Below are 230686 nucleotides of genomic sequence, written 5' to 3' on the forward strand. Positions count from 1 at the left end.
ACATCCAATACACCAGAAGAAATAAACTCAGGCGGTTTCGGTCCGATGCGAATATCCTGGATGCCAAGACTGAACAAGCCTAGCAGGATGGCAACCGCTTTTTGCTCAAACCAGGACAGCACAATGCTGACAGGCAGCTCATTCACTGTGCATCCGAAAGCATCGGCTAATGCCAGAGCGATTTTCACAGTAGAACCTGAATTGTTGCATTGTCCCAAATCAATATAACGCGGAATGCCAGTATCTCCAACGGTGCCATAGTCCACATCATTAAAGCGGAACTTACCACAAGACGTGGTCAAAATGACCGTGTCGTTCGGCAAGGATGTAGCCAGCTCGCGGTAATAGTTACCGCCTTTGCCTGGTGCGTCGCAGCCTGCGATGACGAAGAAACGGCGGATATGTCCATCTTTGACTGCCTGAATGATCTCAGGTGCCAGCCCGATAACTGTCTCATGATGGTATCCTGTCGTAAGCACTTGTTCAGAGTCTACATCTGCGGCTGGCAGGGCCAACGCGCGTTCAATCAGTGGAGAGAAATCGTCGTTCACAATTTTGGCAACACCCTCCAGCCCTGCTACTTCATACGAGAAGAAGCGGTCTGCATATGTGCCTTTAATCGGCATAACACAGTTCGTCGTGGCAAGAATCGCACCTGGGAATTCTTCGAACAATCTGCGTTGATCGTACCAGGCTTTACCGATATTGCCCTTGAGATGTGCATATTTCTTCAACGCTGGGTAACCGTGGGCAGGCAGCATTTCCGAGTGGGTGTAGATGTTGATGCCCTTTCCTTCGGTCTGCCGCAGTAATTCCTCCAGCGCGTACAGATTATGTCCAGTCACGACAATGCATTGGCCTTCGATTTTATTTTGGCTGACGGTAATCGGCTGTGGAATACCAAAACGATCTGTATGCGCACGATCCAACACATCCATGATCCGTACAGCTGCATTTCCGACCTTCATCGCCATCTCCAAATGCTCTTGTACATTAAAGTTAGAATTGGTTAAGGTCATATATAACGCTTCATGCGTAATCCGATCCACCTCTGGATCGCTATATCCCAACTGACGTGCATGTGTCGCATAGGCAGCGATCCCTTTTAATGCAAAAATCATTGTATCTTGCAAGCTCGCTACCGTCTCATTTTTCCCGCATACTCCGATGACTTTACACCCGCCACTCGGCGTCTGTTCACACTGATAACAAAACATATCGTTTTCCTCCAAATATTGATAGATATTTGTTCGTTATCTACAGCGTAACAAACCGCTAAACGTGCGGGTGTGATTACACACACACTTTTTAGTACAGATTATAATGAGACGGTGCAGGCACTTCGCAATCCAATCATTCCTATTCCGACGAATTTTCCTGAATTCCCCCGCCCTTACGGTACTGCACAGGGGACACGCCCATGGCCTTTTTAAAAGCAGTGCTAAAATAGTGCTGACTGTCGTATCCCGTACGTTCTGCTATTTCAAGCACAGACAACGTCGTAGAGTCCAGCAGCTGCACTGCTTTGCGGATACGGGCACGCGTGACGAGGGTCACGAAGCTGTCATTGAGCTCCTTTTTGAGCACACGACTGAGATATACAGCAGAGACCTGTAGACGCGAGGCCAGAGCTTCCAGCGTCAGTTCCCGATCGGCATAACCTTCCTGAATAAGCTGCCGGGCCCGGCGCACGATGGGTGATAGCTGCGATTCACCGTACACCCGATCCCGGCTGATCCGATACGCATCGATTGCGCCTTCCAACCCACCCGTGTTGGACTCCACATGTGTGTGAACCGCTATATTCAGATAGCGGCCAATGGCCTGCTCTATGGAAGCGCCGATCGTCTCGGGTGCCTCCTGCCACAGGCATATGCCGATCAGCCCGTTTGCATCGCGGAACAACACATGCGATAGGTTCTCCAGCAATTCGCCAATAATATTTTCTGCGGCGAAAAGAAACAACTGGCGATCATTCTCGCGCATAATCGTCTGCCGCGCCTCTGCCGCTGGCCACCGTACCACACCGATCTGAGCAGGTGGCCGGGATGGAAGACGTAAAAACGTCAATTGCTCCATAACGTCCTTTCCCGTGTGCTGTCCTTCCAGCCATTCCAGGCAAAATCGCTGGCGCAGCAGCGGAATATTGCGTTCAATCTGCCCGGCGGCTTGTTCCACATAGGCGGCACGTTTGTACTCCTCGTCCAGTCGCTGACGAAGGCGCGACAACGCAGCGTGAAGCTGATTTGCATTTACCGGCTTCAGAATATAATCCTCTACGCCAAGTCGGACAGCCTCCTGCGCATAAGCAAACTCATCATGCCCGGAAATGATCAGGCAACGGCATTCCGGACGTTCTTCCCGCAGCCGCCGAATCAGTTCAATCCCATCCATGAACGGCATATTCATATCGACCAGCAAGATGTCGATGCTAAGCTGATCAACCAGCTCCAGCGCTTCTTCACCGTCCTCGGCCTCGGCTACAACCTCCATGCCCAGAGCTGCCCAGTCCAGGCAATCCCGAATCCCCTCACGAATGATCGGCTCATCATCTGCGATCAATACTTGATAACATTTGGCCGTGGCTATGCTTACTTCTGGTATGGCCTGGTCAATCAGACTCGCCGTTGTCGCGTTGTCTGTTCCCTTGAATTTCGTCATCCTGACCCTCTCCTCTGTCATAAGGCTTCTTCAGTTGCGCCATATCCAGCAGCAACGGATGAGTGATTGTAACGCAGGTACCTGTCCCTTCTTTACTGTCCAATGTAATTCCATATTCCTCGCCAAAAGACAATCGGATACGCGCTTGCACATTCAGCATGCCGTAACTTCTGCCATTTGTACGAACGCCCTTTTGTTTCTGTCTTCCTTCCATCGCCTCCAGTGGTCTTTCCAGCCATTCACGCAGCTCACACAGACGTTCCGCCGTCATCCCTGCACCGTCGTCACGTACCGTCAGCAGCAGCTTGCCGTCCTCGGCTTTAGCTTCTACGCAAATTGTGCCTGGACCGCGTCTGGCCTTAATACCATGGTAAATCGCATTTTCCACTACAGGCTGAAGCATCAGCTTCAATACAAACAGATCCTTCAGTTCGTCGGGAACATTCAATTCCCAGCGAAGTCGATCACGATAACGGGTTTGCTGGATTTGCATATAGCTCGTGATATGCTCAACCTCAGAGCGCAGCGGAATAAAGTCATCCCCTTTGCTGAGTCCAAGGCGGAACAATCTCGATAACGCCCCCACCATGTCGGATACGTCGTCTGCTCCATTTTTCCGAGCCATCCAATGAATTGTATCTAGCGTATTGTATAGAAAATGCGGCTTAATATGCTCTTGGAGACTGCGCAGTTCGGCATCCCGTTTTTGCCGTTCCCTCAGTTCACTAAGCAACATGAGACGGCGGATCTGCTCCAGCATCCGGTTAAAGCTCCGGCCCAGCATTCCGATTTCATCCCCGCGCTCACTCCACTGGCGAACCGTAAGATCCCCTGTCTCTGCCTTACGCATATAAGACATAAGCCGGAAAATCGGCTGAGCGATGGAACTGGACAATCGCAAGGATGCCGTTAAACCAAACAGACATACAATGAAAACAAAACAGACGACGTAGAACTGAATTTGCCGCACTTCCAGTGTAGATTCGCGTGCCGGGAATACTCCCACTGTTCTCCAGCCCGTGAACTCGGAAGCCTGATACATGAAGAGCAATTCCCTACCTCCGGCTTCACGGGTAAACATTCCGCTATCCTCTGTCCCGAACCATTGCGGCGGAATGCGCTCAATCAAAGGCATATCCGGCATGTATACACTGCGCCCCTCAGCATCTGTCACCATGACATACCCGCTTTTGCCCAAGGTTACATCTCTGGCGGCCTGCGACACTGCCCGCAGCTTGAGATCGATCATAATCACACCCAGTACATGTCCTGTCTCTGGGTCCGTGACCGAGCGAACGACAGAGACAATTTCACTGTCCTTATACCGGACATGAGTGGTCACATTACGGTGACTTGGCTGTCCCAGAACCGTGAATATACCTGCATGCTGCGCCGCCTGTGTGTACCAGTCTTCTTCCGTCAGGCTGCGCGTGCTTCGAGCATACATTTCATTGCTAATATAATCGCCTTTTTCGTTCACGATCAGAATCCCGGCAATTTCAGGATATAAGGTGGTAAACCCCTGCAAAAATTGCTTCATTTCATACAGCGTATCCTGCTCCTGTACGGAACTTACTGCCTGCTTGGAGCCGGGAGCCTGCTTTTGCAGAGGCTTCTGGGCTCGCTCCCCCTGATTTTCTGGCATTACACTACTCGTATGAACCGCGTGGCCATCGGCCAGCGTCCGCCCTTTCCAAAACTCGCCAATATCAGGATTAAAGGCAATCAGATACGTCATGTTCTGCAAATTTTCCATTTTGGTATCCAGTGCTTCGTTCACCTTGCCAATCAACTGCATCGTATGATTTTCCACCTGCCGCTCAATAATCCGTTCCACCGTCCAATTCACCAGCAGGCCTAGTCCCAGTGAAGGCACGATGCCAAACAGCAAGAACAGCACCATGAGCTGATAGCGTAAAGGCATATTACGCAAGCGAAGCCGTGGCATCATTTGGTGCAATCCTAAGTAGATACGCTTCCAAAATTTATTTTGCATAATAATCATCTACATTCGCTCGGGTGACGACGGAAATCCCAGTATCTACCCGCACGGGCAGCGGAGTATTGTCTCCAGAGGAAGAAGGTGCAGGAATCGTCAAATGATGATGCAGATGGAACAGATATTGAAGTGACCAATAGCCCATATTCCATGTCCCTTGGGCAATTGTGGCCGAGATCGTCCCATCACGAATCATATCCAGTGTCGCTTTGTTCGTATCAAAGGAAATAATCTTCAGCGGATGACTGCTTTTTTGGCTCAGTGCTGCCTCACCCACACCTGTTCCTCCGGTGGCTTCGGTCACAAAAATACCCGCCAGTTTCGGATAAGCTTTCATCAACCTTTGCGATTCATCCCTAGACACTATCACGTCAGCACGACCATCTACCACTTCCACCACCTTCATGGCAGGATACTGTCGCTGAATGGTATCGCGAAAGCCGCGCGAGCGTTCCTCATGATTTTGCTGCCCAGGCAGTGTGAGAACAGCGACTTGGCCTTCACGTCCCAACAGCTCTGCCATTTTTTCCGCAGCGGTCACGCCTGCCTTATAATTATCTGTGCCCAAAAAAGTATATGCCCGGCTCCCCGGCGCTCCGGCGTCAAACAGCACTACAGGGATGTCGGCATCCAGTGCCTTATTAATGACCGGGATCAGGGAGTGGGGATCAATCGCTGATATGGCAATGCCTGCGGGTTTACGGGCAATCGCCTGCTCAATGACCGTCGTCTGCTCCTGTGCATCATACCGGGTAGCCCCCCGATACTCCACTGTCACCCCCAAGGCATCCCCAGCATCCTCGAAGCCCTTGAGCCCGCTTTTCCAATACTCCAAACCGGACTGGAACGTAATCATCATATACGTTTCTCCGATACTGCCTCGTAGCCCTTTTTCCTCCCAAGCTCCATTCAACCGCCCGGTTTGTTCATATCTGAACACATAGAGAGCAAAGGCTGCAATCAGCAGCATGTACACCAGCAGCGTTTTCTTCATCCTTCCTCTCCTCTTCCTGTGCGTATCCTTAAGTTATAAATTCACTTTAATTTATTCTGGTTTCACTTAGATTGTAAACGCAATCATATTAAATTGGAACTACTTCGCTCTTCTTACTTTCAGGTGGCGTTAATCCTGCACTAATGTTTCTACGTTACAATACCTACAATTGTGCTAGGGAAAACATGTGCGAATCTTGAGGAAAAGGAGTGATATGGATGAGCAAGCCACGTATTGCGGAATGGACAGAACTACGGGGTCTTGCCTACCTCGCTGTCGTGCTTCAGCATTGCATTGGCGAATATATTTATCGCAGCGACATCCAACAGCCGGATTCCGTTATGCTCGCGATGCTGTACCATTTGACACGTTTTGGCACACCCACGTTCGTCTTCCTGTCTGCGGCGCTGCTATTTTATAATGGTAACAAACCGATTGGCTATTCCCGTTATATTGGCAGACGGTTTCGAGATATTTATGTTCCTTTTCTCTGCTGGACCATTGTTTATTGGGTATGTACTCAGAACTGGTCAACAGCGCAGTGGGGAAATATATATTTTTACAAAGGCATGTTTGAAGAAATGATCATCCCCGTCAGCGGATATCATCTATGGTTTGTGGTCATGATCTTTCAGTTTTATATTTGGTTTCCTTTATTTGCAAAAGCAACCGAACGGATTCGGACGCTTCTACGTCCTTTTAGCACCAAAAGGCGCAAGCAGCTTGTTTTGGCTGTGATGCTGATTGCTGCTGCGGCTTATGCGTTGCTGTTACAATGGTCCTACTATGACATGTCTGCATGGAGCGCTTGGTTGCCATCCTTTGGACAGACCCTGTTAGATTACCGCACTTATAACTTTGTTATGTACTTTTTCTATTTTATGCTGGGCGCAGTATGCGCCTATATGACGGACACCTGGCGGGGATTGGCCCAACAGACGTTGCCGTGGAATGTATTTATCTTTATTGGTCTGTTCATGCTCATGGGTCACACGATGCTGATCCAGTCTGGCGATACGATCAATCTCAATATTTCTACTTATCTGAAGCCAAGCACCTTCGTGCTGATTGTCTCGCAGTTGCTTTTGTTGTACGGACTGCTGCTTCATTTGCAAAAAGACCCGCGTACCGAGCCGTTTCGCCGTATGCTTAACTGGATTGGACGCTACTCCTTCGGAGGATATCTGGCCCATGCACTCGTGCTATCCTTCATATCCTATTACACTCGTCCGCTTGCACTGGGTGATCATCATTTTACAGCTACGCTCATTACGTTTGTCGTCGTGGCAAGTGTTTCTCTGGGCATCAGTTGGTTCTTTGCCCATCTGCCTGGCGGCAACTGGATTGTTGGCTCCAAAGGCAGACAGCGCTTGAACTGGCGGCCTAATTTTCAGTTTCTCTCCTCCAAACGTGCTTCCAAAAGCACACAGGAGCTTGGCTAATCTTCTGCTCAGCGTTTCAGCATAGGGATTCCAAGCTACATCAAAAGTACTTTCGCAGGGCTCATGTATTGAGCTCTGCTTTTTTTATTGTCAAAGTATGCTGAATCATATCCCAGAGTGATTAACATTTTATGACATGGATATGTATTTTATTTTAAAATAAGTCATTATATAGAATAATCATAAGCATTACGTGGGAGAATTCACACTTTTGCATAAAAAGAATGGGGGGATAAACTCAACATACCATTGTCGCTGATCATGATCTGATCCACAACTTGGTGAGGCTGCTTCCTGGTCTGAAACATACGGTTGAACTGATTAATCAGTTCATCCAAAAGCATAGACTGCTCCAGTACACAAGCATGTCCTAAGCCATACTCTGTGTACAGATCATGTAGGCGTTGTCTGGCGCATTCCATTTGTTGAATTAACGTTTTCGTTTCATCCTTGTTCATCCTACATACCTCCTATTGAATCTCATTTTAAGAAAGGATGTACAAATACGTCAGGATCAATTTTGAAGCAAAAAATTACAAAATAATACAAAAAAAAAAAAAAAAAAGACCAGCAATAAGCTGGCCAATAAAAAACTAAAATATTGTTTAAGCTGTGCCAATATTGTCCTTAAGTTTGGATTGTGTTCCCGTTTGGGACTCCAATTGGGACTTGTAGTGGGAATACCAGTAATAAGCTAGTCGCTACAAATAGTAAAACCGTCTTTTCGATCATTTTTTTCCCACATATTGTACCGAGCTACTATTCCGTGTTCAGCATGTGCTCTGAAACGTTCAAACAAACCCACACAATTAGCAATAAGAAGTTCATGTTTAAGAGCAACAGCTTTTTCAAAAGCGTCTATCAAACATTTGAAACCGTATGAGTATTTGCCTTTATTCAAGTTATATTTAGCTAACTTATACCAGAATCGCACGTTTTCTTCGAGTATAACTTGCTGCTCTGTTAATGTACTTGAATATAATTGATCTCGATAAGATTCAATTTGGGGTTCAAAGTGCTGAAGAATATAATCAATATCGATGTTATACCGATTAGCTACTTCTATAACATTTAAAAGTTCTGCAAATATATGTTGCTCTCCAGATATATGGTCAACGTAATCTGGCAGCACACTAATATCTCCAGACATAAGCTTATTAACACAGGTATTAATTTTTGCCCAATGCTCAAATTTTTCTAGCCAATGGAGTGTATCTGGATCATTTTCCTTCACCCAGCTTAGATCGGAATAACCGCGAAGATGTTCTAATGCCTGTTCATGATCGCCTTTTGCATCACAAGCATTAGCACACATCAATTCTGCGTAAGCTATGTATACAAACAATGGCCTGCTTAGCTCTTTTCGTGGTTCTGCTCCTTTTCGCTTGGAATTGTGAACCAAATGATATTGGAGTTGTCCTAACTGACCCATCTGATGTGCAAATTCATACACCTTGTCCCACATACTTAATGATCTATAGACATTCGCCAAATCTTTTAGAGCATCTAATTGCTCGATCTCGTCTAAACGATCCACAAAAGGGGCAAATTCGATGGCAGCCTGAAGGTTTACAGCCCGATCCTGTCCGACGTTGATTTGGAACAAGCGATACTGGCAGATCGCCAATCGCTCTGAATGCTGCTGCTTCTCACTTTCAGCTACCTTTTTGTATAGGTAAGCGGCTGCTTCGTTGTAACCGTCTTGGTATACATTTTCGGCGACTTCAAAGAGCGATGGCAGATAATTAGGGTTATCCAATAACAGAATGACAACTCGCTGCAAGCAGTCCAATCGCCCTAGCTCAATGCATCGGTACAGGAACGGGCTGATTTTTTTCCAGTTGAGTGGACATTCTTCAATGCATTCTTCAATGTAACGTTCGTAAAAATAATCCGGTGGTAAATTCATTCCCGCAGTAATACTATCCAGTTGGTGAACAGACATAGACCGGTTGCCCGTCACAATACCACTAACTGTACCTACATTCAAATCGATCGTGTGACCAAACTCGGTCATGGTTAAGCCTTTTCGTTTCAGATAGGTTTGAACTTCTGCCTGTATCGTAGGTGTGATTTCCATGGATAAACCACCCTTTCAGCATCTTCATAGATTCCCATTTTCAATAATTCATATAGTTTTGAAACAAATAGTATAATTACTGTTTTTTCATTCATGATAATACCATCTTTTGGAACATCAATAAATACTTTTACTTTATAGATTTTTATATTTTTATTAGGAGATCATTGGATGATAGATTATTATGATAGGAGAAGATCACTTGAAAAATACAGGTATGACACGTCCCTTGGACACGTTAGGCCGGATTGTTATTCCAAAGGAATTGCGAACCTCTATGGGTATTCAAGCTGGCGAGTCTTTAGAATTTTATTTGGATGTTGAAACCGGATTGTTAAGTATGCGGAAGTATATTGGTGTCTGCTGTCACTTATGCCATTCGGTCCAGGATTTAAGCTATTTCAGACATTCATTTTTATGTAAAAAATGCATACAAGATTTGAAGGGAAACATCGAGGATTGTCCAATACCTGCTCTTGCTGTTAAGGAAGCTGGAGATAGTGAGAAAAGCATAAAACGATCGTCTTCACAACATTTGGTTGAACATCTAAGAAGACTTATGCGTGAGTATCCAACAGCCCAGCAAGGCGAATATGCTGAATGGCTTGGCGTGTCACAAAGCCGTATATCTCAGCTTAAAAAGCTATTATAGGTGTTGATTAACTTGATCCCAGTAAACTCCAATAACCAGTCGCTGTTTATCTCAAGGCGACTGGTTATTTTTTAACTTCGAAACCATAATGACTAAAATTTAACAGATTAGATTTCAAAACTTCCAAATGATATTGCTGTAAAATATGGATTTAAACTCTTCAAGATGATATATTCTGACTATATGTAAACTTCCTAAAAACGCTTTTAACGGACTTAAAACAAAAAAATGGTTAGTGGGTGTATAAATGAAGTCACATGTTCTAATTTATGATGGGTATGTTAGTTTTGAAATTATGCTAGCAACCTATTTTATGAAAACCAAAGGGGATATTGTTACGATTGGAGTATCCAAAGATCCTGTCATTTCCTATGAGGATTTTAAAGTTACGCCTGCGGTAGCCCTTGATGAAGTGTCTGCGGAGGACATCCAACTCCTAATTATACCTGGTGGAGATAACACTCAATTAAAGACAAACAAGCAACTTCTAGCTCTCATTAAAGCACTAAATAATGATCATAAAGTGATCGCGACCATTTGTTCTGCCACTGAACTATTGGAGCTAGCAGGTGTTTCTCCTAAAAATCATGTGAGTCATCCATCGGGTCTGGAGATACACAAGAATATCATATCTGCTAAACCCAATAAGTATGTAGATTTTGCAATCGAAATAGGCAAGGTCATGAACATTTATACGGATGATGATGATTTTAATGAAACGATAGACTTTTTTAAGCTTTTTAAAGATAGCTGACTCTCCTCACAACAATCACTTTATGTATGGTGATATTTGGGATATTATTAATAAATAAATTTACATACATAAAAGGGGTAATTAGAATGAATGACAAATTAAAGGGGCTATTCGTGGGCTTAACCGTAGGGATGATGATTACGGGTGCAACCGCAATGGCTGCGTCTGGAACAAGTGTAAATGCTGTTGTGAAAAAGTTTGATGTATTTTTAGAGGGTACAAAAAAGAACACTGCCGAGGGCTTAATTTACAACGGAAACACGTACATCTCTGTTAAGGATATTGGAACTGCCGAAAGCAGACCAATCAGCATCAAGAGTAATAAACTCTATTTAGGGAAACAGCAAAATATTATTACAGAAAATCAAGCACTCGATATTCTTTTGGATAAAATAAAAAACGAAGCTACTAAATATAATTTACACGTAATGGTTGAAGGGATCGAAGGAACAAAATACTCTTTAAGAGCTTTCGAAGATTTCCCTGATCACATTGCAACTTATGGATTCTATTACGTAGACAAATACACTGGTAAAGTAACTAAATATGACATCGTAAATGATAAGGAAGTTGAAATATAAGGATGGGTTCTCCCCATCCTTTTTTATTGTAAAACAATTTTACTCCCAGACTATCGCTTCAATTGAGCTTCATTCGAAGTTCCAGATTTACGGTCAAATGTAATCGGACCTTTACGGTTCACAAGCCGTTTCAAATCCACGGTCATTTCGTTCTTCAATTTATCAATGAGCTGATCCTCTTGAATTCCTTTGCTTTTAGCAACCTCGGCCAACGATTTCCCCTGTCCCAGCTCTTTCTCTAACTGGACAGGAGTGATGCCCAGCAGCCTAGCTACTTTCTCGTTGAGATGGTGATTCAAGCCGCCAGGCCTTTTGCCATGTCTATGTCTGTGCACATGTCCGTGCCCGTGATCGTCCTGTGGTTCAACATTCCACTGTTGGGCTTCCCCTTGGACTGAATTATTGGGAGTGCGAGCTTGCAACGAATGCTCTGATTCCATACTGAATGCTCCTGCGGCACTTGTAGCACCGAACATCATTACTCCTCCATATAGGATAGCAGCGGTCAATTTCCATTGTTTTTTCATGTTGTGGACCCTCCTTTCACCCTTTTTCATCTATATTTTCTCTTTCAGCTTTTTTTATTCGTATTTCGCCTGTTAAGTAACCATAAGACGGGAAAAAGAGCTCATGAGCATTGCTATCACAATTACACCCAACCTTCGATCTTCACGCGCTCCTTGAGAACACTATCGTGTAGAGTGAGCAAAAATAAACAACTAAACTTTCTACAATATAACTTGAAGTTTTTCAGGTTAAATATGAAGGGTAACATGATAATATTAATTTGTAATCGATTACAACTATATTTTTGGAAATAAATGTTGTATCAAGCTACTACAGAATGCATTGCATCACAGTCAGCATTATTCCGTAAAGGCAAGAAATTCGACGAAACCAAGACACACCAGCAAATCGGAAATATTTCTGTAAACTACAGCGCCAACTACCAACCAAATGGTAATTCTTATTTATGCGTCTATGGATGGGCAGTTGACCCGCTCGTAGAATATTACACTGTCGATAGCTGGGGAAGCTGGCGTCCACCTGGTGCAACACCAAAGGGCACCTTTACCGTTGACGGGGGAACATATGATATTTATGAAACCACTCGGGTTAACCAGCCTTCTATTAAAGGAGACATTACAACTTTTCAACAGTATTGGAGTGTCCAGACATCCAAACGCACAAGTGGAACCATATCGGTCAGCGAGCACTTCAAAAAGTGGGAAAGCATGGGCATGAAAATGGGCATGATGTATGAAACTTCACTTACTGTAGAGGGATACCAAAGCAGCGGCAATGCCAATGTAACTAATAATACCATTACGATTAACGACAGATAATCCTAAGGGCGGAACGACTCTAAAATCAACTAACCTTACTGTTTATTAAAATTGTTAGGAGGAAGAACCTTGTCTATAGCTAAATTAGGAAAATGGACGGCGATTATGTCAATCACCGTGTCTTTATTCACAGGGTCGCTGGTAATCTCCAACAATCAGGCGCATGCGGCTGATTGCTCGAACGGTTATGTAGCGTTAACCTTTGACGATGGCCCCAATCCCTCTAATACCAGAGCACTGCTTAGTGCCCTGAAGCAAAACGGATTACGCGCAACGCTCTTTAATCTTGGACAAAACGCGCAGAATAATTCTTCGCTCGTACGTGAACAACAAGCAGCAGGCATGTGGATCGGTAACCATTCATGGTCACATCCGCATATGACGCAACTGAGCGCATCACAGATGTCATCGGAAATTACACGCACACAGCAAACAATACAGTCTATTACTGGCACGGCACCAAAGTTGTTCCGTCCTCCGTATGGCGAGACCAATGGAACCCTCAAATCCATTGAGAACCAAAACGGTCTTACTGAAGTGTTATGGAACGTTGACTCCCAGGACTGGAACGGCGCCTCCACCGCACAGATCGTAGCTGCCGCAAGCAGACTTAAAAACGGCGATGTGATCCTTATGCATGATCAGTATCAGACTACACTCCAAGCGATCCCACAAATCGCACAGAATCTCAAAAACCGCAACCTTTGCTCTGGTATGATCTCTCCAAGCAATGGCCGGGCGGTAGCGCCTGACGGCAAAAACAACGAAACACCGCCAAACACGAGCACAAAAATCGAAGCAGTAAATATGACGAAGAGCGGTCAGTACACTTCAAATATCAGCTCGCCGTTCAACGGAGTGGCTTTATACACGAACAATGATTCGGTGAAATTCACACAGAATTTCACCAGCGGTACCCATAGTTTTTCACTCCGGGGTGCTTCAAATAATTCCAACATGGCCAAAGTTGACTTGAAAATTGGTGGACAAACGAAGGGTACCTTCTACTTCGGCGGGAGCAGTCCTGCGGTCTATACTTTAAAAAATGTCAACCATGGCACCGGAAATCAAAAGATTGAGCTTGTTGTAACAGCCGATGATGGGACATGGGATGCTTATCTTGACTATTTGGAGATCATCTAATTTTAAAAAAACAAAATCCCGGCGGGATCTTCCCGACCGGGATTTTTGTTGGTATCTTTTTCACATAATTCTCAATGTAAAAATAACATAATATTGCAATATCGCAATCTCTTATATAATGGCGGGTAACACCTAGAAGTCGCTACAAAAACATTCATAAGAGATGCGGGTGGTAGCCATGGAATGGTATTTTGCATACAAAGAAGAATTGGAAAAGGTATTCCGCCAAGCGGAGGAACGGACGGCTACATTTCCGGTTCCTTTTCAGCAAGAGGGGTTAGACTACCTGGCGCGGTTTAATCCGTTGCGGGAAGACAGTACGCGTAATTACATATGCTATTTGCTTCCATTTTGGCTGCAGGAACTGACCGGACTGTCTCCCGAAACATGTCGCAAGCTGTCACTCGGCAACGTGTTCGTCATGGCTCATTATTTAATTCAAGACGACGTGATGGACACAGCAGCAGACAACCGTAAAACGCAACTTGCCTTAAGCCAGCTTTTCTATACCGAGTGTCTAAACATTTATCAGGAGCTTTTTCCGGCAACCTCTCCTTTTTGGTCATATGCCCGTACGTATGTGGACGAATGGGCCGTTAGTGTGATATCCGAAGGAACAGAGGACTATTTTCAAGGTGAAAGAAATAAGGTCGCACTAAAAGCCAGCCCATTAAAAATGGCCGGGACGGGTGCCTTATTGCTCGCAGGTCATGCCGATCTGATTCAGACTGTTACCCATATGACAGATTTGAGCTTGCTCGTGCTCCAAATGTCGGATGATTGGGCAGATTGGTCAGAAGACTTGGTGGAACATAGCTATAACTGCCTATTGTCCCATATCAGCGCCGAACAAAAGACGGCGTACTGTGAAGGACTAGGAGCACAACAAATTCAGGAAGCGATTTATGTACGCGGGGCGCTCGCCAGCTATGTGGACATTGCGAATCAAGCAGTCCAGGAGCTAGAGACGATGGAGCCTTCCATCCACGGTCTGCATAGGTTCGCACATTCCATCGCAACAGAGCTCAGCGAAGAGGCAGCAGAAATTGAAGGCGGACGCTCACATTTGCGAAGAGGCGGGCTTGATTATTGGCTCTCCAAAAATATGAAATAATGCTAGATTTTTCTGAGTCTTACGTGGTATACTGACTAGGTAATTATAACCAATTGAATGAGAGGGTGATTTTTGATGGCTACTGAAGTTCTTCAAACACAAGTCATTCAAAAAGCTTGGGAGGATGCCAGTTTCAGAGAGAAACTGATGGCAGATCCCAAATCTGCAATTCGTGATGTGTTAGGAGTCGTGATCCCCGATCATATCCAAATCAAAACGGTAGAGGAAACGTCTGATCAATTTTATCTGGTTATCCCTCCAAACCCTTCAGGCGTGCTCGCTGCATCCCAGAAACCTCGCGCGATGTGGTAGATTGGTTCTTGTAGCTTATTTAATCTATACTTTTTAATCTCAAGCGGGTGGGCTCAGCAAGCTTCCCTCCGTTTTCTCCGAACGCAAAAAAGCCGGATGTTATCCGGCTACGGGGAAGCGGATGGTCGCTTCTGTTCCCACCCCTTTTGCACTTGTAAAAGATATTTTACCATTCATCGTTTCAATAATCCGAAAGGTCACCATCATCCCCAAACCCGTGCCTTTAGTCTTATTCGAAAAATAAGGCTCACCTAGTCTGGATAAGGTCTGAGCATCCATCCCTTCACCATTATCCCGAATATGAATGACTGCTTCTCCATTGTCCACATAAGCCCATATATGAATATGTCCCTGTTCTCGCAACGCTTCAATACTGTTTTTGATAATATTGATAAATGCCTGCTTGAATTTGGAGGAATTCCCGCGCACTTTGATTTCCTGGGGAATATCCAGCGAAATTTTACCACCTTGCAGATTTGCCATTGGACTGATAATTCCTTCTATATGTTTGAACTCATCCAGTATGGTCAACGTTTTGGTATGGTCAAACTCCGGCTTGGCAAAAGTCAGAAAATCAGTAATAATCGCGGACGCTCGATCCAGCTCCTCCAGAGCGATATGCAGATAGTCTTTGTTCTTACCATCCTCCTGCTTGCTCATCAACTGAAGAAATCCACGTGTAACCTGAAGCGGATTGCGCACTTCATGAGCTACAGATGCAGCCAAATCGCTAATAATCTCCATTTTCTCTGAACGTTGAAGCTCATTATTGAACATCTCCAGTTCTCTGGAATACCGAACCACTTGCTTGTGCTTTTCCGCCAGCCTTCTGCCCAAGATCGCAATCAATGCCAGGACAAAACCGAACACGCCCCATTTCCATAAAAACATATTGTAGTGTCCGTCCCGGATAAAGAACCAGCTGAGTTCTGCGATCGTGATGACTGCAAAAAATGCAAAGCCTGTCGATAAAATGATCGCTTCATGGTCTCCCTTAAGCGCCATGCGAATCGAAGCAAATACCAAAAGTACCATCAAAGCTACGAGCAATATACCGAGGACGATTACACTGAAGAAATAATATACATCGTTGAGTCGCTCCTGTGCTCCTAAATTCACAATCATGATGATGAAGCAGAACAAAGAGTAGGCGGTTAACAATTTTCTGAATTTCCGAATCAGTAAAATTGAATTGATATTTTGCTCAAAAAAGAAGGCTAATGAAGGCAACAGAATAAATAGCGCCACATCAAAAAGTTGTAAATACAGCTTGCCATAGCCTCGATAGAACGTATATAAAAACGGTGAATACGTTACAATCATCAGACCGATAGACAATACAATCGCACTTAGGGACAACCACATCGCCATACTTGGACGGAACAGGAAAAACGAGCAGATCAATAGCACCAGGGCGATAAAGATAAATGTACTGCCCAGTACAATATCCAAGACATCCATTCTGACCAAGTTTCCCAACAAGTCACGATAATCACCAGTCATCACATTTCCGATAATGCCCAGTCTATTTTTACTGCTTTCCGTCCATATGTATAATGTTTTACCACTGTCTTCTGGCTTCAGCGGAATCAGAATACGATTATTCTCATAATTATAGCCACGGTACGATTCATAAAAATTGGTGCCATCCTTATACAGTGTAATGTGCCTGCCATAAATATTTTCAAAAAGCACCGCTGGTGTTTCATCATTTAACGAAGGTAGCTTAATACGAATCCAGGCGGTGCCTCTATTGCCCGGCTGCTTGAGCAGCTGTGTATCATCTTCAATATGCATCCAGACCTTACTGTGATCAGTTACCTCATCTAAAGAGCCATCCTCGTCTTCTGCTCCCCATCTCATATCCCAGGAGGGTATCTTATACTCCCTTTCCGGGGTCATTTTGGCCGCATAGCCGATGTGGTCCAGCGACAATAGTATCACAATGACCGCTAGCAGAGCGGCGACAGCTTTGGGCACATGCCTCATATTAAGCACCTCAAAGTTACGTAGTAGGATTTACAAATTTGTATATGTTTTAACATTTTTATCTTCCTGAAACTATATTATTCTATACGATGATGTTCATACCTTCTTCAAAATAAGGGTATCATGTTCTTTTTAATCATTATTTGTAAAATCTTCATATTGGTTAATGATCATTTCCTGTTCGCGTTGCTCCATCTGCTCTCTAAGCCCTATCCAAGGTTCACATTCTTCATCCTCATAGATCGTCCAAATATCGGAGAATAAATAATCGCGTATTTCTACTATTTTTCCGGCCTGTCCGCCGTCTGTCCAGTATAAACCATCCGGACGCCGAATAACGGTACGCGAATAGCCTGGAGTAGATGCCTTTTGACCTACTCGGATCCGGCTAATCATCGGACCAAACATGTACCATTCCAATTCATATCCCTCCAACTCCTCTTTATCATATCACAGCAGTTACCAAAAAAACGCTTATTGGGAAAGAGCATATCCCTATTCGCATGATTTTAACTTTTTACAGACACACTAACTCTAAGTTTAGCCGTTCTGCGGTTTGGGTAAGGTCGAAATAAGCAACAAAAAGCAAAGGAGCTGAGTTAGATGGCAAATCGCGACAATCAAAAGACTGAGCTACAGGATCATGATTTTGAGCCTTCCCTGCAAAATGCAGAAACAAACTGGGAGAATCTGATCGAGGGGCCTGATACTCCTCTGGAGGACGTACCTGATGCCGATGAACTGACACCGAACAGTCCTGTTGATCCCTCTGCGCCTGCTGAATTCCTGCATGGTACAGATTTGCTGAATGGTACCGATGGGGATGAAGAAGAACAACTGGACAGTGACGATATTCTGGATTAATTACTGCATGTTATAGGAGATAAGAAAGCGGTTTCTCATCTTGCTATGCGGGTAATGAAGTGTATATACCGAAAGGAGTTGACTAATCTCCTATGTATAAAGATCCGATGTCTCAAGCTGATATGGAGTACAAACGCTATAAAACCTTGAATCCTGTAGAAGAGGATGACCGCAGGACTGCGGACAAGACTCATACGGACGATGGCATAGCCGAAGATAACCCACGAGGAGTCGCATCAGCGAAGCCCGAACCCAGAGATCAAGCAAGATGATAGCACAGATAGGGAATGCAAAAACTAGAATCGGAAATCAGGGCTTGCCTTCTGCATCCACTTTGTTTAAAATAAGGTCAAATCTTTTGAATACCATGAACAAAGACATAGACGGAGACAAGTAAGCGTCATCGGATTCCCACAGAAAGGTATGTATTGCTGAGAGCGTACCGCAATCCCGCGTTGAAATTCACTCCCGAGTCGAGCCTTGAACCGACGACAGAAGGATTCATTCCTTTGACCGCAGTAGAGGTTTCCGGAAGCCCCCGTTACGGGCATCAAGCTCAGAGGTTACTGCCGTCGATTGAATGACGTTGACGACTTGCATGTATACTTCTGTAATTAGGGTGGTACCACGGCATTCGTCCCTTGCGACGAGTGCCTTTTTGTGTTATTTTCTGCAAAAGTCTATGGGCTGAAAGAAAAACAATTTTTAAATCGGGAAGGGTGTACTGTATGTCAACCAATGAAAATTCTTTGGAGCTGTTGCGGGAACAGCTCGATGCTACAAACTTGCAATTGCTGGAGCTGCTGTCCCAACGCGCTGAACTGGCAGGACAGCTAGGAAAATTGAAAGAAGCTCAAGGAGTACCTGACTTTGATCCAGTGCGCGAGCAACAAATGCTGGACAAGCTGATCGCAGCTAATCGTGGACCTTTCGACGATGCTACGATTCGCCAGCTGTTCAAAAATATTTTCAAGGCTTCTCTGAACTATCAAAAAGAAGAACACAAAAAACATCTGATTGTCAGCCGCAAAAATCAGCCGGATAGCACGGTTATCAAGGTTAAAGATACACTGGTGGGCGGCAAAGCCTCCATCATGGTTGCAGGTCCTTGCTCGGTGGAAAGCTACCAACAAACTCGCGAGGTAGGTGCGGCTCTCAAGGAAGCCGGTGTGCCGATTCTCCGTGGTGGCGCGTTCAAGCCGCGTACATCTCCGTATGATTTCCAAGGGCTAGGTATTGAAGGCCTGCAAATTCTCAAACGCGTTGGCGACGAGTTCGGGCTGGCTACAATCAGTGAGATCGTCGATCCAAGACATTTGGAGGAAGCCATCCCGTACATCGATATCATTCAAATTGGCGCGCGCAACATGCACAACTTTGAATTGCTTAAAGCTGCGGGTGAAACCAGAACTCCGGTTCTGCTCAAACGCGGATTGGCTGCCACAATGGAAGAGTTCCTTCATGCTGCTGAATACATCGTTTCCCGTGGCAATACACAAGTCATGCTGATTGAACGCGGTATTCGTACGTATGAAAAATGGACACGTAACACGCTGGATATTTCCGCTGTTCCGATTTTGAAAAAGGAAAGCCATCTGCCTGTACTGGTGGACGTAACTCACTCTACAGGACGTAAGGACATCCTGGCTCCTTGTGCCAAGGCTGCCCTGGCAGCTGGTGCCGACGGCATCATGGTAGAAGTTCACCCGAACCCGGCAGTTGCTTTGTCCGATGCTCAGCAACAGCTGAACATACCTGAGTTCCACAACTTCCTGTCTGAAGTCAAAGAATCCGGTTTATTCAAAGCGTAAAACTAATTTTATGCCTAAACCTTCAATAAAAAGAATGCCATAGTGGTTATCATCCTAAACACAGCATTCAATAAATTAGGCTCATGGAAAATACTCCATGGGCCTTTTTATTTTTGCATATCGGACCTCGGACAATCTCTATACACGTTTAATGCTCTTTTCAGTCAAAGGAACATAATATCCTTTTCCATTCGGACCCATAGTAAATTTATTGCGAAGATGGATTAGATTAGGGCCAAATTTTGCCTCCAATTCTTCACGGAACTCATATAGGATTTCCATGATATAAATATCATGAATAATCACTTCCGTAATCGGCATTACAAGGCCTGGGTGTAGCGTCCATGCAGCGCGGCTGTCATCACCAAGTGAAAGTATGCCAGCTACAACCTCCCGGTCATCCACGCTAAGCACAATCCACCGACCACCGATTTCGGACGTAATCTCCTCACTCATATCATGGCGGTAAACAGTAGCAAAATCAAAGTTAAGATCACCATATGCTACAAGGATCACCTCAATTCCTTGCTGAGCAGCTTGCTCTAAGGCATCCCGGAACACCTCGGCATCCTCTTTCCAAATTTCCAGTAAAATTCGGTGTTTTGCTCCCTTCACACCTTCGTTGATGCGATTGATAATGGCTTCATAACCCGAAATATTCCAAATATTCTCTCTATTTTGAAACGATGCTGTGTACTGCTCCAAACTCTCTTGCGCCACATTAAAAATCTGTTCTGCTTTGCGTTTTCTCTGGGCAATCAATTCATGTGGAGGAAGCGGCACATACAGAGGTGTATTTTCTTGACTTACCATGATGTCCCCACGGTTGACCATCCCCGACAAAACCTCATAAATTTTGGATCTCGGTACTCCAGAGTTCAATGAAACGGCATATCCCGAAAGTGGAGAGCTTTCCAATAAGGTCACATAAGCCTTGGCTTCATATTCACTAAAATTCAAATCACGTAGAATTTCTAATATGTTTGGTTTTGATTTCATGACGTCTTCTCCTCAATTCATGTTCTTCCTTACTATATCACTTCCCCTTGACAAAAACTGATATACAAATTATCTTTTTAGTAGTATTTTCATAGTAGTAACTATAGTAGCTACTATGATACTTTCATAAGGGATGAACTCAGGGAGGATACAACTTGAACAAAGTCATAGCTCATCACAGCGAAAGCAACCGGATTTACTATACTTCTACGATTCTAGCCTTATTGATCTGGAGCACATCGTTTATTGCCACCAAAGCAGCCTATACGACGTTCCCTCCTCTTACCTTGGGTCTATCCAGATTTATCATAGCTTCCATCGTACTAGGTATCGTTTTGCTAATCAAAAAAGAACAAGTCAAAGTAAAGCCAAAGGATTTGGCTACGATTTCGTTTAGTGGGGTTTTGGGAATCACTCTTTATTTTTCAATGGAGAATATAGGGGTTAGCTTGACAACCGCTTCCAACGCAGCATTAATTGTCGCATCGTATCCGGCAATTACATCGCTGCTTGAATTTATTTTGTATAAAGTTAAATTATCCAAATATAAAATCTGCGGTATAGCACTGGCCATGATCGGGGTATATTTCTTAACCTCAGTTGGCGAAAGCTCGGATGGTAAGAATCAACTCATCGGAAATTTAATCTTGATTGGAACCGGATTTGCGTGGGCGTTTTACACTTTCATGACGCGCAAGGTTGTGGACAAATATCCGCCGGTGACGTTATCTTTTTATCAAACCGTTGCAGGTAGTATCTTTTTCATACCGTTAGCCTTATTAGAAAAGGATAGTTGGCAGGCTCCGACAACGGGATCGTTTATGTTGCTCATGTATCTGGGTGTGTTCTGCTCTGTTATCGCATTTTTGCTTTATAATTACGGATTAATCAAGCTGTCACCGAGCAGTTCCGTTTCTTTAATGAACTTGGTTCCGATATTTGGAGTGTTGTTCTCTGTCTTACTATTGCACGAAACGATTACATGGCGCCAAATCATTGGCGGTTTGGTCGTTATTATAGGGGTCTTGATGAGTGCACACCAAACAAGCCGTACGTAAAGATATTGCAGTCCTACAATACTAGGGCGAGTGGCCTTTCTAAAAGTTCTCGCCCAGTCGGCTATATCTAGGCAGTCGGCTTTTTTTCTTTTATATAAAAAAGGTGGTTATATTGATTGATGAGGTTATCCATAATTACAGACTGTTTGAGCACACTAGCATGATTAAAACCATGTTTTGCTTGCAAAATATACAGCTTTTGACGAGCATTCTCAAGCTGTTGACGCAAAATGTCGTCTCTTATCATAATATATCCCTCCCTGTCATATGATCAGTGTAAAGGGTTATGAATAATATACTAAAAATAAGGGTTTGGGATAATTATCTAATTGGCCTAACCGGCAGAATGAATATTCTGCTCCGTAGCGTTATTTGGGGCTGAAATCGGGAAAACGTTTTTTCCCTTCGCCCATAGCAACAACGCTGCAACCAGCAAGATGCCACCGTTTAATACGAAGATCCAGCGAATGGGCATCCAGCTACCAAGCATGCCGCCAATCAGCGGTCCCGCCATCGTCGCGAGCTGGGTAGCTGATTGATTCAGGCTAAAGGCTCGTCCGCGAAACTCCGGCTTGGTGACTTCCACAGTCATTGCATTGATCGCCGGCATGACAGACGCATAAAACAATCCATATCCAAACCGAAGCGCACCAAAACCAATAAAGTTGGTTACAAAAAACTGCAAGATGTTCCCGATTCCCGAACCGATCAGTCCAATCAGCAGCACTTGGGCAAAGCCGATTTTCCCTCCAATCCGGCCCCATCGGGGAGCCATCAGCACCGCCGCAATGCCTACAGCTGAGAATACAATCCCGGAACTTAAAGACGCATGGCTGCGATCCACGCCCATTTCAAGCACATACACCGTAATTAACGGTTCCAAGATCATGACGGAAAAGGTACTTAATCCAGCCAGAATAAGCAAAAAGTACAACGGCCGATTAGCAATAGCCTCTTTGATATCATCACGAACATGCGAGCGGGTACTGGTGCCCTTGAAGCTATCCTCTCTAGCGCCAAATGTCGCGATGAACGCAGATACCAATACAAGAGCCGCAGAGAAATAAAAGGCATTCCGATTGCCATAATAATGACTCACCACACCGCCAATCAGCGGCCCTATAATGCTGCCCGTCGCTGCAGCAGTCGCCATAATGCCAAGGGCGTAGCCCGTTTTTTCTTCAGGCGAGCCCGTCCCGACCAGCGCAATCGCCGCAGGAATAAATCCGGAGAGGAGTCCTTGAAACAAGCGAACTCCTACAAATACATATGGGTCTGTCACCAAAGCACATACCAGATACAATACAGCCAGGCTGAAGCCTGATCGAATCAACATCGGCTTACGCCCATACTTATCTGCCAGCGAACCCCAAAACGGAGCAATCAACGCGCTCGCTAAAAAAGTAACTCCAAAGGCAATCCCCGACCATAGTTCCAGGTGATCGTTAACACCCAATTCTGTATTCAGAAAAATAGGTAAAAACGGAATCGACACGGAATAGGCCATGCTGCAAAACAATACTCCGATCCACAAAACAATCAGGTTTCGCTTCCAATATAGATGCATGCTGCCACACGTCCCTTCTGTTCATTCCATTATTACCCTCTAAATTAGAAAAGTCTACCGTAGACCTTAGCCTTTCATCGTGGAACAACCACGAAGAAGCTGATATAATCGAATGGAATGGAGATGATGACATGGCTAAAAAGAGAAATTCGTCTTTCGCTGCTCCTGCGGCTCAGGACAAACCTGCTACGTTAAAGGATCTGTTGAGTCAGGACGTGCTGAACAAGCTTAAGGCTCAAGCCAATGAAGCGCAAGCAGAACAGGACAAGCGTAAAGAAGACGAACGGCAACGTGCCCTCGAAGCAAAAAAAGCTGAACAAAAGAAGCTGGACAACAACTTTGAACACCTGTTGAATAACAGCGATTTGGACTGGCACAAATATAAATAAGCCAAAACCATTGCGGTTTTGGCCTATCTTTACACTTTATGTTATAGCCAGTCACGAATATGTTGTACTGAATACAGCACCCCTACCCAAACCGGCAGACTGAACGCCATACCCCATATGAGACCTTTAGCCAGTTTTTTGTCTACCTCCATCATGATCCTGCCCCTTTCCTTGGGAATAGCAGCAGTATGGGTCAAGAATACGGCTTTCAAACCCGTATTTCCTTATCCCCAGCAAAAAAGGTATGATAGTAAATGGAAAAGTGTTCTGCGCTGTCCCCAAACTATAAATTAGGATGTTACACCATCCAACCTTTCAGGAGGAATATTAATGAACCGAAAATCGATACGCCCATGGTACACATTGTGCCTGCTAGCCATCATGCTCGTGCTGGTTGCCGGATGTGGCACAAAAGCGGCCGATGTGGAAGCCGCAAGCCGGACAAGCACTACAACGCCCGCTGCAACTAAAGACAAAAGCAAGACTGTTTCACATCCAGTTGTCACGATTGTCATGAACGATGGCAAGAAAATCAAGCTTGAGCTGTATCCGGAAGTAGCACCGAACACGGTTAACAATTTCATCTCCTTGGTGCAAAAGGGAGCTTATAACGGTACCATTTTCCACCGCGTCATCCCAGGCTTTATGATTCAGGGTGGTGATCCGCAAGGTAACGGTACAGGCGGCCCCGGCTACAGTATCAAAGGGGAATTCAAGAGCAACGGCGTTAACAATACACTCAAACATACACGTGGCGTATTATCCATGGCCCGCTCGGCGGATCTGGATTCGGCCGGATCGCAATTTTTTATCATGGTTGCCGATGCGGACTACCTCGACGGTCAATATGCCGCTTTCGGTAAAGTAACGTCCGGAATGGACGTGGTCGACGCTATCGTCAACTCCAAACGGGATAGCAATGACAAACCTACCAAACCAGCTACAATGAAAAAAGTTACTGTAGATACGCTGGGTAAAAAATATCCAGAACCCGTCAAAGTAAAATAATCCGTCTTTCAAAACGAGATAACAGCAACGACCTTGTGCATACGCATGAGGTCGTTGTTGCTTATCCCCTGATGCTTTCTAAGCTGCTGGCTCTGTGATGTAGTAAGAGTATATACACAAAAGGAAGCGTTTTCAATCATTATTTTTAAAGTATTTTACTGTTAAATGGGTCTGTCAGCGTTCGACAAAAAGATACTAAATGAGCCGTAAAGTCGTCTAATTGGATTTGGTCTCGACTGAACGGATACCTTCCATCTCTTGCAGCAGTGACAACAATTCCTCCACTCCCTCTGACCGGGACAGCTTTAGAAGCATATGAACCATCAACTGCTCACCGTTATTGATACGCTCGGCGTGAAAGCTGTGAATGGTCAGCTTTTTGTTCTCCAGCAGTTCTTTAATTTGATTCAGTAAGCCCGGCTCATTTTCAACCTGAACAACTACTTGCCGTGTGGACGGGGTAGCCATCTGATAAAAACGACTATGGAGCAAGGACTGAGCCGCCAAAATAAACAGCGTTACACCCGCGCCAAGCCCATACATTCCTGCACCGACAGCAATACCAATCCCGGCGGTAGTCCAGATGCCCGCAGCGGTGGTAAGCCCTTTGATTCTATTTTTTTGTGTAAAAATCATTCCTGCGCCGATAAAGCCGACTCCACTTATAACCTGTGCTGCTATTCTGGAAGGGTCCAGCGACAGGTTGGACCATACAGTCTGATCCTGAAAACCGTATTTGGATACCACCATCATAAGTGACGCCCCGATCCCGACAATGAAATGTGTGCGAATGCCGGCCTCCTTCATCCGACTTTTGCGTTCATAGCCGATTAACGCGCCGCACAATCCGGCAAACATGACCCGAATCAGGTAATCCCAATCCCACATACCTTTTTCACTCCACTATTGTTTAATTTATGAAAAGATGTTGCCTTAATATATAATTCATGATGCTCCGGCAAATGAGCCGTTATACAGCTGTTATTTTGTTATTACCCAAATTTTAAGGAACCTTCACTTCATGTTCGGGAAGATTGCGATGTGCCTTTCTCCCCTTGAGTAGCCACAACTCTGGTGTATCCTGTACACCATCTACTCGCATACTAAATGCCCTCGATGGTAAATTGCGTATACGGAGCAATAGACGGTTTCCGTCTGCTGCTGCATCCACAAGCTCTAGCAGTGTTAGTGAATCATTTGTTAGCTTGCGGTTCAAAGCGGGAGTTGAATCTGCGTTGTCCTCACGGCTCCAAATACGCAGCTCATCTAAAGACGGCGTAGTAATTCGCTTGCTGAAAGAAATAACCACCTCATCTTCGGCTAAACGTTCCGCCCTAAGAGGTATTGGAGGCTCATCGTACATGTAGCCTCCCAGGTGGTATTCATAGGCAGTCCAGGCGTTGTAGTCGCCCTCCAGGGCGGTAGCCCCGAACTGCCGCGTCCACTTGCGGTCCCGAACCATCCGCGCGAGCGAACCGATATCCGCCTGCGCTCCAAGGGAAAGGTCCGGGTAAGCGGCGCGTATGGACTGCGCGATGCGAGCATAACCGCGAATATACTGTGGCGGCAGACGGCGGCGCATCCAGTCCGGCCAATGGGTCTGGAGTACGTGCATATCCGGAGCTACGCTCCCGATCATGGCTACCGCATCCAGGCCCTGCCATTCCCGCAGCTGGCCGGGAATATCACCACGCCCGCTCACAGCGAGCGACCATGTCGCCACGCAGATGTCCGGCCGGACATCACGCACACCGCCTGCGCCGTTCACCAGCTCATTGATGAGACCATTCACGGCGTCCACGCGCAGATCGACCCACTGCGCGTACAGCTTCGGGACCTTCCGGTAGTAATTCCGCGCATGCTTATCGCGGAAATTTGGAATGTCCTCACCGCAGCGTGCACGGAAGACACGCTGTGCATGTGGTCCAATATCCCCGTACACTCCACTGCGCAGCCCGTTCCATTCGGGGAAATAAGGCTCCGCCACCTCAAAGCCGTCAAACGGAATATCGGTGACGAGCCGGGCAGCGGCTTTCTTTTTCCATTCCACATATTCCTGGGCAAAATGCGAAAGCCGCTGAAAGCCGTCGTTGGGCTCGCGCAGCAACTCCATACGCCATTCCTTCCACGCTGGCGGCAGCTGGGACACGCCAAAAGAACCGTTGCCCAGCACCATCGCCCACACCGCGATGCCTCTGCGCTGAAAAGCAGCAACAAGCGCTCCATCCACTTCATTTTCACGTACAACAAAATAATGCACGGTCTGGTAGCCCGCAAGGGCGATCTCATCCGCTATGCTATCCCGCGACCGATTGGCGTAATAGGGAAACAACGGATCAATTTGAATACTGGGACCGTTCAGAGCCCATGGTTTCATTTTTCCGATTTGTGCTATAGAGTCTGTCGATTCGGATCGCTCCTCTCTCTTATTGTCCAATTCGATCCACCTCCGTCACTCACGTTTTTCCGATACTTGCTCAGAATCTACAGGTTTGGGCTATATGTTCCTACTGGTTCGCCTATGTTACCATATTTCGCAAATGGGGTGAAATGCAGCAGCTACTGTTTCATCATTAGCGTTCAGAGGTATTGGAATAACGAGTCAGGTTTAGCTTATGAACGGAATGGGAGGAATAGTCAATGGCAGAGCAGAGATTGCAAGGAAAGATAGCAGTGGTCAGTGGTGGAGGTTCAGGAATCGGTAAAGCAACTGCAATTCGTTTTGCAGAACAAGGCGCCAAGGTGGTCTTGCTGGATCGGACACCCGAGCATGCAGAGAAAACCAAAGCAATCATTGAACAGGCTGGCGGTGAAGCACTTGTGCTGGAATGTGATATTTCCAAGCCAGACATGATTCAGCAGGGGTTCGCTAAAGTCGCGGAGACATACGGAAAGCTGGATATCGTATTCGCCAACGCAGGCATTAATGGCACCATGGCCCCTATTGAGACCATGGAGCTGGAAGAATGGGACCGCACGATGAACATTAATCTACGCGGCACCTTCGCTACCGTTAAATATGCCGTTCCATACCTGAAGGAACGCGGCGGCAGCATTATCATCACCAGCTCCATCAACGGTAACCGAACCTTTTCGGGTATTGGGTTCTCAGCTTACGCTTCCACCAAAGCGGCGCAGGTTGCTTTTATGAAAATGGCAGCGCTGGAACTGGCACGTTACAAAATTCGGGTTAACGCGATATGCCCAGGAGCCATCGACACGAAAATTGATGATAACACGTACCCTACCGAAGACTTGAAGAAGGTACAAATTCCAGTCGAATTTCCGAAGGGCGGAGAGCATCCGCTGGAGGATGCTCCCGGTGAGCCAGAGCAGGTCGCCAATCTGGTTCTGTTTCTCGCCTCAGATGAATCATCCCATGTATCGGGTACAGAGATCTATGTAGACGGAGCAGAATCGCTGCTGCGCTAAGCATAAAGGGGATCGTTGTCCCCATATAAACTACTGTTTAGTCATTCCTAGCAGCCTTATCCCAAGTCATTACTAGTGGAAAAGGCTGCTTTTGCATGACTTGTGCATCGTTTCACAACAATTCTATAGCGCCCTGTCAGCACCATGCACAGCTCCTTTGCGAAGGCGGACATACAATCTCCCTCCTGGCAGCACCTCAAACAACAACATCAGAAGAGAAAAGAACAGCAGCGCAATGGCTTCTTCTGCCAAAATATAAACAGGGTATGGTCCCAAAACATCCAGTATCGATGGTGTCGACGGCTTTCCGGTCAGAAACATGTAGTTGGCACCGAGAGCACGGTCTACAATCCACACCATCAACGCCAAGCCATTGAGAAATAGCATAACTTTCCCTACACCCTTCCACGTCGGTCGGAGCCCTGCGATCCAGGTCATATATAGGGCAGCCAAAATAATAGCACTATGAGCTACGAAAAAATGGATAAAACGATAGTGAGGAAAGGCATAAGCCAAATTAGGCGTGAGTACGGCTTGAAGCGCTCCTCCAATTCCGGCAAAAAGGACCACCGGGTATAACCAGCGGCTGCGGAAAATAAGCATGAGGATGGACAACAGCAGTGTCACACTGCACAGCTCTAAGGGCAATGATGTCTGGACATCCCAAATATGCTGTGCCACATACCATATATTCAAAGTCACCTCTGAGAGAACGAGGACCGTAATTAATAGCCAGCGAATTCCCTCACTTACAGGCTTATTCGACCGAATCCAGCCCCGCGTTAGCCACAGCAGCACAGCGCATACAATGAGTCCCAGTATAGCCAAACCATGTGACGGAGTAAAAGCCTCGAACCCTTCCGGCGCGTACGCATCGAACCAAGACCCTGACCATAGCCAGTCCATAGAAAGCCCCCTTCGATCTCTTTCTTTTTTCGCACCTTCTATTTTATACCAAATAGTCGAATATGTTCTAGCCATCTTTCTTGCTTGTTCAATACCTTAACCTTTATGATAAAAGATATTATATTCAAAGGAGAACACTCATGCCGATTAATCGCCGACTAATTACAGATCAGGATTTCAGCGAGGCACTGGAACGTCATCTTCGTATCCGGGTATTTCAAGATGACCAATTGATTGGCTCAGGCGGGACTATAATCCGTTTTGACGATCAAACCATCGTTGTGCAGTCTAGCGTCAGTGATCTGGCTTACCATCCCAGAAAACAATGTGAGTTTTTTGAAATTAAAAAATAGCCACCACGCACCGGAGAACCCGTTTGCTTCGTTTTCCGGTGTGTAGCGGCTAAGTTTTATGGGTATGCATCATGTCTCACATGACGGTTTTAGTTATAGTTGATTCCACGTGTTTTCATCATGAGTTTATTCGTAAGCACTTTCAAGTCCTCGGAAGAGGATGAAATTTCCTGCATAATAGCCGTCTCCTCATGAGCAGCCGTATAAATTTTGTGAGCACCTTCAGAGAATGCCCCTGACATTTGCTGAATACGATGAATCTGCTCAAAGGTTTGATCCACCCGATTCGTCTGCTCTGTTACGGCTTCTTCCATAGTACGAATGCTTTCGACAAATTCACGTACAATAGCGTTCAAACGGTTCAGTGTCTGATCGACAGAGCTTGTCCGTTCCGCCTCAGCACTGACCAAAGACGTTTGCTGATGCATCAACTCCACGGTCTCTACGATTTGTGACTGTACACGGCTAACGATAGCATTAATTTGCTGTACAGACTCCGTACTTTGGGCGGCAAGTGCGCGAATTTGGTGCGCCACTACAGCAAAGCCGTTCCCTTCTTCTCCCGCACGTGCCGCTTCTATGGAAGCATTCAGCGCCAACAGATGGGTTTGTTCGGCAATATCCTTCACGGTGCTTGTAATCGCTTCAATTTGTGAAGCTTCTTTTTCCAGTCGTGCAATCACCTGCTGCGAACGACTATGTGAAGCTGTCAGCTCTCCCATTCCATCCATCAGGGATGAAAATACAGTCTGCGTCGAATCCACTGAATGCTCCATATGGCCTGACAATTCCAGCATATGTCCCGATTTGTTACGCATCATTTTAAAATCGCCGAGCATTCGATCCGCTGTTTTAATTGATTGGGCAGATGCTTGCTTTTGCTGCTCCACGCCATCCAAAATATCTTCTACCACCGTAGACATGGATTCGATTTGCGCCGTAGCTTGTACAATAGCCAAGCTCAGATTTTCTGCACTTTGCGAAGTTGTTCTGGTGCTATACGAGATCTCATTGAACATATCTTTAATGTTCAGCATCAGATGCCGAAATGCATCGTACAACACTTTGATTTCATCATCTGAACGGCGCTCTGGAATTACGACAGACAGGTTGCCCGACGAAGCTTCCTCTGCGGCCTTGGCCAATCTAACAATTGGCCGTGTAAGTAATTTTGAGATCAACCAGCCCAAAATGCCACTCCACAGGACACCCAATAACAAAATGATCGAGGTGTATACCCATTCCTGTGTACCATGAGCAAGCCAGTCCTTGAGTACAAAAATAAAAAAAGCGCTTGTTCCATAGGTTATTGCTGAAATTGAGACAAATGCAGTAACCATTTTCGTACCTAGTGACATCTTCATGTACTGTAGCCCACCCCAAAAAACTCAAATTTGATTCCATTTTACCATAAAATTGCTACATTTCTAGTAGTATTTTTCACAGACACCTATATTTATAAGCATAAAGATGCAGAGCCTTAAGTCCCCTGGCCTAACTACAAAAACAACATGCTATTCAGGCAGCAAACTGCGTCAAAAAAAAGTGGACGAATCGCGCTGCCGCTTACGTTGCAGGCCATCCGTCACATCTAAATCGATCTATTTCTTTGTAATCCCATTTTCCATCATTGAGAATAACTGTCATCCTTTTGTTCAACAACCGCCTTTTTAACCGCTTCAATTGTGTCTATTTGGTGACTGCTTTTTTCCAGTACAGTAAACTCCCATGATCCGCTGGTCAGCTTGTCTCCTTGCTGGATATCAAAACGTTCTGAAAGCATCCAACCGCCAATCGTATATACGTCCCCGGCCTCAATATCTGTCTCCAAGCGCCGATTGACCTCATGGATAAGCGCCTGTGATTTGAGTATGTAACGATGATCATCTGTTTTTGTAATGAGTGGTGTTAGCGCTGCGGGGGTTTCGGTATCCGTATAGGAAGGAATATCTCCAACAATCTCTTCCATAATGTCCTCTAGGGTGACAAGCCCAGACGTTCCACCATATTCATCCACCAGCACCGCTACTGGAATACGTCGTTTTTGCATCTGAATCAGCAGATCCCGAGCTTGTACCGTCTCAATCACCTGAAGTACCGGATGAATGTAAGAAGCCATCGTTGTATTTCCTGTGCTATGCCCACGGACCAAATCATGCAGAGCTTCCTTAACGCGAATCATCCCGATAATATGATCCCGGTCCCCATGTTCAGCTACAGGCAGAAAATTGTAGACCTTGTCCTCGATCAGCTCCATAAACTCGGCTACTGTTGCCTGATGAGAGATGGAACGGATGTGGATGCGTGGTACCATAATTTCCTGCGCCGCACGGTCATCAAAATCAAATACATTATTCAGGTATCGATATTCTGTCGGTGTAATTTCACCACTACGAAAGCCTTCAGATAACGCTAGTCGAAGCTCAGCTTCACTGAGTGCTGCATCTTCTTCAGATACCTTTTTCAGCCCAAAAAGCCCCGTAATGACACGTGAAGAACGACTGAGCACCCAATTCAGGGGATACGTTATTTTATAGAATACCGTAATCGGACGGGCAAAAAACAATGCCATCGGTTCGGCAATTTGTATGGCAAAGGTTTTGGGTACCAGTTCCCCGACGACCACCTCGAAATAGGTCAAAATCAGAAAAGCCAGCAAAAAGGAGAGTACTCCCGTTAGTCCAGCCGGAATATGCGCCAACACAAACAGGGGATGTAGCAGCTTCTCTACTGTAGATTCCCCTAACCAGCCTAGCGCCATTGAAGTTAGTGTTGTACCGAGCTGACAAGCGGATAAATACTCGTCGAGCCGAGACAGAATATTTTTAACGGCTTTCGCGTTTTTATTGCCCTCTGAGGCCAATTGGTTGATACGAGATACCCGCACACGAATAATGGAATACTCTGAGGCCACAAAAAAAGCAGTTAAGGTGATAAGTAAAATAACTAGAATGATATTTATCGTTTCCATAGCCCTCTCTTACTCCGTTGATGACGAAGCAAGAAGCACCCCCTTTGACATTCATTTTTGGATGGAATCATAACAAGAGTAATGATGTCCATAATCGTGTATTACCCAAAAATGACAAGGATGTAGACTATGTACGACTTGGTTAACGAATCGCCAGTGGACTCTTTTGCACAATATCTATCCATTGATCAGCTATCAACTGATGCCCAACCGCTGTCGGATGAACCCCGTCATGCAGCCAATAGGAGGCGTCCGCTTTGGTAGCAGCTTCGTTCAACATGCTCTGGAGCGGCACAAATACGGCCCCATATTTGTCGGCAAGTTGACGTACAATACGCTGGTAGCCCGTTATTTTTTCTTGCCAAATGTCCCAGCGCGCCTCGGTAGCTCCCGTTTTCAAAATAAACGGCTCACACAGCACCAGCCCGGTATCAGGCATCACTTCACGTGTCTCCTCCAGCAGGTAGCAATAGGCTCGTTCAAATCGGTCCGTCACCCCGGACGGCTCCTGCTCCACAATCCGCCAGGCATCGTTCACTCCGATTAGAATACTCAGCAAGTTCGGCTGTAGACTAAACGTGTCTTCATTCCAACGTGCATACAAATCCGAAACCCGATCCCCCGAAACTCCCCGGTTGACAAATTCCGGCTGTGTATCAGCCAGTCGACTCCCAAGTGCCCCAGCGATCAGATACACATAGCTCTGACCCAGCCAATGGTTCGCGTCCTCATTCCGTCCCCTTCCTCCGTCTGTAATGGAATCTCCTTGAAAAAGAATACGTGTGTGTCCTGTACTCGACATTTCGATTGTCCTCCTCGTAATTTCCAATAATACCCTTATCATACCTCGTATTTTCCGAATTGGAAAGCGGTTTCAGGAATTGGGAGAGTTATAGCCACTATGCAGGTGGAATGGTGCTTTCCATTGCTTGTACAGCACCATTCCACCTACTCCGTTTTTATATTGATTTTTCGATTTCAGACCGCTCGGTACTTACACACCTCGCGAAAATTACAACCCCCGCATACTCTGCGAGAAGGCATCGGCGTAAAAAAAGACTCGGGCTTGGGTCGATTATAGTAATCGTCATCAAGGCAGGACTTCATTTCCTCGATGTAACGTCCTACATTGCCAACTACCTTGTCGATATCCTCTGGTGTGGGGCGATATACTTCATGCTCTCCTGTCATCAAATACTCCACACGTACCTCGATCTTCTCCAAAGGAAGCTGATAGTGCTCCTGTACATAGGAAGCATACAAAAAAAGTTGGTCGGAAAAATCGCCTTCCTTACCTGTTTTCCAATCCACGATGACCATGTCTCCATTGTCTCTACGGTAGAGCAAATCCATTTTGACATATACTTTCGTCTCATGAAGGAGCATCGTATCCCACTTCTCCACTTCTACAATTCGGGCCTTTCCCTGTTGCAGTTCACGCCAAACCGCAGTACGGTACAAATTGTGTACCACCGCGTGCTGTCGCTCCTTAATCCGGGCAATCCGTTCCGGAAGCACTTCATCGTCGTAATAAATCTCTGCCAGCATAACCCGATTTTTGGGATCTTGTAGCCATACCTCACGGTGTAATGATTCCTTGTAGCTGTCATTCAACATGTTCTTCATAGCTGTCTCCAGAAATGCTGTGCGCGGGACAGCCCCTTTTTCCATCCACCCGCGTATGACCGATTCACACATTTGGTGCGTAATATTCCCGAATAAAATATATAAGTTGCTCAGTTGCTTAAGCCGATACAACGTAACTTGCTCTTCAGTGCCCTGTGCCGAATTCCAGCCGTTATGCGAGCCGTAATAATGATAATAGTATTTGCGTAAGCATTCGTCGAACGTTTGGGCCCTCGATTGTGAATAGGACCAGGACGGATATATTGCCATGACAGGCCCTCCTTCATTAGAACTTCCATCTCTTTATTATAACGCATGCCTAAGCTGTATCGGTCATAAAAACGACAAAAGACTTTAACCCATAGGTTAAAGTCTTTGACTGACTAGTTAGTATTCTCGCTACGAGTCCGTTCAGCATTGATCAATTCACTTACATTAACAGCACCATCCTCACGGACGTTGACTACGAGTACTGGAGTTCCCAGCATTCCGCTGATCCACTCCTTGTAATCATCCACATGATCATTGGGAAGAATCGTCAAGATCACACCAGCAAAGCCACCACCATGTACCCTGCATGCGCTATTATCAATTGATTTTAAATACATTTCCGTTAAAGCCAGGGCAACCGATACGTCTTGTTCCCGATCAACCCCACTTCTATATACATTCTGTAGCCATTTCCATGAAGAATTACCGGATTCGGTAATAAGCTTTAAGAAATCAGAAAAGCGCCTTTCCTCCAGCGATTTCACCTGCTCATCCACACGCTTATTTTCTTCAAAAAAATGCAAAGCACGAAGCACTGCCCGATCCCCAGCTTTTTCCCTGACCATCTTGAGATTGTCATACAGATTCTCAGGCGATAAGTCACGGCAAACCAAAGCGCCCAAAGACTGAGCCACTGCACGCATTTCGTTTGGCACCGCTGCGTAATCATCGGTTAAATCAGCATGATTTCCACCTGTATTTACAATAACCAGGGAGTAGCCGTTTTGTTCAAAATTCCAATGGACTGGATTGATAATCGGTTCCTTGGGATTTTCAAAATCAATGGAAATCAAACCGCCATATGCGCAAGCCATCTGATCGAGCAGCCCTGAAGGCTTGTTCCAATAGACGTTTTCCGCATACTGACCAATTTTGGATTTAGCAACAGTATCTAACGCTCCCTCGTTATAAAAATGATTTAATATCGTGCATATCAACATTTCAAACGAAGCGGAAGAGCTTAATCCTGAAGCAGAGAATACATTACTTGATATATAAGCTTGGAAGCCTCCGATACGATACCCGAATTCAAGCAAACCAGCTGCAATGCCACGGACCAGTAACATCGTACCGTCATCCTCCGGTTTTGGTGCCAAGTCGTTTAAATCAATGACGTATTTCGTTTTGTAGCCTTCAGAAAAGAATGTTATAACGGATTCCTCTACTTTAGCAGCTACAGCGATCGTATCAAGTGTAATACTGCCTGCCAGCACCTTCCCGTGGTTGTGGTCTGTATGATTCCCTCCAATTTCGCAGCGCCCCGGAGCACTAAACAGTTCAATATCCCCTACACCAAAATGCTCCTGATACGCCTGTATAAGTGATTGATATCGAGAGGTTTGCTCGGAAATTTGTTGTTGGCCGTACATCCGTGCGAGAACAATCTGTCCCTCGCTAGAATTCAATAGCTCCATATCTTTCATCGTATATCCCCCTACTTGTATGTCTGTTTCCACGCAGAATGATGCTATAATTATCTCAATTTTTCTTGTGTAAAAGTATGGCACAATTTTAATCTGTAAGCGCTTATTTTAATCGCTTTTATGAGCATTTTACCAATATAACTAAAAAAGAACCAGCCCCTAATCGGGGCTGGTTCCTGTATTTACACCTGATTCATTCCATACACTAACCGTTAAGAAGAAGAATGGTGTTCTGGATTTCTTTTTTAATCGCGTTTCAGCACATATTCTCCAGCATTGTTACGAGTTACAGTAGCGCCAAGTGCCTCTGCAACAGATTTGAAAGGAACATACAATGTGCCATATTCATCCGTATATGGAGCTTGCGGCAACGTCAATGTGCTTCCTTCCAGTACAGCCTGCTTGGAGCCACTTTTTAGCTTAATCGTCTTACCAGTAATATCATCAATTACAGTTGTTTGTTTGGCAGCCGCATCCCATTTTAATTCTGAGCTCAATTCGCCTGTCAGTTCACGCAATGGGATGAAAGCCGTACCTCCACGATTCTCCAATACGTAGTAATCGTCTTTAGGATCGAAAATTGTTTCTACTTTTGTAATTTCCAAATCATTTTTTAAAATGTTGTAGATCGGAGAATTCGCTTCAAAATTGCGCAGTGTCGCTCCCGGTGTTAATTCAGCTTGTGCATTCAAGTCAATAACGCCGTTAGAAAGATCTACTTTATCGGCCGTTACACTACCATTGACGTTCCAGGATTGGGTCTCGGTCAGAACGGTAAAGGACTTCACCGGAAGATCGTCTACATCTGGCAATGCAACTGTCAGGTCTGTCAGCGCTTTGCGAACATTTCCTTTTTCATCAAAATACATGTCGCTTTTCAGCACAGTGTTTGCACTCAGAACTGTTTTGATTTCAGGTGCCTCTGCATACATAGTGCTGACTCCTACATCATACTGTGCCACAGCCAGGTCCAAATACTTTTTAACCTCAGTGTAAGCCTCGTTGACCAGCTTTTCTTTGTTTTCATTCAGTTCTGTTGTTACTTTATCACTACCCTCAATAGCTATGCTGGAAGCGATAGTTTTAGTCACATCAATAGCTTGACCGATCAATTCTTTTAAGCCAGCTTCATCCTTGGCCAGATTCGCCAGGAATGGTTTTACCAATGCAACCAGTTCATCACCGCGCAGTTCTGTATGGAGACGAGTCAGTTTCACCTTGTCTTTTTCACCGTATACTTCTTCGGTTACAGACGTTGCAGAAATGGTCGAAGGATTAGGAGCATGCTTGAGCATAAGTGCAGCGGCTGTTTTGGTCAGATCTCTCACGTCTTTGGAATATACATACGGATCAAACCCGGCAGGCAGACCACTCAAACTCTCTTGCGAGTTCAAAGATATGTAATAAGGTTTTTTGGCACCTTCCAGATGAATAGCCATACCTTGGCGATCCAAAGCAAGTTCAAATGGCAAATTATACTTATCAATATGCAAAGTACCCTTGGCGGAAGCAACTTCCTCCGATTGTACCTTGGCTTCATCTACAGTCACCGAAATCGAATTAATCAAATCTATGATTTGTTGATCTCCTTGCGTGATACCTTCTTTTGGAGTCAACTTAAGAGAAATTTTCTCCGTTGACTGCTGGGATTTCACATCAAGTGTTCCCAATAAATTTTTACTTACATCAAATCCGCCTACTGCCTGGCAACCTGTCAAAGCTACCATTAACAGAATAAGAGGGACGGCAATCCATTTTTTTATATTCATATTAATCCCCTTTCAAGATATTTCCGTTATCTCTTCTATTATCTCAGTGTTGATACGCATTGTAAATGAGTAGAATAGAAAATAGAGCTAGTTATTTAGGATCAATTTTCGGCCTGAAGCATCCGGTAAGCCAGAAGTGCCATTTCCAGACAGCGACGTTTGTCAGAGTCTGCCAAATCCCCTTCTACGATTTCATTAATTTTATCAAGTCGATTATAAAGAGTCTGCCTATGAATATACAAAATTCCGGCGGTATCACGCTTGGAGCCATGGCATTGAAAGTAGGCATCCAGGGTATCCAGAAGCTGCATATGATGCTCACGATCATGCGCAATCAACTCACCCAAATGGTCCTGTACAAATTCTTGTAGAAAAGGAATTCGAGGCACCGCCTTCAACAATTGATAGATTCCGATGCTGTCGTAAAATAGCCGATCCTTCATGATCGGGACGCTTCGCGCGACTTCAATGACCTGATATGCCTCTTCAAAACTGCGGTCCGTCCCTGTCATGCGGTGCCTTACCTTACCAAAGCCTGCATGAATGCGCACTTTATCAAGCTGTCCTGCGGCATAGTTCTGAATATATTGAACCGTATGGGCCAGCACTTTTTTCATCTGCGCTATGGAACGCAGCGTTAATTCCTCCTTTGCACAAAGGATGTAGCATTGACTTCCCTTCATCATCAACAGATTGTGCAACGCTTCTTTTTTCAACAGAGAACGAAGCAGCACTAATACATCCTGATTGATGGATTCCTTGCGCACCTGACTTGCGTCTTTGTCTTGATGCTCTACCTCGATAACCCCTGCCCAAAATAAATACCGACCCTTCGTTAACAATCGCAGTCCCATCCGGGTCTGGGCCTGTTCTTCATTGGGAAGCTGGCCGTTCAATACATCCTGAATCAGTTCATTTTGATTACGTAGCAATCGGTCTTCAAGAAACTGTGTTCTCAGTACCAATGTAGCAGCTGCCTTGGCTGTGTAATCAATGAGCAGCGACATTTCTTCCGTCGGCATTTCATTATGCAGTACTACACCTACAGCGGAAAACACCTGACCGAAGCATACAACAGGCTGAAACAAGACAGCAGTGGATTCATTCAGGTGAAACAGCAGGTGCCCTTCACGATCGGCAGTCATACTTGTTTCCACTTCATTGGCATAAAAATCTGCAATATGGTCTGCCACATCCGGCTGGACGGAGGGCACAAATCGATTGGTATCAATGGAGGACATGTAGATGACCTGCCGGGCAGCATAGTCATGAAGCACACGCAAGAGGGCGTTCATATCGGTGCTGCGTAGGGTTTCCTGCTGAAGCTGACGTGAAAATCGCTCCAGATCTTTTAATAGTTCATGATGTCGGTTAATAAGTAGAGAGTGAATATCTTGTGTAATTTCAACAAAACGCACCGGCTGCTCAAATACGATGACCGGGAAGTGATGCCGTTCCGCCAACTCCAGTATTTCAGGGGGGATCTCATAGATGCTCGTGCCCAGCTCCACACACAATCCCGCGGCTTCCGAGCGGATCAGCTGCTCCATATACTCGGCGCGCTCTTCCCCCTTCCGGATTAACCACAGGCCGGTCGTCAAAATCAGGTCATGACGGCTCACAAAGGGGGATACATTTGTGATTTCTAGCACATGAACCCAACCCACACGGCGGTTTACGCCCTGTTCCCCCGCTGCCAGCTTCGCCCGCCGGAAAACAGGACGTTCCAGCACATCCGCAATGGTAAATGTTTTTTTACCTTTCATCGGCATTCTCCTTATGTGTATGTTTCTATGTCATTTTATATGACATATATTCATCAAAAAGTCGAGCCTTTAAGTCAGATAATCCGACAAAATGTATGATGCGAAGGAGTCGCTCCCCTTGTAAACTGTACCTAATCTAACACGAATTGCATTTATCGGCTTGAGTCCATGTAACTAATCAGCAGACTGCATACAAATGATAGTGCCATTTTCTGCACTCGTTTGGTCGCATCCAACACTAAAACATAGCAGACATAGCTGCCCTAGAACAATGCTTGGCTGTTGGATAACACGATCAACAAACATTGATTCTGCAGCGTAGCTGCCCTAGAACAATCATTTGCCGTTGGATAACAATTATTTTTAGGAGAGGTGAGACGAATGAGAATTGGGATTCCGAAAGAGATTAAAAACAATGAAAATCGTGTCGCTCTGACACCTGCGGGTGCTGCTCAAATGATTCAACACGGACATCAAGTGTTTGTAGAAAGCCATGCAGGGGTTGAAAGCGGCTTTACAGACGGAGATTATGCCACTGCGGGTGCAACCCTTGTACAGCAAGCCGCAGATGTGTGGTCCCAGGCGGATCTGATTATCAAAGTAAAAGAGCCGCTCCCCTCTGAATACGGGTATTTTCGGCCAGGTTTGATTTTGTTCACCTATCTGCATCTGGCTGCCGAGCCCGCACTGGCTCGGGCTTTAACAGACAACGGCGTAGCCGCCATTTCCTATGAGACGCTAGATGTGGAAGGAAGCCTGCCGCTACTTACCCCCATGAGCGAGGTTGCAGGTCGAATGGCTGTACAAATCGGAGCACAGCTGTTGGAAAAACCAAAAGGCGGTAAAGGCATCCTACTGGCAGGTGTGCCGGGGGTCAAACGCGGTAAAGTGACTATTATTGGGGGAGGGGTGGTCGGCACCAATGCTGCCAAGGTCGCTATCGGTCTCGGGGCAGATGTGACACTAATCGATCTGAGCCTGCCAAGATTGCGCCAACTGGACGATATTTTTGGCAATCAGCTCCATACGCTGGTGTCCACCCCCTCCAACATTGCTGAAGCCGTGGCGCAAAGTGATTTGCTGATCGGTGCTGTCCTGATTACCGGTGCCAAAGCCCCGCGGCTTGTCACAGAGGCCATGGTGCAGACGATGCAACCCGGTTCAGTCATCGTCGATGTCGCCATTGACCAAGGTGGCATTGTTGAGACGATTGACCACATCACGACACATGATCAGCCAACCTATGTAAAGCATGGCGTCATTCACTATGCAGTGGCGAACATGCCAGGCGCGGTACCGCAAACCTCTACGCTCGCTCTGACCAACGCAACGCTCCCCTTTGCTCTCCAACTTGCAGATCTTGGTGTGCAAGAGGCGCTTCGCAGAAGCAAGCCGCTGCTTAGCGGTGCCAATGTCCTGAATGGACATATCACCTACGAAGCAGTCGCCCGTGATCTGGGGTATCCTTATGTTCCTGTGGAACAGGCATGGCAGGCCAAAACCTTACAATAGAAAAAAGCAGCACAAAGAACCATACACTTTTCCCAGTAGGGATTGAAGTGTATGGTTCTTTGTATGCTAACTACATCTAACATATTTAACCGCATTTAGACGGCTTCTGACGAAAGGAACATTTGGAGACGGCGATAAATATCCGTGATTTCTTCCAACGACATGCGCACCAGTCCACTAGACGAAGGTGCCACAAATTCATGCATTTCGGGGATTAGCGGTTCAGGCTGGAATCCCCAATCCGCTTTGGATTTTTTACTATATTCGGTGTACACGCCTTTGCCGACAAAGCAAGCGACCTTCGGGCGGTATTCCATTAGCTTTGCATGCAGCTTCAGACGTCCTTCAGCGTATTCCTCACGGGTAATGTCCTCCACTCCCCTGGTGGGACGGGAAACAATGTTTGTAAAACCGAAACCCAGTTTCAACAGCTCCCGATCTTCCGATGGATCGTATAAGCGAGGCGTCAAGCCGGCCCCCTCCAGTATGCGCCAAAAGCGGTTGCGCGGATTAGCGTAATGATGTCCTACCTCTCCTGATTTCAAGCTGGGATTAAAGCCGATAAATACAACGGATAATCCATAGTCGAGATGATCATCTACCTCGTGTAGTTCTGTCTCTGGTTCTGTCATCGGGCCCCTCCTTCCTCAAACCATATCCAGCGGCTGCTTCCTCGTTGGTGGAGGAAAAGCTTCGTCTATTTGTTGAAGTTGTTCAGGGGTGAGCTGAATGCTCGCCGCCGCTGCATTTTCTCGTATATGCGATTCTTGTACCGCCTTGGGAATTGCCCATACATCACCGTCCCGTATGACCCATGCGAGTGCGATTTGCGATGGAGTTACTCCGTGGCTGGCAGCAATGTCTACCATAACAGGATGGTCCAGCAGTCCTCGACGCAGGCGTCCCCCTTGAGCAATCGGGCAATAGGCCATTACAGGTACTCCATGCGTACGGCTCCAAGGAAGCAGATCATATTCGATACCTCGCGAAGCCGCGTGATACAGCACTTGGTTGACAGCACAGGCTTCGCCATTACTCAGGCTCCATAGCTCCTCCATATCGGACTTGTCCAGATTGGACACGCCCCAGCTACGGATTTTGCCTTGCTCACGCAGTTTTTCCATGCCTTGTATTGTTTCTTGCAGTGGAATATTTCCGCGCCAATGCAGCAGATACATATCCACGTATTCGGTTCCCATTCGGGTTAGGCTCGCTTCGCAGGCTTGAGCCAATCCTTGACGGTCCGCATGATGAGGGTAGGCTTTGCTGACGAGATACACATTATCCCGGCGGCCCCGAATGGCTTCCCCGACGATCTCTTCTGCGCCGCCCTCCGCATACATTTCAGCCGTGTCCACCAGCGTCATACCCAGCTCGAAGCCAAGTTGAAGCGCACGCACCTCCTCCTGCCGAAGTGAGGCTTTTTCGCCCATATTCCACGTCCCCTGCCCGATGAGTGGTACTTCACGACCGTCCGTCCATGTAATCGCACTTTTCTTATGTTGACTCAACTACGTTCCCTCCTTAGGAGCCTGGTGTCACAGGTTTGTCAAATACATGACTCTGCGTCCAGTGCTGACCGCCATCCGAGGTGGTATATAGGATCGGGGCCTGCTCTGAATCCGAGAAAATAGCCCAGCCTTCCTTGGCATTGGCCATCCCGATTTGCTGATTGCCATACCCCTCAAAGCCTTGCTTGCCATTGTTCCACGTCTTGCCACCGTCAGTTGTCCAACCAATCGTATTAGGCTTGTCGCACGGTGCACAATAGCCTCCCATCAATGCGGTACTGCTGTTAACTGCATAGAGCATGCCTGGTGCCGTCCCTTCATTTTTGGGAACCTGATTGTCTTGCTGGCCAATACCCGGTGCCGGACCGCCACCAGCGGTGGAATTTGCCAGTACAGTGCGCCAGCTTTGTCCACTATCAGCCGTATGCCAAAGCGAATACGACGTCTGATTCATCCCCGTGTCTCCAACCAGCTCAATCCATGCGTTGCCCCGTTCTACCGAACGAATAGTTACTCCGTTCAGAGGCCCCTCGGTTGTCCGTGACATGACAGGGGTCCAATTTTGGCCCCCGTTAACGGTGTGTAAAATCTGGAATGAGCGTTCTGTGCTCTGAGTTACCGCCCAGCCGTTTTGCCGATCATGATAATATGGCTGTCCTACTATGTGGCTAGGTACGGGGAGCGGAGACCAGCTTTGTCCACCATCTTTGGTATATTGATTGCCACTGAATCCTTCCTTGGATGATACAAAGTGTAAAAAGCCCGCTTGTCCTTGCTCAGGCACAGTCCCGACAGCTTCCCAACGCTTGCCGCCATCGAGAGTTGCCAGCAGTGAACCGCTATCTTCCATAACAGCCCAGGCCTGCTGTCCATTCAAGGCAAAAATCTGTTGAACCGTACCTTTGCCTTGATACTGCACATTCCAAGCTGAACCGACTGAACCGGATGGAGCCGCATCTGTTCGGGCAATCCATCCATTACCGCCGATCCAGCCGGATTGGCCGTCGATTAATCGCAGCGCGGTAATATTGTCCATGCGGACCTTCGCTATACTAGCATCTGTCGTTGCTTGCCCTCCTGTCTCCACTGCTTTGCCAGTGCTGGACGGAGATGTGCTATTTTTACCGTCAGAAGTAGTCTGCTGTTCCGGTGTATCCACAGTGGCTCCCGAACCATTGACTTGTGACGCTGCAGAATCCTTTGGTTTTTTCTGAGCCGTTTGTCCTGTTTGTGAATTTGATTCACACCCCGCTGCTACTAGGGCTACGGCGAGCAAAAGCACCCAAACCGATGTTTTTTTCTTCATTTTGTTCATCCCCTTATGTTGTTGATATACTTGCTGCGCGGGTATGGTACTCACAGCAAAGCATATTCTATGTATTACTCTGCTGTATTGGTTTTACTCTTGCGGTGAATATACGATACTGACTGCATGCGAATCCTGTATGCGAATCGTTATAGAATTACGAGTTTACAGGAACAAAGCCGCCTTTTTCAATAGCCCGAGTTCCTACTTCGCTTTGCAGCCATTCAAGTAATCGTTGCATCGAAGCACGTGGTTTCTCACCTTCGCGTGTAACTACAAACAGTTGGGCTGTGAATGGATATTGTTTCGAACGAATGTGCTCTTTGTCGGGCTCCACTCCATCAATAGATAAAAATTTGACCTCTTGACGATTATGCATCACATTTGCGAAATAATAAAATGAATAACCGAGCGCATTGTGATCCTTGTTAAAATCAGCAACTGCATTAATCATTTCACCCATTATACCAATTCGGAGTTCCCGAGGTGGTTCAGCCATGTCATGACCTTTCATCACTTTCTTCTGCATATATGTTTGACTTCCTGAATTTTCCTCCCGCTGATAAGCAACGATCGGCTGATTCTTTCCCCCTACTTCACTCCAGTTACGAATAGATCCTTCATATATGCTGCGTACCTGCTCCGAAGAAAGTCCGTTAACCGGATTGCCTTTATGAACGAGAAAAATAAAAGCATCCCACCCAATGGGTGTAAGCTTCATTTGAATTCCCCGACTTTTTGCCAGGCGCAATTCCTCATCGGATGGACCCGCCACCAGTATCAGATCCGCCTTCTTCTCAATCAGATTGACATAAGCCTGATGTGTTGTGTTGAATCTCAGTTCGTGAGCCGCACGAACCTTGCTCATTCCGGTCAATTCATGCAGCATATCCTGCGCGAATGGAATGGCCGCTGTAGCTCCATCTACTACCGGGAAATCCCTTTCAGCAATGTACGGACGTTGAGGAAGCATGAGCGTAATCGTCAGTACAATGATGAGCGCAGCAGATATCGCGGCAACAACCCATTGCCATCTATGATCCACCTTACCATTCTTGTCGGTTAGCGCTGGATAACGATTCACCCCAACTCCTACTACCATGCCAACTATCGGCAGCAGTGCAGCCAGTAGAAACCAGAATTCACCATGCTGTGTATATGGGCCCAATACCTCTAACACAGGCTCCGCCCAAGCATGATAGAGTGAAAAGAGCCCCCACGCCCCTCCCGACACTTCAGCAGGTTGACCACCTGACCCTTGTATTCCTACAATCCACAACCACAGCCCACATAATAATGATAATAGCCCGGTCAGCATCAGCGAAAGCTTGCCCATGCTGGACATACGCGCACTCAAGGCACCATAAGCTGCAAAGATGAGACCGATAATCCATGCATATAGAAGCAGTATTACAATCACAGTTGTATCCGTTACACCTTCATGCCTCAGCAGAAGCTGCACTTGGGGTGCCACAACCATACTCCAAACTACATTAAACATGACTGAAAACAATCCAAACATAAACGTACCGCCCAACCATGGCCAAAACCATGCTGTCCGAACAGACTCATCCTTTTCCGGCTTGGTTATAACTCCCTTTGGATCAGACATGTACATCCCCCTATAACTAATGAATGAAATGAGACTGTAAGCCATTGCTTCTTCATTGTACAATTATGGTAAAGATTAGTATACGAAAGGATGGTAAACATGGCAAAAAGGCCTCCCCTACAGGAAAGGCCTCTTTGGTATCGAATCTTCTCTATATCGCTCTGGCATGGATCAAAAAACGATGCTGCTTCACGTCCCAATACCCATCACGTTTAATGTCCAAATACAGACCATACAGCTGTTCTATATATTTCTCTGGCTGGAAGTCTGCAATCTGCCATTCAATGACTTTTAAGTAATAGACAATCGCTCCAATATCGTAAAATCGCTGTATCGGAAACTGTTCCTGCTGCTCTAAAATTTCGAAGCCATTGCTTTTCAAACCTGCAAGTGCTTGAGAAAGGGTCCAGTCCGCATACTCGTATTCAGGTGCTCCCAAGCGAGCGTTAAGGCCTGCACAATCCAGGCCTCCCGCCTGTTGAGTCAAAAACGTACCTCCAGGACGCAAAATACGGCGCACTTCCGCTGGCGAAAATGACTCATGCTTGTTCAGCACAAGATCGAACCCGGCATCGCCAAACGGAAGGGAATCGTCATCATGTATAGCCATCACGTGCACACCCAGCGGCTCCAATCTTTGCTTGGCAATAGGTATGTTCGGTGCATATGCCTCTGTCGCACATATGATCTCTGGAAAAGGGCGAAACTGCGACAAGAGCTCTCCCCCGCCTGTTCCCATATCCAGCATCGCCTTGGTGGAATGGATCAACGCCAAAGCCTTGCTGGCATAAGACCAGTCCAAAGGCTCGCTCGCCACTCGTCCCGTATCCGAGATGAATGAAAAATCCCATCCGGAAAACGACTGTTTATGATGCTCCAACAACTGTAGAAATTCACAATCTTCTGTATACTTCATATTTTTTGCTCCTCCACTATTGAACTGTACACGCTTTGGTCTCTATTTATATCAGTTCTAATGTGGAGGAGCTCTTGCCCGTCGATCAGGTTGTTATATGTCGTGTCCCAACCATCCCATGTTCATCTACCTCCGTCCATATGCCATCCAAACCAGATGCTGTCCCACTTAAGGAACTGTCGGTAATGCCTTCGCAAGCTCCGGTGTCATATCGTTCGGAGTAAAATAGCAATAGCGTGTATGGGGGTCTGAACTAAATAAAGGTTTGATCTTGACCTGAACCAGATAAGTGCCTTTCGCCATATTTGGAGTATAGCTATAGGGTCTGCGCTTTTCCAGTACAGTGCTCCAGAGCTTCGGATCTTCAATCGTTATTGCTTTATGCTTCTGTTGGATGCTTTTAAATAGCTTATAGTCTTCAATATACTGATTGGATTGATAAGGTTCAAGCTCTTCAGCAATAATAGGAACAGCCCGTATCGAAAAAATATCCTTGGAATCAATGATCACCTTATCCGCATACCCCTTTTGCTCTAGCCAACCTGTAAGCTTGTGATAGGAAGCCGGCCATTCAAATGAAAATTCACGATGCCAGCTCGGTTCGTTATTGGTAGAGGATGACTCTTTATTTGTAATAGAAACACTCCCCAATGGATATTTCTCTGATTGCATCTCGCTATAGCTCATATTTAATACTTCTTCTCTGAGTATATCTTCAAATTCACGAGTTTCTTTTGGATTGGTTAAAACCACTCGTCTTTCACTATCATCTACGGATTGGATATTAATCGTCTCTGCTTTTCCTTGCAGCTTATCCAGCCTGTATCTTACCGTTTTATAAGGCTCTGCTTCCATCACTTTAGTCAGTTCTGTCCGAAAAGGCTTCTCCGGGAATGTATAGCGGCGAGTCATGGTGGAACCATCATCCAAACGGTAGACTATGAATGCCGATTCGACGGCCAGGTTTTTGGACAACATTTTCTCGCCAGCTGCATGTGCACGTACGAGTTCTCGATGTAAATTCAGTACAGAGGCGATATAGGCCCTGTCTTGGGAGTAATACGCTTCTTTTTCTGCATCTCCCCCTAGAGGCTCCTCTTGCCCCACATAAACTTTTTCTACGGAGTGTGCTGTTGGAATCCTTCCCTCATAACCCAACCAACCTGAAATCGGGATATATAGTACTAGCCCCATGATCACACCGTAAACGACCATTTCCACCAAAGCACGAACACGCACAATTTGCCACGTCTTGCGGACGACCATCTCTACAACGATATAGCCTAAAATAGCTCCAAGTGCATACCCAAAAATCGACCAATTAGCTCCTCTTGTACCTGCATTATAAAAATAATCGCCTAGTACAAGCATAGCGCATAGTATAACCCCTGCTTTGAACAAAGGTTGAAAGAAAGAGAACGCTATGGCCTGAGTCGCCTTCTCGACCAAGCGTTTACGATACAAACCATAACTCAAGGCGACAAACAGCAGGGAGATACCTATATAGGCAAGCAGCTCCATGTAAGAAAAGGCGCGCTGCGGCAAGCTGTCCATTATGCGTACAAACGGCGATAAGTTTTCCCAAATATTATTATTGCTGCGAAACTCCGAACCGTTAATATATTGAACAACGGTTTCTCGCACCCGCACATATCCGTATAAATTACGTTCCAGAAAACGCCCTATCATCATGAATAGAAACTGAGGCAATAGCAGCAAAACATACACTACTACGGTCTGTAGCAACGATTGTCCCACACAAATCCCTACAAACACAGTAAAAGTAAACAAGAAAATCGTAAGGACGGACACGACCAAAGCCCACGATCCAACATCATTAATTTGAAAAATATAAGGCAGTTCGACTGACGTGTTAACCCAAGCAGTTACTCCCGCAGTCAGCCATACAGGTACAAGTAAAAGAATAAGACCGCTAATTAAATGTGACGTTAATAGATGCTCTCTACGCAAAGGTAGGCTGTGATACAAATCGGATGGCCCCTGTCGCTGAACAAAACGAAGCAGCATCACACCTGCCAGCACCGGTACAGTCATTAAAATCAATTTTTGCAATTCATTACCCGAGTTTGTACTATCGAATAAGCTTTTTAAAACCACTCGCGGTTGTTCATCACCAATGCTCATAAACAATGGCAGCAGTACTGTAAACAGCAATCCTGCCAAGTACAATAGACCGATCCAGCCATGCTGTCTCAGGCATTGGCGAATTACGCCGCCGCTACAGAAGAATCGGTTGGATGTCATAACCTGCGTCCTCCATTTCATAAATGAAAATTTCTTCAAGCGTCAGCGGTAGCAAATCGAATACATGTGGCTCATACACTTCAATCGTCTCCGCAATCCGCTCTCGCTCACCCCGGATAATAAGCAGCAGAACACTGCCCCTCCGCTCCTTATGTACGACCGAAAGTTGGCTACAGACAGCTTCCTCATGCATGCTGTCTCGAAAAGCAACCTGCACCTTATGCGTATCAGATTTGAGGTCGTCTACCTCTTTTTCCAATAGCATCCGACCTTGGTGCATAATGCCGACATGATCACACATGTCTTCAATCTCACGCAAATTATGAGATGAGATCACGACGGTCATCTCACGTGCAGCGGTTTCTTGGAACAAGAGATTTTTGATCATTCTACGCATCACCGGGTCCAGACCATCAATGGGTTCATCCAAAACCAGCAGCTCAGGCATGCAGCTCAAGGCAAGCAAAAAAGCGGCTTGGCGCTTCATCCCTTTGGAAAAACGGTGGAGTTTGCGCTTCGGGTCCAGCTTGAAAATATCCGTAAGCTGTGTGTAGCGTTCCTCACTCCAACTTGGATAAATGGAGCGGTAAAACCGGGCCATCTGACGAATTGTCGCTTGCGGGAAAAAATAAGGGGTATCCGGTAAAAACAGAATGTGCTGCTTGACTTCAGGCTGCTCATACACTGGCTGACCACCGATTAGCACCTTGCCCGTATCCGGTCGGTAAATCCCGGCAATGATTTTGAGCAAGGTCGTTTTCCCTGCCCCGTTCGAGCCCAGCAGTCCAAAAATGGAGCCCTTCTTTACCGTAAGGGCAAGCTGATCGACAGCCTTTTCTTCTGTAAATGTCTTTGTGACTTCCCTTAATTCAATCAAGGGACATCCCCCTTTCCTTTGTTTGCATAGCTTCCACGTATATGTCGTCCACTTCCTGCTGTGTAAAACCGAAATGGACAGCTTCGATCATCTGTTTTAACAATGCCACCCGAATCTCATCCCGCTTCATTTGTTGCGGCTGCTGCTGGGTAGGCGTGACAAAGCTGCCTTTGCCCTGAACGGAATAGATATATCCTTCGCGTTCCAGCTCGCGATACGCCTTCTGAATCGTATTCGGATTCACCGTAAGTTGAGCGGACAATGCCCGTACAGAAGGCAATTGCTCATCCGGCTGAAGCGATCCGTACATGATCATTTCCTTGACCTTCTCCATAAGCTGTTCGTAGATCGGCTTACGGCTGCGGATATCCAGCTCGAACACATGGACTTCCTCCTTTCAACACTGGCTCAAATTCATTTATACATGTTCAACTGTTCTAAGTGTACTATCATTAATAGTACACTTAGAACAGATTGTCAATCTTTTCTTTGGACATTTCTTACAAAAATAGCCGTGATGCAGGATGCATCACGGCTATTTCTTTTTAGCCTTCCTTTGAATCATAAGGCTGATCACGGCTTATATTGGCAAGCGTTTGCCCTTCCGGCAGTTTAAGATCCAGCTGGAACCGGAATGTTGCTCCTTTGGCCTCGTCGCTATCCACACCAATGGAACCTCCCATTAGCTTGACCAGGTTTTTGCAGATGGACAAGCCTAGGCCTGTCCCTCCATATTTCCGGTTCAATGCCGGATGAAGCTGGGAAAAAGGCTGAAACAACAAATGCTGACGGTCTGCCGGGATGCCGATTCCAGTATCAGTTACACTAAACTCAATTAGGCATTTCTTTTTACGGCGGCTGTAAGCCTTTCTCTCCACAAAAATATTTACATGCCCTCGCTCCGTAAATTTGATCGCATTGCTCACCAAGTTCACCAATATTTGTCGGATACGCACATGATCACCGACCAGCATCCCTGGCATTTCCTGATCTACATGCCATTCTAGCTGGATGCCTTTTTCCATAGCCTGTGTCATAAATAGGTCAGCTACACTGCCAACCACATCCTCCAGTACAAAAGACTCATGCAGCAACGACATTTTGCCAGCTTCGATTTTGCTCAAATCCAGTATCTCATTCAATATCTGCATTAAAGCGTTGCTACTGCTGGTAATAATATCGATATAGCTACGTTGCTCCTCATCTAATTCCGTGTCTGCCAGTAACCCGGCCATGCCTATAATGCCGTTCATCGGTGTACGGAGCTCATGACTCATCACAGACAGGAATTCTGACTTGGCCCGGTCGGCGCGTTCGGCAGACTCCTTGGCCCGAATAATCTCCTTTTCATTCGTCCTGTCTACAAAAACCATCACAGCTCCTTTTCGCTCGCCGTTATCCATCAAAGGGCTGATTCGATAAGAGGCCAGAAAACTGGACCCGTCTTTTTTCCAAAATACAGCTTCCTCTGCCTGATAAGAAGCGCCGCTGCGAATCGCTTGGAGAATAGAAGCCTGCTCGTCCGGAAAATGGCTGCCTATTTCGTCAGCATGGCGAATCACGTCTATACATGAACCGTTCAGCGGGTTGGCTGATCCTATGCCGAACATCTCAACGGCTGCCGGGTTCATAAAGCGGACATGTCCTTCGGTATTCAAACCCACAATTCCTTCGGATACTGCATTCAAAATAAGCGAATGCTCGTTACTGAGCTTTTCAATCTGAGCAATGTAGTTTTTAAGAGGGGTAACATTCTCTATAATCCCGTAGCAGCCTACAATTTCTTCTTGCACGAAAATCGGGATATTAGTCATCTTGATGAATAGACGCTCCCCCTCCTTATGTATGAATTCCGATTCATAGGTTTGTGTCTCCCCCTGCTTGGCCATTTCGATATGTCGTTTGATTTTGTCCTGTTCCTCAGAGGAAGCCATTACAAGTATTTCAGTTCCAAGCAGCTCATCCCTCGTATAACCCGTAAGCTTCTCCAAACTCGGATTCACGCTCAAAATATGACCTTCCATATTCATGGCGCATATCCCGAGTGGATTATGCTGAAATAGTGACTTATAACGGTTTTCACTTTCACGAAGACGCTGCTCGATTTCCCGGTGCTCTGTAACATCCTGTATCATCCCGACTACTTGAACAGGCTTGCCTGCATGCTCGTCCATCTCAGCTTCCCAGATCGAACGCAGTACCTTCTGTTCCCCATTGGGCAATACAATCCGGTAAAAGGTTTCTTCGTGAATTCCCTTTAGGATGACGTTGTTGATAATCTGCTTCATCCGTTCAGTATCTTCGGGATGAACTGCTTTCATGAAAGCGTCAATACTTGTTTCAACCGGCTTGACACGATAGCCAAATATGCTGCGAAATTCCTTGGAAAAGTGCATAACATTGTTGACCAGATCCCAGTCCCATGAGCCGAACATCGCCAACTGTTGAGCTTTTGCCAGGTTCTCCTCGCTCTTCTGGCGCTCTGTGATATTTCGTCCGATGGATAGAACTCGCTTGATCTTGCCCTGTTCATCCCGAATAATACGGTACGATACTTCCAGCCACAAATAATGCCCGTCCTTATGACGTACACGCCGCTTCATGATGCCTGTTTCCTTGAACATTCCATGTACACGCATGTAATCGGCATCTTCGATATGGTAAAATTGAAGCCGTTTTTTGCCGAGCATTTCCTGCTTCGTATAGCCAAGGAGTTTTTCCACCGAAGGAGAAATATATTGAAGTATGCCGTCTGCCGTGCTGTAAGAGATGACATCCGGCGTATTTTCGGTAATCAACATGTACAAATCCTCATTGTCCGAAAGCACCTGCTCCATGTCCTTTTTCTCCGTGACATCCATTGCATACGCAATCAAATAAGATTGTTCGGTAGCCTCATCATCAAATATTGTTAATTCCAGCGATAGCCAGACAGTTGTTCCCCGTTTATGCTTTAAACGCAGCTCTGTCTTGTAGACTTGATCCGTAGCCTTTAGCCAACCTGCATAGGCCTCCCTCAGCCCTTGCTGATCCTCAGCCTCATTATACAAGAGATGGTAATATCGGATATCCAATAATTCCTCCTGCTCATATCCGACCATTTTGCAAAAGGCGGGATTGACATACAGACACTTCCCCTCCCTCGACAAAATCACGATTCCTGTCGGGGCATGATTATACATATGTTCCAGCAAAGGCAGTCGTTGAGCAGCAGAAAACACAATGAATCTCCTCCTCTGTGGTCCGGCAGTTTTTCTAACTATACCTATTCTAACATGATATGGGATTTTTATTGAGGAGAGCCCTCCTCTAGATGAAAGCCATTAAAACATGTATGCACAAAAGATTGCCGATGCAGGTTCATCGGCAATCTTTAGATTATTTTTTTATACCACCCGGCTAAGAAAATGACGCAAAAATCGCTCAGCGTCTACTTTAAGTGCCACATCAATCGTAGTCAGCGTTTGAGCTTCAGTCTCATTTTGTATCTCTCGGGTGCGACCAACCTCGGTGGAATCCCCTACCTCAACGGCAATGTGCATTGGACGCGTCTCCACAAAACTGGAGTCAATAGCTAACCCTACGGCTAGTGGATCATGCAATGCACAGCCTGCAATACCAGATCTGAAATTGCGGTAGGCTTCCATATAAAAGTCGGTCATATCCGCCATAAACATACCAAGCTCAGTCCCTTGCTCACGCCACTTGTCCACTTCCTGCTGGGGAAGCAGGGTTTGCATGGTAACGTCCAGCCCAACGAGCGTAAGCGGAAAACCTGCTCCCAGCACATAGGCTGCTGCCTCTGGATCGGCATAAATATTGGCTTCTGCCGTTGGAGTTACATTCCCTTTCACCGTGACCGCGCCGCCCATAATAATGAGGCGGTCAAGTAATTGAGGCAATTCCGGACAACGATCCAGAGCAATCGCTAGATTGGTGAGCGGTCCCACAGCTACAAGTGTAAGCTTGCCTTCATAGCGACGAGCCTGTCCAATGATAAAATCAGCCGCATCTCCAGACGCTGCCTGACGGGACGGCGCTCCTTTTAGCTGGTTGCCAATGCCGTCTTCACCATGAATATGACGGGAATATGGCTTGAACAGCTCACGGGCATACGGCTTGTGAGCCCCAGACACGACCGGAGCCTCTACCCCCAGTTTTTCCAGCAGGATCAGTGAGTTACGTGTTGCCTCCTCCACCGAGATATTGCCAAAGGTGGTTGAAATACCAAGTAGCTCCAATTCCGGCGAATGGACCGCGTACGCAATAGCAAGCGCATCGTCAATGCCCGTATCTACATCTAAGATTAACTTTTTGCTCATGATGACCTCCACAGTAGAACAGCATTCTTTTTTTCATTATACACAATTTGAATGCTTATTCCCTTGGTCATCGAATTCTTTATTTGAAGACGTTAAAAAAAGGCTACGACAGTTATGCCGCAGCCTTTTTTTACCACTTTTTAATCACTCAAGAGCACATGATCTGGCCAAATCCTAAGGCTCGATTCCCCATACCAGCTTATCGTTGTGGAACAACGTTACTTTGTTCCATTCAGCATAAGATGTTTTGGTTGGATCGAAGGAATAGTCATTGGATTCGTTCAGATTAGACCAGTCGCTATTGTTCATGCGGATCTGAATATCACCTGTTTGCGCTCCAGCAGCAAGCGTGCCGGCTGCCGCACTGAATCCAATTTCAATATAGTTGTCTTTAATGGTGCGCAGCACATTATCATTACCTACTTGCGCCCAGTCTACCGCAGATTGCAGCTCTTGGCTGCCATCTTTCGTGAAGTAATAGCGGATTTTCAGCTCGCTCAGCTTCACGGGTGTTGTACCTTTATTTTTCAGGTTAAAGAAAGGCTTGGCAGCGTTATTCGCTGGATCCGTGTCCCCAGCACGATACATTACCACCAGATCACCCGCTGGATCTGTAGGGTCGGTTGGATCTGTCGATGTACCTTTTGGTTCAGCGCTTACCGTTGCTGAATCCTTACTTGTTCCTTTCGCATTCGTAGCACTTACAACATAGAAGTACGTTGTTCCGTTCGTCAGTCCCTTATCCGTGTACTCTCTTGCTGTTACAAGAGGCGCCACGGCTGTAAAAGGACCTGCTTCGCTAGTGGCACGTTTTACGGTGTAGCTGTCGGCACCCGTAGACGCATCCCAAGTCAGCGTTACTTGTGCATTACCCACAGTAGCCTTTAAGCCTGAAGGTACAGCTGGAGCTGTAGGCGCTGGGTCCACACCACCACTGGAAGGCACGATTGCAGGGTACGCATTTTGTACCAGCATCACAAACTGATCATGGAACCATGCTCCTGAAATAGGTGCATTCGGCAAAGCATCTGTTAATGTGCCATCCTTGGTTGTATAGGTAGGATCACACATACGGTCAAAGCCTTTACCCTCATCGTTCGGAATGAGTGAGCTGGAACCATCGGAATCACCCGGAGGTTTCGCCCAGACATAGGCATCGATATGGCCAGCTGGAGCCGTTTGTGGCGGTGTTCCCATCCCTGCTCCGCTGCTATTACACCAGTTACCACGGTGCGAACGTTTGTCCACACGACCTGAGTTTACATAGGAGTTAATATCATTGCCGACTGCGGAAGTCGGACGGTTAGGTCCTCCCCATCCATTACGGCCGGTATCAATTAACATGCCGAGCGAGCTTGGCCAGCCTGCATTGACAAAATCTCTATGCAAGGACTCAGCGAAATCCGATTCATCGAAATTAGGATTCCATTCGTAGAATTTGGACGATTTGATCGGCTGCCCGCCAATATTCAGGTTGGGATCAGGCAGATTCGGTTCTGTCAACGGTGAAGTATTGGCTGTATTCGTGATAAAGCCATCCACACTGGCCAGACCTTTGCTAGTATCTTTGAAGATAGTTGTAAACAGAGATACCGTTGCTGCACGGTTGTTATCCCAACCTAACCAGCCAGAGTGACCGATATCCACGTATTTGTACACATTCGGAATCTCGTTCAGCTTATTCATTGTGTATTTAACGCCAGCCTCATAAATTCCTGTAGATTTGGCTTGTCCACATTGGGGAGTATCCAGATTGGTTACCAGATTTGGCAAACTGTCCGGTTCAATGATCGCTACGATGCGAATATCCTTATATTTGGGATTCGCAAAAATAGAAGCGATTTTGTCAATATAATCCTTTTTGTACGTTTCCAGACCTGCCTGGGTCAACGGCAATTCACCATTGGAAGCCAAGGCATGACAATCTCGTCCGGGCAGATCATACACAATGAATTCCGCCGTAATCGGTGTGTTGCCTTTCTTTTGCGCCAATACTTGGTCCAAATGCGCTTCCAAGCCAAGCTTGCCCCCACCGCCGTTAATAGCAGCAATACGATCAAGCCATACGGCTGTCGGGAACGTTTTGACCGTTTGCATCTTGGCCTTCAGGTTCGCATCCGTAACCTTGGCAATCGATGTGTCGACACTAGCCGCATAATCAGGGTTAACGTATTTTGTCGCTCCTTGGTAAGGATTATCGACATGGGATTCTGCATGTATTTTATCCGTAAATCCTGCACCTGGTAGAAAGCTGCTTGCGACGAGTGATAGCGCAAAAGCATACTTCATTCCTTTACGAAGCACTTGCTTTGTTTTCAATTGCTTCACCTATCTTTCCGTAGATTTTATTGAATCTTCCTATGTCGGCACCTGATTGTTATATGATTAAATGTGTGTTACGCCTACTCTCTCCCTAGAAAAAGTAGCGTTCATAGTTGTGAAAGGTAAGCGCTTTCCATTTGTTCATGCGCTCACATTTTCCCCTTCTTGTCACCTCCTATGTTAGATTATAGTGAGCTGGAAATCTGCTGTAAATTGAATAAATTAAGGACTACAATTATTAATTAGGTATTTGAATTGCCACAACGACGGTCCGGCAGGGTGCCTCTTTTTCTAAGATCGGTTCTATCACTTGTTGAACTTCCCTGCTATGACAAGCTCTCAGGAGATTCAGAGTCGACAGTAAAAGAGTGGATTCATAAAAAACAAGACTGTATTCTTTAATTTCCGCCAGCCCAAATCGACAATGATAAACCTCAGGTTACCAGCTACGCCAAATCGTTAAATCTATCGACAGCAAAAAGGGTGTTTCAGACCTATGGTCATGAAAACACCCTCTTATTGCTGTTCCATCCGTCTCTGTTTATTAACAGGCCATAGAATGAGCGTTACTTCAATTGTACCAAGTAGCTGTTACGCCTTGCTGTTCTGCACTTTTTCGCGATCCTTGCCTTTGTCGGATTGTCCTGCATTTTTATTGGCAGCATCCCGGTCCAGCTGCATTTCTTCAACCGTCTTCACCTTAAGCCGCGCTGCTCCCTCATAAGGTCGGGTCGGAATCAGATCGCCTGCAGCCAAACGTTGGCGCGCCTCGGCAATCGCTGCTCCATATTGCGGCAACCATGCCTCCTGTGCCACCAGCATCTCATCGACCATCTGCCAAATTTCTTTTGGATTACACACCGCGCCCACTAACGGGTCCATCATAAACGCTTGGCGCAGCAGCTTATCGTCTCCATGTACAGCCGCTTCGACAGCCAAACGCTGAACGGAAATACTAACATTGCACACGGCAGCAGGACCGAGCGGCAGTTCTCCAACATGCGGCATGGAAATGCCATTCCGATCCACATATCCAGGGGCTTCAATAATCGCATCGTCCGGCAGGTTGGAAATTACCCCATGATTAATAACATTAAAATGTCCCCGGTATACACGTCCTGTTTCCAGACCTTCGATAATGTATGAGCCGTGCTCTTCACCGCGACTCTCTGCCTTGTACTCCAGTGGCTCTTCCTTCATCCAGTTGGGGAAATCTGTTTCAAACCAGTTGCGTCCTTCCGTACATACACGCAGATAGCCGCCTGTTTCTCCGTTGATCCAGTTGCCCAGGTCAATCCAGTCCAGAATTTCATTCGGACGCTTACGATACCAAGGCACATATTCACTGAGATGACCATTCGACTCTGTGCTGTAATAGCCAAAACGACGAAGCATATCGATGCGTACCTTTTCGGTGCGGCTAAATTCAGGATGCTGTTCAAATGCCTCCAGCAGTCCGGCTGTCAGATCCTTGCCCTTATGCGAGGCCTGAATATACCATGTTTGGTGATTGATTCCGGCGCATACAATGTCCACATCCTGCTTCTCCAGACCGTACGCCTCGGCAATTTGGTGATGCCCATTCTGGACGCCATGACATAGACCAACCGTACGCACGCCGCCGTACTTGTTGCACGCCCAGGTCATCATTGCCATGGGGTTCGAGTAGTTCAACAGCAGTACATCCGGTGCACTTAACTCGCGGATATCTTTGCAAATCTCCAGCATTTCAGCGATACCACGCTGACCATACATGATGCCTCCTGCACATAATGTATCGCCCACGCATTGATCCACACCGTATTTTAGCGGAATATCTACATCGGTCGCAAAAGCTTCGAGACCGCCGACACGGATTGTACAAATGACGTATTTGGCATCCTTTAGAGCTACCTTTCGATCCGTAGAGGACTGTATTTGTATGGACAAACCATTCTCACGAATATCCCGTTGACACAGTTCAGTAACCATATCCAGATTGTGCTGACTGATGTCCGTAAAAGCCACTTCAATATTGTTAAACTCCGGTACCGATAACAGATCCCGCAAAATTCCACGGGTAAAACCGATGCTTCCTGCTCCAATAAAAGCTACTTTAAGTGACACGGCATTCAACCTCCGGTAATTAGAATTGTAATATACCGTCATTGTAGCAATATGCCTGCGGAAAGCGTTATCAAAATCATGACCAGTTTCGCACTTAAGTGTCTAAAATCCTAACTTTCGCGTTAGCAGAGGGTTGCCCTTTTCCACTTCGTTCCATCCCGTCTCTCTCTTTCTGTGTAATGTTTCTTCAGTTCAATATGTACTTTAAGTGCGATAAATGTAGTAACATAAAAGAAAATATTGGAGAGCAAGGAGTAGCCCTAAGATGAACAAAAAGATTATCTTTTTAGATATAGATGGAACGCTAGTGGATGATGACGGTATGATTCCCGAATCTGCAAAAACAGCATGTATCGAAGCGAGAAAAAACGGACATCTGATTTATTTATGCACTGGCCGATCCAAAGCGGAGATTTATGATTCTATCATGGAGATCGGTTTTGACGGGATCATCGGAGCTGGCGGTGGCTTTGTAGAAATTGAAGGTGAGATGTTATATCACCACAAAGTATCGGATGAAGATGTTAGACATATGGTCGATTACTTTGATGAGCATGATTTGGACTTTTATTTGGAATCGAACGGGGGGTTGTTTGCGAGTAAAAACTTTTTGCCCCATGTAGAACGGCTTATCTATGGAGATGAGGACAATGATCCCGTAGCCAGAGAAAAAAAAGAACAACGCCCGCATCCTTTTATCACCGGCCTAACTATAGGCGAGGCCAACCTATACCGTAGTGACGTGAACAAAGCATGTTTTTTGGAAAACAAAAATGTTCCTTTTGAACAAATCAAAAAGGAGTTCGCAGGGAAATTTGAGGTTATTCAATGTACTGTATCTGCTTTCGGGCAAGACAGTGGTGAGCTAATGGTTCCCGGTATTCATAAAGCCGTAGCTATTGAAAAGCTTATTGAGCATTTGGGAAGATCCCAAGAAGACACCATTGCTATCGGAGACGGAATGAACGATGCTGAAATGATTGAATATTGTGCACTAGGAATTGCCATGGGAAATGCCAAACCGGGCCTCAAAGCCATTGCAGATGACATTACAGATGCTGTGGATGAAGATGGACTGTTTCACAGCTTTAAAAAGCATAGTCTGATTTAGCGATGTTATTTTTTAATGAGTTGTGTCTCTAAATATTCCCAAAGGAGCAAGACATGTCAAACCGTAAATGGACATTTATCCTTATTCCCGTCTTCCTGCTATTTGCCTGGCTGCTCTTTCAGTTCACTCTGTCTTCTCTTCAAATCCACCAATTTGCAGAACAATTGAAGACGGTTTCACCAAACGACAGGAGTTCGAATACAAAAGTGGTATTGATATCGCAAGAGCTGGACAATTATTACTGGCGGTCCATTGAACAAGGAGCCCGAAAGGAAGCGGAGCAGTACGGTATGAAGCTCGATTATATCGGACCCGACCGCATTAATCCGTCCGAGCAGATCAAACTGCTGGATAAAGCGATCGCCGCCAAGGCGGATGCGATTCTGGTTCAAGGGATAAATGATCCGGAGTATCGCCGATTAATCGACAAAGCGGCCGGACTTGGCATACCTGTCATCACGATCGATACGGATGAGCCGGACTCCCGGAGACTAGCTTACGTTGGAACGGATAACGAAGGAGCAGGAAAACAGATGGGCATGCTGTTGGCGAAGGCCTCTGGGGAGCGTGGCGATATTGGAGTGATGATCAGCAGCGAGCGCGTCGAGAATCAGCGGCTCAGGCTTGCCGGATTTCGTTCCGTGATCAGCCGCTATCCCAAGCTCCGCATTGTGGAGATTCGCTCCTCAAATATTTCACGGCTTCAGGCAGCCCAGCAAGCTCAGAACATGCTCACCCATTATCCACAGATTCGCTACATGGTCGGATTCAGTGCGCTGGACGGCCTTGGAATTCTGGAGGCTTCAGAACGGCGTGGAGCGCAGAACTTGCAAATTTTCGCTTTTGACGATATGGCCGAGACGTTGAAAGCTATTAAAGATCGCAAAATCGAACTGACCATTGTGCAACAGCCAGAGGAAATGGGGGCCAAGGCCATAAAATTGCTAAATGATTATCTCAAGGGGAGTCATTCTCAGGAATTAACATATACCAGAGTTTATGAAGTGCATGCAGATACTCCCGATGACATGTCTGGAGATGACAGGCGATGACGATCAGAAAGAAGCTGCTTCTGTTCATCCCTCTTCTAGTTGTGTTTGCCAATATCATCGCTTATTTCGTATTCCAAAGTGGAAAGGTTGTACAACAGAGCTACGATGAAATGCTTGGCCGCATTCTCCTCATCGAGCAAACCTCCGAATCGGCGGAGGGCAACTTAAATCTCCTATATGCCTATCTGCTCAATCCAAGAGACGATAAGGATGTGCAGGGCCTGACAGAATACCAATTGAAACAGCTAAAAGGCAGAATCCAGGAAGTCTCCGACTCAACCGATCCTTCTTTTGTCGAGGAGGACTACATGAATCTGTTAGCCACATTTCTTGAACAGAAACAAGCCGCAGTTCTGGATGCAAAGGCACAAGATCCTCAATCGGCTTTTGAACATTATATTGAAGCGGAGAAAACCGTCAGCTATATTCATGAGGAGGGCCAGCGACTGATCGATGCTGAACTGGCTTATTATCGGCCGATTATCGAGAACATCCGGAACAAGAATGAGCAAATGAACAGATTGGGAGTGGCACTGTTCGGCATGAACGCGCTGATGGGTGTTTTGCTTGCCATCTGGATCTCGCGCAGCATTACTGGCCCTGTCGGCAGACTTGTCAGACTGGCGAAGCGAATCGCCACAGGTGATCTGAATATCGAGCCCCAACCCCAACCGCGACGGGATGACGAGCTAGGCGTATTGGCGGACGCCATTTCGCAAATGTCTGCTGATTTGAGCATCCTTATCGAAAAAGATAAACAGAGTCTGGAAATGCGGCGGCTTGTGAAGGAGCTAGAGCTTTTGGCTCTGCAAAATCAAATTAACCCGCACTTTTTATTCAATACCTTAAATGTGCTCTCCAAACTGGCGATCTTGGAAGGAGCGGAGAAGACCAGCGACCTGATCGTTTCGTTGTCCAATCTACTACGGTACAGTCTGCAAAAGCTGGACAAACCCGTAACGCTCCAGGAGGAACTGGATCATATAAACGAATACGTGACCATCCAGCAGGCGCGCTTCCGGGACAGAATTCGCTTTGATCTTCACTTTGACGCTTCCGTACTTCAGCAGCAAATTCCGGCCTTGACGATCCAGCCGTTTATTGAAAACGCCTTTCTTCATGGTGTAGCAGATATGGAAAACGGGGCCATTATCACATTGACGCTGTCGAGAGCGGGCGAGGATGTGCAAATTGAAATTTCGGACAACGGAAAGGGCATGACAGAAGAAACCCGACTGTCCGTGCTCCGTCTTGAAGGCGGAGCTGAAAGCAGCAGTTCAACGGGACTTGGAATGCAAAACGTGTTTAGGCGGCTGCAGTTGTTCTACGAAAAGGAAGGAATGGTTGAAATCCGTAGCCATACCGGACTAGGTACTACCATAACAATACGAATCCCAGTCAAGAAGGAGAGTGAGCAGACGAATGTATCGGTTGTTGATCGCGGATGACGAAGCTTTGGAAAGGGAAGGACTGGAATTGATAGTGGAACGGGCGATGCCCGGGGTATTTCGGTTTATTCATGCCGACAACGGCCGCATGGCGATCGAATGCGCAGAAGAGCACCGTCCCCATATTGCCATTCTGGATATCAATATGCCCGGAATCGATGGACTTGAAGCGCTTCGTGAATTAAAGGAGCGTCTTCCCGATACCCGCTTTGTGCTTGTCACCGCCTATGATTATTTTGCTTATGCACGTGAGGCGCTCTCTTTGGGTGTAAAAGAATATATTCTGAAGCCGGCGAAGCGGGAACTCATCATCGGTACACTGAAACGACTAATTGAAGAAATTGAATGCGAGAAGCGGGCACGCACGGAAGAATTGGAGCTTAGACACAAAATCTCACAGCTGATGCCGCTCGCAGAAAATGAGCTGGCTTTAATGCTTATGCTCGACCAGACGGTGGATTCGAGCGCTTCCCAACTGTCGGAATGGCTGGACTTTCCTCTTGATCAGGGAAGCGCCATCATTGCTGCCTTTGAAGGATATGCAGACGAGCAGGACAAAAAGAAAATTTACGATCATTTCCGAAGCTATGTAAAAACACATGGTCCAAATTCCATTGTGAGCTCCCTGATTGACCATCATGTAGCCACTTTTTTACAAAAGCCAGCTGCCACCAGCGAAAACGACTGGCGCCAACTGATTAAACACCTTGTTCAGCAGCTCTCCGAGCTGGCCCAGCAGCAATTTGGCATGAAGACGGCTATTGGAATCGGCTCACTGCATAGCGGCGAGGAAGGACTTCGCAAGTCCTATTTCGAAGCCGTTTTTGCCTCCACCCTACGCAAGCGTGATGGAGGTTACTGCCACTTTGACGAACTGAAGTCGTCAGAGGCTGGAAACGCCTCTGAGCTTGCCGTCAAAGCGGAGAATGGAATGCTTCAGCAGACGTACGTCATGTCAGCACTGCAACGGATACGCGAACAGCGGGAGGTTCAAACACTGACTATGCTAGGCAGAGCAAAAATGTATATCGAGGAACGCTTCAACGATGAACTTTCGTTGGAAGAGGTGGCTGATTTCGTCCATTTGAATCCCCACTACTTCAGCAAAATCTTCAAACAGGAATACGGAGAAACGTTCATCGACTTCGTAACCCGGCTAAGGATTAATAAAGCTATTTCTCTGATCAAGGAGGGCAACCTTGCTCTGAAGGAAATCAGCTTTGAAGTGGGTTATAAGGACCCGAACTATTTTAGCCGCGTCTTTAAGAAGATAACGGGCGTTCCTCCCACAGAGTTCAAAGGCCAAAAATAGCAGAGATTCATCCATGTCGACCATCGACATGGATTTTTTTAAGCTCGAATGACAAGGTAATGCTAGGTTTAGCCCCTTCATCTCCAATTCGGGAATCGAAGTCAAAATCGTGCATGAAAAGGTCCGTTTATTGAAGACGATCACCGACCTTTCTTTTACAGGTGCATGTTATACTTCTCCTCGAAGAACGGAATGAGGTTCTGGAATCTGAGGGGAGATGATCATATGGGAGTAATCATCCATAATGAAAGCGCTCAACAGAAAGCGCTTCAATCAGAAAAACCCAGTATGCTGTTTGTGACGCTGGTATCCATCGTAGCCGCGCTTGGAGGCATACTGTTCGGTTTTGATATCGCGGTAGTTTCGGGAGCAGTTGAATTCCTACAGCAGCGTTTTTCGCTGAGCGAATTTCAGGTTGGTTGGGCGGTGTCGAGTCTGATTGTAGGGAGTATCACGGGAGCAGCTCTCTCAGGCTACATGAGTGAAAGGATCGGCAGAAAAAAGGTATTGCTGGCTGCCGGATTTTTATTCGTCGTCGGCTCGATCTGCTCTGCAATTCAAGATACGTTCACCGGGTATGTTATCTTTCGCATGATCGGCGGCGTCGGCATAGGAATCACTTCCACCATTTGTCCGGTATATAATGCGGAGATCGCTCCTGCCAAATACCGAGGCCGTTTGGTTGCTTTAAATCAGCTGGCGATCGTAACAGGTATTTTCCTGGTTTATTTTCAAAATTCGTGGATCGTCAGCCTGGGAGATGAAGCTTGGGGTGTCTCAACAGCCTGGCGCTGGATGTTCGGTGTGGGAGCTGTTCCGGGACTGATCTTTATGCTCCTGATGCTCTTCATACCCGAAAGCCCGAGATGGCTTATCAAAAAGAATCGGCCTTATGAAGCGCTGCCAATTCTGCTGAAAATTCACGGTGAAGAAGCCGCTAAACAGGAAGTACTTGATATCAAGGAATCGTTCAAAAATGAGAACGACTCATTAAAACAATTGTTCGCTCCCGGTATTCGGGTCGCTCTCTTTATCGGTATTATGCTCGCCATTATGCAGCATATTACCGGCATCAATGCCATTTTGTATTATGCGCCGGTTATCTTTAAAGGAATGGGGCTCGGTACGGACGCTTCTTTGACCCAGACCATCTGGATCGGGTTGATCAATGTGTTGTTTACCATCGTATCCGTATGGCTGATCGACAAAGCGGGACGAAAAGTTCTGCTGATGATCGGTACCTCGTTGATGACCCTCTGCTTGGTCATTATTGGAGCCGCATTCAAAATGGGTTTAACTACCGGACCGCTCGTGCTGATCATGATATTGATCTACGTGGCCTCCTACGCTATATCGCTTGGGCCAATCGTATGGGTCATGATCTCGGAGATCTTTCCGAACCGCATTCGCGGCAAAGCTGTCGCCATTGCTTCGATGGCATTATGGGCCGGCGATTATCTGGTCTCCCAAGCATTCCCTCCTCTGCTGAGTTCAGCTGGTCCGTCCAATACCTTCTGGATATTCGGAGCCATCTCGTTGTTCGTCGTAGTCTTTATATGGCGCAAGGTTCCCGAAACCAAGGGGAGATCACTTGAACAGATGGAAAATATGTGGCTCGGAAAATAATCCAACTTTAGCTCTCAAGAAGCCCAGCACCTGTTATAATGCTTCAAAATATACGACCTCTGAAGCCATACCGACCTAAATCGGTAATGGTTCAGAGGTTTTTTATGATCAGCTCCCACCCTCCTCCGCGTAGTTCCTCACATCGCGCTCCACAGCAGAGCGGTATTCAACAGGGGTTTGACCAGTGTGCTTTTTGAACAACATATGAAAATACTGTCTGCTGGCCACGCCAACATAATCGGCAATTTCTTGAATGGGAATGTCCGTTTGCTGAAGCAGCATACGGGCCTTGTCCATTCGCAACATCGTTAAATACGCGGTAAGCGTTAGCCCCGTATGTTTTTTGAAAATTCGATGCAAATACCCCGGATGCAGATTGACGGCTGCGGCCATGTCCTTGACTGCAATATCCCGGTCATAGTTCAGATGGAGAAATTCAATGCATCGCTTGATGTACACATCTGTTTGCTGCGTATTGCTGCGCTCTGCCTCTTCCCGCAGACGTGCAATTCGTACTAGCAATTGCATAAAAAGCATTTCTGCCATGGCACCCGGCTGTTCTTTTCTTTGATCCAGCTCCAGCACGAGACTTTTCAGCGCATAATATACCTCTTCCGGGTCCGATAGCACCAGATAAGGGAATGGACGCGACATAAAGGCCGTGACCTCCTGTTCCTCCGCTGCTATTTGTTGGATAGACGGTCCTACCCTCACCCCTTCCTTAAATCCAAACTCTACATTCAGCATCCGGCACGGTTGTTCACCTTCCACCACCAATCGATGTGGGATGCCTGCATCCAGCATAATAAACTCGCCTTTGCGCAGCGTAATGCTTTCTTCCGTATCTTCTCCAGTTTGTACATCTACCCTGCACAAACCAGAAATCATATACATAATTTCAGTGGAATAATGATCGTGGTAAGACATCGTATAGTCACGCCATTGCTTGTAATAGTAAGCAAAAAAACGGGGAATATAATCCCCGTCCCGCAGTCTTGGCTCAAACAGACTTCCGTTCATCCCCGCACCTCCGCGAAATAGATCAAGCTAATATGGCAACGTATATGTACCCGTTCTATTTTCACAGTTTAACAGACTGAACCGTGTTATTCTATTTCGCTTTATCGGACACTGAAATCCCTTGGAATACGGTGAGCGACTCCTACCTAATCACTTTCTGGACTTAAATACTGAATCAGCATCCCTACAAATCGGTTTGCAATTTGTACATCCTGAAATTCACTATTCCAATCTTCCTTGGAAGCTAGGCTCATTTTCTGGAGTAAACCCATCATAGACGTGAAGATAAAATGCGCAGTCTTTAAGGGTTCAGCATCCGACTTTAATGATCCATCCTGGATTCCAGCTTCCAGAGCATCTATCAGGAAATGTTGTTCCTTTTCACGGCTAACAAAATTTTTGTACTGTTCTTTGAGTTCTTGATTTGAATCATAAGCTTCGTAATGTAGATCGAATAATAGAATAAACTTGATGTAATCTGGATGTTGCCAAGCATAATCAATCCATGCATCAAGCATCGAAGTAAGCATCTGCTTACCATTCATTTCGGCTGAAGGTGCTCTTCTAACAAATTCGGTCATACTCTCAAGGATTTCCATTTGGACCTCAAAAATCAGTTCGTTCATGGACTGAAAGTGCTTATAAAATGTAACCCGACTTACACCGGCCACATGGCATACATCCTTAATATTAACTTTGAGAAAGCTCTGCTTCATAAAAAGTTCCTTCGCAGCCGCAATGAGTTCTTCCCGATTTTTGTTTTTCAAATTCTGGTGCCAGTTCTCAGTCATTAGCAACCATCCGTTTCTCATTTTTTGATTTTTGAAAGGTTAAGAAAAGGGCAGATGCAAGGATTAGTGCACCAAAAATATAAGGAATTTGAATGTGTTTGTCAAACAATAAACCTGCTAAAATGGGTCCCAATATATTGCCTAGGCTGGTATACGTCGTATTCAGTCCGGCGGCATATCCTTGACGATCTCCAGCCGAGTTAGCGATCATTGTACTTACTGTTGGCCTTAAAGAAAGCATTAAAGGCAAAAAACAGAGCCGATACCACCAGCAGATAACCTAAATTGATCTTAATGAGCATGAACAGTAAAGCAATGGCTGTCATAATCAAAGAGAGGCGTATGAGCTTCATCTCGCCAAGTCTCTTGATGAGATAATCAAGTAGCCATACTTGCACCACGATGCCTATTATGGCACCAACCGTAATGATCATTGAGATTTTAGTGGCATCAAAACCGTATTTTCGTTCCACAAAAAGAGCATACACCGTTTCGTAATTCATCAAACCTAATGTCATGATCAATATGAGGAGAAGATAACGAAAATAGGACGTCCGAAATGAATTCAGGATTTGCTTTCGAATGGGCTCCCGTCGGACCCATTGGTCAACTGATTTTCGTTGTTCCTTAAGCAGTGTCTCTGGCATATATAAGCTAAGCAGCGTTGCTACAAGTCCAAGTCCACCAGCAAAAAAATAGGGCACCCTTATACCAAACTCAGCGATCATACCGCCTAGCCCCGGACCAAGCACCATCCCCAAATTCATGGAAGCACCCAAGTACCCCATTCCTTTAACGCGGGTTTAGGAGTGGTAATATCAGCGACATAGGCCATATTGGAAGGTACCATTAATCCAATACCCATCCCCCCAATAAACCTGGCAATATATAGAAGGGGCAATGTCGTAGATACCGCAAACATCAAATCCGAAATGACGGTTAAAAACAGACCAATAATAATCATCGATTTTCGCCCGTATCTATCTGAAAGCTGACCACCTAGAGGTGAAAAAATAAACTGTGCTGCTCCAAAAGCGGCAATAAGATACCCCGCAGCAGCTCCTGCCGCATTAAATTGTTTCAGATATTCAGGCAAAATGGGAATTACCATGCCTTGACCCAATAAAGCAATAAACAGATTCAGCATCAAAATGAAAAGTGGAAATTTAGCAGACTTAGGTAAGTTGCTCATGTTTGTAGCCCCCTCCAACGATTTACACTATGTAACCCTTTACTATGTGTAAACCATCTTAGTTGAAATAGGAGCCATTGTAAATAAAAATACAAACCTAATTGAGCCAAGCTAATACGGAAAGAGACCTTTTTATGCAGGACTTACACATGAGGCTCCCTTTTTGCGAACTCTTGTAATATACCTCTTATTTGTTCTACTAATATAGCAGATGCTTTTCTTGGGTGAACCCGTCATACATCTACGGGGTATGGGTATATTTAACGTTACGTAGCTTTAAAAAAGGCATACTTAGAAAAGGAGTTCCAGCGTAGTCCTTTCTAAATATGCCTGTAAATCTGTTGATCAAGCCAGCTTATGAGCTTTGTTTTCTCAACTGACCATAATATAAATCACTATAAAAGCCTTTGTGAGCCAGCAACTCCTCATGGGAGCCTTGCTCGTCCAGACGGCCGTCCTTTAAGACCAAAATCCGGTCAGCCTGACGAATGGTATTCAACCGATGCGCAATAACGAAACTTGTTCGGCCCTGCATGAGCCGTTCCAGTCCTTCCTGGATTTTCATCTCGGTAATGGTGTCGATACTGCTGGTCGCCTCGTCGAGTACCAGGATGGAAGGGTTGGCCAAAATCGCACGGGCAATTGCCAGCAGCTGCTTTTGACCTTGACTGATGCCGCTGCCGTTTGCTTCCAGCACCTTGTCGTACCCGTCCTTCATCCGCATGATAAAAGAGTGGGCGTTGGCCAGCTTCGATGCTTGTTCAACCTCCTCATCGGTGGCATCCAGCCTGCCGAAGCGGATATTTTCACGAATGGTTCCCTGAAACAGGAAGGTGTCCTGTAGCACAAACGCCATACGGGAGCGCAAGCTTTCACGCTCTATGGTCGTAATGTCACGCCCGTCCAGTGTAATCGTTCCCTTGTCTGGGCTATAGAACCTGGAAAGAAGCTGGATCAGTGTCGTTTTTCCTGCTCCGGTCGGGCCGACCAGCGCGATCATCTCACCAGGTTTAGCTTCAAAAGAGATCGCTTCTAGCGTAGCGCTGCCCTCATCATAACCAAAGGAAACATCCGTAAACCGCACAGCTCCCTCTACATGCTTCAGCTTTACTGCGCCACGTTCATCCTTGGACTCTTCATCTTCGTCCAATATTTCAAATACGCGCTCAGCGCCGGCAATGGCAGACAACAGTGTATTCCACTGGTTAGCCAAATCGTTCAGCGGCCTAGTGAACTGGCGAGCATATTCTACAAATACGATAATCGTTCCTATCGTAATCGAGCCGCGAATGGCCAAAATGCCACCGATCCCCGCTACAATAGCAAAGCTGAGATTATTCAGTCCGTTCATCAGCTTAGGGATAAAGCCTGAAATCGTTTGTGCCCAGAAACCTGACAGCCGAATACGGTCATTACGCTCACGAAAATCACGAATAACCCTCTTCTCCTGTGAAAATGCCTTAATAATCTGCTGACCGGACAGCGTTTCTTCGATGTATCCGTTCAGTTCGCCCAAGTTCTTCTGTCGTTCCTTATATAAAGGCCCGGTGCGGCGTGTAATCCAGCGCATCCCGGCTGCCATTAATGGCACTACGATAAAGGTTAGCAGAGTCATTAGCGGGCTTAACCACAGCATCACTGTGAGTGTACCCATTAGTGTCAATATGCTTGAGAAAATCTGAATAGCCGAGCTGTTCAGCGTAGAACTGACATTTTCAATATCATTGGTTATACGACTCATGATTTCTCCCTGCTGACGTTTGCCATAGAAAGGAATGGGGAGTCGATGCAAATGTGAAAACAGATCGAAACGCATGCGGTATACTGTCTCTTGGGCAATCTCAATCATCCAGATGTTTTGCAGCCAGGAGGTCAGCGAGTTCAGCAGATATACAGCCCCTAATCCGACGAGGAAATAAATCCATGTACGCCCACCCGGACCTTCGAGAAAATCATCCACCGCTACACCGACCAGATATGGAGCCAGCAGCGACAGCCCTGAGCTGAGCAACACCATGAATAGGACCAGCATTAGCTTGGCCTTGCGACGGGCCAGATAAGCCCATATTCGCCCTACCGTGCCAGACCAGTTCTTCGCTTTGGCCTTGCTTCGCCCCTCAGCACCTGCCGGGTTTCGCAGCACACCGGATTCCGGCGTAGGCTGACGGAACGGTTCAATGAGTTCCTTGAGCATGCGACTCCTCCTTTCCGTATTGTGATTCATAGATACGTCGATACAGTTCTGAGCTATTCATGAGATGTTCATGGTCTCCACTAGCTATCAGACGCCCCTCATCCAGCAGTAAAATCTGATCTGCTGATGCAGTTGAACTGATCTTCTGCGTGATGAGAAATGTCGTACAGGACAGGCCATCGAGTGCATTCAGCAATGCGGTTTCCGTCCCCACATCCAGCGCACTTGTGCTGTCGTCCAGAATCAGCACTGCCGGCTGACGCACCAATGCGCGGGCAATCGACAGCCGCTGCTTCTGTCCGCCGGACAGATTAACACCACGCTGTCCGAGCATGGTGTCATAGCCTTGTGGCAAGCGTTCAATCATATGATGGATTTGTGCCATGCGCGCGGCTTCCTGAATCTGCTCCAGACTGGCATGCTCTAGCCCCCAGGCAATATTATCCCGAATCGAGCCGGTAAATAGCAGCACCTCTTGGGGGACGTAGCCAATCGCCTCACGTAGTATGGAGCCATCCATTTGACGAGCGTCCTTTCCGTCAAAGCGCACATGACCTTCATCTTCTTCATACAGACGTGTAATCAACTGTACAAGTGAGGATTTGCCCGAACCAGTAGCTCCCATAATAGCGATTCGCTCACCCGGTCGTGCCTTAAAGGATATATCCTTTAATACAGCCAAATCACTGCCCGGATAATGAAAGCTCACCCGATCCATTTCCACCTGTCCCTCAATTCGTGTGTCCTGTGTGGGAACAGTCTCCAGCTCGCGTCCTTCTTCATTAGGTGTTTCCAAAACCTCTCGAATCCGCCCTGTAGATGCAGTTGCCCGGGAAAATACCACAACGATACCAGATAAGGCAGACAAAGCTCCAATCGTCCGCAGGGAATAATTGACGACTGCTACCACCTGTCCTACACTGGCATCTCCAGTAGAAATTTGGCCGCGCCCAAACCAAAGTACTGCAATAATCCCTGCATTCATCGTAAACAAAATGAACGGCATCGTCGTTTCTGTCCAGCGTAGAGCGAACACCGTCCCTTTCATCAATTCACTTCCGTAATGAGCAAAACGTTCAATTTCATGCTGCATCCGCACAAAAACCCGGATAAGCCGAATGCCTGTCAGATTCTCCTGAATTACTCCATTAACGTCATCCAAGCGTCGCTGGACACCCTTAAACAAAGTGACAGTCCTCCGCATCGTCACCAGCACAAATACGAACAGCACCGGGGCCATAACCGCCAGTAGCAGCCCAAGCCTAAAATGTACAATCAAGGCCATCACAATACTGCCGATGACCACCAGCGGAACCCGTGTCATAAATCGCAAGCTCATAAACACCGTATCTTGTACTTGCGTGACATCTCCCGTCAGGCGCGTAATCAGCGACGAAGTAGCAAACCGTTTGAATACCGGATAAGAAAAGGATTGCACCTTTTGATACAGCTTTTCCCGCACATCATAGCCAAAACCCTGACTTGCATGCGAAGCAAAAAAGGAGCTCGATATCCCTGCCATAAAAGCGATAACGGCACTGCCCACCAGTACACCGCCCCATAACCAGACGACAGGCAAATCCTGCTGCCGAATGCCCTCATCTATGATTTTGGAGATCAAATACGGCTGCGATAACTCTACCGTCAATTCCAGCAACATCATCACGAGCGCCGCGATGGCTGGAACCCGATATTTTTTTAGAAAAGAGAACATCATCCCCACAAGTATTCCTCCAATTGCCTTAGCCGTCCTTCCAGATCAGCGTCTAATGGTTATATCAATCAAAACCTGCTGTAACACCATATATACGCACTTTATATAGCACTATATTTTATTATACCCTCCTGCAGGTCTTCGTTTAACCAGCAATTTGCAGGCTCCGGCTAAAAAAGACGCAAAAAAGAGAGCTCGTAAAATACAGCTCTCTTTCAAAAATACGAAATTCAAATCAGACTTTTTCGACCCTTACATTTTGGTAAAAAGCTTGCCCTCCAAATACATTAATGCCAAAATGCCCTGCGGCAAACGTACCATCTTCCAAGTCGATTACCTGTTCATCGTCTATCTCTATACGAAGGCGTAATCCTTTTGCTTGGATTTTGATATGATAGGTTACTCCCGGAAGTACAAATCTTGGAACCTTGGTCAGCACCTGTTGTTCCTCGAATCGCCCTTCTTTTTTATAAAAAAGGCGAATGGATTTCATGTTCGGATCCAAATTCAAATAATAGCCACTCGACCCGTCCGCGTTGGCACGGAAAATCATGGAACCAGCACTCCCATTTCCATGCAGCTTCATATCAGCCTCATACGTAAAATCTTTCGCCTGTTCAGAAGCCATATAATTCGCATCGCTGATATAGCTTCCGCGCATACCATCTGCCGTCACCATCCAGCGGGATGCAGAGACATCCGGCTTCCAACCTGAAAGGTTGGTATAAAACATCCCGCCGTGTACGGTAACAGAGGTACTTGCTCTTACCGTATCTCCCGGGATGGAGGCTGTAACAACGGCTTCTCCAAGGGAAAGTGCCTCAACGATCGCGCTACCCTCATTTGACACGATCACCTTGACGACTGCGGGATTGCTGGATTCCCAATTCAGCAAATGTCCTTTTCTCCCGGAATGGTCCTCCACACTCGCATACAAACGTTTGGACTGTCCTTCCGCAAGCTCCAGCTGAGTGTAATCCATCATCAGTCTGATGGGTGAAGCCTCTGTAACCCTCCAGCTATTGCGTAGCACATACACTCGAAGAGAAACAACTTTTACTTCACCACCTTGGGTATAGAAGCTCATCCCTCTACGCGCCGAATCTGGAAAAATGAGATCAGAAAATACGACTTCCCCATGATTACCAAACACCTCAACTGAGGATTCGTCCACAAATATACGCATTTGAATCCGATTCCCGACGGGTGCCAGCGATGCTTCATGAAACGTTGAAAACAGGGGAGAGAAATCGGCAAGCCCTGAATCAGCACGGTTTACAAACATCTGTTGTACATCTGTTTTATAGCCGACTGCAGTTCTTTGCTCACCGCCTTCCCGTACGTAAAATCCAAAAGTCGATGCCATCCCAACGGAAGGGAATTCGAACTCTGCTTCAATCTCATAGGCCCCCGCATTCAAGCCTTCCAGTATATTCGGAGAAGATTCCGTGATACTCTCATGGTCTAGTGAAAATAAATGGGAACGCAGCGAAGTCAGTTCGGATATCGGATGCTGTATCAAGCGGATACCTTCACGGGTCGTTTTTAGCGATAACTCTCTCGCGATGCTGAACTGCCCCTTCCAGGGCGAAGTCGGAAAGCTGAACGGGTAGTCCCAATTCGTCATCCATGCCAGCATGATACGCCGCCCGCCAGGTACATTGGTGAAGGACATCGAGGCATAGAATTCCTTGCCCCAATCGGTTTTCAGCACCTTCCCCGGCGGAAGATCATTTTGAAATTTTCCATCAGATGTCAGTTCACCGATAAAATATTCCGCATCCGAGCCTTGAGTGTTCGTGCTGGCTCCAGTGCTAATCATCAGTACCCATTTAGAGGTGTTGCCTTTGTCTACCGGAAGCGGGAATAAATCAGGGCACTCCCATACCCCACCCCGTATATAAGCACCGTAGCCAAAGTTATCCGTCCAGCTCCAATCTAATAAATTGGCGGAGGTAAAGAAACGAATATGGTCACCTCCCGACACGACCATAATCCAGCGCTGATGCGCTTCATCCCATACTACTTTCGGATCACGAAAATCCCAGTTGCCGGGATCGTTTTCATTTTGGCCCGGATTTTCTATTACAATCGAACGGTCTACTGGGTATTGCCATGTCCGTCCCCGGTCTGTGCTGTAAGCAAGGCCAATTCTCTGGTTTCCCCTGGGCTGATCGGGATTATAGGAGGTGTAATAAGCAACCAGCCCTTTCCCGCCATAGTCGCTGAACAAGCCGGAAGTATTGGTGAGATCAGCTACAGCCGAGCCGGACCAGATATGGCCCAAATCATTCCACTTTAATGCCAAGGGAAGCCTTTTCCAATCCAGCAAATCCAGACTGACCGCATGTGCCCACTGTCCACCATCCTGATGGAACAGGTGATATTCCCCCTCAAAATAAACCAATCCGTTCGGATCACTGGCTGAACCTCTGGCAGGAGAATAATGATACTGCGGACGATATTTTTCGGTATAGTAATTCGAGACAGGGGTAAGGTAGAGATCCTGAAAATATGCCGTTCCCCCAGTTGCCTTTATACCTATAAAACCACTGGAATAACTGTTATCCACGATGTCAATCGCCGCAGGCGTGTAGCCATCTACAAACACGCGAATCCGCTCTCCATGTGCGATGATTTCCAAACTGTGTTTACTGCCCGATGTATCCAGATACGTCATCGCCGAGCTTGCAACCAACGTTCCGTTCGCCTTTTTCAGATGTACCCGAACCTGATGATCCTCACCTTGCACAGAAGCAACATATCCCTCTGTTCCCTTCTGATTCCCTCTGAAAAATAGTCCTGCTTCCATTCCCGGTTGAGAAGAATTCAGCGTCACACTGCCTTCCATTACCAGGTCAGCAGCTGGGGTATCGTATATTTTGAGCGCATCTTCCATACTTGTTTCCTCGGCTCTCTGCCCTTTTAGGTCCGGTTGCCAGTTCCCACGGATCAAAAGCAGTTCACCTACATTCGTATCCATATCACTGACTTGAATGTTCTGAAATAATGCCGACCCATTCCAGACATTCAGTCCCAAATATCCTGATGCATACGTCGAATCGACCACATCTATAATCGGGTGATAGCCTTCATCCCAGTACACTTTAAGATGAGGACCTTCCACCTTCACCTTGAGATGGTAAATATCTCCTTTTTGTAATTCTATTGGCCGTTCCTCTTTGAGCCTTTCGATATCTCCAGCAGCATCCCGTAGCCGCACCAACCCAGCGGACGGCACAATTTGAAGCATATAGGAAAACCATCCATCCCTACTGGAACGAAATACTAGGGCAGCATCCGCCTGTAGGTCTGTGACTATTACATCTGCTTCAAAAGTAAAATCCTCAGACATGGTTGCAGACATAGCCATCACATTTTCCTGTGGCTCCGATCTTAGCAACAGCCCCTGAACGTTATCTTCAATATGTCCCTGTCCTTTAATCTGCCAGTCCGTCAGGTTCGTTCGCGTGTTTGTGAGCTTTATCCTCATCGCCAATTTCCTACCTTCCAGTATGGATTATGAAGAAAATCTCATTTCAGCGCATAAAGCTCCAGCGAAAATAAAGTTACCTGCTCTTCCGATGGGAATATTTCAAGCCCCTTAGCTTCTGCGTCAGGAAATATTAAATCGGTAATGGCTACCTGTCCGCGATCGAAAAACACTTCAATAGACGAGCGATCCACATAGAGGCGGATGTCCATTCGATCTGGTAAGATTCCTAGTGAGGTCCCATGTCTGACTGCAAAGTCTTCATGAAAATCCGAACAGCCTGACCGTGTCCGGTCGACGTATACTTCCTGCGCGGCGGAAGTATAACCGACGAGTGTCTCTTGTTCATCCGATACCCGCACCTTAAAGCCAAAGTCTCCGGTAGTTGCAAATTCAGCCACAAGTTCGTAGCAATCCAGTTGCAGGGCAGACAATGCGTTCCGCACTTCCTCCCAAGATGGCTCTGTGAGTGACAGGACAGGAGTTCTTAATCCCTCCAGTTCCCGAACAGGGCGCTGAATAAGTGCCACTGTGCCCTTTCTCGTTTCCAGTGCGAGTTCACGCGGAATGGACATGGCACCTCTCCAGCGTTCCGTCGGGGTCTGATTGGCATATCTCCAGTTGCTCATCCAGCCCATAAACAGGCGTCGTCCGTCCTCTGCCGGGATATCCGACCAGCACACACCTGCGTAGTTATCTCTGCCATAATCGAGCCAGCGGACTTTTTCACTTTCCACATCTGCCACAAATGTCGTCCCATCAAATTCACCCGTAAAATACTGTGTTCTGGACCCTTCCCGAATCTCCGGATGATCACCGATACTTACGAGCATAACCCACTTTACCTGTGACCTCTCCCCATCAACCCATAACGGAAATAAATCCGGACATTCCCACACCCCGTCATGGCTACCGATGCCGTGTCCAAATTCACTGGCAAACACCCATTCCTTCAGATTCGGAGAATGATAGATTCGAACCGTCTGACCGCAGGCCAGCACCATCACCCACTGCTCTGTAGGCTCATGCCAGAACACTTTGGGGTCACGAAAATCAATGCAATGCTCATCCTCCAGTACCGGGTTGCCCGCATATTTAATCCAGCTTTCACCTGAATCTGTACTATAGGCGAGGCTCTGGTATTGGCGTATCTGATCCGTGTTTGGAAGCGAATAATGATGAGTGAAAATAGCTACCAAACCCGGCTTGCCTTCAAAAAAACCGGACGTATCCCGCTCATCCACCACGGCGCTCCCGGAAAAAATCGTTCCTAGCCCATCCGGCTCCAAAGCAATCGGCCGCTCCTCCCAGTTCACCAAATCAGTACTGACCGCATGCCCCCAATGCATAGGACCCCACGTTGTGCCGAATGGATGATGCTGATAAAACAAATGATAACGTCCTTCAAAATAAACCATTCCGTTCGGATCATTCATCCATCCGTTTTTCGGTGAAAAGTGATAGGATGGGCGGTATTTCTCTTGCCTAACAACGTTCATATATTCCATCTCCCTCGAAAAAAGAATCATTTACTTGCGTTTCTGTCATAGCCCGCCTGTTTGATTTGCAACCATTCCTGTAATCCCAGACTGTTCAGTTCCTGCAAATATTCCGGCCACTCCTCTTCGACCTTGCCATTCTGGTACCATTCCGTACGTTTGCGGAGAACGTAGGCGAATAGATCGGTTTCAATGGTCGATAAGCGGTCCAGCTCATCTATAGAGAAAAACACCTTAGGGTAATTATGATCTGCTTGCATATGGGGAACCATCACCTTTTTGAGCAAACCCAATCGCCATGTGGCATCTTCTGGCTGGGTTGTGTATTTTCCGTAGTATTCATCCAATACAGCTAACGGTCCGCCAATGTTCGTCTTTTGTCTGATTTCCACCGGAGCCGAGCCTTCCAGCGGCAGATGCTTCAACATTCCCTTTGCCTCATCATACTCAAAGATATTTTTCTGCTTCGTATCCCCATAAGTTCCCCAGTTGTTCTGTATGGACTGGATCGGATCATACAGCTGGTCAATCCACTTGGCGGTCGCTTCCAGCTTCTTATTAGCACTGGTGATCACCATGCGCCCGCGATCGAAGCCGATGCCATTCGTCCGTGTAACATTCACACGTCCATCCGGTCCAGCCAGCGGCGGCATGAGATCGTATTTTTTATTCGGGCCTGTAATATTAGCCTTATCCCATGTAAAGTACAGACCATAGCGGTGATCCTTCCCTTTGGCCAGATAAGTGTTCCAATCCTGCTGGGAAGACTCTATGTCCACCAGCCCTTCCTTGTATAAATCATGAATATATTTGATGGCTTCCTTATATCCGTTATCCGCTGCTGTAAAAACGACTTTCCCATCGTTCGTCACTACTGTATGATCCCAGTTCTCTCCAAGCCCAAACGCCCCGTATAAAAAGGCCAAATCCTCGCCGCCGGGTTTATCTATAAACGATAACGGAATCTCGTCCGCCTGCCCGTTGCCGTTGGGGTCCTTTGTTTTAAAGGCAATCAAGACCTGCTTCAGCTCTTCGGTTGTTGTCGGCATGGACAAGCCCAGCTTGTTCAGCCACTCTACATTAATCCACGGCAAATCATCTACGGACTGGATCGCTTCTTTTCCTGTTCCCAATTCTTCAATCCACGGAAAGGAATAAATATGTCCATCTGGCGCAGTCAACATCGCTTTATATTCCGGGGATTGCTCCAATACCTTTTTAAAATTCGGCATATGTTGTTCAATCAAATCCTCCACCGGAATAATGACACCGTCTTTGGCCAGCTTGAGTAAGTCGTAATCCGAGTAGCCCGCATCGAACACTGCATCCGGTAAATCACCGCTGGCAATAGCCAGATTCCTTTTTTCCACAAACTGATCACTGGTAAAATTCTTCCAACGAATATGAATGCCTGTTTTTTCTTCCAGCCGTTTGTTGATCAGCTTGTCGTTCGGGTCTGCCGGAGCGAGTGGAGAGCTTTGGGTTATAAAGTTGAGCGTCACTTTTCCATTCACATCTGTTGCATCGCTCTCATTAGAGGAATTGCTGCTGCCGCAGCCGGAAAGAACTAAGATCGCCGCCAGTGCGGCAAATGAGGCAGTTTTGACTGTTTTCATCTGGATGACCTCCATCGGATAAAGGTAAAATGCACGTGTAGCAAATGAAGTTCCCGGCATCTTTTATTTTAAGGAGCCGACCATAACGCCCTTTTCAAAATACTTTTGGAAAAAGGGATACATCACAAGTAGCGGAAGACTGGAGATGACAATTGATGAATATTTGATCATTTCCGAAAGACGTTTCAGTTCTGCCATTGCCAATTGATCACTAATCATGCCAGGCATCGTCTGATTTTGGATCAGGATCGATCTCAGCACCAATTGAAGTGGATGCAGCTGTGCATTATCCAGATAAATCATGGCATCAAAATAAGAATTCCACTGACCGACAAAGGCATATAGCGCAATGACAAAAATAATGGGTTTGGATAGCGGGAGCACGATTCTGAAAAATATGGTCCAGTCCGAGGCTCCGTCCACGTTGGCAGCTTCTTTTAATTCATTGGGTACACCTTTAAAGAACGTTCGGGCCAAAATCAGATCCCACACATTGATTGCACCGGGAAGAAGAATGGCCCATACGGTATCCAGCATCCCTAAATTTTTGACCAGCAGGTAAGTTGGAATCAGCCCTCCACTGAAAAACATGGTGATGATAAACAATGTCATAAAGAAATTCCGCCCTACCAAGCTGTTCACCGATAAGGCATAGCCAGCACAAATCGAAACCGTCACAGAGATCAAGGCGAAGCATGAAGAATAGAACACCGAATTGGCAAATCCACGGAGCATCGCCGGGTTGGACAAAATTTTCCGATATCCCTCCACACTCCAATCCGAAATACGGAAGGATAGCCCTTTGCTTAACAAAACGGTCGGGTCCATAAACGATGCTATGACGATATAACCTAAGGGAACTACGATAATCAATACAGCTAGAGTGAGCACAATATAATTCACACCTAGGATGTAGCGGTCCAGATTAGAATGTTTGACATGCATAAAGAGGCTCCTTTCCTAATAAAGCCCTTCTCCCTCATTGAGCTTCTTGACGATAAAGTTAACGGTCAGCAGCAAAACCACATTAATCACCGAATTGAACAGCCCGACCGCTGCAGAATAGGCGTAATTACCGGATTGCAAGCCGACTTTATACACATAGGTAGGAATGATTTCAGAAGTAGGCAAATTCATGGATGTCTGCATGAGATACGCCTTCTCAAACCCGATCGACATGATTCCTCCTGCTGCCAAGATAAAAACAATCGCCATAATGGGTTTAATCGTCGGCAAATCAATATGCCATATGCGCTGAAGCAGGTTGGCTCCGTCCAGACTTGCTGCATTATGCAGCTCGGGATCAACATTAGCTAGCGCAGCTACATAAATGATTGAAGACCACCCCGCCCCCTGCCAAATTCCAGACAGGATATAAATCCAGCGAAAATATTCAGGCTCTGTCATAAAGATCACAGGGTTGCCGGTCACCGATGCAATGATTTGATTCAGGGGCCCTGTCGGAGACAAGAAAATAAACAGCATACCCACAATGACAACGACCGAAATAAAATTAGGAGCGTACAAAACAAGCTGGATATTCTTTTTCAATCCCGCCTTGCGGATTTGATTCAGCATGACCGCCAACAGGATCGGTACAGGAAACCCGAGTACAAGCCCGTAGAAGCTCAGTTTCAGCGTATTGAAGAAAATATCTGTAAAATTGGGTGAGTCTAAAAATTTAGTAAAGTATTTCAGTCCAACCCAGTCACTTCCCCAAATCCCCTTGAGCGGGCTAAAATCCTTGAATGCAATAATTGCCCCGTACATCGGAACATACTTGAAAAGAATCGTAAGAATCAGCGCAGGCGCCAGCAGTACGTAAAGAAAATAGTTCTTGCGAATATAGTCTAATTTACTGCGAATGGTCCTTTGCTCCCCCAGTGCGACATTTCTCTGAGCTGCCTTAGCCAAGTTGGCCATTTGCCTTCCCCCCATCTGTAATAGCCGTCTGTATAATACATTTGAAAAGGCTTACAATTTTCATCTTCAATTTACCAAATCAAATTATCATCCGTCAATAACTTTTGTAAAATAAATTATTTACATTTGACCAAAATAATATTGTCAATTTGAATCTTTGTAACAAAAAATAAAATAATCATACCCAATAATCCAAATATGAAAGTTCCCCATTCACAATGACCGCTTCACTTATACGGCACTAATCTCCCCTCTCTGTTTCAATGAGCATTTTTTTATCCAGCTTATATAAATTTGAATTTCAGTTCATTTTTTGATCCGATGAAGATAAATATAGGCTATTAAGCAAACTTCACAAATGTAAAAATAATTTAGTCATTTGTAATGTCAACATTGCTATTTTATGCGAACTATTATACATTTAGGATACATTTTAGGTCTGAACGGAGAGCTGGCAGAGGCAACTGTACCTCTCAGGCAATCCATTTATTAAGTGAAGGTGGAACCAGTCTATGAAGAAAGAAAAAGTCACCATTCAAGACATTGCTGACGCTTTGGGAATCTCCCGAAATACCGCCTCCAAAGCGATTAACGGTAGTGACAGCATCCCGGCTGATACTCGGAACAAGGTCATTAAAAAAGCGATCGAACTCAAATATAAGCAATTTGCCTATGTGGAAACAGACAGCATCATCCCTAAGAACCAAGGTAACATTGCCCTGTTTACATGCAATCTGCCGAACAGCTCGCATTTTGGCTCCTTTCTGATCAGTGGGCTGGAAAAAAGAATAAGTGCAGAAGGGTATAATTTGTCGATTCATATTGTGCGGGAAAACGAAACCCAAGCGGGAACACTTCCTAATAATTTTGAAGCCTCCAAGGTTGACGGAATCATTTGTATTGAAATGTTCGATTCACAGTATAGTGAGCTCGTTACGAGTTTGGGATTGCCCACAATCTTTATTGATTGCTCGGTGGACATTTTTTGTCCTGATTTGAAAGCGGATTTATTGTTGATGGAAAATGAACATAGCGTTTATTTTGTTACCAAAAGCCTGATTGATCGTGGATTTGCGCGGATCGGTTTTGCTGGGGATTATAAACATTGCAAAAGCTTCAACGAGCGGTGGGTTGGATATAACCGTGCTTTAATCGAAGCAGGCCTAAGTGTGGATTTATCTTGCTGCATCGTTGATCAGGACCGAAATTTTTTCTCCGAATCGGATTGGATGGATAAGCAATTGGAGGGTATGAGTGCGCTTCCGTCCGCGTTCGTATGCGCCAATGATTTTATCGCCGTCAGTGTCATGAAAGCGCTCAAAAATAAAAACTTGAAAATCCCTGAAGATATTGCTGTGTTTGGGTTTGATAACGCTCCTGAATCCCGGATTGTGGAGCCTCATTTATCCACTGTGCATATCTACAACAACGAAATGGGGATTACGGCGGCTGAGATGCTATTGGCACGGGTCAAAGATCCTTCCAGACCTTATCAGATTACGCATATCAGAACAGAGCCGATATTTAGAGAATCGACTCCGACATTGCAGTAGCTGGTGAGTGTAAAAAAAGGTGTTCTTGCAACGCTCCGCGAACGGAACGTTGCTCCAATCGCTGTTGTATCTGGATTTTATTGAATAGCTTAGTGGTAAAAATCTGGATACAAAGGCGACCCTGACGCTTTTTCGCAATCGTTCGTCCTCTCCGCTGCTTTCAGCAAATTGCTATTTTGAAGATGTTCTAAAAACCATCCATACAGACCTTAGATAAACCGTCTATACTCTTCAACTTTAATAATACAAAATGGCAAGCCTCTAAATCATCAGAGACTTGCCATTTTTCAAAGTCTATTAAACTGATGGATGCGGAGATACCTTCATTTCATCGACTTCTTTTTCATCTACCTCCGTTGCCTCTATCTCATCCGCTTCGTCACTGCTCTCTTCATTCATCAAGGCTCTTGGTGTGTAGAGCTTGGGAATGGGCACGTTCGCCCAATCCATATCGGATGCAAAGTAAAAGCTTGTGTAGGACGGCTGGTTATAGCCGGTATTTTGACGCGCCACATCCGCACGATACTGCGGGTCATGCATCAACGTGTACAATTTATGCGTTGTGGGCTCGGTACTCAAATAGATACGAATCGCTGAGCTATCCGCTGTACGGACAAGCATTTCCTCGCGCCAATCTCCGAAAATGTCAGCGACCAACGATGGCGTTCCTTTGGTATAATTGTTCGTTTTGGTGCCTGATGCGGTTAGTAATGTGCCTCGTTTCCAATCTTCAATGGTTGGGGTTACGTCGATCGCCCCGTTCACGATTTGTGTGGTCATATCAGCCGCCCATTTGATACTCATATTGGTACCCGGCATCTTCGTATCCAATTGTTTGCCCGCAGCGGTCCACAAGCCTATGGCCCAAGTCTCCAGTCCTCGCTGTTCAGGGTCTACGTCACCGACCATCCCCCGGCCTGTATCCTTCCCGGAATATCCACCGTAGAGGACTTTACCCGTTTTGGCATCCCGCAGCGAATAACCATAAGGGGCATAGGTGCCGCCTTCATGCACCATAAAGATTTCTTTTCCTGGCCTATCAGGGTCAATATCGGTCACATGCAGCGCGTCGCCGTGTCCCAATCTGGCGGTTTGGCCCGGAATTGCGCTTTCAGGAGGCATAACATCAAATGAGCTGTACAGTAGGCTACCATCATGGTCAATCGTGGCGGAGCCATATACAATTTCGTCTTTGCCATCTCCATCCACGTCTGCCGCACTCAGCGAATGTGCTCCTTGTGTAGTCAAAGTGCCGAATTTCGGGTCCGTTCCATCCCGTCCGTGTGGGCTATCATTAAACGGATTGGTCATTGGCGCCCAACCACTGTCCACCATCCAATGTTTTTGGAGATGACGACCATCCCACGTGTAAGTGACCAAGGTGGAACGCGTATAATAGCCACGTGCAAATACGGCATATGGTTTACGTCCGTCCAGATATGCTACCCCTGCCAGAAAACGATCCACGCGGTTAGCAGGTTCAATCCGGGCCATAGCATAGTCTCCCCACATAAGACCGTCGTCATGGCGCTCTGGCTCATAGCGAATCGTCTCCAGCTCAGTCCCCGTTTTTCCTTTGAAAATGGTCAAATACTCCGGCCCATCCACAATGAAGCCTTCAAATTCTCTCAGCTTGTTTTTGTCGCTCCGCGCAGGAGCATACACATCCATAAAGTAATCCGTCAGGCTTTCCGCATCCTTTCGGGATAACGGGTAGCTGTATTTTGGAGCAATACCAAAACACTCCTCCAGCGTAGCAGGCCACTGCCCCTTGACCACTTCTTCATGCTTCGTCCAGTTCATAAACATGTTCACCACATGCTCATAATAATCCGTGCGGCTCAAACGATAATCATCCTTATGTGTAATTCCAGCTTTGCGATCCTCACGGGGCAGGGTAATATATTTTTCTTTCTTGGGTTTGCCCTTTTTATCAAAAGTAATCGTTTTGGTCCCTGGAGCCGTCTTGAACATCAGCTCGGCTTTGCCATCGCCGTCAAAATCATACACCATCATCTGTGTATAGTGCGCACCTGAGCGAATATTCACACCGAGGTCAATTCGATACAGTAGCTTGCCCTCGAACGTATACGCATCGACATACGTATTTCCGGTATACCCCTTCTGAGATACATCTTTGGAGTTAGATGGGTCCCATTTTACAAAAAATTCATATTGGCCGTCTCCGTCTACATCCCCCACACTCATATCGTTGGCCGAATACGTATAGGATTCACCTGCAGGTGTTACGCCATCAGCAGGCTTTTGCAGAGGAAGCTCATAATAACCCTGCTGCCATGGCTTCACTTTGGCACTGCGATCCTTCTCTTTCCCTTTAACGACTGAAGCGACCCTGTACACCGCATTTCCGGTTCCTTCCTTATCCAGATAATTGGTGCTGTCCGTCACCGTTGCGATTTTCTTGCCATCACGGTATACGTTAAAGTCCGCTCCTGTCAGCCCTGTTGAACTGTAGCCGTTCACTTCTTGGGCCAATAACCGCCAGCTTAAAAATATACCCTCTTGCGTCGCCGCAGCCACCAGTCCGCGATCCAGCTTTTCCAACTGAATGCTGCCGCTACGATTCTGTTCTACTGCGATTGATGATTCTGCCTGCAGCGTGGGTTCGGACAAGTCTTCCGCAGCCACTCCCCCAGTCGTCCCCGTCATCGCCAGCATTGCTGCCAACGCGGCGGTCAAGGTTCCCTTTCGCCATGCGCCCTTCCTTTGAGCCATCCAATTCGTCCTCCTCAATTGTATTGTGATGACAAGCAAACACCCAAAATGATTGCGCTTACATAATTTAAATTCCTTATTATTATAGTTTTGCCGTTCCTCCAAACGCGTTTAAATATCCGTGCATTTCTCTACACAAATCCGTGTTGTTGTTCGTATCAATTAAAATGTGCCCATTAGCCCCCGTACTAACGGTTCATTTCGTGAACCGACTATGTTAGTTGAAGTGAACATATCCAAATATCATAAGATGATAAAATGGACGAGCTGTGATCAAAACATACATACCCTATCAAGGTTTCACAAAAATGATGTCACAAAACGCCCCGTTGCGATTGTTATATAGACATAAATACAAGGAGGTGAGCTCTTGCAGGCAACCATCCCCGGGGATCAACAGGATAAACACAGCCAGATTGAGCTGGCCGTAGAGCGCGTCAAGGCTGGTGAACAGCAGGCTTACGAAATCATTATTCGACAATTCGAGCGGCAGATGTACACCTACTGCTTCTATATTTTGAAGAATCATGAAGCCACAGAGGACGCTGTTCAGGACATTTTCATCAGAGCCTATGAGAATCTTCATCAATACAGCAGACAAACCAGCTTCTCGGCATGGCTATACAAAATGGCCTACCATCACTTAATGAACATCAAAAAGAAGCACAGCCGCTGGCTCAGACTGGTTCAACAAGTCAAGGAACAAGATCCAATCGTCCAAGTATCACCTTATAAAAGCGTAATTGAAGAACTCCTGACTTATCTTACACCGGAAGAGCGTCATATTCTGCTACTGAAGGCTGTTGAGCAATACAGCTTTGAGGAGATTAGCAACATCATGGGTTTGAAGTCGGCAACCATCCGCAAAAAATATGAGCGGCTTCGGCGCAAGCTGCTGGACCACAGAAGCAAAGGAGGACTTGTTAATGGACAAACGCCCAACACCACCTTATGAACGCGAAATGGACCAGTTGGAGGATTGGATCAATGAATCAGTCATGCCCAGAGGCAGTATGAGTGATCAAATTATGAAGGAGATTGAAAAAAGAGCCATGCAAAGAAAGACGACGAAATCGAAATTTGCAAAACGGGCTGTTCTGGCGGCATCCGTAGTTGGCATATTAGGGACAGGAGTGGTAGGCGCCGGGTTTGTATCACCCACGATGGCAGCCACACTCAAGCAAATTCCCGGAATTGGCAGTATTTTTTATGGATTGAGCTCGGATGAAATTCAGACTGCTGTAGATAAGGGCATTCTCAGTCATCCTAATGAAAGTGTGACTCATGACGGAATTACGTTGACATTAAGCGATGTTCTGTATGACGGTACACGCCTGTCTTTCTCCATTGAGCGTCAAGGCGAGAATATGCCGGAAACCTCTATGAATCCTTATATACCTATGGATGCCAAAACTGAAAATAGCGATGACGAATGGGTAAAGGCACATAAAGTGCCTGAGAAGGATCAGCTTAAGGGGTACCTTAAACGTCCAGAAGTACTGATAAATGACAAAAAAGTGGACTCTCGGCGATTCGCGTTTGGGGATGATCCAGGCAAAAATAATTCAGTTATAGGGGAATACATGCAATTAGACTCCCTGCCAGATGAATTTGATTTGACGGTCAGAACTTCAGTTACAGGTGTTGACGGGTTGTATGAATTTAAGGTTCCGGTAAAAGTGGACAACACCATGATTGCTGTCCAGCCGAATGAGACAAAAACCATTGGTAGCTTCAGTTATACCGTGAAGGAACTTAAATCCACCCCAACAACGACTCGGCTAGTGCTAGACAGTATAGGTGAAGTGCCTGCTTCCCCGGAGCAAACGGGAGAGTATGCGCCAACGATGATGTATTACGATATTGTGGATGATCAGGGCAACGTTATTGAGCAACGCCAATTCGGTTATTTCTACAGTAAGCCTAGAACAAAATACCATGTGGATGAGCTGTATAATGCACTTAAGCCAAATACAAAATACGTGACGATTAAGCCTTTCACCTTGACCGTCAAGCCGGCTGATTGGAGTATTGTCGGTGAAGGCATGGGATCTGACGGCAAGCATAAAAGAGGAGATAAAACGTACATCAAGGAACTCGAAATGAAGATTCCCCTGAATAACTAATCACCAATTTTTTCAATACATGAATTTCATTTCATGAGAGGAGAACATATCTAATGAAACAAACAAACTTAAAATTAACATTCCTAAAACGGGTATTACTTACAACTTCCGCTTTCGCGATAATAGGAACAGGAGCAGCCATACCAAAAAACATATCCCCCATTGCAGCAGCCACTAGTGACGCGAAATCCGCGCAAGCCGCTTCTTCCAATCTGAGCCTAACGCAGGACGGGGTTACACTGAAGCTTGGCGATGTGTTTTATGATGGCACACGCTTGTCCTTCTCCATCGAACGTGAAGGCAAAAATTTACCTGAGGGAGTCATGAGCCTGTACCTCCCAGTAGATGCCAAGGCCAGTAAAAGCCTCAAGAAGTATATGGTTCCTGAGAAAGATCAAAAGAAGGGCTATATCAAGAGGCCTCAAATTCTGATTGATGGGAAGGCATTTAAAGGCCTTGGCTCGTTCGGAGACAAAGTATCTCAAAAGAACGCCGTAGAAGCTGAATACAATCAGTTGGATGCACTTCCAGACGAGTTTGAAATGACTATCCAGGTAGGGGTTACCAGAATCAGCAAGCCTTTTGAGTTTAAAGTCCCTGTTAAAAAGGACGGTAATATGGTGAGTATCAAGCCAAATAAAACCCAAAAGAGTGGGGATTTCAGTTATACAGTCAAACAGCTCGATATTGCCTCCCGTACAACCCGGCTGGTGCTAGACAGCGAAGGTCAAGTGCCTGCATCTACCAAGCAGACAGGAAAGTACGCTCCATCCATGATGTATTATGACATCGTAGATGATCAGGGGAAAACGCTTCAGCAACGGAGAGTCGGCTTCTATCATAGCAAGCCTAGAACGAAGTATCATATTGATGAGCTGTACAGTGCTATAGGCAGCAAACCCCAATATGTGACGATCAAACCATATACATTTACAGTCGATCCCTCTAATTGGAGTGTTGTCGGTCAAGGCAAGGGAGCCGACGGGAAATATAAAAACGGAGATAAAACATACATTAAGGAACTCGAAATGACCATTCCCGTGCCAGCCCAATAACATCGATGCAAGAAGCGAGCAAGCCTGAAAGAGAATCCAGGCTTGCTCGTTTTGTTTACTTTACGTTAAGCCATTCCTTCCCCTGCTTACTTTACTGGTTCTACTGGTTATACTAGTGCTGAAGTGGCTTCAATTATCCGCTCACATTGCACCTGCACAGTAAGGGAGCATCGGTAAAAAAGCTGGAAAGCAACCGAGCGCTCTACACAGGAGCTTGTCAAGCTTGTACAACATCGTCAAGGATAGGTTTAGTTTACCCTTAATTGGTATATCTCCTAATTAGTGAGGGACAAAGGAATTGAAGTCGTCCCGACTAGACTGGTCTGCATGATAAAATACTATATCCCCATCCTGTAAATGAAAGCTGTGTCCGTATGGGTCCTTTATCTCTCTGCGATATCCTTCCAGTTGCCATTGGTTCAAAAGCGGGCCATTGATATATTGCAAATGTGGATGCTCGGTGTCCCCCTGACGGAGCGATTCCAAATTAAAACGAACCACTATAAAGCCTGTCTTCTTGAATAGATCTGTATGTTCGTTTAATTCCCTCTCTCGGCTTACATTACGTAAATCCGTCCCTTTGGTGACCGCGTACACATCGGCAGGCAGACTATACTCGCCATACCAGCGCTGAATCGCCGCATTCGCACGATCGGCATCCACCCCCTCCGGCAGGTCTGTCTTAGGACCGATCAAGGTACGTACAGCCGCAGGCAGCACCAGCCAGTCGTAGCGTCCAACCCAGGTCTTGCTGCGTGTGATACGCTGGGCATACAGCGCCACATAACGTTCCAGCGTTAACTGACTCCGCTCTGCTTCACTCAGTCCATGTTGATATTGGTAGGCTGCTGTATTCTGCATTTCCTCCATAGGGACATTGCGTAGCCGTTCATTCAAAATAACATATCGCTTCTCCCGGTCCTCCGCCGATCCTACACGGATAAATTTTCGACTGCCTGCATGTGTATACAGATCTACCTCTTCCCGCTGTCGCCCCTCTTTGCTCACCCAATAAAATGAAGGGGTAATGCGAATTCCATCCCGGGCGCTGAACATATTGCCTTTGGTTTTGAGGTCAAACTTGAAATGATAGCCTGTCTTGACCGCCACATTTGCGTAACCTTCAAATGGATGACTGCCGGGACGAACAGGCAATGTGAAGGGCTCCGGGTTCCCTCTAGGCAACCCGTCAATATTGCCAAGCCCTGTCCAATAGGACAGGCCGCTATGCATCGGGCTTCCTTTTTGCAGTCGAAATATACGCTCCCAATGGTAATCTGCAATATCCGTGATATGAAAATCATACATCCGTCCGATGACCTCAATATTCACCACATCATTGGCAACATGATGGGCGAGATCCGTGTTGGCATGGCGCTGCTCGGTGAATCCATCCGGTGCATTTTCGGCAATGGTGCGGAACTCGACTGTATAATTGCCTTCATCGACCCATACAGGCAAATAAAAGTCTGTGTCCAGCTGTAGTACCGGAATCTCAATCCAGGTACCTCGCGGATAAAAATGCGTCTTTCCTTTGTCGTACACATCGAATGGAAAGCGCACCTGCTTGGTTCGTACATATTTGGCATACTCCCGATCACCATAGCCGGGAATATTCAAATGCGGACCTGCTGTCGAAATCGTCACCCGGAAAGGACGCTCCAAAATAAGTGCGGATCGTCCCTTCGTAGGTTGGGTTTTCTGATTATGAGCAGCATCATCCGACACTGTAGACAGATTCACTACGGGAGTGTGGACAGTCACTGTATTGATCCCCTGTATCGGCAACGTTTTATCCGCACCTCCATTGATATTTCCTTTGAGAATAGCGTAAGTGATGTCACCACTGCTGGGCGTGTTGGGCTTATTCATCTTATGCTTATCAATCACATGATTCGGACTGTACAGCACATCAGCCCCAATTGCTCCGGAAGAAGGAATCACACCTGGTTTAGGGCCATTTACCTTGACGCGCTCTGGATTCATAATGAGCTTGTTTTCAAAGGTCAAAGTATCGTTCTCCACTTCAATTTCCTTAACTGCCTCCTCTGCCTTAGATTTCAGTACACTGCGATCATCAGGCACACTGGGCTTGCTGCTGCCGCCGTTTTTGCTACGACTACCTCCATCCACTGTCCCTGGTGCAGGGGGCGGATAAAAGTTACCCTGGGTCACCGCAATATAGGAAGGGGGATTATAGGATTGCGGAAACAGGGTGATTGCTTCATTGGGTAACGCATAGTTTCGGAGTGAAGCCTCTTTAATACCATATACCTCCAAATTGTCTATCTTCCAATAGGAGCACGGACGGACGATTTGGTAAGTATAAGTTCGCTTCACCGTCTCATTCCGCCGAGATTTTTTCTTAGGCCGCCAGGTCAACCGATATTCCCGTTTTACGTTCACCGTATATGTACACTGACCCGTCATGTTCACAAACTTATGTTGAAAAAGATATCTCTTGGCTTGCACATGACCGTACAGGCTTTCAGAGGTAGGAATACCTTTGGATACGTCAAATCGTTCCCGACCACGCTGGTCCGCTTTGATCACGGCAGATACTACTGGGTCCAACTCGGCAGTTTCCAAGCGCAGACCTGGAACGGGACGGGAGCAAACAACACCTTTCGTTGGCTGTTCATTATCTTGGCAATTTGAGGGCGCTCCCTCTTGGCTTTCTCCAGGCTTCGGACAGCCCTGAGCTTCTTTGTAATACAAGTAAGCGGTAAACTGTTCAAAAGAACCGTCATAGGTAAACCCAGGTACAATCCCCGGCAAAATATCTCCGCTTGGCGGTTTACCTGTCGTGCTCTTCTTGTAACCCACATACTCATATTTCGGATTGGTTGGCGGGGTGAAATCATACGGTTGATTAGGTTTTAGCTCATCTTCTATTGGTTTAAATACGTTGTTAAGTGACTTTCCGTCAGTTGTAAAATGCTTGACGATGAGTGCGCTCTCTAGTTCGATTTTGAATAGGATGGGCTGGTAGATGCGCCAAGCCTCTACTTCTTTGGCACAGGTAGGGCAAGACTCGTCTTTAATATTTAAAGGTTCTTCCGCATCCAGAAGCATATTTACGGTTACGGGGATAACTGTAGTGTCGGTACCAATACCTTGTTTTTGAAAGGGACGAATTTCATTACTTGTTTTGCTACTATTGCTCGTTGAATCACCACTGATAGCTCGTCTATAATCTTCATAGTTATCGGATCTTGATTTTGAGAAATACTTTTTATAGTCAAGATTCTCTTTATTTATTTTAGGTTCATATAAACTCGCTTCGACACTTTTAATTTTACGACCTGGAAATTGAAATTTGTACGTAAAGGTAGCTTCCCCATACATATGTTTATTCGGTTGTTTTTTTTTGTGTTACCCATTCCCCAGCGGTGTTCTTCCACATATCAAAGTACATCATCCCAACAAAGTAACGATTGTTCTTATCTGGAAAATAAGAGAGTGGCGTGATTTCTGTATCTGCCGCCACCATGTTAGTAGGAAAAGAGAATGGTGGGAACTGAAAAAATAACAGTAACCCCACCAAAAGTGCAATCAGAAGGTGTTTGGTCTTCTTCATACAATCTAATTTCCTTCTCATGAATTCACCATCAACGGGATATATTTATCTGACCAGCCATCAAACCCAATATATTTAATATCATTTATTTTGAATGATTTATAATTTTTAACTTTATCAAACAATTCATCTCTTGAGGAATAAATAGGGTAATACAACGTTTTTGTTCCATCTCCATTGTTGCTAGTTAGATCAGGTACAGGATAGCGATATCTGATTTCATTATTGTTTGTGATATAAAAAATTCCACCTGCTGAAGAAGTAGTTCTAACCCTCATTTTCATATATGTTGTGCCTTTGTCGTTAGTATACGGCTCAATGGAATATAAATCACGCAGAAGCCTCACTGGTAAGTCAGATGATTTAAAAATTAGTACCTTACTGTATTTTTCGCCATCTGCATTTTCTAAAAGATACGATTTTGTTGTAAACGCCTTTTTATACGGCTCAATACTAACTGCCTGATGCCCTGTGTCCTCTAACGCAGCGATTTCCTTCTTCCCAATCCAGACCCAGCGGCTGACCTTATCCCATTCTACCGTCTGTCCCAAACCCTCACTCACTAACCGCAGTGGTACAAAAGTACGGTTTTGCTTCAAAATAATCTTCGTTTCATACGTTTTGGTCTGCCCATCCACGGTAGCGGTGTTTTGCCCCACTGTCATATTAACGGCATGTGCATCATTTTTTATCGACACAGCTAATTGGCCGCCTGTTTTCTCCCAGCCCACCTTAGCACCCAATGCCTCGGATACAAACCGGATTGGAACCATTACATAATCGTTACCATCCTGAAAAGGTTTGGCATCCGGGAACTGTATTTTTTTCGCATTTAATAAGACTTCAATTGGTTTGGTGCTACTTGCCGCCTCCGTCGTTGGAATCGTACTTGTCCCGCCCCATAGCAACGCGACTGCGGTCAAACTCAACACCCATTTTTTTATACTCATCTCTCGATCCCCTTTGTCTGCTTAAACTTTTAAACTATGTATATCATCTCTAATCTCATAAACTTATCGCATCCCCACTTTCGGAAAATACTGGATACAACTTATATATTATAGGGTTTCCCAATTACAAAATCTATAAGAAAAATAACTAATATAACTACTCTAAAAATCATTTCCTATGAGAAACCTCTCCCTCTAAATCATAGAATGGCCTCCTTATTTAACTTATATTTTCCGCAAAATCCAACAAAAAAGGGCTGCCTCTCCCCTATGAAGGAAGAAACAGCCCGTGTGCTTCACGCGCAAAAACTATGAAAATATCAGTTCATACCATATAAATTGTTCCAGCATCATCCAATATTTCTTATATCATAAATCATAACAGACTAAAAAGCAAACGTTACTTTTTTCTCACAAAGCAGGAATCCCGGCGAACTTTTGACGCCCCCTGCCCCCCATTCATCTGCCTCCCTTACACATAAGCTGGAAGCCACGTCCCGTGCGCTGCAATCAGGTCGTCGCACAGAGAAACGATATCATCCATGGATAATTCAGCCGAGGTGTGCGGGTCCAGCATAGCGGCGTGGTAAATGTGTTCTTTTTTCCCCGTCATTGCAGCTTCAATCGTTAACAGCTGGGTATTAATATTCGTCCGGTTCAGTGCAGCACATTGAGGCGGCAAATCCCCGACAAAGGTCGGTGTAACCCCATTACGATTGACTAGACAAGGTACCTCTACACAGGCTTCCTTCGGCAGATTGGTAATCAAGCCTGTATTCATCACATTCCCGCCAATGGCAAAGGGCTGATTGGTTTCGATTGCCTCAAATATATAAGAAGCATATTCGTTCGACCGTTCATGGCGCAGATCCTGATCGCCCAAAAGTTCCTCACGCATCGTCTCCCAGCGTTCAATCTGGCTCACGCAGCGGCGCGGGTATTCATCCAAGGGAATATTGAAGCGTTCAATTAGCTCAGGATATGCCCGTTTGATAAAATACGGATGATACTCTGCATTATGCTCGGACGATTCCGTAATGTAATAGCCGAATTTCAGCATCATTTCAAAGCGTACCATATCATGATGCTTTTCCCGCTGCTTGGCGACAGCCCGTTTTTTAATCTCAGGATACAAATCCACCCCATCCTTGCTCACTTCGAGCAGCCACGCCATATGATTGATGCCTGCGATCTTTGCCTTTACACCTTCCTGCTCCAAGCCGAGGCTTTTGAACAACTCGGGTATACACGCCTGTACGCTATGACACAGCCCTACTGTACGGACACCACCGTGTACGTTCATCACGTTCGTCAACACAGCCATCGGATTGGTATAGTTGAGAAACAGTGCATCCGGGCACACCTCGCGAACGTCTGCCGCAAAATCGAGCATCACCGGAATCGTTCTTAAATTGCGGAAAATACCGCCAATACCAACCGTATCAGCAATCGTTTGGCGCAGTCCGTATTTTTTGGGAATCTCAAAATCTGTAATCGTACACGGATCATAACCGCCCACCTGGATGGCATTTACTACATAGGCCGCTCCACGCAGTGCTTCCTTGCGGTCAGTGTAGGAGCGGATCACACAGGTACTCCCCGTTGTTTTTTTCAAATTGGATAAAATATTTTCCGAATCTTTCAGCCTAACAGGGTCAATATCGAACAACGCCAGTTCAAAGCCCTGCAAAGCAGGTGTCAACATACAATCGCCAAGCACATTTTTAGCAAACACCGTACTGCCTGCACCCAGAAATGTAATCTTGCTCATACTTTGTCCCCCATTCACATTTTGTTCGCAGCTTTGCACCTCAAATGCAAGGATACCCATCGCCCCTCTCCCCCTTTGCAGGAAGAAAGTGACGATGGGAAAGATTAGCCATGACTATGCGTTGTTGCCTCTCATTCAGGATACTCCCACTGATTTAGCTGGGCTGATAAGCCGAGACGGTAAGACAGATGTTGCCGGGGATGTCGTAGTTGGCGGGGTTACTGAAGTCTCCGGGCTAATCGGAGTTACCGGTGAAGTCACTGCCCCTGCCTCAATCACAGTTACCTTGGCCATTGCCTTTAACTCTGTCCCTTCCACTTTGCCCTTCAATTCAAACGAACCTGGAGCAGCATATTGTGCAGGGTCTATATCCTCCCATTCCACAGCCACCCATTTGGTGGAGCCTTCTCCATACGTAGCTTCCACTACGCTTGGCAGTCCAGGTTTTTCACCGACATGAGTTGTTACATTCACCTCTTTTAACGCAGTGATGTTCTCAGTTGCCGTCAGACTCTGTGCTGTACCGGAGGCCAGACCTGCCACCTCGTTTGCATTCAAAGCACGGCTATAGATCCGGAATTCATCCACCAGACCATTGAAATACGGATCAGGGTACTGGGACTTACCGATAAAATTATTTTTCGTCTGTCCCAGACTGGTTGGATTCAAGGTCAGGTTGGTATTGCGTCCCACTTCTTTCCCATCCACGTACAAAATACCTGTGGAGCCCGAAAGCGTGACCGCAACATGCTTCCATACGCCTGTCGGCAATACAGGGGCATCAATCGTCTGTTCCTGTCCTTGCCCGTTACCCTGATTCGTAATTGCAAATAGCATCCGGTTCCCGGCTTTAGGGGTCAGGAACATATATTCATTGGTCCCGGAGCCGAAGTCAAAAATCCGCACATAATCGCTCAGGCTGTTCGCCTTGACCCAGCCGGATACGGTCAATTGCTGTGCCCGGCTGACAATCCCCGCCGGAAGCTGCACATAGCTGTCCTTGCCGTTCAGGCTCACAGCGTTGCCTCTTTTCCCCGCAGCCCATGCCGCAGTTCCCTTAACGGTAGCATCATTGCCGCTTTCCGATGAATCCGCAGCAACAGCACCGCTGGCTTCGTCGAACTTGTAAACGGCAAGCTGTTCAGGTAACGGTGCCGCCGGTTCAGCTATCACAGTTACTTTAGCATCTCCTGATAACTGGGAGTCGCTGGCTGTCAGCTTGAATATATACGTTCCTGGCTCGGAAACGTCCACCTTCGAGCGTAGTGATGTTTTGCTGCTGAATGTGACCTTCGCATTCTGTGGTCCTTCAACCAGACTCCACTCGCTGGTCACCTTTCCTTGCGGAAGCCCATCATCTGTAGCCGCACCCTTCAAGATAATCTGATCCGGCAGCTTCACCTTGGAATCTTTGCCTGCATCAACGACAGGTGCTTTGTTGGGATCAGGTGTGGTTGGTGTCAGCTCTACCGTATAGGAGGATGCTGTACCCATTTCCAGCTTAAGCTTATTGGTTGGTGCATACGCATTAAACTTGCCTTGTGATTGACCACCCACTTTAACCAGGTACGTTCCTTTCTTTAAGCCATCAAATGTAACGTACGTAGAATGAGCTTGGCCCGGCGTTTGATTTTTCAATTGGAGCCATACATAATCCTTGGATGTTGCCAGCTTGGCTTCTGTATACTGGTCCTTTTCCAGCTCGATATACAGCTTTTCCGTAATCAGGTTGACTCGTTTGAACAAACCGTCCAGCGGCTTGATCGTATACACGTTACCGCTTTTACTCACCTCTGCACCGTAGCCCGTCAATCCAAAAATTGGATCAATCGCGATATCCGCGCTTAAGGTTTTAAGTGCACCAAACAATCCGAGGTCAGCCTCACCGCTCATGCCGCGCCAGCCGTTAAAGAGCGGAACATTTTTACCGCCGCCGGTGCCGTTTGTACCGTTATTGCCTTTTTCTGCTTGATACGTCCATGCAACCGCCCCGATGTTCTCAGGGTCCGAGCTGATTTGTCCGGAATTAATCGCTCCGACATTGGCAATTTTGGCAGCATAGGACAGCCGTTGTTGCTCCTCGCGATGATTGTCCTCATGATGACGAATCCAGTCATCCATCGCATATCCCGCAAGTGAAGTCGTGTACTGGAAGTTAAACCAGTTCTCCCCGGTAATCGTCACCGGATCGGTATAGTAGTACCATACAGGCATATGGCCGCGTGATGCACGAGTTTTGGCATTGATTTTACCCATCATTTCCAGGGCTTTACTTTGCTCACCCTCTGTATCTATATTCTGCTTGGCTAACGTATATACAGCCTCTTCGCCTGTATTGTCGTAGCTATATTCAGAACCATAAGGATACTTTGTATTTTTAAAATTGTTATATTTGCGGTCCATTTTTTCCTTGAGATCGTTCGCTTCATCATCGTAGCCTTCATCATGAAGGGCCTGAATAATATCCGGCGTGGTCAGCTCGCCCATCAAACCTGTTTCCCAGTTGTACGCAACCGGTCCTTCATACAATGCTTTGAAAATGTTATAAGCCCGCAGCAAATAGGTTTCCTTCGGATGCTTGTAAGTGACTAGGTCCGGGTATTCCTTGGCAATCTTATACATGCTGAAATACGTATTATATACATGCGGGTATGCATATCCCCGATAGGTCGGTGTATCATTGGGCTCCGGCATCAGGAAATCATGAATTAAATAATCCTCATGATGTCCATTCATCAGATTCGTCCAAATCGCCGTCTCCAAATAATCGTCTACAGCCCGCACCTCTTTGGCGACTGGAGAGAGCGTGTTTTTTTCAGCCAGGAACTGTCCGTGGGTCAGACCCCAATCGTCCCCCCAGCCCCAATAGCCATTGAAAATGTTGCGTTTGGATTTGGTATGCATCATCCAATCGTCAAATACCTTATCACGCAGATCACCTGGCACGTTCCACTGGGTTTTGTCTATCATAAAAGTAGCGTGCCGTTGCAGCGCCTGATCAATCGGCTCAATGGCATAGAATTGTAAAACCGTTTTGTTGCCATTGCCGTATTCTACCGTTATGAAGTTCGGACCCAGCTTAGTAAATTTCAGTTCATAAATCTGATGTCCTCCAGCCTTGCTATCCGTCTGCGGAATAACCGTTCCGTCTGGATAGGTCACCTTGTTGATCGTTTGCTTGGTACGCAGATCCACCTTCGCCTTTTGATTCGTAGGCACAATCATGCCTGGTACAACTGTAGTATCCACCAAGTTTTCTTGATACAACGTATCTTTTACATCATGCTCGTCCTTTACCGCCAGGAACTTGAAGCCATAGTTTTTGCTTTGTCCTGGATTCAGGATCAGGCTTGTATTGGGCAAATACCCACGGTTGGTAGACTTGATGACATTGGAATGAATATAAAATACATTCAATCCCTCCAACCACTTGCCTTCGTTGGCCGGGTTCCAGGCCCACTTGCTACCCGGATGCTCTTCATCCCGCCAATGGTCCTGATACTCAAACCCAGCGCCTGTTGTGGAATCAGGGATCAATAGCAGGGAAGAACCAATGCCGCTGGGACGCCCAGCTGTAATATAGGAGCTGTTATTGCCGACAAAGGAATGCGTCACGACTCTCGTTTCGTAAATTGCATCACCATAAGTCCACTGCTCATTAAAAGGTAGGGGCAATCCAAAATCACCAATCTCCAATTTTTTGCCGCTGGTATTCTGTACCTGTATATTCCACAGTACCGAACCATTCGACTCCGCCGAATAGGTTTCAATGACTTTAAAATTGCGTATGCCTTCTGCATTACTTGAGTTCTCATACGTGACAGTAACGCGGTTGCCGCTGGTCGTGATCTTACGTGCGTCTGCCGACTTATTCGTCCATGCCTTCGTCCAGCTACCTCCATCCAGTCGATACGTGAACATCAGCTCCCCTAGCCACTGATGATCTGCCGTGTTCTGCTCAGGTGTCACCGTTGCGTTCATGACATATTCGGTCGGAAAAGCATCTCCCTTGATACGGATAGATGAAATCTCGCCATGCTCGCCTGTCTGAATCGTCAGCTTGTCATTGGATAGTTCATGGGCCTCTGCCGTATGCGTCCCAAACAACACGGACGCTGTGGTTAAAAACAAAAATGCCGCCAATATTCCCTTAAATTTCATCAACACGGCCTCCTTTTCGATCTCGGGGTCCTGATTTGCTTGTCAATCAGCTGAAGTCTCTTCATTTCGCCGCAACCCCCTTGGAAATGTAAGCGCTACAACTCTATTGTACAAAGCCTTGTCCATTGGTAAAATCAACATTTTCAACCGATTTATATAGGATTTCAACCTAATCGTGGGATGAATCATTCATACCAACAGACACCATGTTTTGGATTAATGAATGGACAAATCGGAAATAATTCACTCATACCGTCTGTAGGAGGGAACAACTTCATGAATTCGAATGATAATCCACCAGAGCAAAACGCTTATTTGAAAGAGCTGAATGCATTATTTATCCCATTAGATGGAATGGAGAATCTGGACCGCATGGTTAAGGCCATCGGAGATGCAGATATTGTGCTGCTCGGTGAGGCGAGCCATGGGACTTCTGATTTCTACCGAGTTCGGGCCGAGCTTTCGAAGAAGCTAATTACAAGCAAGGGTTTTAACATTATCGGTGTGGAAGGAGACTGGCCCTCTGCTTATCGGGTGAACCGGTATGTTAAAGGGATGGAGGGGGCCGATTCCTCGGCAGCCGATGCACTGGGTGATTTTACCCGCTGGCCGACATGGATGTGGGCAAATACGGACATTCGTGATTTCGCGGAGTGGCTCAAGGAGTACAATGAGGCGAATCACGGCGACGGCAGTGCCCGTGCGAAGGTTGGATTTTATGGCATTGATATGTACTCGTTATGGGAATCGATGGAAGCGATTATCGGTTATTTGGAGGAGACCAATTCTCCCCAACTGAAACAGGCCCGCAGGACATACGCCTGTTTCGATCCATATAGCAGGGACCATCAGTCTTATGGCATTGCGGCAGGACTGCTCTCGGAGAGCTGTGAGAAAGAAGTGGTTGAGCTGCTACAGCAGATGCAGAGCCGGCGCATGGCGTATCCGGGAAGTGAGGAAGAGCTGAATGCAGAGGTGAACATGCTCGTCACCTCCAGCTCGGAGGCCTACTATCGTACGATGGTCCGGGGCGGCCCACAGTCCTGGAATATACGGGACAAACATATGGTTGAATCCCTCAAGCGAATCATGTCCTATTACGGTGCCTCGGCAAAAGCCATCGTCTGGGAGCATAATACGCATATCGGTGATGCGCGGGCAACGGATATGATGGCGGATGGCATGGTTAATGTGGGTCAGCTGCTGCGGGAGGATCCAGAACATCGGGTGTTTGCCATTGGCTTCGGGACCTATCAGGGCGAGGTACTGGCTGGAAGAGCTTGGGGGTCTCCGGTTGAGAAGATGACCGTCCCGCCCGGACAGCCGGGAAGCTGGGAGTATTACATGCACCAGGCGGGAGGCGGCCGAAATGGCATGATAATGCTCTCCGATGCTTCTTCCATGCTGCATACGACCATTGGCCACCGTGCCATCGGTGTGGTGTACGAGCCTGCTCATGAGCGGTTCGGCAATTACGTGCCTTCCAGCATGGCAGATCGTTATAATGCGTTTGTTCATCTCGATCGGACCACCGCCCTTCAGCCACTGCCTATCCTTCAGCCGGTTGCAACGGATGCTTTATTTTCAGAATAACAGCTCGCAAGAAACGTCTGTGGGATGCTGGATGGCTGGGTAGCGTTTACCGTCAGGCTTCGGATAATAACTATGAGACTGGCTCCAATACAAAAAGTGGCAGGCACGGACTTTATTTTTATTAGTCTGGGCCTGCTGCTTTTTTATTGAACTAAACGGTCCGTTAGTTTTTATGCATCTATCAAAAAAGGGATGTCTCCATCACGGAAATCTGGAGAACACCCCCTATCTCCTGGCTTTCCGTCTGGTGCATATGGCAGCCGGACGGATGTGCCTGATTCCTTGCTCATTCCACAATTTCCGGTCCTGTCGGCCTTGGAAGTGATCGCTACAACGCAATACATTTATGTCGTAGGCCTCTATTGATATTGGCATCTGCATCGAATACCGCATAGATTTGGCTAGGAACATGAAGGACGGTAAATTCATCTGGGACCTGCTTTCCATTCTTTCTCCTACAGTGTAAAAGAACCACTGAATATCTTCTTGTTTAGAAATGCTTCCATTTTGTCTAGAAATTCAAGTACCACAACGAAGAGATCTAGTAACGCTTCAATTCTTCTTCAGACATGTATCTTTCCTGACCGATAGAAGGATTTCACTATTCTTCTTTTTCTTTGTCTTTCACTTCACTTTTTTTAAGTAGAATTACGTATAATCAACGAAGTCTTGTAGATTTTCGTTATAGGAGCAGATCGCATCCCCTTCAATCGCCAGGTAAGACATTCCGTAACATCCTTTACCATATCAGGAATACAATTGGTTAATGTGGTCAGTTCCGGATTAGTCATTAATCCTACAGGATGGTTATCAAATCCGATGACGGACATTTCTTGAGGCACGGATATCCCCCTTTGCTTTGCTGCTTTCAATAAACCAGTAGCTACAAAGTCACTACCTGTTATCATTCCATCCGGCAATTGGTCAGAAGTAAATAATTGTTCTCCCAAGGCATATCCATCTTCCATAGTCATCAGACCCGTATAACATTGTGATTTTGTACAGGCAAGACCGAATTGTTGGTGAGCCATTTGAAACCCATTCCATCTTTTCTCTTGCAATTGTGTCAGGTGATCCATACAGAAAAACAGATGACGGCGCCCCTTGGACAGCAAATATGCTGTCGCTTGAAAGACCGCATCTTCTTCATCCAATCGAAAGACATCAAGAAACTCTCCATCCATCGCTTCGTTGCATATGATTCCAATGTAAGAACCTATATATTCTTTAATTTCTCTCTCCGAGAAATGGGAATGAGCAATAACCACGGCATCCATTTCTCGACGTGCCAATCGGGCATACACTTCACGTTCATACTCCCGGGATAATTCGGTCTGATAGATGACAAGTTGATACCCCATTGAGCCTAAAGATCGACTTAATGTACTGACAAGCTGACTGAAATAAGGATGTTCCACATCCGGGACAAGCACACCGATATGATTACTGGCCTGTAGACGCAACTGAACCCCCTGCGTATTGCGGACATATCCCAGCTCCGTAATGGCTTTCTGTACTTTTTGTCTGCTTTCAATAGATACATGAGGATGGTCATTTAACACACGTGATACCGTCGACTTGGAGAGACCGCTTACACGTGAAATATCAATTATGGTGGGCAAAATTAACACCTCATCTAAAGTATTGACCTGGGAACGTTCCCTGCAACTATGATATCGTTAACAAACTATAGGAGGAGCTACACTCATGAAAGTCATATATACCCCCGCTGTAACCGAATATCTGATATTGTTTGATTTTGACGAAACGTATTACCCGCATGAATGTTTGCCTGAACAACTCAAAATGGTGTACGAACTGGAACAATACCTCCAGCAGCTTGCCAGAAATCATCAGGTAAAGATAGCTTGGGTCACCGGAAGTAGTGTTCAGCAAATACAAGCAAAAATGAATATAGCCGGTATGACGCAGCTCCCCCATTTTATAGCGAGCAATCTAGGCACAGAGTTGTGGGAAGTCGAGCCTGACGGGCAACTGGTCACTGTTCCTTCATGGGCAAAGATCATAAGGGCCTCTGGATTCTCTCGAAGAGATGTAGAAGATTTAATTAGAGAATTAAAATCAACATTCAACATCGTTCTTCACGAACAGACTCAATTAGGTCAATCCGGATACAAAATGAACTACTATTATTATCCGGTATCAGCAGTCAAAACCCAATATGATATAAGTATCATCAGGCACCTGGCTGCAAATCATGGGATCGGAATTAATATCAATATTTGCAATCCCAAGGCGGGTGATCCGGAGCACGCATATGATGTCGATTTTATCCCCGAAGGAACTGGAAAGAAAGCGGCTGTGCAATTCCTGATGGATTATAGTCAGGTACCCCTGTCCAAAACATTGGCTTTCGGTGACAGTGGAAATGACATCGAGATGCTTCAGATGGTTGCCCATGGCTATCTTCTCCAGAATGCAACAGCAGAGGCAAAGTCATTCCACAACAACGTTGCCCCTTATGCTTACGCCGAGGGAATTTTGCATGTATGCAGAAATTTCTTTAGGGAGTAATTCATATTATGGCGTTTGCCCAGCTATATTTAGCCGATCTAAGTCTCGGTAAATCGTGCGAACCGGCACTTCAAAGCGCATCGCTAGATCTTGCGCACGAACTTGATTTGTTCGTTTTTAATTTTCTACACAAAAGTCACTCCATCCTGCCCATTAGTTAAACAAAGGCAGCCAATCACTTTGATCGGCTGCCTTCTTGTTTGTATTGAACTATCGTTCTTCGTTAGCTTAATGACCTCAAATATGAAAATTTCTAAAGAGTCCATATAAGAACAAACAATTCCAATTACTGTATAATTGAGAACAAGAAAGGGTGGTAATAACAAATCATACAGGGTTATTTAAGAAATTAAAACCCACCGTAAGGCTGTCGCCTTGCACGGTGGGTTTTGCCTTTATTATCTGATTTGCGTTCCGTTGGGTAGATCGAAATCCGGCTTCAACAGCACGACATCTCCCTGTTCAGGCAGTCCGCCCAGAACCAAAACTTCCGAATTGAATCCCACTATGCGGTACATTCATTGAAACAAATATAAAGCACCAGCTTCAAAAAGATTCTTCTTTGGTTTGTCATATCTATCGGCAGAGAGTAAGTATACGGCTATCCACTAAGACTTCCCGATCGCAGACTTAGGATAGAAACTCTTTTCCCCATACTCTTATAGAATCGATAATACTCAACAATTTATTTCCTTGTTCAGTGAGGGAGTATTCTACTTTGGGTGGCACAGTGTCATCTACTATCCTCTTCACAATTCCATCCGCCTCGAGTTCCCTGAGTTGTAGAGTCAACATCCGTTGTGAAATCCCTGGTATTAATCGTTTAAGTTCATTAAATCTGACCGATTTTTCGGATAAAATGTCGATAATGATTCCCTTCCATTTTCCTCCTATCATATGTAAAACCATTTCAACAGGACAGCCCTTTATAACCTCTTCACTGCAATCGCCATAATTTTTTAATCCATATCCCATATTGCCACTCCATTCATTAAGTTACAAAAATGTGCGTACTTACAAGTATCAATCATTTCCACTATATTAACTATATCAGAAATGAAAGGAGATATATCACGATTACAATGAGAGAATCTAAATAGCAGTCACAAATATAAGAATTAAATACATTTTCGTAGGTACAGATTTTAGAAAATAGATTAGGGAGGCAATTTTATGAATAAATCCAAGATCGTATTAATTACAGGTGGCAACAAAGGTATTGGTTTTGAGACAGCAAGACAATTAGGAAACATGGGGTATGAGATTTTAATAGGAGCAAGAAGCGAAGAAAAAGGACATGAGGCCGTAACGTTTTTAGAAACGGAGAACATTAAAGCTAAAACGGTGGTTCTTGATGTCACAAACCCCAGCTCCGTTCTCTCCGCAGTAGAATGGATTGAACAAGAATATGGATACCTTGATATCTTGATTAATAATGCAGGCGTGTTTTTTGAAGGCAACACACCTACAAGTGAACTGGAACTGTCCGTTCTCAAGAATACCTATGAGACAAACGTTTTCGGCGTATTTTCTGTCACTAAAACAATACTTCCATTGCTCAAAAAATCTTCTGCCGGAAGAATCGTAAATCTTTCCAGCGGATTAGGTTCCTTAACTTTGAATTCAGACCCAACGTCGGAATTTTATAATGTGAATTCGCTCGCCTACAATAGTTCCAAAACGGCTGTAAATGCTTTAACTGTTTTCTTTGCTAAAGAATTAAGAGATACTCCTATTAAAATCAACTCGGTTTGCCCTGGATTTACGGCTACCGATTTAAATGGTAATAGTGGCTATCGCACAGTCGAACAAGCAGCTTCCAGTGTAGTTAAGCTTGCCACAATCAATAATGATGGTCCAACTGGTAGCTTTTTTGATGAAAATGGAGTTGTGCCTTGGTAAAAACACAGGGAATAAGTTAGCTTTAACATCCAAAAATTCCGATATAAATATTTCTAATACATCATCTTATCCGTACCATTTTACCCGGGCAGTTTCTGAGTATTCCGTAAAGCTATTTGGAGAAAGGTATCCTTTTGTTTGATCATACCAGCGGTTGCGCATATACTGAAGACCTGTTACCCCGTCCCACTCTCCAGAGTAGCGGAATAGATTCTCTGTGTAGTCAACGGCTATAAGGACTTGTTTATGTCCACTATCGGCAATAGGGTCAAATTCTTGTACCTGACCAAGGACATGAACTTGACCCTTTAAAATGAAAAAACGCGCCTAGCGCGGGTTTCTATAGGGCTATGTTCTTTCTCCTCTGACCCGAGTGACGAGCAGTCGAAGTTGCCATACCTTAGGCGGAAGCCGTCATATCATGAATAGTTATTGGTTTCCCTGCAACGCCAATCCAATCTCCCAAAAGAGTTAATACTTGAACGTGTAGTTTGTTCACATCTTCTAAGCATGTAACAACATTAACATTGCCAAATCTAACTTCACTCATGTTTCTTCCCTCTCTTTTGTGGTATGTGTTAAATTATTCAGAAATGCATAATTTGACAAGGCTAAGTATTAATAGAGCTCTACAACTTTGCAATCAGCTTCTACAATCCAGTATTGTAATTTTATATTGATTGCTAAGTTGAATATGTATTTAAACTAACCTGCCCGTTAGCTTAATGATTCGTCCTCAGTCTAGATTTTTTTTCTTCTGACCACCGATAAAATAAAAAAAGCCGCTTAAATAGCGACTTTCAACAGGAAATGTCTATGTACATACTATTTTCAATCTTCCCTTTTTACCGGATAGCCTATTTCCTGGCTGTCCTCTTCAAGATCAGCGAATTCTAATTCTTCATTTAGACCTTTAAGCATTTTCCCATCCAAAGGCTCTATATCGAATATTCGCTGTACGAGCGACCGGTCCAGTGAAATCTCGTAATACTCCGTTGCCCAAGCATAGTAATAATCCGCTTTGCCGTTTAAAACATGCAACAGTTTGTAGGCTTCGGCATCCAGTTCCTTACTTGCGGACCATGCCTGGCTGCCTTGCAACTTCCATGTGCAAAATGTGGTCACATCCATAATAAACGCTGGTTCCCTTAGAAATCCCTCAAATTCGTTAGGCACGCCTTGCAGCACATCATGTGGCCCATGCACCTGATTGAACCGCTGGTCAAACCCTTTGATGATCAGTCCGTTTAGCTGAAACAGCGCAAAATAGTGATCCCCTTCGCCGTCCCTCATCGATGCCATCTGTTCATTCTCATCCCAATGGGCGTTGTACGAATAATATCGGTATTCCCACTCCGGCATAAGGATAGCGTCCAGGATGGCTGCAGCTTGAAATATACGTCTGCTCTCCTCGATGTCGGGAAGTATGCCAATGAAGTTTGAATATGTCATGATCTATCTCTCCTCTACCCGGGCCTTCTTTCATAACATATCCATTATAAAATCATAGATACTGGAAGAAGTGACAACAAAAAAGCCACGGTATCCCGTAGTTTCCTGCTGAGTAAGCCTCAAACCAGTTGAGCTATCGTTCCCCGTTAGAGTCTCGTGAATGTGATGTAATCGACTTGGGCAGGCTCTGCCGATTCGATCCGAAGTGTCCGGTTGATCTGTCCCCGGTGATATTGCCCATGTAAGAGGACCTGCAACAGGATGTCCCGGGCGGACGTTCGGAACGGAACCCCACTCTGATTCTCATAGTCAATCATCTCATCCAGCTCGAATTCCTTGAGCCCTTCGATATAGACGCGATATTGCTCAGCGTTTTCTTGGAACATCGTCCGAATCGCTAACAGGTCTTCCGTTTCCTCCCACAACGAATATTGCGCGCTACCCTTGCCCTGCAATCGGTCCAGCCAGACTCGTTCCGCGACCGAAACGTGCCGAACCAGCTTCAGAAGGTCCTTGTTCTTCGTCTTACTCTCCTCGAGCGCGTCCAAGATGCGTCCGTCCGCCCAGTATAGGTGGTCCATCATGCACTTGATTGTCTTCAATTCGGTCTCCCCCTCTTCTTTTCATCGATTACTTGAACCTAGTGTATCTCGTTAGTTTAGCGACTTCAAACTTTTAAATACTTATCACACGCCATACAGATTTGCCAATGAAGTTACAGACTTACCTGTAACGTTTAGGATAAGGTTGTTTGTGAGATTTGTAAAAAAAGTCGGCACCAAGTGGAACAAGAACGAAGTGGTCTGAATGGTGTTGTACAAGCGATAGCGATGGGAATTGGCGTCCCAGCGAACAAATAAAGTCAGCCGATCCTGAGTCTCAAAAAGTGAATCAAAAAATCAGTGAGTATATGGAGGTGCTGAAGAATAAGCGAGTCAACTTCCCTACACTCCGCAGCAGCGTTCATCCATGGGTATCAAATCCCTAATTATCAATCATCCATTTTTGATCTTTTGTAGGCTAGTGGTGTCATATTCATCGCTTTTCTGAATCTTTCTATAAAATAGCTCGTACTGTTAAATCCGACCTTATAGGCAACTTCTGTAACGTTGGATTCTGCTTGTTGCAGTAAGACTAAACTTTTTTGAATCCGATAATCCATTACATAATTCAACGGAGTTACCTTTAAAATTCGTTTGAAATATCGGCAGCACTCCGAACGGCTCAATTGACCCGCTTTTGCAATATCATCTAATGTGACTTTTTCAGCATAATGCAAATAGATCCAATTTAACATTTGCTTGATCCGTTGACTCTTTACCATTTCCATCTGGTCGTATTCTAATTGAAAGCCATTAATGACTAAGTTTTTCCAAATCAGTGTTAAATGCATGGTAATATCCATCTCAAAGTATGGTGATTTTTGTTGAATATATTGATTCATTTTCAAAATGGCATCTAAAATGTTTTTACCCCAAAGCTCGTCAGAATCTATGTATACATAAGGTAAATTAGTCGCTTGAATATAAGGAGCTACGTAGGGTGTGTAAAGCTCTTGTGATAAAACGAAATGAGGAGAAACATTTAGGCAGATGTAGACGCAACCCGATTCATTCTTATCTTCCGCCATATGTAGGCAGCCACTATTTATAAACAACCCATCACCTTGTCGTACGATTCGTTTATCCTCATTTATTTGAAAGATCGCTTGTCCTTTTTCAACCAGAACAAATTGAATTTCATCATGCCAATGAAGGGGTACATATCCATGTATATTTTGGTTAATTGTTGTTTCATAACATGCCACCGGTAATACGACCGTCCGATGCTCAGTTAGTTCTTTTAGGTTTTGGTCAATCATAAAATTTTTTATTTGCAAATCACCACAACCTCAATATATTTATATTTTATCATCAAATTCAAGTATAATTTAAAATATTTTTCACCTATTATAACACTATTATTATATTTCAAGGTGGAGAATATTCATGGATAAATCAACTAGAAGAACAGGATTATTTCTTGTTATCATAGGAGCTATATTTTGGGGGATCAGTGGGACTGTTGCAAAAAAACTTTTTCTACAAATCGATGTAAATTGGCTTGTAACAACACGCTTGCTCATAGCTGGTGTTTTACTCTTGGCCCTTCAATTTATAATAAAAGACCGTACACAAATATGGGGTGTATGGAAAAATAGAAAGATCGCTTTCCAACTCATTGTCTACGGTTTGGTTGGTATGCTAGCGGTTCAATATACGTATATGGCATCCATTCAAAGTGGTAATGCCGCTGTTGCGACATTATTACAGTATTTAGCACCTGTAATGATTATCATCTATTTAGTTCTGCGAAAGCACCTGGTCTTCACACGAAAGGATCTATCAGCTATTTTCCTGGCTTTAGTGGGTTGTTTTTTCTTGTTAACAAACGGCTCTATTTCTCAACTATCCGTTCCGAAGATCGCAATCGTGTGGGGCCTTTTATCAGCAATAGCCCTGGCTTTTTATACCTTATACGCAATTCCTCTTTTGAAGCAATACGATTCCCTGGTTATTGTGGGTTGGGCGATGGTCATCGGCGGTTTTGGACTAAGCTTGATTCATCCACCCTGGCAGATCGATTTTAAAAGCTTGACCCTAGAAACCTATTTATATCTAGCATTCGTTATTATATTCGGCACAATGATAGCATTTTGGTTCTATATAGAAAGTTTACAAAGCCTTTCACCTAAAGAAACAAGCTTTCTAAGTAGTTTGGAACCACTAGCTGCTGTTTTAACAACTGTATTTTGGTTAAAAGAACCCTTTGGTTTTTTCCAATGGATTGGTGTATTATGTATCATTGGACTGATACTATTATTGGCATTTAATAAAAAGTCTTCTTCATAAACCCTGCCTTCATGTCTACGTTATGCACCGGTCCCTCAGGCTGAATCAAAGCTACTAACCTCAATCTTGAATATGGTTTCTCCCATTAAGTAAAAGAGGCACATCAGTGTAGATGTGCCTCTCTCATTTTGCCTAGAATCATTCGTTATTCATTCTCCATCGTGCTGATGTCGATCACAAATCGATACCGTATGTCTGAAGCTAGTACTCGCTCCCAGGCTTCATCAATCTGGTTAGCCGAAATAACCTCGATCTCTGGAGTGATAGAGTGTTCAGCGCAAAAGTTAAGCATTTCCTGCGTTTCGCGGATACCACCAATCATCGATCCAGCAAACGACCGACGATGACCGATAAGAGATAAGACTTGAACAGGCAATGGCTCCGCTGGCGCACCAACATTGACCAATGTACCGTCCAGTGCCAGCAATGAAAGGTAGGCGTTAATGTCGATTTTCGCGCTGACCGTATTCACAATCAGGTCGAACGAACCGGCCAGTTTCTTAAACGTTTCCGGATCGTTCGTGGCATAATAATGATCCGCACCAAGCCGCAAACCGTCTTCTTTCTTATTCAATGTTTGTGATAAAACCGTAACCTCTGCCCCCATGGCATGAGCAAGCTTTACAGCCATGTGTCCAAGCCCGCCAAGTCCAACAACAGCTATCTTTTTGCCAGGAGCGGCTCCCCAATGGCGCAGCGGCGAATACGTTGTGATGCCGGCACACAGCAAAGGAGCAGCGACATCAAGCTCTATACCATCAGGAATGCTAACTACGAAGTCTTCAGTTACGACGATGTGAGAGGAGTAACCACCTTGCGTATATTGCCCGTATCTGTCGTAGGCTCCATAGGTGCCCGTATTACCATTTAGACAATACTGCTCTTCTCCCTGATGACAGTTAACGCACTCTCCGCAGGAGTCAACCATACAGCCTACCCCCACTCGGTCGCCAATGGCAAACTTTCTGACCTCCGAACCAACCTGGGTGACAATTCCGGCAATCTCGTGCCCTGGAACGAGCGGATAGTTCACCGGTCCCCACTCGCCGCGAGCTGTATGAATATCAGAGTGGCAAATACCAGCGTACTTAATCTCAATGAGAACATCATGGGGCTGGAGATCCCTGCGTTCTATCGTGGTCAGTTTGAATGGACCTTATGGACTGAATGTAGCGCGTGCATTAGTAGTTATCATTATCGTATAACCTCCTGCAATTCATGAATTATTGGTTATTTTAATCGTGTTACTTAGCCTATTTAAACATGGAGACAATTCCTTATCTTGAAAGTGATCGAGTGAGAGTAAACATGTAGTTTCTTAGTAAAATGGCTACAAAACCTAAAACCAATGATAGTAGTCCCACAAATATGACGTATTGTGTACCCATTTCTGCTATAAAGAATCCACCGACTGTGGCACCAAATGTTACTCCCAAGTTAGCAGATGTTAAAAATAATCCATTAGCGAAATCAGGCGCTTCAGGAGTTGAAGACGTCATCAAATATTGATTCATATTCCCCCCGAAACCGGCTAACATTCCCCAAATTAAAGTTATGATCGCCATGGGTACGCTAAGCTGTCCTGTGAAGAACATAATGATGTAAACAGCTCCCAGTACAAAAGGGAAAGATACGACAGATTTGATCGCACTATTAATAAGTAGCTTTCCTGCGACTACATTTCCAATAATGTTGGCTCCACCGTATATAAACAACATTAAGCTAATTGTATTCGAAAACATATTCGTAACAGTTTTCAAATATTCAGCAAAATAACTGTAAACACCGAATATTGCTGAGTTCATTAAAATAACAGTCACAATGGAAAGCCAAGTAGCTGGTTTTTTTAATACAGATAATTGTGCTCCGTAAGAAAGTCTTTCCTCAACAGGCATCGATGGTACAAATAGTAATGTAGCGATAAATACCATAATGTTTACGGCAGCAAAGAATACCATCGACATCTGTAGAGAAACAGCACCTGCAATCAAACTTGCGATTGGTACACCGATTACCATACCGGCAGATACTCCAATAAAAACTTTCGAAACAGCTTTTGGAGCTTCTTCCTGACTAACCGAGGCCGCAGCTACAGTAAATGCCAATGAACAATATACAGGATGAAAAAGTGCAGGTACTACACGAGCAACAAGTGCAATCGTAAAATTAGTCGTAAAAATTGAGACGACATTCCCTAAAACGAAAACACCAAGCACAAGTAACATGACCTTTTTCCGATTTATACCCGAAAACAATAAAGGTAAGATGGGCCCAGACACTGCAACCGCAAGTGCAAAAGAACTTACCAACCATCCTGCTGTTGATGCACTCACATGAAAGTGTTCGGCAATGGAGGGCAATAAGCCGATCACCCCCATTTCGGTATTTAAAATGCCGAAGACTCCTATGGTTAATATAAATACAAGTAAATTTTTCTGATTAACCAAAATCAAGGTTCCTCTCTTCACTTTTGAAATTACCTATACAACACGAAGTTGATAAGCAAAGCACATTGTTTAATCAACTCATGTCTATTATTATATGATTAAGAAGCGTAAAAACAATGGTTAAAAATCCGCGATATGTTGATATATCAACACATGAATCAAAAGTGTTAATTATCGCAGAAGGCTAGGTGACATTTTCGATGACCAAAGTGGATCGGAGAATTCTTAAAACTCAAGAATCCTTGAAAAAAGCTGTTATTGAACTGATGACTGAAAAAAACTTTGATGAGATTACCATTCAGGATATTGCAGACCGGGCAAATGTAAACCGCGGAACCATTTATCTTCATTATCAGGACAAATATGATTTATTGGATAAACTCATAGAGACACACCTTAACGAATTAGGGGAGATGGATAAGTGGGCATGTGAGTTGGATTGGACCGATGCTCTTGTACCTTACTTTGAATATTTTAAGGAAAATTATTTATTTTTTTCGACCATGTTAGCAAGTAAAGGGACACCATCATCTTTTAGAACTCGGCTTTTTGCCTCTTTTATTGAAGGATTTAAAGGTGAGATCGACAGAGAAAGCAGCAGGAATACTGAATTAAGTGAAGATGTTATGTTGCAATATGCTGGAAACGCCTATGTAGGGATAATTGAGTGGTGGATTCGGAATGGGATGCCATATCCGCCGCAAGTTATGGCCAAACAAGTCGGGGTTTTGTTAGAGAGAAGTCTATAGTTTATAACAAGAGCGTACTGCATAACTTTGCCAGTACGCTCTTGAACTTTAATCATATTTTTCCATTCAGCTGCAATTCAACCTAGCTTAATGGATTAAACAGGATCGATTTATCACCCAATAGGTGTTCCATCAGGCAGTTTAATATCTGGTTTCAATAGAACCACGTCCCCCTTTTCGGGGATTCCTCCAAGGACTAATACTTCTGAATCAAAGCCTGCTATCCGTCGAGGAGGAAAGTTGACTACAGCTATGATTTGTTCCCCTATAATCTCTTCAGCCACATATCTTTTTGTAATTTGTGCACTCGATGTTTTTATTCCAATATCTTGTCCAAAATCGATTTCAAGTTTAATAGCAGGAACTTTCGCTTCTGCAAAAAACTCAGCTTTAATTATAGTTCCAACCCGAATATCGAGTTTCAAAAAATCATCAATCGTTGCCATGTAAACATTCTCCTCATCGATTGTATTCTTAAAAATTTCGCGATAATCAGTAAACAATTTTAATATTTTGCAACTGTATACTTTAAGGATTTTGCCCAAAAATACATCCCCATACCGAATAAAGTCATGATTCCACCTATGAATTGAAATGCAGACATGATTTCTCCTAAAAATAAGTAGGCGAGAAGTATGGCGAGAACCGGTTCTCCAATAATACCCACTGACACAGTAGTTGCCCCCATTGACTTCAACAGCAGATTAAAAATATATTGACCAAAAATAGTTGGAATTACTGCAAGTAATAAAAAATACGTCCAATCCGACGAGTCATATTCGGTCAAGGAATAATGATTCACCAAATTGTAGACTAGCAGGACACTGCCGCCAAGAAAAAAAACAATCACACTATAAAAATTTGCATTTATTTTGTGACTTACCTTCTGTCCTGCCAGCATATAAGCTGAAATCAAGATTGTTCCTAATAAAGACAACCCATCTCCGATTAGTGCCTCTTTCGAAGTCCCAATGTCTCCCCAAGCTATAATGATTGAACCGATAAGAGCAGCGATCAAACAAAAAATAGTGAATAGGCTTACTCGTTCTCTAAACACAAAGTAGGAACCAATCATTACAAATAAAGGCTGTAAGGATAAGATGACCATGGAGCTCGCAACTGAGGTATACACCAAAGATTCCATCCAGAATAAAAAATGTAACCCGAGAAAAAGACCAGCCATGAAAACGGTACCCCAATCTTTTTTGGTCATTTTTATGAAACGGGGCATTTTCCAGGGTACGAAAGGAAGCATTAGTATGACTGACATATACAATCTATACATTCCAGCCACGGAGGTTGGAGTGTCTGAGGATTTTATCATGATGGAAGAGATGGAAACCGACAAAATACTGATGAACAGCAAAAAGTATGGATGCAAGGGAAGAGACGTTTTATTTATTTTCATAATGATCCTCTCAGATGTTTTTGAGCAATTCTCTGTGCACAGAAAATTTGAATAATAAACTGAACTGTGTATAATAATATCACCGCTTTTATTTATTTTGTGTAATTATATCTTTTATTTATATAGGAATATCGTCATAAGAAAGGACTTTCATTTTAATGGAAAAACAATTGCACGAGACCATTCTCTATCCCGATGTTTCATTTCCATACATCATGTACACCCATACGATCCACGAAAGTATTCCTAAAGGTAGAGGATTTAACGATTTACATTGGCATGAAGAACTACAGATCACTTTGGTTACTAAAGGAAAACTAGTTATACAAGTGAACGGAATTGATCATGAATTAGATACAGGTCAGGCTATTTTAATTAATAAAGGTGTCCTTCACGTTACTACACAACTTTCACACAACGGTCAATATGTCAGCTTTAATTTCCCGGAGAAGCTGCTGGCCTTTTATGCAGATAGCGCGATGGAAAAAAATTATGTACTGCCTTATACAAACTCTTCTTTAGTGTCACTAGTAATTAAGGGAGATGTTGAATGGCAAATTCAAATACTGCAAATGCTTTGGGAAATGAAACAGAAGTTTGATATGAAAAAAAAGTGGGGTTGGGAATATGAGGTATCCATCAAAACGGCACAATTATGGTTAATCTTAATATCTAATATTTCTCTTTCTTCTGAGGAAGCACCTAAATACGTGAAAATACAACAGGAAAGACTTCAATTAATGCTTAGCTTTATCCATCAAAACTACGCAAACAACATAACACTACAAGAAATTGCCGCTATAGCACATTTAAGTGTTTCAGAATGCACTCGTAGTTTTAAGCGAACCATTCACATGACACCTTATGATTACTTGATTAAATACCGCATCAAGAAAAGCAGCGAGTTATTAACCTCAACACAATATACCATAACTGAAATAGCCCACAAAGTGGGCTTCAATCATGTAAATCACTTCATTCAGTCTTTTAAAAAACATTATAAAAAAACACCCAAAGAATTCCGCAAATTTAGAAATGATTCATGAATTAAGGAACGAAGTAGCCAGTATTTTGAACTGCAAAAAAGGAGATAGCGCTCGCCATCTCCCTTGCTCTTCCTACTTACACTTCCTACTTACACTTCCTGCTTAAAAACATAGTACCTACACAGGTGGTCGGTGAGCGGAGCGGGCAGAATTGTTCTGAAGAAGCGGAGCGTTCGCCTTTGCAACGGGATTTTAACCTTACCAGGTGTCATATAAATGAAAAAATCCCGTTGCAACAGCGATCGGAAGAATAATCTGCACGCGTAGCGCCTCCCCGACATACTCCCAAACAAACAACTATGTTTTTAATCCCCCACCCGATTCAAAAACACCTTCGTCCGCTCCAACTGCGGATTGCCAAAAATCTGCTCCGGTGTACCGGATTCCGCAATTTCTCCATTGTCCATAAAAATGACGCGATCTGCCACATCTCTTGCGAAATTCATTTCGTGGGTCACGATGACCATCGTCATATACTCCTCAGCCAGCTTTTTGATCACTCGCAGTACCTCGCCTGTCAGCTCGGGGTCAAGGGCCGAGGTTGGCTCGTCAAACAGTAAAATATCAGGATTCATCATCATTGCCCGGGCAATCGCCACCCGCTGCTTCTGCCCCCCGACAATCGGGCCGGATACGCATCCGCTTTATCCGCCAAGCCGACTTTAGCCAGCAACTCGGCGCTCTGGCGTCGCAACTCAGCCTTGCTCACCTTTTTCACCAGCTTTGGAGCCAGTTCCAGATTATCCTGCACCGTCAAATGAGGGAAGAGATTAAAATGTTGAAACACCATGCCCATTCCGGTAGTAATGCTCTTAATGTCGCCTGCCGGAGCATAGTGACCGTTTTCCACTAGGGCTTTATCATGGATGCGAATCGTCCCGCCTGTCACATCCTCCAGATGCACCAAGCTGCGAAGCATGGTACTTTTCCCTGAACCTGAAGGACCGATGACAGCTACAACCTCGCCCGACTTCACGTTAAAGCTCACTCTTTTCAGAACGTCGAGCTGGCCGAATGATTTTTTCAAATCGGTTACTTCTATTGCGTTAGTGTTCATATCCCGACATTCCTTTTACTCGAATTTAAAACGTTTTTCCAGTGCTCTAAAGAATATTGTAAGCACCAAAGCCATCAATAAATATATAACTGCCGCTACAACATAAGGCACAATCGAGAAATCACGGTTTACAGCCGTATTGGCAAAATGCAAAAGTTCCGGTACTGCTACCGCATACAGCAAAGCCGTATCTTTCACCAGGGTCGTCGCCTCATTGGTTACCGCAGGCAAAACAATCCGTACCATTTGCGGCACAATAACTCTAATCAACGTCTGCGACTTGCTTAAGCCCAGCACTTGCGAAGCCTCGTATTGCCCTTTATCAATCGACAACATCCCGCCTCTAAAAATCTCTGCAAAATAAGCCGCATAATTCAGTACAAATGCCAGTACCGCAGCCGTTGTCCGGTCCAGTACCAGATATTCCCCAATGACAGGCAACATCGGCAGACCAAAACAAAAGAATAATAATTGCAGCAAAAGCGGCGTGCCTCTTATAACATAAATGTACGTGTGCATCAGCCAGGCAATAGGCTTAAACCGACTTTTGGCCAGCAGCGTAACGATAAACCCGAGCGGAATAGACAAGATGAGCGTAATGAAAAATAAAATAATCGTCATCTGTGCCCCTTCAAGCATAGGCTTCATAATTCGTAAAATATATTCCATACTCATAACCTTCGACTCCTAAACCCTTAGTTCATTACATTACGTATTAATTTAATACTTTATCTTCACCGAACCATTTTTTTGAAATCTCAGCCGCTTTTCCGTTCTTGTGCAGCTCATCCAAAGCAGATTGCAGTTGCGTCAACAGCTCTTCATTCCCCTTTTTCACGCCGATGCCATATTCCTCAGGAGCCAGTGATTCATCAAGCAGCTTATACGTCCCTTGTTCCTTGGACATATAATACTTGGCAACAACTTCATCAATGACAACTGCATCCAGGCGACCAGTTTTCAGATCTGTCAAAGCAAGAACGTTATCCGGGTACTCCGACACTGACTTCAATTTACTTTTGATCGGATTCGCATCTAGTGCGTCGGCTGCTGAGGACAACGTTTGGAGGCCCACCGTTTTGCCCACCAGATCAGCCAGCTTGGAAAGACTGGAGGTAGCTGGAACGACAATGACCTGACTATTTTTCAGATATGGTTTTGTGAACAGCACCTTTTCCTTACGCTCATCTGTAATGGTGTATCCATTCCAAATGAGATCAATACGTCCACTGTTCAGCTCGGATTCTTTGGCAGACCAGTCGATCGGCTGGAATTCCACTTGCTTGCCCATTTGTTCCCCGGCCGCCTTCGCATAATCAATATCAAAACCGGTCAGCTCATTATTTTCATCTCTAAAGCCCATCGGCGCGAATTTATCATCAATTCCAATAATCAACTTGCTGTTATCTTTACCGCCGGAACATCCGGCCAACACGATCATAATCAAACCAATCATCATCGTAAACATGGCTGCTTTTCTCATCTTATTCCCCTCCAACAATGGTGACCCCCATATTCAAGAACAGGTGGCAAACGCTTTAGTTCGTTAACACGTTATCAGAGTATCATCATAACATACCGCAGGATACTCGTCGAGAGGAATCAGCGGATTCTTAGCCTTATAAAAATGGAAAACTTGTGACGAAAATTTGACCTGTGTTCTATAATGTAAAACCTTACCTTGACATGTTACCTTATCCGTTTTATCATTTCCTAGTATTCTTATATACTTTTATTTATTTTAAAAATTCAACAACAATAGAATGAAAATCAGCTTGATAGACAGGAGAAATATAGTCCCATGTACATTTTAAAACGTCTTTTCACGATGCTCATTACGTTATGGATTATCGTCACTTTAACGTTTATTATCATGCACATCATTCCGGGTGATCCGTTCTCGAACGATTCCAAGACCATTCCAGAAGCAGTATTGCAAAACATGCGTGCCAGGTACAATCTGGACAAGCCGCTCGCTGTGCAGTATGTATTGTATCTCAAAAATTTGCTCGTGCTGGATATGGGGCCGTCTATTCAATCAAAAACAACCGACGTAAATATGCTTATCGCCAGAGGCTTCCCACCTTCTGCACTGCTGGGTATTCAATCCATCGTGGTTGCGATTATAGCCGGTATTTCACTCGGAACATTGGCTGCTTTACACCATAATCGACCACTGGATTATATTTCAATGTTTATCGCCATTGTGGGTATTTCCGTCCCCAGCTTCATATTAGCGCCATTGTTAATCAAGTATGTTGCCGTCAAATGGCATCTGCTTCCGGTCGCCTCATGGGGAACCTGGCAGCACACGGTGCTTCCATCGCTAGCTCTCGCTGTTTCACCTCTTGCTGTTATCGCCCGTTTTATGCGGACAAGTATGCTGGAAGTCATGCATGAGGAATACATACGCACCGCCAAAGCGAAAGGGTTGTCCTCTTGGGCAATAGTCATTCGTCACGGACTACGCAATGCATTAATTCCGGTGCTGTCCTTTATCGGACCGCTATTCGCTTCTGTGATTACAGGTACCTTTGTCGTCGAAAAAATATTCGCCATTCCCGGCATCGGTAAGTATTTCGTAGACAGTATCTTTAACCGGGATTATCCAGTCATTATGGGTACGACCATTTTCTACAGTGCCATTCTGGTCGTTACCTTATTTTTAATTGATATATCCTATCGCCTTGTCGATCCGCGAATCAAATTAGTCAGCAAAGGAGATTAACATGAAAGCAGCACCTACTGTCGAAAAGGACAGTCTGTTTAGTCTTGTAGACCGCAGCCAGATACCCACCCCCACGTTGACCAGACCCCAAGAGTCACCATGGCGGGATTGGCTTCGCAGACTTTTTAACAACAAGCTTGCTCTGTTGGGGTTTTCTCTACTTATCATTATTATTGTGCTAGCGATTGTCGGACCTTCCATGGTTCCTTATGCACCCAGTGATCAATCCCTTTTGAAAACGAACCTCTCTCCTTCGAAAGAGCATTGGTTTGGCACGGATGATCTGGGGAGGGACGTATGGGCACGGACATGGGCCGGAGCTAGAATTTCACTTATGATTGGTTTTGCTGCTGCTGCCATTGATTTGTTGCTTGGCATTCTCGTCGGCTGTGTAGCTGGTTATTGTGCGGGACATAGTAAAACGGGCGACCGAATCGACAATGTCCTGATGCGTATTATTGAAATTTTGTACAGCATTCCTTATCTGCTGGTCATCATTCTGTTGCTCGTCATTATGAAGCCCGGCCTGCTCACGATGATTATTGCTCTATCTATTACCGGATGGGTCGGCATGGCTCGGGTGGTACGTGGGCAAATCCTACAGCTCAAGCAGCAGGAATATGTGCTGGCCGCCCGCAGCTTGGGAACATCTCATTCACGCATTATTTTCAGGCATCTACTGCCGAATGCAGCGGCCATCATAATCGTGAACCTGACGTTCACTATCCCGTCGGCTATCTTTGCCGAATCGTTCCTGAGTTTTCTCGGTCTGGGGATTCAGTCACCTTCAGCAAGCTGGGGAACAATGGCCAACGACTCGCTCGGCGTTATTTTAAGCGGTCAATGGTGGCGCTTATTCTTCCCCGGTCTGATGATATCGCTCACCATGCTGGCGTTCAACACACTTGGAGACGGGCTTCAGGATGCACTTGACCCGCGTTCACAGCATTAACAACACAGATATCCAAATTGGACAAGGAGGGGTGTCACCATGATCCGCAGCTTCTCGCCTAACCGCAGAAAAAACGGCAGTTCCTTTATGGAAGTGCGCACACGCGGCATACCTGCCGGAAAGGAGGTTGAATAAATCCCGGCTGATCGTTTAACTAACCATAATAATGGAGGAAAACCACGATGAAAAAAATGCATTGGATGACGATCATCTTACTTTTAGCCGTAACGGCTTTGGCAGGATGCTCTGGCACTGCAGACAAGACAGCAAGCAACGACTCGTCCGCTGCGTCTCAAGCAGATGTCCCGCAAGAAATTACAGCCAATCTGGCAGGTGGCGAGCCTTATACGCTGGACCCTGCCTTCGCATCAGATACAACGTCCTATTTGTCATTGATAACCTGTATGAAGGGCTGTATACATACGACAAAGCCGGTAAAATCGTAGAAGGTGCTGCCAGCAAAGTAGACGTGTCTCCTGACGGCAAAACATACACCTTTACCATTCGTGACGGCGCAAAATGGTCGAACGGTGACCCGCTGACTGCTAAGGATTTTGAATACTCCTGGAAACGAGTCCTGAATCCGAAAACGGCTGCCTACGATCCTTCTGCCCTCTACTATATCAAAGGTGCCGAAGCGTACAACACAGGCAAAGGTAAAATTGAAGATGTAGGTGTTACAGCTAAAGATGATAAAACGCTTGTCGTTGAGCTAAAATCACCGCTGAGCTTCTTCCCAACGATTGCTGTCGGTCACGCCTATTTACCCGTGAACCAAGCTGTTGTGGAGAAAAGCGACAAATGGGCAGCAGAAGCTAACACGATTGTCGGCAACGGCGCGTATGTAGCCAAGGAATGGAAACATAACGAGCAAATTACGCTGACGAAAAACGATCAATACTGGAACAAAGATGCCATTACAATGGCAACGATTAACTTTAAAATGGTTCAAGACTCCACAACCTATTATCAAATGTACAAAACAGGCGATCTGGATCTGATCTTGAGCCTCCCTGTGGATACACTGGATCAGGAAAAGAGCAGCAAGAAATTCCTGTCGCACCCATCCTTCAGTGTGTACACGTATTCTTTCAACGTAAAACAAAAGCCGTTTGATAATAAAAAAATCAGACAGGCCATTGCCTACGCTATTGACCGTGAAGCACTGGCTACCAGTGTAACCAAAGGTGGCGAAACTCCTGCATACGGATATGTTCCATACGGAACGACAACACCGTCCGGCAAGGACTTCCGTGATGAAGCGCCGAAAAAATACTATGAGTTTGATGCAGCAAAAGCAAAACAATTGCTGGCTGAAGGACTGAAAGAAGAAGGTTTGACCAAGCTGCCACCGATCACCTTCAAGTACAACACGTCGGACAAGCATAAAAAAGTAGCTGAAGCCATTCAAGAAATGCTAAAAACGAACCTGGGCGTTGAAGTGACGCTGGAAAATCAGGAATGGAAAACATACATTGATACCTTTAAACAAAAGAACTTCCAGATCGCCCGTATGGGTTGGGAAGGAAACTTCCTTGATCCGCTTGGCGTATTGGGACACTATACTTCCAAAAATTCGAACAACTTTACCAACTGGAGCAACCCGGAGTATGACAAGCTGATCGAATCTTCAACCTTTGAGCTTGATCCGGCAAAACGCTTTGAACAGCTTCATCAGGCAGAAGACGTATTGATGGAAGATCTGCCGATTATTCCGATCCAGTTCTCTGCGGATACCGCATTAATCAGCCCTAAAATTCAAGGCATCGTATTTGACGCTCGTTCGAACCCAGATCTACGTTTTGCAAAACGGGTTGAAAAATAATGATTTTACGTTTCGGGATCACTGCCCTGATTGTCGGTACCTTAGGATTTTTATACGCCGCACCCCATCTCATGTATGGTCGTGAAAACCTGGCTACCGCAAATCTGCTATTTCTGTTAGGATTGCTGGGCTTGGTGATCAGTGCGATCTTCCATGTTCTGCAAAGTGGCTTTCTCACCCTCTTTCTGCGGGGATTTGCCGACATCGGGCAGTTATTCATTCGTCAATCCAAGGCATTACAGGAGGAAAATGAACGTTTGCGTTCCGATGAATCTCTGTCTGCCTGGAAAACATCCATGTTCCGCCACCTCAAGGTATATACTTCGGGGTGCGGGACGGGACTTTTACTTTGCTCGATAGTATTAATGGGGATGAGTTAAGGAAATGAGAAGCTTTCTTGCGGTTGGTGGACGCTGCGCGTGCAGATTGTTCTTCCGAACGCTTCGCTTCTCCAGAACAATTCTGCCCGCTCCGCTAGCAACCGCCAATAGAGCTTCTACATGTTTTAGTGATTGGTAAAATGAAAAGAGAGAGTTCCGCAAAGCATTTGCTAGCAGAGCTCTCTCTTTTTTCATTTTTTATATTAAACTTTGAAAAGTTTCTCATAGTACAAGACTTATTAGCCTTAATAAATATGCTTTTCCTTCGCTTCTTGCAGCCATGACGGGAACTCGTTAAGTAATAGTTCGTACAGTTGATTGTCTTCCATAGATTCGATATCTTGTATTTGAAAGAAATTGGCGTTATCTACCACACGACCTTCTATGTTGTCGAGCTTCTTTAATACGCCAAAATCGGATTCACCCACACCGATAAATTGCCAGAAAATTGGCTCTCCTGATGAATCAATGACTGCGTTGTCAATATTGTCCCCTTTGCCACGCTTCACACCGCCATCATTAATAAAAATAACAAAAGCCGGATCTGAAGAGGGTTCTTCCTTGGTGTACTTGGCGATGACATCACGCATCACTGGAGGCTCATCATTTCGACCAAACTTGGGCAAATAATCATTGGACAAAATATGTTTTTCAACATAGTTGTCAACGTCATTTTCGGTAACGGATGGCAACCGTGAAAAACGGTGATCATACACCCATACATCCAGTACACCATCATCATCCAAAGAACTTGCTACCGCAACAATTCGCTCCAACACTTTTTGAACGGTACCATTTTTGTACAAACTTCTCATAGATCCTGAAATATCGAGCACTAATCCAACTCTCGCGGTCACATTCGTTAGATTCTTTTTAGTCAGTACCAATTGCGCATTCTTTTTAAGTAAAGAAATACCGCTCATGTTCCCCACGCTCCTCTATGATGTTTTCACTAGTCCATTTAATCTACCATCTGCGTCGTCGCTCGTCGCCACTTAGGGGAAAGTCGCTCAATTCTCCGAGTTGGTCATGTGCAGCCTTATAAATGCGGAGGATAGCTTGCACCTTGTTAAAATCATTGTCTTCCGGTCCGAATCCTTCCATATACATCCTTTGGATGATGTTTTGGAAAAAATCGATACGTTCGCGGACAGAATCCTGCTCGATTTGCAGCACATCTTCAAAGCTGTGTGTCTCAGCAAATTCAGACAGCTCATCAAATTCCTGTTCCTGATATCGCTCTCCCCGAGTTTCGGGATTGAGGTCAATAGAGGTACGCAGGGTTGACAATAAAATATTTTCGCGTGCCAGCATGACATGAAAGTCTTTGTTCTTAAACAGATCTGTAACGATCAGACGGCACATTTCCTTGTTCTGCAACAGAATCCCATCAAAGGGATGCAGCGTCCACACACCGTAATTAAAAAATAAATTAAAATTGAAGCTACTGCTCCCATACCGATATACAATGTTGATTTTCGATTCATCGATGATTTCAAATGAAAATTCCAGCATGCATTCTCCTTTGGGATTCCAATATTTAACTCTATCCTATCAGAAAATGCATGATTTTCAATAAAAAATTTTATTTCACAGTTTCATTTAACTCCACAATAGAGTCTGCTTTTTCGCTACTGGCAGCCACGAGTAAAAAGACAATCACACACCCTAAAATAAAGGACATCATACGCTCATTCTCTCCTTTGTCATTTCACTTTTTAAGAGTTTATGCACGAGAATGCTATATATGTCATCATGTCCTTTATTGTCCACTGCCAAACAAAAGAAAGACGCCCTTGGGACTCACCCTGGCGTCTTTTTTCATAGATTATTATATTATTGTATATTAGCTATCAGTTCAAAAACGAACTTAGACCCTCAGAAGAAAGGTTATCCTTCAGTGGTTTGGATTGTTCTTTCCCTTCGATGCCCAAACGTTGGCTAAGGTTGGCATTGATTGCTGTCATTTTACTTGTATAATCATGGCAGCTTTCAATAATCCGACGGTTTGATTTTTCAGACAGATCCAAAGCAGATACCAAATCGCCAATCGCCTGATTCACAGCTTCCAATGACATCGATGGCTTGCTAAGCAGATCTGTCGTTCTTTCGGTCGTCGTTTTGAGAAGCTTTGCATTTTCCTTGAATTGATCCTCAATCGTACGGTTAGTCGCATCAACGGCTGAAATAATTTTATCTTGATCGGCCAGTGCCATCGCGATCATAGCCGATACGGTGATTAGATTCGATGTTTTATCAATCGCATTATTGACAGAATCAATCAGTTTATCATTGTTATCATTAATAATATCCGTTGCTGCAATGGCCTGATTGTATAACAGGATCATTTCAGTCATCGACTGTGTACGAGTAACTACTTTGCGCAATCCCCGTTCCAGATGAGGCTTGCGATTTTCATTTTCCGGCTTGGCAATCTCGGCTTCGAACAGCTCTTTCAAGCGATTACCAAAGGCAATCTTCGTCTGCAAATTGTAGATTTCTTCAATGGAAGCCTTCTTCAACTGTCTCATGCTGACGATGTTTTCTTCCAAATTATCCTTGCCATCTCTCAAGGCAGTAATGATTTTTTCGATGTTGGTCTTCACCGACTGATACTTATAAATGTAGTTTTTCAACGGACTTTTACGCAGGAGCTTGCCAAAAAAACCTACATCTTTACTCTGCTGAAGCGTTTCGCATTCATCTCGGAGTTTTAAGATCATATTCGAGACCTCAGCCCGATCACCGGACATGAGGTCGTTTACCGGACGATCTAACATTTTAAGGGTTTGTCCCGCCCGTTCCTGCGTTTTAACCCCCAGCTTACCAATGTCATCCATTAAGGTATCCAGACTCATAACATCGCTTTGCGATACCTTTTGAATCAGCCGCGAAGCCTCCTCAGTCACCTTTTGTTCATCTTCTTTTTTCAATTCAGCCCATGGGGTCGCCATCATGCTAACCTCCTATTCTGAAAACAACTGTTGCTGAAAGCTAATAGTTATTGTTCAGAGCAGCTATGCTGCTGATTTTTATTCTTTAAAGTAACCTACAGTTCGGAACTGCTGTATCGCTGGTGAATAAGCTCTGCTTTACTCTGTAATTCCATCAGATCCTTATGCTCCACCGTGGATACAATCACAGATATTTTGCTATCCACATCTCGCAATCCGTTTAGTAGCGTCCTCCGGTTGGTCCGTTTCGCATCGCCACTAAGCCGAAGAAACGGGTTAATCAGTCCGTTCAAGTCCTTCAAAATCAATCTCCGAACCGTGTGATTCACTTCACTGTTGTTCAATTCATGCAAAAGCGGGATGACCCGCTGCAAACGTGCAAATAGAGCCAGCGCCTTCTCGACAATCTCGTTATCTAGCGCATCTTTCTGTCCCTCGGAGATCACCATATCCTCCAGTACCTCCAAATACTCCATCACCTGAGCAAATTCACTGCTCACCTGACCTGGTTGACGTACTTGTCCTGTTATAGACTCCGGTCGAACGGCATCTTCCTTTTCATGCTGCTGTGTCTCAACGACCTGCTCCTGCACCACCGGAATCACGGAACCAGTCAGATTAGGTCGAGGATGGCGAACAGCCATGATAAGGCTATATCCTCCCAGACCAATGATCGGAATCGCCAAACACACAAACAACGGCAACCAAGAACTTAGTAAAAGCGCAATCAGGTAGCTGACCACAGCAATCGTGGCACCCCACATTTTAGAAGTCATAGCTTGTACCTCCTGACGTAAACCCTTACCATATTGTAGAAAACAATATTTGCCTATGTCAATGTAAGGATTGGCGTATCGTGATCGGCTGCTCGATATGACTAGCTAGAATGTCGTATTGCGGGTGTAGTGAACCGATTTCATGACCCAAAGCCGATTTCACCGCCAGGTAAGGGAAATTGATACCTGACAAGCATGATACATGAAGACCTCCCGACATCCGTGGATTGATCTCTAATAGCTTAGCCCGCTCGCCGTTATATTTCACTTGAATGTTATAATTGTACGGAATGTGATACGCCTCAGCGACCTTCTCTGCCACCTTCAACAGTTCAGAATGCTGCTCCAGTAGCCGTAATCGCCCTCCTGCCTTCCTACGCGGAACTGCTGCTAACAATTTTCCCTTTCGGTCAGCCAAGCAGTCGATACTGTATTCGTATCCCTCCAGCAGTTCCATCACCATCAAATTGGGAAACGTCTCTGTGGAAGACAATACGCGATAGGCCTCCTCGAACGAAATATGATTCAGCGCATGACCGAACAGTTCCTCCAGTGGATTGCGTTCATTATCGATGATACGAAAGCCCATTCCGCCTTCTGCATTACATGGCTTGAAGCATACCTTGTGCCCAAGCGCTATTAATGACTCATACGCCTGTCTAAACTGCTCGGCATTACTGGCAATGGCATAATCGGGAATGGTGACAATATCTTTTTGACGAATGGATTCATAAAATAGGCCCTTCTCCATCAATTGCTCCAGCAGTTCGGTATCCCGGCACACCATTACTTCTGTACCAATATCGTCGAACAAATAAAGATGCTTGCTAATATCGAGCATATTCCACCGTGGAATAAAGACATCAATTTCATGTCGCCTGCAAAAATCAGCACAAAACTGTGCATACTCGACACCGCTCGTGCGCGGCTCTACTTCAGCTACATCACTGGCCTGTAGTGCCATGTGCTGCGGGTCCGAATGTGTGGCATAGATCTCGAACGGAATACCGTCCTCATTGTTACGAATAGCGTTCATATAATGATACACCACCGAAAACCAGCGGTTAAAATACACTTTGACCTTCTTCACAGCGCCACGTCCCCTACTATTTTAATCATGAAGTACGAGCCGCTGATATGCTCCCGTGCACTTCATAGACATATTCCATAATTTCATCTGCTGCATAAACCCCCGACACTTCCGTAAATCGGTAGTTGACCTCTAGCTTATCCCGCAGCTGTTCCCGATACAATTCACCATGACGCGGGGCAATCGCATAGTCGGCATAATCCAGCAGACAACGGTCCAGTAAAGAGTCACCGGATGCAACCACAGCTCCCCCATTGGTAAGGTTACGGATATGCTCCACAGCTGTCTGTTTATTCACGGCCGCAGGCACCAGATATACTTTACGGCCTTGAATGGATACCTCCCAGCCCATTTCATGCATCATCCGCGCCTTCTCCAGCACCTGTTCCAGCGGCATACGGTCCCTTTCAATCACAAAAGCATAAAATAGTTCATCGCAAAAACGTTCGCTTACGACCCAGTCCTCATGCAGCACCTGTCCGAACACCTGACGTGCTTCTTCCGCATGAGCACCATCGCGGCGTACTTGTTCGTGAATACGCCGATTCCACTCTCGGTCCACCTCGCCACCGACGATGATGTTTCCGCCGTTACTCGTCACGGCATATGCGGGAATCAGCTCCGTCTGAAACACGGTGATTCGTTTATACTGTTCCATGGTCCGAGTCGTCACAGGCATAAACATGACATCTGCCGGTAATGTCTTGAGCCATTGTAAAGCTTGCGCAGAAATAAAGGCCGACGTCGCCCCGTCGATCTGTTCCGCAGGCAGCAGACCAGGGGATTCCAGCGGCATGCCAAGCGAACGTTTGGAATAAATCAGTGTCTGATCCAGATCACTTGCATAGATCATTCTTGTCCCCCTTTAAGCGGCTTGATGATCCCGCAACAGGAATAGGTCAATCCTTTAAATACCTCTACAGGCACTCCACGATCCTTGGCCAGCAGCATAATATGCTGAAGATTCGGATTATCTTCACGGTCAATCAGAATTTTCCACGGCACCCTGCGGAGCAATACGCGAGTCGTCTCCCCCACTCCTGGCTTGACCAGATTGATATCCCGAATACCAAATGCCTGCTGAATCGCCTCAATATCCCGTAAGCCCTGCCACGTCACGACAGGCGGATTCAATGTCATCTGTTCCGCATATGCAGCCGCCGTTTCAGCCACGGATTGAAAGTAACCGGATACCGTATCCACAAACGTATTGGATTGATCCACTGAACGCCAGGATTCATAAAATTTAGCCCCATGAAAATCGTCCGCACCTATCAGATCGTCCCGAAGTACCGTCCGGCTCATCAGTCCTGATACCGTTGAATTCAGACAAGCGCTCGGGATCAAATAATCTTCTCGTGTACCAAAGGTCTCCGAACAGCTGCCCGGATCGGCTAGCACCGCCAGATCATCATTTAGGCGCAGCCCGTAATCTGCATTCATTTCACGGCAGGCCTCAATCAACACCTGACGAATGGCGCCTTTCCCCGTCCAGCCATCGACAAACTGAAGTTCAATCCCCAGTCCATGCTGCTGTAGAATGTACAAAATAGCATTCCGGTCAATACCTTTGCCACGAATAATAGAAATACTGTAATGCGGCAAGGATACGCCATACTTCCAGTCAATATAACGCTTGATCAGGATGCCAATGGGCGTTCCCGCTCTGGCAAGAGAAACAATCGCCGTGTTCAGACCTCTTTTTCTCACAATCATCTCAGCCACAGAAGCTGCCGCTAATGCAACCTTTTGGGCAGATTGGGCAAGCGTTTCGTGAAACAATCCAATATACTCTGCTGTGGGCTGGTATTCCACAGGCAGCATTTCTGAATAATGGACTCCAGACTGTATCGCCTCTTCCCGATCCTCTGTCCCTTTTTCCAACGCAACCCGGCTCAAATCCTTCAATAAAAAAGTGACATCCGAGGCAGGATAACTGCCTAGCGGTACGGGCGGATGAATGTTCTTCTGCTGTATTTGCTCCATGAGTGCTTGCTTCATATCCGCGCTCCTTTACTCTCCTGCTTAGTTAAACTGTTAAAATAAACGACATGCACTTTATCACAGCCCAGACCGCTTAATGCATCCAGCATGGGCTTCATTCGCTCTGGATCCGACTCTCTTTCCAGCAAAACGAATATTTCGTCATACTGACCGGGCTCTACATTATAAATAAAATTGCGTACCGTACTGTCCTCAGGCGAGGGATAGGTCACACCACAAGCGACGCCATACTCTTCTTCCCGGTGGGGATACACCGGGCTGCGTGTCGTCGATTGGTAATAAACATCCGGGCCTAACTCCGCAGCAATGCGCATAGGAATGTACATGAATTCACCCGTACCCATTACCAGTGTGCGTTGCCCTGAACGAAGTTGGTTCAGTCGTTCAGCTGTACGCGTGATTTCTGCATCCAGCGCTGAGTTATCAGCGGATTGTAGACCAAAACGACCTGTATATTTAAGATAAGGAGTTGTATTGGCATACCCGTCGGTTGATAGGGAGCTATGTGATACTCGCTCAAAAGCGGAAGCATCCTTTTCAAGACAGTGGTCAACTACTGAAAAATCTTTGTTAATCTCTACGGTGCTAGTGGCTGCATGCTCAGCGTTTCCAGTCTGTCCGGCATATTCTGTGTGGTCCAGTATCGGTGCTCCCTGTATTTCTATCTTTCCTTTGAGCAAACTTAAAGGCGTAATCCTAATACCTAGCTCTGCTTCCAGATCGGCAAAAGCCTGCTCATCGCTGTCTGTCCGCCAGTCCAATAACGAAGCTATCACATATTGTTTGCGCGGAAAATGCTCCTGAATATCCCGTATAATATTAAGCGTTGTTTTTCCTGTCGTAATCTCATCATCTACCAGCACAATGGGTCCATCTCCGGCAAAAGCATCCTCATTCAGTGCATAACAACGATGATCAACAGCGTGCGAATGCTCTTCTTCAAACCGAATAATAGGCCGAAGGCCCGGAATATCCTCGCGTGTCGTATGAATATATGTAGCACCGTCATCAAACAACCGATACATGCTGTGCCCCAGTGCTGTAGCCGTCTCGGCAAAACCTACAAACTTGATTGGCTCTGGAAAAGCAAAAGACAAACGTTCATCCATCAGCTTTTCATAGGCCTCTTTCGCATAATTCGAATCAAGAAGTCCTCTAACGGCCTCTCTAATCAGTTTATCCATCTGTTGTCCTGACTGTGGGACAAGCTCTTTATATAGCAGGATTGCCAGTGCTGCCCCACTTAACAGAGAGGTGTATGGATTTACCGGAATATGCTTGCCCAGCACCTTGCTGACAAACAAAAACGAACGCTTTTTGTTGACCCGTGCCGCCATCGCAAACAGCTTGTCCACAGGAAGACGGAATGGATTATGAGTCTCCGTAATTTTAACGCTGAACTGCTCCAGAATTGGCAGCAGATGTGTTTTCGTGGTTGGGTAAGAGACTGACAAAATGTTGTTGTTCATGTAACACCCCGTATACTTTAGATCTATTTATAATACGATAAGCCCAATTCAAATGAGGCTTAATTTCATTCATTTTGTTGGCATAGGTGCTCTTGAATACACCCAGACTACCGTCGTTACGTTCAACAATCTCAAGTGCATCCATATACTCTTCATGAGTCACCGCATACATGGCCTGTACCGGCTTAATGTGGGACGGATGAATGATCGTTTTGCCGATAATCCCATTCTCTTTATCCATCATAACTTCGCGAATCAGCCCATCCACTGCATCTGAGATGAAGTCCATTCGCAAGTAGCGCCCCGGCTTCCCAAATGCGTCTTCAAAAGGCGACACTCTTAATTGAGGTTTAAAGATACGTTCCCGGTGAGAGAAATATTCCCATACAGGACCGGAAATGACATAGTCCGAGTCCACGCGTCCGAACAAGTTAATAATATCTGCGATGCAGTCCCGAATGACGGCAATCTCATAAATCGTAATATCCGGGCTGCGTCTCAGCCCATACAGACTGGAGAAATCAGTAGCCCCAATTCGTACATTCAGCACATATTCCTGAACCTCGTCCAAAATTTCTTTAATCGCCAGCAGCTCTTTCCAACGGGTTTCCCGATAAATAATTTTAGAGCTTTCAAGAATCGGCAATCCATACAACACAGGCGTGCGGCTTGCGTCTCCTGCCCCTGTATGCATAGTCCGGTTATATTCAGCAATGAGTGCAAAATACGCCCGTCCATTATCAGAGGAGAACTTGGGGAGGACAAAGCCCGTAAGCAGCTCCAGGGTTTCTCCCAAACTGTTCAGCAGTCGTTCCAGCTGTTCCACAGATCGCACACGTACAAACAGCAAAGGTAATTGCTGTTCACTCATCATCCCTGTCCGTACATAGGACAATAGTTGAAGCAGTTGCTGTGCCAGCGATTCTTCAGCCTGTCCGACCTGCTGATCCCCTATAGCATCCTCCAAATCCAGAATGACCGTTGTTAGTCCTTCATGCTTTCCATTCTTGATCTCTTCCGCTACTTCCAAGCGAGTCGCCGGCATGTACAAAGCCGCTCCTATGGCATAAGCCAATATACTTTTGGGTGAACGGTTATGAAACTCCATCGGTGGAGTACAAAAGATCGCTTCTACTTCCTCAGAGGTTAAATCATTAAAATATTTCAGGGCCCTTCCCCTCCTCTTGCTCTTTCTTGCCTGATTGAAGCCCTGTGCCTCGGGTATAAAAGAAATCCCCCCTTAGTTTCAGGAGGGATTTCGCTATACTTTGTACATTAAGCCTCTTTGTCGGCCTTTTTCTTTCTTTTTGCCGAGCTAAGAATCATTGTGCCTACAAAGACGGCAATCAAAATGCCGAAGAATAATACTTGCGACATGTGAAAGCCAAAAGCAGCAGCCAGCATTTTACCCCCGATAATGGCGATCATAATAAAGGCTGTCTGTTCCAGTTCCGGAAATTTATCAATGAGCTTGAGGAACACTTGTGCAACACCACGCATCATCAGAACGCCGAGTATACCACCCAGGAACAGAACCCATACTTTCTCGCTCACACCAAAAGCGGCAATGACACTGTCAATACTGAAGGCAATATCCATCAGTTCGACCATTAATACGGTTTTCCAGAAAGAAGTAGGTTTGTTTTTCACTTCTCCATCACCCTCGGACTTGAATAAGCCCTTATAAGCGATGTAGAGCAGATAAGCCGCACCCAGTACCTTAATCAGCGTGAACTTAATCAGGAATGTACCCAAGCCGATGGCCAGGAATCTGAATATATACGCACCTAAAATCCCGTAAAATAAGGCTCTCTTTTGCTGCTCCTTCGGTAAATGCTTAACCATAACTGCGAGAACCAAGGCGTTATCCGCCGACAAAAGACCTTCCAGCAAAATGAGAGTTCCAATAATCCCCCAACTCACCGGGTCAGTAAGCGTACCTACCACATCACTCCATGAAAAGAAATGGCCGTAGTTCTCGCTGATATTTTTAAATAAATCATTCAACATGAAAAGAGTGCCTCCGATAATTCAATTTATTTACTCCCCTGCGTCCAGCGCATGCCCCAGTTATATGCCTGATCCATTTCACGATGACCGCCATAAAACTGTACGAGTCTCTCAATACTGAACGTTTCATCGTTCACATTTTGGATCATTGCAATCGCACACATCCCTTTGCGATTGTCATGTTCATTCATATGAACGATAATGTCTGGCCCGTCCTTCTGGTACAGCGTGACTACCCCGTCTGCTTGTGACCAGTTCGTGACTCCTTCATAAATGAAGGTAAACACCAAAATTCGCTTAATTTCAGAAATTTTAGCCCCATTAATACGGAGATTTTCCCCTGTTTTCACAGAGCCCGTACGGTCGTCACCATCCAGAGCAATGTACGGGAAGCGATTCAGAGAACCGAAAACTTCCCCAAGCGCCTGAACGACACCTTTATCCCCGTTCTTCATCTCATACAAGCAGCCCAGGTCCAGATCGACACCCTTGGAGCCACGACTGAAAAAGCCCTTACTCTGCTGTACCTGATTCCAGTTCAGATTGATTAGGATTTCACCTAATCCGCCTGAGCCCTTTTTCAGGTTAATGGTGTCGCCCTTTTTCTTCAGCTCAATTTTCCGCAGATTCAGATTCACCGGAGTTGCAGATGGCTCTGGCTTTGGAACAGGAGGTGCAGGTGGCGGTGTTGGTGCTGGCCGAGGCGCTGGAGGTGGTGTAGGCCCTGGCGCCGGAGGAGCCGGATTATTTTCCACTTCAATGCCGAAATTTTCACACAACGCATCCAATCCACCGGAAAAGCCTGCGCCTATCGCGTTAAACTTCCATTCACCGTTATGGCGGTACAGCTCGCCTATCACAATGGCCGTCTCGACTGTAAAGCCACTATCCAAATTAAATCGTAAAACCTCTCCATTAACCGGATGAACAAAACGTATAAATCCGCCTTGAACCTGTCCAAAATTTTGCCGTTTCTGATCCGCATCATAAATGGTCAGCGTAAACGCAATCTTCTCGATATGGGAAGGTATTCTGGTTAGGTCCAGCGAAAACTGTTTCTTGTCACCAAACTGTTGTCCATCTGAATAGGTGATAAAGGGTGTGGTCGGATTATTGTAAAAGATCAGATCCTCATCGCCCGATACCTTCCCTCCAGGGCCTAACAAAAATGCAGAAGTATCGAGTTCCAGAGCCGCTGAAGACTCCCAACCGATCCCTATGTTGACATGGCTCAGGCCCGGATTCGTTTTGGTCAAATCCACCTTCTGCCCTTTTACTACGATAACAGCCATGATTGTGTCACCTTTCTGTCCGTTTGTCGTGTTCACGTACGTTCTTCAATGGCTTAAAAAGAAAGGGGTAGCGCCCCTTTGGACACCACCCCAAGTGGATATTATTGAGCGTCCAAGCCATAGTTTTTAGCAAGCGCACCCAATCCACCAGCAAAGCCACTACCGATAGCCTGGAATTTCCAGTCCGCATTGTGACGGTAAAATTCACAGAATACCACAGCTGTTTCGGTGGAGAAATCTTCTCCCAAATCGTAGCGCAACACTTCACGATCCGTTGCCGCATCTACCACCCGTACAAAAGCATTGGACACTTGTCCAAAGTTTTGCGCACGGGCCTCATAGTCATAAATCGTAACTGTAATCCCGATACGATGGATGTTTGCAGGAATCTTTGCAAAATCAATAATAATTTGCTCGTCATCCCCGTCGCCCTCACCTGTGCGGTTATCGCCTGTATGAGTAACAGCACCCGCTCCACCTGTTGGGTTATTGTAGAATACAAAATCGTCAGCTGCCTTTGCTTTACCGTCCTCATATAGCAGGAAAGCCGAAGCATCCAAGTCAAATTCTGCGCCGCCACTGTATTTATTGGTATCCCAGCCAAGACCTACGACCACACGAGTCAAGCCTGGATTTGTTTTGGTCAGATCAATCCGTTGTCCTTTCGAAAGACTAATCGTCATACTGCATACCTGCCTTCTTCGTGTAGATTTTTTTAAGCTAAGCCGTAATCGCGTGTCAACCCTGCAAGACCATCCTGGTAGCCGCTACCAATGGCATTGAACTTCCACTCACCGCTATGGCGATACAGCTCGCCTACCACAACGCCTGTTTCGATCGAGAAATCTTCTCCCAAATCAAAGCGAACCAATTCTTCGTTGTTTGCTTCATTTACAATACGCGCATAAGCACGGGACACTTGTCCAAAGTTTTGGCTGCGTTCTTGTGCATCATAGATCGTAATCGTAAAAGCGATCTTTTCTACGTTAGCAGGTACATTGCTCAGATCAACTTTAATTTGTTCGTCATCTCCGTCACCTTCACCTGTGCGGTTATCTCCGGTATGAACGACAGAACCGTTCTCGTTTTGTGGATTATTAAAGAAAACGAAGTTCTTTTCCGTTTCTACTTTGCCGTCCGCATTCGCCAGAAATACGGATACGTCCAAGTCAAAATCCTTACCACCATCGTACTTATTGGTGTCCCAGCCGAGACCAACCATAATTTTGGACAAACCTGGGTTTGTTTTCGTCAAATCAATTTTTTGACCTTTAGATAAGTTAATTGCCATGAGTAAGTACCCCGTTTCTCATTAGTTTTGTATGAGCAACCTAAATTACATGTAACGCTCAGCCAGCACATCAATATGTACGGCATGGGTGCCTGCACCGATTGCAGCAAACTTCCATTCGTCATTGTGGCGATAGAGCTCCCCGCAGATCAGCGCAGTCATTCCCTCAAAATTATCAGATAAATTAAACGTCACCAGTTCCTTGGAGTTGGCACCGTCCAGAATGCGGATATACGCTTTCTCGATCATGCCGAAATCCTGTTTCCGGTTTACGCAATCATATATATTCACAACAACAAGCACTTTATCGACATTGGCCGGAATCCGTGCCAGGTCAATCATAATTTGTTCATCATCGCCGTCACCTTGTCCGGTCAGATTATCACCGGAATGCACGACTGAGCCGCACGGGCTTTTTTTATTATGGAAGCATACTACATTGTCAGACTGAGTTAGTTTCCCGTTAGCATCCAGCAAAATGGCAGAAGCATCACAATCAATATTGGGTTGCTTCTTGAAGCCAAAAAATCCTTTGGACTGCACTGGGTCCCATCCCAATCCGGCTATAACCTTGGTTAGTCCTGTGTTTCCCTTGGTTAAATCAATTTTCTGGCCCTTGACCAGATTAATTACAGCCACTGATTAACACACCTCCCTTCCGTAAAATTTACAGACTAAATTCAGACGGATTCAAACCAAGAGCGCCACAAATCTCAGCAACAATCCGTTGCTCATTGGCATCAAAGTCACCGTCAGCTGCACCAATCGCACTGCATACGCCGACGACAAGTCGACCTACTTCAGGCTTGCCTTTCAATTTACCAATCGCTTTCAATGCTTCCTGTTTGCCGATTTCAGGTGAAAATTCAAAGTTCGCTACATAGTGATTGAAACGGTTGATGACCTCACCCATATCAAACACTTTCAATTCTTCACTAATATCTATGTATCCGGCCATTTTTGTTTTCTCTTCCGGACTAATAGTACCGTCGGCAAATGCTACTAATGCACAACCTGCAACAACAGCTTCCATAAAATCTTTATTCTTAAATTTCTTAACCTGGTCTCCAAGTCCTTTTTTAGTTGTATTCAACCAATTTTTAAATGTACTCATATTTCCCTCCACAATTACGTATTTGGGTATAATCTATCCTAGTTAATTTCTTCCTTTACTATAACCTGAATTACGATCTTATTCTACAATAATATACAAAAATGCGGTAAATCTGATCTACCTTTTATAGGTATACTCTCTATCTTTAGCCCTATTTTCTGTCGAAAGTATCCCTTCCATTATCCCCCATTAGATAGTGCAATTGCAAGTTTGTAGAATGGTAGACTTCTATGGATATGCAACAAAATACAATTGCTGTTCTACATATACGGTTTTGCTAAGGTAAACGTTGCGCATACTTGCGGATCAACAGCATACAAAAATAGCGTCGACCAAATTTAGGACGACGCTATTTTCACTTCAATCTATTAGGTTCGGTGGTACTATAGCTACTCTTTTAATTCCGAAGCTGAAAAACTCTGTCTAATGCAGGATATCTCTTTCACGTTGTTTAAACAAGTGACATACGCTGGTGTCTACATACCTTGCTTTTATTAAGAGTCTGTAAGCAACTCTGTTTTAGCTTTTTCAATTGCTTCGTCACGGCTCTGCACTTGCATTTTTGAGTATATGGTCGAAATGTAGTTTCGAACAGTTCCTTCAGACAAGTGAACCTTGCTTGCAATTGCTTTATAACGGTGTCCTTCAGTTAAACAATGTAGAATTTCCAACTCCCGCTCTGTCAGTCCATAAGGATTCTTCATCGTCCCCGTCATTTGCTGAAACAGTGTACTTGCTACTTCTTGGGTTATCATCGTTCCTCCGTGATGCACTAGCCGTATCGTATTAGCCAGCTCTCTTGGATCAATTGATTTTAGTACATAACCTTCAGCACCCAAAGCTAGTGATTTCGTAGCATACGAAATGTCATCAAAGGTTGTGATCATAATTACACGTATGTTAGGCCAGCTTTCTTTAATTAACTTCGTCGCAGTAATACCGTCCATCTGGGGCATATGTACATCCATTAATACAACGTCTGGCGGATCGCTGGCACATCGATCTACAGCAACGTTTCCGTCTTCTGCCGTTTGAATTCGAAAATCAGGTTCGTTTTTGAGCAACAGGCCTAAACTGTCCCGAATGAGTAATTGATCATCCACCAACAATACCTTGATCTCTGGATTACTAACATCTGTATCCTGAAGTAATGGTATAGAACAGGTCACAATCGTTCCTTCGCCTTCTTTGGAATGAAGGTATAGCTTGCCTTGAAGGGACGAAAGCCGCTCTTTCATTCCTGAAAGACCAAACCCGAACTTAATTTCGTCACTTCCCTTCCCATTGTCCTGCACCTGCAAAATGATCTGGTTATGGTCGTAGTGAAGAAGCACCTGAATAGAATTGGCATGCCCATGTCGGCTGGCATTAGTCAATAATTCTTGTAAACAGCGGTACAAGGTCAGTTTTGACTGTTTTAGTACAGGAAGCGGCTCCCCCATCGTTCTGAACACAACACGAATGGCAGTATTTTTTTTGAATTCATTAATTATATTGAGCAAGGATAAATCCAAAGAGGGATCTTCCTCCATAGGGTCCATCTGATGAACTTGCTTTCGGATATCTTCGAGCCCTGTTCGACCAAGTTGAAGAACAGATTGCAATCTTTCAATCCCCTCTTCAGAAGAGATATAAGGACGTAATGTTTCCATACTTAAGATAATGGAAGTGAATGTATGACCAATCGAGTCATGAAGCTCGCGTGACATGCGATATCTTTCTTCCAATAGTGTCATCTGTTCAACCTGAGTTGAATACTGCTCAAGAGTCTGATACTGCTTTTTTATTAATTCGAGTTTTTGTTTGATCCGATCTATAGAACGAAATGCCATTTGTAATCCGAAACCAATACCGTATACAAACGAAGCATCCACTAAGTTCTGGAATACGTCCTCTATCGTCCAATGAAACGCCCCTCTTCCTCCCAGACAAAACATCAACAACGCAAGAGGAAAAGTTACCGCATGTGAACGGCCGCGGCTATAAAACGCAATCGTAAAAACAGCTGGCAAAAATAGCCGGACAAGCTCATATTGATGAGCAAATAGCAAAGAAATTCCACCCACTAGAAATACTTCAGCCAACAAATACCAGAGATAATGGCTTCGATCAATGAACAAAGGTAGTGAATAGCAAACGAGAACAGTGATAAATACAACAGTGAAAGGGAAAGATGGGCGGTCTTGATACGATAGCAAAACAAAGCAAATCAACCACAAGATTCGGAATACAGCAACAATCCATTCCTGCCAAGACCAGCGCATATTGCATCCAAACATGTAAGTACCCCATTCTTCTTAAATTAAGGTAATTTTTTCAATCTTTTCACATCATAACAAGGTCATGACATTTTGTCACTAGGGAGTATGACTGCACTCCTGATACTTTATAGACAATCAAACTGCTGGCGGGGAGGGAATCGTTGTTGTCACTATTACAGATTCGTAATTTAAGTAAAAAGATTGGGAAGAGAACCATTGTTGAAGGATTGTCCTTGGATGTGAAGGCGGGAGAAATCATGGGTCTTGTTGGCCCAAATGGAGCGGGCAAGACGACCACTATTCGGATGATCGTAGGTTTAAGTTCAAAATCAGGAGGCCAGGTATTTATCCACGGCCAAGATATCGATCGCTCCTTCGAAAAGGCAATGAGACATGTAGGGGTTATCGTCGAAAATCCAGATCTGTACAAATATCTATCCGGCTATGACAATCTGATTCATTTCTCAAGAATGTCTCCAGGGGTTTCTTCGGAACGTATTCAGGAAGTAATCTCGCTCGTTGGACTTGAGGACAGCATTGATAAGAAAGTGGGAACTTATTCTCTTGGCATGAAGCAGCGACTGGGATTAGCCGTTGTACTGGCCCATAAACCTTCCTTACTTGTGCTTGACGAGCCTACCAATGGTTTAGACCCAGCAGGAATAAGAGAGCTTCGGGAACATTTAATCAATCTGTCTCAAAAAGAAGGCGTTGGTGTTCTTATTTCTAGCCATCTTATGGCTGAAATGGAACTGATGTGTGATCAGGTAGCGATTTTAAATAAGGGAAAACTGATTGGTATCCATAATGTAGCTGAGATGATGGATAATCGGCTTGCTCCTGTTCGGTTTGAAGTAGATAGACCCGAATTGGCTCTTCCGGTATTCCAGTCCATACTGGCGGGGAAAGAAATTATTGCAGATCAACAAACTCTACAAGTTGACATTACAAAGGATCAAATTCCGGGTATTACAAAAAAACTTATGGATACGGGGGTGAACATATACAGCGTTCAGATCACGAAACAGACACTAGAGGATAAATTTATTGAAATCACAGGGGGAATTGAAAAGTGATTCAGTTAATTCGCAATGAAAACATGAAGATTTATAAGCGTAAACGTACCTGGTTTATCATCATACTGCTTATTTTGTATGTATTAATCCAGATGGCCAATTTAAAAAGTTCTGGTATGACTGAGTACAATGAAGGCTGGAAAACACTTTTACAGCATGAAAATTCGAAGCTAACGAGAGATGCAGCAAAGTCAGACGCTCTACCCATTGAGAAAAAAATGGCAGCAGAAAAAATTTTGATGAATCAGTATTATTTGGACCATAACATCGCTCCTCAATCCAATGCTTGGAGTTTTACAGTGAGTCAATCCAGAAATTTAATTGTAGGTATCTCTCTTTTAGCTCTTATCGTGGCTGGCGATATTGTAGCCTCTGAGTTTTCTGCCGGTACAATCAAATTTTTACTGACACGTTCAGCTACACGCTCGAAAATTTATTTTTCTAAATATATTGCAACTCTCTTGTTTGGGATATTTTTGGTTCTGCTCACTTTTCTGGCTGCCATATTTTTCGGCGGTTTAATGTTTGGCTTTAAGGGGATCGGCGATCCCTACTTATTCGTCAAGGATCAAACCATTCAGCAGGCAGATATGATTCAAGCCTTGTTAGGTGGGTTTTTATTTAATATACCTTTTATGGTTATCGTGTTGACATTTGCATTTATGATTTCTGCAGCATTTCGCAGTGTTACATTTTCTATTGTATTCTCTATGCTGGCAGCTATAGCAGGATTCGTCTTGAGTATCACCATGAATGGATGGCCTTGGACAAAATATTTTGTGTTTTCCAGCACAGATCTCAATCCTTATTTTTTTGGAACAACACCAGTGGAAGGCATGACCCTGGGCTTCTCACTGTTCCTTCTTCTACTTCATCTGGTCGCTATGCATCTCGTTTCATATCCTATTTTTACAAAACGGGATGTAATCTAAATCTATACTAACTATTCTGAAATGGAGTGATTGAAATGAAATGGCTCACTACTTTAGTGATGATCTCAATGTTACTGTTAACTGCGGCCTGTTCATCCAAACCTGCAACATCTTTAAACAAGGAACTTGAACTATCATCTGCCGGTATTTCCAGCTTAGTTTTAGATAATAGCAACGGTCAAATTGAAGTTGTCGGAAAAAACAATACAGATAAAATACAAGCCAGTGTCGTTGCTAATGGCAGCAACATGGATAAGCTAAAATTAAGTCTGGAGGGAAAAGATGGTGTAGCTACGCTTAATACTTTTTTCGAAGGCCAATTCATGTCAACAGGTCCCCAAACAGTTGATGTCAAGCTCACCATTCCGGAACAAATGAAACTAGAAATTAAACATCCGCATAGAGATGGAGATATTCAAGTAACGAATTTAGCCTCGGATGTAAGCATTGAAAATGTGAATGGTAATATCACGCTTAAAGAAATCGGTGGAGCCATTGATTTAACCAACAGAGATGGGGGAATTACTATTCAAAATAGCTCATCCGATGTCAATATTGAGAATGTAAACGGACATATTCAAGCAGATAAAATAGGGGGTACTGCATATATTGAGTTAGGTGACGGCTCTCTGGATATTGATCAAGTTGCAAAAGATGTTGTCATTATTCAGAGCGGCAATGGAAAAGTAAGCATCGGTGATGTGAAGGGGAAAGTAACTCAAAGCAAAAAATAACTGAAAGACCAAAAGGCCAACTTAAGTTGGCCTTTCCATTAACATCAGGTCCTTCAATCACATCATAAGCAGAAATTCAGTTTATAATGCTGATACCCGTTCTTTTTCACCTACGCTATTAAGGACTGGTTCGGCATTTTGACTGAAAAAGTTACGTAATTCTTTGTTCTTATGAGCCATGATACCCATCACCAGAGCAACTATTCCCGAAGCCAGAGGAAGGTATACCCAATGGATTCTATCCAATAGTATTCCGTACAACCCGATTCCGAGCGGAGTTGCTAGCATAGTGATCGAGCTAATTACACCAAACACCCCGGCTCTGATATGTTCTGGAGTATACAGTTGCACATAAGAAATCATGGGGACATTGCTCATCGAATTAAAAAATCCGGTTACTGCCAAAATCATAATGAAGATGAACGTCATCTGTATCAGGCTTCCTGCTGTTGAGGGAAACAATAATGGGAAACACCATGTCAAGAATAAGATGGCTTGAAGCTGAAACAGGATAAATATTTTGGTAATAACAAATTGATGTACTTTCCGACGTGAAACCACAATGGCTCCTGCAATGACTCCTACGAACCAGGCTCCTTGAATAACAGACAGTTGCTGAGCTGAAAGTTGAAGTTCCTGATAAGTCACATACGGCAGTACAACCTGGATTAACGGAGCCAGCATAAAATTGATGCCAACAAAGATGACAAGTAAATACATGATGGCTTTTTGCTTGTTTATATACGCAAACACGTCTTTTACGCTGTCTAAATAACTTGAGGATACCGTTTGTTCATCAGATTTCCTGAATTGTAACCATAGTTGCATTAATCCAGCCGAAATAAATGTTATTCCGTTAATCATTACAATCGTTTCCAAGCCCCAAGCTCGATAAGTAATTGCACCCAGGATCGGGCCAAGTACATTTATGATTGCTCCTATGCTTTGATAAGAAGAGTTTGCGCTATGAACTTTTTCCCTTTCCACTAAGTTAGGAATTGACGCATTCAGCGTTAGGAACGTAAATGATTGAATTAAGCTTAATATAACGGAAAACACAGCAAGCAACATAACATTGGTTGAGTCCAACAAGAAAATGGGTAAAAAGATTAGTAGCGCTATGCCGCTTAATATTTCGGTTATGACAAGCACTTTTTTCTTATTACTCCGGTCTATAACTACACCTGCAAAAATATTGACAAATACTCCGGGCAGAATGGACAAGCCTAACACCATTGAAAATACAGTGGCCGATCCGGTGATGTCCAAAATATATAGACTTAAAGCAAACTTAAAAATCGAACTTCCTAGCTCGGATATAAGCCTGGTCACAGAAAAAATAAATAGATTCCGGCGAGCATAAAACGAGAATTCCTTTGGCTGATTCATGAGATCCCCCTATTCGGTTAGGGCAAGAGTTACAGAACGGTTGCCCAGCGTCTTTCCAATTGCTCCAAGGCACTTTGTAAATGATTCCGTACTATACTTTCGTCTTCTGGAAAAGGTAGAGTTAGTGCCATAAACAGATTAGACTCGCTATCATGCCAAACTTCGCATAAGATTCGTGATCTTCCTTCAACATTGACATTACCCAGATCCACCGTTTGTAGGAGTTGATGCTCACTTCTCAGCTCACCAAGGAAATTAAATACAATTGGCATTCTATCCAAAGCCTGCTGCAAGTATCCTCCAGATAAAGGATAATCGTTCTGTACATCCGGGTTATACATTAAGTTAGCAAAGCTGATATTATGTTCAGCTGCCCATTGAACACTTTGGCGAACCTGCTGTTCTAGAGATACCAGGTTTTGGTCTAAATTTGTTAGTATCGGGATATGATCCACAAATTCACCAATAACATCATAGTAACGATTCTCTCCAAAGCTTCGGCCATACTGCGTTACCCAAATGGGTACCTGACTAAGCTCGAAATACATTTTACAAAAAGCAGTAAACGTAAAGAATGCGATCTCCCAATGACTAGTGTTGTCCAAGTGAACTGCTCTCTCGAAAGATTTTAAATCCCACATAACGGTTGTATGCCCTTCAAGTACTGCTTTTTGATCGACAAAATTGGTTATACGACCCATTGCACGATCAAACTTATCTAGACTATAGGTAGTTACTAGTTCCAGATCGTCAACACCCTGAGGTCCTTCCATAATATGAGCTGTAAAATCAGAGTAACGATTTTTGCTCCCTTCAGGCGTTTCCTTTCCAGCTCGAACACATTCATAATAAGTGTTGAACTGGTGCTTAATAATCTCACTGCTCATAAAGTCAAAGATCGAGTGCGAAAAAGGTAATATAAGCAGGTAGTCTTTCAGATTCTTTTTCACAATCAATATCCGATATAAAAGTGAATTGCTCAATTCATGCTTTTTGTAAAAATAAGGCCAGATGATATTGTTCAGAATCACTTGCTGTGCATCTTCGTCATACATAGAGATATCCACCAGTGGTACAGGAAGATGATCCGGTGCTTCCCTTACTTGCCATTGCAATTCTCCGTTTTCTTCACACAGCGTACTTCTCATCAAATCTTGATCTCGAATAATCTGCAGAATCGCTTCTCCCACATACTCCATGTTCATATGTTTTTCTAGCGGAATAATCGTGCCAGAAATATCACTGTGTTGGAGATGGTAGCGTTGTGTTGGAGATACAGGCAGTCTCTCGATCACTCTTGGGCTTAGAATAGCTTTGGAGAAAACGTCCAAATCATTGTCAATTCTTTCTGTCCATATGCTCTTAATGTCTTCAAGATTGACCTTTTCTAGTCTCAGAGTTTCTTCTCCATGCCAAGTGACGTAATGAGGCTGGATCGATTCATCGCAATTCATGTCCAACAGTTCCATAATCTCTTTTTCGAAAGAAATGGCTCCCTCTTCTAAATGTAGAACAATATAAGATTTTCCATTGAATTGCTCTTGTTGTATCCATCCCTTAACATTCAGCTTTTGATGCAGCAACGCTATAATCTGATCAAATTGTTGGGCAAGTACAGAATGGTTCTCTTCCATTCTTTCCACATGTAGTGCCAACTCTCTGACCGTAGGGTATTGATAGATACTGCTCAACCGTAATTCACTACTCAAAATCCCCTGTAACCGAGATGCAAGCTGAATAGCCGTTAAAGAATGTCCTCCCAGTTCAAAGAAATTGTCGTCGATACCCACATGTTCAACACCGAGTACACTCATCCAGATCTCGACTAATTCCTTTTCCAGCTCGCTGCTGGGCTCTACATATTCTGTTCCGGTACCAAACTCCAGCTCAATTTCTAATAGCATACGACGATTAATCTTACCACTCGACGTGAGCGGCATCTGATCCAAGAATACAAAATAAGCTGGAATCATATACTCTGGAACTGAGACAGATAGATTTTGTCGCAACATTGCCGTTGTCACATGAGGTTCGGCAACAAGATACGCACCCAAACTAGGCGTCCCCGTTCGGTCATCAGCACGGGCAAGCACTGCCGCTGCCCGAACTCCATCATGTGCAAGCAAAGCCGCCTCAATCTCACCCAGTTCGATCCGATACCCGCGGATTTTTACCTGATGATCGATTCTGCCCATATATTCGATATTTCCATCCGGCAACCATCTGGCCAGATCTCCTGTTCGGTACATCCGTCCTCCCGGCTCGTATGGATCTTCTACGAATTTCTCTCCCGTCAATTCCTCCCGGTTGACATATCCTCGCGCTACACAGTCGCCCCCAATATGCAGTTCCCCCGGTATCCCTATCGGTTGCAAACGGTCCTTCTTGTCCAAAACGTACAATTTTACGTTATCAATCGGCTTCCCGATCGGAATGCTCTCCGGTTCATGCTCGGCAGGACAGTCATAATACGCCACCTCCACGGTCGCTTCCGTTGGGCCATACAGATTATGCAGCGTGGCACCGCCGCCTCCTATCAGGCGGTTAAACCGACGAACATGCTCTGTCATCAGCGCTTCTCCGCTGGCAAATACACGTCTTACACTGTGCATTTTCCCCGCAGCTCCGCTGTGTTCCATGTATTCCAGAAACGCTCCCAGCATCGACGGCACAAAATGCAATGCCGTTACCCGGTTAGCCTCAACCGTTTCAGCTATTGTTGCCGGGTCCTTCTCTCCTCCTGGCTCCAAAAAGCATACCGTTGCCCCTTGGATGGCCCACGAGAATAATTCCCACAACGATACATCAAAGGTATACGGTGTCTTTTGCAGGATCACATCCTCCGCTCCAAACGGAATCCGCTTTTGCATCCAGTGCAGACGATTGATCAGCGAGGCATGCTCAATCATGACTCCTTTGGGCTTACCCGTAGATCCCGAGGTGTAAATCACATACACCAAATCCGTCGAGCGATTGATCGATTCCGGATTCTTTTCTCTTCCTGTTTGCTCCTTTTTCTGTACCAGCATATCTTCGATAGCGATCAGTTCCCGGGTTGTTCCATGACAACGAAGCTGCTCCGCTAACTCTTGCTGGGTCAATAAAATGGATGCTCCACTGTCCTCCAGCATGAACGCCAGTCGTTCTTCAGGGTCCTCTGGATTCAGCGGCAGATAGGCTCCACCTGCTTTCAAGATTCCTAGTAGTCCGATAATCATCTCCAACGACCGGTGAACCGCGATCCCCACCACACGATCAGGTCCTACTCCTTTTTCCCGCAGCACATGAGCCAACCGATTCGCTTGGGCATTCAGCTCCTGATACGTTAGTTGCCGTCCTTTATAAAGGGCTGCCGGATGTTCCGGTGTTCGCTCCACCTGCTCCTCAAACAATTCATGGATTGTCTTCTCTCGCGGATAGATCGCCGTCGTATTGTTAAATTCATTCAAAATCACTTCTTTCTCTGGTAAAGAAGTTACTTCAATTGAGGATATACTCATCTCCGGATTATCCACGATTTGTCGGACCACGCCATTTAAATGATTTTTTATACGTTCCACAAATTCTCTACTTAAGGTATCAGCGTTGTACAGAAATTTAATGTTCAGTTCTTCTTTTAGGGAAACAATAAGATTAAAGTCATAGTTTGTCTGTTCATAAAAAGCCATATCTCGCACGTGAATTTTCAGATTGTGCTTCTGCAGCGCCTCTTCTTCGCCATACTCAGGGTAATTTTCAAACACAATAATATGATCTAACAGGCTTTGTTTCAGTGTAGATATGGATTGAATGTCTGCTAACGATGTGTACTCATACTTAACCGATTCAATGGAGCTTTGTTGAGCTCTCTTGGCCATTTCAATGAAGCTTTCATTCTCCTCGCCATAAATTCGCACGGGAATCGTATTAATGAAAATACCTACCATGCTCTCAATGTCCGGGATTACTGGCGGTCGCCCTGAAACGACTGCTCCAAATACTACATCGTTGGTATTGTTATATCTTTGAAGCAATGCCCCCCATATGGATTGGAACAATGTGTTGACCGTAATCCGATTATGAGATGCAATCTCTGTTAATCGTCGTGTCAGTGTTTGGTCTAACGAAAATTCCAGCTGACTCGTCTGGTAACCACTTTCTTTAGCCTGCAATTTGGACGTCTTTGGTATAACTGCACATTGCGTATATCCATCCAAAGCCTGTTTCCAATATTGCATGGACTCCTCTTTGTCCTGCTTTTCCAGCCAACGAATATAAGTTGAATAAGCAGGGGCTGTTTCAGACTTAAGCGGTCTACCATCTTTCAATTCTAGATACATGCTCATAAAATCGTGGTAGACAATTCCTACGCACCATCCATCCATAATCATATGATGGAAAGTCCACATCATAAGGAACTTATCAGGAGTTGTTTTTAATACATTTATACGTATTAGTGCCTCATTGGATAAATCAAATCCACGCAGAAGATCTTGTTTTTTGTAATCCTCTAGATAAGCGGTAATTTCTTGCTCATTCATCCCGGTAAGGTCATAAAACTGAAACTCTGCATGTTGATGTTTACGCACGATTTGCCGAGGTTCATGTATACCGGTAAACACAAAATTCGTACGCAATACTTCATATTTTGCCAACAATTCTTGAAAACTCTGTTCCAGAAGCTCCTGCTGTAGTTCACCTTCCATTTCAATCGCGACTTGTTCCACATAAGCTGTAGTTTCCGGCTCCATCATGTAATGGAACAGCATTCCCTGCTGCATAGGTGTTAACGGGTAAATATGCTCTACCTGTTCAGTCCCACCAAACTGTGTGAGAATCTGATCTAATTCAGGAATAGAGAGAGTATGGTCTTGGTAATCAGATGGTGTGAGAACCTTCTGTGAAATGCTTGTACAGTGATTAATTAACATTTTTAAATGCTCTATATACATAAGGGATAATTGTTCAATAGCATGGTCTTCATGCTCGCCGCGAATATATCCAAATTCAAGTAACAGTTGGTCTTGGGAAACAATACTGTTGATGTCCAGTGTAAAATGGCTTTCTGCCCCTTCACCAACAGAACGTCCAGGAGATAACGGTGACGATTCAAAGCTTCCCTCTTGCGTACCATCCATAAATTGTCCCAGATAATTAAAACTGATTTGTGGCTGTATGTTAAAATCTAAATCTTGAATATGCTCCACATCGGTCAAATACTTCAGAACTCCGTATCCAATCCCTCGATTAGGGATATGCCGAATCATTTCCTTAGTTCGCCGAATAACAGATGAAATATCTTCACTATCCCTCATATCCAGCACAACAGGAAACATCGAAGTAAACCAGCCTATGGTTCGAGTAACATCAATCTCCTCCATAATCTCTTCCCTGCCATGTCCTTCAAGATTAATAGCGAAGATTTTACTACCCGCCCATTGCTTAATAGCCAATCCAAGTGCTGATAACAATAAGTCATTAATTTCGGTATTATAGGCCTGATGAGCAGTTCCAAGCAGTAGCTGTGTATCTTGCTTGTCCAACCGGACAGCTATACTCGTTCTTTCTTTTTTCACTCCACCCTCTTCAGTAACTGCTCTCTTCTGAGGAAATGGAGACTCACATTGAACACCTTCAATTTGCTGCCAATATGCCTTCTCCTTTAGTAAAGCCCGACTATTCGAATACTCTGCAAGCCGGTCGGACCAATACTGAAAAGAGTCTGTTTTATCCGGCAAAGTGATAGCCTCACCTTGTAATGCCTGGGTATATGCGCTCTCCAAATCCTCTAATAAGATTCGCCAGGAGATCCCATCAATAACTAGATGGTGAATAGCAATCAGCAAATGCTGACCTTGATCTGTTTGGAACAAGCCAACCCGGATAATCTCGCCTGCTCTTAAGTCCATGGTAGCCTGTAGCCGACTAGCCTCTTCCTCAATCTTGCTTTCAGCATCGTTATTTCCTTGTAGATTATAAATATTTAAATGAAGAGGCTTTAACTGCGTTTCCATATGGTATTGGCAAACAGAACTCTGACCGATCTCATACACCATTCGTAGGGCGTCATGGTGAATAATAATATTCTCCAAAGCAGTTTTTAGGGCTTCTTCATCAAACACACCACTAGTAAACAACATAACCGCTTGATTAAAATGGTTCCGATCATCCTGTACATTTTCGAAGAACCATTTTTGGATTGGAGTTAGCTGTACCTCACCTGTTACCGCCTTCTGGTCAATGATTCTGGAACGACGTTGGACATATGGTGCTACTTGCTGAACAGTAGGGTGCTGAAATATGTCCTTCATATCCAGCTTTAATCCCTCTTGACTCAACCTTGCGATAACTTGAATGGCCTTAATAGAGTCTCCTCCAAGGTCAAAAAAACTGTGACTAATTCCAATTCCCTCTTGTCCCAGTACGCCTTCCCAAATTTTGATCAACTTCTCTTCCGTAGGGCTTGTCGGTGGTTCATACAGCGTGCTTAAGTCTAAGTTGATATGAGGCTCTGGCAATTTCTTCTGATCCACCTTGCCATTAGCGTTCAGCGGCAAACTGTCTAGCAGTATTAAGCTGGATGGCAACATGTAATCTGGTAAATACTTCGCCAAGTAACGGCGAATAGCTGAAGTATTTAATTCCCCGTCTGTCACCATATATGCAGAAATACGATTTTGGCCGGATTGATCCGGTTTAGCTACAACTATTGCCTCTTTAATGCGTTCATGGGATAGTAGTTGATTTTCAATTTCTCCAAGCTCTATACGGAACCCCCTAATTTTCACCAGATGATCTTGGCGGCCTACAAATTCAATATTTCCATCTGGAAGCCATTTTGCAATGTCACCTGTTTTGTACATTTTCTCGCCTGGATTAAATGGATTGTCTATAAACTTTTCTTTTGTAAAATCAGGTAGGTTCAAATAGCCCCGGGAAAGTGCATCGCCTGCTATACAAAGCTCTCCCGGAATACCAATAGGCTGCAATTTAAGATTTTTATCCAGAATATACACAGTAGTACCTGTAATCGGGGCTCCAATCGGAATTGTACCTTTCCGTTCATGAATCTGATCTACACTATAACAGGTAGCAAAGACCGTGCTTTCGGTAGGACCGTACATATGCAGCATTTTATGGGGTCCGATATGTTCAAACAACTTACTCACATGCGGAAGTGAAACCCGCTCTCCACCAAAAAGTACTTTGCGAATTGTAGTAAAACATTCAATATTGGTTTCTATCAACGTGTTAAACAAGGCGGTAGTAATAAAAAATACCGAGACATTTTCATTTCGAATTAAGGAAGACAGTTTTTCTGGATTCAGCATATTCTCTTTACGTAAGAGAACCAGCTTAGAACCATTGACCAGAGCGCCGAATATATCGAAGACTGACCCATCAAAGGCATAGTTAGATAACTGCAAGAGAATATCCTGTTCTGTAAGATCGATATAATTGGAGTTTTTAATCAATCTTCCCACGTTATAATGCATGGTCAGATTCCCTTTTGGTTTACCTGTTGAGCCAGAGGTATATAGCACATATGCCAAATCATCCGGTTCATTCACATAAGGTAAGTTACTAGAATCTGAATCCTTAACGATCATATCGAGCTGATCCAAATCAAGGATTTCCCCTGCAAATCCATCTGCTCCTGCCTCTTTTATGAAAGTTGATTCAGTCAGAACATGATGAGAAGCCAATAATAGTGTTATCTTGCAATCGTATAGCATCAGACTAATTCGCTCCGCAGGATAATCTGGTGCCAGAGGAACATACGCACCCCCAGCCTTTAAAATCCCTAGGATTCCGACTATCATTTCAAAAGATCGCTCTACCATAATGCCAACAAGCGTATTGGCCTGTACTCCTTTTTCTCTAAGCACTCTGGCAAGCTGATTCGCTTTATCGTTTAACTCGCTGTAAGTCCATTGTTGTTCCTCGAACGATACTGCGACACGCTCCGGCGTCTTCGCTACCTGCTCTTCAAAGAGCTGATGCAGCAATTTTCGGTTCTCTTTCTCGTTAGAAGCGGGTACCGTATTAAATTTCGTTAACAGGATCTCTTCTTCGGATGCAGTTACCATGTTTACGTCGCTAATCCGGAGATCCGCAGAGTCCACAATAGTCTGCAAAATCTGCAAATAATGCTTCGACATTCTCTCAATACTTTCTTTGTGAAACAGCTTGTTACAATAATCAATTCGAAAAGAGAGTCCCTCTTGATCCGCTTCTGCTGTTAACGTTAAATCAACTTTGGCTATGCCAGTTTCAACAGAATACGGTGATATGGATATCCCGTCAGCTTGCAGACTTACCGAGTCGGTATTTTCTAGAGAGAACATCGTATCAAACAGAGGATTTCGGCTTAAATCCCTGTGAAGTTCGAGCTTATCTACAAGATCTTCTATTGGATAATCCTGATGTTCGAAAGCTTCCAGGCTGCTTCTTTGCACCTCCAGTAAAAATTGCTTGAGCGTTTTGTCAGCAGCTGGACGGTTGCGCAGCACTAGTGTGTTAACGAACATCCCCATAATATTTTCTAAATCTGTATGATTACGACCTGCTATTGGAGACCCTACCACGATATCTTCCTGGCCTGAATACTTATGCAGCAATACGTTGTAAGCCGATAGCAGTACCATAAATAAAGTGGTCCGATTTGCTGCAACAAATTGTTGTAGACTTTCACGAAGTGTCTTGTCAGCTTGAAAAGAATACCGATCACCTTCAAAGCTTTGTACTTGAGGCCTCGTGAAATCAGTTGGTAGATTAAGGACAGGAAGCTCATCCGAAAACAAGTCTAACCAGTACTGTTCCTGCTTCATCAAGTGTCCTTCTTTGATCCACTCACTGTTCCAAACGGCGTAGTCTTTATATTGAATACGCAATGGTGGCAGCGAGTTCCCGTGATATAATGTCGTGAAATCATTAGCCAAAACGCTCATGGAAACACCATCTGCAACAATATGGTGCATATCTACCATCAAAATATGCCTATTGTCCGAAATACGCACCAGCTTCGCCCGCAATAATGGAGCCTGACCTAAGTTAAACGGTCTTACGAACGATTTGAATATCGCTTGAATCTGTTTGTCCTGTGCTTCTATTTCGATATCATCAGCCTGTTGGAAACTCAGTTGAAATGGAACCTCACTATGAATTTTTTGTACTGGCTCCTCTGTGCCCCACTCAAATGATGTCCGAAATGCCTCATGCCTATCTATTAGATCCCTGAACACTCGCTCCAGCCGCTGGATGTCCAGTTCTCCCTCCATCAGTAAGGCAAAGGGCATATTGTATGCTGTTTCTGCTCCTTCAAACTGATGTAAAATCATTTGTCTCTTTTGAACGGATGTCACTGGATAAGAATCGCGTAGCTCGGCAGGAGCAATATCCATCATCGTCCCAGCTGCAACCTCTGGTCCGCAGATCAAAACACTCATTTCTTCGATGGTCGGATGTGCAAAAATATCACGGAGTGGAATTTCAACTTGCAGCAACTTATTGATTCGAGACATAAGTCGAGTCGCCGTTAGTGAATGTCCACCCAGTTCAAAAAAGTTGTCGTGTATACCGATGGAGGATATGTCCAGCAACTTCTCCCAAATCTCGGCTAGTTTTCTTTCCGTTTCGTTTCTTGGTGCAACATAGCTGGTGGCTCGCATCCCATGATCTGGTTCGGGTAGCGCTTTACGGTTAACCTTGCCACTGGACAGGTGCGGCATAACATCTAGACGAACGAAATGACTTGGCACCATGTAATCCGGTATGAGTGCCTTCAAGTGCGCCCTTAAAATAGATGTGTTCAAACCTTCTCCGCTTTCGAAATATGCGCATAAATATTTACCACCATCTCGATCATCAAGGGCAAGTACTGTAGCCGCCTTGATACCTTCGTACGCGAGTAAGGCCGCTTCAATCTCACCCAGTTCGATCCGGTAGCCCCGAATTTTCACCTGATGGTCGATCCGACCCATATATTCAATGTTTCCATCCGGCAGCCATCTCGCCAAGTCTCCCGTCCGGTACATCCGTCCCCCTGCTGCATAAGGGTCCGCTACGAATTTCTCCTCCGTCAGTTCTTTCCGATTCACATATCCCCGGGCTACGCAGTCCCCTCCAATGTGCAGCTCGCCCGGTACACCTATCGGCTGCAATCGGTCTTTACGGTCCAAAATATACAATTTCACATTATCAATCGGCTTCCCGATCGGAATGCTCTCTGGTTCCTGCTCGGCAGGACAGTCGTAATACGCCACCTCTACCGTTGCCTCTGTCGGTCCATACAGGTTGTGTAGCGTGGCTCCTTCGGCTCCCAGCAAACGGTTAAACCGGCGGACATGTTCTGTCATCAGCGCTTCCCCGCTGGCAAATACTCGCCGGACACTGCGCATTTTCCTAGCGGCTCCGCTGTGCTCGATGTACTCCAGGAATGCTCCCAGCATGGATGGTACAAAATGGATCGCTGTTACCCCGTTGGCCTTCACCGTTTCGGCTATCGTTGCCGGGTCTTTCTCGCCTCCCGGCTCCAGAAAGCATACCGTCGCTCCCTGAATCGCCCACGAAAACAGCTCCCACAACGATACGTCAAAGGTGTAAGGCGTTTTTTGCAGGATCACATCCTCCGCTCCAAACGGAATTCGTTTTTCCATCCAGTGCAGACGGTTGATCAGCGATGCGTGCTCAATCATGACCCCCTTCGGCTTGCCGGTGGAGCCTGACGTATAAATCACGTACACCAAATCGGTTGAGCAGTTAACGGGTTCCGGGTTCTTCTCGCACTCTTCTCCTGTAAGCTCCATCCCCTCCATCAGCAGATCTTCGATAGCGATTAGCTCGCGATCGACTCCGTGTGGACGAAGGCGGTCCAACTGATCCCGCTGGGTCAGCAGGATAGATGCCTCGCTATCCTCCAGCATGAATCCCAGCCGTTCTTCCGGGTCCTCTGGATGTAGCGGCAGATACGCCCCGCCTGCCTTCAAAATCCCCAGCAGGCCGACGATCATCTCCAGCGATCGATGAACTGCGATGCCCACCATTTGGTCGGGCCCGATCCCTTTCTTCCGCAGGACGTGAGCCACCCGATTCGCTTGGGCATTCAGCTCCCGGTACGTCAATTGCCGATCTTTGTATAGGGCTGCCGGATGTTCCGGTGTTCGCTCCACCTGCTCCTCAAACAATTGATGAATCGTCTTCTCCCTTGGATAAGGCGCAGCCGTCCCGTTGAATTTATTCAAAATCAATTCTTTTTCTTCTGGCAGAATAATATCTATTTCGTTCAAAACTACATCAGCAGATGAAACCACAGTGCGGGCGATTTCTTCAACATGTCGACCTAATCGATCTATATATGCTGGTTCGTATAATAGACCGTTATAGCTGAATTTCATCCGCAGTTTCTCACCGGGGACAACGTTAAGGTTGAAGGAATAATTAGTTTGTTCAAAGCCAGCCATCTCCGAAACCGCTAAACTGTTTTCGTCCGCGTGATCGGGGGCTTCCTCCATACCCGGAAAGTTTTCAAAAGCCAAAATATGGTGTATCAGATTACTCTTCAACAAACTCCCCGCCTGAATATCAGCAAGAGGCACATAATGGTGCTCCCCCGCCTCCATAACCGAATGTTGTACATGCTGGACGAATTCCGAAAAAGCAAGATGATCCTCTTCACTTGATATACGCACTGGAATAGTATTGATAAATAGGCCCACCATATTTTCTGCTCCCGGAATATCTGACGGACGACCGGAAACGACAGAGCCAAATACCACGTCGCGGGTGTTGTTGTATTTCATCAATAGCAGACCCCAGATGGAGTGAAACAATGTACTCAAAGTAACCTTGAGTTCTTTGGCCAGTGATTCCAACTGACCTGTTAATTGCGAATCAAAGCTAAAGATTTGCTGCTGTGGATCGTAATCAACGTGGCTCCCTTTACCACTCGTAGGCAAGATGCTTTGCTGTTCAAAACCATCCAAATATCGCTCCCAAAACATAAGCGCTGTATCTGTATCCTGCTTGTCCAGCCATTTGAGGTATTTTTCATAAGAAGGAGCTTCACCTAGCTGAACTGGCTCATTTTTTTTCAATGATGTGTAGATCTGGAACCATTCTTTCAGAACGATTTCTAAGCACCATCCATCCATAATGATGTGATGGAAGCTAACGATCAGCTTGTATACATCAGACGCACACTGCAATATGGAGACCCGGAATAACTCATCCCGGGTGATATCAAATCCGTTGGCCTTATCACGTTGAACAAACTGTTCTATATAGGCCACCTGGTCAGATTGCGTTAGTGAAGAAATGTCTTCAAAGTGAATGGATGGATGCTTCTGCCGGAATACGATCAATTTAGGCTCTTCAATATTGACGTGAAAAACATTGCTGCGCAATATCTCATGGCGCTCAAATAGAACAGAAAGACTTCGGTCCAGAAGCTCTACCTCGAGTAAGCCGTTCAGGGTAAGACTCACTTGTTCAAAATAGGCGTACGAAGTTTGATCTAGCAGGCTATGGAACAAGATTCCTTGTTGCATCGGAGTTAATCGGAATATACTTTGAATTTGCAGATCTTTACTCATAAGCCACCGCCTAGGAAGATGTATTATTTTTATAGTAGGCCATAATCTCATCCAAATCGTTAATTGAAAGATTCTCATCGCTCACATCTGCGGGAGTCCATTCCTTCTCCTTCTTTTCAGAGCAATGCTCAATAATTTCTAGCAAACGACTTTGCAAGAAATTTCCCAATTTTTGAATACTCGATTCAGCATATTCACGACTGCTATACTCAATCCCGAGGGTTAATATCCCCTGTTCGATACTGCCATTAATATCAAGCACAAATGGTGTCTCGGTCTCCTCACTTACTGTTCGACCCGCAGAATACTTTGATTCGACAAATAAAGGCGCAACAGAGCCTGAATCAATCTGGCCGTGATAATTAAAGCGAATTTCAGGTGCAAAATTTCCCTGATTAGTACTTTTCAAATCGTGTAGGGTCATATATTCCAGAATTCCGAAGTCAATGCCCTTATTAGGAACACGTCGCAACGCTTCCTTGGTCAGCTTAATTTGGTAAGCTAAATCGGTATTATGCTTCATATCCAGATGAATAGGATACATCGTAGTAAACCAGCCGACCGTTCTGGTTATATCTATATCATCAAAAATCTGTTCCCGTCCGTGCCCTTCCAACAAAATGGTAAATTCGTCATCATCAGTCCAGTCTCTCAATGCCAGCCCAAAGGCTGTCAACAGTAGATCGTTTACATTCGTACTATAAGCCTTGTGTACATCCTTCTGTAGACGATCTGTTTGTTGCTTGGAAAGCCTTACGTTGCAGATTTCCAGGTCTTTCCCTCTTCTGTCAGCGGCCGGATAGTCTTTATGAAGCGGTTTACTGGAATGACGGATTACATTCTCCCAATAACGTTTGTAACGAGCTGGACGCCCACCCTTTGCATCATCACCAAGGCGATGGGTCCAATCCTTCCATGAATGGGTCTTCGCCTGAAAGAGGATTTCTTCATTATTAAGTGCCTGCATATACCCCTGCTCCAAATCTTCCAATAGAATTCTCCAAGAAACTCCATCTACCACCAAATGATGAATCGCGAGTAGTAAGTGATCACCTTGAGCGGTGTGAAACAACCCCGCTTGCACAAGCGGACCGTTTTCTAAATTCATGCGCCGCTGAATCGCTTCGCTGAGGGTCTGGATTGCTTCTTCAATGGATGACTCATGGCTTACATCCAGAGCAGTAAGAGCATATGCCTTTCGATTCGTACCATGAATGATGGGAATAATTTTGTCCTGATTCGCTGTATATGTCATTCGTAAGGCATCATGATGCTCAGTCAGCTTACACAACACCTGATCGACCAGTTCTTCCTTCCACCCATTTTGGCTATACAACATAACGGCCTGGTTCCAATAGTTGGATTCCGTGAACTTTTGCTCAAAAAACCATCGTTGGATAGGGGATAGCTCAGCCTCTCCTTCAATAATCCCTTGCTCGGCTTGAACACTGACTGCTCTTAGATCTGGAGTTAGGCTACCTATCGTTTGATGACGGAAAAGGTCCTTAATTTCCATGCGATATCCGTGCTTACTTAGACGTGTGGAAATTTGAATAGCTTTAATCGAATCCCCGCCCAATTCAAAAAAGTTATGATTCGTTCCGATAGGAGCATAGCCAAGAACCTCTTGCCAGATTTCCGCCATCAACGTTTCAACCTTATTGGATGGAGGAATATAATCTACCTCAATCGACAGACTGTGATCAGGCTCAGGCAATGCTTTTCTGTCGATCTTGCCGCTCGATAGATAAGGCATAGCTTCCATAGATACGATATAAGCAGGCACCATATACTCGGGAAGGACTTCTTTAATACGAGCCTTTAATGCTTGTACATTGAATTCCTGGGCATGTTCAACATAGGCGCATAAATAACTTCCCCCAGAACGGTCATCACGAGCAAGCACTACTGCCGTCTGTACCCCTTCGTAGGCCAGTATTGCCGCTTCAATCTCACCCAGTTCGATCCGGTAGCCCCGAATTTTCACCTGATGGTCGATCCGACCCATATATTCAATGTTTCCATCCGGCAGCCATCTCGCCAAGTCTCCCGTCCGGTACATCCGCCCCCCCGCCGCATAGGGGTCCGCTACGAACTTCTCCTCCGTCAGTTCTTTCCGATTCACATATCCTCGGGCTACGCAGTCCCCTCCAATGTGCAGCTCGCCCGGTACACCTATCGGCTGCAATCGGTCTTTATGGTCCAAAATATACAATTTTACGTTATCAATCGGCTTCCCGATCGGAATGCTCTCTGGTTCCTGCTCGGCAGGACAGTCGTAATACGCCACCTCTACCGTTGCCTCTGTCGGTCCATACAGGTTGTGTAGCGTGGCTCCTTCGGCTCCCAGCAAACGGTTAAACCGGCGGACATGTTCTGTCATCAGCGCTTCCCCGCTGGCAAATACTCGCCGGACACTACGCATTTTTCCGGCGGCTCCGCTATGCTCGATATACTCCAGGAATGCTCCCAGCATGGATGGCACAAAATGGATCGCTGTTACCCCGTTGGCTTCCACCGTTTCAGCTATCGTTGCCGGGTCTTTCTCGCCTCCCGGCTCCAAAAAGCATACTGTCGATCCCTGAATCGCCCATGAGAACAGCTCCCACAACGATACGTCAAAGGTGTATGGCGTTTTTTGCAGGATCACATCCTCTGCTCCAAACGGAATTCGTTTTTCCATCCAGTGCAGACGGTTGATCAGCGATGCGTGCTCAATCATGACCCCCTTCGGCTTGCCGGTGGAGCCTGACGTATAAATCACGTACACCAAATCGGTTGAGCAGTTAACGGGTTCCGGGTTCTTCTCGCACTCTTCTCCTGTAAGCTCCATCCCCTCCATCAGCAGATCTTCGATAGCGATCAGCTCGCGATTGGCTCCGTGCGGATGAAGGCGGTCCAACTGATCCCGCTGGGTCAGCAGGATAGATGCCCCGCTATCCTCCAGCATGAATCCCAGCCGTTCTTCCGGGTCCTCTGGATGTAGCGGCAGATACGCCCCGCCTGCCTTCAAAATCCCCAGCAGGCCGACGATCATCTCCAGCGATCGATGAACTGCGATGCCCACCATCTGGTCGGGCCCGATCCCTTTCTTCCGCAGGACGTGAGCCACCCGATTCGCTTGGGCATTCAGCTCCCGGTACGTCAATTGCCGATCTTTGTATAGGGCTGCCGGATGTTCCGGTGTTCGCTCCACCTGCTCCTCAAACAATTGATGAATCGTCTTCTCCCTTGGATAAGGCGCAGCCGTCCCGTTGAATTTCTTCAAAATTAATTCTTTTTCTACCGCTGTTAACAAATCGGTATCACCTATGGTTTGTGTGCTATTAGCTACAAACGACCTTAGCACCACCACCATATGATCCAAGAAGCGTTCGACAGTGTCCTTTTGGAACAAAGCACTGTTATACTCCAAATTCAAATGAAGGTAGCTGCCTGTTTCTTCCGCACTCAAGGTTAAATCAAATCGGGATACACCTGGATTGAACGGAAACGGTTTGAATTCCAACCCACTAGATTGTAGCGGCTGTCCTTTTGTATTTTGCATGACAAACATGGTGTCGAAGATCGGGCTTCGGCTCACATCTCTCCGCAGCGCAAGCTTTTCGACCAATTGCTCAAAGGGATATTCCTGATGCTCAAAAGCAGATAAAACCGTTTCCTTAACTTCGTCCAGAAAAGCTGAAAGACTCTTCTCCGCTGAAGGGCTAGTACGCAGTGCCAACGTATTGACAAACATGCCGACGATCTTTTCCGTATCTGGATGTCTTCTCCCAGCAACCGGTGTACCGATGACAATGTCGTCTTGTCGTGCATGCTTGGACAAAACAACGTTATATACAGCCAGTAAAATCATGAACAATGTACTTTGAGTTTCAGCTGCAAGTTTGTGAAGTGGCTCTGTTATATCATCGCCCAGGATTCGGGATACTGTGTTACCTTCATAGCTTTGAATAGACGGTCTTGGGAAATCCGTTGGTAGCTCCAGTACAGGCGGCTCATGTTTAAAGAGATCCAGCCAGTAGGATTCCTGCTCTTTAATAAATCCATGATTTATTTGCTCATTATGCCAGTTAGCATAATCTTTGTACTGAACGGATAGAGGCGGAAGCGCCTGTCCATCATATGCTTTTACAAATTCATCCATAATAATAGACATAGAAACGCCGTCCGAAATAATATGGTGTAAATCAACCAGCAGCATATTTTTGTTCTCTGCCAACGGGATCAGCTCGCCTCTTAATAAAGGGGCACGGCTCAGGTCAAACGGTTGGACGAATTCACTTAGCACCGTTTCTATATGCTGTTCCTCTGAATCCTCTTTGCTGGTCAGACTATGAATTTTCAACTCAAATTCTACTTCGTCATGTACGCTTTGAACCGGCTCTCCGTTGATCCATGAGAAAGAAGTGCGCAATGCTTCATGTCTGTGAATCAGAGTGTTGAAAGCCATTTTCAACCGTTCCTGATCCAGATGGCCTTGAACGAGCATGACAGAAGGCATATTGTAAACCAGTTCCGCTCCTTCAAGTTGATGCAATATCATCTGACGTCTTTGCGAGGAGGAAACTGGATAATAGGTTTGATCAGAAAGTAGAGCAATTTCGGTAAATGTACCTGCCCCTCTCCCGATGGTACGTTCAATGAGTTTGCTCATGCTTTCCACAGTTGGGTACTCAAATATTTCACGCATAGGCAACTCGACCTGGAATTCTCGAATAATTTTCCCGATCAGTATTGTAGCCTTCAGCGAATGTCCACCCAGTTCAAAAAAATGGCTGTGTACACCTATGGGGCTCACATGCAGAATATCCTCCCACAAACGTACTAGACGAGTTTCTGTATCTGTTCGAGGAGCTACAACCCCCTGCTCCCGAATCACATGATGGGGCTCAGGAAGCGCTCCTCGGTTCACCTTTCCATTAGGCGTAAGAGGTATCGTAGCCATCTGTATCAGATGAGCAGGTACCATATACAAGGGCAGAGACGCTTTCAAAAAAGATCGTATTTCCTGTGTTAAGAGTTCATGGTCCGAAACAATATAAGCGCATAAATACGTTTCGTCCTCTTGGTCTTTTCTAGATAGAACAACGGCTTCTCTGATGTCATGATGAGAGAGCAGGACCTTTTCGATTTCTCCAGTCTCAATACGATATCCACGGATTTTCACCTGGTGGTCTGTTCTTCCGAGATACTCCACATTGCCGTCGGGGAGCCACTTTGCCAAGTCCCCTGTCTTATACATGCGCTCTCCGAAAACGAATGGACTATCCGTGAATCTTTCGTCCGTTAGATCGGGTTGATTAATGTAGCCTAGGGCTACTCCTGTGCCAGCAATATGAAGTTCCCCCGGAATACCAACAGGAAGCAGTCTCCTCTCCTGATCCAAAATGTACAACCGGGTATTGTCAATAGGCTTACCAATTGGAATACTCTGCAAATCATCTCCATCCGGGCAATCAAACCATGTTGCATCCACTGTTGCCTCCGTTGGTCCGTATAAATTATGCAGAGTTGTTCCATTCGGCTTTCGAAGCAGAGTATTAAACCGTCTGGCTTGCTTTACTGTTAGTGCCTCCCCGCTAGCGAAAACTCGTTTAATACTGCTGAGTTTCCCCTCTGCTTGGTGCTGCTCAACATACTCCAAAAAAACAGACAACATGGAAGGCACAAAATGAAGGGTTGTAATTTTCTGTTCTGTCACCGTGTCCACCAGTAGCTTGGGATCCTTCTCCCCATCAGGCGGAAGAAAGTAGACTGAAGCTCCGGCTATAGCCCACCAAAATAGTTCCCATACAGAAACATCAAAGGTGTAAGGCGTTTTCTGTAAAATGATATCGTGCACACCAATCGGATACTTTTTTTGCATCCAATGAAGCCGATTCACTATAGAGGTGTGACGAATCATAACTCCTTTAGGCTTACCTGTAGAACCGGATGTATAAATTACGTAAGCTAAATCTTCCGGCCCACTGTAAGGTTCAAGATTAGTTTTTTCAGTTGGCCAGTCTGCTCCGATCGCAAGCACGCTGATATTCGCTGAAATATCCTTTAATGTAGATTGGATTTCCTGTTGCACCAGCAAGATGGAAGCGCCGCTGTTACCCGCTATATATTGAATTCGCTCCAGAGGATCCTCTGGATTGATTGGCAAGTAAGCTCCCCCTGCCTTAAGAATAGCCATGATCCCGACTAACATCTCCGGTGAGCGATAGGCTGCAATCCCAACAATCTGGCCGGTTTGCATCCCTTTCATCCTCAAGACGCGAGCCAAACGGTTAGCCCGTTCGTTCAATTCCAGATAAGTTAGCCGCTCATCAGCGAATGCTGCTGCCAAACGATTCGGCGTCAGTGCCACCTGCTCTTCGAATAGCTGTTGAATCGTTTGACTTTGAGGATATAAGGCATCTGTATCATTAAAATCTCGCAGGATTCTGTGTTTTTCCTCGCCAGAAAGCAAATCAATATCATCCACATTCATATGCGGATTAGAAACTACCTGTTCAGCTATTTGTTTTAGGTGCAGTTCAATTCTTTCAATATCTGAAGCTTGATAAGCAATACTGTTATAGCCAAACTTAACTTTCAATTCTTTACCAGGAATGACTCCAATATTAAAATCATAATTCGTTTGCTCAAAGCCCTCGGTTTCCACAATTGAAACAAGCTGTTCTCCTTCACCACCAGCAAGCTCTTCAGTAATTGGGTAGTTCTCGAACGCTATGATATGGTGGATTAAGCTCTTGCCCAGTGGGGTTAGCATCTGAATATCAGCCAAGGATAGAAAATGGTACTTCCCCGATTCCATCATATTCTGCTGAAATTGCTTGATTATCTGGGAAAATGTTTGTGCTTCTTTATGACAAATACGTACAGGAATCGTATTAATAAATAATCCAACCATTTTCTCCGACCCTTCCAGCTCAGCTGGACGGCCGGAAACAACGGAACCAAATACCACATCTTTGGTGTTATTGTATCTTTGCAGCAACAGACCCCATATCCCATGAAATACAGAACTTAAGGTTACCTGATTTTGTTGTGCTATCATTTCCAAACCACGGGTTAACTGCTCGTCCAAGGTGAAAATATGGTTGTTCAGCTTGTAGCTTCCATCCTCAGTTGACTTGCTGCTAAGAGGTAAGCCACTTTGCTCTTCCACACCTGATAATTGTTGTTCCCAATAAGCAAGAGCTGTCTTCTTATTTTGCTGCCCTAACCAACTGATATACCGGCTATATGGAAATACTGCGTCCAATTCTGGCTTCTTCCCGAGGGAATAAGCTCTGTAAATTTGGAACAGATCCTTCGCAATTGTACCAATACACCAGCCATCCATAATGATGTGATGAAAGCTTAGAACCATTTTGCAGCTTGTATCACTTAATGCAAGAACACTTATCCGAATAAGGAGATCCTTTTCCAGATCAAAACGAATTTTCCGATCATTAATCGTAAAATTATCAACATATAAACGTTGTTCTGCTTCATTTAATTCCGTAATGTCTCTATAATCAATCGTTGCCTCTTTATTAGCCAGCACGACTTGTAACGGTTGGTCTGTTTCTTTATAAACAAACACAGTCCGTAACACATCATAACGGTCAATTAGGGTTTGGAAGCTTTCATTCAGCGTCTCTGCATTCAACCGTTCATTTAAGGTAATGACCGTTTGATCAAAATATGCTTCTGAGTGCTCGTCTAAAATGGAGTGATATAGAAGCCCCTCCTGCATGGGTGTCAATGGATAAATGTTTTGAATGAGTGCGTTTCTCATACGGCTCACCACTTTGCTACAAGTTTAGTTTGTTACTTAAAAGTTGGGACAGGTTCTGAAACTCATCGATTGACAATTTGTCATAGAGAAAATCAGTTGGACTTTGTTCCGTTACTTGTTTGCTGCAGCAATGGTCAATTAGATTCGTCAAATGTTTTTGGAATAAAAACAATATTCGTTCAATGGTTTGTTGCTGGTATTCTTGCTTGTTATAGTTGCATGTAATAATTAACTGTTCATTCTCATTAATAATGCAGTTGATATCTAACGCTACGGATCTTTCCGTAAAGGGACTAGCCTCTTCTCCTGAGGAAAATTTAGAAAGTGTAAATACATCTGTATCTAGTTCCGTATCAAAACGCCCCATATAATTAAAGGCAATTTCAGGAGCGGCTTGAAAGGCAGTCACACCAGACTCATTCACTTGAGCATAGTTTAATACCCCATACCCAAAGCCCTTGTTCGGTATCCTTCTAAGGCTATCTTTGATGTTCTTAATCTGATATGAAAGATCATGCGCATTGTCCACTTCCAGTAAAAATGGATACATTGTTGTGAACCAACCAACGGTTCTGGAAATGTTCATTTCCTGAAACACTTCTTCTCGCCCATGCCCTTCAAGATAGATCAACACACGAGACTGCTGAGTCCATTCTTTGATACTTAATCCAAGAGCAGTGAGCAAAATGTCATTAATTTCAGTATTGTAGGCCTGGTGCACCTGTTTTAATAATTTACTAGTGTTCTCATTATCAAGTGAGACACTTACATTTTCGCTATCACGCAACATATTGGTTTCATAGGAGTTATCTTTAGGTAACGTTCCAGACTCGGTTTGCTCCAGCTGTGTCCAGTATTCCAGTTCTTGTGCCAGCTCCTCGCTTGTTGCATATTGGCTTATTTCTTGTGCCCAAGAGCGGTACGAATCTGTTTTGTCTGGCAAGAGTAGTGCTGCCCCCTGCTGATATTGCTGATAAAGGGACGTAAAATCTTGTAAAATAATTCTCCACGAAACCCCATCAACTACCAGGTGATGAACCGCAATGAGCAGGTGATCTCCCTCAACAGTCCGGAATAATCCCAGCTTCATTAAAGGGCCGGTTGTGAGATCGAAGCTACTTTGAATAGCCGTTGCTTCTTGCTCAATCCATGCTTCTGCTGGTAGACCTTCAGGCAGTGATTTTATCGCCAAGGATAGTGGTTGATTGTTTAGCCCTTCATTGTATTGAACGATGCGATCTTCTCTCTGACAGAATGTCATTCTTAAGGCATCATGCTGTTTAATGATGCAGTCAAATGCAGCCACAATCCCTTGCTCATCAAAACCGTCTTCAGAAAATAGCATGACGGACTGATTAAAATGCTGAGGACTTATCTTCTGTAGATGGAAGAATCGCTGCTGTATTGGCGTTAAAGGCAGCTCTCCCTCAATAGCTTCCTGACTAATTTTCCGACGGATCACCTTAACGAATGGGCTCAATTGTCTAATCTGAGGGTACAAAAATAATTCTTTAATGCTTAGCTTGTAGCCATGTGTGTTCAAACGCGAGACGATTTGCAGACCCTTAATAGAGTCTCCGCCCAAATCAAAGAAGTTGTGAGTTGCACTCACGCCTGTTACGGCAAGCACTTCCTCCCATATTTGGGCCAGCAATACTTCAGTCTCACCTGTTGGTTCCACATACTCCACTTCTAAGGCACCGCTCCAGTCAGGTTCAGGTAATGCTTTACGGTTAATCTTTCCGCCAGGTGTAATGGGGATCACGTCAAGCGGAACATACACCGAAGGTATCATGTAATCAGGAAGCTCCTTAGCCAACTGCATTTTGATATGATCCGTATCTAATCGATTAGCTGAAACCACATACGCGCATAAATAAGAACTTCCCTTATTCTCTTTGACCATTACGACAGTTTCCTGAATATCAGCTATGCCTAAAAGATGATATTCAATTTCACTAAGCTCAATCCTATAGCCGCGAATTTTGACCTGAAAATCGGATCTACCCAAGAATGCAATATTACCGTCGGGCAAGTATTTAGCTAAATCTCCTGTTTTATAGAGCTTTTCATAGCCAGGCATTGAATAAGGATTATCTATAAAGCTGGCCTTCGTTTTAGTCGGATCATTCAAATATCCAATCCCAAGTGGTGTACCTGCAATATACATTTCTCCTGCGATTCCTACGGGAACCCTTTTTAGTCCAGGGTCCAATATATAAATCTTGGTATTGGCAATTGGCTTTCCGATAGGAATTCTGTCTTCATCTCCTGTCACTCGATAAGCAACACAGCCTATACTTGCCTCCGTTGGACCATACAGGTTCGTGATTTGAACATGAGGAAAAATGGTTAAAAACGTATGAACCGTCGATGGCGTAATTTCTTCACCACCAAGAATAACTTGTTGAAGAGAATCCAATTGCTTGGTTCGAGTTGAATTTTGGTCCAACTGGTTGACAATAGCATTAAATACGGATGGAACGAAGTCTGTAAAAGAAATACGCTCCTGTTCAATGATATTCGTCATGTACGTAGCATCCACGGTCATGCCTGTTTCCGGCAACACGGTCGTTCCACCGTTCATTAATGGCCAAAACAATTGCCATACCGCGCTGTCGTATACATGATGAGTCGTCTGGAGAACACTTTGTGCAGCCGATGTTCCAAAATAGTCGTTCATCCATAGAAAACGATTGGTGATTCCTTTATGGGCAGCAATAACCCCTTTGGGTTTGCCAGTTGAACCCGAAGTAAAGATTACATAGATTGGTGATTCCATATCTACATCTACTGCCGGGTTACTGATAGCGTTACTCCTCTTTTCGACTACAGAGCAGTCTATAACTAGATACTCTTCAGCATTTATTTCTGAACTGATAGGTGTACTTGGATTGACCAATAGGATAGAACTTCCCAAATCCTGCAGGGCGCTCTGTAAGCGGTCAATAGGCCACTCTGTATCAAGAGGCGAAAAAGCAGCACCTGTTTTCATAACAGCCAGTATGGATACTACCAGTTCCAAGCTCCGTTCCATGAGTATAGGCACATAACTTCCAAGTCCAATTCCTCTAGCCAACAAATTGCTTGCTATCGCGTTCGCCTGATCATTTAACTCCTTGTAGGTCAGCACCTGATCTTGATAGATAACAGCTTTAGCATCCGGTCTTCTATCAGCCTGCTCCTCAATATAATGATGTATGGGTCTTGGCTGTGGATAAGCTGTATGAGTGCTGTTATACCGTTCCTCCATAGCAACCGCTTCTGTTGCGCTTAGAAGATTAATATCAGTCAATGCCATATCAGCGTTTTGGACTACTTCCTCCAATACATTCAGGTAATGCTCGACGAGAAGCTCAATTGTTTCTTTTTTATACAGTTTTGTACTGTACTCAAATTCCAGATGAACTCTCTCAGCCTTTTGTTCGGCATTCAGTACAAGATCGAATTTGGAAATACCCGTTTTGAACGGATATAGCTCAAAATTAAGGTTATCGGCTTGCCACTGCTGTGCATCCGTATTCATAAAGGAGAACATCGTGTCAAACAACGGATTTCGACTCAGGTCTCTCTTGATGGACAGCTTATCAACCAGTTCGGCAAATGAATACGATTGATTTTGCAGAGCTTGCAGCGTGTTTTCTTTTACTTCGTTCAAAAAGGTTTTGAAGCTCTTATGACTAGCCGGATGGTTTCGAATAGCCAGGGTATTGACGAATAACCCTACGATCCCATTGGTATCTGCATGCGTTCGTCCAGATGTTGGAATGCCGATTACGATATCTTCCTGTCCCGCATATTTCCCCAGCAGCACATTATAGGCAGCAAATAGAAGCATAAAGAGTGTGCTATCTGTTTGAATACACGTGAGATTCAACTGTTCTATAAGCTTTTCGGACAGTTCGACTTTCACCATATCTCCAACAAAACTCTGCAATTGTGGCCGCTGATAGTCTGTAGGAAGATCTAGTACGGGAAGTTCTCCTTTATATTGATCAAGCCAATACTGTTCTTGCTTTGCATGAATTTCTGTATTCGATCTGAGCCAAGCAGAGTAATCTTTGTATTGAAGCGGTAAAGCGGGAAGTTCTTCTCCCTTGTACAGCTTGTTCCATTCGTTAATAATAGTGTCGATAGAAGTACCGTCAGCTATCAAATGGTGCATATCAATAAGAAGCATAAATTTATCACGATCCATTTGAAGAAGCTCTGCCCGAAATAGTGGGGCTTTACCAACATCAAAAGGACGGATGAAATTATGGATCAATGTATCTATGCCCTTTGGCGTAATATCACCAGCAGCCCGGGCAAAGCCAAGTTCAAAGCTTACCTCTGGTTGTACAAATTGCACCGCTCTATCATCCACGTATCCGAACGAGGTCCGAAATGCTTCATGCCGGGCTAATAATTGTTCAAAGGTACGCTCCACTCTTCTTCGATCTACATGACCTTCGATCATCAATGCTGCCGACATGTTGTAAGCCACACCCGTCTCATCTAGCGGTAGCACGGCCAACAATCTGGATTGTGCTGGAGAAACCTCATAATAAGCTCCCTCAGTCACTGCCTCAATTCGTTGGTAATCTGTGGGTTTGGCAGCAAGAATCTTCTTGGAGAGCGCTTCGATTGTTGGTGCCCCAAATATATCTTGAGTTGAAATTTCGATATGAAAGACCTCGTTGATTTTCGCAGTCAACAGGGTCGCTTTCATCGAGTGCCCACCTATTTCAAAAAAATGATCGTGTATACCAATCGGAGAAATCTCCAGCAGATCCTGCCACATTTCGATCAATAGCTGCTCCGTTTCATTATTGGGCCCAACGTGCTGTAATTCTTTGCTAGAATGCTCCCCTGGTTCAGGTAATGCACTTTTACTAACTTTGCCGTTTGCTGTCAGCGGCATCGCATCCAACAAGAATACATGGGCTGGTACCATATAATGAGGCAGGCTTGACGACAGATAGTCTTTCAAAACATCTACTGTAACCGATTCCCGCAAAACGGCATAAGCGCATAAATACGGATTGTCATCTGTTCCTTTAATCACTACTGCTGCCTCTTTTACCGCTCTATGAGCCAACAATGTGCTTTCAATTTCACCTGGCTCAATCCGGTAGCCCCTGATTTTAACTTGTTGATCTGCGCGGCCAAGATACTCTAGCGTTCCGTCAGGTAACCATCTCGCTAAATCTCCTGTTCTGTAGAGCTTCATATTGTCCAAATAAGGGTGTGGGATAAATTTCTGCGTCGTAAGCTCAGGACGATTACGATATTCTCGCGCCATTCCTTTACCCCAAACGCATAATTCTCCTGAAAGCCCTATTGGCCGCAACTGCAAGTATTGATCCAGAATGAGAACGCCCGTATTAGGAATCGGCTTTCCAATACACCCCACTTCTTCAGGCCCCATATCTCGTAACATCGTTGTAACTACACTATTTTCTGTTGGACCATACTCATTGAACAATTGAATGCCAGGATGTTTGGCTTGGCTGGCTTCTATCAACCGTTTCGTTGCTTTCTCACCGCCTAACGTTACAACCTTGAGAGACTTGGCTTCATCTGGAGTCAGACCCTCTATAATAGACATGTACATGGAAGGAGTACACACGAGATGTGTAATATGATTTGATAAAATTAAGGTCTTCAGAGCCGATAATTCACTCAGTTCCTCATTTGTAGGCAGCACTACCGTACTTCCAGACAGCAGCGGAGTAAAAAAGGCACCCACAAAAGCATCAAATGAGCTAGACAGCATTGGCAGGATACGGTCTGTTGCTTCTAGTGCATATTCATTTATTCTCCAAGATAACGTATTTAATATCGCTCGATGCTCAATACAAACTCCTTTAGGAGTACCGGTTGAGCCTGATGTATAGATCACATATGCCAAATGACTTGAATCCGATTCCCACTTTGAAGACAACTTGCTTTCTGTTTTATACCACTCATCATCGTCCATATTTAGGACTAAACCTTCATAAGTTGTAGCATTGTAATTAGATGAGTCATTCAACAACAGGAGAGCAGCCCCGCTATCCTCAAGCATAAAGTGAATTCGTTCTTCTGGATAAGAACTGTCGATTGGAAGATAGGCGCCACCGGCTTTTAAAATAGCCAACATACCAACGGCCAAATCTAATGAACGGCCCGCCATTAAGCCGACTACAGTTTCTGCCCCTACTCCCCGCTTCATTAATGCCCTCGCCAGCTGATTTGATTTCTCGTTCAGCTCTTTATAAGTAATCACATGTCCCTGATGAACTACAGCTACATGATCCGGACTTTTGAGAGCTTGCTCTTCGAATTGCAAGTGCAACGTTTCTTGTTTCTCCACTATAGATGAAGAGGACAGATCAAAAGTGTTAAAGCCGTGTATTAGCTGCAACTTCTCTTCCTCAGGTAACCATTCCAACTTCCCAATCTCGCTCCAAGGTTGTTCTAAAATGGAGCGTAATATTTGTATATAGAGACTAGCAAGGCGATCAATCGTTTCTGATCGAAACAATTGGGTACAATAATTGAAGCGTAGGGCTAGACCCTCCTGCCATTCGTCAGCACTTAGTACCAAATCGAATTGGGAAATCCCTGGATTGAATTCACTTGGATGAAATTTTACTCCATTGGCTTCAAGAGAACTCATTTCAAAATTCTGCATGACAAACATCGTATCAAACAAAGGATTGCGTCCTTGGTCACGGCGGATATCCAGTCTCTCAATCAACGCTTCAAAAGGATAGTCTTGATAATCCATAGCTCGCAGAGTCGTTTCCTTGACCTCTTGCAAAAACGAATGAAAACTCCGCTGAGGAGACGGACGATTCCGCAAAGCTAACGTGTTAACAAACATTCCTATCATCGTTTCCGTGTCCGGATGCTGGCGTCCTGCCACCGCTGTTCCTACAATAATATCTTCCTGACCCGTATACTTTGCGAGCAGTATATTGTAAGCCGCAAGCAGGATCATAAAGGCCGTAGTCCCCGTATTTTTGGCAAGTTTCTTTAATTCCTCTGTCATTGCTGAAGTGATGTTATACGATAATACAGCCCCTTCGTAGCTTTGATGTAATGGTCTAGGGAAGTCCGTAGGCATTGCCAGTACAGGTAATTCTCCGTTCAAAACATTTTTCCAATAATGTTCCTGTTCAAACAAACGATTGCTGGTATATTGTTCCTTCTGCCATGCAACAAAATCTTTATATTGAATTTGGATCGGAGCTAACATTTCACTCCGATACAGCTGTACGAGTTCATTAAGGAAAATGGATAACGAAAGCCCATCTGCAATACTGTGATGCATATCCATGACCAACATATGTTTATTAGCTTCAAAGCGAAACAATTCTGCTCTGAAGAGTGGCCATTGGTGCAGGTCAAACGGACGGACAAACAAGCGACTCATCTCGTCTGCATCTTTCTCCAATATTTCTGTGACTTTGATTTCAAAAGCCGGCTCATCATGAATGACTTGTACAATTTCGCCATCCACGATATTAAAAGAAGTACGAAATGATTCATGACGCCGAATCAAATCCAGGCAAGCCTTCTGAAGACGGGGGATGTCTAGATCCCCATCAATACGCACCTGGCCCGTAATATTGTAAGCTGTACCTATCCCCATATCCTGCAAGACAAACATACGTCTTTGGGCATCGGATACTGCATAATGCGTACATTCTTCGAGCTTTTTAATAGAAACGGCTGTACCTTGTTTGGCTCCTTCGATCACCTTGGTCAAGGCCGAAACTGTCGGTGAATGAAAAAGTACATTCAAGGGGATTCGTTTGCCAAACTCTTGATGAACTCGGGCAAGCAAGAGAGTCGCCTTCAACGAATCTCCTCCTAGATCAAAGAAATTGTCATCAGATCTAACACGATTCAATCCCAGCACCGTTTCCCAAATTTCCCCTACTTTTCTCTCCGTGCTACTAACTGCCTCAACAGGTTCTTTGCTAACAGCTTGTTTCATAGTAGAAAGTTGCGACAAATCTACATATCCCTGCGAATTTAAGGGCATGTTTTCAAGCTGAATGATCTGTTGAGGTACCCATTGGTCTTGCAAATGATTTCGCAATTGCTTGCGTAGGATTTCCTCTATTCCATCATTAATACTCGTAACATATGCAACCAAATGGGTGTCTGCTCTGTCCTCTGTACTCTGAACTATCACTTGGCACTCGCTAATTTGTGGAATAGAGGTAATAAATCGTTCAAGCTGTTCAGTATATATGGCATGTCCTTTTATATAGGCTCGCTTCTGAACAGGTCCTAACAGTCGCAATTCACCGTTGGCGGTTCGCAAAGCCAGGATTCCTGTCGGTAAATACACTGAATTTTCGGAAGGAGATTCGTTTTCCTGTACTACATGCAGTTCCCCGATCGTCCCCACAGGCGCAGGTTGCAGATAATGATCCAGTAAATAGATGGCTCTTGGTGAATCGTTGTCCGTGATGCCGCTGGATTCGAGTTCCACATAGTCCCTGTAGTTTTTAACCCCATATTTCAGTTCATCCTGATTTAAGAGGGAGATATCTACAAAATCCCGTTCCTGCCCATCAGCAATCGTATTCAGGATGTGTAAAAAATACTCTGCCCAAATCTGCATTGTTTCCGGTGCGGCCAAGCTGGCTTTAATATCAAAATCAAACCAAAGCTCTCCCTCGACCTCCATCACATTGAGAAACATGTCATATTTGGAGTACAGGATCGGCGTCGGTATCAATTCGACGTCCAGTCCATGAAAATGAAAATTCTGCATTGGTCGATCCATATTGAAGATGACATTCATCTCAGGTATCCGTATGTTCTCAATACGCTCAATCAGATCAGCAAAAGAGTAGCTTTGAAGCGGTTCGACCTCCTGCATGACTTGCTTAACTTGTGCCATATACTTAAATAAAGAATCTTTACTGGTAATATGGCTCACAATCGGCAGCATGTTAACACAGTTACCGATCAAATTAATTTGTTCCATTCTAGACTGTCCAGAGGTAGGAATACCTACTACTATCGTTGTGTTTCCAGTTAAGCGGTGCAGAAACACCTTATATGCACTCAGCAGTGTAACAAACAAGCTGTTACCCGCTTTAATGCTAAGCTTTTTCAACTTTCTCGCCAGCGTACTGTCTGCCCGAATATTTATTCTTCTTCCTCTATACGATGCTTTCTTCATGCCACCGTCCTCAGACGGAATGTCCATGGCGACAGGGACGGAATCCAATGTCCGTGCCCAGTAAGAAACTGCCTCACTCACTCCTGCATGTTCTAGCTCCAACTGTTGCCAAGCTTGAAATTCTCTGAATTTTGGCGGTACAGGCAACGTGACTATATTTTCACCTTTGCAGAAAGAAGTGTAGGCTTGCTCCCATTCACGGATAAATACTGCCATCGACCAACCATCAGCAACAATGTGATGAAATGTGAACACCACAATATGTTCTTCCGGTTGTAAACGTAAAATGTGAGTTCGGAACAGCGGATCTTTGGACGTCAAATCAAACGCCCTTTTCCCCTCTTCCTCAAACCATTGCTTGACCTTTTCTTCGTGCTCTGATGGAGGAGATCCTGAGAAATCACTCAGTGAGATGACCACATTCACGTTGTCAAGAACATGCTGTTCTTCGCCATCGAGGTCAATAACCGTCCGTAGCGAATCATGCCGGTTCACAATTGCTTGAACTGAACGTTTTACAGTATCAAGCTGCAGTTGACCCTGCATCCGCAAGGCTGCTATTTCATTGAATGCAGTGGATGAATCACTTCTGGATTGCGTAGCAAACCAAATTTGCTGCTGCTCCTTTGTTAAAGGGAACGATGAGGATTCGATGGGAACCACATTATTTTTTCGGTTTCCATTTCCATCCGGTGATGGCGTATTGTCAGGTAAGAATCCCCCTTTTCTCAATTCCTCCACGCTTTCCTTTACAGCCTGTGTAATTTTTTGAAGGTCCCCATCTGTATGAGCAGTCGATAAAAAGCAATTGCGACCTTCCCAAATGTAAATTCCCTTGTCAATCAGCAGATGGAAAAAGAGCTCAATGTCGCCAAACGAAACAAACCGGAATAGTGAGCCATAGTTCACCATGTGGATAGGTACACTATTTTGTTTAAAATAAGTATTCAGCTCTGCTACCCATTCGTTGGTTCTTCGGTTCAGTTGTTCCTGAAGATTCGGCCCTTCAGACTTCAAATATTTCAAAGTCGCTAGAGCCGTGTGCATGGTCAGCGGATGTGTGCAGAAAGTACCGCCTACGAATGTTTTAATATTCGTATTTTCCGGATAGGAGTCGTCTCCGAACGACCACACACCTCCATCTACAGTGTCCATAAACTCTGAGCTTCCGGCGACAATGCCAACAGGCATACCTCCACCCGCCACTTTTCCGTAAGTAACTAGATCAGCTTTAATTCCAAACCAGGCCTGAGCACCTCCTGGATGAATTCTAAATCCTGTAATTACTTCATCAAAAATAAGTGCCGTTCCCGAATTTGCTGTGATCTCGCGAATTTGCTTCAAGAACTCCTTTGGTTGCAAATCCGGTCTGCGACTCTGTACAGGCTCAACCAATACGGCAGCAAGTTCATGTGCATAATGTTTGATAGCTTTTATAGAATCCGGGTGATTATAAGGGAGTACAATAACATCCTCCATCATGCTCGAAGGAATTCCCGGTGCCATGGGTAACGCCTCTCCTCTGCTTGAGTTCGGATCGGACACAGCCAGTACACCATCGAACGTTCCATGGTAAGAACCAGCAAACAGCACTATTTTGGAGCGTCCTGTAGCCGCTCTAGCCAAACGTAAAGCAACCATAACAGCTTCTGACCCCGAATTATAAAAGGCAACCCGCTCCACACCTGTCAGCTCGCTAATCAAGGCAGCAACCTCACCTGCTGTATTTGACATAGGGCCGATCGAAGGCGTACGGTCGTGCACATTGCTCCGCAAAGTATCGGTTAGCCAAGCTGGGTTATGACCCAGTAAATGAACCCCGAAGCCCATAGTTAGATCAATGTACTCATTCCCATCTACATCCCATATCCTTGAACCCGAAGCGCTCTCTGAAATGATAGGATATACGATTTCTTTCCAATAGGACCGGAACCCAGACACATGACGATTATTAGCATGAACCAATCGACTATCCTGTGTGTATTTCTTGGACCCGCGGGTTCGTTGAGTATATCGTTTAATAAAACGCTGTAAGAAATCATTTTGCCGCCCACTGTATCCACTTTCCTCACCGATCAGTAGAGGTTGATAGGGTACAAAGGGTTTGGATTCAGTAGTTGTATTCACTTTAATTGTAGAAGTGATAGGCACGTCAGTTGCCACAGCATGCAGAGTTGTAGGCTGAACACTGACTGTGTCTTTGTTTGTTGTTAACGGTGCAGCCTGAATAGTTCCCCCTTGACCGCCACTAAGCATCTCTAGTTGTTTGGTCAACACTTGAGTAAGTCCAAGCTGTTGGTTGTTCAGTAATTCAATTTGTTGAGAGAGTAACTTTTCCAGGCCACCAAACTCGGACGAAGACTTTGCAGCAACCGTATTTTCTGGATTGACTTCTGTCCGATCATCGACCGTACTTAGAGCATCAGCAGCCGCTACCGATTGGGTGGTATATGTCAAATCTGAAATAAACGTTGTTAGACGATCCAGGTTTGTAACACTTTCAAAGAAGTGGTTCATGGGAACATCCACATTAAATTGTTCTCTAATTTCTTTTTGAACTTGAACTAGCATAATTGAATCCAAGCCCATTTCGAGAAAATGCATCTGTTCATCCAGTTGTTCCACCGTAAAACCGGAAACTTTACTGATTACATCTTTTAATACTTTGGAAATCTTCGCTGTGTAGTCTAGCTGATCTGTAGCTTGCAGTTCTTTTGGATACGCGGACTCCATACTTTTCTCCTCCCTGCCTACGTTACTTATCTGCACTACTTTTGGAGTAAACCAGCAACGATTTCGTTCAAAAGGGTACAAAGGCAGCGACTGGATTATTTTGATATCATCCGCATAAAGCGCTTGCCACGGAATAGCCATACCTTTGACGTACAGTTCACCCAATTGGCGTAGAGCGTGAACATCTGTATGTGCACTTGCTCTAATGGCTGTAATCAATCGACCTACCGTATCATCTTTTTCCCGTTTATGATCAACGCTCTGTTTATGAGAACCTATATACATATCAGGTGTATTCTCTCGTTTGTTCCCGGAAGTCCATCGCTCCAACTTGTGTAATAAATCCTCTGGACTGGAAGTAATAACTGCTAATTTATGTTCCATATGAGCTCTGCCGATATGTGTGGTATAGCACATCTGCTCCAAGGAAACCGCTGGATTTTGGCGTAAATAGTCCACATATCCCTCAACCAAATGATGCAGACTTCGCTCATTTTTTGCAGAAACCGTAAAAAGATGAATGCCATCCGGCGTGTTTACAGAATCATCATCTGTTCGCGTTTCTATAAACTCTTCCATAACAACATGAGCATTTGTTCCACTGAAACCAAAAGAACTTACTCCGCAGCGAAGTGGGGCATCATTTGAACTTAAATCCGCTACTTCTGTCGTTAAATAAAACGGCGACAATTCAAAATTAATACGGGAACTAGGCCTCTTAAAATGAACCAACGGAGGATTCTTCCTCGTTTGCAGCATCAGAACTGCTTTAATAAGACTGGATATTCCTGCTGCTTCAAATAAGTGACCAATATTGGGTTTGACAGAACCGATTGCACAAAATTGTTTTTTATCCGTATATTTTTCAAAGGCTTGTGTCAATCCCGCGATCTCAATAGGGTCCCCCAGTTTAGTTCCCGTTCCATGAGCTTCGATAAATGATAGAGTTTCCGGGTGAATAGCCGCATCATTCCAAGCGGCCTCTACCACTTCTGCCTGTGCGGAAGGACTAGGTGCAGTAATACCTACCGTTGTACCATCCTGATTCACCGCACTTCCTTTAATCACAGCATAAATACGATCTCCGTCTTGCAATGCTTGATCGAGAGGCTTCAACAGAACCGCTGCAACCCCTTCTCCCACACCTGTTCCATCCGCCTCTGCATCAAAGGTACGAGCTCTGTAATTTGGCGATTCCATATCTAGTCCCAGCTTCACTGGTAATAGCATCGTTCGGATTCCTCCAGCGATCGCCATCTTGCAATCCCCCGTCGCTAACGCCTTACAAGCCATATGAATCGCGACAAGTGAAGAGGAGCACGCCGTATCTACTGTTACTGCTGGACCTTTTAAATTAAGAAAGTACGAAATCCGACTTGCCAGCACTGACGGCAAATTTCCAACAATATACTGGTGAAATTTGTCCGGTTCTCCTTTAGAGAGCATCCGCTCATAATCGTAGCCCACTTTTGAGAAGCCGACGTAAACTCCTACCTTTTGTCCATGAATCCGATCCCCTGCATAGCCCCCATCCTCAAGTGCATGCCATGCGGTCTGAAGGAATAATCTCTGATTTGGGTCCATATAGCTTGCTTCCACAGGACTCAGCTTGAAGAACGCATAATCAAATTTATCAATTTCTTCTAGGAAGCCGCCTTCTATAAACTCTTCTTCTCCCTTCCTTTGATCCACAACTGATAAATAATCGATGGCGTCTTGCTTACGTTGAGAGCTTAAGTTCCCGATACAGTCATCGCCCTGAACAATATGATCCCAATACTGTGACACAGATGAAGAACCAGGTAAGTCCAAAGAAAGCCCAATAATAGCCACGTCCTTGCTATGGTTGTGATCCGTATCATCTGTAGGAATATGCTGTTGTTCAGAATCGGCAGGGCTCGCCAAAAATTCTGCCAAGTGAGCTATTGAGGGGTGATCAAACAAATCGGTAACTGCAAGCTTAATCCCCAGCTGATTTTCAATTTTGTCTGTAATCTGAACCAGTTGTAGGGAATTGGCTCCTAAATCAAAATAGCTATCTCTCGTATCAACCTCTTCCCTAAGTAATACCTCGCAGCAAATATCGTGAAGTACTTTTTCGATCTCAAACGAAAGTGTAGGCAATTTTTGATTTTTGTTTTTTTGCTCCATGATCCCTTTTAAAACTATCGAAGTCTCCTGATAATGTCCCGCTTCATACTGAGCCGCAAGCTTATACCTCTGTAACTTCCCACTGGTCGTTTTGGGCATTTGCTTAATAGGTATAATATCGTGAACCGCCCATCCTCCATGACGATACAAATGTTTTTTTAATTGAGATGCAATTGGAGAAAATTTTTCTATCGTCTTTTTGGATACGACAAATACCACAATTTCCTCTGATTCCATCCCATTTACACGAACTCCACACGCCGCCACACGATTAAGTTCGACTCCTTCTACTTCCTCAGCGATACGCTCGATGTCATGAGGGTAAACGTTCTGTCCATTTACAAATATGATATCCTTTGCTCTCCCTGTGACGACTAATTGACCTTCACGGAAGAACCCCAGATCGCCAGTTCTCACCCATCCATCTAACGTCAAAAGTTTGGATGTCGAATCTTCGTTGTTATAGTATCCTTTTGTAACATTTTCACCTTTGATTTGTATGTGCCCAATAACGCGATCCGCGACTTCTGCATCCTCGTCATCGCATATTCTGATTTCACAATAATCTAACGACTGACCGACCACAACAAATGGCAGAGCATTATGAAAAGTCTTGTCTACCTCCAAGACGGACTCTCCAATGTTTAAGTGCTTACGATCAACATAAACGGTTATATATTCAGTATCGATTGGCGGGATAGCAACTGCAACCGATGCTTCTGCTAAACCATATGATGTTCGCATAGTCGTTCTTTTTAATCCAAAAGGAGCTAATTTATCAAGAAAGGTGTCACACAATTCAGGAGAGATAGGTTCGGCACCATTGATGATGGCACGGATCTTGGACAGGTTCCAGTTCTTCACTTTTTCAGGTTTGAAAAATTGCATGAAATACTTATATCCGAAGTTTGGCGATGAAATAATGCTTACTTGATGTTCACTAGCTTTTTTTATCCAAAGTACTGGCTGACGAATGAACAGCGAAGTTGGCATAATATACTGATTCACTCCAGCAACTAATGGGGTAATATGATTGTAAATTAAACCCATATCATGGGTTAGAGGCATCCACTGCAAGAACGAATCTTGCTCTGTGACGACTGTCCTATTTATAATTCCACTTGTGTTATGAATGAGATTATGATGTGTAAGGATGACTCCCTTAGGATCACCTGTGGAACCGGAGGAAAACTGAATAAATGCTATATCCTCCAATTGAGGGGTGTGTATCTTTGCAAAGGATTGCTTGGGTTGTTCATGGTCTTGAAGAAGTAATTGATGACGATGGCGAATGTTTTCGAATAGGTCATCTTGGTTGCTTTTCAATGTATATTTCTCAAGGTCTTTTAATATTTTGGGCTCGATGATTAAAAAAGGATCGTTAAGAACATCCCAAATTTTAAAAAGTTTCATTCTATGCTCATCATTGTTACCGATGCTGACAGGTACCGGAATCATGCCACCAAGAATGCAAGCCCAAAACGCTTTTACAAAATGGCGATTATTTTCTATTTGAAATACAATTTCTTGTCCCTGCTTAACTCCTGCATCCTGAAGATTCCCCAGAAATGCTAGAGCTTCCCAATATAAATCTTTATAAGTAAGTGTTGTTTCATTTTGATCCGATTCAATAAAAGTAATAAATTTATGATCACACTTTCCCCGTTCTGTAATAACATCAAGCAGTGTTTTGAACCTATTTGTATACATGCTATTCCCCCGTATATCGTAAGATTTATTAGCTTCCAGTTAATAAATTTACAATCTCCAACATCATTGATGGATCTTATTCAGAACATATTAAGAATCGTCTGTTGTTCTTGATCGGGCACTTGCTTGGTAGTGAGAATAGTACGAATTAGCTCTAACACCTCTGTATTAACCGCATTATAAACGGTGTCATTTTTATGACTTTGAAGTTGATTGATCCGATTTCGAATCTGCTGACTAGGGTAAACAACCCCCTCCATATGTTGTTTGTAATCCCCATTTCGATTTTGTGCAATAAGCGCTGCTGCAAAACCTTCCTCCAGACGCTCAAGTGTAACTTTGCGTGTAGTTTGCTGCTTACTTAGCCATTTGTCCACCTCTTTTAAAGAAGAACTGGTATTAACAGAAAAAGTGGAGATAGTCGGATATCTTTCTTTCATCAGCTGTCCAAGTACTTTTCTCGGACCTAATTCTAACGCAACGGTAATACCGTTCTGATATAAAAAATCCATCGTATCTGTCCAGCGTACGGGGCTTATCATTTGCTTGTACAGCAAGTCATAAATCGAGAATTCATCATGTGGTAAGGCTGTTACATTGGAAACAACCGGCCATCTTCCCTTACGTAGTGGGAATTTCTTTAGTTCTACGGCAAGTTTATCTGCTGCAGGCTTCATCAGAGTACTGTGAAAAGGCCCGCTTACTGTTAAATAGTTAACCTTACTATGTTCTAGACGCTTGATTTGCTCCACTATTCGAGCCATAGGTTCTGTATGTCCCGATAGCACGTACTGATTGTCCGAATTGTGACATGCAATAGATATAACATCACGATCCGTAGATATCTCTTGACATAAGCTCTCCAGAATAGAAGCAGAAACATTCGCAACAGCAGCCATAGTCCCTACCCCGTTAGCTGTAGCCTGCTGCATGAGCATTCCTCGTTTTCTCACGATTTGAAGTCCATCTTGAAAAGAGAAAAAACCGCTGCACACCAATGCTGAATATTCTCCTAAACTATGCCCGGCTAACAGTTGAGGTTCCAGTTCCAGTATTTCTCTGCTAGCATAATATGCAGCAAGGCTGGCAGTAAGTAAGGCTGGTTGGGCATTCATGGTCTGAAGAAGCTCTTGGGGATCTCCCTCAAAACAAAGTTTTGAGAGTTTTACACCTAAGGTATCATCCGCTTCTTCGAATAAACGCTTTACCACATTAAAATTATCCCATAGTTCTTTACTCATTCCTACATATTGCGAACCCTGCCCAGGAAAAATAAAAGATACTTTATTCATCTGAAAACCATTCATCTGAAAACCTCTTCTCCAGTGAGCTTCCTGAATATGTGTACTTTTAAAATTTAACTTCTGTTGCAAGTTATAACCTTTGTAGTATTAAAGCAGAAATTTATGACCGACATAATTAATGAAAAAAGGAATCATTTAAAAATAAATTAAATCATATGTAATCACCGTGTACTAGCATTTAATCAGCTTGTATTAATAATTTATAAATCGTTATTCCAACCCATGTTCTACTCCTTTTACGAATTAAAATAACGATTTATTTCAACAAAGTCAATGAATAAGTCAACCTCCAAATGTTACATTTTTGTAAATAAAAGGTCGCAAAATGTAGAATTTTGTTGATTGTCATTACATAAAGTCGTTTTCTTGAAAGAATAGCTTTTTTCATTATTTTCACTACATAAAAATAAATAAAATTAAATTATGCATTTGTTAAATATTTTTAAAAGATTGATATAAATACATTCTTATTACATTTTCTCATTTATCCAAATTATGATAATACAATCTTTTTTTGAAGCTTGATCTTAAGCTCAGATTACTCTACATTTGAAAAAATAAATTAAAGACACGACATGAGTCAGATGTCCTTTATTCCATAAAGTTGCAACTTAAATCATAATTACGATGTAACAATTAAATAACTCAAATATAATTTTAGAAATATGCGCACTAAAAAATCTACAGATTTTACCAACTGGTGAGTTTTGCAGTCTTACACTGCCGCTCGCTTAGTCTTTAAAAAGTCTGTAGATGTGATAGATATTGCTATTCGCTTTACTAAGATCATTTTCCACTCAAGTTCTAGTTATAATCCTCCCAATAGCGATACTTCATTTCATTTTCACCTTTGGTGACGATGATCATGTTCTCCACACGCCCAGTTTCTTTATTTGTTCGGTAGATCATGGTACGGGTTTCTCCCTCATCGGGGACAGAGAATAGCACCTTGTCACTGATCATGCCGCCACCAATGCCGACAACGTGTTCTCCCCAGCCGGAGGCTGCGCCCGAACCTGCTCCACTGACGCCAGTCCCGCGCGACAAAATAAGACCCATTCCATAACCGGTAACGGTCTGGGCCGTTTTACCTAGAGCGTGCTCTCCAGCTGATTGAGTATGCTTTTGGACCCAGTAATCGTATTTGTCCGTATTTTGCTCATAACTTATAATATTTCCTTTTTTATCTATAGATATATCCGTTTTGCTTCCGTCTTTACCTGTCAGTTCAGTGACGGCAACAAGGGAATCGGATGTGATCTTGGAGGTCGCTCCTGTATTGTAATCTGTACGGATAACCGAGTCCTCGTATTGCAGCCGCAGGACATTCATCTGGTCATGGATCTTCTGCATGACCTGCTTGTCGCCGATGGTCTCTGCGTTTTTCAATAGTTCCTCATATTGATGATATTTATCCGCGTCTGCCTGCTCCCACTTCTCTATATTTTGGGGTGAATCCACGATATCTCCAGTATGATTTCCACCCTCTCCGCTGCCCGCCAGCGCTGCACTGGCGTTCATCGCTGCTGCCAAGGCTGACCAGAAGCCACGTGTGCTCCCACCATCCGCATTTCTAAACTTCAAAGCAATACTTTTTAGCTCAATTTCAATGGATTGAACCTTATTTAATATAGAAGAAAGCGTATATTTAGCTGTACGATAGTCATTATAAAAACGATTTCTCTCCATACCATCCCACTGGCTGTGAAGGTGGTTCATTGTGCTATCCAGACCGTTTAGCTGGTTATACAGTATGCCGTGGGCATTGGCAAATTGGGAGGCCACGTTATCCAGCTGCTCCGGTGTGACTTGGATTTTTGTCATGGTGATCACATCCCATCTTCGAAAATAGGAGATAGACATTATAGTTTACAGTAATCCTTATTTCATATTGTAAGCTATAGAAGTCGGACATTCATGAGGATTTATACGTATTTGTGTATTCAGAAGCAGTTCCTTTGATATAATGAATCCATATGAGTTTATTTCGACAATATATTATTGAAAGTCAGGTGTAAGGACATGTCAGACAAAAAAATTATTTTTTTCGATATCGACGGTACATTACTGGACGATGACAAGAAAATGCCGTTTACCGCCGAAAAAGCTGTCTTTTCTTTGAAAGAGCAAGGCCATGAGGTAGCGATCGCAACAGGACGTGCGCCTTTTATGTTCAAGGATATCCGTGAGCAGCTAGAAATTGATTCCTACGTTAGCTTTAATGGGCAATATGTCGTGCTTCGTGGGGAAGTCGTCGCTACCAATCCGCTGAATCGAGAAGCCCTGCAAGCGATGACCGATCTGGCACTCACACATAATCATGCTCTCGTATATATGGATCATATGGACATGAAGGCCAATATCCCTAACGATGAGCTTGTAGAAAAATCGATCCAAACGCTTAAAGCCAAGATTTCAGTAGGATACGATCCGCTTTATTTCCAGGGAAGAGATATTTATCAGACGCTGTTGATGTGTACGGCAGAAGAAGAGCCTTTCTATGAAGCGGTATTCAAAGCATTTGACTTTGTACGCTGGCATCCAAGTTCAGTGGACGTTGTTCCTCACGCTGGCTCTAAAGCAAAGGGAATCCGCGAAATTACGTCCAGACTGGGCATTGCCGCTGAGAATCAATACGCTTTTGGTGATGGATTAAACGATGTGGAGATGCTAACTACTATACATAACAGTGTCGCGATGGGGAACGGCTGCGATGAAGCCAAAGCCGCAGCTAAAATGGTCACAAAGCGCGCTGATGAAGACGGTATTTTGTACGGACTGCAAAAGCTTGGTTTGTTAAGCTAACTGGATTGCTGACGGACTGGGCATGTTTCAGGAAAAATTAAGTCGGTTTAATGACTTAGATATGAGAAAATAGGAGGTTGTCGTTGGTATGGAAACGGAAGGCTTACGCAATGTCGAACAGCTAGCCCTGAAGAAATACAAAATTTACAAGCAAAGCCTGCTCCGGTATTTGGCGCGTTCCATGCTGGCGAGTATGTTTATCGGATTCGGCGTTATTGTCGCCTTCAAGACGGGCAATTTTTTTTACATGGAGCATTCTCCATTCACTTATCCCATGGCGGCGCTCACGTTCGGGGCAGCCATCATTCTGATCGCGTACGGCGGCGGGGATTTGTTTACTGGCAACACCTTCTACTACACCTATGCTGCACTCCGTAAAAAGCTGCGCTGGGGTCAGGTGCTGCGGCTATGGACTGCCAGCTATGGAGGCAACTTGTTAGGTGCGGGGGTTTTCGCACTCCTTATATACCTGACAGGGCTGTTTGACTCCTCCAGCGTGAACAGCTTTCTGCTGAGCGTAGTTGAGCATAAAATGGAAGCGCCTGCAATGCAGCTATTCTTCCGCGCAATTTTGTGTAATTGGCTGGTCTGCCTCGCCTTTTTTGTGCCGATGTTTATGAAGGAAAATGGTGCAAAGATGTTCGCTATGATGCTGTTTGTATTCTGCTTTTTCATTTCGGGATATGAGCATAGTATAGCTAATATGTGTACTTTCGCCATTGCGCTCGTGCTGGATCATCCGGGTACGGTCTCTGTCGCTGGCGTCATCCATAATCTCGTTCCGGTAACGCTTGGGAATCTGGTAGGTGGCGTTCTGCTTATGGGGGTTATGTACTATTCGGTCAACCTCCCGTTTTTGGACGAAGAGGAACACTAAAAAAAGAAGCCATGGAACCTAAGTTCCATGGCTTCTTTGCATTAATTCTAATAATAGCGTATGCAGTGTCTGCAGGTGTTTTTTTGCTGTTTATTCTGCTTGAGCAGGAAAATGGATAAATTCCTCCAACTCCTTGAACAGCTTTTTGGGATTGACGTTGTCAGGTACAACCAGAGTTAGCGGCTCATCCAGCTTGAGCACATACATGCCTAAAATGGATTTGGCATCTGCCATGCCGCTTTTGCCATGAATCCAGATGTCATACGTATAATTGGATACGATTTGATTGATCTTCTCAATATCCTTAACGTTTTTTACCTTGATGGGTGTCATCATTGCACAGCACTCCCCTGCGTTGAATTGGGGCTTACGAAACAAGCCTTAACATCACTATACCCTATTTATAACGTTGCACAAACTTATTTAGAAAATGACATGCGGCGCGGAGCTGACCTTCCAGTAGCTACCGACCTTTTCAAAATTCACGGTGATTTTCTCGTTCGCCTGCTTGGTTTCTGCCGGATAAGGCACGGTCAGCAGGTAGCTGCGCTTCACCGGAGTCATGGTTACCATTTTCGCCGTAGCCCGGCTGAACTCTAGCAAATTGCCGCCATCTGCGTTCAACTGAGCTAGTCTGCCGTTGACTTCAACGAAAAATTTGCCGACAAATTGCTCACTGGCCTGTTTCGTATAAGCCTGCGTTAGATAGTTGATTAATTTGGTCTTCGTACCGATGTCCTCGGACAAATAGCGGTAGCTTTTACCGTTCAACTGGAACGCTTGGCCCAACGATTTGCCACCGCTGATGGCATACTGATAACGAGACTGCGCCTCCAGCACAAGCGGAATCGCACTCTCATGGTTCAGCTTGTCCAGCTGGGTTGGATTCACGCTAGTAGCTGTAGCTGCGGCTGGCGCCGAAGTAGATGGCTGCTGCGGCTTGGACGGCTTGGCAGTCGATGGTACAGACGGAGCTGCCGCTGGTGCTACCGACGCGGATGGGCGCGGTGCTGGTGCAGACGGAGCTGCTGGTGTGGCCGCTTGGACGGAACCTGCGGCTGGGGCAGTTGTTGCTGGAACTGACGGCGCTTGCGCAGGGGCTGGCGTCGCAACAGACGCTGATGCTGCTGGTGCAGGCACCTGGGTCGGTACAGTTGCTGACGGACTAGCAACGTTCGGTTGCGCCGCATTCGCGGGACTGGTCACAGCGGGTGCAGCAGCGGCGACCTGTGCCGCGCTCAAAAGTGTGGCCGCAACGCATAGTGCGGATAGTTTCGTATTTATTTTCATACTCAAATACACCTCCATAATCATATGTCTGCATAAACTGCACACGTTTCTATTATAAGAATTTCGGTGCTCGATTAGGTTGCTAAATTGTTTCTATTTGCCTTTTTTTGTTCATTCTGCACGAAGTTTGTCCGTATTTGCCGGGAGCGTAGGTTCTGACCGTTTCTTCTGCTTTGCCTCGATCTCTTCCAAGGATCGTGACATTTGCTTCACAGAACGGTCCAGCTGCTCCAATCTACGGTTAAGGGTGACGAGAATGTATTTTAACAGAATCAGGCTTAATGCTGCAGGGAATCCGACATTAGTTACGAGCTCGATCATGCTTTCAGTCGTTAAAGAACTCACAGATCCCGCCTCCTTTATCATACACATATATTACCTTTGTAGGAACTAGCGTTCCCATTTATATGGAAAACATACGTTCCCCTCTGCACCCATAACAAAAAGAGCCCCGATTAGCATGGAGCCCTTTCTGATTATATTCATTTAACCAGCATTCAACCCACTACCGAGCTGCATATCAAGGAGTGTATATGTTCGGCTGCGGGGGCTTGGACATCCCTTCTCCCAGATAAAATCCGGTGTGCGGGGGCTGATTATAGGCTACGTTCTGCCAGGCCACACTCAGGCGATACACCGGATCATGCATAAGCGTGTAGAATCGGTGTTCTGACTCGTAAGGTGTTGTGTAGATACGCAGCGCCGAATTATCACTTTTGCGCCAAATGACTTCCTCCCGCCAGTCACCGAACAGATCAGCCTGCAACGACGGTGTTCCTTTGGTTCCGTTATTGGAACTCGTCCCTGTGGCCGTAAGCAAGTTGGAAGTCGTCGAGTTCGTATAGTTCCACTTGTCGATTTTACCAGCGCTTGAGGAGGTATGATCCAGCAGTTCACGGAGCAGATCCCCATCCCACCAGATACCAAAATTAATAGAAGACGGCGTCGTGTTGGTAATGAGCTGCCCCTGGGCTGAACGTAATCCGATGCCTGGTGCCCATTGCTCATTCCCCTTCGTACGCGGATCAATGTCTGCCGACATGCCTCGTCCGGTATCCTTGCCTGTTTTTACGCCCCATAAAATGTTGCCATTGCGCGGATCGTACATGGCTGCTCCGTAGGTGGCATTTTTATCCTCGTTTACCTTAAATACTTCATATCCTGAACGGTCTGGGTCCAAATCCCCGACATGAAGCGCATCTCCATGTCCCATTCCCGTGTTAGCCAGCTTCGCTCCGTTATCGTCTACAACCAGTGAGCCATACACGATCTCATCCTTATCATCTCCATCCACATCTGCCACACTCAAACTGTGATTCCCCTGTCCAGCCGTCCCGGCATTGGTGGAGCTGTTGCTGTCAAAGGTCCAGCGGCGGCTTAGATTGCCGTTCCGCCAATCATATGCGACTAGAACAGTGCGCGTGTAGTAACCACGTGCCATCACTATGCTGGGTCTCACGCCATCCAGATAAGCAACCCCGGCGAGAAAACGATCCACACGGTTACCATAGTTATCTCCCCAGCTGGACACCGTTCCGCGCGGTGGCACATAGTCAATCGTACTAAGAGCCTTGCCTGTATCACCTGAGAACACAGTTAGAAACTCGGGGCCTTTCAAAATATATCCACTCGTGTTGCGATGATCAGCCGAAGCGTCGCCAATCTTTACACCTATACCATCTACCGTGCCGTCTGCTGTCTTGCATACAACCTCTGCTTTACCATCTCCATCAAAATCATAGACGAGAAATTGCGTATAGTGTGCACCAGCCCGAATGTTCCGTCCCAGATCGATTCGCCATTTGCGTGTTCCATCGAGCTCATATCCGTCCAAAAATACATTTCCCGTATACCCGGATTGCGAATTATCCTTAGAATTGGAAGGGTCCCATTTCAGCACAATCTCATACTCGCCATCCCCATCAAGATCCCCCACACTGGCATCATTGGCATTATACGTGTAGTTCACATGATCCGGGGTTGTACCTCCCGCAGGCTGCTGTATGGGAACGTCCAGATAGTTGCTGTTCCATGCCTTTACCGCTGGAGAAGCGGCCTGCTCTGCTCCGTTAACCACGGCACGAACGGTATACGAAGATGAGGTCGTACCTGCCTTGTCCAGGAAGTTGGTTCTCGATGTAATCGGCGCATCATTCACCTTGCTTGCCCCTCTGTACAGATTGAAACCAACCGAATCCGCTTCCGTACCCAATAAGCGCCAGCTCACCAGTACACCCTCTGGTACCTTCACTGCGACAGTTCCCCTGCTCAGCTTCTCCATTTGCCTTGTAGAGGCAGCTGAGATTGGGCTATCCATCGGAGTGACCACTCCACACAACATGACACCGAGACAGAGCAATACAGCATGCCGAAACCTTTTGTCCATCTGATCATTAGCTCCTTTCATGGTTTGTATTTTCAATAAATTTATTTTATCTGACTGATAAGTTATTGTTGTTTAAATCTTATGATAGCGCTTACATAAATGTAAAGGGACGAATTCGTCCTTTTTGTTCAAAAATCCGGGCTAATACTTTAAAAATCAGAGGTCCATGAATAATCGTTCTTCGTCAGCTATGCTTTGGATATCCTCTGAGCTAATACTGATATATTGATAGCCTTCTGCCTGCTGTTTTTTCAATGCCAGTTCCTTCATAAAACGTGGGCTACCCTCTCCGGCATCCTCGTCATACACAAGCAATAAACCGTCTGTTTTGCGGAAAAGGAGTTCATCCCGTGCCTTGAGTTGCCATATTCCCTGATACGGCTGGCGGCTAACTACTCCCACATAGTCAACTTCGGCACAAATCTGCTGAAAGTATTCCTTTTTATCCTCCTTCCATTTTTCCTCCATATTTTGATAAGCCATCATAATAGAGCATTTTAGGTCGGGGTATTGCTGTTTTAATGCAATGACGACCTCGCAAGCCCACAAGTCCACCCCGTATTGGCCGGGGGTAATCACCCATTCCAGCCCATCTTCGATCAGGGGAATCAGCCTGCTTGTAATCGCCTTTTTAATGTATGGAATGCCTTCGTGCTTTTGACTGAAAATATTCAGCTCATGGGCACGATAGCCAGAAATGAGCAAGTTTTTCATCATCTCATCGTCCTTCTGAAATTATCATAAAGATTATTGTAAAAACGAACCTCTGCCCTATGGGCTAAAGAAGGTTCGTCTTTTGGGAATTTAGTATTCAATCAAAATTACTTTATGGTGCTTAATGAATTCCTATCACGCCCGCATATCACCCCTCGGAGTTTACACGCCGATCTTGAATTCTAACATTGCTACTCAACACACCAGCATCGCTACTTATTTTAAACGACGGGTAACTAGGATCTGCCTCAAGCCGCATTTTGCTATCGAACTGCTGCTCCTGCTGCCGATCTACCCAAAAAGAATAAGAATCGGACTGAACTGCTATATCGGTTGCATTCGGTGCATCGATCACCAAGATAACAAGTACGCCGTTGCATCCACAATCTTCTGTATCATAAAACAACTTGAACATGCCTGGCCGTCCTGAAAGGACCATCGCTAGCCTTTCAACCGACAAGGAATCCAACTCTAAATGTATACTCATGAAATGAACTCTCTCCTTTGTAATTGAGATGTTTGGACATATTTGGACTCAACAACTTCAAAAAGTCTAAATATAAACTATATTTTCATTATAATCATCTCAAAACTTTAAGTACAAGGAGATCATTAATGATGGCATTTATAAAAGAGACCGTTTGTTTCTTCGCGGAGATTCTGCTGAATGCACATCTCTAACTTGTTCCTTTGTGCCAACGATTCAAATCCACCCTTACATTTGTATTAATTTGTTTGGTATTTATCAAGTTTGAACCATTTTTGAAATTCACTCTGGCTAATTTTTTTAACAGATTTCACCTTTTTGCTGTCCATGGAGTATCTGTATAATTTCTTTTGATCAGATGGATACTCACTTATATAGTCTAAACTTTTTCCATCTTTATGCCATAAAATCAGGCCGGTGCTAATATAATCCGTTTCTCTAGGAAGATATATAAAGCCATCCTTCTTCGTATTATAAATGGCTAGGGAGCTGCTTGATGTATCACCGAACGAAAAGGCAATTTGATCTTCTTTTGGTGACCAATTATAAGCAGTAATGGATTCTACATTTTTTTTGCCTTTAGCCTTTAATAGATCATTTACAATGGTAGATTTTCCGGTTGTAAGATTGATTAGTAATAACGTATCGCCTGCACTACGCTGTGCCTGTATAGCCAACCAGGTATTAGAAGGAGATAATACTGCACTCGATATATCACGCAGTTTATCATTATATCCATCTGTTTTAAGGGTGTAACTCTTTTCTCCTTTTTTGATCGTTATGGATGTAATGACACTTTTCTCGGAACTCGGGACATTTTCCAGCTCGACTTTTTTTGCCAATAACGTAATGTTTTTTTCCTTCCACATTACTTGATCTGGAGTCTCGTTCTTTTTAAACTTAGTTATGGACTGATATACAGATGGATTTACAGTATTAACTGAACTTTGAACATAGGTATTAGGCTGTAATGTACTATTAGCGTTAGTGATAGAAAAGCCACTTATACTTCCCACCAACACTATACTCGACAGGAAAGCAATAGCGTATTTTAATCTTAGATTTTTCATTTTAATGCTCCTTTGCAAAAAGTTTATTGTTCTTAGGAGTCGTTATTGAAAGAGAAAGGATAGGTGAATCTAAATATGAACAAACCTGCTCAATTTATTTCTATTCTTATACTTTCTATAAGTGTAAGTGTGTTTGCTGGTTGTGGAAAGCAGGAGACAACAGGTACCTCCACTAATGAAACAGTACCGGCAGCCTCAGAATCAGCAATTCAAGAAAGACCAGATTTATCAACCACACACCAAAGCTTGGACGAGATCAAATGGAATGAAATTAAAGATCCACTAATTGAGTATGGAATGATAACGAAACTCAAAGCGGCAATATCCGCCTTCGTATCAAACGATTTGGATCAATTCCATGCTGCCCTCAGTCCAAGGGTTGGAACAGCTCACGATTATCTCTTCGACTATCCGGTGAAGTTTACTGGTATTGCTGAAGCTCTACAAGAAAATGATCGGGTATTGGTTCCCATTGTAGGCGAACGACTTAATAAAGAAGAAGGCTTCTCTCCCGATATACGGTATACCTTCTATTTTGAAAAGGATAAAGATGGTGTATGGACAATTGTTTCCATTGACTGATTAATCATTCGAATCGAAGAGAAGACGTACTGATAAAATCAGAGCGTCTTCTCTTCTTTAAAATTTATTTGAACAAGTTCTGCAACAAGAAGGATACATAAGCAAACCAGCTAATGTTTGTCAAGAGGGTTCACTTGTACAGGAAAAATAAAGTATTTCTGTAGTCCTTTATATAAATTTTAAAGAACTACATGTTAATCGCATACGTGCTTAGAAATCTAATTGGAAAATAAAAAGAGGTATTCAGGAGAAATACATTCCTGAATACCTCTTTTTATTAAACTATCGAACCCATTAGTTGAATCATTAGCTAAGGTTCGAATCAGAATCAGTATAAATTGTTTCACTGATGAGCGTTCATCAAATTCGTTGAGGAATCGAAACGGTTCTTTCATTTACCACATTTCCCGTGTTCAGAGTAGTTTTTGGCTCGATTAATATTAAATGGACCTCTTCTTCAGCAATTGGCTGATGTTCAACTCCTTTAGGTATAATAACAAACTCCCCTTCGTTAACAGCTATTTCACCATCTCTCAAACGGATTAGTAGTCTCCCTTTCCATACGAAGAACATTTCGTCCTCGTGATCATGGTGATGCCAAATGAATTCACCCTTGATCTTTGCCATTTTTACGTATGAATCGTTCAACTCCCCGCCTATTCTGGGATTCCAATAATCCATTATTTGCAAAAATTTATCTTGTACATTGACCTTCGAAATCATGAAATTCCCTCCTCATTATTGGTAACTGTGTGCTGCATTTTGCCCCGACTAGAAACTCCTTTTTCCCCATTCACCTCCTCATCATCAGGTAACGAGGTACTCAATCACTTGGTTTTGGTGTAAATCCCTCTTATTCACTAAGTTTACATACTGCAATGCATCACGTAAAATTAAAAAAAGATGTATAGTTAATCACATTTTGTGATGCAAAAAGGAGAGAGTTGTTTTGGACATTAGATCTTTGGAGGTGTTTAAGGCAGTAGCAATTGAACAAAGCATTACAAAAGCTGCTGAGAAATTGAATTATGTACAGTCCAACGTTACTGCACGAATACAACGTCTTGAGCAAGAGTTGGGCGTTCCTCTGTTATATCGATATCATAAGAAGGTATCCTTAACGCCTGCAGGACGTGAACTGTTGCCGCATGTAAACAAGTTGCTTTACGATTTCGAGGAAGCGATTGAGGCAGTTAAGCTTTCTTCTGCCCCGCGGGGAACTTTGCGCATTGGAGCTATGGAGTCAACTGCTTCTACACGATTGCCATTGATTTTTACACAATATCACAAGAAATTTCCACAAGTAGAATTAAGCTTATATATGGCACCTACTGTAGATCAGGTTAGTACCATTCTCAAGTATAAGGTAGACGGCGCATTTGTGGATGGGCCAATTCTTCATCCGGAAATTGTTGAATACCCTGTCTTTGAAGAATCTCTAGTTTTGATTACAAGCTACTCTCCGGAACCATTCCAATTAGAATCGATTTTACATGAACCACTGCTTTCGTCATTCGCGCATTGCATCTATTTGGGACGTTGGCAGCGATGGCTAGAGGACAATGGCTATGCTCCTATGAAGGTGATGGAATATGGCACTCTAGAGGGTGTCCTTAAATGCGTTGAAAACGGGTTAGGAGTCACTGTCTTACCAATATCTATGGTTGAATCACGGATGCAGGGAAGACTTAACTGTCATCCATTACCCGAACCGTATAGAACAGTGCCCACTGTGTTTATAAGGCGTCGCGACTCGTACATGACCAGTGCTCTCTCTCGATTTATGGAGCTGGTGGGTATAACTAATCTGTGATTTGTTGCTATTTGCCCAACTTAGAGTATTATTCGTAGGTATAATGACTTGTCCCAGAATTTCCTTTAATTTTTATCTTTATCTTAGAAAATGGAAGTGATTGATGAACCCAATGATACTATCTTCTTCATGTATTACTTCATTCGCAAATTGCAACGTTGTTGCATGGTGACAGTGGAAGAAATATTTCCCCCCATCCTTACAATCAGATTCTTAAAACATTTCCTGTGATGAGTGATGTAATGGCTTGCACTCTAATTGGAGCTATTGGCGACGTAGAACGTTTTTCTACGTATCTCGAATTTAAAAAATTTCTTGGTGTGTCTGCTGAAAGTAAAACTTCAGGTACATCCGTTTCAAAGACCAGGATGACCTATGAGGATATTCGTGATACTCGACGCATACTCTTTTTAATGTCCTTACTTTTGCTTGCTCCCATACTGGTCCTACTGTATTTAAAGCACATTATGACCGTTTAGTAGGACGGGGTATGAATAAACGAAAAGCGATTGGACATGCTTGTGGTAAATTAGCAACAGTAATCTACTCATGTTTAAAACAGGGTGTTCCTTACGTTCCAAGACTACATGCTAAAAAGTGCGGTGTAGAATGGAACGAAGCTTATGAGAAAAAAATGAAAGTTAAAACAGATATCGGATTATTTGAATTAGAGGCTGATAAATTAGCAGAATAACCAATAAATATTAAATAATTGATAGGTTAATCCAAAGTAAAGCTCTAAGTGCTTTGATTATAGAACTTTGCAAAAACGCCTGAAAAAATGGAAATTAGTCGATATATTTTTTAGCCGTTTTTTGTACACCAATATAGTCAAAGCACTACGTTACATTAGACTGGCACACCTAACTTTGAAAATCTTTTATATACCAAGCGTCCATAGCAGAGTGTTCAGAACCTGGTAGAGGTTCATGTAAAAGTGTGAATCCAAACTTTTCATATAATAAACATGCAGTTTTTAATTCATGCATTGTTTCTAAATAGCATTTTTCATAATGTTTAGAAGCAAAAGACGAAGCTGTTTCCATAAGTTTCTTGGAAAGCCCTAAACCTTGAGCTTTTGGACTTAAGTATAGCTTTTGTAATTCGCAAACTTTATCATGTTCGTTAAACGGCGCTATGCCAGTTCCACCAACAACTTCTCCCTCCATTTCTACTACCCAATAGTTCGCATGTTTTAAATTATTATAGTATTGGTGTAGGTCATTAAGTTGAGGGTCAAAATAAGCTGTTCCAGGAATCGCTAATCCAAGTGATTTTAATGAATCTTGTATAATTTCTTTTACTTTTGCATTGTCTTCTTTTTTCATTTCTCGAATAACCATATACGATCTCCTTCAATTAAATCTAAAATTCGGGAGCATACTGCCGGTAGTCCTTTCGGTCTGTGGTTCAGTATTTCAGTTCGTGATTCGCCGGACAAACGAACATATTTCGCTCGGCGTCAAAGGTGAATTTCCACTTTGGAAACAATCCTTGCTTGGGATGAAATCTCCGGTGAGCAATCACCGCAAAGGTCTTCCAGCTTTGAAGTCCTTTGCAAATTAACGTTGTTAAATAACCCGAATCAAGTGCTACGGCTTCGACCTTAAATTCAAAGCGTTTTTGCTGGCGGCCAAAAGCGACAAATAGGGCACGTATCCAAAGAAAACACTTTATTTTCTTTCAACACAACTAACATACTAACAGAAAAACACGCCAAGGACATGGTCGTGTTTTTCTAAAAACTGAACGGTATGATCGTTTAATATGGTATATTTTTTGTGACCATGCAATGATGATACCTGTTGGTAAATGGAATAATATAACTGAACAGGAAATATACTTCTTAAAATATATGTTATCTACGCACCGCCTGAGCATCCATTTGGTACAGTTCATCAAAAATTGTTTAGCTCAAATACGATAGACACTACACGAATATGAGTTGATCATGATCTTGCTGTCATGATCAACTTAGTGCAGATGGCCTATCCCGGATTTCCACGAACGACGGTAGCCGTATCGAACTATCGGCTGACGTATCCTCCTATGTAAGAACAAGGGAGAAACAATCTATTTTTATTGTCGGGAGAAATCTTCTCCGAAAACATGTTTGTACCAAACTATGCCATGCATGAAGGACTTCCAGTTCTGCTAACGAGAAAACGGAACTCCCACCTGTTGTCTTACGTTTTTTGATGGAACACCAGAAAATGAACGCCTATCTTGTTGGTTCGGAATCAACCATTTCCCGTGAAGTAGAGGCGGAGTGGGACAGTTTTCTTGACGGGTTATTTATTCCCCTAAAACCACCTAGTTCTCCCCCGGCTATCATCATCTTAAAACACCTATTAAAATAGGCCGACCAAATTTTGGGTTGACCTAATAATACGAAATCATACTTGAGAGAAAACCGCCTTTTACTCATATCGAAATCAATCTTTAATAAGAAGCTCGCCTAGCCGCTGTTGCAACTGGTGGGCATAGAACGATAGTTCTGCTTCAGCGGCCAAATCCCGCAGCAATGCCTGGATCAAAAACGCTCTAGGTGCCATATTTTCCAACTCTTCCTCAAGCAACACGGTCACTTGCTGAAGTTCCTTCTTTCTAGCATTTGGGATATATAGATCAGGAATGATTGACAAGATCGCTTGAAACAAAACGGAAATCCTCGCTGAGCTTGTCGGGACAAGTGACTCTAAATCCACTTCCTCATACTCTTTCATGAACTCATAGGTTAGCAGAGGCTGAGGTGAACATTTACTCAAACCTTGAACCAAATCATCCATACGTTCCGCGATAAATCCTGCTAGTTTTTCGACGGTGATTGGTTTGTAGGCGAATAGCAGATGAAAAGTATACTCCCGGATCATGCCGCTAAACATGGCAGTTACGTCCCATTTCCAATCGAATATGGCAGAGCCGTATTGGCGCATCAGCAGGTTTTGGTAATAGCTGAACATCTGAATCTGAATCTGATGAATGAGGGTAGAGATGTTGTCGTTGCTCGCCGAGGGAAATTCATTGTAATCTCGGGAAATATAGTAGCCGTGACGGCCAAAGAATTGGAACAAACCCATAATTTCGGCCAGATACGTTTCCCGGCGCGGTAATGCCATTTTCCGAATTCGCTCCACCTCATCCATCATATACTGCTGGCGTTGCTTCAATATACTGACGAACAACTCTTCCTTGGACTCAAAAAATTTATACAAGGAACCTTTGGCGATACTGCAATCGTCGGCGATATCCTGAATTGAGGTTGCTCTATAGCCTTTCTCCATAAAAAGGCGGATAGCAGATTGGACGATTTTTTCCTTTATTAAACTCATGCTTATGTCTCCTTATCACTTGTTACGGACAGATGTGATTTTTTCAAAGTTCCTTGATCAAGTATAGCCAATATCCAGCGAGCAAAAAAGAAGGCGTCGTGCCAAAATGAGGCGTCCGATCCACTCCATGGTACTCAGTAAAAGCGTTCTCCCTTACATTAGAGCGATACATAGCATACAAATATGGAGTAAGACCAGTACATAAATAAGCCTCACAACAGTGTCAAGCCAATTTCGGATTATGAGCAACACGGTCATCAAGGCTGGAAAACCAAAAAGACCGCCCCATCGACTGACGAACCTGTCGGCTTGTCCATTCATGAAATGAACAGGGATCTCCAGAGGAGCAGAGCAGACCACTATCATGGCGGCAAGCCACGCAAGCACTGTGACAAAAACGGGCGTTTTAGGATGAAAGAGAATCTTAATCAATGCGTTGCCTCCTTTTGTTCTATCTTATTTTGGAGTAGTAAGCCAGAAAGTCCAGTGCCAGTCTACGAATTCACCCAACCGGCCGGATAGTACCATACTTAGCGCGGGAGCGAGAAGCATTGGAATCCCAAGTAAACTGATGATCGCCCCTCGCTTGTCAGGTGGAGCAAGGCGATATAGCATGGCCATTCCAATCGGGGAAACCATGTCTCCCCCTAAACCTTGAATGATCCGAAAAAAAATCAGTTGTCCAGAATTTTGCGCGAATGCAGATAATATGGAACCTAACATGAATAATCCAATAGAACAAAGAAACACCTTCCTAGCACCGCATTTGTCCGAAAGCCATCCTGCCAACGGAATGACCGCAGAAAGTGAAAGTGTATAGGCGTTTACCGACCATTGAGTGGTCTGGAGAGAAACGCCAAATTCCTGAACCCAGGTCGCGAGGGCCAAGTTAAGAGCTGTGCTGTTCAAAATCACCATAAACGTCCCTATGACGATCGCAAGCGTTGGTAAAAAATATAGACGGAATATAAATGACCCTTCCTTAGAAGATTCCTCAATAACTGCATGATGAGACATATACAAATACCTGCTTTCTCTAGAAATGAACGAAGGTTGAGGACTAAGCCTGCTTCAGTCTAGCCCGTCAAGACCCTATTTGACCAATCAGTTTTATTAAAAACTTTTAGGTTTTCAACTCATCATATCCTTGAGAGCCAGGTGTGTCAATCCTCGATATAAACAGATTTATTCGAATTATGAACTATTAGTTCTTTACAAAACTAAATAGTCAAAATAAGATAAATGTCAGGGGTCGAAATATACAGCATTGATTTAGTCATGAAAAAACAGGGATTTATAAATGAACGGAAGGAAAAGAATATGCAAAAAAACAATCATGAGCACACCGCTGCACTCTATTTTGATGGCTTGACCAACTTCAGGGATTTCGGAGGCTATGCCACCACGGATGGGAAGAGAGTAAGAAAGGGAATCCTGTTCCGCTCCGACGAATTGTCAAAGTTATCGAGAGCCGACATGGCACGAATGAATCAAATCGGCCTTAAGCTGATTTGCGACTTAAGAACGGAAACGGAGCAGAAATCGAACAAGAGCCGAATGCTGAATCAGGGAGTCGAAGTAAAGAATTTGGCCATGCAGGATAAAAGTCAGGAATTTACCCGTCTCGAATTTATAAGGTATTTAATTAGACATGGCAAGGATATCGATTTTGAACAAACGATGAAAGACATGTATGATCATATGGGGACTGGCTCTAAGTCTACGTTACAGAAACTTTTCACTCTGTTGTCCGAAAAAGAGAAGTTTCCTATCCTGATTCATTGCACTGGGGGCAAGGATCGAACTGGATTCATCGTGGCGATTATTCAGCTGTTTCTGGGAATTCCCTACGAAAGCGTGCTTGAGGACTACTTGCATTCCAATATATGCATCGGGCCACGTATGAAAAAAGCCGAGAAAATGATCCGACTGATGAGCTTTTACCGAGTGCCTGCAGAGCGAATCAGGCCCATGCTGGAGGTGAAGCGTGATTATCTGGAGGACGTGCTACAGGGAATTATGAGCCGGCATGCGAACATTGAAGAATACTTGAAAAACGAATGCGGCGTTTCGCAGCAGCACCTGGAACGCTTCAAAGAGCTCGCTCTAGAGTAACGAAATTGAAGTTACCTTGTCCAATCTACTATGGGGTATTCTGGTATTTAACCGAGGACTGATCAAGGGAAACTATATGTACATTCACCGATGGAAGATAAAATTGACTCTATACTTAACTATAGTGTTTATAATTGGTGACGCGAAACAACAAGAAAAGATTTAGTGAGGGGATTTTAAATGATATACGTGGCGTGAGAGCTGTAAGACGGAACATCTCCTGCAGAGGAAATGAGCCTTTGTCCGGGAATGCTCGAAGGCAAGCTTGATGAGAGAATTGTTTCTGGGAACACGGTCGGAGATGAGGAATTTGTCTCCCAACTGGCTTTCACTACAAAGAGTAGAGGTCTCAGACAATATACACAATTAAAGTGTATGCCTGCCCACATATTGATAAGTACCCTTCGGGTAAACAAGCCACTCATCTTGCTGATTAAAAACGGGCGAGCCGCATGTTATACCTTGTTTACGAACAAATGTCCCGCCTTGAGGAAACAATTGATCCTGCGAATGAGGCTCTCCAAGCACATCTACCACAGTTCCATGATATTTTAGTACATATGCGACCGTATTAAATTCGCTTGGGTTATAAAAATGACCCTCTTGATTAAAATAGGAAACATTTGTAACATCCATAAAATCGTAAAAGATGCTGTTTATGATCAGATACGGTATTAATGGATTAACCGGATATAGCGCTATGCTGGACACGTTCATGCGGTTCGTATTTTTCATGAATTGGTGAACCTCCAGCTCATATCCTTCTATTTTATGAGAGAGGTCACATTCTCGGTTGTAAAACAATTGCAGCACGATGCGACCGTCTCCACCATCGACATATTGTGAAAAGAACAAAAGAAATGCCTCCTGTGGTTCCTGATGAACCTGAAATATAGTCGCTCTGCCAGGCGGTACCACTAAATACAACGTGAATGTCCAGCTTTGTAACATCTTAATTACGTCAAAGTTGAGCTATAAGTAGAGCCAGTGACTGTATAGGTGAAAAACACGCTCGCTCTACCACCTTTTCCATCCTCTGCTGTCACAAACACCTGTGTGCTTCCTGCTGATTTGGGCTTTAACGTAAGCTGTTGACTTGCTACTTCTGCTTCTACTACGTATACATCTGAAGTGATCACATGATACGATAGCTCATCCTGATCAGCACTAAAAAATACATTTTTTAAATCCACTAGTGTATCTCCAGAACCTACAATGCCATATTGATCGGGAGGAACTGTGGCTGTGACAGGTACATGGTTAGGTGTGGGTGTGGACGTTGGTGTTGGATTCGTTGTAGAACTGCCACCGCCGCAATGCGTCAGTGGTTCATCTGGGCGAAATGAGCCATCCGGATAATCAGTGATCCCCCCTTGCTTCACAGCCTCCTGTACTGCCTGTAACGCCTCTGACGACATATTTTTGGATTGATCGGTAAAAGATACTGTATTCGCTTTAGTCACAATTGCTGATGTGTCCCCTTTCTTTTCCACATGAACAAAACTGTGGTCCCCATGCTATACCTGCCAGCAACGTCTCGATTAGCGCTTTCTACCATTCTTTATTTGTTCTTAATTCACCAGTTTCTCCCCGTACATGGTTCATTCTTTTGTTAGTGAAAAGATTTTAGCATCCACTTCTGAACCGATTCTGAACAATCTTAAAATTTTATTTATTCATAGTTGGAACTTGGTAGAGAAAAAAAGAGCACTTAGCCAGATAGGGCTAAGCACTCTAAAATTTTTATAAACATGGATGTACAGGCCCTCTCAGGAAGTTGTAGGCTTCCATTGAAAGGTAGCTGCTGACTTAGATGGAAGGGTTGATTTGAAAACTTGATTTCCCTGCCGAACCTTAAATGTTTTTGTGTTCTCTCCCGTATTGGCGGCAATCAGGATCAGCGTACCGTCGGGGTTACGATAAGCGACCGTTTCAATACTTCCACTATAATGAGTAGAATCAATACGTACCGCACCAGGACGGACAAATTTGCTGGCATGTCCAATCGCATAATATTCTACATTTTTCGTAACGGCACCGCTTAACGGGTCGATGGTCACTACACCTTTACAGTTGGTACATCCGCCATTGGTCGGACCGCCGGACGGGTCAAGTGCAATATTCCAAAAGAGGACATTTTGCGACCAGTTTCGGGGTGCACCAATAATTAGCTTGGACATATCCCAGCTTAAATCATCTCCAAAGCCCGGACTCCATGCTCCTCCGCTGCATTCTGTCATATAAACAGGCTTATCCGGAAAAGCATTGTGCACGTCTGACATCGCTGTCGGCTCTCCTTTGTAGCAATGAAAGGCCGTTCCGTGCGTATAGCTTCGAGCCTGTTCGTCTCCCAGCACGGTCTTGGCATATTCACTCCCAGTATCCCAGTTATGGTCAAAGGCAATGATATGGGTAGACAAATCGTTTCGACTTAAAGCAGGGCCTAAATATTGCTTAATAAATTTCGCCTGCTCCACTGCTCCCATACTCATGCTGGGATACTTGGACGTGGTGAATTCCGGCTCATTTTGAATGGAAATCGCCTGAATGGGAATCCCCTCATTCGCATAGGCCTGTATATAACGAACAAAATAGTCAGCATACGCCTGATAGACACGCGCATCGGTATAGTCCAAATACCAACCGTTATATATCTGCTCACCATATTTCATCCAGGGCGGGGCCGTCCATGGAGTCCCCATAATCCGTAAATCCTGGTTTCTTCTCAGAATTTGCTTCAGCACATCGATCACATCCCGATCCTTGGCAATGGAGAAATGATTTAGCTCATAGTCCTTGCCTGTTGCCACATCATCGTAGGTATAGCTGCTAGGCTGTCCCTGTTCATCCACTGAATAATCTGATGCTCCAATGGTATGGCGAATATAGCTTAATTGAATACCGCCGGCTGTAAACAAGTCATTGAGCAACTGATCACGCTGATTGGCAGACATGCCATGATTCATCAGATATGCGGACGAACCGGAAACTGCTGCGCCAAACCCTTCCATCGTCTGGTAACGAATATCTGGTCTAATCTCAACCGTCAGTGTATCCGCATTCGCTGCAACTTCGTTACTGTTGTCTTTTCTCCATGGGATTGGGGCTTGCTGTGTCAGACGATTCGCCGGGTCTGGTGTGGTTAGCCACATACTGACATTCCTTTCGCCTGCCGTGTTCACACCATTCTGCATAGCCAGACTGATCAGAATAGCACCAATCAAGATGATAGCTGCAACTATAAGCAGGAAGAAGTCAGAACGTCGTTGTTTTGGGAGTTTCTTCATCTAAGGTCCTCCTCTCTCCATAATCAGACTGTCCCCTATATTTCCTTCTATTTCAGCTTTCACTTGGGTTTCCCTTTGCATACCTACTGAATGTTACATATCTATAGCAAAAAGAGAGCCGGTGCTAGTGCCCGTGCTCTCTTGAAATTTAACCACTTTAAAAGGAATATAACGGGATTACTTTTTTGCCTTTTCTGTAGAGGTTGCCGGAATCGTAACACTTCCTGTCAGTCTTGTATCCTGAGAGGAGCTGCCTACATAAATCGGAACTTCACCAGATGGCATAACCCATGCTTTGGATTTTTCATCCCAATAAGAGAGGGCTTTCGGGTCGAGCTCAATGCGAACCTTCTTCTCTTGGCCCGGCTTTAACTCTACCTTGGCCCAACCTGCCAATTGACGTGATAGGGTCTCTACATTGGTCGGAAGCTTACCGCTGTATACCTGCACAACCTCAGCTCCGGCTGTTTTGCCAGTGTTTTTTAATTTAAGGGAAATCTCGACAGAACTTGTACGATCGGATTTCTTTCCACTCGCATGCTGTTTTACCTTCAAATCACTGTACCCGAAAGTTGTATAGGATAAACCGTGTCCAAAGGAAAATGCAGGTTGAATACCCGATTTCTCATATCCACGGTAGCCTACAAAAATACCGTCTGAATAGTCACCGACTCCATTGACACCCGGAAATTTCTCCGGTGAGGATACAGGTGTAGACTGCTCGTTAACCGGGAAGGTTACTGGCAGCTTGCCAGAAGGATTCACATCCCCAAACAAGACGCGCGCAATGGCATTCCCTTGCTCTTGACCAGCAAACCATGCCTGTACGATCGCTGGAACTTTGTCCTGCCAGGTGTCCATTTGCACAGCTCTGCCGCTCATTTGTACCACAATGGTTTTCGGGTTGGCAGCGGCAACCGCACGGATCAGCCGATCCTGATTATTCGGCAGCTCCATATCGGAACGCTCCACATAGCCTTCACTCTCATACGTACGTGTGACCACAATCGCAACATCCGATTTTTTAGCCAGCTTTACAGCATTGTCAATCAACTTGTCTGTCATATCTGCCGGAGGCTCCCAGCCCAGACGAACCATACCACCAGAATCGCGACCATTCGTTGGATAATCGGCACGATATTCAATTCGTATCTTATGCTTTTCCCCCGCTTTGAGCGAGATGTTTTTCTTCGTTGTTCCCAGCTTCGTACCTTGATTATCTACAAATAGCTTGTCATCAAGATACAGCTTGCTTGACCCCAAACTGGTTAATGACAATGCATAGTCACCATCCTTGGGAGCTGCAATGGCCCCTGTCCAGCGTGCAGATATCAAACCATTTAGTGTTGTTGGGGTATTAGGAACTTTAGGGGACTTCGCATTGAAGCCCTGATAATTATAAAAGCCAAGATTCATATTGACTTGATCATCATTGCGCACAAGAATCGGATTGCCTTCCATCTTGTTATTCGTCCAGTATTCGCCTCGCAGTCCCTGCTCAGCATCGCCATAAGTCGCATATCCAACACTGACATTCTCTTTCTGATCGGATGTGGTCAGCAACGAAGACGGAACAGCTGATGGACCTGGCATAATGTCTCCCGCAGAAATAGGGTCCGTGCCCGGTGCATACTTGACGGTAACTCCTTTTCCTACACGATTACGGATGCCTTCCAGCGGACTCACCGTGTATGTCGGGTTTACCAACGAACTGCCTCCGCCTGCCACTGTGCCGCTATCTGCATCTGGACCAATCACAGCAATGGATTTGAGTTTATCTTGAGATAACGGTAATACGTTGTTTTTATTCTGAAGCAGTACCATACTTTCCTCAGCCAATTGACGGGCTGTTTTACCATGGTCACGGGCATCAATTTGATTATTTTGAGCCGGGTGATCAAACAAACCTTTACTGAACATTTGCACCAGAATGCGCTTAGCCTTATCATCAATCGTTTGTTCACTTACCTTGCCATTCTTGACAGCATCCAGCAGCTGATCTCCCCATTTACCATAAGGTGTTCCAGGTGTTTCCAGGTCCAAGCCGCTATTTGCCGATTCGACTGTACTCAGATTTGCGCCATAATCACTCATCACGAAACCTTTGAATTGCATTTCCTTTTTCAAAAGGTCTGTCAGGATGGTCTTGTTCTCACATGCCGATTCGCCGTTGACCTTGTTAAAGGAGCACATAGCTCCGCCCAAGTCTGCCTTGGCAATAGCCTCCTGAAACGGGCGTATGTAAATTTCATGTAGCGCACGGTCACTGACTTTGACATTTGTCGTGAAACGCTCCGTCTCCTGATTATTCATAAGGTAATGTTTCGCAGTCGCCAAGACAGGGTGGCTTTGCACACCTTTGACATAAGCGGTCGCCATTTGCGATTGCAGTAGCGGGTCCTCGCCCATAGATTCAAAGTTCCTCGATCCCCATGGAATACGGGCAATATCCATCCCCGGTCCAAGCACCACATTATGAGTCGTATTAAAAGCCTCGTCTCCAATCAAATCTCCATACTGTTTGGCAGCCTGGGTATCCCACGTTGCAGCCAATGCAATAGGGGCCGGCAACGCAGTTGATTGCTTGTCCTGCACATCCGGATTGGCGATCCGAACACCCGCAGGTCCATCTGCCATCTTTAACGCCGGAATACCCAACCGTTCCATCGAATTATTATAAAATCCATAATAATTGTTGACCTTACCAGTCACCAGATCTATTTTTTCTTCCAGCGTCATTTCTTGTAACAGCAATGCTGCCCGTTTCTCAGCCGACAGGGATGTGTTCATCCAAGGCCGATCTGTCCGGCTTCCTGCCGCTCCTGCAATATGCATAGGTCCGATCACAACAGCCGCAATGACTGTCATCATCACCATACGGAACAACCATGTTGATTTTACTTTCACGTTTGTAATTCCTCCTTGATGTTTGGTCATGAGGTGAATGCCTATTCAACGCTCACAGGCTTGCAAAGGCTCTCGACCCTGCGAGCTCCAACAAGAATCCAGAGCCACGGGGTAAGCAAGCAAGTCAGCAAAAGCCGCAATGGCTCAAGTGACACGTTTACCACCCTACCGCACATTTTCGGAAATTTCATTGAAAGTTTTTGGAAGAAGAATACTAGGACCTTCATTCTTTCTCATATAAAGAGAGCGCTAACAATTCAGTTAACTGATTATAAGATTACACTTTTGTAACTTTTTAATGACTGTTTTTTAACTATTTATAATCCTAAAAAATGATTCATATGTCCCACGCTTTGACATGCATCTATGATCTTTTTTAGCGTGCGACCAAAGCCTCTATTTTAGGAAATTGGAAATACTTATGTATAAAAAAGAAAGGATAATAAAAAAACAGAGACCTGAAAGGTCCCTGGAGGCAATGTGGATTCAATGTGATTATTCAAATGGATAACGGAGCCCCCACTGTGAACGAATCTGATCCATCAATTTCATAATTCCTAATGATTCATCCAAAGAAATAGTAGAACTTTCGAGCAAACCTTCGTTCAAGCAGCGCCCGACTTCTTCTGCTTCAAAGGCATAGCCTGTAGAGGAGCGATCATCCTGAAAGTTTTGCACCTCTTTACCATCCACAACTAAAGTAGCCGATGTACTATTCAGGAATGACGGAATGTGGATATAGCCCTTGGTTCCATGGATATAAGCCTCATTCGTCAGCCCGAGACGAACCGCCCCGTTAAGCATAGCCGTGCGTCCTTTTCCATAATCCAGCATGATCGAAAATGTCTCATCAACGCCCGTTTCCCCGATATGGGCGGTACTCCATACATGCTCTGGCTCGGGGCCAAAGATCATCGAAGCAAAAGAAACGGGGTAAATTCCTGCATCTAATAATGCCCCTCCGCCCAGCTCGGGATTCAATAATCTTCCCTCTGGGTTCCAATCTACGCGAAAACCGAATTCCGCCTTCAGCAACTTTACTTCACCAATACGTCCCTCATGTATCCACTCCCGCACTTGGCGAATCGGTGGCAAAAAACGTGTCCACATTGCTTCCATCAGGAATAGCTTATGGTCACGCGCATAGCTGATTAGTTCCTCCAGCTCTTTGCTATTAACTGTAAAGGGTTTCTCACACAAGACGGCTTTGCCCGCTCGAAGAGCCGCTAGAACATTCTCTTTATGAAAAGGATGAGGGGTTCCAATGTAAATCGCATCGACTTCGGAATCTTGCACTAATTCCTCATAGCTACCGTATGCCTGTGCTATGTGATGCTTGGCTGCAAATTCGGTAGCGCTTTCAATATTGCGTGATCCAACGGCGTATCCTTCTCCATTCGTAACATGCTGCAAATCAGCAACAAACTGATCTGAGATCCATCCCGTACCGACAATTCCCCATTTTATCTTTTTGCTCATACTTGTATCCCTCCCAGTTGTATAGTTAACGTAGACTTACACGATCTTCTTCATTCTAGCAAACCCCTGCCCTAAACAAAAGAAATTCCTGTTCGGCAACAGTTTGTGTTGCGGCTTCGCAGAAAGGCGGCGAGGCGAACACGAAGTCAAGTTTGAGCAGGAATTTCTTCAGGATCGTCTTGGTTCAGGCCATTTATTGAATGGTGTATTTGTAAAACTTTTTATCCACTTTCATAACTGGAAAGCCCATTGGCAATTCGTCCAGAGCTATACTAACAAATCCATTCTTCTCATAAAATCGATGAGCTGCTACGAATTGCGGTGTTGTTCCAAGATAGATTCCTTCGACTGACCGGTCCTTGGCCCATTCTATGGCATGCTGAAGTAATTGATTCGAAACATTAAAGGCTTTGCCTCTATAGTTTTGTTTTACAAACATCTTTCTGAGTGCCGTCTTATGGTTTCCGATATCTAGCAAGGCGACCGTTCCTACTACGCTTCCTCCGCGAAGAGCCACCCAGAAGTTACCGTTGCCATGCTGATAGAAGTTTTCAATGTCAAGCAGATCAGGCTGATCTTCTTTAGTGATGGCGATATTATATTCGTTTTGTTGAATATGTAAAATTAAATCGACAACTTGCGATTGATACTCAGTTGCGTACTCTTTTAAAAGGATGCTATTTACCATCGCTGTATTCTCCTATTATCGTCAATTGTGATGTCGTAAGCTTCCCGTCAAAACACAGAGACAACCTTTTATGTATATCTCCTTATTCGTGCTTGATTCGTACCTTGTATTAAATAACTCAACCTCCGCAACTAAACTGAGCTTCCACCTGTATAGTCGATTGAAACCTTGTCTAGGTGCGAACGTTGAGTTAATTATGATTTTCTCTATATTACAATTTCTATCCTACGCTTGAAGCTGTGCAAGAATTTGCGGATCCTTGATCTTCTGATCCTCAGCCAGCAACGCTATTTTGGATATAATCTCGGCTGTTCTTGGATCCTCATCCAGAAATGGTAAGAAGATGCGCCCACGATGCTGCGAATGCACCGGAATAATGTGCAGTGCTCCCTTCGCTTGCTTGTAGACCCCACCGCTTCCGAGGTGGACCGCATACTCGCCAAGATTCCCATCTATACGCGCATAATTCCCATCTAAGCGTACATTGCTAATTTTCAGCAGACGAAGAGATTCCTGTACAATGACCTTACGCATTTCAACGGTCGTCAGACTAGCCTCTGGATCAACGCCGCCTACATGAGCAACACTGACAACCAGATCCACGTCCCGCATAACTTCAGAGAAAAGAACAGGTGGAACCTCCTCCAAAGGCACGCTCTTATATGTTGTCCGATCAAAGAACTGCACGGTCTCCAGTGTAGGAGCTTCAGTGTCCGCTGGTGAGAACCAATCGGCCATGGCATACAGGTTCGCAATCAGATTCTCGGCATAGAACACCTTTTGGAGTCCGTCCTCATAGCTGACCGTCCAGTGGCGACCTTTTAGTAGAGATACCGTTTTATTCGGCTGTACCTGATGTCCCGCATACCGACGGGAAACTGTCGCGTTAGCACGTTCATCAGCATTTAGCAGATACAACTCACGGAACACCTGTTTAAATGGCTGGCGTATCTGACGGTCGAATAGGTCCTTCTGGAATTCACTCCAACGATCACTTTCGTACAAATGAAGTGGATGTGCAATAATCAGCTTATCTTCTTCTCCAATAGTATGCTGTTCAGCAGAAGGAGCAGTCAACGCTAACGTATCCCCGTTAAAATATCCAAGGTGATCGCCAGCCTTGAAAACCAGTGTCCGCACCAGCGGAGCAAGTACAGGATTGCCTAGCAGTCCTCTCAATTCCTTTACCATAAAGGTCGTACCCGACTCCATAGAGCGCTCCAATTCTTTGCGAGCTCTGCGATATTGGTCTACCAGATCTCCTTTAAGCTCTTTCAACGACGTAACATACTCATCCTTCTTGAAACGAGCCGGAATGGATTTCAGCGTCTTCCCTTTGCTGACAATTTCAATATCTGCTGCTCCTTCATCATCAATGACGAGTTGTATCGTTGTAGCTTCATCCAAGGCATGGGGCTCAAAATAAGAGCGGAGATCATCCAGCTTGCGAGCTTCCATGTCCCAGACGAGACGGGTTAGGTCATCATAACCTGCGTTACGTGCCAAATTCCCGAGCGCAATCCGTGAAACCAGTGCCTCACTAGCCTTACGCTGTGCCCCGAATTTTTTGCTTTGTTCCAGAAACTTCTGGATAAAATCATAACGTTCGCGGACATCTGATTCAGGCGGCTCTGCAAGTGGAATCAGACTGTAGGTCAACAAATGGTCTTTATTTCGCTTGTCTTCCACTGATTTTTCCATTTCACTCCGTTTCAGCTTACCCAGCGTTGCATCCGCAAACAACTGGGAGCGACGATGATTGGCTCCAGCCGAAATATACTTGGCACAATCGTACAGCAGATCAAATCGTTCCTCGCCCAGCGTCTCATAGGCCTCATGAAACCAGTGAATATCGAAGGCACCGTCATTAAAATCCTGCGGAGCTATCGGTGAGTAATGAGCTACAATCGTTTCTTTCTCAGCCGAAAAGCCTTCATTGATATGCGCATGGAAGTACCATGCCGCACTGCGAAGTCCTTCCCATCCGAGATAACCTGCTACAATCTCAATCCACTGCGGGGCATACATTGCCGCCTCCAGCAGGCGTTTATCTGTAATTTTAGTGTGTTTCAGCTTTTCCTTGAGCAATGCAGCATCCTCGCCATCACTTGGATAACACGCCTTGAGTAAGTGGCTGAACGATTCCTTTTTGGTAATACGATCACCGTAGCCGTACACATAACCACGCACGAACGTTTCCTTGTCGAGACCCTCCAGAATACGGATAAAATAATCCATGCCTTCAATCCGGCTCAGACCCATCACCTTTGGTGTGGCCTCGGTAGGCAAGTCGCCTCGAACCAATTCAACCTCCAGCAGTCGATCAATAACCGTACGACGTATCTCCAAAAATTCTGGTTTGCTGGAAATCCATGTATTACGGGCATTGGTTAAGGTGCTCATATGGCTTCTGCTATCACTACTGGCCAACAGCTCCCGATACACTTCACCTACACCAATCAGCCTTTTTTCATAGGCTTTGAAGTAATCCTCCAGATCCAGCGGAGAATAAAAACGATTTTCCATTCCTGGCCATTCTGCGTAGTTCACAAAGGTATGGAAAAAGCGCTTAAAGGACTCACTATCATGAATTCGTCCCTTCTCCAATGCCACCCACGGACTGGACAATAGATGAAACATTCCCATATCCTCTGCAGGTCTATCCTTAGGCATACTCTGCATCAGTGAATTTAAGGCAAGGTCGATTACGTCAAATGTCTCGGCTCCGGCTGTGTCCATAAAATAGGCATTAATTAATGTGCTTACCTGATCGGTATAGGTCAGCTCTGCCATCCACTTTTGAACCTCGTTAATCCGCTCTAAAGGATACATTTGCTCGGCGAAGTCTTTACGCCATCCTTCCAACAGCTTGTGCTTGCTTTGTTCTGAATAGCCAAAGTTAAATGAGAAATATCGATAGTAACGATCCAACGTTCGGTCCATAGGCTCCAATCGATCATAAAAAACAAGCTCCAGCAGATCACGCGCTTCTATGCCGCTTTCCTGCAAATAACGGTCCCATTCCTCGTAAAGAGGATATAAAGACAGCCTAGAATCTACTTCTTCATCGACCTGAATCATCCGTAGAGGGCGAAGGTTCGTCCCAATAAGCAATGTATCTTTGTAGCCTGAATAATACTCCGCAGTATATTCCACATCACGATGATGATGAACCAGTTCATCCAGTCCATTCAAGAACTGCTTGAGCTTCTCCAATGGGCTAACAAAAACATCGGCCATTCGGAAATCACCCAGATCAACTTTCTCTTCCAACCAAGCTTCCTTGACATTCGGATCGTACAGGCCAAACCCGTTTGTCCCTGTATAAGCATCCTCCTGTCCCAACTTGGACAGCAGTTGCTCCTCTTTGGCGGTGGGTTGCTGAATGATATCCGCCAAAGACCGCAGGCTTTCATACTGCTCGGCACGATCAGGATCTGCATATATCTTCGTCAAAATTTCCAGGCCACCCAATCGTTGCAGTTCCGCCTTAGCACGAAGCAAGCGTTCCAAAGAGCCAGCTAGCGGCTCTTCCGATTGTGAAAGCAACACACCGATGACACTTTGTCGCAACGAGCCTGTCTTGAGCTTTAATAAGGCTTCCATTTGCTGCATTTCTGGTTCCGACAGCGTCAGCTTACGCGCCTTAGCCACAGCGAACTCACGGATACTCATACTTTTGTCAGACAAGCTGGAAAAAATAAAGTCACGCTGTACCGCATCCTCAGGATTCTGCACAAAATGATTCAATATCTCGCCGCGCAGATTAGGGCTAATCTGATCCTTTAAGGCTATAATTTCCCCAATCCAGGAAGCGTCCATATCATAACCAGCGAGATACAGCATTTTTTGAATAGCTGCATCCGAGCGGTGATACAGATTTACATAATCCAGTACCTTGGAGGGCTCGGTAGACTCTCCCTTTTTCATATGTACAAACAGGTTATGAAGTCGTTCAAAATCCTTACGACGCTCCTCTTTGCTCTCCAACAAAGGAGTGCGCGCCACTTTAACGATTCGATCCGCGACCGTCCCGCCTTCTACCCATTCATAAAAATAATCAGTTGTATAGTTCGTGAGTATCCAATAGCGAAGCTCCGGATCCGTCTCATCCAGATATTCTCTAGCAATTCCGAGGCGCAGATCCTTGTTTTTAGTATTAGACAGTACATATTGTGCTACGATCTTCTGGTAAGCTGCTCCCTGCTCCATAAGTTGGCGAACCTGTCCATACAAGTCACGTTCCTCATGTACTGCTGTAGCCCACAAACTCATATACAGTTCGTTAGCATTTGAGCTGGTCAGCCATTCCTGGCGCAATTCACTGCGAGTCAATGCTTCATATGCCTGCTCGATCAATTGGCGAACGACCCGCTGATTCGCGGATTCCAAGCCCATGCCCGTCCAGACTGCAAGCGCCCGCACCACCGAACTGTAACGAATGAAGCCTTGGTCGATGATCACCTTTAACAGATAAATGAGAGCCTCTGGAGTTCCTTCATCCATTTGCTCCACAATGCTTTGGCGCAATCCCTCCTGAAGCTTGGCCGCTGCCAGCAGCTCGCCAATCATGTGATAATTCTCTTCTTGATGGCTCAGCAGCATGCCTTTAATCATATTGCGAGTAAGTAGCGCCGCCTGATTATCCCCATAAATAATAGCTTTTAGCGCCTCAAGCACCTGTGAATTGCCATTGTCTAGCTCGTAAGCAATCCAATCACCAATCGTCTCCTGAATTCGGTAATCCCTGCCTGGTTCATAGTCTTTTTTCGTTAAATAATCCACTATAGAGAATCCGATACAGTCCATTCGGATCAACTGCACCATTTTTTTATAAATTCGGGAAGTATGAGCGGTAATATCCGAAGTGCGAAACGGTCTGCGCTCATATCCGGTGCTGTATGGATATTCAGTCACATGTTCTGTTAGATGTGCGAACACATTGCCAGCTGTTTGTCCAATTAGAGCACGCAGTACCTCTGCCAGTGGCTTGAACAGCCGTTCTCCGCTTTCTGCCGCCCGTTCTTTCAATATTCGCTGACATTCGATAAATGACTCCTCGACCTCTTGTATGTAATGAAGCTTACCCAGTTCCACAACATACTGAGCCAACTCCTGTTGTTGTTCACCCAGTTGCGCTGCGCGCTCTTTCAGTGTGGCGAAATATTCTTGCTCATTGTTCTCCTGATGCATATTTCGTCTCCTCCTCTACCATAGGCCTCCAGCCAACATTGTGAAGCGTATAAATACAATCTCATCCCCTGCATGAAGTGACAAAGGAGCATCCAGTTCAATCGCTTCCTCATCACATACAAAAACTCTGTATAATCCATCTTCAAAGGCCTGCATCGCCGTGTTCACGGCATCCTCAATATCAGGAACACCGTCATTATATATGGAACCAAATCCTACTTTGCCTATCTCGCCTTGTGCCTGAATTTCCTCTCCCGTGAGGAACGGAATCAGCGCGACACTCTCCTGCTTTTCCCGTAGTTTCTGAACATTCAGGGCAACGGTTGCAGTAATCAAATCTCGCAATGTTTCTGGAGTAGGGTTCAGCTCTATTTCGTGTCGTGCGAGTGCGGGCTTGCGCTTTCCCAAACTTTTTACAGTTACAAACAGCTTCATATCGTTTCCCTTCCTTGTTTATTCACACTTTTGACCCGTTGTCAGCTGAATTTCTCGACCCTCATACAAACATCATTAATAAAATGAAAGACGAATGTTTGTTCGTATAATTATTTTAATATGTTCCTTATCATTACTCTATCGCCCTTAATGACCAAAATTCACAACGTTGCAACACCCCAAATCTAAAAAAACAAGACTTTGTACCCTGTTTTCGATGAAATTTATCCATATTAAGGATGAAAAAGAAAAAGACCTGCACAAGGGAGACCATCTGCTCTTTACAGACTTCACTCCATTATACAGGTCAAATATCATCAAAAATAATGTTTCAATACTTATTTATTTAAAATGCTGGAACAACGCTATCCTTGTAATTGTCCTCAAAAAATTTACGTACTTCCGGTCCGGTCATTCGTTTTGCCAGCTTTTGAATGGCATCAGTATCTGCATTATCCTTACGCGCTACCAAATTAATGGCAAAGTGCGTATCATCTTTTTCGGTAATCAGTGCGTCCTTCTTCGGTGTCAGACCGAGCGGCTTGGCATATGCGGGATACATGGCAGCCATGTCCACATCATCCAGCGACCGCGCCAGCATCAACAAATCCACTTCTCTAAACACAAACTTTTTCTTATTCTCAATAATATCAGCCTGTGTAGCATTATAGCCTACGCCTTCTTTAAGCTTGATCAAACCGTTTTGCTCCATCATTACCAAAGAACGTCCCGTATTGGCCGGATCATTGGCAATGGCGATCGTCGCACCTTCGGGCAGGTCTTTAACGTTCTTGTATTTTTTGGAGTACGCGCCATAAATGGCGTTATAAATTGGTTTTACTGCTACCAAATCAGACTTGTTGCTTTCATTATATTGTTGCATAAACGGTGCATGCTGAAAGAAGTTAGCATCCACTTCGTGGCTTGCCAATGCGTTGTTCGGTTGGATATTGTCTGACAGCACGACGATTTCCAGATTGACTCCGTCCTGTTTAAGCAGTGGCTTCACGATATCCAGCACATCTGTCATCGGTGGGATTAGCGTGGCTACTTTCAAAGTTACTTCTTTTTGGGAAGCTGCTTCTTTAGTTGTTGTTTCTTGTGTAGCCTGCTTTTGACCACCGCATCCGGCAACCAGCAGCATAACGACTGCAAATAGTGTAAGTAATTTCAAGTTCGTTTTCATGTTGTTTTTCCGACTCATTCGATGATGAACCTCCAAATTAGTTGTGATTGGGAAGATGTCAATGAGTTACAGTATAGCCGCTTCGCGTGCAGATTGCTCTTCCGATCGCTGTTGAAATGGGATTCTCTCATTTAAAAGTGATGATAGGTTAGAATCCCATTTCAAAGGCGAACGCTGACGCTTCTCCAGAGCAATTCTGCCCGCTCCGCTTTTGAGGCACTGTAAAGTCATTTCTCTTTCCCATAGTGAGTGGTGCAAGTGTAGCGAAAAGTTACAATTCTGCCCTATCGCTTGTCGATCCGGCGGGATATGGTGCTTCCGGTGAACTGGATCGTTTGTACGAAAATAATCATAACGACGATGGTGAACGCCATCAAGCCTGTTTCAAACCGCTGGTAACCGTAGCGAATGGCAAAATCGCCTACCCCGCCACCGCCCACAATGCCCATCACCGTGGAGTAGGAGATGAAGCTAATGGTGGACGTGGTCAAACCCAGTACAAGCCCGGAACGGGCTTCCACGTATAGAAATTTAAAAATAAGCTGGAGGGTGGATGCTCCCATAGACGTAGCAGTTTCAATCACACCCTTGGGCACCTCAAGCAATGACTGCTCCACCAGCCTCGAATAATAGGCGATGGCCACCACTGACAAAGGCACTGTAGCAGCCATCGTGCCCAGCGCCGTGCCCACCACCAGACGTGTAAATGGGATCATAAACACGACGAGCAGCAAGAACGGGAACGAGCGGATGACATTGACCACACTGTTCAGAATGGTGAAGAGCAGTCGGTTTTCATATTTTTGCCCTTTGCCGCACAAATATAAAATCGTTCCTGCCGGAAGCCCTAACAGTACAGCTGCTGCGATGGAAATCCCCACCATGATAAACGTCTCTCCGATGGCTTTCCATATCTCAGACTGATATTGCGCAATGATGCTTAGCATTTCATTCATCAGCTTCACCTGCTTTCGCTGTTGAACCTACCGCAGCGTCAGCTACACGTTGCGTTGAAAGCAGCTGTCCATCCCGCATTTCTGATACATGGGTACAAATGTTGCGTACCACGTCCATATCATGCGTGACGATTACAATGGTAACTCCCAGTTCACGGTTGATCTCCCGTAACACGCCTAGAATATCCGCAGTCGTCTGCGGATCAAGGGCTGAGGTCGGCTCATCACAAAGCAGCACCGCAGGTCGATTCGCCAGTGCTCTGGCAATCGCCACACGTTGCTTTTGGCCTCCGCTCAGTTGTGCCGGATACTGTTCTGCCTTATCCGCTAAACCGACGAATTGCAGGCATTCGCGCACGCGTTCTGCTCTCTCTTTTTTCGCGACACCTGCCAGTTCCAACGGCATTGCTACATTTCCACTTACCGTCCGATTGTGAACAAGATGATAATGCTGAAAAATCATCCCTATGGATCGCCGAGCTTCACGGAGACGTTTTTCCGGCATGCGAGTCAGATCTTCCCCGTTCACAACCACGTTTCCCTCATCCGGTCTTTCCAATACATTCATCAACCGTAGCAACGTAGATTTGCCGGCACCGCTGGCACCTATGATACCGTGAATTTCCCCCTCCTCCACTTGAAGGGACACGGATTGAACCGCATGAAATGGGCCGCTTGAGGTGGTATAATGCTTGTTTACCTGATGCAGCGTAATCATGTAACTTGGCCTCCTGATGATCCATTACTGCGGGAAAATGTAATAAGCCCGCCAGCCCAGGCGGGTCTGTACGAGCCGTCAATTCCCATTGCATTAATATACCACAGAGCAGAAATCGGGCAAAGCCTTTTGCAACAATTAACGTACATCCCATACCCCTACATAAGGAAAGCAGGTACCAAGTCCCCAAGCCAGCATCAGCAGCACCACAAAATAAAAAATAAATATAATATCTACAGCCGAATAGCCGATCGCATAATAATACGTGCGCTTGGTTTCATTAGCAAAACCCTTCGCTTCCATGGCAATAGCAATGCGCTGTGCACGCCGGATACTTTGAGCGAGTAGCGGAATTGCGTACCTGCGGAGCGTGGCGTACATATTCCATTTGGACACATGCTGGTGTAAACCTCGAATACGGTGGGCATGTCTCAAAGCCTGAAATTCCTCCAGCATCATCGGCATCAACCGCATAGCTGCCAAAAAGCTGTATGCATACTTGGGAGGGAGCTTCCATTGCTGCATCAGTGAATAAAAAAGGCTCACCGGACGAGTCGTTAAACCAAACAGCAACCCTGCCGCGGCCATACTCAGTGCACGAAAGCCCAGATGCATGCCTCGGAAAAAGCTTTCCTGCGTAATATGGATCAGGCCCCATGTCCACCAGGTCGTCACTCCTTTGCCAAACATCATCATGCCTGTTGAGGTTGAAATAAACACCAATATAAAGGGAGATCCGTACAGGAGCAGACGCTTCCATGGATGGCCTGACCAGACAAGCAACAGCAGCATAGCACATGCAACATTAAACATAACGTTCGGATCATGGATGACTATAACGATCACAAACAGCAGGGAAAACATCACGAGCTTTAGGCCCGGGTTTACACGATGCAGCCATGTTTCATGATGAGAAAAGGACAGGCTCATACTGTAGTTCCCCTTTCTGAATCCGCCATACATCGGTACAATATCGACGGACAATTTCCGGGTCATGCGTAACCATCACAATGGCCGTGCCTGCCGCTCTCAGCTGCTCCAACATATCCAGCATGACAAAGGTATTACGCGCATCCTGCCCAAAAGTCGGTTCGTCCAGCAGCAGCACTTCCGGCTCACGGATCATAGCCGTAGCAATACTCAACCGCCTTTTTTGGCCCAACGAAAGCTGATACGGATGGCGTTCATCCAGCCGCTCCAGTCCGAACTGTATAAGTATTCGATCCACTCGTTCCCTACACTGTTCAGCTGTAAACAGGCTCTTGGGTAACGAATATTCCAGTTCCCTTCGTACGGTGTTCGCTACAAATTGCAGCTCTGGATTTTGAAATGCAAACCCAATACGCTCAGCCAGTTGCTCCGTATTGCCTGCCTCAGCTCCGCACACGCAATAACGACCCTGCGTGTGAAGTAAACGCATCATAGAGAGCAGAAGCGAGCTTTTGCCAGCCCCGTTTTCACCGACCACGCCAATCCAGTCGCCAGGCTTCACCTGCGCTTGCTCCACATAAATGACTGTGCTCAAACCCCGGAGTCCGCTAAAATGTTCTAGCTCCAGCAAATCCGTTGTAGGTGCTGAGGTGGACGGACTATCCGCATGCCCTCCATCTTTCTGCTGCGTCACAGACTCTCTCCAACGCGGCGAAGACGATTCATCCCATATCCCCGGATACCACACGCCATACTCGGATAATGCCTGCCGATGCACATGAAATACTTCTTCCGCCCTTCCGTCCGCAATCATTTCTCCTTGATCAGAAAGCACCACAATTCGATCCACATCCTGGACAATTTCATTGATTTTATGCTCTACGATCACCAGCGTCTGGTCTGCCGAAATGTTGCGAATGGTATCCCACACCTGTGTCGTGCCCTCCTCGTCCAACAAAGCTGTCGGCTCATCCAGAAAAAGCACTTCCGGCTCCATAGCCAGCACAGAGGCAATCGCCAGCCGCTGTTTCATTCCCTGTGACATGCTGGCAATGGGCAAGTGTATATCATCCGTCGATAGACCAACCTGCATTAGCAGCTCGCGAATACGGGATGGCATCTGCTCCCTTGGAACCTGTTTATTCTCCAACACAAAAGCCAATTCCTCGTCTACATACGACATACAAAACTGCGTGTCAGGATCTTGAAATACAATACCAGAGAGACTCGGGATCACAGCAGCATCGTATTTCATAGGCACTTCTATCGTGCGTGGAATCAGTCCGCTCAGCACCTGAAGCAGCGTTGATTTGCCGCATCCGCTTGGACCCAGCAGCAGTAGCTTTTCCCCTTTGCGGACAGATAAGGACATATTGTGGAAAAGCAGCTCTTGCTCACCGGGAAATTTCAAACGAAGACGGGTGATCGAAGCCACCACATCTTCGTTGGCCGCGCTCATCAATCCAGCCCCTTATAATCTTGTTCCGTTGCCGGTCTCAAACTTCGCGTAACTCCGGTTACCTCCAGCGCCTTAGCCAGATAGAAAGCGAATACCCCAGCAATCACAATACTGCCAATCATCCGAAATCCAATATACAAAACATAGTTCCAGGTCGATAGCTGATCAATATACCCATAGCTGAAGTCTAAAATCAAAGAAGTGACAGCCGCCCCTGCCGCAGCTAATGATACGACCCACAGGTTTGCGTTCCGATACAGAAAAGCCGCAAAGAACAGCTCCGCTCCCAAGCCTTGCAGCAGACCATAGTACAAGGTGGACATGCCCCATTCGCTTCCCAAAAAAGCACTGACTGTTGCCGCGGCCACTTCTGCCAAAATCGCAACTCCCGGCTTGCGAATGATAAGATAAGCGAACGTGCCAGCCATAAACCACATGCCATACATCAGTTGCTCAGCGTGTAGACCGAATGGTTTCATTAAATCATAGGCAGGTCCCCATATTTTGTAGACCAGCCCGAACACCACGGAGATTACAATCGTGACCAAAATATCAGTCAGCTTCAGCCCTTTCGACGCTCTTACATTCGTGTTCATTGTTGATACGCTCCCCTTTTTCGTTAAAATAGGCCTTCTGGCCATAAAAAAAAGCCTGTCCGGAGCTGAATCTCCAGGCAAGCTTTATGCGCAGTCATAAAATGATCACCATACATTATCAGTTGTCGACATATCTCATATAGCACAGTAGTCTACTGCACTGAAACCGAGCCAAAGTCAGGTACAAAACAAGACACGTTTGTCCGTCTGCAACTTTTTACAGACCCGCAGCTCGTTAACTTGATATATGATATGAAACGAATCCATCGACTAGTCGCCACCAATAGGCGGTAATCCTGTTTCTTGTATAGTGTTCTAGGTTTCTCTACGCTGGCATTACCCAGATCAGATTTCACGGTCGGCGGCAAGGGCCACCCTCTCAGCCTGACTATCTCAAGCTCCCGACAATGCTTTTTAATTCACTATAATATATACCACATCTATGGCTTTGACAATCCTATAATCCGAAGAAACGTTTGCCTGTTTCCGTCGTCGCGATTTCGATCTCCATCATGCTGCGGCCTGTGCACTCAGCAATCGTAGCGGCGATGTGAGCGAGATACATCGGCTCATTACGCCCTTCTTTGGGCTTCACAGGCAGATTACGCGGGGTCAGAAACGGAGCATCCGTTTCAATCATCAACCGGTCGAGCGGAATATCCCTCACCAACTCACGCAGATGCTTGCCGCGCCGCTCATCACAGATCCAGCCTGTGATACCGATATACAGTCCCATTTCCACATACGTATGCAATTCCTGAGCAGTGCCAGTAAAACAATGCACCACCGCTTTATCTACAAGCTCTTGATGCTCTCGTAACATAGCGACAAAATCCTCATGCGCATCTCGTTCATGCAGAAATAAAGGCATATGTAGCTCACCCGCCAGTTGAATCTGCTCTCCAAACCATCGGCGCTGTACATCACGCGGAGAAAAATCACGGTTATAGTCCAACCCGCATTCTCCTATGGATACGACCTGCGGCTGAATCGCGAGTTGGCGGAGCTGTTGAATCGTATCTGTGCTGCAATTTTTGGCATCATGGGGATGCACGCCAGCTGTAGCATACAGCTGACCAGGATAACGCGCTGCATACTGAGCAGCCTCTCGACTACTGCGAACACTGGTTCCAGTAATAATCAACGGTGTAATCCCTACAGCCGCTGCTCTCTCGACCACCTGTTCCCGATCTGCATGAAACGAACGGTGCATTAAGTTCACACCAATATCAATCAACGGTGTACTCCTATCCATCTCAATCCCTCCTTCGCAAACTACAATCTCGGATCAATCGGCTCCGATTCCAGAGATAACGCGGCAAGGACGCATTCATGAATACGCTCCACCGTATCTTTGCGGACAAAACGTTCCACGCCCTCCATGCCAAGCGCTCCTTCCATCAGGGCATGACGCTCCTTTTTGTTCGTTCGACGCTGCTTCAGACGTTTTAAATTCTCAGGGGCAAGATAATCCATACCGTAAATGATGTGCAAGTACTTCCGGCCTCTCACCTTGATTGCAGGCTGAATCATCTTGTCCCGATTTTTCATCAAAAAGCGTTCCGGCTTGATCACAATGCCCTCATGACCATCCTCTGTCATCTCATTCCACCAGCGAATGACCTCTTCCTCGCTTGTTTCATCCGTGATGACACGATACTCTGTCTCCATAAATATAGAGGACAGTCCTGCCAGCTCCCGGTTGTGCTCCATATGCCAAATATGAGATTGGTCAAAAAACGTCTGTCCGCTGTGGGCCAGTGTATGAAACGGTGCAATACGAATTTCATCCAGACCGTCCACATCCCAGCAATATTTTTGAAAAGCCTCTTGGAACGTTACGGCATTGCCATATTTCCGTTCCATTTCTTCCAGCCAGTCTCCAACCTCTCGGCCTGCAACCTTCGCCTGCTTCAGCTTGTCTACCAGCTTACTGCGATCCAGCAGAGCTGCTTCACCCACATGCGCATACTGTGCAGCAATCAGTTCCCGAGCCTTGAGATTCCACGGTACAATTTCTGCATCCAGCAACACAAAATCCGTCTGGTGCTGTTCAAAATATCCGGCATCCACTAGATCCGCATTCAGTTTCTCCAGCACCTGCTTCCCAAAGCCTGACTCAAAGAAGGGTCGTCCGCTTCGGGTGTAGATCGTGCCCAATGTCGGGTAGCCTACATATTCAACAGCAGCCTGCTCGTTTTTGAATAATAGCAAAATCGCCCGGCTACCCATATGCTTTTTCTCCGCTACCATCGTTTGTACGCCTTGACTGCGATAATAAGCTAGCGCTTCACGCGGATGCTCCAGATAACCTTCCTCTTCGGAAACCTTGGGGGCAGGACTCATCGTGGGCGGAATGTACACCAGTTCCTCCATCGGTACCGTCACATGTGACACGGTATCTATAGCGGTTTTGACCGATTCTCCTTGAACGCGCACTTCGCCATACGATTCCGTCAGCACACTGTAACCAGCGATGAGCTTACGTAAATTCGGCGGGGAAAACCGTTTTCTCTGCCACCGGACAAGTGGGCTATCGGGATCATTCGCATAATTCTCATGAGCCGGAACGCTGACAAATTCCTTTTCCGGATAACGATAAGCGGTCAGCATACCACCAAATACCACACCTTGATCAATATTCACCGTCTGATTGACAAGGGTAGGCTGCGGTCTCGGATCATGCCCCCATACTACTATTTCTCCCGATTCATGGTCTACGAACCAATCTTTGCGGATTGGTTTTCCGTCTGCATCCTGACCTTCCGTATCTCCATAACGACAGTAATCAGAAATACGTGCCGACTGTTTGCCAATAAAATGATCCTTGATCCCCGCATGAGTCACAACTACGTGCCGCAACCCGTTTCTGCCGAAAATAAGATGAGAGGGTGCATGTAGTAGAAAATCCCTCAGCTCGCCTCTAAGCTGTTCCGCTGCTGCCTTGCCCGCTTTTTGTTCATATTGAACCATTTCCTCTGCGAATCGTTCATCTCCATGATTGAGAGTTACTTTTCTCCCATCAAGGTAACGACCGATTTTCCAGCCATGATTGCTGTCAATCATGTAGGCGAGTCCAGCGTCCACGTGCTTTTTCCAGAACTGCACCGCTAATAACGATTCTGGGCCACGGCTCATCACATCTCCGACAGACACCAGTCTTCTGCCTTCTGGATGATGGTGTAGTCCTTCCGTATCTTCCATATATCCGAGCCGCTCTATCACTTCCAGCATCTCACGGTAGCACCCGTGAATGTCACCAATGATATCAATGCCTGCACCCATATCATGAAACAGCGGCTGAGCACGACGGGCAAAGTTAACCTTTTCTACATCCTTGAGGACATAGCAAGCGTCAAAGCCTTCTTCCCGGATACCGCGCAGGTTCCGCTTTAACAGCTGTGTCTGCTGCTTGACCCGTTGGCGGCCACGCGGATGCGCCCTGCCTGAATCACGTTCCAGTAGCACAGATTCGGGTACATCCAGCACCAAAGCCATCACAGGTACATGTGCCTTGGTTGCCAGCTGTACGTATTTCTGGCGGTCCTCAGCATACAGATGGGTGGCATCCACAACTGTCAGCTTATTCAGACGACAGCGCATAGCCAGAATAGTATCCATCGCCTCAAACGCCTTGGCTGACATCTGCTGATACTCATAAAACAGCACGTCCGATTCCAGCCTTGGAAGTCCGCGCCAGTCAATAAATTCCGTATCTCCGACCAGCTTGCGAAAATGATCCGAGGATACCACTTCCGTTTCCAGTAGAACCCCTTCGCTCACCAGCCTGTCCAGTAAAGTGGTTTTACCACTATTCGAGGCCCCTACCAATACAACCAGTCCAGCATGCGGTAAATCAATCGTTCGTTCGGATGAAATGCTCATGAATTCTTCGGCTCCTTTCTGCGCGTAAATACAGCCATTTGGGTCGGTTGTCCAAAGCCTTCGACCTCTTCTCCGATCCCTTCCAGCGCTAATGAATAAGGAGCTTCCTCAATCCATTGCTCGCATCGTTCACGAAACTCGTTTCTGCTCCATTCAAAACGGTGATCGCCATGCCGCAGCTCTTGCTGATCCATACGATACACTTCATTATATTCGCGATTGGGAGTCGTCACGATCAGCACACCTGGCTGATATTCTGTCACAATCGTATTCATCACCCGGTTCAGACGATGCTCATCCACGTGCTCAATGACTTCACACAGGATCATCACATCTTTCCCTCGCAATTGTTCATCATAATAAAAGAGAGAGCCCATCATAGGTGTAGGGCGAATGGCGTCGGCATGCCTTTCCAGCTTGGCAAAACGCTCCACAGCCCTCACCTGTGCATAAGCAGACGGCTCCACAGCCCAAATCTCTTCAATGCCCTTCATTCGGGCCAAGCGAGCCGAAAGCTTCCCTTCCCCTGAACCAAAATCTACGATTTTCTGTCTTCGGGGCAGCTTGCGAATCACATCCATAATGGCTTGATACCGCAGCTCATTGAGCCGTACAGTAGGCTGTTGCGTCCCTTCCTCCAGTGACTGTTCTTGCTGCTGATCCTGTTCGTGATTATGCTTTTGTTCTTGGATCGCATGTTTTTCAGTCCGTGTAGCAGCAGAATCAGATTGCTCAAATTGCTCAATCAGATTGGTAAAATGAAGTGTGCGTCGAATGATGAGCTCGCGTAGCGGATGCGCTGACAACCAGCCTTCACCGTAACGTCTCAGCTTATCAAACTCTTCTTCGCTAATATAGTAGTGCTTATAATTATCCAACACTGGAATCAACAGCAATAACTGACGCAGCGCATATTGCACCGTCTGATGACCACTTAGCGTGACATATCTGACGGTGCTTCGATTTTTCAGCTGAAAAGAATAATCCGCTTCCCCTCGTTCTATGGTCACTTGATAGCCCAGCGGCGCAAATAGTCCCTCCACCACAGCATCTGGCAAATCCGACGCAACAGGCCCAAACGATAACTCCAATGCAAAAGGATGCTTCACCCATGCTGCATAGTCTTCCTTGGGTTTGCCGTTCAGGGCCGTGCCAAGCGCGCCGCGAATATAGGTACAGAACAAGCTACTGGTTACAAACTCCCGGTCATTAATATACTGTGTAATATCATAGCTATCTGGACTGTTTTTGACCAAATCTATCGAATCTGGCGAAGCCTGAATGACGATTTCTGCCTCTTCCTCGGTAAACACGGTGTACACCATGCGTACACGCGCACCCTTTTCCGTGCGATCATACGTATTATAGGGATTTTTGGCAAGCAAATGCGAAATCATCCCGGCATTATTTCCGGTTGCTTTTAGCGTGATATGCATACTCTACTTCTCCCTCCCAACTTATGTTTTCCATACTTCATTCACCGCAGCGCGGAACATATCATCCAACTGCTGATCTCGTCCGCCCTCCATATGCTGAAGCAAAGGCGCCTTCTGTTCAAAGTAAGCAATTTGCTGCTCGATAAAATCATTCACCACCGAAAGCTGTGGCTCCACATCCAGCTCCTCGCCCGCTTTTTTACGTTCCAGCAAATGTTCGATCACCTGATAAAGTTCGGTATCAGCCGGAATGAATTCCTCCAGCAAGTCTACGAATTCCATCGGAGGCATGCTGTTGTATCGTTCAATCCAGCCACAGGCCAGCAGCGGGCGCAGCACGTAAAAATACTTTTTAATCTTCACCTGTTCACCTTGCAAATAATCCCGATAATTTCCTCGTGCCATATTCAGATAATGGTACATACAGGACTTCGGAGAGAAGGTTAACGGCGAGATCGCACGAATCTGATCAGCCACTGAATACTGCTCCAGATAGGGAATCGGAGATTGCAGCCATTCCAGCAAAGGCGGATTGGATTTGCGAAACAAATTGAGCGCTTTTTTCAAATCCCAGCCGTTTATATCCAGCAAATCGCTGATTGGCCGTTCAATCACATCCCGCTTATCAAAAATAGATAAATACCATTCTATGGGTCTTACATAGATAAATCGTACATCATAGTCACTGTCCTGTGAAGGAAACCCCCATGCCCGACTGCCTGATTCACAGGCGTATACAATGCGCACCTGTTCCTCCTGCTCCAACGCCCGCAGCTCACGCAAAATCGTTTCGCGCATTTCCGGTTGAATGAAACCCTGCCCATGCTTCACATCTGTCATGTTGTTCCCTCCCTTATCATTAAAGTAATTCCCGAATCTGTTCTCTAATCGACTCCTCCGTTTCAGCTACCGATAAGCGGCGAAGACGCTCTGTCGTTTCCTCACCCCACATCTCAGAAGGCCATTCCTTGAGTACATGAAGCGCTGCATGACGATTGGAGGTCACCGGACTCCAGAGTCCGGCAGCAACTAGCTCTTGCCCCATTCCTTCGTAAGAAGACAATAGCTGAAGCAAAATACCCAGACACTGATGCGCTTCATACTCCGGTCCAAAGCCTGGCGCATCAGCAGGACCAGAAGCAATCTCTTCCAGAGGCAAGCGCTTTTCTGCAAAAGCCACCAGCTTACGAGCTCGTTGTTCATCCTCTGTCCTGATGAGTTCAAAGTACAGATTAGGCTTGACTGGGTATTGGCTTAATTGATCAAATAGCACGGGCCATACATCTAGTGCTAGCATTCGAGCTACACGAATGGCATAGTGGAGATGCGGTGAATTTGCATGCTGTAGCTCCTGTTCTACCGGCTTTACCCACTGTGGATCGTCCATCATCTGCTGGCATATCGACGCGTAACGTTTACGCAATTCCGGCGTCCATTCATGCTCATAACGTGCCTCCCATGAATCGTCTTCTTCACCCAGAAAATCTGCAATATCCATGATGATCGTAAAATGCTTCACAGTCGTACACATGGCCTTAGCATGGCGAAGGTAGTTGCCTATGACCATAGCGGCATGCTCATAATCATCTATACTTTCCGCAGGTCCGCCTGCTGCCAGCAAAGCTGATAGAATATCACCCGCCCCGTCAAACAACTCCTGATCAATGTGCGGTACAGCGATGGCTGTATGCAGTTCGCCTTTATGAGCGCACTCATAAGCAAGATACTCATACATGACATTGTTGCGGAATCCTTCCCGTAATAACCAATCACGTATTTCCTGCCGTGTCGGCTCCAGCCGTTCTACTACGTGAATACGTCCCCAGCCATGTACCTGTGACGCTAACCTATACAACTGCTCGTTGGCCTGCTCCGAGATATTACGGATAGCTACAGCCGCATATAGCGTGAATTCATCATGCTTGGCTAGTGTTAAAATAAGCTCGTGGTGCTGATCCGTCTCCAGCAATCCAAGCAATGCAATACCAAACTTCACCACATTACGATGTGTTCCGTGTTCAGCCAGCCAACGTGCTTCCTCATACAATCGATCCGGCTGAATTGCTGGATGCTCCCGCACCGCATCTAGCAGCGGATCAATCAGGCTGAGTGCATTTTCCTCCATCAAGCGTACATACGTCTCACGTCTCGTCTTCATCCCTGGCTTGCGGCATTGTCTGGACAACAACTGCGCCAGATCCTTAATTTTGTCAGTCTCTCCATCTCCGCCAGCGCCATGATGCCCAAACGCTCCATCCAGCCCTCCTGCCACCCAACGCATCTTGTGACCTGCCCAGTATTCTTCATCATCTGGCAAATGATCATCCGTAAGCCTACCCTGAGGGTCCAGTCCCTGCTTAATCGTTTCATAAATCGAAAGCTTACCTACCCATGGATATAACACTTCATTTTTGAATCGTCCAAACATGTTGTATCACCCTTCTGTTATGTATGCTTCTTACTTATCGTGCTACCTTATATCCCTATAATCCTTTATTTTGGAAGTCATGAACATGGTGAAAGTATTACAAAGATGAATAAATTACCTTTTTCCTGCATCCCTTCCCTGTTAGAATAAAGGGATACTTATTTTCGGAGAACGGCTACAGAAACGGGGAATGCATCATGGCGAGAGAGAGTTTTGATAAAGAAATTCAATTCCTGCGTATGCTCACACTAACAAGCGGCGCTTATAATCGGCAGCAATTTGCAGACAGACTTGGCATTTCGGTACATACCTTTGATAAAACGATCCGGCGCCTCAAGGAAATCGTCCAATCCGTACAACAGCAGCTGCCTGCGGAACAGGGACACGATTTTAATGAGATGCTGCGCTTTAATTATTACGAATCCGCTGATCCATTGCTGTTATTCCTGTTTCGGGCCAAATCGCTCAAGGAATCGGAAAGTGTCCGCTTATCCCTTCTGCTGACAGCGCTACAGTCACAGTCTATGACTACCATGGAACTGTTGGATGCTTGCTGCAATGGCCTGCCTTCCGACAGTTCACTGCCAGATGAGAAAACAATTCGTTCTGATCTGAAATATCTGGTCGAAGTCGGCGTGATTCGTAAGGAGCCTGGCGGCAGGCCCTATCGCTATGCTGTCCGCAATGATCTGGTGACAGAACTGACGGACGAGGAATTACTGGACTTATATGATTTTGTGGACATTATGGCCAACACCCAGCTCCCCTCTGTGCAGGGATATCTGTTACGAGATCATCTTAAAAAAGCCATGCGCCGTCAGCTCGGAGATCGTGAGATGGCAGAGTCTTTTTTATATAAATACCATTATTATTCACGCATTCTGGACGAAGCCCATATTCATCCGCTTCTGCATGCCATTCGGCAACGTCGCTGTGTAAGCTTTTTATATTTTTCGGCGTCCAAACGAAGCATGTACGGGTCACAGAACACAAACCCACGGTTTGAAAAAGAGACCGAAGGCCGTGAACATACCATTCTGCCCCTGCAAGTCATCTATGATCATCAATACGGACGTTGGTATGTGCTTGGTCATGTAGGCGGCAAAGGAATCATGAAGTTTCGTATGGAGGGCATGACTCAATTGGTGGAGGGCAAGCCTGTCCCAGAGCAGCTTTATGCCGACCTGTTAGCCGTGTTGGAAGAAAAAATGCGGTACAGCTGGCTTGTTGATACGGGTCGTCCCGTGAAGGTACGGGTACGTTTTTTTAATCCTGAGGGTGCAAAGCGCAACTTTATCCGGGAACGTGTACTGTCACAGGGACAATGGGGTGCGATTACGGAGGAAGAAAGTGAATCCTTTATCTATGAAATCACAGTGAATGGAATCACTGAGATCAAACCATGGATTCGCAGCTTCGGATCAAGCTGTGAGGTATTGGAGCCCCAGCGGCTGCGTAAGGAATTCAGACAGGAATGGAAGGAGCTGCAAGCCTATTATGAGCCTGTTCGAGAAAATATTTAACTATCAGATCGTCTCACGACTGGATGAATCGGGCGCTTTTGCTACCACATCGCAGGAAAGAGTCTGGCTTAAGTCCATGCTTGCAGACTCGGCAGCGACAGAGGCTTTTACCCCCTCTACACTTGATAAGCTTCGGCAATTACTTGCAGACGACGAGCCTCTGGAGGCTGATGGTAGCCTGCGCGAAAAAGCAGGGGTTCCTGCTGCTTCGGTTTATCATCCACTCCTGCGTGAATTGCGTTCCATTCTGCGATCCCGTTCAGGCATCTGTATGACCTACAAACTGCGCAACGGACGCCTGCATGAGCGAATGTCCGGATTCCCATACAAGCTGGAGTTTTCCATGGTCAAAAAAGAATGGAGTCTGCTGTGGTATAATCGTCGCCACCGCGCATTTATGTCCACTAAACTGTCCAACATCGTAACCGTTACGGAGGATGAGATCCTACCTGAAGAAGCCGAGACGTTTACCCAACGAATACTCGGTATACTGGAGTCACGCAAAGAACAGGGCATCATCGAAATTATTCCTGTATATAACGGTGAAATGTCTCGTATTTTATATACTTTTTCCTGTTTTGAAAAGGAGGTCGAATATGATCAGGAAGCAGATACCTATCGTATTACGCTCACTTTCCAGGCAGACGAATGTGAATATGTGTTATCCAAAATCCGCTTCCTCGGCAAACGTGTCAAGGTCGTTCAAGGCTCTCGATTAATATCGCGAATGAAGGAAACAACAGCCAAGGCCCTCGCACGATACGAAGAGGAATAGCTGCTGAAGAAATATAGGATGAATCCACGTAAAGGCCCTCCCTCCGTCTGCTAATGAGACGAAAGGAGGGCCTGTTAAACGAGTTATGGCAAGGCTTGTCCGCGTGCACTGACATACAATTGATACCATTCCTCACGGGTCATCAGCTCGCTCTGGCGTTCTGCATCCTGACATGCTTTGATTCGTTCAGGATTGGCGCTGCCAATGACAGGCTGAATCCGTGCCGGATGCTTCATCAGCCAGCCCAGGACGATCGCTTCACGTGTCGTCCCCTTTTCAGAAGCCAGCTTCTGCACCAGTTCTGCCGTCTTACGGATGTGCTCAGGCTCTCCTTCCAGAGAACCTCCGCTAAAACGTCCCTGCGCCAGCGGTCCCCAAGCCTGGAGCTGAATATCCTCAGTTTGGCAATATTCCACCAATCCTTCGCCAAAATGTACATTCGTCCCTGCCTGCTGGTTCACGTGTACGGTCTGATCTATAAAATGCAGATGTGCCAAGCTCATCTCCAGCTGATTAACAATCAGCGGCTCCGTTAGGCTACGCTCCAGAAAACAAATTTGGCTTACATTCATATTGGAAACGCCAAAATGCCGTACTTTGCCGGATGTCTTAAGCTCACTGAACGCCTTCGCTACTTCTTCCGGCTCTACCAGCGGATCGGGACGGTGCAGCAGCAGGATGTCTAAATACTCAGTACCCAGACGCTTCAAGATACCATCTACGGACTCCATAATATGATCATATGAGAAATCAAAACGGCCTGGGAGCGTGCCATCCGGCAAAAAAATACCGCATTTGGACTGAATTACGATTTGTTCACGCAATCCGGGCTGTCCCTTTAAAATCCGACCGAAAATTTCTTCCGCTTTTCCCATACTCGATAGATATCCGCATGATCAAACATCGTAATCCCGATGGATTGTGCAGCTTCTACAGCTCTCTCCGCTTCAACGACATGCTCCTGTGTATACGGTGCATGGCTCCATTCTCCACCAAAAGGCATGCAGCCAAGTACCAGCCGACTATCGGAGATTCCACGTTTCTGTAAAGGCATAATTTTCATGCTGCTCCTCCTTGAACCCTCAAAGTATTCCTTGCTTCATCAACATTCGAATAGTTCGTCAAACCGCAAAAATCAGACGGAAAACATGTCGTTTTCCGTCTGATTTTTTATTTTAGTTACTTATTAGACAGCCCTTCTTATATGTAATAATCAATAGCCAACTTCAGCAGATAAAGCGCGAGCAAATGCAGCGGATAAAACAAATAGAAGAAGGTTCGTGGGCCTTTTCCCCTCTCTCCGTTATATCGGGATAGCAAAGGGAGTGCAAAAATACAGGCCCCGCCGATCGCAAACGGATAAAGATATTCGTTCATTGTGCTGGCGTTGATGCCCATGATGCTGAGCGAATCGGGAACAGCCCATATAATGATGACTCCGAAAATGAACATAAGCGCAATTATTGCAATAATCCATCCGTTGTAAATCTTCTGTTGTTTGCGAGCCACATAGAAAGCCAGAACCAGGAACACTCCAATCACACTCCAGTCTCCCAAAAGAGAGACTACGCAAAGAGCCGAAATCGCCAAGTATTTAAGCACAGGATTGGTCGTGTTGTCATAGAACCATATTGCCAGTAGGCCCATCAACAACGTTAGCATGATGTTTCCCGAAGTATACCAATCTTTAAATACCAATCCGTAAGGCACCACACTGGCTAGCCCGGTTAGAGCAAGGCGCATTGTATATTTTTTGAAGCTTCTGGTATGGATATATCCTTCGGCTACAAAAAAAGCCATGATAGGCAATGTAATTCTGCCTACCACCTGAAAGCCCAAAAAATCGGCAAAAAATAGCCCTCCAATATGATCAATTAGCATTGCCAATACTGCAATTAATTTTAAACTGGTGGCATCAATGCCTTTCACCTCTGCTTGAACGGATAATCTTTGTTCCATATTCCTCCCCTTTTCTTCTCGAAGGACTATGCCCTCCGTATCTATTCTATTCGTAAACAGGTCTGTTCAGGAGGCTCCGGTCTCCCATCTTATCTAAGAGGTGCTTCAACAATTGGCGGGAAACGGGAATAATGCGCCTTGCTTCTCCGGAATTCTGATTGGTTTGAAAAATGATCTCCTTCTTGCTCTTATCTATAGATTCCACCTTCATCAGGTTTACGATAAATGCCCGATGACACCGGAACAACCTTGGGTCCTTAGCCTCAATATCTTTCAGATCGCCGTAAAACTCAAGAGTTCTGTTTTCGGAAACCAGACGGATTTTGTGGGGAACACCGGTTGTTTCAAAGTAATAAATGCTGGAGAAGGAAATTTGAAATTTCGTAAATTTATTGTCGAGTATAAACCAATCATTGACATCCAACACAGGCTTTCTTTGATGGGCAACAACAAGAACTTCTCTGACCTTTTTTTCCATTTCATCCTGAGTAGCATCCTTGATAATGAAATCAAGAGCTGCTACCTTATATTGGAAGGTAAGCGGAGACAGATGACCGTGGGTAGTTACAAAGACAATATGCCCATACATATCATATTTTCTGATTTCCTGGGCAACTTCCAGTCCCTTCATCTGACAACCAGAGATTTCAATATCAAGGAAATACAAGTTATTCGCACAAGCTTTAGATTCAAAAAGCAGGAGATCCGGCTTACTGGTGGCAATGAGATTGCTGCAGCAGATGCCAAGTTCCTCGCAGCTTTTACGGACCATCTTTTCCATTATGCGCTGCTGGATAAACTGATCTTCCAGAATAAAAATATTCATGATGTCGCTCTCTTTATAATTAATGTTTGCGTGAAAAAATCCGGTTCCTTTTTGGTATCCAAAGTTACATACTTGTTGCTGCGCAGCACCTTTGCTATATTGTACAAGCCAAGACCTCGATTGTCCGCTTTCGTTGAAAAGTTCCGTTTGTAGAGATCATTCACCTTAATCCCGTCAAGTGCAGAATGATTATAAGAGTTTCGTATCGTCACCGTCTGAATATCGTCTTCATGGATCAGCACAATATTTATGGACGGATTGCAGGTCTCTAGTGCCGCATCGATTGCATTGTCCAGGAAACAAGAGATTACTCTGCAAAGGTCTATAATATCCATATACATTTCACTGATACCGCTATCAATTTCCAGTTTTACGTCAACTCCACGCTTCTTTGCCACCAGCACCTTGGATGTAATAATACTCTTGAGCTCACTCACGTCCAGATTAATCAGGTTATCCAGACTATAGGAATATCCGTTCAACTGTGAAGCAGTAGGTTGGATAGAACTCTCATATATCCGCTTGATCATCGCTAAATCCCCAGTTCTGATCCCCTCGTCCAGCATTAACAGGATATTGGTATAGTCATGTCTGAAGCCGCGGATGTCTTCGTACATTTTTTCAATCTCCATAATATAAGCCTCCAGCTGCAGGTATTGTTCCGTCTTGTTCTTCTCTAGCTCACGTTCACGCAGGAAGCGATACAGCCAATTGATCGTCATCAGGAAGATGGAGGTCAAGCCGATCAGCATCAACACAATCTTTAATCTGCTTGGATACGGATTGTTGCTTTCACACTCCGAATAGATAATGAGTCCTAGTCCGATGATCCCCAAGACTAAGATTAAAGAAGCTCCGACGATAAGCTTAATCCGATATATCTTCAAAAGCCTGACCGCCGGAGTAGGAAACAAATAAGACACAAGCTTTCGGAGCGCCAAGTAGATCAGCGGAGGTGAGCAAGCGGTTAGGAAGGGCGCCGTCCATTTGTTTTTATATTCATAAGGAACCGCATAGCTGATTACCGTTATGAAATAACCCAGCAGTGTCGTAATGAAGATGGTAAGGATGGCGTAGAAGCCTATGACCCACAAGGATTCATATTTGTCGGTCAACCACCCGTATACTGCCAGTAGCACAAATAGAAATAGGTAAACAATCAGTCCGAAGTTATTCAGAGCTGTTATTCCGATAAAATAATACATGACTAAAAACAGCAGCAGCTTATAATTCATACGGAAAACGCTTAGACCATTGCCGCTGACCATATGATATATTACAAGATAGCTGGTGTATTGCAAAAAATAAATGCCGGATGTAATCATTTTTTGTTCAATTTCCAAACTTTTGGGTTGACTGGTTCATAGAACAATCCGAAACAAATCCCTCCTCCTTCACCTCTTTTACTCATATGCTCCAGTAGCTTAGCCTTGAGTCTCTGGGTATGGTTGTTTCTGTATTCTTTAATATTCTTGATATTGTTCATAATTGGCATAACTCCTTCTCATTATGGAATAGAATACTGGTGTGATGACAACTGCTTCAAGAAACAGCCCAAATATTAACCAAGGATAAAAATCTAGTGCGATGGCCACGAAAACAAACACTATACTTAAAAAGATAGCTTGTAATCTGCATGCTCTTCTGAACTTCGGATCTACCAATGGATTGCACTCCGTATCGGCCGGAGCGTATCTGACAATCAGAATGATAGAAAGCAGACAGAGCGTCGCCAAAAAAAAAACGGTTCCATTCTACTTCCTTTAAGAGCCAGGGAACAAACACAAAGGTCAGTAGACTGACCCAGGTGCAATGATGCGA

162 protein-coding genes, 10 pseudogenes and 1 riboswitch (2 of these 173 cut by a window edge) are annotated in these 230686 nt (G+C 45.1%); of the genes and pseudogenes, 48 read left to right on the forward strand and 124 right to left on the reverse strand.

Annotated features, from left to right (window positions below; genetic code table 11):
* From hcp to BN1546_RS05880, 4 genes are all read right to left on the reverse strand, one after another.
* Window positions 1–1217, reverse strand: partial view of a hydroxylamine reductase gene (gene hcp, locus BN1546_RS05865; protein ID WP_025678878.1) — the 5' portion only. It extends 76 nt beyond the left edge of the window; the window shows 1217 of its 1293 coding nt (coding positions 1–1217); the start codon lies at window positions 1215–1217; its stop codon lies beyond the left edge, outside the window.
* A gap of 142 nt (window positions 1218–1359) precedes the next feature.
* Window positions 1360–2661, reverse strand: coding sequence for a response regulator (locus BN1546_RS05870; RefSeq protein WP_090736472.1), 1302 nt, complete (start codon window positions 2659–2661; stop codon window positions 1360–1362).
* Window positions 2612–4612 (reverse strand): cache domain-containing sensor histidine kinase, encoded by a 2001-nt coding sequence (locus tag BN1546_RS05875; RefSeq protein WP_090739130.1) that lies wholly within the window; start codon window positions 4610–4612, stop codon window positions 2612–2614. Before BN1546_RS05875 ends, BN1546_RS05870 begins: the two co-directional genes overlap by 50 nt.
* Before the next feature lie 34 nt (window positions 4613–4646).
* Window positions 4647–5654: a substrate-binding domain-containing protein gene (locus tag BN1546_RS05880; RefSeq protein ID WP_090736474.1), complete on the reverse strand. Its 1008-nt coding sequence runs from the start codon at window positions 5652–5654 to the stop codon at window positions 4647–4649.
* 218 nt (window positions 5655–5872) lie between these two features.
* On the opposite strand from BN1546_RS05880, the gene BN1546_RS05885 reads away from it, so the two are divergent.
* Entirely contained in the window at window positions 5873–7096 is a 1224-nt protein-coding gene (locus tag BN1546_RS05885) for an acyltransferase (protein WP_040101962.1), read from the forward strand.
* A gap of 203 nt (window positions 7097–7299) precedes the next feature.
* On the opposite strand, the gene BN1546_RS05890 is transcribed toward BN1546_RS05885, so the two are convergent.
* Window positions 7300–7554: an aspartyl-phosphate phosphatase Spo0E family protein gene (locus BN1546_RS05890; RefSeq protein ID WP_040101963.1), complete on the reverse strand. Its 255-nt coding sequence runs from the start codon at window positions 7552–7554 to the stop codon at window positions 7300–7302.
* Between the two features lie 236 nt (window positions 7555–7790).
* Window positions 7791–9176: a helix-turn-helix domain-containing protein gene (locus tag BN1546_RS05895; protein WP_090736477.1), complete on the reverse strand. Its 1386-nt coding sequence runs from the start codon at window positions 9174–9176 to the stop codon at window positions 7791–7793.
* A 202-nt stretch (window positions 9177–9378) separates the two neighbouring features.
* On the opposite strand from BN1546_RS05895, the gene BN1546_RS05900 reads away from it, so the two are divergent.
* From BN1546_RS05900 to BN1546_RS05910, 3 genes are all read left to right on the forward strand, one after another.
* On the forward strand, window positions 9379–9828 hold the full coding sequence (locus tag BN1546_RS05900) for an AbrB/MazE/SpoVT family DNA-binding domain-containing protein (RefSeq protein WP_238791015.1): 450 nt from the start codon (window positions 9379–9381) through the stop codon (window positions 9826–9828).
* Window positions 9829–10075: 247 nt separating this feature from the next.
* Window positions 10076–10582: a DJ-1/PfpI family protein gene (locus BN1546_RS05905; RefSeq protein ID WP_013369728.1), complete on the forward strand. Its 507-nt coding sequence runs from the start codon at window positions 10076–10078 to the stop codon at window positions 10580–10582.
* 86 nt (window positions 10583–10668) lie between these two features.
* The gene (locus tag BN1546_RS05910; RefSeq protein ID WP_013369727.1) at window positions 10669–11163 is read left to right on the forward strand and encodes a PepSY domain-containing protein; all 495 of its coding nucleotides are present in this window, start codon (window positions 10669–10671) and stop codon (window positions 11161–11163) included.
* Between the two features lie 50 nt (window positions 11164–11213).
* Here the strand turns inward: BN1546_RS05910 and BN1546_RS05915 are convergent, their stop codons facing one another.
* On the reverse strand, window positions 11214–11690 hold the full coding sequence (locus BN1546_RS05915) for a hypothetical protein (protein WP_025678856.1): 477 nt from the start codon (window positions 11688–11690) through the stop codon (window positions 11214–11216).
* Between the two features lie 333 nt (window positions 11691–12023).
* Here BN1546_RS05915 and BN1546_RS05920 point away from each other — a divergent pair.
* The 4 genes and pseudogenes from BN1546_RS05920 to BN1546_RS05935 all read left to right on the forward strand — a co-directional run.
* Window positions 12024–12509 (forward strand): annotated as a pseudogene (locus BN1546_RS05920) (glycoside hydrolase family 11 protein); the annotation flags it as partial.
* A gap of 69 nt (window positions 12510–12578) precedes the next feature.
* Window positions 12579–13652, forward strand: coding sequence for a polysaccharide deacetylase family protein (locus BN1546_RS05925; RefSeq protein ID WP_013369725.1), 1074 nt, complete (start codon window positions 12579–12581; stop codon window positions 13650–13652).
* Window positions 13653–13830: 178 nt separating this feature from the next.
* On the forward strand, window positions 13831–14766 hold the full coding sequence (locus BN1546_RS05930) for a hypothetical protein (protein ID WP_090736482.1): 936 nt from the start codon (window positions 13831–13833) through the stop codon (window positions 14764–14766).
* A 75-nt stretch (window positions 14767–14841) separates the two neighbouring features.
* Window positions 14842–15078, forward strand: a complete 237-nt coding sequence (locus tag BN1546_RS05935; RefSeq protein ID WP_025678851.1) for an NHLP leader peptide family RiPP precursor — start codon at window positions 14842–14844, stop codon at window positions 15076–15078.
* 99 nt (window positions 15079–15177) lie between these two features.
* Here BN1546_RS05935 and BN1546_RS05940 read toward each other — a convergent pair whose 3' ends face one another.
* Both BN1546_RS05940 and BN1546_RS05945 read right to left on the reverse strand, forming a co-directional pair.
* Window positions 15178–17067 carry an ATP-binding protein gene (locus BN1546_RS05940; RefSeq protein WP_013369722.1) on the reverse strand — a complete coding sequence of 630 codons (1890 nt, stop codon included), beginning with the start codon at window positions 17065–17067 and terminating at the stop codon, window positions 15178–15180.
* 132 nt (window positions 17068–17199) lie between these two features.
* Window positions 17200–17487, reverse strand: a complete 288-nt coding sequence (locus BN1546_RS05945) for a hypothetical protein (protein ID WP_013369721.1) — start codon at window positions 17485–17487, stop codon at window positions 17200–17202.
* Window positions 17488–17670: 183 nt separating this feature from the next.
* Here BN1546_RS05945 and BN1546_RS05950 point away from each other — a divergent pair, with 183 nt between their 5' ends.
* From BN1546_RS05950 to BN1546_RS05960, 3 genes are all read left to right on the forward strand, one after another.
* Window positions 17671–17931: a hypothetical protein gene (locus BN1546_RS05950; protein ID WP_013369720.1), complete on the forward strand. Its 261-nt coding sequence runs from the start codon at window positions 17671–17673 to the stop codon at window positions 17929–17931.
* Window positions 17932–18023: 92 nt separating this feature from the next.
* The gene (locus BN1546_RS05955) at window positions 18024–18203 is read left to right on the forward strand and encodes a hypothetical protein (protein ID WP_013369719.1); all 180 of its coding nucleotides are present in this window, start codon (window positions 18024–18026) and stop codon (window positions 18201–18203) included.
* A gap of 456 nt (window positions 18204–18659) precedes the next feature.
* Window positions 18660–19742: a bifunctional 3-deoxy-7-phosphoheptulonate synthase/chorismate mutase gene (locus tag BN1546_RS05960; protein WP_013369718.1), complete on the forward strand. Its 1083-nt coding sequence runs from the start codon at window positions 18660–18662 to the stop codon at window positions 19740–19742.
* A gap of 138 nt (window positions 19743–19880) precedes the next feature.
* Here the strand turns inward: BN1546_RS05960 and BN1546_RS05965 are convergent, their stop codons facing one another.
* Window positions 19881–20741, reverse strand: a complete 861-nt coding sequence (locus tag BN1546_RS05965) for a TrmB family transcriptional regulator (protein WP_090736484.1) — start codon at window positions 20739–20741, stop codon at window positions 19881–19883.
* Between the two features lie 155 nt (window positions 20742–20896).
* Here BN1546_RS05965 and BN1546_RS05970 point away from each other — a divergent pair, with 155 nt between their 5' ends.
* On the forward strand, window positions 20897–21799 hold the full coding sequence (locus BN1546_RS05970; RefSeq protein ID WP_090736487.1) for a DMT family transporter: 903 nt from the start codon (window positions 20897–20899) through the stop codon (window positions 21797–21799).
* Between the two features lie 67 nt (window positions 21800–21866).
* Here the strand turns inward: BN1546_RS05970 and BN1546_RS05975 are convergent, their stop codons facing one another.
* Both BN1546_RS05975 and BN1546_RS05980 read right to left on the reverse strand, forming a co-directional pair.
* The gene (locus tag BN1546_RS05975; protein ID WP_013369715.1) at window positions 21867–22046 is read right to left on the reverse strand and encodes an aspartyl-phosphate phosphatase Spo0E family protein; all 180 of its coding nucleotides are present in this window, start codon (window positions 22044–22046) and stop codon (window positions 21867–21869) included.
* An 87-nt stretch (window positions 22047–22133) separates the two neighbouring features.
* Window positions 22134–23366 (reverse strand): MFS transporter, encoded by a 1233-nt coding sequence (locus BN1546_RS05980; RefSeq protein WP_090736490.1) that lies wholly within the window; start codon window positions 23364–23366, stop codon window positions 22134–22136.
* Window positions 23367–23497: 131 nt separating this feature from the next.
* Here BN1546_RS05980 and BN1546_RS05985 point away from each other — a divergent pair, with 131 nt between their 5' ends.
* A complete protein-coding gene (locus BN1546_RS05985; RefSeq protein ID WP_013369713.1) occupies window positions 23498–23755 on the forward strand; it encodes a YqkE family protein in 258 nt (85 codons plus the stop codon).
* A gap of 330 nt (window positions 23756–24085) precedes the next feature.
* Entirely contained in the window at window positions 24086–24763 is a 678-nt protein-coding gene (locus tag BN1546_RS05990; RefSeq protein ID WP_013369710.1) for a peptidylprolyl isomerase, read from the forward strand.
* Window positions 24764–24979: 216 nt separating this feature from the next.
* On the opposite strand, the gene BN1546_RS05995 is transcribed toward BN1546_RS05990, so the two are convergent.
* On the reverse strand, window positions 24980–25651 hold the full coding sequence (locus tag BN1546_RS05995; protein ID WP_090736492.1) for an MgtC/SapB family protein: 672 nt from the start codon (window positions 25649–25651) through the stop codon (window positions 24980–24982).
* A 115-nt stretch (window positions 25652–25766) separates the two neighbouring features.
* Window positions 25767–27200 carry an N-acyl-D-glucosamine 2-epimerase gene (locus tag BN1546_RS06000; protein WP_090736494.1) on the reverse strand — a complete coding sequence of 478 codons (1434 nt, stop codon included), beginning with the start codon at window positions 27198–27200 and terminating at the stop codon, window positions 25767–25769.
* A gap of 203 nt (window positions 27201–27403) precedes the next feature.
* On the opposite strand from BN1546_RS06000, the gene BN1546_RS06005 reads away from it, so the two are divergent.
* On the forward strand, window positions 27404–28195 hold the full coding sequence (locus BN1546_RS06005) for an SDR family oxidoreductase (protein ID WP_090736496.1): 792 nt from the start codon (window positions 27404–27406) through the stop codon (window positions 28193–28195).
* Between the two features lie 123 nt (window positions 28196–28318).
* On the opposite strand, the gene BN1546_RS06010 is transcribed toward BN1546_RS06005, so the two are convergent.
* The gene (locus BN1546_RS06010; protein WP_064962449.1) at window positions 28319–29101 is read right to left on the reverse strand and encodes a YwaF family protein; all 783 of its coding nucleotides are present in this window, start codon (window positions 29099–29101) and stop codon (window positions 28319–28321) included.
* 140 nt (window positions 29102–29241) lie between these two features.
* Here BN1546_RS06010 and BN1546_RS06015 point away from each other — a divergent pair, with 140 nt between their 5' ends.
* Window positions 29242–29454 (forward strand): hypothetical protein, encoded by a 213-nt coding sequence (locus tag BN1546_RS06015; RefSeq protein WP_025675499.1) that lies wholly within the window; start codon window positions 29242–29244, stop codon window positions 29452–29454.
* 89 nt (window positions 29455–29543) lie between these two features.
* Here BN1546_RS06015 and BN1546_RS06020 read toward each other — a convergent pair whose 3' ends face one another.
* From BN1546_RS06020 to BN1546_RS06050, 7 genes are all read right to left on the reverse strand, one after another.
* Entirely contained in the window at window positions 29544–30818 is a 1275-nt protein-coding gene (locus tag BN1546_RS06020) for a methyl-accepting chemotaxis protein (RefSeq protein WP_025675498.1), read from the reverse strand.
* A gap of 263 nt (window positions 30819–31081) precedes the next feature.
* Complete coding sequence (locus BN1546_RS06025; RefSeq protein ID WP_090736498.1) at window positions 31082–32425, reverse strand: hemolysin family protein; 1344 nt, start codon at window positions 32423–32425, stop codon at window positions 31082–31084.
* 142 nt (window positions 32426–32567) lie between these two features.
* Window positions 32568–33227: an SGNH/GDSL hydrolase family protein gene (locus BN1546_RS06030; RefSeq protein ID WP_255305271.1), complete on the reverse strand. Its 660-nt coding sequence runs from the start codon at window positions 33225–33227 to the stop codon at window positions 32568–32570.
* 176 nt (window positions 33228–33403) lie between these two features.
* Window positions 33404–34321 (reverse strand): RecB family exonuclease, encoded by a 918-nt coding sequence (locus BN1546_RS06035; RefSeq protein WP_025675495.1) that lies wholly within the window; start codon window positions 34319–34321, stop codon window positions 33404–33406.
* Between the two features lie 113 nt (window positions 34322–34434).
* A complete protein-coding gene (locus tag BN1546_RS06040; RefSeq protein ID WP_090736503.1) occupies window positions 34435–35745 on the reverse strand; it encodes a galactokinase in 1311 nt (436 codons plus the stop codon).
* A 245-nt stretch (window positions 35746–35990) separates the two neighbouring features.
* Entirely contained in the window at window positions 35991–37514 is a 1524-nt protein-coding gene (locus BN1546_RS06045; protein WP_090736506.1) for a copper amine oxidase N-terminal domain-containing protein, read from the reverse strand.
* A 101-nt stretch (window positions 37515–37615) separates the two neighbouring features.
* Window positions 37616–39280 (reverse strand): PucR family transcriptional regulator, encoded by a 1665-nt coding sequence (locus BN1546_RS06050; protein ID WP_090736507.1) that lies wholly within the window; start codon window positions 39278–39280, stop codon window positions 37616–37618.
* Between the two features lie 381 nt (window positions 39281–39661).
* On the opposite strand from BN1546_RS06050, the gene ald reads away from it, so the two are divergent.
* A complete protein-coding gene (gene ald / locus BN1546_RS06055; protein ID WP_090736510.1) occupies window positions 39662–40792 on the forward strand; it encodes an alanine dehydrogenase in 1131 nt (376 codons plus the stop codon).
* 95 nt (window positions 40793–40887) lie between these two features.
* Here the strand turns inward: ald and BN1546_RS06060 are convergent, their stop codons facing one another.
* From BN1546_RS06060 to BN1546_RS06115, 12 genes are all read right to left on the reverse strand, one after another.
* Window positions 40888–41424: a mismatch-specific DNA-glycosylase gene (locus BN1546_RS06060; protein ID WP_040101983.1), complete on the reverse strand. Its 537-nt coding sequence runs from the start codon at window positions 41422–41424 to the stop codon at window positions 40888–40890.
* A gap of 15 nt (window positions 41425–41439) precedes the next feature.
* Complete coding sequence (locus tag BN1546_RS06065; RefSeq protein WP_040101984.1) at window positions 41440–42303, reverse strand: aldo/keto reductase; 864 nt, start codon at window positions 42301–42303, stop codon at window positions 41440–41442.
* Window positions 42304–42316: 13 nt separating this feature from the next.
* Entirely contained in the window at window positions 42317–43609 is a 1293-nt protein-coding gene (locus BN1546_RS06070) for a WD40/YVTN/BNR-like repeat-containing protein (RefSeq protein WP_090736512.1), read from the reverse strand.
* 157 nt (window positions 43610–43766) lie between these two features.
* The gene (locus tag BN1546_RS06075) at window positions 43767–45221 is read right to left on the reverse strand and encodes a PstS family phosphate ABC transporter substrate-binding protein (protein WP_040101986.1); all 1455 of its coding nucleotides are present in this window, start codon (window positions 45219–45221) and stop codon (window positions 43767–43769) included.
* Between the two features lie 151 nt (window positions 45222–45372).
* Window positions 45373–46137 (reverse strand): class I SAM-dependent methyltransferase, encoded by a 765-nt coding sequence (locus tag BN1546_RS06080; protein WP_090736515.1) that lies wholly within the window; start codon window positions 46135–46137, stop codon window positions 45373–45375.
* 168 nt (window positions 46138–46305) lie between these two features.
* Window positions 46306–48402: a DUF6449 domain-containing protein gene (locus tag BN1546_RS06085; RefSeq protein WP_090736518.1), complete on the reverse strand. Its 2097-nt coding sequence runs from the start codon at window positions 48400–48402 to the stop codon at window positions 46306–46308.
* Window positions 48377–49279 carry an ABC transporter ATP-binding protein gene (locus BN1546_RS06090; protein ID WP_013369686.1) on the reverse strand — a complete coding sequence of 301 codons (903 nt, stop codon included), beginning with the start codon at window positions 49277–49279 and terminating at the stop codon, window positions 48377–48379. The genes BN1546_RS06085 and BN1546_RS06090 overlap by 26 nt, the downstream gene beginning before the upstream one ends.
* Window positions 49272–49661, reverse strand: coding sequence for a GntR family transcriptional regulator (locus BN1546_RS06095; RefSeq protein ID WP_029516087.1), 390 nt, complete (start codon window positions 49659–49661; stop codon window positions 49272–49274). The genes BN1546_RS06090 and BN1546_RS06095 overlap by 8 nt, the downstream gene beginning before the upstream one ends.
* Window positions 49662–49824: 163 nt before the next feature.
* On the reverse strand, window positions 49825–52500 hold the full coding sequence (locus BN1546_RS06100; RefSeq protein ID WP_090736520.1) for a PAS domain S-box protein: 2676 nt from the start codon (window positions 52498–52500) through the stop codon (window positions 49825–49827).
* Window positions 52501–52665: 165 nt separating this feature from the next.
* Complete coding sequence (locus BN1546_RS06105) at window positions 52666–53601, reverse strand: nucleoside hydrolase (RefSeq protein WP_090736523.1); 936 nt, start codon at window positions 53599–53601, stop codon at window positions 52666–52668.
* A gap of 174 nt (window positions 53602–53775) precedes the next feature.
* Complete coding sequence (locus BN1546_RS06110) at window positions 53776–55929, reverse strand: glycoside hydrolase family 6 protein (protein WP_090736526.1); 2154 nt, start codon at window positions 55927–55929, stop codon at window positions 53776–53778.
* Between the two features lie 585 nt (window positions 55930–56514).
* Window positions 56515–58029, reverse strand: a complete 1515-nt coding sequence (locus BN1546_RS06115; RefSeq protein ID WP_090736529.1) for an alpha-glucosidase/alpha-galactosidase — start codon at window positions 58027–58029, stop codon at window positions 56515–56517.
* Window positions 58030–58294: 265 nt separating this feature from the next.
* On the opposite strand from BN1546_RS06115, the gene BN1546_RS06120 reads away from it, so the two are divergent.
* The 5 genes from BN1546_RS06120 (at window position 58295) to BN1546_RS06140 (ending at window position 64578) form a co-directional block, all read left to right on the forward strand.
* Window positions 58295–59140, forward strand: a complete 846-nt coding sequence (locus BN1546_RS06120; RefSeq protein WP_090736531.1) for a Cof-type HAD-IIB family hydrolase — start codon at window positions 58295–58297, stop codon at window positions 59138–59140.
* Window positions 59141–59193: 53 nt separating this feature from the next.
* The gene (locus tag BN1546_RS06125) at window positions 59194–60192 is read left to right on the forward strand and encodes a substrate-binding domain-containing protein (protein ID WP_090736534.1); all 999 of its coding nucleotides are present in this window, start codon (window positions 59194–59196) and stop codon (window positions 60190–60192) included.
* Window positions 60189–61640, forward strand: a complete 1452-nt coding sequence (locus BN1546_RS06130) for a sensor histidine kinase (protein WP_090736537.1) — start codon at window positions 60189–60191, stop codon at window positions 61638–61640. The genes BN1546_RS06125 and BN1546_RS06130 overlap by 4 nt, the downstream gene beginning before the upstream one ends.
* Window positions 61615–62952, forward strand: coding sequence for a response regulator (locus tag BN1546_RS06135; RefSeq protein ID WP_090736540.1), 1338 nt, complete (start codon window positions 61615–61617; stop codon window positions 62950–62952). Before BN1546_RS06130 ends, BN1546_RS06135 begins: the two co-directional genes overlap by 26 nt.
* A 225-nt stretch (window positions 62953–63177) precedes the next feature.
* Window positions 63178–64578 carry a sugar porter family MFS transporter gene (locus tag BN1546_RS06140; RefSeq protein ID WP_025675784.1) on the forward strand — a complete coding sequence of 467 codons (1401 nt, stop codon included), beginning with the start codon at window positions 63178–63180 and terminating at the stop codon, window positions 64576–64578.
* 108 nt (window positions 64579–64686) lie between these two features.
* Here the strand turns inward: BN1546_RS06140 and BN1546_RS06145 are convergent, their stop codons facing one another.
* The 10 genes and pseudogenes from BN1546_RS06145 to BN1546_RS06190 all read right to left on the reverse strand — a co-directional run bounded on the left by BN1546_RS06145 (window position 64687) and on the right by BN1546_RS06190 (window position 80020).
* Window positions 64687–65598 carry a helix-turn-helix domain-containing protein gene (locus BN1546_RS06145; protein ID WP_013369674.1) on the reverse strand — a complete coding sequence of 304 codons (912 nt, stop codon included), beginning with the start codon at window positions 65596–65598 and terminating at the stop codon, window positions 64687–64689.
* Window positions 65599–65744: 146 nt separating this feature from the next.
* A complete protein-coding gene (locus BN1546_RS06150) occupies window positions 65745–66389 on the reverse strand; it encodes a TetR/AcrR family transcriptional regulator (RefSeq protein WP_058711148.1) in 645 nt (214 codons plus the stop codon).
* A pseudogene (locus BN1546_RS28460) lies at window positions 66382–67581 on the reverse strand (MFS transporter). Before BN1546_RS28460 ends, BN1546_RS06150 begins: the two are co-directional and overlap by 8 nt.
* Before the next feature lie 355 nt (window positions 67582–67936).
* On the reverse strand, window positions 67937–69775 hold the full coding sequence (locus BN1546_RS06160) for an ABC transporter ATP-binding protein (protein WP_090736542.1): 1839 nt from the start codon (window positions 69773–69775) through the stop codon (window positions 67937–67939).
* Window positions 69756–71492 carry an ABC transporter ATP-binding protein gene (locus BN1546_RS06165; RefSeq protein WP_090739131.1) on the reverse strand — a complete coding sequence of 579 codons (1737 nt, stop codon included), beginning with the start codon at window positions 71490–71492 and terminating at the stop codon, window positions 69756–69758. Before BN1546_RS06165 ends, BN1546_RS06160 begins: the two co-directional genes overlap by 20 nt.
* A gap of 232 nt (window positions 71493–71724) precedes the next feature.
* Window positions 71725–74982, reverse strand: a complete 3258-nt coding sequence (locus tag BN1546_RS06170) for a glycoside hydrolase family 32 protein (RefSeq protein ID WP_090736545.1) — start codon at window positions 74980–74982, stop codon at window positions 71725–71727.
* A 41-nt stretch (window positions 74983–75023) separates the two neighbouring features.
* Complete coding sequence (locus tag BN1546_RS06175) at window positions 75024–76481, reverse strand: glycoside hydrolase family 32 protein (protein WP_090736547.1); 1458 nt, start codon at window positions 76479–76481, stop codon at window positions 75024–75026.
* Between the two features lie 26 nt (window positions 76482–76507).
* Window positions 76508–78097, reverse strand: coding sequence for an ABC transporter substrate-binding protein (locus BN1546_RS06180; RefSeq protein ID WP_040102005.1), 1590 nt, complete (start codon window positions 78095–78097; stop codon window positions 76508–76510).
* 63 nt (window positions 78098–78160) lie between these two features.
* Window positions 78161–79042 (reverse strand): carbohydrate ABC transporter permease, encoded by an 882-nt coding sequence (locus BN1546_RS06185; protein WP_090736550.1) that lies wholly within the window; start codon window positions 79040–79042, stop codon window positions 78161–78163.
* 15 nt (window positions 79043–79057) lie between these two features.
* Window positions 79058–80020: an ABC transporter permease gene (locus tag BN1546_RS06190; RefSeq protein WP_013369665.1), complete on the reverse strand. Its 963-nt coding sequence runs from the start codon at window positions 80018–80020 to the stop codon at window positions 79058–79060.
* 512 nt (window positions 80021–80532) lie between these two features.
* On the opposite strand from BN1546_RS06190, the gene BN1546_RS06195 reads away from it, so the two are divergent.
* On the forward strand, window positions 80533–81573 hold the full coding sequence (locus BN1546_RS06195) for a substrate-binding domain-containing protein (RefSeq protein WP_090736552.1): 1041 nt from the start codon (window positions 80533–80535) through the stop codon (window positions 81571–81573).
* A gap of 297 nt (window positions 81574–81870) precedes the next feature.
* Here the strand turns inward: BN1546_RS06195 and BN1546_RS06200 are convergent, their stop codons facing one another.
* Complete coding sequence (locus BN1546_RS06200) at window positions 81871–84309, reverse strand: rhamnogalacturonan lyase (protein ID WP_090736555.1); 2439 nt, start codon at window positions 84307–84309, stop codon at window positions 81871–81873.
* 370 nt (window positions 84310–84679) lie between these two features.
* On the opposite strand from BN1546_RS06200, the gene BN1546_RS06205 reads away from it, so the two are divergent.
* Genes BN1546_RS06205 through BN1546_RS06215 form a run of 3 tightly spaced genes read left to right on the forward strand, consistent with a single transcriptional unit; the run spans window position 84680 to window position 87490 of the window.
* A complete protein-coding gene (locus BN1546_RS06205; RefSeq protein ID WP_013369662.1) occupies window positions 84680–85264 on the forward strand; it encodes an RNA polymerase sigma factor in 585 nt (194 codons plus the stop codon).
* Window positions 85236–86435, forward strand: a complete 1200-nt coding sequence (locus BN1546_RS06210; RefSeq protein WP_090736557.1) for a DUF4179 domain-containing protein — start codon at window positions 85236–85238, stop codon at window positions 86433–86435. The genes BN1546_RS06205 and BN1546_RS06210 overlap by 29 nt, the downstream gene beginning before the upstream one ends.
* Before the next feature lie 53 nt (window positions 86436–86488).
* The gene (locus BN1546_RS06215; protein WP_176702324.1) at window positions 86489–87490 is read left to right on the forward strand and encodes a DUF5643 domain-containing protein; all 1002 of its coding nucleotides are present in this window, start codon (window positions 86489–86491) and stop codon (window positions 87488–87490) included.
* Window positions 87491–87769: 279 nt separating this feature from the next.
* On the opposite strand, the pseudogene BN1546_RS06220 reads toward BN1546_RS06215, so the two are convergent.
* The 4 genes and pseudogenes from BN1546_RS06220 to BN1546_RS06235 form a co-directional block, all read right to left on the reverse strand.
* Window positions 87770–91070, reverse strand: a pseudogene (locus tag BN1546_RS06220) (DUF5704 domain-containing protein).
* Between the two features lie 17 nt (window positions 91071–91087).
* Entirely contained in the window at window positions 91088–92020 is a 933-nt protein-coding gene (locus BN1546_RS06225) for a copper amine oxidase N-terminal domain-containing protein (protein WP_090736560.1), read from the reverse strand.
* A 472-nt stretch (window positions 92021–92492) separates the two neighbouring features.
* Entirely contained in the window at window positions 92493–93791 is a 1299-nt protein-coding gene (locus BN1546_RS06230) for an alpha-glucosidase/alpha-galactosidase (RefSeq protein WP_090739133.1), read from the reverse strand.
* Between the two features lie 135 nt (window positions 93792–93926).
* On the reverse strand, window positions 93927–97952 hold the full coding sequence (locus BN1546_RS06235; RefSeq protein WP_090736562.1) for a DUF5695 domain-containing protein: 4026 nt from the start codon (window positions 97950–97952) through the stop codon (window positions 93927–93929).
* Between the two features lie 276 nt (window positions 97953–98228).
* Between BN1546_RS06235 and BN1546_RS06240 the strand changes: the two genes are divergently transcribed.
* On the forward strand, window positions 98229–99545 hold the full coding sequence (locus BN1546_RS06240; protein ID WP_090736565.1) for an erythromycin esterase family protein: 1317 nt from the start codon (window positions 98229–98231) through the stop codon (window positions 99543–99545).
* 638 nt (window positions 99546–100183) lie between these two features.
* Here BN1546_RS06240 and BN1546_RS06245 read toward each other — a convergent pair.
* Window positions 100184–101167 (reverse strand): LacI family DNA-binding transcriptional regulator, encoded by a 984-nt coding sequence (locus tag BN1546_RS06245; protein WP_058829028.1) that lies wholly within the window; start codon window positions 101165–101167, stop codon window positions 100184–100186.
* A gap of 85 nt (window positions 101168–101252) precedes the next feature.
* On the opposite strand from BN1546_RS06245, the gene BN1546_RS06250 reads away from it, so the two are divergent.
* Window positions 101253–102080 (forward strand): HAD-IIB family hydrolase, encoded by an 828-nt coding sequence (locus BN1546_RS06250; RefSeq protein ID WP_090736568.1) that lies wholly within the window; start codon window positions 101253–101255, stop codon window positions 102078–102080.
* 6 nt (window positions 102081–102086) lie between these two features.
* Here the strand turns inward: BN1546_RS06250 and BN1546_RS28465 are convergent.
* The 3 genes and pseudogenes from BN1546_RS28465 to BN1546_RS06260 form a co-directional block, all read right to left on the reverse strand.
* Window positions 102087–102179: pseudogene (locus BN1546_RS28465) on the reverse strand (HTH domain-containing protein); the annotation flags it as partial.
* A gap of 299 nt (window positions 102180–102478) precedes the next feature.
* Window positions 102479–102592 (reverse strand): annotated as a pseudogene (locus tag BN1546_RS27745) (export-like chaperone csaa); the annotation flags it as partial.
* 118 nt (window positions 102593–102710) lie between these two features.
* The gene (locus BN1546_RS06260) at window positions 102711–103055 is read right to left on the reverse strand and encodes a winged helix-turn-helix transcriptional regulator (RefSeq protein ID WP_013369650.1); all 345 of its coding nucleotides are present in this window, start codon (window positions 103053–103055) and stop codon (window positions 102711–102713) included.
* A 198-nt stretch (window positions 103056–103253) separates the two neighbouring features.
* Here BN1546_RS06260 and BN1546_RS06265 point away from each other — a divergent pair, with 198 nt between their 5' ends.
* Window positions 103254–103982, forward strand: coding sequence for an SDR family oxidoreductase (locus tag BN1546_RS06265; protein WP_090736570.1), 729 nt, complete (start codon window positions 103254–103256; stop codon window positions 103980–103982).
* A gap of 400 nt (window positions 103983–104382) precedes the next feature.
* Here BN1546_RS06265 and BN1546_RS27245 read toward each other — a convergent pair whose 3' ends face one another.
* The 4 genes from BN1546_RS27245 to BN1546_RS06280 form a co-directional block, all read right to left on the reverse strand.
* Window positions 104383–104532: a hypothetical protein gene (locus tag BN1546_RS27245; protein ID WP_158309127.1), complete on the reverse strand. Its 150-nt coding sequence runs from the start codon at window positions 104530–104532 to the stop codon at window positions 104383–104385.
* A 281-nt stretch (window positions 104533–104813) separates the two neighbouring features.
* Window positions 104814–105434, reverse strand: coding sequence for a hypothetical protein (locus BN1546_RS06270; protein ID WP_090736573.1), 621 nt, complete (start codon window positions 105432–105434; stop codon window positions 104814–104816).
* A gap of 146 nt (window positions 105435–105580) precedes the next feature.
* The gene (locus tag BN1546_RS06275; RefSeq protein ID WP_090736575.1) at window positions 105581–106036 is read right to left on the reverse strand and encodes a DinB family protein; all 456 of its coding nucleotides are present in this window, start codon (window positions 106034–106036) and stop codon (window positions 105581–105583) included.
* Window positions 106037–106425: 389 nt separating this feature from the next.
* Window positions 106426–107313, reverse strand: a complete 888-nt coding sequence (locus BN1546_RS06280) for an AraC family transcriptional regulator (protein WP_090736578.1) — start codon at window positions 107311–107313, stop codon at window positions 106426–106428.
* 109 nt (window positions 107314–107422) lie between these two features.
* Between BN1546_RS06280 and BN1546_RS06285 the strand changes: the two genes are divergently transcribed.
* Window positions 107423–108325: a DMT family transporter gene (locus BN1546_RS06285; RefSeq protein WP_090736581.1), complete on the forward strand. Its 903-nt coding sequence runs from the start codon at window positions 107423–107425 to the stop codon at window positions 108323–108325.
* Window positions 108326–108470: 145 nt separating this feature from the next.
* Here the strand turns inward: BN1546_RS06285 and BN1546_RS06290 are convergent, their stop codons facing one another.
* Both BN1546_RS06290 and BN1546_RS06295 read right to left on the reverse strand, forming a co-directional pair.
* Entirely contained in the window at window positions 108471–109469 is a 999-nt protein-coding gene (locus BN1546_RS06290) for an NAD(P)-dependent alcohol dehydrogenase (protein ID WP_176702362.1), read from the reverse strand.
* A 133-nt stretch (window positions 109470–109602) separates the two neighbouring features.
* The gene (locus BN1546_RS06295; protein ID WP_090739134.1) at window positions 109603–110772 is read right to left on the reverse strand and encodes an MFS transporter; all 1170 of its coding nucleotides are present in this window, start codon (window positions 110770–110772) and stop codon (window positions 109603–109605) included.
* A 200-nt stretch (window positions 110773–110972) separates the two neighbouring features.
* Between BN1546_RS06295 and BN1546_RS06300 the strand changes: the two genes are divergently transcribed.
* The gene (locus tag BN1546_RS06300) at window positions 110973–111521 is read left to right on the forward strand and encodes a TetR/AcrR family transcriptional regulator (RefSeq protein WP_013369642.1); all 549 of its coding nucleotides are present in this window, start codon (window positions 110973–110975) and stop codon (window positions 111519–111521) included.
* A gap of 113 nt (window positions 111522–111634) precedes the next feature.
* Here BN1546_RS06300 and csaA read toward each other — a convergent pair whose 3' ends face one another.
* Window positions 111635–111967, reverse strand: coding sequence for a chaperone CsaA (gene csaA / locus BN1546_RS06305; protein WP_040102014.1), 333 nt, complete (start codon window positions 111965–111967; stop codon window positions 111635–111637).
* Between the two features lie 59 nt (window positions 111968–112026).
* The gene (locus tag BN1546_RS06310; protein WP_040102015.1) at window positions 112027–112929 is read right to left on the reverse strand and encodes a DMT family transporter; all 903 of its coding nucleotides are present in this window, start codon (window positions 112927–112929) and stop codon (window positions 112027–112029) included.
* Window positions 112930–113087: 158 nt separating this feature from the next.
* Between BN1546_RS06310 and BN1546_RS06315 the strand changes: the two genes are divergently transcribed.
* On the forward strand, window positions 113088–113975 hold the full coding sequence (locus BN1546_RS06315; RefSeq protein ID WP_090736583.1) for an AraC family transcriptional regulator: 888 nt from the start codon (window positions 113088–113090) through the stop codon (window positions 113973–113975).
* A gap of 305 nt (window positions 113976–114280) precedes the next feature.
* Here the strand turns inward: BN1546_RS06315 and BN1546_RS06320 are convergent.
* From BN1546_RS06320 to BN1546_RS06330, 3 genes and pseudogenes are all read right to left on the reverse strand, one after another.
* Window positions 114281–115032 (reverse strand): annotated as a pseudogene (locus BN1546_RS06320) (amino acid ABC transporter ATP-binding protein).
* A 15-nt stretch (window positions 115033–115047) separates the two neighbouring features.
* A complete protein-coding gene (locus BN1546_RS06325; RefSeq protein ID WP_090736586.1) occupies window positions 115048–115707 on the reverse strand; it encodes an amino acid ABC transporter permease in 660 nt (219 codons plus the stop codon).
* Between the two features lie 40 nt (window positions 115708–115747).
* Window positions 115748–116515: an amino acid ABC transporter substrate-binding protein gene (locus BN1546_RS06330; protein WP_090736588.1), complete on the reverse strand. Its 768-nt coding sequence runs from the start codon at window positions 116513–116515 to the stop codon at window positions 115748–115750.
* A 318-nt stretch (window positions 116516–116833) separates the two neighbouring features.
* On the opposite strand from BN1546_RS06330, the gene BN1546_RS06335 reads away from it, so the two are divergent.
* From BN1546_RS06335 to BN1546_RS06350, 4 genes and pseudogenes are all read left to right on the forward strand, one after another.
* A complete protein-coding gene (locus tag BN1546_RS06335; RefSeq protein ID WP_013369634.1) occupies window positions 116834–117760 on the forward strand; it encodes an ABC transporter permease in 927 nt (308 codons plus the stop codon).
* A 1-nt stretch (window position 117761) separates the two neighbouring features.
* A complete protein-coding gene (locus BN1546_RS06340; protein WP_090736591.1) occupies window positions 117762–118712 on the forward strand; it encodes an ABC transporter permease in 951 nt (316 codons plus the stop codon).
* Between the two features lie 182 nt (window positions 118713–118894).
* Window positions 118895–120537, forward strand: a pseudogene (locus BN1546_RS06345) (peptide ABC transporter substrate-binding protein).
* A complete protein-coding gene (locus BN1546_RS06350; RefSeq protein WP_090736593.1) occupies window positions 120537–120917 on the forward strand; it encodes a DUF3899 domain-containing protein in 381 nt (126 codons plus the stop codon). The pseudogene BN1546_RS06345 and the gene BN1546_RS06350 overlap by 1 nt, the downstream one beginning before the upstream one ends.
* A gap of 245 nt (window positions 120918–121162) precedes the next feature.
* Here the strand turns inward: BN1546_RS06350 and BN1546_RS06355 are convergent, their stop codons facing one another.
* The 16 genes from BN1546_RS06355 to BN1546_RS06430 all read right to left on the reverse strand — a co-directional run bounded on the left by BN1546_RS06355 (window position 121163) and on the right by BN1546_RS06430 (window position 137196).
* Window positions 121163–121840 (reverse strand): vWA domain-containing protein, encoded by a 678-nt coding sequence (locus BN1546_RS06355; RefSeq protein WP_025676162.1) that lies wholly within the window; start codon window positions 121838–121840, stop codon window positions 121163–121165.
* Between the two features lie 43 nt (window positions 121841–121883).
* Window positions 121884–122432: a hypothetical protein gene (locus BN1546_RS06360; protein WP_090736596.1), complete on the reverse strand. Its 549-nt coding sequence runs from the start codon at window positions 122430–122432 to the stop codon at window positions 121884–121886.
* Window positions 122433–122770: 338 nt separating this feature from the next.
* Window positions 122771–123871, reverse strand: coding sequence for a toxic anion resistance protein (locus BN1546_RS06365; protein WP_090736599.1), 1101 nt, complete (start codon window positions 123869–123871; stop codon window positions 122771–122773).
* A 95-nt stretch (window positions 123872–123966) separates the two neighbouring features.
* Window positions 123967–124647, reverse strand: a complete 681-nt coding sequence (locus BN1546_RS06370; RefSeq protein WP_090736602.1) for a hypothetical protein — start codon at window positions 124645–124647, stop codon at window positions 123967–123969.
* 58 nt (window positions 124648–124705) lie between these two features.
* Entirely contained in the window at window positions 124706–125737 is a 1032-nt protein-coding gene (locus tag BN1546_RS06375; protein WP_090736605.1) for an ATP-grasp domain-containing protein, read from the reverse strand.
* A gap of 25 nt (window positions 125738–125762) precedes the next feature.
* Window positions 125763–126590 carry an HAD family hydrolase gene (locus BN1546_RS06380; RefSeq protein WP_040102022.1) on the reverse strand — a complete coding sequence of 276 codons (828 nt, stop codon included), beginning with the start codon at window positions 126588–126590 and terminating at the stop codon, window positions 125763–125765.
* Window positions 126587–127738, reverse strand: coding sequence for a cysteine protease StiP family protein (locus BN1546_RS06385; protein ID WP_090736608.1), 1152 nt, complete (start codon window positions 127736–127738; stop codon window positions 126587–126589). The genes BN1546_RS06380 and BN1546_RS06385 overlap by 4 nt, the downstream gene beginning before the upstream one ends.
* On the reverse strand, window positions 127735–129078 hold the full coding sequence (locus BN1546_RS06390; RefSeq protein WP_090739135.1) for a phosphoribosyltransferase family protein: 1344 nt from the start codon (window positions 129076–129078) through the stop codon (window positions 127735–127737). The genes BN1546_RS06385 and BN1546_RS06390 overlap by 4 nt, the downstream gene beginning before the upstream one ends.
* 52 nt (window positions 129079–129130) lie before the next feature.
* Window positions 129131–130318, reverse strand: coding sequence for an HpcH/HpaI aldolase/citrate lyase family protein (locus BN1546_RS06395; RefSeq protein ID WP_040102024.1), 1188 nt, complete (start codon window positions 130316–130318; stop codon window positions 129131–129133).
* Between the two features lie 167 nt (window positions 130319–130485).
* On the reverse strand, window positions 130486–131220 hold the full coding sequence (locus BN1546_RS06400) for a TerC family protein (protein ID WP_013369621.1): 735 nt from the start codon (window positions 131218–131220) through the stop codon (window positions 130486–130488).
* Between the two features lie 26 nt (window positions 131221–131246).
* Entirely contained in the window at window positions 131247–132512 is a 1266-nt protein-coding gene (locus BN1546_RS06405; RefSeq protein WP_064962509.1) for a TerD family protein, read from the reverse strand.
* Window positions 132513–132613: 101 nt separating this feature from the next.
* Entirely contained in the window at window positions 132614–133195 is a 582-nt protein-coding gene (locus BN1546_RS06410) for a TerD family protein (RefSeq protein ID WP_013369619.1), read from the reverse strand.
* 32 nt (window positions 133196–133227) lie between these two features.
* Complete coding sequence (locus BN1546_RS06415) at window positions 133228–133803, reverse strand: TerD family protein (RefSeq protein ID WP_013369618.1); 576 nt, start codon at window positions 133801–133803, stop codon at window positions 133228–133230.
* Between the two features lie 45 nt (window positions 133804–133848).
* Entirely contained in the window at window positions 133849–134442 is a 594-nt protein-coding gene (locus BN1546_RS06420) for a TerD family protein (RefSeq protein ID WP_013369617.1), read from the reverse strand.
* A gap of 28 nt (window positions 134443–134470) precedes the next feature.
* Window positions 134471–134917 carry a tellurite resistance TerB family protein gene (locus BN1546_RS06425; RefSeq protein WP_090736610.1) on the reverse strand — a complete coding sequence of 149 codons (447 nt, stop codon included), beginning with the start codon at window positions 134915–134917 and terminating at the stop codon, window positions 134471–134473.
* Between the two features lie 494 nt (window positions 134918–135411).
* Entirely contained in the window at window positions 135412–137196 is a 1785-nt protein-coding gene (locus BN1546_RS06430; protein ID WP_090736613.1) for a hybrid sensor histidine kinase/response regulator transcription factor, read from the reverse strand.
* A 146-nt stretch (window positions 137197–137342) separates the two neighbouring features.
* Between BN1546_RS06430 and BN1546_RS06435 the strand changes: the two genes are divergently transcribed.
* The 3 genes from BN1546_RS06435 to BN1546_RS06445 are packed head-to-tail and all read left to right on the forward strand — an operon-like array spanning window position 137343 to window position 139920.
* Window positions 137343–138254, forward strand: a complete 912-nt coding sequence (locus tag BN1546_RS06435) for an ABC transporter ATP-binding protein (RefSeq protein WP_090736615.1) — start codon at window positions 137343–137345, stop codon at window positions 138252–138254.
* On the forward strand, window positions 138251–139186 hold the full coding sequence (locus BN1546_RS06440) for an ABC transporter permease (RefSeq protein WP_016821476.1): 936 nt from the start codon (window positions 138251–138253) through the stop codon (window positions 139184–139186). Before BN1546_RS06435 ends, BN1546_RS06440 begins: the two co-directional genes overlap by 4 nt.
* Window positions 139187–139221: 35 nt before the next feature.
* Window positions 139222–139920: a DUF4097 family beta strand repeat-containing protein gene (locus tag BN1546_RS06445; RefSeq protein WP_040102028.1), complete on the forward strand. Its 699-nt coding sequence runs from the start codon at window positions 139222–139224 to the stop codon at window positions 139918–139920.
* A gap of 81 nt (window positions 139921–140001) precedes the next feature.
* Here the strand turns inward: BN1546_RS06445 and BN1546_RS06450 are convergent, their stop codons facing one another.
* The 6 genes from BN1546_RS06450 to BN1546_RS06475 form a co-directional block, all read right to left on the reverse strand.
* The gene (locus BN1546_RS06450; protein ID WP_058711019.1) at window positions 140002–141309 is read right to left on the reverse strand and encodes an MFS transporter; all 1308 of its coding nucleotides are present in this window, start codon (window positions 141307–141309) and stop codon (window positions 140002–140004) included.
* A gap of 29 nt (window positions 141310–141338) precedes the next feature.
* The gene (locus BN1546_RS06455) at window positions 141339–153881 is read right to left on the reverse strand and encodes a non-ribosomal peptide synthetase (protein ID WP_090736618.1); all 12543 of its coding nucleotides are present in this window, start codon (window positions 153879–153881) and stop codon (window positions 141339–141341) included.
* A gap of 10 nt (window positions 153882–153891) precedes the next feature.
* A complete protein-coding gene (locus BN1546_RS06460; protein ID WP_090736621.1) occupies window positions 153892–161658 on the reverse strand; it encodes a non-ribosomal peptide synthetase in 7767 nt (2588 codons plus the stop codon).
* A gap of 16 nt (window positions 161659–161674) precedes the next feature.
* Window positions 161675–177424: a non-ribosomal peptide synthetase gene (locus BN1546_RS06465; RefSeq protein WP_090736623.1), complete on the reverse strand. Its 15750-nt coding sequence runs from the start codon at window positions 177422–177424 to the stop codon at window positions 161675–161677.
* A gap of 80 nt (window positions 177425–177504) precedes the next feature.
* A complete protein-coding gene (gene fabD, locus BN1546_RS06470) occupies window positions 177505–178731 on the reverse strand; it encodes an ACP S-malonyltransferase (protein WP_014599508.1) in 1227 nt (408 codons plus the stop codon).
* An 801-nt stretch (window positions 178732–179532) separates the two neighbouring features.
* Window positions 179533–180552 carry a WXG100 family type VII secretion target gene (locus BN1546_RS06475; RefSeq protein WP_058829006.1) on the reverse strand — a complete coding sequence of 340 codons (1020 nt, stop codon included), beginning with the start codon at window positions 180550–180552 and terminating at the stop codon, window positions 179533–179535.
* 198 nt (window positions 180553–180750) lie between these two features.
* On the opposite strand from BN1546_RS06475, the gene BN1546_RS06480 reads away from it, so the two are divergent.
* Entirely contained in the window at window positions 180751–181533 is a 783-nt protein-coding gene (locus BN1546_RS06480; protein WP_058829005.1) for a Cof-type HAD-IIB family hydrolase, read from the forward strand.
* Between the two features lie 88 nt (window positions 181534–181621).
* Window positions 181622–182410 (forward strand): formate/nitrite transporter family protein, encoded by a 789-nt coding sequence (locus BN1546_RS06485; RefSeq protein WP_013369604.1) that lies wholly within the window; start codon window positions 181622–181624, stop codon window positions 182408–182410.
* Window positions 182411–182500: 90 nt separating this feature from the next.
* Here the strand turns inward: BN1546_RS06485 and BN1546_RS06490 are convergent, their stop codons facing one another.
* From BN1546_RS06490 to BN1546_RS06520, 7 genes are all read right to left on the reverse strand, one after another.
* Window positions 182501–182746 carry an HPr family phosphocarrier protein gene (locus BN1546_RS06490; RefSeq protein ID WP_016819915.1) on the reverse strand — a complete coding sequence of 82 codons (246 nt, stop codon included), beginning with the start codon at window positions 182744–182746 and terminating at the stop codon, window positions 182501–182503.
* Between the two features lie 87 nt (window positions 182747–182833).
* Window positions 182834–183700 (reverse strand): DL-endopeptidase inhibitor IseA family protein, encoded by an 867-nt coding sequence (locus BN1546_RS06495; RefSeq protein ID WP_025679712.1) that lies wholly within the window; start codon window positions 183698–183700, stop codon window positions 182834–182836.
* A 111-nt stretch (window positions 183701–183811) separates the two neighbouring features.
* Entirely contained in the window at window positions 183812–184045 is a 234-nt protein-coding gene (locus BN1546_RS06500; protein WP_013369600.1) for a hypothetical protein, read from the reverse strand.
* Between the two features lie 175 nt (window positions 184046–184220).
* Window positions 184221–186017, reverse strand: a complete 1797-nt coding sequence (locus BN1546_RS06505) for a rhamnogalacturonan lyase (RefSeq protein ID WP_090739136.1) — start codon at window positions 186015–186017, stop codon at window positions 184221–184223.
* Between the two features lie 225 nt (window positions 186018–186242).
* Window positions 186243–186803, reverse strand: coding sequence for an SLOG family protein (locus BN1546_RS06510; RefSeq protein ID WP_090736626.1), 561 nt, complete (start codon window positions 186801–186803; stop codon window positions 186243–186245).
* 145 nt (window positions 186804–186948) lie between these two features.
* Window positions 186949–187287, reverse strand: coding sequence for an iron-sulfur cluster biosynthesis family protein (locus BN1546_RS06515; protein WP_025679706.1), 339 nt, complete (start codon window positions 187285–187287; stop codon window positions 186949–186951).
* A 239-nt stretch (window positions 187288–187526) separates the two neighbouring features.
* Window positions 187527–188357: a hypothetical protein gene (locus BN1546_RS06520; protein WP_090736629.1), complete on the reverse strand. Its 831-nt coding sequence runs from the start codon at window positions 188355–188357 to the stop codon at window positions 187527–187529.
* Between the two features lie 75 nt (window positions 188358–188432).
* Between BN1546_RS06520 and BN1546_RS06525 the strand changes: the two genes are divergently transcribed.
* A complete protein-coding gene (locus BN1546_RS06525) occupies window positions 188433–188939 on the forward strand; it encodes a hypothetical protein (RefSeq protein ID WP_090736631.1) in 507 nt (168 codons plus the stop codon).
* A gap of 360 nt (window positions 188940–189299) precedes the next feature.
* Here the strand turns inward: BN1546_RS06525 and BN1546_RS06530 are convergent, their stop codons facing one another.
* On the reverse strand, window positions 189300–189662 hold the full coding sequence (locus tag BN1546_RS06530) for a cupin domain-containing protein (RefSeq protein WP_040102037.1): 363 nt from the start codon (window positions 189660–189662) through the stop codon (window positions 189300–189302).
* A 226-nt stretch (window positions 189663–189888) separates the two neighbouring features.
* Between BN1546_RS06530 and BN1546_RS06535 the strand changes: the two genes are divergently transcribed.
* From BN1546_RS06535 to BN1546_RS06545, 3 genes are all read left to right on the forward strand, one after another.
* A complete protein-coding gene (locus BN1546_RS06535) occupies window positions 189889–190752 on the forward strand; it encodes a LysR family transcriptional regulator (RefSeq protein ID WP_040102038.1) in 864 nt (287 codons plus the stop codon).
* Window positions 190753–190913: 161 nt separating this feature from the next.
* Window positions 190914–191231: a transposase gene (locus BN1546_RS28470; RefSeq protein WP_081317824.1), complete on the forward strand. Its 318-nt coding sequence runs from the start codon at window positions 190914–190916 to the stop codon at window positions 191229–191231.
* An 11-nt stretch (window positions 191232–191242) separates the two neighbouring features.
* Window positions 191243–191446, forward strand: a complete 204-nt coding sequence (locus BN1546_RS06545) for a hypothetical protein (protein WP_058829000.1) — start codon at window positions 191243–191245, stop codon at window positions 191444–191446.
* A gap of 169 nt (window positions 191447–191615) precedes the next feature.
* Here the strand turns inward: BN1546_RS06545 and BN1546_RS06550 are convergent, their stop codons facing one another.
* From BN1546_RS06550 to BN1546_RS06570, 5 genes and pseudogenes are all read right to left on the reverse strand, one after another.
* The gene (locus BN1546_RS06550; RefSeq protein WP_090736634.1) at window positions 191616–192095 is read right to left on the reverse strand and encodes a GNAT family N-acetyltransferase; all 480 of its coding nucleotides are present in this window, start codon (window positions 192093–192095) and stop codon (window positions 191616–191618) included.
* Between the two features lie 70 nt (window positions 192096–192165).
* Window positions 192166–192407 (reverse strand): annotated as a pseudogene (locus BN1546_RS27750) (IS5/IS1182 family transposase); the annotation flags it as partial.
* Between the two features lie 780 nt (window positions 192408–193187).
* Complete coding sequence (locus BN1546_RS06560) at window positions 193188–194084, reverse strand: TetR/AcrR family transcriptional regulator (protein WP_090736637.1); 897 nt, start codon at window positions 194082–194084, stop codon at window positions 193188–193190.
* Window positions 194085–194237: 153 nt separating this feature from the next.
* Window positions 194238–194516, reverse strand: a complete 279-nt coding sequence (locus BN1546_RS06565; RefSeq protein ID WP_025677428.1) for a DUF1648 domain-containing protein — start codon at window positions 194514–194516, stop codon at window positions 194238–194240.
* A 24-nt stretch (window positions 194517–194540) separates the two neighbouring features.
* On the reverse strand, window positions 194541–195101 hold the full coding sequence (locus tag BN1546_RS06570) for an MFS transporter (protein ID WP_025677427.1): 561 nt from the start codon (window positions 195099–195101) through the stop codon (window positions 194541–194543).
* Window positions 195102–195404: 303 nt separating this feature from the next.
* On the opposite strand from BN1546_RS06570, the gene BN1546_RS06575 reads away from it, so the two are divergent.
* Complete coding sequence (locus tag BN1546_RS06575; protein WP_090739137.1) at window positions 195405–196199, forward strand: tyrosine-protein phosphatase; 795 nt, start codon at window positions 195405–195407, stop codon at window positions 196197–196199.
* 366 nt (window positions 196200–196565) lie between these two features.
* Here BN1546_RS06575 and BN1546_RS06580 read toward each other — a convergent pair whose 3' ends face one another.
* The 19 genes from BN1546_RS06580 to BN1546_RS06670 all read right to left on the reverse strand — a co-directional run bounded on the left by BN1546_RS06580 (window position 196566) and on the right by BN1546_RS06670 (window position 223782).
* Window positions 196566–197054 (reverse strand): RTX toxin, encoded by a 489-nt coding sequence (locus BN1546_RS06580; protein WP_090736640.1) that lies wholly within the window; start codon window positions 197052–197054, stop codon window positions 196566–196568.
* Window positions 197055–197155: 101 nt separating this feature from the next.
* Complete coding sequence (locus tag BN1546_RS06585; protein ID WP_052452873.1) at window positions 197156–197662, reverse strand: S-layer homology domain-containing protein; 507 nt, start codon at window positions 197660–197662, stop codon at window positions 197156–197158.
* Window positions 197663–197968: 306 nt separating this feature from the next.
* Complete coding sequence (locus BN1546_RS06590) at window positions 197969–199486, reverse strand: glycoside hydrolase family 30 protein (protein WP_090736644.1); 1518 nt, start codon at window positions 199484–199486, stop codon at window positions 197969–197971.
* A gap of 177 nt (window positions 199487–199663) precedes the next feature.
* The gene (locus BN1546_RS06595; RefSeq protein ID WP_090736647.1) at window positions 199664–202393 is read right to left on the reverse strand and encodes a beta-glucosidase; all 2730 of its coding nucleotides are present in this window, start codon (window positions 202391–202393) and stop codon (window positions 199664–199666) included.
* 495 nt (window positions 202394–202888) lie between these two features.
* Window positions 202889–203872 carry a Gfo/Idh/MocA family protein gene (locus tag BN1546_RS06600; protein WP_090736651.1) on the reverse strand — a complete coding sequence of 328 codons (984 nt, stop codon included), beginning with the start codon at window positions 203870–203872 and terminating at the stop codon, window positions 202889–202891.
* A gap of 193 nt (window positions 203873–204065) precedes the next feature.
* The gene (locus BN1546_RS06605; protein WP_090736653.1) at window positions 204066–204560 is read right to left on the reverse strand and encodes a GNAT family N-acetyltransferase; all 495 of its coding nucleotides are present in this window, start codon (window positions 204558–204560) and stop codon (window positions 204066–204068) included.
* Window positions 204561–204785: 225 nt separating this feature from the next.
* Window positions 204786–209753, reverse strand: coding sequence for a DUF4132 domain-containing protein (locus tag BN1546_RS06610; protein WP_090736656.1), 4968 nt, complete (start codon window positions 209751–209753; stop codon window positions 204786–204788).
* 15 nt (window positions 209754–209768) lie between these two features.
* The gene (locus BN1546_RS06615) at window positions 209769–210188 is read right to left on the reverse strand and encodes a hypothetical protein (protein WP_025677418.1); all 420 of its coding nucleotides are present in this window, start codon (window positions 210186–210188) and stop codon (window positions 209769–209771) included.
* Window positions 210189–210534: 346 nt separating this feature from the next.
* Window positions 210535–211392 carry a MetQ/NlpA family ABC transporter substrate-binding protein gene (locus BN1546_RS06620; RefSeq protein WP_090736659.1) on the reverse strand — a complete coding sequence of 286 codons (858 nt, stop codon included), beginning with the start codon at window positions 211390–211392 and terminating at the stop codon, window positions 210535–210537.
* 266 nt (window positions 211393–211658) lie between these two features.
* Complete coding sequence (locus BN1546_RS06625) at window positions 211659–212330, reverse strand: methionine ABC transporter permease (protein ID WP_090736662.1); 672 nt, start codon at window positions 212328–212330, stop codon at window positions 211659–211661.
* Complete coding sequence (locus tag BN1546_RS06630; RefSeq protein WP_058828989.1) at window positions 212323–213048, reverse strand: methionine ABC transporter ATP-binding protein; 726 nt, start codon at window positions 213046–213048, stop codon at window positions 212323–212325. Before BN1546_RS06630 ends, BN1546_RS06625 begins: the two co-directional genes overlap by 8 nt.
* A gap of 138 nt (window positions 213049–213186) precedes the next feature.
* The gene (locus tag BN1546_RS06635) at window positions 213187–213978 is read right to left on the reverse strand and encodes an energy-coupling factor transporter transmembrane component T family protein (RefSeq protein WP_090736665.1); all 792 of its coding nucleotides are present in this window, start codon (window positions 213976–213978) and stop codon (window positions 213187–213189) included.
* Window positions 213953–215437 (reverse strand): ABC transporter ATP-binding protein, encoded by a 1485-nt coding sequence (locus BN1546_RS06640; RefSeq protein WP_090736667.1) that lies wholly within the window; start codon window positions 215435–215437, stop codon window positions 213953–213955. The genes BN1546_RS06635 and BN1546_RS06640 overlap by 26 nt, the downstream gene beginning before the upstream one ends.
* The gene (locus BN1546_RS06645; RefSeq protein ID WP_090736669.1) at window positions 215437–216033 is read right to left on the reverse strand and encodes an ECF transporter S component; all 597 of its coding nucleotides are present in this window, start codon (window positions 216031–216033) and stop codon (window positions 215437–215439) included. Before BN1546_RS06645 ends, BN1546_RS06640 begins: the two co-directional genes overlap by 1 nt.
* Window positions 216034–216338: 305 nt before the next feature.
* Window positions 216339–216448: riboswitch (TPP riboswitch) on the reverse strand.
* A 42-nt stretch (window positions 216449–216490) separates the two neighbouring features.
* Complete coding sequence (locus tag BN1546_RS06650; RefSeq protein ID WP_090736672.1) at window positions 216491–217288, reverse strand: TatD family hydrolase; 798 nt, start codon at window positions 217286–217288, stop codon at window positions 216491–216493.
* Between the two features lie 20 nt (window positions 217289–217308).
* Complete coding sequence (locus BN1546_RS06655) at window positions 217309–219918, reverse strand: polynucleotide kinase-phosphatase (protein ID WP_090736675.1); 2610 nt, start codon at window positions 219916–219918, stop codon at window positions 217309–217311.
* Window positions 219915–221354, reverse strand: coding sequence for a 3' terminal RNA ribose 2'-O-methyltransferase Hen1 (locus tag BN1546_RS06660; protein ID WP_090736700.1), 1440 nt, complete (start codon window positions 221352–221354; stop codon window positions 219915–219917). Before BN1546_RS06660 ends, BN1546_RS06655 begins: the two co-directional genes overlap by 4 nt.
* A gap of 21 nt (window positions 221355–221375) precedes the next feature.
* Entirely contained in the window at window positions 221376–222194 is an 819-nt protein-coding gene (locus tag BN1546_RS06665; RefSeq protein WP_013369576.1) for a nucleotidyltransferase domain-containing protein, read from the reverse strand.
* Between the two features lie 19 nt (window positions 222195–222213).
* Window positions 222214–223782 carry a limonene hydroxylase gene (locus tag BN1546_RS06670; protein WP_090736702.1) on the reverse strand — a complete coding sequence of 523 codons (1569 nt, stop codon included), beginning with the start codon at window positions 223780–223782 and terminating at the stop codon, window positions 222214–222216.
* Window positions 223783–223979: 197 nt separating this feature from the next.
* On the opposite strand from BN1546_RS06670, the gene BN1546_RS06675 reads away from it, so the two are divergent.
* Together BN1546_RS06675 and BN1546_RS06680 are read left to right on the forward strand one after the other, a co-directional pair.
* The gene (locus tag BN1546_RS06675; RefSeq protein WP_090736705.1) at window positions 223980–225305 is read left to right on the forward strand and encodes a helix-turn-helix transcriptional regulator; all 1326 of its coding nucleotides are present in this window, start codon (window positions 223980–223982) and stop codon (window positions 225303–225305) included.
* Window positions 225280–226080 carry a WYL domain-containing protein gene (locus BN1546_RS06680; RefSeq protein WP_090736708.1) on the forward strand — a complete coding sequence of 267 codons (801 nt, stop codon included), beginning with the start codon at window positions 225280–225282 and terminating at the stop codon, window positions 226078–226080. Before BN1546_RS06675 ends, BN1546_RS06680 begins: the two co-directional genes overlap by 26 nt.
* Before the next feature lie 83 nt (window positions 226081–226163).
* Here BN1546_RS06680 and BN1546_RS06685 read toward each other — a convergent pair.
* The 6 genes and pseudogenes from BN1546_RS06685 to BN1546_RS06705 all read right to left on the reverse strand — a co-directional run.
* Window positions 226164–227143 (reverse strand): annotated as a pseudogene (locus tag BN1546_RS06685) (aldo/keto reductase family oxidoreductase).
* A 137-nt stretch (window positions 227144–227280) separates the two neighbouring features.
* The gene (locus tag BN1546_RS06690) at window positions 227281–228039 is read right to left on the reverse strand and encodes a TraX family protein (RefSeq protein WP_017426268.1); all 759 of its coding nucleotides are present in this window, start codon (window positions 228037–228039) and stop codon (window positions 227281–227283) included.
* 46 nt (window positions 228040–228085) lie between these two features.
* A complete protein-coding gene (locus tag BN1546_RS06695; RefSeq protein WP_017426267.1) occupies window positions 228086–228865 on the reverse strand; it encodes a LytR/AlgR family response regulator transcription factor in 780 nt (259 codons plus the stop codon).
* Entirely contained in the window at window positions 228862–230100 is a 1239-nt protein-coding gene (locus BN1546_RS06700; RefSeq protein WP_254207843.1) for a sensor histidine kinase, read from the reverse strand. The genes BN1546_RS06695 and BN1546_RS06700 overlap by 4 nt, the downstream gene beginning before the upstream one ends.
* A gap of 86 nt (window positions 230101–230186) precedes the next feature.
* Window positions 230187–230351, reverse strand: coding sequence for a hypothetical protein (locus tag BN1546_RS27250; RefSeq protein ID WP_017426265.1), 165 nt, complete (start codon window positions 230349–230351; stop codon window positions 230187–230189).
* Window positions 230329–230686, reverse strand: a pseudogene (locus BN1546_RS06705) (accessory gene regulator AgrB); it runs 240 nt beyond the window's last position. The gene BN1546_RS27250 and the pseudogene BN1546_RS06705 overlap by 23 nt, the downstream one beginning before the upstream one ends.

The sequence above is a fragment of the Paenibacillus sp. Mc5Re-14 genome (assembly GCF_001049835.1).
In the GTDB taxonomy this organism is placed as follows: Bacteria; Bacillota; Bacilli; order Paenibacillales; family Paenibacillaceae; genus Paenibacillus; species Paenibacillus polymyxa_C.

Excerpts from the sequence above, each read along its gene's own strand:
- BN1546_RS06620 (WP_090736659.1), bottom strand. The coding sequence starts at position 211,392 with ATGAGTCGGAAAAACAACATGAAAACGAACTTGAAATTACTTACACTA.
- BN1546_RS06660 (WP_090736700.1), bottom strand. The coding sequence starts at position 221,354 with ATGCATATCACGCTAAAAGCAACCGGAAATAATGCCGGGATGATTTCG.
- BN1546_RS06510 (WP_090736626.1), bottom strand. The coding sequence starts at position 186,803 with ATGATGAAAAACTTGCTCATTTCTGGCTATCGTGCCCATGAGCTGAAT.
- BN1546_RS05955 (WP_013369719.1), top strand. The coding sequence starts at position 18,024 with ATGTATAAAGATCCGATGTCTCAAGCTGATATGGAGTACAAACGCTAT.
- BN1546_RS06385 (WP_090736608.1), bottom strand. The coding sequence starts at position 127,738 with ATGAAGCAAGCACTCATGGAGCAAATACAGCAGAAGAACATTCATCCG.
- BN1546_RS06525 (WP_090736631.1), top strand. The coding sequence starts at position 188,433 with ATGAACAAACCTGCTCAATTTATTTCTATTCTTATACTTTCTATAAGT.
- BN1546_RS06120 (WP_090736531.1), top strand. The coding sequence starts at position 58,295 with ATGAACAAAAAGATTATCTTTTTAGATATAGATGGAACGCTAGTGGAT.
- BN1546_RS06695 (WP_017426267.1), bottom strand. The coding sequence starts at position 228,865 with ATGAATATTTTTATTCTGGAAGATCAGTTTATCCAGCAGCGCATAATG.
- BN1546_RS06360 (WP_090736596.1), bottom strand. The coding sequence starts at position 122,432 with ATGCTGGAATTTTCATTTGAAATCATCGATGAATCGAAAATCAACATT.
- BN1546_RS06195 (WP_090736552.1), top strand. The coding sequence starts at position 80,533 with ATGAAGAAAGAAAAAGTCACCATTCAAGACATTGCTGACGCTTTGGGA.
- BN1546_RS05985 (WP_013369713.1), top strand. The coding sequence starts at position 23,498 with ATGGCTAAAAAGAGAAATTCGTCTTTCGCTGCTCCTGCGGCTCAGGAC.
- BN1546_RS06315 (WP_090736583.1), top strand. The coding sequence starts at position 113,088 with ATGGAAAAACAATTGCACGAGACCATTCTCTATCCCGATGTTTCATTT.
- BN1546_RS06455 (WP_090736618.1), bottom strand. The coding sequence starts at position 153,881 with ATGAGTAAAGATCTGCAAATTCAAAGTATATTCCGATTAACTCCGATG.
- BN1546_RS05890 (WP_040101963.1), bottom strand. The coding sequence starts at position 7,554 with ATGAACAAGGATGAAACGAAAACGTTAATTCAACAAATGGAATGCGCC.
- BN1546_RS06645 (WP_090736669.1), bottom strand. The coding sequence starts at position 216,033 with ATGAACACGAATGTAAGAGCGTCGAAAGGGCTGAAGCTGACTGATATT.
- BN1546_RS06030 (WP_255305271.1), bottom strand. The coding sequence starts at position 33,227 with ATGTCGAGTACAGGACACACACGTATTCTTTTTCAAGGAGATTCCATT.
- BN1546_RS06180 (WP_040102005.1), bottom strand. The coding sequence starts at position 78,097 with ATGAAAACAGTCAAAACTGCCTCATTTGCCGCACTGGCGGCGATCTTA.
- BN1546_RS06215 (WP_176702324.1), top strand. The coding sequence starts at position 86,489 with ATGAAACAAACAAACTTAAAATTAACATTCCTAAAACGGGTATTACTT.
- BN1546_RS06145 (WP_013369674.1), bottom strand. The coding sequence starts at position 65,598 with ATGAACGGAAGTCTGTTTGAGCCAAGACTGCGGGACGGGGATTATATT.
- BN1546_RS06425 (WP_090736610.1), bottom strand. The coding sequence starts at position 134,917 with ATGAGTACATTTAAAAATTGGTTGAATACAACTAAAAAAGGACTTGGA.
- BN1546_RS06240 (WP_090736565.1), top strand. The coding sequence starts at position 98,229 with ATGAATTCGAATGATAATCCACCAGAGCAAAACGCTTATTTGAAAGAG.
- BN1546_RS06300 (WP_013369642.1), top strand. The coding sequence starts at position 110,973 with ATGACCAAAGTGGATCGGAGAATTCTTAAAACTCAAGAATCCTTGAAA.
- BN1546_RS06135 (WP_090736540.1), top strand. The coding sequence starts at position 61,615 with ATGTATCGGTTGTTGATCGCGGATGACGAAGCTTTGGAAAGGGAAGGA.
- BN1546_RS06050 (WP_090736507.1), bottom strand. The coding sequence starts at position 39,280 with ATGAAAGGTAAAAAAACATTTACCATTGCGGATGTGCTGGAACGTCCT.
- BN1546_RS06640 (WP_090736667.1), bottom strand. The coding sequence starts at position 215,437 with ATGAGCGCGGCCAACGAAGATGTGGTGGCTTCGATCACCCGTCTTCGT.
- BN1546_RS06225 (WP_090736560.1), bottom strand. The coding sequence starts at position 92,020 with ATGAGTATAAAAAAATGGGTGTTGAGTTTGACCGCAGTCGCGTTGCTA.
- BN1546_RS06560 (WP_090736637.1), bottom strand. The coding sequence starts at position 194,084 with ATGAGTTTAATAAAGGAAAAAATCGTCCAATCTGCTATCCGCCTTTTT.
- BN1546_RS06350 (WP_090736593.1), top strand. The coding sequence starts at position 120,537 with ATGATTTTACGTTTCGGGATCACTGCCCTGATTGTCGGTACCTTAGGA.
- BN1546_RS05980 (WP_090736490.1), bottom strand. The coding sequence starts at position 23,366 with ATGCATCTATATTGGAAGCGAAACCTGATTGTTTTGTGGATCGGAGTA.
- BN1546_RS05940 (WP_013369722.1), bottom strand. The coding sequence starts at position 17,067 with ATGAGGCATGTGCCCAAAGCTGTCGCCGCTCTGCTAGCGGTCATTGTG.
- BN1546_RS06475 (WP_058829006.1), bottom strand. The coding sequence starts at position 180,552 with ATGACAAAAATCCAAGTCACACCGGAGCAGCTGGATAACGTGGCCTCC.
- BN1546_RS06615 (WP_025677418.1), bottom strand. The coding sequence starts at position 210,188 with ATGAAGCTGTTTGTAACTGTAAAAAGTTTGGGAAAGCGCAAGCCCGCA.
- BN1546_RS06200 (WP_090736555.1), bottom strand. The coding sequence starts at position 84,309 with ATGGCTCAAAGGAAGGGCGCATGGCGAAAGGGAACCTTGACCGCCGCG.
- BN1546_RS06490 (WP_016819915.1), bottom strand. The coding sequence starts at position 182,746 with ATGATGACACCCATCAAGGTAAAAAACGTTAAGGATATTGAGAAGATC.
- BN1546_RS06365 (WP_090736599.1), bottom strand. The coding sequence starts at position 123,871 with ATGGCGACCCCATGGGCTGAATTGAAAAAAGAAGATGAACAAAAGGTG.
- BN1546_RS05915 (WP_025678856.1), bottom strand. The coding sequence starts at position 11,690 with ATGAAAAAACAATGGAAATTGACCGCTGCTATCCTATATGGAGGAGTA.
- BN1546_RS06235 (WP_090736562.1), bottom strand. The coding sequence starts at position 97,952 with ATGAAATTTAAGGGAATATTGGCGGCATTTTTGTTTTTAACCACAGCG.
- BN1546_RS06530 (WP_040102037.1), bottom strand. The coding sequence starts at position 189,662 with ATGATTTCGAAGGTCAATGTACAAGATAAATTTTTGCAAATAATGGAT.
- BN1546_RS06045 (WP_090736506.1), bottom strand. The coding sequence starts at position 37,514 with ATGAATATAAAAAAATGGATTGCCGTCCCTCTTATTCTGTTAATGGTA.
- BN1546_RS06430 (WP_090736613.1), bottom strand. The coding sequence starts at position 137,196 with ATGTTTGGATGCAATATGCGCTGGTCTTGGCAGGAATGGATTGTTGCT.
- BN1546_RS06080 (WP_090736515.1), bottom strand. The coding sequence starts at position 46,137 with ATGAAGTATACAGAAGATTGTGAATTTCTACAGTTGTTGGAGCATCAT.
- BN1546_RS06415 (WP_013369618.1), bottom strand. The coding sequence starts at position 133,803 with ATGGCAATTAACTTATCTAAAGGTCAAAAAATTGATTTGACGAAAACA.
- BN1546_RS06040 (WP_090736503.1), bottom strand. The coding sequence starts at position 35,745 with ATGAAAGATATGGAGCTATTGAATTCTAGCGAGGGACAGATTGTTCTC.
- BN1546_RS06450 (WP_058711019.1), bottom strand. The coding sequence starts at position 141,309 with ATGAATCAGCCAAAGGAATTCTCGTTTTATGCTCGCCGGAATCTATTT.
- BN1546_RS06410 (WP_013369619.1), bottom strand. The coding sequence starts at position 133,195 with ATGACGATTAGTCTTTCGAAAGGACAACGGATTGATCTGACCAAAACA.
- BN1546_RS06005 (WP_090736496.1), top strand. The coding sequence starts at position 27,404 with ATGGCAGAGCAGAGATTGCAAGGAAAGATAGCAGTGGTCAGTGGTGGA.
- BN1546_RS06140 (WP_025675784.1), top strand. The coding sequence starts at position 63,178 with ATGGGAGTAATCATCCATAATGAAAGCGCTCAACAGAAAGCGCTTCAA.
- BN1546_RS05910 (WP_013369727.1), top strand. The coding sequence starts at position 10,669 with ATGAATGACAAATTAAAGGGGCTATTCGTGGGCTTAACCGTAGGGATG.
- BN1546_RS06465 (WP_090736623.1), bottom strand. The coding sequence starts at position 177,424 with ATGTATACAAATAGGTTCAAAACACTGCTTGATGTTATTACAGAACGG.
- BN1546_RS06085 (WP_090736518.1), bottom strand. The coding sequence starts at position 48,402 with ATGACATCCAACCGATTCTTCTGTAGCGGCGGCGTAATTCGCCAATGC.
- BN1546_RS06330 (WP_090736588.1), bottom strand. The coding sequence starts at position 116,515 with ATGAGAAAAGCAGCCATGTTTACGATGATGATTGGTTTGATTATGATC.
- BN1546_RS06165 (WP_090739131.1), bottom strand. The coding sequence starts at position 71,492 with ATGATGTTCTCTTTTCTAAAAAAATATCGGGTTCCAGCCATCGCGGCG.
- BN1546_RS06010 (WP_064962449.1), bottom strand. The coding sequence starts at position 29,101 with ATGGACTGGCTATGGTCAGGGTCTTGGTTCGATGCGTACGCGCCGGAA.
- BN1546_RS05990 (WP_013369710.1), top strand. The coding sequence starts at position 24,086 with ATGAACCGAAAATCGATACGCCCATGGTACACATTGTGCCTGCTAGCC.
- BN1546_RS06185 (WP_090736550.1), bottom strand. The coding sequence starts at position 79,042 with ATGCATGTCAAACATTCTAATCTGGACCGCTACATCCTAGGTGTGAAT.
- BN1546_RS05895 (WP_090736477.1), bottom strand. The coding sequence starts at position 9,176 with ATGGAAATCACACCTACGATACAGGCAGAAGTTCAAACCTATCTGAAA.
- BN1546_RS06575 (WP_090739137.1), top strand. The coding sequence starts at position 195,405 with ATGCAAAAAAACAATCATGAGCACACCGCTGCACTCTATTTTGATGGC.
- BN1546_RS05935 (WP_025678851.1), top strand. The coding sequence starts at position 14,842 with ATGGCTACTGAAGTTCTTCAAACACAAGTCATTCAAAAAGCTTGGGAG.
- BN1546_RS06680 (WP_090736708.1), top strand. The coding sequence starts at position 225,280 with ATGAGCCTGTTCGAGAAAATATTTAACTATCAGATCGTCTCACGACTG.
- BN1546_RS06590 (WP_090736644.1), bottom strand. The coding sequence starts at position 199,486 with ATGAAGAAACTCCCAAAACAACGACGTTCTGACTTCTTCCTGCTTATA.
- BN1546_RS27245 (WP_158309127.1), bottom strand. The coding sequence starts at position 104,532 with ATGAGTGAAGTTAGATTTGGCAATGTTAATGTTGTTACATGCTTAGAA.
- BN1546_RS06700 (WP_254207843.1), bottom strand. The coding sequence starts at position 230,100 with ATGAATTATAAGCTGCTGCTGTTTTTAGTCATGTATTATTTTATCGGA.
- BN1546_RS06625 (WP_090736662.1), bottom strand. The coding sequence starts at position 212,330 with ATGAATGAAATGCTAAGCATCATTGCGCAATATCAGTCTGAGATATGG.
- BN1546_RS05875 (WP_090739130.1), bottom strand. The coding sequence starts at position 4,612 with ATGATGCCACGGCTTCGCTTGCGTAATATGCCTTTACGCTATCAGCTC.
- BN1546_RS06400 (WP_013369621.1), bottom strand. The coding sequence starts at position 131,220 with ATGTTGAATGATTTATTTAAAAATATCAGCGAGAACTACGGCCATTTC.
- BN1546_RS06355 (WP_025676162.1), bottom strand. The coding sequence starts at position 121,840 with ATGAGCGGTATTTCTTTACTTAAAAAGAATGCGCAATTGGTACTGACT.
- BN1546_RS06075 (WP_040101986.1), bottom strand. The coding sequence starts at position 45,221 with ATGTCTGATCCAAAGGGAGTTATAACCAAGCCGGAAAAGGATGAGTCT.
- BN1546_RS06105 (WP_090736523.1), bottom strand. The coding sequence starts at position 53,601 with ATGAGCAAAAAGTTAATCTTAGATGTAGATACGGGCATTGACGATGCG.
- BN1546_RS06070 (WP_090736512.1), bottom strand. The coding sequence starts at position 43,609 with ATGAAGAAAAAAACATCGGTTTGGGTGCTTTTGCTCGCCGTAGCCCTA.
- BN1546_RS06340 (WP_090736591.1), top strand. The coding sequence starts at position 117,762 with ATGAAAGCAGCACCTACTGTCGAAAAGGACAGTCTGTTTAGTCTTGTA.
- BN1546_RS05960 (WP_013369718.1), top strand. The coding sequence starts at position 18,660 with ATGTCAACCAATGAAAATTCTTTGGAGCTGTTGCGGGAACAGCTCGAT.
- BN1546_RS06250 (WP_090736568.1), top strand. The coding sequence starts at position 101,253 with ATGAAAGTCATATATACCCCCGCTGTAACCGAATATCTGATATTGTTT.
- BN1546_RS06260 (WP_013369650.1), bottom strand. The coding sequence starts at position 103,055 with ATGGGATATGGATTAAAAAATTATGGCGATTGCAGTGAAGAGGTTATA.
- BN1546_RS06550 (WP_090736634.1), bottom strand. The coding sequence starts at position 192,095 with ATGGTTATTCGAGAAATGAAAAAAGAAGACAATGCAAAAGTAAAAGAA.
- BN1546_RS05930 (WP_090736482.1), top strand. The coding sequence starts at position 13,831 with ATGGAATGGTATTTTGCATACAAAGAAGAATTGGAAAAGGTATTCCGC.
- BN1546_RS06675 (WP_090736705.1), top strand. The coding sequence starts at position 223,980 with ATGGCGAGAGAGAGTTTTGATAAAGAAATTCAATTCCTGCGTATGCTC.
- BN1546_RS06210 (WP_090736557.1), top strand. The coding sequence starts at position 85,236 with ATGGACAAACGCCCAACACCACCTTATGAACGCGAAATGGACCAGTTG.
- BN1546_RS06395 (WP_040102024.1), bottom strand. The coding sequence starts at position 130,318 with ATGGAGTTTCATAACCGTTCACCCAAAAGTATATTGGCTTATGCCATA.
- BN1546_RS05905 (WP_013369728.1), top strand. The coding sequence starts at position 10,076 with ATGAAGTCACATGTTCTAATTTATGATGGGTATGTTAGTTTTGAAATT.
- BN1546_RS05965 (WP_090736484.1), bottom strand. The coding sequence starts at position 20,741 with ATGAAATCAAAACCAAACATATTAGAAATTCTACGTGATTTGAATTTT.
- BN1546_RS06605 (WP_090736653.1), bottom strand. The coding sequence starts at position 204,560 with ATGGTAAATAGCATCCTTTTAAAAGAGTACGCAACTGAGTATCAATCG.
- BN1546_RS06130 (WP_090736537.1), top strand. The coding sequence starts at position 60,189 with ATGACGATCAGAAAGAAGCTGCTTCTGTTCATCCCTCTTCTAGTTGTG.
- BN1546_RS06035 (WP_025675495.1), bottom strand. The coding sequence starts at position 34,321 with ATGGCAATATATCCGTCCTGGTCCTATTCACAATCGAGGGCCCAAACG.
- BN1546_RS06445 (WP_040102028.1), top strand. The coding sequence starts at position 139,222 with ATGAAATGGCTCACTACTTTAGTGATGATCTCAATGTTACTGTTAACT.
- BN1546_RS06025 (WP_090736498.1), bottom strand. The coding sequence starts at position 32,425 with ATGGAAACGATAAATATCATTCTAGTTATTTTACTTATCACCTTAACT.
- csaA (WP_040102014.1), bottom strand. The coding sequence starts at position 111,967 with ATGGCAACGATTGATGATTTTTTGAAACTCGATATTCGGGTTGGAACT.
- BN1546_RS06515 (WP_025679706.1), bottom strand. The coding sequence starts at position 187,287 with ATGAGTATACATTTAGAGTTGGATTCCTTGTCGGTTGAAAGGCTAGCG.
- BN1546_RS06485 (WP_013369604.1), top strand. The coding sequence starts at position 181,622 with ATGGAAACGGAAGGCTTACGCAATGTCGAACAGCTAGCCCTGAAGAAA.
- BN1546_RS06285 (WP_090736581.1), top strand. The coding sequence starts at position 107,423 with ATGGATAAATCAACTAGAAGAACAGGATTATTTCTTGTTATCATAGGA.
- BN1546_RS06380 (WP_040102022.1), bottom strand. The coding sequence starts at position 126,590 with ATGATCTATGCAAGTGATCTGGATCAGACACTGATTTATTCCAAACGT.
- BN1546_RS06160 (WP_090736542.1), bottom strand. The coding sequence starts at position 69,775 with ATGCTCAAGGAACTCATTGAACCGTTCCGTCAGCCTACGCCGGAATCC.
- BN1546_RS06650 (WP_090736672.1), bottom strand. The coding sequence starts at position 217,288 with ATGGATAGGAGTACACCGTTGATTGATATTGGTGTGAACTTAATGCAC.
- BN1546_RS06015 (WP_025675499.1), top strand. The coding sequence starts at position 29,242 with ATGCCGATTAATCGCCGACTAATTACAGATCAGGATTTCAGCGAGGCA.
- BN1546_RS06670 (WP_090736702.1), bottom strand. The coding sequence starts at position 223,782 with ATGTTTGGACGATTCAAAAATGAAGTGTTATATCCATGGGTAGGTAAG.
- BN1546_RS06630 (WP_058828989.1), bottom strand. The coding sequence starts at position 213,048 with ATGATTACGCTGCATCAGGTAAACAAGCATTATACCACCTCAAGCGGC.
- BN1546_RS06170 (WP_090736545.1), bottom strand. The coding sequence starts at position 74,982 with ATGAGGATAAAGCTCACAAACACGCGAACGAACCTGACGGACTGGCAG.
- BN1546_RS05870 (WP_090736472.1), bottom strand. The coding sequence starts at position 2,661 with ATGACGAAATTCAAGGGAACAGACAACGCGACAACGGCGAGTCTGATT.
- BN1546_RS06600 (WP_090736651.1), bottom strand. The coding sequence starts at position 203,872 with ATGAGCAAAAAGATAAAATGGGGAATTGTCGGTACGGGATGGATCTCA.
- BN1546_RS06270 (WP_090736573.1), bottom strand. The coding sequence starts at position 105,434 with ATGACATATTCAAACTTCATTGGCATACTTCCCGACATCGAGGAGAGC.
- BN1546_RS06665 (WP_013369576.1), bottom strand. The coding sequence starts at position 222,194 with ATGACAGATGTGAAGCATGGGCAGGGTTTCATTCAACCGGAAATGCGC.
- BN1546_RS06405 (WP_064962509.1), bottom strand. The coding sequence starts at position 132,512 with ATGGCTGTTATCGTAGTAAAAGGGCAGAAGGTGGATTTGACCAAAACG.
- BN1546_RS06610 (WP_090736656.1), bottom strand. The coding sequence starts at position 209,753 with ATGCATCAGGAGAACAATGAGCAAGAATATTTCGCCACACTGAAAGAG.
- BN1546_RS06020 (WP_025675498.1), bottom strand. The coding sequence starts at position 30,818 with ATGAAGATGTCACTAGGTACGAAAATGGTTACTGCATTTGTCTCAATT.
- BN1546_RS06265 (WP_090736570.1), top strand. The coding sequence starts at position 103,254 with ATGAATAAATCCAAGATCGTATTAATTACAGGTGGCAACAAAGGTATT.
- BN1546_RS05950 (WP_013369720.1), top strand. The coding sequence starts at position 17,671 with ATGGCAAATCGCGACAATCAAAAGACTGAGCTACAGGATCATGATTTT.
- BN1546_RS06460 (WP_090736621.1), bottom strand. The coding sequence starts at position 161,658 with ATGAGAAACGCACTCATTCAAAACATTTATCCATTGACACCCATGCAG.
- BN1546_RS06335 (WP_013369634.1), top strand. The coding sequence starts at position 116,834 with ATGTACATTTTAAAACGTCTTTTCACGATGCTCATTACGTTATGGATT.
- BN1546_RS05885 (WP_040101962.1), top strand. The coding sequence starts at position 5,873 with ATGAGCAAGCCACGTATTGCGGAATGGACAGAACTACGGGGTCTTGCC.
- BN1546_RS05975 (WP_013369715.1), bottom strand. The coding sequence starts at position 22,046 with ATGATAAGAGACGACATTTTGCGTCAACAGCTTGAGAATGCTCGTCAA.
- BN1546_RS06495 (WP_025679712.1), bottom strand. The coding sequence starts at position 183,700 with ATGAAAATAAATACGAAACTATCCGCACTATGCGTTGCGGCCACACTT.
- BN1546_RS06230 (WP_090739133.1), bottom strand. The coding sequence starts at position 93,791 with ATGAGCAAGATTACATTTCTGGGTGCAGGCAGTACGGTGTTTGCTAAA.
- BN1546_RS06125 (WP_090736534.1), top strand. The coding sequence starts at position 59,194 with ATGTCAAACCGTAAATGGACATTTATCCTTATTCCCGTCTTCCTGCTA.
- BN1546_RS06635 (WP_090736665.1), bottom strand. The coding sequence starts at position 213,978 with ATGAGCCTGTCCTTTTCTCATCATGAAACATGGCTGCATCGTGTAAAC.
- BN1546_RS06480 (WP_058829005.1), top strand. The coding sequence starts at position 180,751 with ATGTCAGACAAAAAAATTATTTTTTTCGATATCGACGGTACATTACTG.
- BN1546_RS06545 (WP_058829000.1), top strand. The coding sequence starts at position 191,243 with ATGAATAAACGAAAAGCGATTGGACATGCTTGTGGTAAATTAGCAACA.
- BN1546_RS06060 (WP_040101983.1), bottom strand. The coding sequence starts at position 41,424 with ATGACAGAACCAGAGACAGAACTACACGAGGTAGATGATCATCTCGAC.
- BN1546_RS06570 (WP_025677427.1), bottom strand. The coding sequence starts at position 195,101 with ATGTCTCATCATGCAGTTATTGAGGAATCTTCTAAGGAAGGGTCATTT.
- BN1546_RS06690 (WP_017426268.1), bottom strand. The coding sequence starts at position 228,039 with ATGGAACAAAGATTATCCGTTCAAGCAGAGGTGAAAGGCATTGATGCC.
- BN1546_RS06150 (WP_058711148.1), bottom strand. The coding sequence starts at position 66,389 with ATGACTGAGAACTGGCACCAGAATTTGAAAAACAAAAATCGGGAAGAA.
- BN1546_RS06655 (WP_090736675.1), bottom strand. The coding sequence starts at position 219,918 with ATGAGCATTTCATCCGAACGAACGATTGATTTACCGCATGCTGGACTG.
- BN1546_RS06370 (WP_090736602.1), bottom strand. The coding sequence starts at position 124,647 with ATGACTTCTAAAATGTGGGGTGCCACGATTGCTGTGGTCAGCTACCTG.
- ald (WP_090736510.1), top strand. The coding sequence starts at position 39,662 with ATGAGAATTGGGATTCCGAAAGAGATTAAAAACAATGAAAATCGTGTC.
- BN1546_RS06325 (WP_090736586.1), bottom strand. The coding sequence starts at position 115,707 with ATGAGTATGGAATATATTTTACGAATTATGAAGCCTATGCTTGAAGGG.
- BN1546_RS05880 (WP_090736474.1), bottom strand. The coding sequence starts at position 5,654 with ATGAAGAAAACGCTGCTGGTGTACATGCTGCTGATTGCAGCCTTTGCT.
- BN1546_RS27250 (WP_017426265.1), bottom strand. The coding sequence starts at position 230,351 with ATGAACAATATCAAGAATATTAAAGAATACAGAAACAACCATACCCAG.
- BN1546_RS06390 (WP_090739135.1), bottom strand. The coding sequence starts at position 129,078 with ATGGCGGCACGGGTCAACAAAAAGCGTTCGTTTTTGTTTGTCAGCAAG.
- BN1546_RS06175 (WP_090736547.1), bottom strand. The coding sequence starts at position 76,481 with ATGAACGTTGTTAGGCAAGAGAAATACCGCCCATCCTATCACTTTTCA.
- fabD (WP_014599508.1), bottom strand. The coding sequence starts at position 178,731 with ATGAATGGTTTTCAGATGAATAAAGTATCTTTTATTTTTCCTGGGCAG.
- BN1546_RS06310 (WP_040102015.1), bottom strand. The coding sequence starts at position 112,929 with ATGAAAATAAATAAAACGTCTCTTCCCTTGCATCCATACTTTTTGCTG.
- BN1546_RS06505 (WP_090739136.1), bottom strand. The coding sequence starts at position 186,017 with ATGGATAGCCCAATCTCAGCTGCCTCTACAAGGCAAATGGAGAAGCTG.
- BN1546_RS06520 (WP_090736629.1), bottom strand. The coding sequence starts at position 188,357 with ATGAAAAATCTAAGATTAAAATACGCTATTGCTTTCCTGTCGAGTATA.
- BN1546_RS06190 (WP_013369665.1), bottom strand. The coding sequence starts at position 80,020 with ATGGCCAACTTGGCTAAGGCAGCTCAGAGAAATGTCGCACTGGGGGAG.
- BN1546_RS05995 (WP_090736492.1), bottom strand. The coding sequence starts at position 25,651 with ATGTGGGATTGGGATTACCTGATTCGGGTCATGTTTGCCGGATTGTGC.